This is a genomic window from Streptomyces sp. NPDC052064, from assembly GCF_055585925.1.
In genome coordinates this window covers 341505-564170 of sequence record NZ_JBVJJE010000006.1, presented here as the reverse complement: position 1 = coordinate 564170, position 222666 = coordinate 341505, and the positions used below count along the sequence as shown (strand labels likewise).

Here is a 222666-nt window from a genome sequence, read left to right as displayed (position 1 = left end):
CGACTCCCCCGTGCACATCACCACCCCACCCCTCCTCGGCCAGCACACCGAAGAAATCCTCATCGGCGAACTCGGCCTCGACCACGAAGAGCTGCCGCTCCTGAAGACGCAGGGAGTGATCTGACCGACACCGCTTCCACTCCGTTCCGGGCGCGCTGCGGACCGCACCGCCCGGGACGGTTCCCGTCCGAACCCGACCGGAGTGAGGTAGCCCAGCATGTCGACATCAGCACCCCGTACCGCCCAGCCCGCCCGCAGTGCCCCCGGCTCCGGTACGGTCATCGACCGGCTCGTGGAAGCCAACCGCGCTTATGCCGCCGGATTCGTCGACCCGGGTATGGGAGCCCGGCCGGTCCTGCGGGTGGCCGTCGTGGCCTGTATGGACGCCCGTATCGACCTGCACGCCGCACTGGGCCTGGAACTCGGCGACTGTCACACGGTCCGTAACGCCGGCGGGGTGGTCACCGACGACACGATCCGCTCCCTGACGATCAGTCAGCGGGCGCTCGGCACCCGCAGCGTCATCCTCATCCACCACACCGGCTGCGGCCTGCAGACCCTGACCGAGGACTTCCGGCACGAGCTGGAGATGGAGGTCGGCCAGCGTCCGGCCTGGGCGGTGGAGGCGTTCCGGGACGTCGACCAGGACGTACGGCAGTCGATGCAGCGGGTGCGCACCTCGCCGTTCCTGCCGCACACCGACGACGTACGGGGCTTCGTCTTCGACGTGACCACCGGGCTGCTGCGGGAGATCGACCCGCAGTCCTGAACTCCTCCCGGCCGGAGTGTTCAGACGCTCCGGCCGGCCACCGCGGCGATCTGCCGGCAGTAGAAGTCGGTGGTGTTCCGGGTGTGCCGGCGCATGAGCTCCTCGGCGCGGTCGGGGGCGCCTTCGCCGATGGCCTCGATGATTCGGGCGTGCTCGTTCCAGGCGTCCTTGCCGCGCGGTGTGGCGATGGGCATGTAGTACCAGCGCACGCGTCGGTCGACCTGGGGGATGAGTTCGGCGAGGACCGCGTTGCGGGAGAGCCCGGTGATGTGCCCGTGCAGGGCGGCGTTGGCCTCCACGATGGCCCGGGCGTCGCCGGCCGCGAGAGCGGCGAGACCGGTCCGCTGAAGTTCCCACAGCCGGGCGACGTCCCTGGGGGTGGCGTGCCGGGCGGCGCCGTGCGCGGAGTGGGTTTCGAGGAGGGCCCGGACGCTCAGGAGCTGGGCGCACTCCTCCAGGGTGGGGGAGTGGACGAAGGCGCCCTGGGAGGGGCGCAGGTCGACCCAGCCCGCGGTGTGCAGCCGTTGCAGCGCTTCGCGGATCGGCTGGCGGCTCACGCCGAGTTCTGCGGCGAGTTCGGCCTCGACGAGATGCTGTCCGGGTTTCAGTGAGCCGTTGACGATCAGTTCGGTGAGGGCGTCGTAGACCGCCTGGCGCAGTGGGGCGGGCCGTGTGATCGGGCCGCGTGCGGCCACGGTGGGCGTGTCGGGCATGGGCCCTTCTCCCTCGTTCGACTGCTGAGGCCACATGGGCTACGAGATACTGAGTTCAGTATGCAATAGACCAGCCATTCGGACTGGCGTTGCGGACTTTCGAAAGTTGCCCGGACTCGCCTCTGGTGTGCTGGTAGCGAATGCAGAATACTGTATGCAATCGTCGCTCGACGACCAGTAGTCGCTCCCGAGGGGGTCACCCCGTGTCGTACCGCACCGCTCTCTCAGAAGTCCTGACCAGTGTCATCGAACCCTCCGCCGACGTGACCGGCGGCGAGGGCAGGTTTCCCCGCGCTTCCGTGACGGCCCTCGGTCGCGCCGGACTGCTGGGGCTCACCGTCTCCGCCGAGTTCGGTGGTGGTGGACGGGGGCTGCCGGAAGCCGTGGAGGTGGTGGCCCGGACCGCGCGCGTCTGCCCGGCGACGGCGGCCGTGCTCCAGTCCCACTACACGGCGGTCGCCGTCATCGAGTCGTACGGCAGCCCCTGGGTGCGCGGCGAGATCGCTGCCGGGCGGCACCTCAGCAGCCTTGCCCTCGCCGAGGCGGCGGAGGGGGACGTCGAGGGGGTGGAGCCGGCGGGCGGCGTCGGCGGACAGGGGCTGGAGGGCCGGCTCCTCGTGCCCCGCTCCGTCGCCGCCCGCACCGGTGACGTGGTTGCGCTGCGGGCCCGTAAGCACCAGGTGGTCGCGGCGGGCGAGGCCGACAGTTACGTCTGGTCCTCGCGGCCGCTCGTCGTGCCGGCCGGGATGAGCCTCTGGCTGGTTCCGGCGCACGCCCCGAACCTGTTCGTCCCGGCCCGGGCCGGGGGTGCCGGGCCGCGCGGCAGCGCGACGTCCACGGTGTTCGCCGACCCGGTTCTGGTTCCCGCCGACGCGATGCTCGGCGGGGACGGCGGCGGGCTCGACACCGTGCTGCGCACAGTGCTGCCGTGGCTGCTCGAACTGCGGGCCGCCGCCGGTGCCGGGGGCCTGCGTCCCCCGGCCGTCGACATGTCCCACGACGTCGCTCGCCGCCCCGCCGAGTCGCTCGCCTCGTCCTGAACCGCCCGCGCCTGAGATGTCAGTCCTGACTCGTCTCGGCGGGGAGCTGCCGGCGGTAGAAGTCGGTCGTGCGCTCGGTGTGCCTGCGCATGATCTCACCCGCCCGGTCCGCGTCGCCCTTGGCGATGGCCGTGATGAGCCGGCCGTGCTCGTTCCAGGCCTCCTTGCCGCGGGGCTTGGCGATGGGCGTGTAGTACCAGCGCACCTTCTGGCCCACCTGGCCGATCAGTTCGGCCAGTACGGCGTTGCCGGCCACGGAGGTGATGAAGTCGTGCAGGGCGGTGTTGGCCGCGACCAGGCGTTTGGCATCGCCCTCGGCGAGCGCGTCGACGCCGTCCTGCTGGAGCTCCCAGAGGCGCTCGACGTCCTCGGGCTCGGCGTTCTGCGCGGCGAGTTGGGCCGAGTAGGTCTCCAGTACGGCGCGGACGCCGAGGAGTTGGGCGGCCTCGTCCTCGGTGGGGGAGTGGACGAAGGCGCCCTGGGCGGGCCGCAGGTCGACCCAGCCGGCGGTCTGCAGTCGTTGGAGGGCCTCGCGGACCGGCTGTCGGCTGACGCCGAGGTGTTCGGCGAGTTCGGCCTCGACCAGGTGCTGGCCGGGCTTGAGGGAACCGCTGATGATCAGTTCGGTCAGGGCGTCGTACACGGCCTGGCGCAGCGGTGCCGGGCGGGTGACGCGCCGGGAGGCTGCGGCCGTGAGTGCCTCGCGCATGGTTGTCCCGTTCTGCCGCCGGGCCCACGGGACGGCGGCTTTGCCAAGTGGATGTGGTCGAGGGGTTGCCGACGACGGCGCGAGCATACAGGTTTTTGTATGCAACCGGCCGCACCTCTGGCGGTCCCGCGATCTCTGCGATTGAGTTCTGTATACAGAAGCCTGTATGGGGTATTGTCTCAGTCTCCTGCAACCCTCGCCGGGGACCCGTGTGACGGAAGGCGAAGCGATCATGACGACCAGCGGGAGTGATGTGTCGGTCGAGAGCGTGGTCCGGGGGGTGGTGGCCCGTCACCGGGACCAGCGCGGCGCGCTGCTGCCCGTACTGCACGCCGTCCAGGCCGAGTTGGGTCATGTGCCGCAGGAGGCGATCCCGGTGCTCGCCGAGGAGCTCAACCTCTCCCGGGCGGACGTCCACGGGGTGGTGACCTTCTACCACGACTTCCGCCGCGAGCCCGCGGGACGCACCACCGTGCGCATCTGCCGCGCCGAGGCCTGCCAGGCCCTGGGCGCCGACAGCCTGGTGCGCCACGCCCGTGAGTCCGGACTGACCCTGGGGGAGACGACGGCCGACGGCTCGGTCACCGTCGAGCAGGTCTTCTGTCTCGGCAACTGCGCCCTCGGCCCGTCGGTGGAGGCGAACGGCCGGCTGTACGGACGAGTCGGCCCCGCCCGACTGGGCTCGATCCTCAACGGGACGGTCTCCTCATGAACAACTCCTCGCACTCCGCGGCCACGGTCTACGTCCCCCGCGACTCGGCGGCCAGGTCCGTCGGCGCGGACGAGGTCGCCCAGGCGCTCCAGGACGCCGCCGCCCGCGGCGACTTCGCCATCGACGTCATACGCAACGGATCGCGCGGCATGCTCTGGCTGGAGCCGCTCGTCGAGGTCGTGACCCCGCAAGGACGCGTCGGCTACGGCCCGGTGGCCCCTGAGGACGTGGCGGGACTCCTCGCCGCCGGCATGCTCGACGGGGCGGACCATCCGCTGCGGCTCGGCATCGTGGACGAACTGCCGTGGCTCGCCCGCCAGAACCGCGTCACCTTCGCCAGGATCGGGGTCACCGACCCCCTGTCGACGAAGGACTACGTCGAGCACGGCGGCCTCGCCGGGCTACGGGCCGCGTTGGAGCTGGCCCCCGCCGACGTCGTCGCCGAGGTCACCGCCTCCGGGCTGCGCGGCCGAGGCGGCGCCGGATTCCCGGCCGGCATCAAGTGGAAGACGGTGCTCGACTGCGCCGACGAGCTGAAGTTCGTCTGCTGCAACGCCGACGAGGGAGACAGCGGCACCTTCGCCGACCGCATGGTGATGGAGGGCGACCCGTTCCTGCTCATCGAAGGCATGACCATCGCCGCGCACGCGGTCGGCGCAAGCGAGGGCTACATATACATCCGCTCCGAATACCCCGACGCCGTGGCCACGATGCGCCGGGCGATCGGCATCGCCCGCGAGCACGGCTGGCTCGGCAAGGGCGTCCTCGGCTCCTCGCTCGACTTCGACCTGCACGTCCGCGTCGGCGCCGGCGCGTACATCTGCGGCGAGGAGACCTCCATGCTGGAGAGCCTGGAGGGCAAGCGGGGCATGGTCCGCGCGAAACCACCGATCCCCGCGATCGAGGGCCTGTTCGGCAAACCGACCGTGGTGAACAACGTCCTCACCCTGACCACCGTGCCCATGGTCCTGGCCCACGGCGCGAAGGCCTACCAGGACCTCGGCGTCGGCCGCTCGCGCGGCACCCAGGTGTTCCAGCTCGGCGGTAACATCGCCCGCGGCGGCATCGTGGAGACCGCATTCGGCATCACCCTGCGCGAACTCGTCGAGGAGTACGGCGGCGGGACCCACACCGGACGCCCGGTGCGCACGGTGCAGGTCGGCGGCCCGCTCGGCGCCTATCTGCCGACGTCCCTGTTCGACCTGCCGATGGACTACGAGGCGTTCGCCGAGGCCGGAGCGATGCTCGGGCACGGGGGCATCGTCGTCTTCGACGACACCGTCGACATGGCCGCCCAGGCCCGCTTCGCGATGGAGTTCTGTGCCGAGGAGTCCTGCGGCAAGTGCACACCCTGCCGGGTCGGTTCGGTGCGGGGCGTCGAGGTGATCGACAAGATCGTGGCCGGCACGCACCGGGACGAGAACCTGGCCCTGCTGGAAGACCTGTGCGACCTGATGACCGAAGGCTCGTTGTGCGCGATGGGCGGGCTGACCCCGATGCCCGTCCGCAGCGCCCTCGCTCACTTCCCCGACGACTTCCTCGGCGGCCGTCGGCTGCTGGAGATCCACCCCGTACGAGCGACGGAGGGCACGGCATGAGCCTGCTCAAGGAACCAGACTTCGGAACCCCCGAGCGGCCCGGCCCGGCGACGGTGTCGGTGGAGATCGACGGCATGCCGGTCGCCGTCCCGGAAGGCACCTCCGTGATGCGCGCCGCGGCACAGGCCGGTGTCGACATACCCAAGTTGTGCGCCACCGACAGCCTGGAGGCCTTCGGCTCCTGCCGCCTGTGTGTGGTGGAGATCGACGGCCGGCGCGGCACCCCGGCGTCCTGCACCACGCCGTGCGCCGACGGCATGAAGGTGAGCACCCAGACGCCGAAGGTGGCAAAGCTCCGCCAGGGCGTCATGGAGCTCTACATCTCCGACCACCCGCTCGACTGCCTCACCTGCCCGGCCAACGGCGACTGCGAACTGCAGGACATGGCCGGCGTGGTGGGTCTGAGGCAGGTCCGCTACGGCTACGAGGGCGAGAACCACCTCGACGCCGAGAAGGACACGTCCAACCCCTACTTCGACTTCGACCCCTCCAAGTGCATCGCCTGCTCCCGCTGCGTCCGGGCGTGCGGTGAGGTGCAGGGCACCTTCGCGCTCACCATCGAGGGCCGCGGCTTCGATTCCAAGGTCTCGCCGGGCGCCGGAGAGACCTTCATGGACTCCGAGTGCGTCTCCTGCGGGGCCTGCGTCCAGGCCTGCCCGACGTCGACGCTCCAGGAGCGCTCGGTCGTCGAACTCGGCATGCCCACCAGGTCGGTTGTCACGACCTGCGCGTACTGCGGTGTGGGCTGCTCCTTCAAGGCCGAACTGCGCGGCGACGAGCTGGTGCGCATGGTGCCCTACAAGGACGGCGGCGCGAACGAGGGCCACTCCTGCGTGAAGGGCCGCTTCGCCTTCGGCTACGCCACCCACCCCGACCGCCAACTCAAGCCCATGGTCCGCGACAGGATCACCGACCCCTGGCGCGAGGTCGAGTGGGACGAGGCGATCGGCACGGTCGCCCGCCGCATGCGCGAGATCCAGGACCGGTATGGCTCCAGCGCGGTCGGCGCCATCACCTCCTCGCGTTGCACCAACGAAGAGGTCTACGTCGTACAGAAGATGGTCCGCGCGGCCTTCGGCAACAACAACGTCGACACCTGCGCCCGGGTCTGCCACTCCCCGACGGGATACGGACTCAAGCAGACCTTCGGCGAGTCCGCCGGCACCCAGGACTTCCGCTCGGTCGCGCAGTCCGACGTCATCATGGTCATCGGCGCCAACCCCACCGACGGTCACCCGGTGTTCGCCTCCCGGATGAAGCGCCGGCTGCGCGAGGGCGCCAAGCTCATCGTCGTCGACCCGCGCCGCATCGACCTCGTACGCTCCCCGCACATCGAGGCCGAACACCATCTCCAGCTCAGGCCCAGCACCAACGTCGCCGTCGTCAACGCCATGGCGCACGTGGTCGTCACCGAGGGCCTGGTCGACCGGTCGTTCGTGGACGCCAGGTGCGAAGGCTTCGACGACTGGGCCGAGTTCATCGCCCGCCCGGAGAACAGCCCGGAGGCGGTCGAGGAGATCACCGGCGTGCCGGCCGGTGAACTCCGGGCCGCCGCACGGCTGTACGCCGAGGCGCCCAACGGGGCCATCTACTACGGCCTCGGCGTCACCGAGCACAGCCAGGGCTCGACGATGGTCATGGGGATGGCCAACCTCGCGATGGCGTGCGGCAACATCGGACGGGACGGCGTCGGCGTGAACCCGTTGCGCGGCCAGAACAACGTGCAGGGTTCCTGCGACATGGGCTCCTTCCCGCACGAGCTGCCCGGCTACCGGCACGTCTCCGACGACGCCGTCCGCACGGTCTTCGAGAACCTCTGGGGCGGAACTCTCCTCGCCGAACCGGGCCTTCGCATCCCCAACATGTTCGACGCGGCGATCGACGGCACCTTCAAGGGCCTCTTCGTGCACGGCGAGGACATCGCCCAGTCCGACCCCAACCTCCAGCACGTCACCGCCGCGCTCGAAGCGATGGAACTCGTCGTGGTCCAGGACCTGTTCCTCAACGAGACCGCCAAGTTCGCGCACGTCTTCCTGCCCGGGGCGTCCTTCCTGGAGAAGGACGGCACCTTCACCAACGCCGAACGCCGGATCAACCGGGTGCGCGCGGTGATGAAGCCGAAGACGGGCAAGCACGAGTGGCAGATCGTCAGCGAGATCGCCACCGCCATGGGCTACCCGATGGCGTACGACCATCCGAGCCGGATCATGGACGAGATCGCCTCGGTCACACCGACGTTCACGGGGGTCTCCTTCGAGCTGCTGGACAAGCTGGGCAGCGTCCAGTGGCCGTGCAACGAGCAGGCGCCGGAGGGCACGCCCATCATGCACGTGGACGAATTCGTGCGCGGCAAGGGCAAGTTCGTGGTCACCGCCTACGTGCCCACGGCCGAGCGCAGCACCCGGCGCTTCCCGCTGGTCCTCACCACGGGCCGCATCCTCAGCCAGTACAACGTCGGCGCCCAGACCCGCCGAACCGGCAACGTCGCCTGGCATCCCGAGGACGTGCTGGAACTCCACCCGCACGACGCCGAGGTCCGCGGCATCAACGACGGTGACATGGTCACCCTGGCCAGCCGCGTCGGGCAGACCACCCTGCGCGCGGAGATCTCCGACCGCATGCCGACCGGGGTCGTGTACACCACGTTCCACCATCCCGTCACCGGCGCCAACGTGGTGACCACGGAGAACTCCGACTGGGCGACCAACTGCCCGGAGTACAAGGTGACCGCCGTACAGGTCGCGCTCGCGCGCCCCGACCGGCACACCGACACGGACGTCACCGGGAACGACCTCGTGACGGTGGTGGACTGAGATGACAGCGACCGTGCCGTCGGAACTCAGGATGGCGAACGACATCGCGAGGAACCTCGGACACCTGCCGGGGGAGGAGGCCGCCGAGGCGATCGCCGGACACATCGGCAGGTTCTGGGACCCGCGGATGCGCGCCCGGCTCCACGCGTTCGTCGACGCCGGGGCGGACGGGCTGGACCCGCTCGTGGTGGCCGCGGTGAAGCTCCTGCGCTGACCCGCGCCCGGCGATGCGAGGGGTGGCGATCCGGGCACGCGGGAAGATCAACAGGGTTGCCACCCCTGTACATCACCGCCCTACTGCATACAGTATGGAGCGGGTTGACGCGGCCCCGGACAGGGAGGAGTCGTTCATGCTGTTCCGGCAGCTGGAGTACTTCGTGGCGGTGGCGAGGGAACGGCACTTCGCCCGCGCGGCGGAGTCCTGCTACGTCTCCCAGCCCGCGCTCTCGGCGGCGATCGCCAAACTGGAGCGGGAGCTGAACGTCACGCTCATCAACCGCGGGCACAACTACCAGGGCCTCACCCCGGAGGGCGAACGGCTCGTCGTCTGGGCCAAGCGGATCCTCGCCGAACAGGACGCCTTCAAGGCCGAGGTGGCCGCCGTGCAGTCCGGCATCACCGGGACGCTGCGGCTCGGCACGGACCCCACGGCGTCCACGACCCTGGCGCTACCCGTGGCCGCGTTCTGCGCGGCGCACCCGCTCGCCAAGGTGCAGGTCCGCTCCCGCCTGTCGACGAAGGAACTCCACCGCCAGCTGCGCGACTACGAACTGGACGTGGCCATCGCCCACTTCGACCCGGGCGACCAGGAGGGCCTGCAGGTCGTCCCCCTGTACCAGGAGCGGTACATGCTGCTGGTGTCGGAGGACCAGCCGGTGGCCCAGTCCACCACCGTGACCTGGGCGGACGCGGCCCAGCTGCCGCTCGCGCTGCTGACGCCCGACATGCGGATCCGCCAGATCGTCGACACGGTCTTCGCGGAGAAGGGGTTCGTCATGACCCCCCAGGTGGAGACGGACTCGATCGCCTCCCTCTACGCCCATGTCGGCGGCGGCGGGTGGGCCAGCATCGTGCCGCACACCTGGCTGCGCGCGATGCCCGTGATCGGCCGTACGAGGGCGCTGCCCCTGGTGGAGCCGGAGGCCGGCGCCCAGGTCTCGGTGGCGATCCACGCCGCCACCCCCGGCTCGGTCGCCGCCCGGGCGTTCGTCAACGCGGCGACGGGCCTGTCCCTGGACGACTTCTTCGCCCGGCCGCTCCCGGCCGAGCACCGCGTGCTCACCCCCTGAACGCCCCCGTCACGGCGCGTACCGGGCCTGGACGGCCTTCCGGTCCAGAGCCCCCTTGGCGGTGTACGGCAGAGCGGCGACCAGCTCGATCCGGTCGGGCACCTCGAACGCGGCCAGCAGGTCACGGCCGTACCGCAGGATCTCCTCGCGCCCGACGCTCTCGCCCTCGCGCACCACCACGGCGGCGCCCACCCGCTGCCCGTACACCGCGTCCGGTACGGCGAACACGGCCACCTCGGCGACGCCCGGGCAGCCGGCGAGGATGTCCTCGACATGCTCCGGTGAGATCTTCTCGCCGCCGCGGTTGATCAGGTTCTTGATCCGCCCGGTCAGCGACAGATACCCGTCCGCGTCCAGCGTTCCCAGATCACCGGTGCGCAGCCACCCGTCGACGAAGGTGTGCGACGTCCCCTCCCGGTCGCCGAGATAGCCCCGGGCGACGGTGGGACCGTGCACCCACACCTCGCCCTCGACGCCCGTCGGGCACGTCCGCCCGCTTCGGTCGACGACCCGGACCTCTACCCCGGTCGGCCGTCCCACCGCCCCGTGCTTCAGCAGCCCCCGCCCGGGCAGCGGTTCGCTGGCCGCCTGGTGCGAGGACTCGGTCATCCCGTACGCGGACAGCAGAGGCACGCCCAGCGTGCGCTCCAGCGCCCGCTGCGTCGCCGGGTTGAGGGGAGCGCTGCTGCTGCGGACGAACTTCAGGGGCGGTGCCTGCGGGCCCGGGTACTCCCGCTCCGACCGGTCCAGGAGGATCTCGTGGATGGCCGGAGCCGCGGTGAACCAGGTGGCGGCCGCGGCACGCACGTCGTCCCAGAACCTGCCCGCCGAGAACCGTCCCCGCTCGGGCAGCAGGACGCAGCCTCCGCTGGCCAGGGACGCCAGCAGCGCCGCGAACAGTCCGTGGCCGTGGAAGAACGGCATCACCGCGACCGTCGCGTCATCGGGGCCCAACTCGTAGGTGGCGCAGAGGGAGTGGACGGATGCGGCCACGTTGGCCTGGGTGAGCGGGACCATCTTCGGCCGGTCGCTGGTGCCGGCGGTGAACAGGACGAGCGCGTCGTTCTCCGTCAACTCGTCTGCCACACCACGGACATGGGGCACGACAAGCGGACCGGGCGCGAGTTCGACCGCCGCTGTCCCGGCCCGGGAGACGTCCACCCGCAGCGGCCACACCGGGACGGGGAACGGGTCCCCTGCCACGGCCGGTGCTCCCAGAAGGACCGCCCGCGCTCCCAACGCCTCGCTCCGTGCCGCGAGTTCGGACCAGGGCAGCGCAGGGTCCAGCGGGGCGACCACCAGACCGGCCCGCGCCGCGCCGAGCAACGCCACCACGAACTCGGCGGTGTTGGCGGCGATCAGACCGATCGCCTCACCGCGGCGCAGCCCGGTGTCGCCGAGCCGTTCGGCCATGTCGTCGGCCAGGCCGCTGAGGCCCCGGTAGGACAGGTGCACCCGGTCCCCGGTGACCAGCGCTCGGGCGTACGGGCGTTCATGCACCTGCCGGTCGATGAGGTCGACGAGACCCGTGACGCTCGGAGGCCGGTACCGGTTCGCATCGCGCACGGATGCCGCGGCCGGAACGGCCATGACCCCACCCCCTCGCGCCAGGTTCGATGAAGCAGTCCTCTGCGAGCCTGCGGTGGCCTGCGGCGAGCGTCCAATACGTACTGGCGAACGGCCGATAGCGGCCGTCTATCAAGGGAGCTGGCGAGGCCTCCACCAGCCCTCGATAGATGCTGTTTATCGGCTGGTCGCCGATGGGTCTTGGACGCGGACGGGCGCCCTGCGGATGGTGAGAGGAGTAGCCGCTCCGGCAGGACCTGCCCAAGGAGGACCTCGGACCATGACCGCCCCCTCGACTATGGAGACCGCGGCAGCAGCCGACGTTCCGACCGAGCTCACCGACGGGTACCACCTGGTCGTCGACGCGCTCAAAATGAACGACGTCGACACCATCTACGGGGTGGTCGGCATCCCTATCACCGACCTGGCCCGCCTCGCCCAGGCGCAGGGCATCCGCTACATCGGCTTCCGGCACGAGAGCAACGCCGGGCACGCGGCGGCCATCGCCGGCTACCTCAACAAGAAGCCGGGCGTGGCCCTGACGGTGTCGGCACCGGGCTTCCTCAACGGTCTGGTCGCGCTGGCGAACGCGACCACCAACTGCTTCCCCATGGTCCAGATCTCCGGCTCCAGCGAGCGCCACCTCGTCGACCTCAAGCAGGGCGACTACGAGGAGATGGACCAACTCGCCGCCGCGCAGCCCTTCGTGAAGGCCGCATACCGGGTCAGCCGCGTCGAGGACATCGGCCGCGGCATCGCCCGCGCCCTGCGCACCGCGATCTCCGGGCGCCCCGGCGGTGTCTACCTCGACATCCCCGCCGCGGTGCTCGGCGCCATCATGCCCAAGGCGGAGGGCGACAAGACGCTGAGCCGCCTCGTCGACCCCGCTCCGCGCCAGCTGCCCGCGCCGGAGGCCGTGGACCGCGCGATCGAGCTGCTGGCCTCCGCCGAGCGCCCGCTGGTGGTGCTCGGCAAGGGCGCCGCGTATGCCCAAGCGGACGCCAAGGTACGGGAGTTCATCGAGTCCACCGGCATCCCGTACGTACCGATGTCGATGGCGAAGGGCCTGCTGCCCGACAATCACCCGCAGTCGGCGGCCACCGCCCGTTCCATGGCGCTGAAGAAGGCCGACGTCGTGATGCTCGTCGGCGCCCGCCTCAACTGGTTGCTCAACCATGGCCAGACGGGGTGGAACCCCGATGCCAAGTTCATCCAGATCGACATCGACCCCAAGGAGATGGACAGCAACCAGCCGATCTCCGCACCGCTCGTCGGTGACATCGAGTCGGTGCTCGACGCGCTCGCCGAACGCACCAAGCCCGGCCAGATCCAGGCCCCTTCGGCCTGGCGGGACGAGCTCGGGGAGCGCTCGGCGCAGAACGTCGCCAAGATGGCCAAGCGGCTGGAGGCCGACCCGCACCCCATGCAGTTCATGGGCGCCCTGAAGGCCGTACGCGACGTCGTGCACCAGCACCCGGAGACGTACATCGTCAACGAGGGCGCCAACGCCCTGGACATCGCGCGCAACGTCATCGACATGCACGTCCCCCGTCACCGTCTCGACAGCGGCACCTGGGGCGTCATGGGCATCGGCATGGGCTACGCCATCGCCGCCGCCGTCGAGAGCGGCGCCCCGGTCGTGGCCATCGAGGGCGACAGCGCCTTCGGGTTCAGTGGCATCGAGATCGAGACGATCTGCCGTTACAAGCTCCCCGTGGTCACCGTGATCATGAACAACGGCGGTGTCTACCGGGGCGACGACACCAACCCGTACGACGACGCCCCCGCGCCCACGACGCTCATGTCGGCGGCCCGCCACGACCTGCTGATCGAGGCGTTCGGCGGCAAGGGCTACCGCGCCACCACGCCCGCCGAGGTCACCGCCGCCCTCACCGAGGCCCTGGCTTCGGGCGGCCCGGCGCTCATCGACTGCGTGATCGACCCCTCGGCCGGCACCGAGAGCGGCCACATCTCACACCTCAACCCCAAGGGCATCACCGTCGGCAACATCACGCCGGCGAAGAAGTGACCCTTCTCCGTACCTCGAACTCCCGCCCGTTACGCGTACGTTCACGAAAAGGAAGCAGACATGAGTGAAAAGCCGCTCGCCGGAATCAAGGTGATCGACTTCACCGGGGTCCAGGCCGGTCCCGCCTGCACGCAGATGCTCGCCTGGTTCGGCGCCGACGTCCTGAAGGTGGAGCGCCCCAACGGCGGCGACGTGACGCGCCGTCAGCTCCGGGACATCGAGGACCTGGACGCGCTCTACTTCACCATGCTCAACAGCAACAAGCGCTCCCTCGCCATCAACACCAAGACCGCCGAGGGCAAGGAGGTCCTGGAGAAGCTCATCACGGAAGCCGACGTCCTGGTGGAGAACTTCGCCCCGGGAGCCCTGGACCGCATGGGCTTCTCCTGGGAGCGCATCCAGGAGCTCAACCCGCGCCTGATCTTCGGCTCGGTCAAGGGCTTCAACGACCAGTCGTCCTGGAACGACCTCAAGGTCTACGAGAACGTCGCCCAGTGCGCGGGCGGCGCCGCCTCCACCACCGGCTTCTGGGACGGTCCGCCCACCATCTCCGGCGCGGCCATCGGTGACACCAACACCGGTATGCACCTGGCGATCGGCATCCTCACCGCGATCATCGACCGCAACAAGACCGGCAAGGGCCAGAAGGTGTCCGTCTCCATGCAGGACGCCGTGCTCAACCTCTGCCGTGTCAAGCTGCGCGACCAGCAGCGCCTGGAGCGGGTCGGCCACCTGGAGGAGTACCCGCAGTACCCGAACGGCGAGTTCACCGACGTGGTGCCGCGCGGCGGCAACGCGGGCGGCGGCGGCCAGCCCGGCTGGGTGCTCAAGTGCAAGGGCTGGGAGACCGACCCGAACGCCTACATCTACTTCACCATCCAGGAGCAGAACTGGAAGCGCACCGCCGAGGCGATCGGCCACCCCGAGTGGGCCGAGGACCCGGAGTACGCGACCGCGCGCGCCCGCCAGAACCACATCTTCGAGATCTTCGAGGAGATCGAGAAGTGGCTCGCGGACAAGACCAAGTACGAGGCGGTGGACATCCTGCGTGAGTGGGAGGTGCCCTGCGCCCCGGTGATGAGCATGAAGGAGATCGCCTACGACGAGGACCTGCGCAAGAGCGGCACGGTCGTCGAGGTCGAGCAGAAGGGCCGTGGGACGTACCTGACCGTCGGCAGCCCGGTGAAGTTCTCCTCCTTCAAGCCCGAGGTCGTCGGTGCACCGCTGCTGGGCGAGCACAGCTCCGAGGTCCTGGTCGAACTGGGCTACGACGAGGAGACCATCGGCCGGCTGAAGGAGAGCGGCGTCATCGTCTGACCCTTCACGCGGAAGCGACCGTGGCCCGAAGGCCACGGCCGCTTCCGCATGTCGTCGGCGAGGCTCAGACCGTCGCCTCGGCCCGCCGCCGCATCAGCTCCCGCTCCCGCTCGCGCCGCGCGGTGACGTCCCGGATGACCGCCCCGCAATAGGTGCTGCCGTCGGGGGCCGGCAGCAGCACCACGCTGAACTCGATGGACAGCTTGCGGCCGTCCGCGGACAGCGCGGGGACGTTCAGCAGGTCCGCTTCCCCGTACTTGCTGGACCCCCGGTCCATGGCCTCCTGGAAGCCGTCCCAGTGACGCTTGCGGTGCTTCTCGGGGATGATGACGTCCAGACTGCGGCCGTCCACGTCGTCCGCCGCGAACCCGAAAATGCGTTCCGCACCCCGGTTCCAATAGCGGATCAGTCCTTCGCCGTCAATGATCACTATGCCGTCGGGCGCCTGGGCCGCCATGCCCAGCACCACCGCGGAATCCAGATCTTCCATGTCGCCTCCGAGCAGGAGTCATCAGTGACAACAGTATACAGATTAATCGTATACAGAATGCTCTGGGGTCCCCCATGTGACCGTCCGGGCGAGGGAAACGCAGGTGAAAGGCACTCCGAAAGCTTGGTATTGTTGTGCGTGCCGCCTCGGGGAGCACCCCGGCAAGGCGGCAGACACCTGGTCCGGGTGGCGGAATGGCAGACGCGCTAGCTTGAGGTGCTAGTGCCCTTTATCGGGCGTGGGGGTTCAAGTCCCCCCTCGGACACAGATCATCTTGTGCGGGTCGAGGATTCCTCGGCCCGCACAAAGCGTTTACCCGCCCAAAGTGTTCAGCTCAAAGGGTTCGAACGACCAGCGCGAGCAGCCGCTCAGTCCCGGTAGCCCCGCAGCTTGCGGTACAGCGTCGCCCGGCCGATTCCCAGCGCGGCCGCCGCGCGTGCCTTGTTGCCGCCGTGTCGGCGCAGTGCCTCCAGGATCGCGGCGCGCTCGGCGTGTTCCATCGGGCTGAGGGGCCGGGCGGCGGGTCCTTCCCGCACGGCGTCCGGCAGCTCCGCCCGGCGGACCGGCCCCGTGGCCCGCCGGTGTTCCGCCAGCGCCCGGACGACATGGGCGAGTTCGGTGACGTTGCCCGGCCACGGATACAGCGCAAGCGCGCGCAGGGCGTCCAGCGTCCAGGTCAGCGGGGGCTGCCCCGGCACCGGCCGCGGAGCGAGGGCCGGCAGCAGCTCCCCGATGTCGTCCGTGCGCTCCCGCAGTGGGGGCAGGGTGACCGAACGGGCGGACAGTTTGTCCAGCAGGCGCTGCAGACACGGGCCGACCGGCGCGCCGGGGGTGTACGTGACCAGCAGCCGGGTGTCCGGGTGGGCGTCGAGCAGGGAGTTCAGGGCGGCCACACCGGGCTGTGCCAGGCGCTCGGCGTGGCGCAACAGCAGGGGCCGGTCGGCCGTCCACGCGGACAGGGCCCGGCCGAGGCCGGTGTCCTGCGCCGCGTCGACGACCTGTGCCACGCGGGAGCCGAGCAGCTCCCTGGCCAGCGCGCTCTTGCCCGTTCCGCGCTCGCCGGTCAGCAGCAGCGGCTCCCGGGAGCGGGCCAGCTCGACGGCGCGTCCGACGGCGTACCGCCACGGGACCGAGGAGCCGGTCAGGGCGACGGGCGGTCGCGGCACGGACGGCTCGGGATCGCCCAGCGGCTCCAGGACGGCCACGATCCCGACGACCGCTGCGTCCTGGCGTACCGGAGTGATCCGCGCGGCGCATCCGGCGCCCTCGGGCAGTGCGGCATCGCCCGGCGCGTCCGTGTGCCGCGCGGTCACCGCCGTACGTTCGAGCGCCCCGAGCACCTCGGGCGTCAGCAGCCGCTGCGCCGCGCCGCTGATCAGGCGGTTGCGGCCGTCGAGCGCGGCGACCGCCCGGTCCTGGCCCCGCGCCGCCCGCAGATAGGCGTCCAGCAGGACCCGCTCGGCCCGGCCCGCCCGGGCCCGCAGCTCGGCCTCGACCGCCAGGGCGGCGGCCTCGGCGAGCGCCGCCTGCGGATGCGGCGGACGCGCGGCGCACAGCCGCGACGCGACGGTCACCGTGCCGAGCGCCTGCCCGCTCTCCGGGGCGAGCACCGGGACGCTGACCGCGGACACGTCCTGCCACCGGTCGAGGAAGTGCTCGGGCCCGTGCACCTCGGCCCGGCGCCGGGTGCGCATCGCGAGGGCCGCGCTGTTGTTGCCGACCGACTGCTCCGACAGAACGGGAAACGGATCGAGTCCGGGTATGCTCCCGGCCGTCCGCAGCACGCGCAGCCGCTCGTCGGTGAGGACGATCACCGAGCGGTCTGTGTCCAGCGCGGGAACGATCCGGTCGAGCACCGGGCGGGCCGCACCGAGCAGCGCCGACTCCACCGCTCCCACCGGCCCCGCGGCCGGTTCCCTCAGGTCGTGCGGCACTCCGAAGAACCGTGCCCGCCGCCAGGCCGCGACGACGTCCTCGGGTACGCCGTCGGGCAGTGGGCGCCCCGTCAGGAAGCGTTGGCGCGCGAGACGCAGCGAGGGGAGGGCGGTGTCTGCGGGGGAGTGCTCTGTGGTGGTCACGACATGCCCACCGTAGCGGGTTCCGTTGAAGCGGTAACAACTGCCGTCCCCGTGCCCAGTGCCCCGTGGCCCGCCGTGGCGGACGTACGAGATGTCTCGTAATGAGACACCCGCGCCCGGCCGGACCGCTCCATGATCATGGACGGTCGATGTCCGTTTCCCCCGCAGGAGCGTGCCCGTGTCCACCGTCGTCGAGACCGACGTCCTGATCGTAGGCAGCGGCCCTGCCGGTGCCTCGGCCGCGCTCGCCCTGAGCACCTACGGCGTGCCCCACATCGTCGTGACCCGCTACGCGAGCCTCGCCGACACACCCCGTGCGCACATCACCAACCAGCGCACCATGGAAGTGCTGCGCGACCTCGGCGTGGAACAGGAGGTCGTCGCGCAGGCGACCCCGCAGCACCTGATGGGCAACACGACCTTCTGCACCAGCCTGGCCGGCGAGGAACTGGGCCGGGTGCGCTCCTGGGGCAACGACCCGCTGGTGCAGGCCGCGCACGAACTGGCCAGCCCCACCCGCATGTGCGACATGCCGCAGCACCTCATGGAGCCGGTCCTCGTGAACGCGGCCGTCGCCCGCGGCACCCTGCTGCGCTTCCAGACCGAGTACCTCTCCCACACCCAGGACCGCGACGGCGTCACGGCCACCGTCCGCGACCGGCTGCGCGGGGACACCTACGAGATCCGCGCCAAGTACCTGATCGGAGCCGACGGGGGCCGCTCCCGGGTCGCCGAGCACGCGGGCCTGCCGATGGGCGGCCAGATGGGCGTGGCCGGCAGCATCAACATCGTCTTCGAGGCGGACCTGACGCGGTACACCGCCCACCGCCCGTCCACCCTCTACTGGGTCCTCGCCCCCGGAGCGACCGTCGGCGGCATCGGCGCGGGCCTGGTGCGCTGCGTCCGCCCCTGGACCGAGTGGCTCATCGTGTGGGGGTACGACGTCGACGCGGGCGCCCCCGACCTGACCACCGAGTACGCCGAGGAGATCGTCCGTCGGCTCGTCGGCGACGACGACATCCCCGTGACCATCAAGTCGTCCTCCGCATGGACCGTCAACGAGATGTACGCGGAGAGCTACGCGAACGGCCGCGTCTTCTGCGCCGGCGACGCCGTGCACCGGCACCCCCCGTCCAACGGCCTCGGCTCCAACACCTCCATCCAGGACGCCTACAACCTGGCCTGGAAGCTCAAACTCGTCCTCGACGGCACCGCCCACCCCAGGCTGCTCGACAGCTACACCGCCGAACGCGCGCCCATCGGCCGGCAGATCGTCACCCGCGCCAACCAGTCCATCCGCGAGACCGCCCCCGTCTTCGAGGCCCTCGACGGGCTCTCCCCGCAGACCCCCGAGCAGCTGTGGGCCAACATCGCCGCCCGCAAGGACGCCACCGAGGCCGCCGAGAAGCAGCGCGCGGCGCTGCGCGAGGCGATCGCCTTCAAGGCGTACGAGTTCAACGCGCACGGCGTCGACCTCAACCAGCGCTATCCCGCCGAAAGCTCAGCCGCGATCGTCCCGGACGGCACACCCGACCCCGGCTTCACCCGCGACCCCGAGCTGCACCACCAGCCGTCCTCCCGCCCCGGCGCCCGGCTCCCGCACGCCTGGATCACCTCCGGCTCCCGCACGCTCTCCACCCTCGACACGGTCGGCCGGGGCCGCTTCACCCTGCTGACCGGCATCGGGGGAGAGGACTGGGTGCGGGCGGCCGAGGCCCAGGAGCCGGAGATCACCACCGTGGTGATCGGGCCCGGCCAGGAGTACGAGGACCCGTACGGCGACTGGGCACGCCTGAGCGAGATCTCCGACGCGGGTGCCCTGCTCGTACGCCCCGACGGTTTCGTCGCCTTCCGGCACTCGTCCGCCGCACCGGACGCCGGCGAACTGCTCGCGGACGCGTTGCGGAGCATCCTCGGACACGCCTGAGCGAGCAATCATGGAAGCAAGGGCAGCAGCGAACGTCGACGACGAGGAGCCGGGATGACCACCGACGCGACCGGGACCGGCGTCACCGAGCAGGCCATCGCCAGCCTCCGGGGGACCGCCGACCCGCGGCTGCGCGAGCTGCTCACCGGCCTCGTCCGCCATCTGCACGACTTCGCGCGCGAGACCCGGCTGACCCAGGAGGAGTGGGAGCGGGCGATCGCCTTCCTGACGGCGACCGGCCAGGCCTGCACCGGCACCCGGCAGGAGTTCATCCTGCTGTCGGACGTGCTCGGGCTGTCCATGCTCGTGGAAACCGTCAACGGCCACCGCGCGCCCGGCGCCACCGAGTCGACCGTGCTCGGCCCCTTCCACATGACCGAGTCGCCGGTCCGCGCCCTCGGCGACGACATCGACCTGGTCGGCGGCGGCGAACCGTGCGTGGTCAGTGGCCGGGTGCTGTCCGAGGACGGCACCCCGCTGCCCGGCGCCGTCGTCGACGTCTGGCAGGCCGACGACAAGGGCTTCTACGACGTCCAGCAGCCCGGCGTCCAGCCCGCAGGCAACGGACGCGGACTGTTCACCGCCGACACCGAGGGGCGCTTCTGGTTCCGGACCTGCGTCCCGGCGCCGTACCCGATCCCCACCGACGGCCCGGTCGGCGGGCTGCTGCGCGCGACCGGGAGGCACCCCTACCGCCCCGCGCACATCCACTTCATCGCCACGGCCGAGGGACACACGCCCGTCACCACGCACATCTTCGTGGCCGGCGGCGACCACCTCGACTCCGACGCGGTGTTCGCCGTGAAGGAGAGCCTGGTCGAGGACTTCGCTGAGAGAGACGACCCGTCCCTGGCCCGGGAGTTCGGCGTGGCGAACCCCTTCCGGCACGCCCGCTTCGACCTCGTCCTGGAGCGTGCCGCATGACGTTCCAGAGTGAGTTCTCGTACGAGACCCGGCCCGTGCGGGTCGTCTTCCGGCCCGGCGCGGCCGTCACCGCGACCCCGGACGAGGCCGCACGCCTGGGCCTGCGGCGGCTGCTCGTGGTCTGCGGCAGCCGGGGCGAAGCCGTCGCCCGGGCGGTCGCGGACGCGCTCGGCGACACCTGCGCAGGAGTGCACGCCGAGGCCCGGATGCACGTACCCGTCGAGGACGCCGACCGTGCCGTCGCGGCCGTGCGGGCCGCCGGGGCGGACGGCTGCGTGGCGGTCGGCGGCGGCTCCGCGATCGGGCTCGGCAAGGCGATCGCCCTGCGCACCGGACTGCCGCTGATCGCCGTGCCCTCGACCTACTCGGGTTCCGAGATGACCCCCGTGTGGGGCCTGACCGAGCACGGCGCCAAGCGCACCGGCCGCGATCCGGTCGTCCAGCCCCGCAGCGTCGTCTACGACCCCCGGCTCACCCTCTCCCTGCCCGTGCCGCTGACGGTGACCAGCGGCGTCAATGCGCTCGCGCACGCCGTCGAGGCGCTGTACGCCCCGGACGCCTCGCCGCTGGTCTCGGTCATGGCCGAGGAGGGAGTGCGGGCCATGGCCGAGGCACTGCCGCGACTGGCCGCCGACCCGGAGGACCTGGACGCGCGCAGCCGGGCGCTGTACGCGGCATGGCTGTGCGGCGCGTGCCTCGGCTCGACCACGATGGGCCTGCACCACAAGGTGTGCCACGTGCTGGGCGGCACGTTCGGACTGCCGCACTCCGAGACGCACACCGTCGTCCTGCCGTACGTCCTCGCCCGCAACGCCCCCGCAGCCCCGCACGCGCTGGCCGTACTGCGACGGGCCCTCGGCGCCGACGATCCGCCCCGCGCCCTGTGGGAGCTGGCCGGGCGCCTCGGAGCACCGCGGTCCCTCGCCGAACTCGGCCTCACGGAAGGCGACGTGACACCGGCGGCGGACCGGGTCGCGGGCGAGCCGTACGCCAACCCGCGCCCGGTGACGGCGGACGGGGTCCGGGCCGTGCTACGAGCGGCGTACGAGGGAGGCCCGCCGGGGCCGGCCGAGGAAACCACCCTGTAGGGACTCGGACTCGCGGACAGAAAGTGACCGCAAGGCTTCCTACGGTCGTGCCATGACGCAGACGCAGAAGATTCTTGTCACCGGCGCCACCGGAACCGTCGGCCGCCAGGTCGTCGCCGAACTGCTCGCCCGGGGCCACGAGGTCCGCGCCCTCACCCGGGACGCCGCGAAGGCCGCTTTCCCGGCCGGTGTGGAGGTCGTCGAGGGCGACCTGACACAACCCGACGGCCTTGCGCCGGCGTTGGAGGGAATCACCGGCCTCCATCTGATCACCTTCGGCGGGGCCGCCCTCACCCCGCTGGAGACCGGCCCGCGCATCCTGGAGCTGGCCCGCTCGGCCGGCGTCCGCCGGATCACCGTGCTGCACGGCGGCGGACCCACCCCGCTGGAGGAGGCGGTGCGTGCCGACGACGGTGCGCACTGGACCGTGCTCATGCCGGTCGAGTTCATGGCCAACGCCCTGGAGTGGGCGGACGGGATCGTGGCCGCGGGTCAGGTACAGGAGCCGTTCGTCGCACGGCTGAGTGCCATGGTCCACGAGGGCGACATCGGCGCCGTCGCCGCGGTCGCGCTCACGGAGGAGGGCCACGGAGGCCAGGAGTACGTGATCACCGGCCCCGAAGTGCTCACCGTCGGCGACAAGGTGGCGACGATCGCCGCCGCCGTCGGCCGGGAGATCGCGCTGATCGAGCTGACCGAGGAACAGGCCGTCGAGCAGTGGCGGGCGGCGGGCCTCACCGAGGACGTCATCGGCTTCCTGCTCGAGGCGTACGGCAACACCCCCGAGGTGGGCCGTACGGTCGCGAGCACCGTCGAGAAGGTCACCGGCCGACCGGCCCGCACCTTCGCCCAGTGGGCTGCGGAACACGTGGACGCGTTCAAGGCGTAGGCGCCGAACGGCTTTCTCCGGCCGTCTCCGGACGGGTGTCTCGTAATGAGACACCCGTCCCGGAGGCCGGTCCCGCAAGATCGACAAGGGGGTGTGACCGCAGCATGGTGCGGCCGTGGGCGTGCGCTGAAACCGCCGCTCGTACGGCCGTGCCGCCCCGAAGAAAGGTGAACCACATGGCCCTCGCACTGCTCCGGCGCCGGCGACTCAAGGGAGCCTCCGCCCGAGCGGCGGGCCTCGCCCTCCCCCTTCCCTCCGGCGCGGGTGCCGTGGCCCGCGAGGTCGTCGACCCGATGGGCACGCCCCTGGCGGCCGCGGACGTCACCGTCACCGCCCTGGACACCCACCGGGTGGCGGCCCGCGGGACGACCGACCCGTACGGCTACTTCCTCGCCGCGCTGCCGCCCGGCCGGTACAGCCTGATGATCGCGGCGGAGGGCCTCCAGCCGCACCGCGAGTCCATCGAGATCGAGGTGGGCGCGTCGACGCCCACCGAGCGGGTCTGGCTGCGTCCGGCCGAGGCCCTCCAGCTGCCGACGCCGGGAACCTGGCTCTTCGACCCGCCGCACACCGCGATCCGGTTCATCGCCAAGCACGTCGGCATGGCCCATGTCCACGGCCGTTTCGAACGCTTCGAGGGCGGGATCCGGATCGCCCAGGACATGACCGACTCGCGGGTGCACGTCCGCATCGACGCCTCCAGCATCACCACCGGCAACACCACTCGCGACAACCACCTGCGGTCCGCCGACTTCCTGGACGTCGAACGCTTCCCGCACATCGACTTCACGAGCGCCCGCTTCGCCTACCGGGGCGGCAGCAAGTGGACGCTGCTGGGCTCCCTCACGATGCACGGCGTGAGCCGCTCGGTCTCGCTGGACACCACCTACCTCGGCACGGTGAACGGCGGCTACGGCCAGGAACTGCGCTGCGCGGCCCTGGCGACGGCGGAGCTGCACCGCGAGGACTTCACGCTCAACTGGCGTTCCATGCTGGCCCGGGGCATCGCGGTGGTCGGTCCGACGGTGCAACTGGAGCTGGACGTCCAGGCGATGTACCGGACCCACGACACCCCGACCCCGCCGGAATAATCCCTGGCCCGGTTCCCTCCGTCCTCCCTACACTCACGGAGTACCCGACGCCGCCCACGACTTGAGCGGCGGCGCACCGTCGTGACGAACGAAGGGAGACCGCCATGCGTGACCACACCGCTGTCGCCGTCTCCCTGCCGCGCTACGAGGTGATCCTCGTGTCCTCGTCGCTCCGGTGCCCGCTGCGCGGCGGGCGCCGGATGACCGGAGCGAACGTCTGAACAGCATGCGTACGCGGCTCGCTGACGGTACGTCAGTAAGCCGCGTACGCATGGCCACGTGCCACGCACGCCTCGCCCGGTAATCGCGCCGCCCCTTTCCTGAACCTTTCGAAAGGCCCTGGGCCGTGCGCATCAACCACACCCCGCTCGCCGTCGTCCGCAACCTCGGCATCCTCGCCCACGTCGACGCCGGGAAGACCACCGTCACCGAGCGGATCCTGTTCGCCACCGGAACCACGCACAAGCGCGGCGAGGTCCACGACGGCACGACCGTCACCGATTTCGACCCGCAGGAGCGTGACCGGGGCATCACCATCTTCGCCGCGGCGGTAAGCTGCGCCTGGGACGGTCACCGGATCAACCTGATCGACACCCCGGGGCACGTCGACTTCGCCGACGAGGTGGAGCGCGCGCTGCGGGTCCTCGACGGTGCGGTCGCCGTGTTCGACGCGGTGGCCGGGGTGGAACCGCAGAGCGAGTCGGTGTGGCGACAGGCCGACCGGCACGGCGTACCGAGGATCGCGTTCGTCAACAAGATGGACCGCGCCGGAGCCGACCTCGACGCGGCCGTCGCGTCGATCCGGGAGCGGCTGCACCCGGCTCCGCTGGTCGTCCAGCTGCCCATCGGCTCGGAGGACGCCTTCACCGGCGTCGTCGACCTCGTACGCATGCGTGCCCTGCGGTGGGCCGACGGCGGCACCGTCGAGGACGCGTCGGTGCCGGACGACCTCCGGGACGAAGCCCTCGCACGCCGCCGGGCGCTGGAGGAGGCCGTGGCGGAACTCCATCCGGGCGCCCTGGAGGAGTTCTGCGACACGGGCACGCTCGGCGAGCGGACCCTCTCCTCGGCGCTGCGGGACCTCACCCGGGACGGTGACGGCGTGGTCGTGCTGTGCGGCTCCGCGTACCGCAACCGCGGTGTGGAGCCCCTGCTCGACGCGGTCGTGGCCTACCTGCCGTCGCCGCTGGACGTGCCGCCGGTCAGGGGCACACACGACGGTGAAGAGCAGGAGCGGCCCGCCGATCCGGCGGCACCACCGGCCGCCCTCGCCTTCAAGGTGCACGCCACCCCGACAGGACGGCTGACCTACCTGCGGATCTACTGCGGGACGATCGAGAAGGGAGACATCCTGTGGGACGCCAGCGCGCGGCGCACCGAGCGGATCGGCCGCATCCTGCGCGTCCAGGCCGACCGGCACGCGCCCCTGGACCGGGCGGTCGCCGGGGACATCGTCGCCGTCGTCGGGCTCAAGTCGGCCCGCGCCGGCTCGACCCTGTGCGCGCCGGACGCCCCGCTCGTCCTGGAACCGCCGGGCGTGCCCGAGCCGGTGGTCTCGGTCGCGGTCGAGTCCCGCGGGGCCGGCGACACCGACCGTCTGGCGTCCGGGCTGGCCCGGCTGGCCCGGCTGGCCGAGGAGGATCCCTCGCTGGTCGTGCGGACCGACCCGGAGACCGGGCAGACCGTGCTGTCGGGCATGGGTGAACTGCACCTGGAGGTGGCGGTGGAGAAGCTCCGGCGCGAGGTGGGACTGGAGGTCAACGTCGGGCGTCCCCGGGTCAGTTACCGCGAGACCGTCGGGCGGGGCGTGTCCGGGCTGGTGTTCCGGCACGTCAAGCAGGACGGCGGGGCGGGGCAGTTCGCCCATGTCGTCCTCGACGTGGAGCCGTACGAGGAGGGCGGGTTCGCGTTCCGCTCGTCCGTCGTCGGCGGGCGCGTGCCGCAGGAGTACGTCCGGGCGGTCGAGGCCGGTTGCCGCGACGCCCTCGCCGAGGGGCCGCTCGGCGGGCACCCGGTGACCGGGCTGCGCGTCACGCTCACCGACGGGGCGACCCATGTGAAGGACTCCTCGGACACGGCGTTCCGCACAGCCGGCCGCCTGGGGCTCCGCGAGGCCCTGCGCGCCTGCGCGATGGTCCTGCTGGAGCCGGTCGTCGAGGTCACGGTCACCGTGCCCGAGGACGCGGTCGGCGGCGTGCTCGGCGACCTCGCCGCCCGGCGCGGCCGGGTGACCGGCTCGGTCACCCGCGCGGGCGCGGCGGTCGTCACGGCCACCGTGCCGCTGGCCGAACTCTTCGGCTACGCGACCCGGCTGCGCAGCCGCACCCAGGGCCGCGGCACCTTCACGGCCCGGCCCACCGGCTACGCGCCGGCGCCGGTCGCGACGCCGGTGCGGTAGCAGGACGGCGGTCGGCCCTCCCCGGAAGAGGAGGGCCGACCGGCCCGTTCACGGGTAGGACACCACGGTTGACGGCTGACATCCGGCGGATATCCGGTTGCCGCAACCCCCGCCTCCTGCCACCCTCGCGCCCATGCCCACCTTCACCGCCCCCGACGGCACCACTCTCGCCTACCACGTGACGGGGGACGGTCCGCCTCTGGTCTGTCTCCCCGGTGGTCCGATGCAGGACTCGGTCTATCTGGGGGATCTGGGCGGCCTGACCTCCCATCGCACCCTGATCCGGCTGGACCTCAGGGGTACCGGCAGTTCGGCCGCGCCGCGGGACACGGCGTCGTACCGCTGTGACCGGCAGGTCGTCGATGTCGAGGCGCTGCGTGAGGAGCTGGGTCTGGAGCGGCTGGAATTGCTCGCGCACTCCGCCGGTGCCAATCTGGCCGCGCTGTACACGGCCCGCCATCCGGACCGCGTGGGCCGGCTCGCCCTGATGACGCCCAGCGTCTTCGCCGTCGGCCTCGACATCACCGCCGAGGACCGCCTGGAGACGGCACGCCTTCGCCGGGGCGAACCGTGGTTCGCCCCGGCGTACGCGTCCCTGGAGGCCATCACGGCCGGCCGGGCGGCGGCCGACGACTGGGACGCCGTCGCCCCCTTCTGGTTCGGCCGCTGGGACGACGAGGCCCGGGCCTTCCGCGCGGCGGAGCGACGACAGCGGAACGACGATGCCGCGGCCTTGTACGCCTCCGATGGCGCCTTCGATCCCGACGCCACCCGGACCGCCCTCGCCAGGTTTTCCTCGCCCGTCCTTGTGCTCGCGGGGGAGTATGACGTGGCGGGGCCGCCGCGTGTGATGAAGGAGTACGCGGGGCTGTTCCCGAGGGCCGAACTGGTCGTGCGGAACGGGGCCGGGCACTTTCCGTGGCGGGACGATCCGGAGCGGTTCGTGACCGCCCTGGCGGCCTTCCTGGACGAGGCAGGCGGTGCCGGCGGTCCCTGAACTCGGGGGTCGCATGGCGCCTCCGCAGCCGGCGTTGACGAGTGGCGCACCGTCGACGACAGGATCAGGGCGGGGCACGGCGAATTCCAGAGTCCGCCTGACCCATGCCGGCAGAACCAGAGCAGCGGGTCCCTCCCAGGGAGTGTGGGTTTTCAACCCACGCAGGCCCAACGTGGCCGGATCAGCGGGGCGTCGTCACTGACGACGGCACGACCCGGTGCGCCGTGCGCCCGGACCGAGCACGGCGCATCGCGTCCTCAGTCCGCCCGCGCCGCGATGTAGCGGACCGGCCAGTCCTCCGCCTTCGTCAGCAGGCCCTCCTTCGCGAGGTCCCGGAGGATCTGGCGGGTGTGCTTGTCCTGCGGGTCGTGCCCGGCGTCGCGCAGCGTGCGCAGGCCGCGTTCGGTGTCCCAGTAGCCGCCGTACGTCCGCACCGCCTGCTCGAGGTCGGCGCGCTGGCTGGTGGCCGGTGTCGCTTCCGTCATTGTCTTGCCGCTCCTCAGACCTGGTCGGCGATCGGGGTGGAGTGCGCCCGCCTGGTGCGGTCGGCCCTGCTCGCAGGGACGCCGGCGTAGGCGCACGACGAGCACCTCTGCCACACCCCCTCGGACACGGCACGTGTGCTCACCGTGTGTCGCGGACGCCTACGGACCGGCCACCCGCTGGATGCTGCCACCGCACGGCACCGGCCCGGTGAGGTCCGGGTCGCCGAACTCCGCGCGCAGGGCCTGGAAGGCGGTCACCTTGTCCGCGCCGAAGCGGCGGACGTGGGCGGCGTATTCGTCGGGGGAGAGGAACGCCGACGGCCTGGACTTGGTGTGGAACTTGTCCGCGTACATCACCAGCCTCTCCTCCTCCGAGACCGCCAGGTAGTCGGCGGGCGGGAGGGGCAGCCCCTGGCTCACGATGTCGTGCCGCGTGAGTCCCACTCCGGTGTGGTGGGAGCAGAAGCGGCGAAGGGTCTCGGGGAAGCCCTCCGCTTCGAGGATCTCGTGGCCGAGCAGTCCGTGTCGGATGTAGTTCTCATGGTCCAGCCGTCCGTCATCCCCGTAGAGGCGGTAGACGCCGATGTCGTGAAGGAGACAGCCGGCGCGGACCAGTTCGGCATCGAGGTGAGCGAGGTGGGGCGCGGAGAGGAGTTGCTCGGCGATTCCCCAGACGATCTCGCAGTGCGTGTGGACGAGCGTGTACGCCTCGGCGGTGGGCGCGTGCTTCTCGTGCAGCGCTTGGATCTCTGCGGGGCCCGGAATCCTCACCGGAGGAGCGTAACAACCGCCGGTCCCGCTCGGTCGGCCAGTTCCCACGCCACCTGTCTCACGCTATCGGGTGATGCTGCGGAACAGCGGGCACGGGCTGGCTTCGCGGGCCGTTCGAGCTGGTGACGGGGACTTCTCGTCCATTGTCATCACGGCAACGGGAGCACACCATGGGCCTGCACTTGCACCGCAACCCCGACGGCACGACGACCGGGCGCAACGAGGCCAATGGCTTCACCGTGACCCATGCCGAAGAAGAAGAGGTGAAGCGGCAGTTGTATGAGGACGCCGGGTGGGAGTACACGCCTCCACCGCCTCCGGTTCCGCCCGGGTTCCATCGGTTCTCTTTGGCGCACGACGAGTTCCGGGCCTCCGGGTTCGGGGACGAGAGGTATGCGGGGCTGCGGGCGCGTCCGCCGGAGGGGTGTGTGCCGGCCGACTGGGGTTACTTCGCCCTGGAGTGCGAGCGGCCGGGGAAGACGCTCATGGACGCGGTCGCCGGTACCGTCGCGGAGGTCCGCCGAGAGCACGGGCTGGTGATGAACAGCCTGGGTGTCGAGAAGCCCCAGGAATGGTTCGACGCGGACAACAAGAACGGATACGCGGCGAAGATCGTCGCGCACTTGGTGCTGATGGCCGCCGACCGCGCCCGACTGCTCGGATACGGGCGCAAGGACGTTGTCCGGCTACTCGATGCCACGGGGATCGAGTAGCCGGTGCGGTGGGTCAGCAGTCCCGGAACTCCGGCGACTGGTTCAGGACCTGGGACCGTACGGACGTGAAGCGCGTGTAGGTCTCCCCGCCCCGCGCCCCCGGACGGAACGCCGCCACGCGGTGGCAGTTCTGGAAGGCCAGGGTGATGCCGAAGTGGCGTTCCAGGCTGGTGCGGATCGCGTCGCTGGCGAGGGCGCGCAGGAGTTGGCCGCGCTCCTGTTCCGACGGGGGAGGGGTCTGGTTGTCCGTGAACTCGGACTGGCCGTCGTGGAGTTCGATGGCGAGGGAGGCTATCAGGTCGTAGGCGTAGGGGAGGGACGTGCGGACCGTGTCCACGAAGTCCTCCTCGCGGATGTCGCCCTGCTCGGCTTCGGCGAGGAGCTTCGGGGAGACGTCGAGAGACATGGGGGAGTGTCGTCCTGTCTGGTTGGCGATGGGGCGGTAGGGGGCTGGAGGAGGTCAGGTGATCGGCCGGGTGCCCGGGACGTAGTCCGGGTCGATCTGGGCCGCCAGGTCCTCTCCCGTGCGGGCGTCCGCCCACGCTCGGGCGTTGCGCAGGTGGAACTCGACGGCGTGGCGGTGGAGCCGGTCCCAGTCGCGGGGGTGGGAGTCGACGGCCTCGCGGAGGATCGTGAGTGCGTGGCGGTTGTGCGGCTCCAGGGAGTCCAGCGCGTCCGGACCGGACGCGGTGCGGCCCTGTTCGGCCGCGCGGACCCAGGGGGAGTGGACCAGGTAGGTCAGGAGGTCCTCCCCTACCTGTTCCTTGAGGAAGAGGAGGTCGTCCTCGCCGGTCACCTTGTTGCCGACGACCGCGATGCGGATGCCGAACTGTTCCGCGTGGTCGCGGTACTGGCGGTAGACCGAGACGCCCTTGCGGGTGGGTTCCGCCACCAGGAAGGTCATGTCGAAGCGGGTGAACAGACCGGAGGCGAAGGCGTCCGCGCCCGCCGTCATGTCGACCACGACGTATTCGCCGGGGCTGTCCGCCAGGTGGCCGAGGTACAGCTCGACCGCGCCCAGCTTGGAGTGGTAGCAGGCCACGCCCAGGTCGGGCTCGTCGAACTCGCCCGTGACCATCAGCGGGACGCCGCCCGCCCGGCCGACGTGCCGGGCGTGCAGTTCGTCGTCGCCGAGTGGGCGCAGGAGGCGGGAGCCGCGTCCCGGGGGAGTTGTCTTGATCATCGCCTCGCGGGAGGTGATGCGTGGGTTCGTGCCGCGCAGGAAGTCCTTGATCTCGCCCAGGTGCTCGCCCAGGGGAGGGGCGGACTTCTCCTCCTCGCCGAGCGCCTCGGCCAGGTGCTGGTTGATGTCGCCGTCGATGGCGAGGACCGGGGCGCCGGAGCGCGCCAGGTGGCGGGAGAAGAGCGCCGACAGCGTGGTCTTGCCGCTGCCGCCCTTGCCGACGAACGCGACTCTCACGACCGCTCCACCTTTTTGAAAATGGATGTCATGTGGTTAGGTTTAGGGAGTGATCGTCGCCGCTGTCAAATTGCCTGCTCCGTATGGGGATTTGCGGCGGCTCCGAGCCAGGGGACCCGGCCGGCCGGGGCTTCACCTTTGATGCATATGCTGTGCAAGTGCGTGTTGTGAGCATCAAGAGTGCGTTCCGGTTCCTCGCCGCCCTCGTCCTCGTCCCGGGCCTGGCGGGCTGCTTCGCCTCCCCCGGCGGGGAGTCGTCGTCGGAGGGCGGGCCGTCGGGCTCGCGGCTGCGCGTCGCCCTCGCCTTCCCGCCCGCCGAGAACTTCTCGCCGTACGGAGCCGACGCCACGCTCCTCAGCCGGCTCGGCGTCACCGAGGGGCTGACCGCCCTGGACGCCAACGGTGCCGCGGCCCCCGCGCTAGCCGAGTCCTGGCGCCGCGAGAACGACCGCACCTGGCGGTTCACCCTGCGCGAGGCCACCTTCCAGGACGGCACGGACGTCACCCCGTCCGCCGTGGTCGACGCGCTCACCCGCGCCACGAAGGCGAAGCCCGTGCCCGCCGCCCTCGCCGGTGTCACCCTCGACACCGAGGCCGACGGCAGCCGCGGCATACGTATCACCACCGCCGCGGCCGATCCCGTCCTGCCCATGCGCCTGTCCAGCCCGAGCCTGGCGATCCTCTCCCCGAAGGCGTACAAGAAGACGGGCAACCCCTCTCCGGTCGGCACCGCCACCGGGCCCTTCGAGATCACCAAGGTCAACAGCGGCGGCTCCGCCTCCCTCGACCGCTTCGACGACTACTGGGGCGGCCTCGCCCATGCCTCCGGTATCGAAGCGCGCTTCGTCAAGGACGGCACGGCGCGCGCCAACGCGGTGCGCACCGGCGACGTCGACATCGCCGAGGCGATCCCGGTCGCCCAGGCAGCCACCCTCGACAAGGCGACCCTGAAGGAAGCCGGCACCACCCGGACGACCGGTCTTCAGCTCAACACCAGGACCGGCCCCTTCAAAGACCCGAAGCTGCGCGCCGCGGCGCGCACGGCGGTCGACTCCTCCGTCATCGTCAAGGGCGTCTTCGAGGGGCACGCCGACCCGGGCGTGGGCATTTACGGTCCCGCCGTCACCTGGGCCGAGAGCAAGCGGGTGAAGCCGAAGGGGCGCGCGGACGCGGCCCGGCCCGACGGCACGCGAATCACCCTCGCCACCTACGACAACCGGCCCGAACTCCCCGAGATCGCCCAGGTCGTGCAACAGCAGCTCGAAAGGGCCGGCTTCACGGTGAAGCTGGAAGTGCGCGAGTACTCACGGCTGGAGAGCGACGCGCTGGCCGGGAAGTTCGACGCGTTCATCGGCGCCCGCAACAGCCTGCTGGACACCGGCGACCCCGTCGGCATCCTCGCCAGTGACTACACCTGCGACGGTGGCTACAACCTGGCCCTGCTGTGCGACAAGAACGTCGACCGGGCCGTCAAGAAGGCCGACGGGACCGACGGTACCGGCGAGCGGCAGGACGCGGCGATGGCCGCCGAAGCCGCGATCCTCGGTACGGACGCGGTCGTGCCGCTGGCCCATCAGCAGATCATCGTCGGCGTCTCCACCAAGGTCCGGGGCGTCGTCCTCGACCCGTACGAGCGGGCCCTGGTGAGCACCGGGACGCGTCGCTGACCGTCGCCCGCCAGGGGGCGCCGCCCCGGCTCACGCCGGCAGCTTCGTGTCGATCACGCAACTGATCTCGACCGCCTGTCCGGGGAAGGTGAGTTCGGTGACCCCCAGGGCCGTGCTGACCGGGCGGTGGGCGCCGAAGTACGCCCGGTTGCCCTCCGCCACCGCCTCGGCGTTCTTCACCAGGTCCACCACGTACAGCGTCTGGGAGACGATCTGGTTGCGCGTGACGCCGTAGTGGGCCAGCACCTTGTCGATGTTGGCGTAGGTCCCCTCCAGCTGAGTGGCGACGTCGTCCTCGGGGTGGAAGTCGCCCGCCTCGTCGAACGAGAGCTGTCCGGAGACGTGGATCAGATCGCCGGACCTGATCGCCTGCACGTAACCGAAGTGGCTCTCGGCCGGTATGGCGTGGTCGTAGACGCTCGCGGTCATGGTTCCCGTCCTTCCGTCGAGCGCGCACCCGCGCTCTCTTGCGGTTACTCGGGAACTGTAAGAGAGTGTGCGCCGACCTGGAAGAACGCACTTTTCGGTGACTGGGGAACCAGATGGTGACCAAGCAGTTGAGGGACCTGCCGGAGAACGCGGACCTGCGCCGGGCCGACTCCCTGGCCCGGGAGATCTTCTCGGACGTGGCCAACAAGTGGGCGCTGCTGATCATCGAGGCCCTCGGTGAACGCACTCTGCGCTTCAGCGAGTTGCGCGACGAGGTCGAGGGCGTCAGCCACAAGATGCTCACGCAGAACCTGCGGATGCTGGAGCGCAACGGCCTGGTCGACCGGAAGGTGCACCCCACCGTGCCGCCGAAGGTCGAGTACACCCTCACCGAACCGGGCCGGGCCCTGCGCGCCACGGTCGACCTGATCTGCGGCTGGACCCATCAGTACCTCGAACACATCGAGACAGCGCGCGACCGGTTCGACGCCTGACCGGCCGGGGCGTCAGCTCGCGACCAGTTCCCGCACCTGCCGCGGGGCCGAGGTCTCCGTGACCCGCGAGGTCCGGTACAGCCACAGCACATCACGTCCGAACGACCACACCAGCAGGCCCAGAGCCAGGGCCGCGACCCCGAAGTTGGCCGCGTACGGCAGCAGATCGGCCCCCGCCAGCAGCAGAAGCACGCCCTGGAGCGCCGCGACCGTCTTGCGGGCGGTGCTCGGCGGGAGGGCGGCGGTCAGCCAGGGCCAGACCCGGGCGGCGCCGACGAAGACGTAGCGCATCCCGCCGATCAGCAGCACCCACGGGCCCAGTTGCATCGACACGTACACGCTGAGCACCAGGATCAGGAACGCGTCGACCTCCATGTCGAAGCGCGCGCCCAGCGGGGTCGAGGTGCCGGTGCGGCGGGCGACCTTGCCGTCGACGCCGTCGAGGATCAGGGCCACGGCCGTCAGGCCGACGAACAGCGACACGGGCGGCGAGCTCTGGAAGGAGTCCGCGACCAGCGCGGTGACACCGCCGACGAGGGTGGCCCGGCCGAGGGTGACCCGGTTCGCCGCGCCGAACGAGCGCAGCCGGGAGCGGTGCAGGGCCCGGGAGAGCACGGCCCAGGTGGCGATCGCGAACGCGAGGCCGGTCAGCCAGCCCGCCGGGCCCATCCCGATCGCCGTGCCGATCAGGGCCAGCAGCAGGATCTGCACGCCAGCCCCCAGGGCGGTCTCCTGCTGTACGAGCCTCGCGTCGTAAGTGTTGTTCAGGGCCACCGAACACCCTCCGGCCGTGTGACAGAGTCGATCAACGCCGCTACGTTGTGCGCGGCCTGTGCACCCCTCGGTACGCAAGCAGCTGCCCGATCGTTCAGGAGGACTTCGATGAAGCACACCGGACGTGCGTTCTGGATCGACTCGCCCGGGCGAGGCGGCATCCGGGAGGTCGCCCTGCCGGACCCCGGCGAGGGCGAGGTGCTGGTCCGGACGCTGTTCTCCGGCGTGAGCCGCGGTACGGAGACGCTCGTCTTCCGCGGCGGCGTGCCGGTCAGCCAGCATACGGCCATGCGGGCACCCTTCCAGGAGGGCGACTTCCCGGGCCCGGTGAAGTACGGCTACCTCAACGTCGGCGTGGTGGAGGAGGGGCCCGCGGCGCTCGCCGGCCGTACGGTGTTCTGCCTCTACCCGCACCAGACCCGGTACGTCGTCCCGGCGAGCGCCGTCACGCCCGTACCGGACACCGTGCCGGCCGAACGGGCCGTGCTCGCGGGGACCGTGGAGACCGCCGTCAACGCCCTGTGGGACGCCGCGCCCCTGGTCGGCGACCGGATCGCCGTGGTCGGCGGGGGCATGGTCGGCTGCTCGGTGGCCGCCCTGCTCGCCCGGTTCCCCGGCGTCCGCGTCCAGTTGGTCGACGCCGACCCGGGGCGGGTGAAAATCGCCGAAGCCCTGGGCGTGGGCTTCGCCTCTCCCGAGGACGCCCTCGGCGAGTGCGACCTGGTCGTCCACGCCAGCGCCACCGAGCAGGGCCTCGCCCGGTCCCTGGAGCTCCTCTCCGCCGAAGGGACCGTGCTCGAACTGAGCTGGTACGGCGACCGGCAGGTGAGCGTGCCGCTCGGCGAGGCCTTCCACTCCCGGCGGCTCGTCATCCGCTCCAGCCAGGTGGGCACCGTCTCCCCGGCCCGGCCGAACCGCACCTACGCCGACCGGCTCGCCCTCGCCCTCGACCTGCTCGCCGCCCCGGCCCTCGACGCCCTCGTCACCGGTGAGTCCGCCTTCGAGGACCTGCCGGACGTGCTGCCGAAGCTCTCCTCCGGCGAGTTCCCCGCGCTGTGCCACCGCGTCCGCTACGACGAGAGCGATTGACGCATCGACCGACGATTCGTTCCATCCGGTGCGACTTCCGTACGACTTCAGTGCCGCTTCGGCACGGCTTCGGTACGGCTTCGGTACGACGAGAGCGCCTGACCTGAGAAAAGACGTACCGGAGACTGAACAGGGGAAGGCAAGGAGCCGTAATACACGGCATCCCCGGCAGCCATAGCGGGGGAGCAGACGCGCCGCACCTGGAGGGTCGTCCGTTGTTCAGCATCACCGTCCGCGATCACATCATGATCGCCCACAGCTTCCGTGGCGACGTCTTCGGACCGGCGCAGCGCCTGCACGGGGCCACGTTCCTCGTGGACGCCACGTTCCGGCGCGAGCAGCTGGACGAGGACAACATCGTCGTCGACATCGGGCTGGCGACCCAGGAACTCGGGGCGGTGGTCAGCGAGCTGAACTACCGCAACCTCGACAACGAGCCCGACTTCGCCGGTGTCAACACCTCGACGGAGTTCCTGGCCAAGGTCATCGCCGACCGGCTCGCCGAGCGCATCCACAAGGGCGCGCTGGGCGAGGGCGCCAAGGGCATCGCGGGCCTGACGGTCACCCTGCACGAGTCGCACATCGCCTGGGCGAGTTACGAGCGTGCGCTGTGACCGACACGACGATCGAACGGCCCGAGCACATCGGACCGGCACCGGCGCGGCTGAATTATGTTCCCGTGCAGCACGCCGCTCTGAAGAACGCCGAGATCATCCCCATGTCCCTGCGCACCGTGCACTTCGTGCTGCCGGGCGGTATCGACGACCCGGCCACGCCCAGCGGCGGCAACGCCTACGACCGGCGCGTGTGCCTGGACCTGCCCGGCTTCGGCTGGCAGGTGACCAAGCACGCCGTGGCCGGTGACTGGCCCCGGCCGGGGGCGGCGGACCGTACGGAACTCGCCCGCGCCCTGAGCGGCTTGCCCGACGGCGCCGTCGTCCTGCTCGACGGGCTGGTCGCCTGCGGCGTCCCGGAGATCGTCGTACCGGAGGCGGAACGGTTGCGCATGGCTGTCCTCGTCCACCTCCCGCTCGGCGACGAGACCGGGCTCGACCCGGCCGTGGCCGCCGAACTCGACGCCAAGGAACGGGCGGTGCTGCGGGCCGTGCCGGCGGTCATCGCCACCAGCGAGTGGGCGGTCCGACGTCTGGTCGCCCACCACGGCCTTCCGCCGGAGCGGGTGCACGTCGCGGCTCCCGGTGCCGACATCGCGCCGCTCGCGCCCGGCACCGACGGTGTCTCACGGCTGCTGTGCGTGGCGGCCGTGACCCCGCGCAAGGGGCAGCACCGGCTGGTGGAGGCACTGGCCACGGTGACCGACCTGCCGTGGAGCTGCGTGTGCGTCGGCAGTCTCACCCAGGACCCGGAGTACGTCGCCCATCTGCGGTCCCTCATCGCCGAGCACGGCCTGGAGGACCGGCTGGAGCTGGCGGGCCCGCAGACCGGTACCGCACTGGACGCCTGTTACTCCACCGCGGACCTGATGGTCCTCACCTCCTACGCCGAGACGTACGGCATGGCCGTGACCGAGGCACTGGCGCGCGGCATCCCGGTCATGGCCACGGACGTCGGCGGGCTCCCCGAGGCGGTCGGCCGCGCCCCCGACGGCGGTGTGCCGGGCATCCTCGTCCCGCCGGAGAACCCCGCCGCCATCGCCGCCGAGCTGCGCTGCTGGTTCGGCGAGGCGGACGTGCGCCGTCGCCTCAAGGCCGCCGCCCGCAGCCGCCGCGCCGCCCTCGGCGGCTGGGCGGCGACCGCACAGAGCCTGGCGGCGGTACTGCGCCGGCTCCCGACCGACCCCCGGAGGGCCGCATGACGAACCCGGCGACGACCCAGCAGAGCGGGACGATTCCGGCCCAGGCCGGGCCGAGGGAGGCTGCCGAGTCGAAGGGCGGCGTGATTCCGGGCGCGGGGCCGAGCGGGAATCCCGGGCCGGGGGAGGGGGCCCGGTCGGCGGGTGCCGCGACCCCGGGCGGGAGCCCTGGCGGGCAGGCGGCCGAGTCGGCGGATGCCGTCATCTCGGGCGTGGGCCCCGGCAGGCAGGCTGCCGGGACGGCGGACGCCGTGCTCCCGGGCTGGGCCCTCGGCGGCCGGCCCGGGCCCGAGCAGGCCGCCGACGCGGTCATCCCGGGCGCCGGGCCCAGCGGGAATCCCGGCGCGCGGCCCACCGTGAAACTGCGTGAGGCCGACCCCGACGATCCGCCCCGTTACGCGCCCGAGTGGCTGGAGTTGCGGGAGCCGGCCGACGCCGCCGCGCGGGCGCACGACCTGCTCGACCCGTTGCGCATCCGGCTGGCCAACCTGCCGGGCAAGTCCGGTGGTGTCGTCATCCACGACCTCGGGTGCGGTACCGGCTCGATGGGCCGCTGGCTCGCCCCCTGCCTGGACGGCGCGCAGCACTGGATCCTGCACGACCGCGACCCTTATCTGCTGCACTTCGCCGCCGTCGCCTCCCCGCGCACCGCCGCCGACGGCAGCCGGGTCACCGTGGAGACGCGGCGCGGTGACGTCGCCCGCCTCACCGCGGACGCCCTGCACGGCGCGTCCCTGGTGACGGCGTCCGCCCTGCTGGACGTCCTCACCCGCGAGGAGATCGACGCCCTCGCCGCCGCCTGCGCCGGAGCCGGCTGCCCCGCCCTGCTGACGCTGTCCGTCGCCGGCCGCGTGGAGCTGACGCCGTCCCACCCGCTGGACTCGGAGATCGCCCAGGCGTTCAACGACCACCAGCGCCGCGACGGTCTGCTCGGTCCCGACGCGGTGACGGCGGCGGCCGAGGCGTTCTCCGAGCACGGCGCGACGGTACGGCTGCATCCGAGCCCGTGGCGGCTCGGCCCCGAGCAGGCCGCGCTCACCGAGCAGTGGCTGCGCGGCTGGGTCGGCGCCGCCGTCGAGCAGCGCCCCGAGCTGCGCGCCCGCGCCGACGCCTACCTGGCGGAACGCCTGGCCGCCTGCGCCGCCGGCCAGTTGCGCGTCACCGTCCACCACACCGACCTGCTCGCCCTGTGCCGCCCGGCGGGCGGAGCGTCATGAGCCCGCAGGCGACGGGAACACGTCCGCGACCGACGACGACCGGGAGCGCCCGGTTGCCGGAGACCGGCAGCGGCCCGCGACGGGAACCCGGTGCTCCGGCACCGGCCGCCGCCGAGCCTGCGCGCCGTCTCGCCACCGGCACCGAGGCCGCGCCGTCCGAGACGGCCCCGGAGGTCTCTCGCCCGCGGGCCGGTTCCCCGTCGCCCGGCCGGATCCGTACCGCCCTCGCCCGGCTCGGCTCCCGCAAGGTCCGTACGCACCTCGGCACCTTCGCCGGAGTCGTCATCCTCGGGGTGCTGCTGTGGCGGCTGGGCACCGGGGTCTTCCTGGACGGGCTGCGCCGCATCGACGGGGTGACCCTGGCTCTGGCGCTCGGGATCGGGCTCGTCACCACCGTGTTCAGTGCGTGGCGATGGGCGCTCGTGGCCCGGAGCCTCAGGATCCGGCTTCCGTTCGGGCCGGCCGTCGCCGACTACTACCGGGCGCTGTTCCTGAACGCGGCCCTGCCCGGCGGTGTGCTCGGCGACGTGCACCGGGCCGTGCGGCACGGGCAGAGCGAAGGGGATGTGCGGCGGGGCGTGAAAGCCGTCGTCCTCGAACGGGCCGCCGGGCAGATCGCGTTGTTCGCCGCCGGGGTCGTGGTCCTGCTGACCATGCCGTCCCCGGTGCTGGCCGAGGCCCGGCACATCGCCCCGCTCGCGGTCCTGGCCGCACTCGGGGCACTCGCCGTCCTCCTCGCCCTGCGCATGAACCGCCCGGCGCCCTCCCGCCGGGGCCGGGCGCTGCGCGCCATGCTGGCCGAGGCACGCGAGGGGCTGCTGTCCCGCCGCAACGGCCCCGGAGTCATCGTCTCCTCCGTGGTCGTCCTGGCAGGCTACGTCGCCATGTTCGTACTCGCCGCCCGCGTCGCCGGAGCCGCCGCCTCCGTGGCCGTACTGGTGCCGCTCGCCGTACTCGCGCTGCTGGCGATGGGCCTGCCGCTGAACGTCGGCGGCTGGGGACCGAGGGAGGGCGTCACCGCCTGGGCGTTCGGCGCCGCGGGCCTGGGCGCCGGCCGGGGACTCGCCGTCGCGGTCGTCTACGGGGTGCTCAGCCTCGTGGCGAGCCTGCCCGGCCTGGTCGTGCTCGTCGCCCGCTGGTACGCGGGCCTGCGAGCCGGGTCCGGGTCCGCCTCACCGGCCCCTGGACCCGGCCCCGGGACCGTGACCGACTACTCGTCGGAGGTCAGCAAGGAGAAATACGCCCCGAAGGAATCCGCCAGGCTTGTCAGGAGTTCCTTCCCTTTTTCCGCCGAACCCAGCGAAGGACGGCCGATGACACCGGAATCGGTATAGCCGGACATGCCGAGGGTGAGCAGATGACGCCGGTCGTCAGCGACGAAATCGGAAGTCTCATAACCGGGTCGGAGCATTTCGGGATGAGCGTGCAGAAGGATGGAGGTCTCTATTTCCCCCGCGTGCATGTCGGTGAGCAGCGAGGCGACCACACCCGCCCGCTCCCGCGCCGCCTCCCAGTCCTCCGGGGCCGGGAACAGCGCCATCCGCTCGCCGCGGGCGGAGGATTCCTGAACGACGTTGCCCAGCACGTAGTTTCCGCCGTGCCCGTTGACCACCACCAGGGCGTCGACGCCCGACCGGCGGAGCGAAGCCGCTATGTCCCGTACCACCGCATGAAGGGTCACCGAGGAGATGCTGACGGTCCCCGGCCAGGCCGCGTGCTCGTGCGAGCACGAGATCGTCACCGGAGGAAGGAGGTGCACCGGGTACGCGCCGGCTATCTCCCGCGCGACGGCACAGGCGACGAGCGTGTCGGTCGCCAGCGGAAGATACGGACCGTGCTGCTCGAAGCTCCCCACGGGAAGCACCGCGACCTGCCGTGAGACACCGGCGCCCCGCGTCCGTACGTCTTCCGTGGTGTCCGCCGGCACCAGATCACTCATAACGTCACGGCCTTTCGTCTCTGCTTAGGAACTCGAGAATCATGACAGAAAAAATTGGCGTACTCGGCAAGAAGTCACCGCAGCGGACCGGCGTGGAACGCGTCGTCAATGCGCCCTTGCCCACCGTGTACGGGAAATTCCAGGCGGTCGGCTACCTGGACCACGACCGCGGTGACGAACAAGTGGCGCTGGTCTACGGCGACCTCGGCACCGACGACGTGCTCATCCGGCTGCACTCGGAGTGCCTGACCGGCGACGCCTTCGGCTCCCAGCACTGCGAGTGCGGCGACCAGCTCGACGCCGCCCTGCGCGCGGTCGTCGCCGAGGGGGCCGGTGTCGTCGTCTATCTCAGAGGGCATGAAGGCCGCGGCATCGGCCTGCTCGCCAAGCTGCGCGCGATGGCCCTCCAGGCGGAGGGTCTGGACACCGTCGAGGCCAACCTCGCCCTCGGCCTGCCGGTGGACGCCCGTGACTACGGCGTGGCCGCCCGGATCCTGGACGACCTGGGCGTCAAGTCCGTCCGCCTGATGTCCAACAACCCGCGCAAGCGCGAGGCGCTGCTGAGCCACGGCATCAAGGTCGCCGAGCAGGTGCCGCTGCTGATACCGCCGTGCGAGAACAACATCACCTATCTGCGGACCAAGCGGGAGCGCCTCGACCACCACCTGCCCCACCTCGACGCGGTGGTCAGCTCCTCCTGAGAGCCGGGCCCCGGTACCGGTGCCCCTCGACGTGACCTGGGCGCATTCGTACGCGACCCGTGGGCGGGCCGCGTACGCTTCGTGGACGTCCGCCCCTTGAGCGTCGGCCCTCAGCGGCCGACGCCTCACGTCCGGAGGCCCACCTGGTATGACCGAGCTCCATCTGTGGCTGCGCCACGAGGCCCGAACGACCGAGCGACGCACGCCGGTCGTGCCCGACGACGCCCGGCGGCTCGTCGAGAACGGAGTGGCACTGACCGTCGAGGACTCCCCGCAGCGGGTCTTCCCGATCGAGGAGTACGAGGCGGCCGGCTGCCGCGTCGCCCCTGCGGGCTCCTGGCCGTCGGCCCCGCGAGGCGCCGTCGTGCTCGGCCTGAAGGAACTGCCCGACGCTCCCGGCGAACTGACGCACCGGCACATCTTCTTCGGTCACGCCTACAAGGGCCAGCCCGGAGCGGCCGGCCTGCTGCGCCGGTTCGCCGCCGGGGGCGGGGCGCTGTTCGACCTGGAGTACCTGGTGGACGACACCGGGCGGCGCCTCGCCGCCTTCGGGTTCTGGGCCGGGTACCTGGGCGCGGCCCTGGCGGTGCTCCAGCACCGCGGCCGGCTGCGGGCACCGCTGACGCCCACCACGAAGGAGGCACTGGACGAGACGCTGAAGCCCGCAGCGGACGACGCCGGGTTCACCGGCCTGGTCATCGGCGCCCTGGGTCGCAGCGGCCGCGGTGCCCGGGTGGCCTTCGCCACCGCCGGTGTGGACCCGTCCTGCTGGGACCTCGCCGAGACCCGCGACCTGGACCGCCGCGCCCTGCTGGAGCACGACGTGATGGTGAACGCGGTGCTCGCCACCAGCCCGGTCCCGCCCTTCCTCCGCGAGCAGGACCTCGACGCCCAAGGCCGCCGCCTGCGCACCCTGTGCGACGTGACGTGCGACGTCGGCTCCCCGCTCAACGTCCTTCCGGTGTACGACGAGACCACCGACTGGGACGAGCCCGTCCGCCGGCTGCGCGAGGAACCCCCGCTCGACCTGATCGCCATCGACAACCTGCCCTCCCTGCTGCCGCTGGAGTCCAGCGCGGACTTCTCCGCCGCCCTGCTGCCCCACCTGCTCGACTTCGGCGTCACCGGGCCCTGGGGACGCTGTCTGGACCGGTTCCGTCAGGCATGCCGCGAACACGGCCTCGACAAGGGGGAGATCCTTGATCACTGACCTGGTACCGGCGAGCGGCACCGTCCACTGGATCGGCGCCGGCCTGTCCACGGGCAGCGGCCTGGCCGCGCTGTGCGACACCGCCGAGCGCGTACGGCTCTGGCACCGCACCGAGGGCCGCGCGGCCGACGCCCTCGACCGGCTGGGCCTCGCCGGACGGGCCGAGCTCCGGGCGTACACGCTGCCCGCCCTCGCCGCCGAACTGGCGCCCGGCGACGTCGTGGTGTCCATGCTGCCCGCGCCGGAGCACGCGCCGCTGCTCGCCGAGTGCGTCCGGCTCGGGGCGCACTTCGCGTGCTCCAGCTATGTGTCCCAGGCGGTCCTCGATCAGGTGCCCGCCGCCGAGAAGGCCGGGGTCGTCGTCCTCACCGAGGCCGGGCTCGATCCGGGCATCGACCACCTCTTCGCCCACGCTCTCGTCGCCCGCGCCCGGGAGGCCATCGGCGACGAGACGCCCGCCTCGTACGCCCTCACGTCGTACTGCGGCGGTGTCCCGGCCGTCCCGAACGACTTCACGTACCGTTTCAGCTGGGCACCGGCGGGTGTCCTCAACGCCCTGCGCTCCCCGGCCCGTTACATCGAGGGCGGCGCCGAGACGGTCGCCGACCGCCCCTGGGAGGCGACCCGGCGGCACGTCGTCGACGGGGAGACCTTCGAGGTCTACCCCAACCGCGACAGCGTCCCGTTCGTCGCGCAGTACGGACTGCCGGACGCCTGGACACCGCGCACGTTCGTACGCGGCACCCTGCGTCTGCAGGGCTGGCTGCGCGCCTGGGACGGCGTCTTCGAGGAGCTGAAGCGGGGCGACGACGCCCGGATCACCGCCCTGGCCCAGGAGCTGGCCGCCGCCTACCCCACCACGGACGACGACCGCGACCGGGTCGTCCTCGCCGTGTCGCTGGACGTCCGGGCCGAGACCGGGCGGACCTGGGCGGGCGGTTACCTCCTGGACCTGGTGGGTGACGCGGGGGAGAGCGCGATGGCCCGCTGCGTCTCGCGCACCCTCGCCCTGGGCGTTCGCCACGTCCTGGACGGTTCCCTGCCGCCGGGGCTGAACCGGGCAGCCGAGACGGCGGCCCGGTCCGAACAGTGGCTGCGGGAACTCGCCCGGGACGGCGTCGAGTTCACGCTCCGCGTCGACCGGTAGCGGGGCTCAGCCCGACACGGCCTCGTGGACGAACCTCTTGAGGTCGCGGAACACCGTGTGGGAGGACCTGGGCCGCACCTGCGTCATGAACTGCACCGTCAGGTCGCGGCCCGGGTCGACCCAGAACGTCGTCGTGGCCACCCCGCTCCAGCCGTAGGCGCCGAGCCCGGACGGCGCCTGGGTGCGGGACGGGTCGATCACCACGGAGACGTTGAGCCCGAAGCCGACCCCCTCGTTGCCGGGCTCGTCATGGGCCGGGCGGCTGCCGAAGGCACGCAGATCGGCTCCGCCGGGCAGGTGGTTGCGGGTCATCAGGTCCACTGTCTCCGGGGCGAGCAGCCGGACGCCGTCGAGCTCGCCCCGGCGGCGCAGGAACTCCATGAAGCGGTGGTAGTCGTGGGCGGAGGCGACCATGCCGCCACTGCCGGACAGGAAGCGCGGCCGGCCGCCGCGCAGCGGCAGCCCGGGGATCCGCTCGATGCCGCCGCCCTCCTTCTCCCCGTACATCTCCGACAGCCGGGGTGCCTGCTCGTCCGTGACGTGGAACCCCGCGTCCGTCATGCCGAGCGGCCCGAAGACGCGCTCGGCACAGAACACGTCGAGCGGCTGCCCCGACACGACCTCGATGACCCGGCCCAGGACATTGCTCGCCACCGAGTAGTTCCACTCCGTGCCCGGCTCGAACTGCAACGGCAGACTCGCGTACACCTCGATCGTCTCGGCCAGGTCCGCGCCCGGCCGCACCGACGACTCCAGGCCGGCCTCGCGGTACAGGGCGTCCACCGGGTGGGTGTGGTAGAAGCCGAAGGTCAGGCCCGAGGTATGGGTCATCAGGTGCCGGACGAGTATCGGGCCGGTGGCCGGGCGGGTCCGGACATCGGCCCCGGAGCCGTCGACGTAGACCCGCGGGTCGGCGAAGGCCGGCAGGTGGTCTGCGACCGGGTCGTCCAGCGACAGCCGCCCCTCCTCCACCAGCAGCAGCGCGGCGACCGCGGTGACCGGTTTCGTCATGGAGTAGACCCGCCACAGCGTGTCCGGCTCGACGGGCTGCCCGGCAGCGACGTCGCGCAGGCCGTGCGTCGTGAGGTGGGCGACGTGTCCGGCACGGGCGACGGACACGAGGAAGCCCGGCAGCCGGTCCTCGTCGACGAGACGGGCGAAGTGCCGGTCCAGGCGGCCCAGCGTCCGCGGATCCAGCCCGGCCTCACCCGGGTCGACCTCTTGTCGCAGCTGTGCCATCGCTCATCCTCCGTCGCGCTCGTCGAGGTGAGATCCGGCATACCCCGCCCGGACCGCCTCAGACCTCATCCTCGTGCAGGAACCATTCGTGATCACGTAGAAACGGGTGAACGGATCGTGGGGGTCATGGCGGAGGATGTCTTCAAGGCGCCCGATGGCTCGAGCCCGACGCACCGGAGGACATCTCATGAGGATTCACATCACCAGCGTCTTCGTCGACGACCAGGACAAGGCCATGCGCTTCTACACCGACGTCCTGGGCTTCGTGAAGAAGCATGACATCCCCGTGGGCACGGACCGGTGGCTGACCGTGGTCTCGCCGGAGGACCCCGACGGGACGGAGCTGCTGCTCGAGCCTTCCGGCCATCCCGCGGTGCAGCCGTACAGGACGGCGCTGATCGAGGACGGCATCCCGGCGGCATCCTTCGCCGTGGACGACGTCCCGGCGGAGTTCGAGCGGCTGCGCGGTCTCGGCGTGCGGTTCACCCAGGAGCCCCTGGAGATGGGCAGCATCACCACGGCGGTCCTGGACGACACCTGCGGCAACCTGATCCAGCTCGTGCACACCGGGGCCTAGGCTCCGGGGCCCAGGTCCGATGGCCGATGTCATGCGGCGGCAGGCTTCCTAGGCTGCGAGGCGTATCGCCGCCGCAGACCAGGACGCCACGAGAAGAGGTCGCCATGCCCGTGAACGGTCGCAGCCATATCCGGATCGCCCGTCCCTCCAGGGACCTCGCGGCGGCCGAGCGGTTCTGGCGCGAGGGGCTCGGGCTCAGCGTCGTGTGGCGGTCCGAGGGCGGATCCGAACCGGGCCACCACGACCTGCTGATGCTCGGCTGGCCCGACGCCGACTGGCATCTGGAGCTCGTGCACGAGGCGGCCCGGCCGGTGGAGCCCCGCCCCACCGAGGAGGATCTGCTGGTCGTCTACGCCGACGACCCGGTCCCGGACCACCTGATCGCCCGCTTGGAGCAGCACGGCGGCAAGCGGGTCGAATCCCCCAACCCCTACTGGAACGAATGGGGCGTCACCATCGAGGACCCCGACGGATATCGCCTGGTGCTGTGCCGCCGGGCGTGGTCCAACAGCTGAACGACCAGCTGCCCCGCAGCCGGCCGACCACTCCCTGCCGGGCCCGGCAGGGAGTGGTCCGGACTCAGGCCGTCACCTTCTCCGGCTCCGCGGTCGCCCGGGCCGGGCGTACCCCCAGCGCCTCGGTCGGAACACGGTGCGTCTCGCGGGCCGACAGCGCGGCGATGACCGGCGGTACGCACAGGGCCGCGGTGAACAGGGCCACCGCCGACCAGTCGTCGCCGCCCGGCCCCGCGATCTGCGCGGCGAACGTCACCGCGAAGCCGGCCGCCGCGAAGCCGATCTGCGTGCCGATGGCCACGCCGGACAGCCGGACCCGGGTCGTGAACATCTCGCCGTAGAAGGAGGGCCACACGCCGTTCGCGGCGCTGTAGACCACGCCGAAGCAGAGGATTCCCAGCAGGAACGTCAGCGGGTACGAGCCCGTGGAGACGGCCCACAGGTACAGGAACATCGTCACCGCGCTGCCGACCGCCCCGATCAGGTACACGGGGCGGCGGCCGATCCGGTCGGACAGCGTGGCCCACAGCGGGATCGCGGCGAGCGCGACGACGTTGGCCAGAGCCCCCACCCACAGCATCGCGGTGCGCGACATGCCGACCGCGTCGCTCGTGGCGTACGCCAGCGCCCACACCGTGAAGATGGTGCTGACCGAGGCGATGAGCGCACCGGCGATCACCCGCAGCACGTCCGCCCAGTGCTCGCGCAGCAGCACGACCAGAGGCATTTTGACGACGCCTTCCTCGGCGGCCTGCTGGGCGAAGGCCGGGGTCTCGTCCAGCTTGCGCCGGATGACGTAGCCGGCGACGGCGACCCCGACGCTCAGCCAGAACGGCACCCGCCAGCCCCAGGACAGCAACTGCTCCTCGGGCAGCGCGGCGACCGGGATGAAGACCAGCGTGGCCAGCAACTGGCCGCCCTGCGTGCCGCTGAGGGTGAAGCTGGTGAAGAAGCCGCGCCGGCCCGGTGGCGCGTGTTCCAGCGTCATGGAGTTGGCGCTGGCCTGTTCGCCCGCCGCCGAGATGCCCTGGAGCACCCGGCACAGCACGAGCAGGACCGGGGCGAGCGTGCCGACCTGGTCCCGGGTCGGCAGACAGCCGATGAGGAACGTCGACAGGCCCATCAGCATCAGCGTGAAGACCATGATCTTCTTGCGGCCGAGCTTGTCGCCGAAGTGCCCGAGCACCAGGGCGCCGACCGGGCGGGCGGCGTACGCGACGCCGAACGTGGCCAGCGACAGCAGGGTCGCGGTGGCCGGGTCGGACTCGTCGAAGAACACCTGGGGGAAGATCAGCGCGGCGGCGCTGCCGTAGATGAAGAAGTCGTAGTACTCCAGCGCGCTGCCGATCCAGGCGGCGGTCGCGGCTTTCCTGGGCTGACCGGGCGGGGCTGCGGCCCCTCGGGGCGTGGCGGGGACGGACACGGCGGCTCCTTAGCGGGCTCCACCATAGGCGGAGTGAACAGAAGGACGAGCGAAGGGGAAGTGCCGGATCGCGGCTAATTAACCCACTGGGTAGTTAGTAGGGGATGGCTAGGGATGCTGCGCCCGAGTGCCGCCGGTGTCAAGGGGGCGTGCGCCGGGCGGTCAGTCCGCCGCGCGCTCCGCCGTCAGATACGCGATCACCATGTCGCCCAGCATGGTGCGGTAGTGCGCGCGCTGCGCCGGGTCGACCAGGTCCCGGCCGAACAGCGCGCCGAAGGTATGCCGGTTGGAGACCCGGAAGAAGCAGAAGGAGGAGATCATCGCGTGCAGGTCGACGGCGTCGACGTCCGCCGTGAACAGCCCTGACCTGCGGCCCTCCTCCAGGATGCGGCGGATCACGTCCAGGGCGGGGGAGCCGATCTTCCCCAGCTCCTCGGAGGCGGCGATGTGCTGCGCCTCGTGGATGTTCTCGATGCTGACCAGGCGGATGAAGTCCGGGTGCTGCTCGTGGTGGTCGAAGGTCACCTCGGCCAGGCGCCGGATGGCCGCCACCGGGTCCAGGTGCTCGACGTCGAGCTGCTGCTCGGCCTCCCGGATCACGCCGTAGGCCCGCTCCAGCACGGCCGTGAACAGCTGCTCCTTGCCGCCGAAGTAGTAGTAGATCATCCGCTTCGTGGTGCGGGTGCGGGCGGCGATCTCGTCCACCCGGGCCCCGGCGTAGCCGGCCCGGGCGAACTCCTGCGTGGCGACGTCGAGGATCTCGGCCTGGGTGCGGGCGGCGTCACGGACGCGCTCGCGCTCGCCAGGACGTGCCGGTTCTTCGACGCTGGTCATCAGGTTCCTTCGGGCGGAGGGGCCGGTGCCGGTGATTCTAGAAGCAGGGCCCGCGTCTCACCGGGGCCTTCCCGTGGTCGCGCTCGGCTGATATAGCTAACGTACTAGTTCGTACATTAGTGAGCCGCTCGGGAGGCCCGTGTGCCCAAGGACTCGTATCTCGTCGGACTGATCGGTTCCGGCATCGGCCCGTCGCTGAGCCCGGCGCTGCACGAGCGGGAGGGCGACCGGCAGGGCCTGCGCCTGCTGTACCGGCTGATCGACATCGACCCGCTCGGGGTGCCGCCCGAGGCGGTGGGCGATCTGGTGCGGGCCGCCCGCGACCTCGGGTTCGACGGGCTCAACATCACACACCCCTGCAAGCAGCTCGTCATCGAGCACCTGGACGTGCTCGCCCCGCAGGCCGAGGCGCTGGGCGCGGTCAACACCGTCGTTTTCGAGGACGGCCGCGCGGTCGGCCACAACACGGACGTCACCGGCTTCGCCACGTCCTTCGCGCGAGGGCTGCCCGACGCGCCGCTGGAGCGGGTCGTGCAACTGGGCGCCGGCGGTGCGGGCGCGGCCGTCGCGCACGCCATGCTCACTCTCGGCGCCGAGCGGGTCACCGTCGTCGACGCCCTGCCCGAACGTGCCGCCGCCCTGGCCGACTCCCTGAACCGTGCCTTCGGCCAGGGCCGTGCCGCCGCGGCGACCCCGGACCGGCAGGCGGAGCTGCTCGCGCACGCCGACGGCATCGTCCACGCCACGCCCACCGGCATGGCGGCCCACCCCGGCCTGCCGCTGCCCGCCGAGCTGCTCCACCCCGGGTTGTGGGTCGCCGAGGTGGTCTACCGACCGCTGGAGACCGAACTGCTGCGCACCGCCCGCGCGCTGGGCTGCGCCACCCTCGACGGCGGCGGCATGGCCGCTTTCCAGGCCGCCGACGCGTTCCGCCTGTTCACCGGGCGGGAACCCGACGCCGCGCGGATGCTGGCGGACCTGACCGAACTGGCCGGGGCCGTCGGGGCATCGAACTGAAGAGAGGTACCGACGTGCGTACGTCCATCGCCACCGTCTCCCTCAGCGGATCCCTCACCGAGAAGCTCACGGCCGCGGCCCGGGCCGGTTTCGACGGCGTGGAGATCTTCGAGAACGACCTGCTGGCCAGCCCCCTCACCCCCGAGGAGATCCGCGCCCGCTGCGCCGACCTCGGCCTCGGCATCGACCTGTACCAGCCCATGCGGGACATCGAGGCCGTCCCCGAGGACGAGTTCGCCCGGAACCTGCGGCGGGCCCGCCACAAGTTCGAGCTGATGCGCAGGCTCGGAGCCGACACGGTCCTCGTCTGCTCCAGCGTCTCCCCGCGGGCGGTGGACGACGACGCCCTCGCCGCCGAGCAGCTCAGCCGGCTCGCCGACCTCGCCCGGGACTACGGGATCCGGGTGGCCTACGAGGCGCTCGCCTGGGGGCGGCACGTCAGTACGTACGACCACGCCTGGCACATCGTCGAGTCGGCCGGCCACCCCGCCCTCGGCACCTGCCTGGACAGCTTCCACATTCTCTCGCGCGGCTCTGAACCCAAGGACCTCGAAGGCCTTGCGGCCATCCCCGGCGAGAAGATCTTCTTCCTCCAACTGGCCGACGCCCCGCTGCTCGCCATGGACGTCCTCCAGTGGAGCCGCCACTACCGCTGCTTCCCCGGCCAGGGCGGCTTCGACGTCGCCGGCCTGGTACGACACGTGCTGCGCACCGGCTACGACGGCCCGCTCTCCCTGGAGGTCTTCAACGACGTCTTCCGGCAGGCCGAGGCCGGTCCGACCGCCGTCGACGCCCGGCGTTCCCTGCTGGTCCTCCAGGAGGCGGTGGGCCGGACCGCCCTGCCCGAGCCCGTCGTCCCCACCGGCGTCGCCTTCGCCGAACTGGTCACGCCCGACGCCGAACCCCTCACCGCCCTGCTCGGCGCCCTGGGCTTCACCCGCACCGCCCGCCACCGCGGCAAGCCCGTCACCCTGTGGGAGCAGGGGGACGCCCGGATCCTGGTCAACACCGGGCCGGCCGTCCGCCGGGACGGCACCCAGCTCGCCGCGATCGGGCTGGAGTCACCGGACCCGGCCGCGGCGGCCCGGCGTGCCGAGGCGCTGCTGGCACCCGTCCTGCCGCGCCGCCGGGCACCCGAGGACGCCCCGCTCGACGCGGTCGCCGCCCCCGACGGCACGGAGCTCTTCTTCTGCGCCACCGGCCGTCCGGACCTGCCCGACTGGCGGGCCGACTTCGAGGACACCGGCGCGGCACCCGCGCCCGCGTCCCTCCGCCGTATCGACCATCTCGCCCTCGTCCAGCCCTGGCACCACTTCGACGAGGCGGCCCTCTTCCACCACGGTGTGCTGGGCCTGCACGCCCAGGAGAGCGTGGACGTCGCCGATCCATACGGTCTGCTGCGCAGCCGTGCCGTGACCAACGCCGACGGCAGCGTCCGTATCGCCCTCACCGTCGGCGCCGCGCCCACGGACGACACCGTCCACGCCCAGCACATCGCCCTGGCCACCGACGACGTGGTCGCCTCGGCCCGCCGCTTCCGGGAGGCCGGCGGCAGTCTGCTGCCCGTCCCGGCGAACTACTACGACGATCTCGCCGCCCGCTTCGAGTTCGCCGACGGCGAGCTGGAGACCTACCGCGACCTCGGCATCCTCTACGACCGCGACGCCCATGGCGTCTTCCGCCACTGCTACACCCGCACGGTCGGGCGCGTCTTCTTCGAACTGGCCCAGCGCGACGACGGCTACCGGGGCTACGGCGCCGCGAACGCCCCGGTACGGCTGGCGGCACAGCACGCGGTGCGGGCGCTCACTGGCGGCTGACCGACCGGGTGATGCCGGTGACGACCGTCGTGGCCAGGATCCAGCCCGTGAGGACGAGGACGTAGGAGAGCCACTGGTACCAGCCGGCGGGCGCGAACGCCCCCTCCTGCCCGAAGGAGATCACCGGCAGCAGCAGGTCGAGTGTGTAGAACACCGGGTTGAACTGCGGGGCCTCGTCCGCCTTCAGCGGCTGGGGGTGGTGCAGCGCGTAGGCGACGGAGCCGATCACGAGGAGCGACACCAGCCAGCCCGCGGCCCACAGGGGGCGGAAGCCGTAGCCGACGGTGGCGTCCTGCACATAGCCCCACAGCCGGGCGTACCAGGGGAGGGTGCCGCGGTGGCGGCGCTGCTTGGCTAGCTGGACGAGGCGGGCGGCGTGGTCGTCGCCGATCCGGCGGTAGGCGGCGGTCAACTGCTCGTAGGCGTGCGGGACATAGCCCTCGCCGTCCCGCTCCAGCATCGCCAGGCGGCGCTCGGCGGGCTCGTGCGGCGTGAGGGAGGTGTAGACGAGGCTGTCGAGCAGGACCTCCTCGGGTACCACGTCCGCTTCCAGGAACAGGACGTCCAGCTGGGCGCGGCGCAGGTTGAGGGTGCCTGCCATGGGCGGGCTCTTGCGCAGCCAGAGTTCCCCGATGGTGCAGCTGCTGGCCCGCAGCGCCGCGTCACCGGGGTTCGCCAGGCGCGCGTAGGAAAGATCGAGACGGCCCGCGACCCGGGCACCGCGCAGGCCGATCCAGCCGAGGACGTCCGCGTCGCGCAGCACGACGTCACCTTCCACCGTCAGTGTCTCCGCGTCGAGGGCGACCTCACCGGTACCGGCCTCCAGCCGCGCCTCGTTGAGGTCGATCGTCCCGGCGACCGTGGCGCCCGTCAGGCGGACCTCGCCGCGGGTCCGCAGGCCCGTCGCCGACAGACCGTCCCCGATGGTCACGTGGTTGAGCTGGAGTGCCGGCTGACCGGCGGGCGGTTCGCCGATGTCGGCCCGGTCCATGAACAGGGCCCCGGTTATCTGCGCGCCGCCGAGCCGCACGGGCCCGTCGAACAGGCAGTCCGACATGCGCAGGACGCCGTCCACCCGCAGCGTGGCGGCGTCCAGGCCGGGCAGGACGGAGTCGCGCAGGTTCAGCTGGCGCAGCCGCGCCCCGTACAGCACGGGGACGTCCTCGAAGAAGCAGTGACTCAGGCGCACGGCGTGGTCGATGTCGCCGTACTTGAGGTCGAGCACCCCTGTGATCCGTGCGCCCGCCAGTCTGAGGGCGGCTGTCTCCCCGTCCTCCTGCGGAGCGCTCAGCAACAGGGACCGCAACACGGCCGCGCGTACGGTCCGTTCAGGGCCCCAGTCCGCGCCCCGCTCCGGATCCTCGTCCGCCGACTCCTGGAAGTCCACGTCCTGCCCGCGCGGAAAGGCGCGCCACACCCGCACCTCGGCGGGCGTCATGTCGTCGATCTCCATCAGCGGGGACTCTGACGTGCCCGGCCGGAGGTGTCAACTCACCTCCGGCCGGGGCCGGTTACGCCCTGATGTTCCACTCCGCGATCACGGGCCGCCCGTGCTCGGTGGACAGCCGGCAGACCGTGCCCGTCTCCAGCCGGAACAACCGCCCCTCCGACGGCGGCAGGCCCAGCCGGCGGGCCGTCAGGACGCGGAGGAAGTGGCCGTGCGCCACCAGCATCACATCGCCCTCGGGCAGCGCGTCCGCCACCCGGGACAGCACCCGGTCGGCGCGCTCGCCGACCTCCTCGGGGGACTCGCCCGGCTTGCCGTCGGGGCCGGGCGGGCCTCCGTCGGTCCACAGGTCCCAGTCGGGACGGGTGCGGTGTATCTCCTCGCTGGTGACGCCCTCGTAGGCGCCGTAGTACCACTCGTGCAGGTCCGTGTCCCGCACGGCCCCTGTCAGGCCCGCGAGTTCGGCGGTGCGCACCGCGCGGCCCAGGGGGCTGGTGAGGACCAGCGCGAAGGAACGGCCCGCCAGGAGCGGAACCAGCGACTTGGCCTGCTCCTCGCCGTTCGGGGTGAGGGGCAGGTCGGTGAAGCTGGTGTGCTGTCCGCTCCGGCTCCACTCCGTCTCGCCGTGGCGGACCAGCAGCAGATCTCCCACGTCCTACGCCTTCTTCGCGGACTCGACGGCGTGCCCGCCGAACTGGTTGCGCAGCGCCGCGATCATCTTCATCTGCGGGGAGTCGTCCTGCCGGGAGGCGAACCGGGAGAAGAGGGAGGCGGTGATCGCGGGCAGCGGCACGGAGTTGTCGATCGCGGCCTCCACGGTCCAGCGTCCCTCGCCGGAGTCCTGCGCGTAGCCCCGCAGGGTCTCCAGGTGCTCGTCCTCGTCGAGAGCGTTGACCGCGAGGTCGAGCAGCCAGGAACGGATGACGGTGCCGTCCTGCCAGGAGCGGAACACCTCGCGGACGTTGTCCACCGAGTCCACGGCCTCCAGCAGCTCCCAGCCCTCGGCGTAGGCCTGCATCATCGCGTACTCGATGCCGTTGTGGACCATCTTCGCGAAGTGCCCGGCGCCCACCCGGCCGGCGTGCACGAAGCCGTACGGGCCCTCCGGCTTGAGCGCCTCGAAGATCGGCCGGAGCCGGTCGACGTACTCCTTCTCGCCGCCGACCATCAGGGCGTAGCCGTTCTTCAGGCCCCACACGCCGCCCGAGACGCCCGCGTCGACGAAGCCGATGCCGCGCTTGCTCAGCTCCTCGGCGTGCTTCTCGTCGTCCGTCCAGCGGGAGTTGCCGCCGTCGACCACCGTGTCGTACGGCTTGAGGAGGTCCGCCAGACGGTCGATGACGTGCTGGGTGGGGTCGCCGGCCGGGACCATGACCCAGACCGTGCGCGGCGCCTCCAGCTGGTCGACGAGGTCGGTCAGGCTGGTGACGTCGGACTTGTCCGGGTTGGTGTCGTAGCCGATGACGGTGTGGCCGGCGTTGCGCAGGCGCTCGCGCATGTTGCCGCCCATCTTGCCGAGGCCCACAAGACCGATCTGCATGTCAGTTCACTTCCCGAAGATTGCGGTAGGCGGCCACCAGCGCGGCCGTGGACGAATCGAGACCGGGGACGTCAGCGCCCTCGGTCAGGGCGGGCTCGACGCGCTTGGCGAGGACCTTGCCGAGCTCGACGCCCCATTGGTCGAAGGAGTCGATGTCCCAGACCGCGCCCTGCACGAACACCTTGTGCTCGTAGAGGGCGACCAGCTGGCCGAGGACCGACGGGGTCAGTTCGGTGGCCAGGATGGTCGTGGTGGGGTGGTTGCCCTGGAACGTGCGGTGCGGCACCTGCTCCTCGGGCACGCCCTCGGCCCGCACCTCCTCGGCGGTCTTGCCGAAGGCGAGCGCCTGCCCCTGCGCGAACAGGTTGGCCATCAGCAGGTCGTGCTGCGCCTTCAGTTCGTCGCCCAGCTCGGCGACGGGCCGCGCGAAGCCGATCAGGTCGGCGGGGATCAGTTTGGTGCCCTGGTGGATCAACTGGTAGTAGGCGTGCTGCCCGTTGGTGCCGGGCGTGCCCCAGACGACCGGACCCGTCTGCCACTCCACGGGACGGCCGTCGCGGTCCACCGACTTGCCGTTGGACTCCATGTCGAGCTGCTGGAGGTAGGCGGTGAACTTCGACAGGTAGTGGCTGTAGGGCAGGACGGCGTGCGACTGGGCGTCGTGGAAGTTGCCGTACCAGATGCCCAGCAGGCCCATGACGAGCGGGGCGTTGGCCTCCGCGGGGGCGTTGCGGAAGTGCTCGTCGACGATGCGGAAGCCGTCGAGCATCTCCCGGAAGCGGTCCGGGCCGATCGCGATCATCAGGGACAGGCCGATCGCGGAGTCGTACGAGTAGCGACCGCCGACCCAGTCCCAGAACTCGAACATGTTGTCGACGTCGATACCGAAGTCGGCGACCTTCTCGGCGTTCGTGGAGAGCGCCACGAAGTGCTTGGCGACCGCCTTTTCGTCGCCCCCGAGCCCTTCCAGCAGCCAGGAGCGCGCCGACGTCGCGTTCGTGATGGTCTCGATCGTGGTGAAGGTCTTGGACGCGACGATGAACAGCGTCTCCGCCGGGTCCAGGTCGCGGGTGGCCTCGTGCAGGTCGGAGCCGTCGACGTTCGACACGAAGCGGAACGTCAGCTCCCGGGCGGTGAACGGCCGCAGTGCCTCGTAGGCCATCGCCGGGCCCAGGTCCGAGCCGCCGATGCCGATGTTGACGACGTTCCGGATCCGCTTGCCGGTGTGCCCGGTCCACTCACCCGAGCGCACCCGGTTCGCGAAGCCGGACATCTTGTCGAGCACGGCGTGCACGCCCGGGACGACGTTCTCGCCGTCGACCTCGATCACCGCGTCCCGCGGGGCGCGCAGCGCGGTGTGCAGCACGGCCCGGTTCTCGGTGACGTTGATCCGCTCGCCGCGGAACATCGCGTCGCGCAGCCCGGGCACGTCGGCGGCGGTGGCCAGCTCCTGGAGCAGGGCCAGCGTCTCGTCGGTGACCAGGTGCTTGGAGTAGTCGATGCGCAGGTCGCCCACGTGCACGACGTAGCGTTCGGCGCGCCCCGGGTCCGCCGCGAACAGCTCACGCAGGTCCGGCTGCGGCAGGGCGTCCTTGCGGTGGTCCTCCAGGGCGGTCCACTCGGGCCGCCGCGTGAGCTGGGGGGAGCCGGAGGGGGAGTCAGACATGAGCGGGGGTCTCCTCGGTTGCCTCACCGTTCAGGGCGATGGCGTACATCTCGTCCGCGTCGAGGCGCCTCAGCTCCTCGGCGATGAGTTCGGAGGTGGCACGGACCTTCAGCGCGAGGGTGCGGGAGGGCTGGCCCGGCAGGGTCAGCGTGGCCAGCGGTCCCTCGGGGCGGTCGATGACGATCTCGCCGTTCTCCGTGCCCAGGCGCACCGCCGTCACGACCGGCCCGGCGGTGACCACCCGGTCGACCTGGACGTGCAGCCGCGCCTCCAGCCAGCGGGCCAGCAGCTCGGCGGCCGGGTTGTCGGCCTCTGCTTCGACGGCTGCCGAGATGACCCGCGCCCGGGCCTGGTCCAGCGCCGCCGCCAGCATCGAACGCCAGGGCGTCAGCCGGGTCCAGGCGAGGTCGGTGTCGCCGGGGGCGTAGGCGCGGACCCGGGTCTCCAGTACCTCCAGGGGGTTCGCGACGGCGTACAGGTCGGTGATCCGCCGCTGGGCCAGCGCCCCGAGCGGGTCCTTCGAGGGCACCTCCGGCGCGTCCATCGGCCACCACACGACCACCGGCGCGTCCGGCAGCAGCAGCGGCAGCACCACCGAGTCTGCGTGGTCGGACACCTCGCCGTAGGTCCGCAGGATCACCGTCTCGCCGGTGCCCGCGTCGGCGCCCACCCGGACCTCGGCGTCCAGGCGGGAGGACTGGCGGTCGCGCGGGGTGCGGGCGTGCCGCTTGATGACGACCAGGGTGCGCGAGGGGTGCTCGTGCGAGGCCTCCTCGGCCGCCTTGATCGCGTCGTAGGCGTTCTCCTCGTCCGTGACGATCACCATCGTCAGGACCATGCCCACGGCAGGCGTGCCGATGGCGCGGCGGCCCTGCACCAGCGCCTTGTTGATCTTGCTTGCCGTGGTGTCGGTCAGGTCGATCTTCATGGCCTGCGCCAGCTCCGTCCGTCTCGTGCGAGCATCTCGTCGGCTTCCGCGGGTCCCCAGCTGCCCGAGGCGTACTGCGCGGGCCGGCCGTGCGTGGCCCAGTACTGCTCGATCGGGTCGAGGATCTTCCAGGACTCTTCCACTTCCTGGTGACGGGGGAACAGGTTGGCGTCGCCCAGGAGGACGTCCAGGATCAGCCGTTCGTACGCCTCGGGGCTCGATTCGGTGAACGACTCGCCGTAGGCGAAGTCCATCGTCACGTCCCGGATCTCCATCGACGTACCCGGCACCTTGGAGCCGAACCGCACCGTCATGCCCTCGTCCGGCTGGACGCGGATGACGATCGCGTTGGAGCCCAGCTCCTCGGTGGCGGTGGTGTCGAAGGGGGAGTGCGGGGCCCGCTGGAACACCACCGCGATCTCCGTCACCCGGCGGCCCAGGCGCTTGCCGGTACGCAGGTAGAACGGCACGCCCGCCCACCGTCGGTTGTCCACCTGGAGCTTGATCGCGGCGTAGGTGTCGGTCGAGGAGGCCTGGTCGATGCCCTCCTCCTCCAGATAGCCGCTGACCCTCGTGCCGCCCTGCCAGGCCGCCGCGTACTGCCCGCGCACCGTGCTCCTGCCCAGGTCCTCCGGCAGCCGCACGGCCCGCAGCACCTTCAGCTTCTCGGTGAGCAGCGACGCCGCGTCGAAGGCGGCGGGTTCCTCCATCGCGGTGAGCGCCATCAGCTGGAGGAGGTGGTTCTGGATGACGTCACGGGCGGCGCCGATGCCGTCGTAGTACCCCGCGCGGCCACCGATGCCGATGTCCTCGGCCATGGTGATCTGCACATGGTCGACGTACGACCGGTTCCAGATCGGTTCGAACATCTGGTTGGCGAAGCGCAGTGCCAGGATGTTCTGGACGGTCTCCTTGCCGAGGTAGTGGTCGATACGGAAGACCTGCTCCGGGTCGAACACGTCGTGCACGATCGCGTTCAGCTCGCAGGCGCTGTCGAGGTCGTGCCCGAACGGCTTTTCGATGACCGCGCGGCGCCAGGAGCCCTCCGCCGCGTCGGCCAGCTTGTGCTTCTTCAGCTGCTGGACGACCTTGGGGAAGAACTTCGGCGGCACCGAGAGGTAGAAGGCGTAGTTGCCGCTGGTGCCCCGGGAGGCGTCCAGCTCCTCGACGGCGGAGCGCAGCTGCTTGAACGCCGTGTCGTCGTCGAAGTCGCCCGGAATGAACCGCATGCCCTCGGCGAGCTGCTGCCATACCTCCTCGCGGAACGGCGTCCGCGCGTGCTCACGGACCGCGTCGTGCACCACCTGCGCGAAGTCCTGGTCCTCCCAGTCCCGGCGGGCGAAACCCACCAGCGAGAAGCCCGGCGGCAGCAGACCCCGGTTGGCCAGGTCGTACACGGCCGGCATCAGCTTCTTGCGGGACAGGTCGCCGGTCACACCGAAGATGACGAGCCCGGACGGGCCCGCGATCCTGGGCAGACGGCGGTCCCGCGGATCGCGCAGGGGATTGGCGAAGTCGGTGCCGGCGTGCTCCGGGCGCGGGGCGGCCTGGCCGCTCACCCCGGTCTGCTCGACCCCGGCCGCCTCCTGGGACGCCCGGGCCTCCTTGTCCTCCTTGGTCCCCTTGGTCTCCTGCTCGGCCGTCTGGGGGATGCTCTCGCTCATTCCGCGTCAACTCCCTTGCTGTTCAAGGACTTGGTGACCGCTTCCAGCAGGTCCTGCCAGGCCACCTCGAACTTGGCGACGCCTTCGTCCTCCAGTTGCCGCACCACCTCGTCGTACGAAATGCCGAGCCGCCCGACGGCCGCCAGGTCGGCACGCGCCTGCGCGTAACCGCCGGTGACGGTGTCGCCCTGGACGTCACCGTGGTCGGCGACGGCGTTCAGCGTGGCCTCCGGCATGGTGTTGACCGTGCCGGGGGCGACCAGCTCGTCCACGTACAGGGTGTCCTTGTAAGCGGGGTCCTTCACACCGGTGGAGGCCCAAAGGGGGCGCTGCCGGTTCGCGCGGGCACCGCCCAGGGACTGCCAGCGCGGCCCGGCGAATACCTGTTCGTACGCCTCGTAGGCCAGCCGCGCGTTGGCCAGGGCCGCCCTGCCCTTCAGGGCGAGGGCCTCGTCCGTACCCAGCAGCGTCAGCCGCTTGTCGATCTCGGAGTCGACTCGGGAGACGAAGAAGGACGCGACCGAGTGGATGGCCGACAGGTCGAGACCGTCCGCCTGCGCCTTCTCCAGGCCGGCGAGGTAGGCGTCCAGCACCTCGCGGTAGCGCTCCAGCGAGAAGATCAGCGTCACGTTCACGCTGATGCCCGCACCGATCACCTCGGTGATCGCCGGCAGACCGGCCTTCGTCGCGGGGATCTTGATCATCACATTGGGGCGGTCCACCAGCCAGGCGAGCTGCCGGGCCTCGGCGACGGTCGCCGCCGTGTTGTGGGCCAGACGCGGGTCGACCTCGATGGACACCCGGCCGTCCCGCCCGCCGGTGGCGTCGTACACCGGCCGCAGGACGTCGGCGGCGGCCCGGACGTCGGCCGTCGTCATCATGCGGACGGCCTCGTCGACGGTGACGCCCCGCACCGCCAGGTCGGCGAGCTGTTCCTCGTAGCCCTCGCCCGAGCCGATGGCGGCCTGGAAGATGGACGGGTTGGTGGTGACGCCGACGACGTTCCTCGTCGCCACGAGCCCGGCCAGGTTGCCGGACTCGATCCGCCGGCGGGACAGGTCGTCCAGCCAGATCGACACGCCCTCGTCGGACAGGCGCTTGAGTGCTCCCGCGGTCGCGGTCGCTTCGGTCACAGTGATCATCTTCTTTCGGGCGGTCGGATCAACCACGGGCGGCGGACAGGGATCGCCGGGCCGCGGCGACGACGTTCTCGGAGGTGAAGCCGTACTCGGCGAACAGGGTCTTCGCGTCGGCGGAGGCGCCGAAGTGCTCCAGGGAGACGATGCGTCCCGCGTCCCCCACGAACCGGTGCCAGGTCAGGCCGATACCGGCCTCGACCGCGACCCGGGCCCTCACGGACGGCGGCAGAACGGTGTCCCGGTACGCGCGGGGCTGCTCCTCGAACCACTCCACGGACGGCATCGACACCACCCGGGTGCCGACCCCCTCGGCCTCCAGCCGCTCCCGCGCGGCGACGGCGAGCTGCACCTCGGAGCCGGTGGCGACGAGAATCACCTCCGGGGTCTCCGACGACGACTCCTGAAGGACGTAGCCGCCCTTCGCCACGTCCGGGTTCGGCTCGTACGTGGGCACGCCCTGGCGGGTGAGCGCGAGACCGTGCGGGGCCGGGTCGGTGGTGTGCCGCCTGAGGATCTCGGCCCAGGCGAGCGCGGTCTCGTTGGCGTCGGCGGGGCGTACGACGTTCAGGCCCGGGATGGCCCGCAGCGCGGCCAGGTGCTCGACCGGCTGGTGGGTCGGGCCGTCCTCGCCCAGGCCGATGGAGTCGTGCGTCCACACGTAGGTCACCGGCAGCTGCATCAGGGCCGACATCCGGACGGCGTTGCGCATGTAGTCGGAGAACACCAGGAAGGTGCCGCCGTAGACGCGCGTGTTGCCGTGCAGGACGATGCCGTTCATCTCCGCGGCCATGGAGAACTCGCGGATGCCGAAGTGGATCGTCCGGCCGTACGGGTCGGCCTCCGGCAGCGGGTTGCCCTCCGGCAGGAAGGACGACGTCTTGTCGATCGTGGTGTTGTTCGAACCGGCCAGGTCGGCCGAGCCGCCCCACAGCTCGGGGACGACGGCGCCGAGGGCCTGGAGCACCTTGCCGGACGCGGCACGGGTGGCGACCGCCTTGCCCGGCTCGAACACCGGCAGGGCGTCCTCCCAGCCCGCGGGCAGCTCGCCCTTGCTGACCCGGTCGAACGTGGCGGCGCGCTCCGGGTTCTCGCCGCGCCAGGCGGCGATCCGCTTGTCCCAGGCGGCGTGCGCCTCGGCGCCCCGGTCCAGGGCCTCACGGGTGTGCGCCAGCACCTCGTCGGCGACCTCGAAGCTCTGCTCCGGGTCGAAGCCGAGCAGGCGCTTGGTGGCGGCGACCTCGTCCTCGCCGAGCGCCGAGCCGTGGGAGGCCTCGGTGTTCCGCGCGTTCGGGGCGGGCCAGGCGATGATGGTGCGCATCGCGATGATCGAGGGGCGCCCGGTCTCGGCCTGAGCCTCCTTCAACGCCGCGTACAGCGCATGCACGTCGACGTCGCCGTCCTCCCGCGGTTCGATCCGCCGCACGTGCCAGCCGTACGCCTCGTACCGCTTCAGCACGTCCTCGGAGAACGCGGTCGCGGTGTCGCCCTCGATGGAGATGTGGTTGTCGTCGTAGAGGAAGACCAGGTTGCCGAGCTTCTGGTGGCCGGCCAGCGAGGAGGCCTCGGCGGAGACGCCCTCCTGGAGGTCGCCGTCGGAGACGATGGCCCAGACGGTGTGATCGAAGGGGGACTCGCCCTCGGGGGCCCCGGGGTCGAACAGGCCGCGCTCGTAGCGGGCGGCCATCGCCATGCCGACCGCGTTCGCGACGCCCTGGCCGAGCGGGCCGGTGGTGGTCTCCACGCCCGCGGTGTGCCCGTATTCGGGGTGGCCGGGCGTCTTCGAGCCGTGCGTGCGGAACGCCTTCAGGTCGTCCAGCTCCAGCTCGTAGCCCGCGAGGTACAGCTGCGTGTAGAGGGTCAGCGACGTGTGGCCGGGGGACAGGACGAAGCGGTCACGGCCGGTCCACTCCGGATCGGCCGGGTCGTGCCGCATCACCTTCTGAAAGATCGTGTAGGCGGCCGGCGCCAGGCTCATCGCCGTGCCGGGGTGGCCGTTTCCGACCCGCTGGACGGCATCGGCCGCCAGCAGACGGGCGGTGTCGACGGCACGCCGGTCGAGTTCGGTCCATTCGAAGCTGTCCGCTGTCTGCGTGCTCATCTTCAAGAAGTCCTCGATAGGAGCGAAGTAGCTGGTCTGACGTCTTCAAAACTAAAAGTCTGACTTTTTCGACGGAAGGTCGCGGTGTGCCAGCCTGTGGTGAAAGTGGGACACCCAGCGGCGGCGCGGCGCGCGAACGGGGCGGTACATGGCGGACATGGCGGACAGAAGCATCCAAGGCGGCGACGGGATCAGAACGTTCCCCTTCCCGGTCGAGCTGAGTGTCGGCGGCGTCGGCATGCAGGTCGGCCCGATGGGCACCGGCCGCACCTGGCACGCCGACGCGCCCCTGGAACGCGTGCACCGCATCGACTTCCACGTCGTGCTGCTGTTCGGCGAGGGCCCGGTCCGGCACATGGTCGACTTCACCGAGTACGAGGCCACGGCCGGGGACCTGCTGTGGATCCGCCCGGGGCAGGTCCACCGTTTCTCCCGCACGAGCGAGTACCGCGGAACGGTGCTGACCATGCAGCCGGGCTTCCTGCCCCGCGCGACGGTGGAGGCCACCGGCCTGTACCGCTACGACCTGCCACCGCTGTTGCGGCCCGACGCGGCCCAACTCGCCGGTCTGCGCCACTCGCTCGGCCAGCTGCGGCGCGAGTACGAGGACACGGACACGCTGCCGCTGAGCCTGCACACCGCCGTCCTGCGCCACTCGCTGACGGCGTTCCTGCTGCGGCTCGCCCATCTGGCCGCCAGTTCGGCCGAGTCGGTACGGCGGCAGTCCGACTCCACCTTCACCCTTTTCCGGGAGGCCGTGGAGAAGGACTTCGCCACCAACCACAGCGTCAGCGCCTACGCCGACGCGCTCGGCTACTCCCGCCGCACCCTGGTCCGCGCGGTCCGCGCCGCGACCGGCGACACCCCCAAGGCCTTCATCGACAAGCGTGTGGTCCTGGAGGCCAAACGGCTCCTCGCCCACACCGACCTGCCGATCGGCCGGGTCGGCGCGGCGGTCGGCTTCCCCGATGCCGCGAACTTCTCCAAGTTCTTCCACCAGCACACGGATCAGACGCCGGCGGCGTTCCGGGCGGAACTGCGCTGAGGTACGGAGGCCGGGCAGCGAAAAGGGGGCTCCACGCGCGCGTGGAGCCCCTGCCGGGGACCGTCAGTGCCCGAACGCGAACCAGTTGACGTTCACGAAGTCCGCCGGCTGTCCGCTGGTGAAGGTCAGATACACGTCGTGCGTGCCCGTCACGGAGCTGATGTTCGCCGGGATCGTCCGCCACGACTGCCAGCCGCCGGTGTCGCCCACCGCGAAACTCCCGATCGGCGCGTTGCTCCGGCTGTCCAGCCGCACCTCGACCAGTCCGCTGACGCCGCCCGCCGCACCGCTCGCGACCCGGGCGCTGAACTGCCGGGCGGCCGTGGAGCCGAAGTCGACGCCCTTGAAGTGCAGCCAGTCGCCATTGGCCAGCGAGCCGACGTTCTGGCCGCCGCCGGAGTCGGACGTCGTCTCGGTGCTCACTCCGGACTGGCCGTCGTAGGACTCGGCCTGGATGGTGGAGTAGGCGTCGCGATTGCCGGTCGGGGGAGGCGTGGTGCCGCCGCCGGACGAGAGCACCTGGACGTAGTCGACGACCATCGGGTGGCCGGGCTGCGTCCCGGCGTCCGGGCCGCCGCCGAACGCGTCGGGGAACCCGCCGCCCATCGCGACGTTCAGGATGACGAAGAAGCCGTGGTCCGTGGCGTTCCGCCAGGTCGTCGCGTCGACCTGGTCGGCGCGCACCGTGTGGAAGTTGGTGCCGTCCAGGTAGAAGCGGATCTCCTCGACGCTCGTCGAGCGGTCCCACTCCATCCGGTAGGTGTGGAAGCCGGCCTGGCAGGTGGTGCCCTGGCAGGTCGTCGAACTGCCGATGCCGCTCGTCTCGTTGCAGGGGCCGCCCGGGGAGGTGCCGCAGTGCATCGTCGCGAACACCGTGTTCTGGCCCTGGGTGTTCTCCATGATGTCCAGTTCGCCGACGCTCGGCCAGTTCCAGTAGTTGCCTCGGTAGGGGGAGCCCAGCATCCAGAACGCGGGCCAGTAGCCCTTGGCCGCGGCCCCGGTGACGTTCGGCACCTGGATGCGCGACTCCACGCGGAGCTTGCCGCCGGCCGGGGGCTGGAAGTCCGAGCGGTTGGTCTCGATGCGGCCGGAGGTCCAGTTGCCGGAGCCGTCCCGCCGGGGAGTGATGCGGAGGTTGCCGTTGCCGTCGAGCGAGACGTTGTCGGTGCTGCTCGTCATCGTCTCGATCTCGCCGGTGCCCCAGTTGGCGGGGCCGCCCGGGTAGCCCTTGCCGGTCGCGTACTGCCAGTTGGACGTGTTGACGCCGCTGCCCGCCGGGCCGTTGAAGTCGTCGAGGAAGACCTGGTTCCAGCCCGACGGGGGCGGCGGCGCGGAGGCGCTCGCGGAGGGAGTCGCGGCGGTGGCGGCGACCGCGGCGAGGCCGAGCGTGCTGACGACGGCGACGAGCGCCCGCCGGAAGGGGCGCCGTGCGCGGGGTCTGCCGGAGGTGTCACGCATGTGGGGATGCCTCTCGGATACGGGTGCGGGAGTGTGAGAGCGCTCTCAGAGTGCCGTCAATGTGCTCCACACCACCCGGGTCGTCAAGAGTTGACGTGCTCCCCGGCTCGACGATCCTCTGCCTCCGCGGGACCGGCTGCGCCAGGGCTCCGCCCCCAGTGACCGTCAGGCAAGAGGATGGGGGCCTTGCGTTCCGCTTGAGCTCGGATCTCGACGTGGGATGAGTGAGCCGTGGTACGGAATGCCTCCTCGTACGAGGCCAAGGCCGCACTCATGGCCCCGCCTGCGAGGCCCCGGCGACGAATACGTGACGCCAGCCACGTAAAGAAGCCCAGGACCGCGGCAAGGAGCCCAACCAAGATCAGGAACGGTAAGAACGCACCCATGGCGGGAGGCTACTCCGTTGATCCTTGACACCCCAGGGATGGCAGCCGTCACGACGGCCCCGAATGGCGCCACCTGACCGGTGTCGCACGTCAGCTGATAGGCCGTCGACGCACGCGCGTAACCGCCCCCGCTCTCCCGGGCAAGGGCGCCATGCGGGGAGCAGCTCCTCGCGCCGGTGATCCCGGAGAGTTCCCTCACTCCTGCGGGTTCACCCGCTTCACGGGGAAGCCGATGCCGGGCGACTGCTGAGTCCGCCATGCGGCCCTGCATGGGGTCTCCCCGACACCGAACGGCTCAGGCCCGCTCCGGCTGCCACCCCAGGGCCCGGGAGATCCCGCGCGCCGCCACCCGTACCGCCGGGACCAGCACCGGCACCTGGGCGTCCGCTTGCGGCACCACGATGGACACGGCGGCGGCCACCGAGCCGTCCGCCGTGCGCACCGGTGCGGCCACCGACAGGGCGTCCTCGGTGACCTGACGGTCGCTCACCGCGACGCCGACCCGACGCACTTCGGCGAGTTCCCGCCGCAGCCGCGCCGGGTCGGTGATCGTGTGCGGCGTGAAGGACGCGAGTCCGCCCGCGCAGTACTCCTCCTGGAACTCCGGGTCCCCGTGGGCCAGCAGGGCGAGCCCGACCCCGGTGGCGTGCAGTGGCCAGCGCGCGCCGACGCGGATGTGCACGCCGACCGCCGAACGCCCCGACAGCCACTCGATGTAGACGACGTCCGAGCCGTCCCGCACCGCCAGCTGCACGTTCTCGTGCGTCGCCTCGTACAGGTCCTCCAGGTACGGCAGCGCGATCTGCCGCAGGGCGAGGCCGCGCGGCGCCAGCGCGGCGATCTCCCACAGCCGGAGCCCGACGTGGTAGACGCCGCACTCGTCCCGTTCCAGGGCCCCCCACTCGGTGAGCGCGCCCACCAGCCGGTGTGCGGTGGTCAGGCTCAGCCCGGCCCGCCGGCTGATGTCCGTCAGGCACAGGGCCGGGTGATCGTGGTCGAAGGCCGCGAGGACGGACAGCAACCGGTCGGTCGCGGTGGGGGCGCCCCCTGTGCGGGCGGAGCCGAGGACTCGGGGCAGAGCGGTCATGGCCGGGTGTCTCCCGGATGGGCGAGGTCGTAGGGGCGGGGGTAGGCGGTCGGCCGGTACGGAACGTAGCGGGGCTCGGCCGTCGGCTCCTCCGCCCTGGCACGGGAGTTGAGGGCGTCGGGCGAGGTGTCCCAGCGGCCCGTCTCCAGGCGGTGTTCCAGGGTGTGCAGGGCAGCCAGTGTCTCGCCGGGGGTGAACGTGCAGTGGCCGGGGCCGTCGACGTAGGCCTGGCGGAACAGCGGCCCGGAGCCGGCCGCGCCGGCCGCCCGCCGGTAGGCGCTCTCCGCCTGCACCGGTATCAGCGCGTCACCGGTCGTGTGGATGTTCAGCTGGGGGTCGTCGAGCCGGCCGGAGAGCACGCTGGAGTTCCGCATCCACCGCACGGCCGGCTGATCGGCATTGACCCGGGGTGCCCGGCCCAGGGCCGAGAGGTCGGTGCGCAAGGACAGTCCCGCCTCCTTGTAGAGCTCGGTCACCTCTTTGTACAGCGGGGACCGGGCGAGCATGGCGGTGTAGTCGACACCGGTGTTCCACGACGGGTTGCCGCCCGCCCGGCTCTCGGCCTCCTGCCGCCAGCTGAACGCGGGCCTCTGGAGCAGGCCCCGGACGGCGCTGTACTGGTTGGCCTGCTGTGTCTGCCAGTCCGTGGGGCCCGGCTCGGTCTGCGAGGCGTCGTTGTAGCCGGGGATGTTGTGCAGGGCGGCGGCGAGGGCGATGCGCGCCCGGCCCTCGGGGGTCTGCTGGGCGGCGTCCACCTTCGAGGTGAGCGCCTTCCCGGCGGCGACCGCCTCCGTCTGGCCGGCGAAGCCCGTGAGCCGGATCCCGGAGTCCGGCGCCAGGAGCGTGCGCAGCGCGAACACCGGGTCCAGGGTGCTGTTCCAGTTGGCGACGCCGCCCTGCACCAGCCCGCACATCGACAGCGAGCCGTCGAACCGGCCGGCGTGCCGCTCGGCGAGCATGGTGGTGACGAAGCCGCCGTACGAGGTGCCCCAGGCGAGGGTCCGCCGGGCCGCCCCGAACTTCTCGGTGAACAGGTCCAGCGTGGCGAGCTGGTCGGGCACCGCCTCGGTGACGGCCCAGCCGTTCGTCGCGTACGAGGAGCCGATCAGGGCGTAGCCCTCGGCCAGCAGCTTGTCCCGGGCGGCCGTACTCGGCGTGTTCTGGGCCAGCTTGGGGGATCCGGCCGGGGCGTAGCCGTGGCTGTACAGCAGCACGGTGCCGTTCCAGGACGCGGGCACGTCCATCACGTACACGGCGCCGGAAGAAAGCTCGCCCTCCAGGTGGGTGTCGGTGGCGCCGGCGGCCTGCGCCGGCAGTGCGGTCGCCACGGACAGGCAGGCGGTCAGTAAAGCGAGACGGATCCTCAACGCGGGGTTCCTTCCAGGGCGGGGGCGGCGGCGGGGGAGTCCAGGGCGTCGGTGTGCGTCTCGCGCAGTCGCCACACGGTGACGGCGGTGATCGCCGCGCCCGCGCACAGCAGCAGCGAGACGGGCGTGCTCCCACCCCCGTACGAGGCGAGGAGGCTGCCGGCGATGAGCGGGGAGAACCCGGCGCCGACCAGGGTGGCCGCCTGGTAGCCGAGGGAGGCGCCGGTGTAGCGGACGCGGGTGCCGAACATCTCGGTGAGCAGGGCGCCGAGCGGTCCGTACATCGTGGACTGGGCGACCCCGTGACCGAGGGCGAGGGCGAGGATCAGCAGTCCGGGCGAGCCGGAGTCGACCAGCGCCAGGACGGGGAAGGAGAGCGCGGCCGAGGCGACCGCTCCGGCGAGCACGACGGGCCGGCGGCCGACCCGGTCCGACAGCGCGGACGCGGCGGGCAGGACGACGAGGGCCACGCAGGAGGCGACGGTCACCGCGGTCAGCACCTGCGGGCGCGTGTACCCTTCGTCGACGGCGTAGGAGATCATGAAGCTGGTCAGCAGTGACTGGGCGGTGAACGCGCCGATGCCGACGCACGCGGCGAGCAGTACGGGCTTCGGGCGGCGCAGCACCTCCACGATCGGCGGCTTGTCCACCGGCTGGCGCGTGACCTGGGCGAACAGCGGGCTCTCGGCGACCTTGAGGCGTACGAACAGTCCGACGGCCAGCAGCACGATGCTCAGCAGGAACGGCACCCGCCAGCCCCAGGAGCGGAACTCGTCGTCGGGCAGGCCGGCGACGATGGTGACCACACCGGCGGACAGCACGGAACCGAGCGGGGCGCCGAGCTGGGTGAAGCTGGACCACAGGCCGCGCCGGGAACCCTGCGTGCGCTCGGCGTGCTCGACGACCATGAGCATCGCGCCGCCCCACTCGCCGCCGATCGCGATGCCCTGCACCACGCGCAGGGCGACCAGCAGGACCGGGGCCCAGACGCCGATCGCGTCGTACGTCGGCAGCAGGCCGATGAGGAAGCTGCCGCAGCCCATCAGGACCATGGTCAGCAGCATCATCGACTTGCGGCCGATCCGGTCGCCGAAGTGGCCGAAGACGATGCCGCCGAGCGGACGGGCGAGATAGCCGGCGGCGAAGGTGCCGAACGCCGCGATGGTGCCGACCGCAGGGTCGGCCCTGGGGAAGAACAGCTCGCCGAAGACGAGCGCGGCGACCGTGCCGTAGACGAGGAAGTCGTAGAACTCGACGGCCGTTCCGAGCAGGCCGGAGACGGCCACGCGGCGCAACTGCCGCGAATCGGGGGCGGGTTGAGCGGCAGAAGGGGATGGCTGCACGGGAGCTCCCTGGGGACGGGTCTCGGTTAGCCGGTGAAGTTATGCACCCATCGTGCGGCCGTCAATCATTTGCACAACATCAGTTCAGTCCGTCCTCGGCGATCCGCAGCAGCAGCGCGTGCAGCGCGTCCCGCTCGGCCGGGTCCAGCGGGCCCAGGAGTTCGTTCGTCACCCGCTGGCCGGCCTCGTCGGTGTCGCGGAGGAACGCGCGGCCGCTCTCGGTCAGCGCGACGATCCGGCTGCGGCGGTCGTCGGGGGAGGGGCGGCGCTCGGCGAAGCCCTGCTTCTCCAAGTCGTCGACCAGGCCGACGATCGCGCTCGGGTCGTAGCCGAGCCGGGTGCTCAGCTCGCGCTGGAGGGTGCCGTCGGAGGTGGCGAGGAAGCGCAGCACCGCGTAGTGGCGCAGGCGCAGGCCCGACTCCTGGAGGCAGGCGTTGAAGAGCTGTCCCGAGCGCAGGCCCAGGCGGTACAGCAGGTAGCCCGTGTCGGCGTGCAGCCCGCGCATCCACGGCTCGTGCGCGTCGATGGGGGCCGGGTTCGTGGCGTGCTGGCGGCTGATGGCGGGCTCCCTGGTCGTGCGGCGGTTTTCCGGTGCTGGGCACAGTCTGGCGCACCCCACGGTCGGCAACAACTATTGACGTCAACAATTATTGCTCTTAGCTTCGATCTCGAAGCCGTGCCGCATCTCGTGGATGCGCACCACCCGCATCAGCATGTGAAGGGACCCGCCCGTGCCCAGCATCGATCTCACCGGCAAGGCCGCCGTCGTCACCGGAAGCGGCCGGGGCCTCGGCCTCGCCTATGCCCACGCCTTGGCCGCCCACGGCGCCTCCGTGGTCGTCAACGACGTCGACGAGGCGGTGGCCGAGGCGGCCGTGAAGTCCATCACCGAGGCGGGCGGCAAGGCCGTGGCGGAGGTGGTCCCGGTCGGCACGACCGAGGCGGCGGACCGGCTGGTCGCCCGCGCGGTCGAGGAGTTCGGCCGGCTGGACGTCCTCGTCACCAACGCGGGCATCCTCCGCGACAAGGTGCTGTGGAAGATGACCGACGAGGACTTCGACGCGGTGATCACCACCCACCTCAAGGGCACCTTCACCTGCGCCCGCGCCGCCGCCGTCCGGATGCGCGAGCAGGGCGAGGGCGGCTCGCTGATCCTGGTCGGCTCCCCGGCCGGCCAGCGCGGCAACTTCGGCCAGACGAACTACGCCGCCGCCAAGGCCGGCATCGCGGCGATGGCCCGCACCTGGTCCATGGAGCTGGGCCGCGCGAACATCACCGTCAACGCGATCGTGCCGGTCGCCGCGACCGCGATGACCGAGACGATCCCGGCCTTCGCCCCGTACATCGAGGCCATGCGGGGCGGTGAGCCGCTGCCGGACTTCCTGCGCAAGGGCGAGGGCTTCGGCACCCCCGAGGACTGCGCCGCCCTGGTGCCGTTCCTGGCCTCGGAGGCCGCGCGCGGCGTGACCGGCCAGTGCATCGGCATCGGCGGCGACAAGGTGGCACTCTGGTCGCATCCGCAGGAGATCAGGGCGGCGTACGCCGACGGCGGCTGGACCCCCGGCGCCCTGGCGGACGCCTGGCCCACCTCGGTCGGTGCCGAGCTCCAGTCGGTCGGCATTCCGGCGCCGAAGTTCCCGGAGGCGTGATGGACCTGAACGACCTCGTCGCGATCGACGTCCACACCCATGCGGAGGTGTCCTCCAAGGGCCACTCCTCGCTGGACGACGACCTGCACGACGCCTCCTCCGCCTACTTCAAGGTCGAGGGCAAGCGGAAGCCGACCCTGGAGGAGACCGCCGCGTACTACCGCGAGCGGAAGATGGCCGCCGTGATCTTCACGGTCGACGCCGAGTCCGCCACCGGAACCCCGCCCGTCCCCAACGAGGAGGTCGCCGAGGCCGCCGCCGCCAACGCCGACGTCCTCATCCCCTTCGCCTCCATCGACCCCTTCCGCGGGAAGGCGGGGGTCAAGCAGGCCCGGCGCCTGGTCGAGGAGTACGGGGTGAAGGGCTTCAAGTTCCACCCCAGCATCCAGGGCTTCTTCCCCAACGACCGGTCGGTGGCGTACGACCTCTACGAGGTGATCGAGGAGACCGGCACGATCGCCCTGTTCCACACCGGCCAGACCGGCATCGGCGCCGGCGTGCCCGGCGGGGGCGGCATCAGGCTCAAGTACTCCAACCCGCTGCACGTGGACGACGTCGCCGCCGACTTCCCGCACCTGAAGATCATCCTGGCGCACCCGTCGTTCCCCTGGCAGGACGAGGCCCTGGCCGTCGCCACGCACAAGCCGGGCGTGCACATCGACCTGTCCGGCTGGTCGCCGAAGTACTTCCCGCCGCAGCTCGTGCAGTACGCGAACACGCTGCTGAAGGACAAGGTCCTCTTCGGCTCCGACTTTCCCGTCCTCACCCCCGACCGCTGGCTCGCCGACTTCGACAAGCTGACGATCAAGGAAGAGGTCCGGCCGAAGATCCTCAAGGAGAACGCCGCCCGCCTGCTCGGGCTGACGAAACCGTAAGGGGCGTGACATGCGCAACGAGGGACTGGGGTCATGGCCCGCACGCCGGGCCCGCAAGACCCCGCACCGCACCGCCCTGATCCACGGCGACACCGCTCACACCTACGCCTGCCTGTACGACCGCACCACCCGCCTCGCCCACGTCCTGCGCGACCGGGGCGTCCGCCGCGGCGACCGCATCGCCTACCTCGGCCCGAACCACCCCTCCTACCTGGAGACCCTGTTCGCGGCCGGCACGCTCGGCGCGGTCTTCGTCCCCCTCAACACCCGCCTGGCCGGCCCCGAGATCGCCTACCAGCTCGCCGACTCCGGCGCCAAGGCCCTCGTCTACGGCCCCTCGCACGCCGGTCTGGTCGCGGGACTCCCGGGCAGCACGGACGTCCGTACGTATGTCGAAGTGGGCGCCGAGTACGAGGAGGCGCTGGCCTCGGCCTCCCGGGAGCCCATCGACACGCCGGTCACCCCGGACGACACCTGCATCATCATGTACACCTCGGGGACGACCGGCCGTCCCAAGGGCGCGATGCTCACCCACGGCAACCTCACCTGGAACGCGATCAACGTCCTCATCGACCACGACCTGGTCGCCGACGAACGCGCCCTGGTCTCCGCCCCGCTGTTCCACACCGCAGGGCTGAACATGCTGACGCTCCCGGTCCTGCTGAAGGGCGGCACCTGCGTCCTGGTCGAGGCCTTCGACCCGGACGCCACCTTCGACCTGATCGAACGGCACCGGATCACCTTCATGTTCGGCGTGCCCACCATGTTCGACCAGGTGGCCCGGCATCCGCGCTGGCCGGCGGCGGACCTGTCGTCGCTGCGCATCCTGACCTGCGGCGGCTCCCCGGTCCCGACTCCGCTGATCGCGGCGTACCAGAGGCGCGGCCTGACCTTCCTCCAGGGCTACGGCATGACCGAGGCCGCTCCCGGCACGCTGTTCCTGGACGCCGAACACGCCGTCAGCAAGGCGGGGTCGGCGGGCGTGCCGCACTTCTTCAGCGACGTACGCGTCGTACGGCCCGACCTCGCGCCGGTCGACGTCGGCGAGGTCGGTGAGGTCGTGGTGCGCGGGCCGCACGTCATGCCCGGCTACTGGGGGCTGCCCGAGGAGACGGCCGCGTCCTTCGCGGACGGCTGGTTCCGCAGCGGCGACGCCGCCCAGGTCGACGAGGATGGTTACGTCCACATCGTCGACCGCATCAAGGACATGATCATCTCCGGTGGCGAGAACATCTACCCCGCCGAGATCGAGGACCAGCTCCTCGCCCACCCGGACATCGTCGAGTGCGCGGTGATCGGGGTGCCGGACGACAAATGGGGCGAGGTGCCCCGCGCGGTCGTCGTACCCCGCGAGGGCGCCGCACTCGACCCCGACGAGGTGCTCGCGTCGCTCGCCGGCCGCCTCGCCAAGTACAAGATCCCGAAGTCGGTCGTGGTGGCGGACGAACTGCCCCGCACCGCCTCCGGGAAGCTCCTCAAATCCCGTGTGCGCAAGCACTACGGCACCGACTCCCAGTGAAGGACGGCTCCATGAGCATCACCGTCAACGGCCTCGACGAACTGAAGAAGCTCGCGGGCAGCGACCTCGGCACCAGCGAGTGGATCGAGGTCACGCAGGAGCGGATCGACACCTTCGCCGACGCGACCGGGGACCACCAGTGGATCCACGTGGACCCCGAGAAGGCCAAGGAGGGCCCCTTCGGCGCCCCCATCGCGCACGGCTACCTCACGCTCTCCCTCTTCATCCCGCTGTTCACCGAGCTGCTGGACGTCCAGGGCGTGACGACGAAGGTCAACTACGGTCTCAACAAGGTGCGTTTCCCCTCCCCCGTGAAGGTCGGCTCCCGCATCCGGCTGGCGGCGAAGCTCGCCGAGGTCGAGGAGGTGCCGGGCGGCGTGCAGATCACGGTCGACGGCGCCATCGAGATCGAGGGCGTCGGCAAGCCGGCCGCGGTGCTCCAGAGCCTGTCGCGGTTCTACGCCTGAGGACGCCCTCTGGGCCTGAGGCCGTGTTCTACGCCTGAGGCCGCGCGGGCACCAGGTCGAGAAGGCGTTTCGAGGCGTCACGCGCGAGCGGCGAGAGCCGCTTGTGCACGGCCCGGAACGTCTTCTCGGCCTGTTCCGCCGGCCAGTCGTCCGGCAGGTGCTTGACGGGCAGGCGCGGATCGCGCCGGACGATCCGCAGCCACTCGGTCTGGAGCCGCAGCCGCAGCACGAGCGCAGCGAGACGGTGGTCGCCCAGGCCGGAGGCCGGGGGAGCGTCGTCGGCGTCCGGCAGCTCGTCCTCCCACGGCTGCCAGCGCCGTACGAACGCCTCGTAGCGGCCGGCCAGGTCGGACAGCTCCCACGTCTCCTCGATCATCTGGCCGATGTCCATCCCGGCGTCGGCGTGCGCGCGGAAGACCTTCACGTGGGCGGACAGGCCGAGCTCGGCGACCAGCGCCGACACGTCGACCTCGCCCGGGGCGATCCACAGGCCGTTGAACAGCGGGCCGAAGCCGCTCCAGGTCAGCTGGGAACGCAGGTCGTGGCGCTGGCGCTGCCAGGACTCGGGAAGGGAGAAGCCGAGCAGGGTCCAGGTGCCGTCCCAGTGCCGGTTGACGGCGCCGGTCTGCCAGATGCGCCGCTCGCCGTCGCGCAGCACCGCCTCCGAGCGCTCGGTCAGCCCGAAGTACATCCGGCGGCCCTCGCGCTGGCGGCGCAGCAGCTCACGGTTGACCATGCGGGTCAGCGTCGAGCGGGTCGCCTGCTCGCCGATCCCGGCGCGGGCGAACACGTCGATGACGCTGCCCGAGTACACGCACACGTCGCGCCCGAGCACCTGGTCGCCCAGGAACGTCAGCATGAGGGACTGGGGCCGCAGCGACTCTTCACCGGTCACGCGGCCCACCGTACCTCCGCTCGATCAGTCCGTGACCTGCCGGTACGCGTGCACGGCCGTCGTCACCGCGCACACGCCGGGCGGGATCACCTGCGCCCGCAAGGTGCCGCTGTTCGTGTCGTAGTCGACGCCCTCCGTCTCGAAGGTGCCCGTGCACACGCTGCGCTGCGGCAGTGCGAAGAGGCTCTTCACCGTGCCGGTGACCGGCTGCCCGTCCGGCTTGCGGGGCAGGTCGACCTGGAGCAGCGGCCGGATCTCCGGGAAGAGGGTGCCCGAGGCGTCGTTCGAGGCGCACAGCAGGCGGGTCTCGGTGACGAAGTCGCAGCCCTGGATGTCGCGCACGGGCTTGTCCAGGGTGATCTGCCCGGCCTCCTTCAGCTCGCCGCCGGTGGGCGGTGTGGAGGGGTTGAGCAGGGGAGCCGGGAAGACCTGGAGCCGGTTCTGCGTGCCCCACTCGCCCGACACCAGCCACCGCTCGTCGGGCGAGACGGTCGCGAAGGAGTTGTTCAGCTTCTCACCCGGGTTCAGCGGGTGGACGTACTCGTAGCGCTTCCCGGCCGGGGTGGTGACCGCGAACATCTTGGACGTGGCCGTGTCCGCGCCCTGGTAGGCGTCGAAGACATGGCCGCGCGCGATGTCCGGGTCGCCTATGTGGCTCCAGCCCTTGACTCGCAGGTCCAGCGGGATGGAGGCCAGCCCGCGGTACAGCAGGGAGCCGTCCGCGCGGCTGGCCAGGCCCTGCCCGCCGCCGAGGGTGTCGGTGTACGCCGTGCCGGTCTCGGCCCACTGCGGGGCACCGGCGGCCGAGGCCGTACCGGCGCCCAGCGTGAAGGCACCTAATAATGCGGTGGCGGCGAGCAGTTGACGTCTCATCAGGTCAGGCACCTTCCACGTCGACGAATACCGGGTTCGAATGGAACCACGTATCCGCCCACGGGTCACCGTCCCCGGGCGCGTGCGGAACCGGCCCGTGCGGGTCGACCGAGGCGCCGAGGTAGCCGGTGCCGTTGCGGTTGCCGTCGCTGCCGCGCAGCCGGATGTAGAAGGACTCCTCGCCCGCGGTCAGCGGGATGCGCAGCGTGTAGGTGCCGGTGCGGCCGGACACGTCCTGCGAGCGGACGACGCGGGTGTCGGGAGCCTTCCAGCTGTCGCGGTCGGCGACCGGGCCGCGCACCGCGCCGCGGATGACGTCCACGTGCGCCAACTCCGGCAGGATGCCCTGGGGGTTGGGCCGCGAGGCGGTCGTCACGGTGACGTTCAGGGTGAGCTTCTCGCCCTTGCGGACCCGAAGCCGGCCGCCGAGGGTCACGCCCCGGCCCCGGTCGCGGTCCCGCTTCAGCCGGACGTCGAGCCCGTCGAGCAGATGCCCGTGGTCGAGCCAGACCCGGCCCGCGCGCAGGCCCGCCATCACCGCGCGGTAGCCGTAGCGCGTCACACCCACGTGCGTACGGCTGAACTGGCCGGGCCAGAAGTCGCTGCCCGGCTGCGGGGTGCCCGTGTCCACCGGGTCGGGCAGCCTGCCGGTGTTGTCGAAGGTCTGGCCGGGCTGCCAGTCGCCGTTCTTCCAGGTGTCGAAGACGATCCGGTGGGCGTCGGAGTTGGTGGTGATCGAGAACAGCCGGCCCTCCGCGAGCATCGCGTCCCACAGGCCGCCGACCGTGGCGGTCGCCCAGTCGAATCCGCCGTACGTCAGGTAGGCGTCCGCCGGGTAGCCCGGCCAGGACTGCGCGGACGGCTTGTTCTCGTACTCGCCGCGGATCGAGCCGGCCCCGCGCCAGCCGGGGACGGCGGCGCCCTGGGCGCCCGGCGCGCCCTCCATGCCGATCATGATCTCAGGGGCCGCGTCCCGCCAGTTGCGCATCTCGTGCGGGGAGTCGATGCCCAGGCGCATGGGGTGGTTGGCGAGGACCAGCACGTCGTCGACGTAGCCCGAACGGCGCTGCCGCGCCAGCCACTTGAGCGCCTTGACGGCGTGCGCCTCGTTGCGGGCGGTGTCCGCGTCTGCGGGGCCGCCCTTGTCGTAGCCGAGGAGCTTGCCGTCGTAGGCGCGCTCGAAGCGGGTGAGCAGGTCGACCTCGTGCGGGCCGGGAGCGGTGAACACCGTGCAGTGCTCGGCCGCCGGGATGTACCACTCCAGGCCCTGGAAGATCAGCTGACGCGGGTTTTCCGCACGCGCCCTGCGGATCTCCTCGTGCTCCAGGGCGGCCCCGTGGTCGGCGTGCCCGAAGTTGGAGTGCTCGGTGAACACCATCCAGTCCAGGCCGTACCTGGTGCCCGCGGCGGCCAGTTGGGAGAACGTGTACTTGGCGTCGTGGCTGTAGACGGAGTGGATGTGGTGGTCGCCGACGAGGTAGGCGAGGCGGGGGTCCTCGCCGCCCGGCCTCCTGTCGCTCGCGTCGGCGGCCAGGGCCGGGGTCGCCGCCGAGCCCAGGGCGAACGCGGCGCCGAACAGGCCCGCGCGGCGCAGCAGCCCACGGCGGGAGACGCCCTGGGGATCGAGGGCGGCGGGGGAGACGGACGGGTCGGCCCAGGCGGGCAGCTGCTGCTCGGTCATGAAGGTTCCCTGGGAGGTCAGTGGTTCATGAAGGAGGTGACGGGCAGCGCCCGGGCGACGATCCGGACATCGCCGAGCCGGCCGTGGAAGATCTGGTCGATCTTTCCGCCGTACTCGTAGCCGCCGAGAAGCCACGGCAGGCCGACGGAGGTGATGCCGACGGAGGATGCCTTGGGGTTGCGGAGGACCGGGCAGCCCTCGACGTACAGCGTGGTGTGCCTGCCGTCGTTGACGACCGCCAGGTGCCACCAGGTCTCCAGCGGGGTCTCCTGGCCCCAGTTGGTGGCGATCCCCTGCTGGTTGAGCGGGCGCATCGCCCACTGCGGTTCGCGGTCGTTGGACAGGGACAGCGTGGCCAGCGGCTCGTCGGGGTCGTCGGCGGTCTTGCCGGCGGCGCCGCCCGTGCCCGTGCGCCCGACCAGGCCCGACCAGGCGTTGTGGTCCGGGTCCCAGTCGGCGGGCAGCCGGTAGAACGCCTCGATGGTGTAACCGTCCTCGAAGGTGGCCGAGTTGAGCGGGGCGCCGTCGACCGTGCGCAGGTAGGCGCCCTTCAGCGGGGACTTGAAGCCGTGGAACTCCAGGCTGCCGTGGCCCGGCTGGTCGGGGTGGTGGTCCGCCGACCAGCCCAGGGCGCCGCCGCCCACCGCGACGAGCGAGAGGTCGTTGCCGCGCCCGGACAGGTCCCGGACCGTGCCGACCGCGCCGGCCGTGCCGTCGACTGGGTTCTCGAAGCGCCAGTACGCCACCGTGCCCGGGACCAGCATCTTCGGGGCGGGTCGCGCCGGGCGGGCGGGCACGGGCGCGAAGCCGGAGAAACGCTCCTGGAAGTCGATCTCGACGGAGAACCGGTCGGCGTCGCCGCTCAGCTCCATCTCCTGCCGCTCCAGCTCGTTGAGCCCCTTCCCGGCCCGGCCCAGGATCCACGGGGAGACCGTCTCCACGTCGATGACGTTCCGGTCCAGGTCGAACCGGTAGAGGCGGATCATCGCGGCGCCGCCGAAGTAGCGGTTCTGGTAGTTCGTCAGATGCAGGTGGACGTCGTGCCCGGCCGCGTTCTTCCGCGTCGCGCGGGCGGCGGGCCAGTAGTGCCCGTTGAGGGTGAGGAAGATCTGGTCGTGGTCCTCGATCAGCTGGTCCCACAGCTGCTGCCCGTACGCCGACAGGGAGTCCTCCTCGACGACCAGCTCATGGGTGGTGAGGATGACGGGGGTCTTCGGATGCCGCGCCATGACCTCCCTCGCCCAGGCGTAGCCCTGCGGCGACAGCCGCCAGTCCAGTGCGAGCACCATCCATTCCCGGCCGCCCGCGGTGAACAGGTGGAAGGTGTTGTAGCCGTCCGGGGAGGCGTCGCCGAACGTCGGCTTCCCCTTGAACCGCTGCGGCCCGAAGGCGTCCAGGTACGGTGTCGCACCGCGCTGGTCGGTCGTCGACGACTTCACGTCGTGGTTGCCGGCCAGGACGCTGTAGCCGACGCCCCGCCGGTCCAGCAGCGAGAACGCCTCGCCGATCGCCGCGAACTCCTCCTTCGCGCCGTTCTGCGTGAGGTCCCCGAGGTGGGACAGGAAGACGATGTTCTCCGCGTTCTCCTCGTTCTCCTCCCTGTCCTGCTCCAGCAGATAGCGCAGCGACGCCTCGACCGGCGCCTTGTCGATGCTCGGCCCGTCGAAGAGGTACTGCGTGTCCGGCATCACGGCGAGCGTGAAGCGGCGGCTGCGCGGGTCGGGCCGCCAACTCGCCGGTGCCGCCGCGGCGGTGACGGCCGGCAGCGCGGCCATCGCCGCGGCGGTCGCGCCGAGCAGCGCGGTGGCGCGAAGGAAACCGCGTCTTCCGGCACCGGCTTGGGGCGCTTCGCCCAGGTCGTGGTCATGCGACATGCACACGGGTGCTCCATGGGGTGACAGGGAGGGAGTGTCGGAGAAGGGGACAGGCTGGGAAGTTCAGAGAACGCGCAGCGTCCAGCTCCAGCGATGGACGCCGGCCGCGACGAGGTAGGAGGCGAAGGTGTCGGGCCCGCACGACGCCGTGCCCAGCCCGCGGTGCGCCGCGTCGATGTGCACCACGCACCCGGCCCGCGGCACCAGTTCGTCGTGATGCGCGGCCGAGGCGAGGTCGGTCGCACGATGGCGCGTCACCGAGACCTGGCACGGCCGGTCCAGCCGCACCGCGAGCCCGGTCGCGTCCGGCGCGGACAGCGTGAACCGCCGCACGCCGTGCCGCCCGCCGCTCTCCTGGGGCCGCACATACGGGGTGAACAGCTCGTCCACCGGCAGCGAGTGGTGGCCGACGGGCGCGCCCGCGCCCCGGTCCGGGTACGACTCCCAGGGGCCCTGCCCGAACCACTCCAGCAGGTTCAGCCCGGCGGCCGTCTCGAAGACCGACCCGACCCGGGCCACGTCGTCCAGCGCCTCGGGCAGCTCGGCACACTCCGCGACGAGCAGCCCGCCCTCGACCGCCGTGAACACCTGCTCGTGCCGGACGGTCCCGCCCGGGCAGAGGTAGTCGCAGGCCACCGTCACCCGTCCCGGGGCACGCCGTACGGCGACGACCTCGCGGGTGAGCGCGTCGAGCCCCCAGTCCCGCCAGCGGGCCGCCATGCCGCCCAGTTCGTCGTTGTCGGTGGGCGCCCGCCAGAGCGACAGCGTGGGCCCGGCCGTCAGCAGCGGATGGACCAGCAGCCCGTCCTCGTCGACCTCCACGGGCCGGTGTGTGACGGGGGCGTGCCGCAGCGGGGGCGCATGCCGCAGCCGTACCTGCGGCAGGCACACCACCGTGCCGCGCGGCGCCCACGGCTCGTCCCCGGCCGTCGTGACCCGCAGCGTCAGCCACGCCTCGCCGCCGTCCTCCGGCAGCTCGAAGGGCAGCGGTACGGCGGCCGTCTCGCCCGGCCGCAGATCCGGCAGCTCGGCGGGGGCGGTCAGGGTGCCGCCGTCGGCGAGGGCCAGCTCCCACTCGCCGGACAGCCAGTCCAGGCCCCGGAAGTGCTGGTGGTTGCTCAGGACGACGCCCTCGTGCCGGAAGCACTCGATGCGCACCGGCGCGGCGATCTCCCGGTGCTCGAACATCACGGGCTTGGGGGTGCGGTCGGGGAAGACGACACCGTCGGCGATGAAGGCGCCGTCGTGGTCGGTCTCCCCGAAGTCGCCGCCGTACGCCCAGCGATGGCCGGGCGCGGCGACACCGTTGTCGTAGAGCCCGGCGCCCCCACGCCCGGCCGGTCTGCCGTCGTTCACACGCTGGAGGATGCCGTGGTCCCAGAACTCCCAGATGAACCCGCCCTGAAGACCCGGGGTGGCCTCGATGGCCTCCCAATGGTCGGCGAGCGTGCCGTTGCTGTTGCCCATGGCGTGCGAGTACTCGCACTGGATGAGCGGCTTGGTCTGGGCCCCGGACATGGCGTGCGCCAGGCACTCCTGCAGCGGCGCGTACATCGGACAGGCGATGTCGGAGGCCAGGTCCGGGTCGGCCCAGCCGCGCTTGGCCGCGCCCTCGTACTGCACCGGCCGGGTCGGGTCGTGCCGGCGTATCCAACCGGCGGCCGCGTCGTGGTTCGCGCCGTAGTCGGACTCGTTGCCCAGCGACCAGATGATGACGGACGGGTGGTTCTTGTCCCGCAGCACCATCCGCGCGACCCGGTCGACGAAGGCGCCCAGATAGCGCGGGTCGTCGGCGATCTCGTGCGCGTGGTCGTGGGACTCGATGTCGGCCTCGTCGACGACGTAGAAGCCGAGCTCGTCGGCCAGGTCGTAGAGGGCCGGGTCGTTCGGGTAGTGCGCCGTGCGGATCGCGTTGAAGCCGAACCGCTTCAGCAGGACGAGGTCCGCGCGCATGTCGTCGTACGACACCGTCCGGCCGGTCAGCGGATGGAAGTCGTGCCGGTTGACGCCCCGGATGAACACGCGCTCGCCGTTGACCAGCAGGTCCCGGCCGGTGATCTCGACGTCACGGAAGCCGATCCGGTGACGTGAGGTGTCGGCGACCGTGCCGTCGGCGCGGTGCAGCCGGACGGTCAGGCCGTACAGCTCGGGCGTCTCGGCGGTCCAGGTGCGCACGTCCGGCACGGCGGCCCGCAGCCGGGCCTCGCCCAGGAAGTCGGAGACGCGCTCGTCCTCGGCGTTGGCCCGGTCGAACTCCGCGTCCCGCGTGAGCAGATGCCCGTCCAGCTCCCCGCTGACGTACCAGCCCTCGGGCAGGGCCCCGGCCGAGTCCCGCACGAGGCAGTCCACCCGCAGGTCACCGTCCCGCCGGGCCAGCACGGTCACGTCCGCCAGATGCAGCGGGTCCCTCGCGTACAGCAGCACCGAGCGGGTGATCCCGCCGTGCCACCACTGGTCCTGGTCCTCGATGTGCGAGGAGTCCGACCACTTCACCACGGTCAGCCGTACGGTGGCCCGCTCACCGGGACGCACGTGCCCCGTCAGGTCGAACTCGGCCGCCAGGTGGGAATCCTTGGAGATCCCGACCGGCCGCCCGTCCACCTGCACCAGCAGCACGCTCTCCGCCGCCCCGACCTGGAGCACGATCCGCCGCCCGGCCCACTCGGCCGGTACGTCCACCGCACGCTCGTACACGCCGGTCGGGTTGGCGGCGGGCACGTCCGGCGGGAACTCCGGGAACGGCATGCGGACGTTCAGGTAGCGCGGAAGATCGTCCGCGCCCTGCATGGTCCAGACACCGGGCACGTACGACGAAGACCAGACCTCCCCGAGCGGGGCGTCCGGCGCGGGCAGCAGCTGGAAACGCCAGTCGCCGTCCAGGGAAACGGCTCCGGTGCGCCGGTCGACGGCGTTCATGGGCAGACGCCCCCAGGAGGTCACCTCGGGTGCCTCCCAGGGGCGCAGGGCGATCAGGGGGTCGGGGTGTGCGTGGGTCATGACCATTCCGAAGTCGGTGCGGTGGGCCGGGGGAGGGCGCGCCCTCGCAGGCCCCAGACGGGGTCTACGGGGATGCCGAGACGGTCCAGGACGGTGGGGGCGATGTCGATGAGGCGGGGCGTGTCCAGCCGGGTGCCGCCGGGCACGCCCGGCCCGGCGAGGACGACGAAGACCTCTCGCTCGGCACGCGTGTCGCCTCCGTGGCCGCCGGTGTCGAGATGTCCGTGGTCCGTGGTGACCAGCACCGTCCACTGCTCGTCCGCACGGGCGGGGTCGGAGCGCCGGGAGCCGATCGCGTCCAGCAGCCGCCCGAGGTGGGTGTCCTGGGCGAGGAGGGCACGGTCGTAGGCGGGGCTGAGGGGGCCCGTGGCGTGGCCGGCCTCGTCGGTGGCGCCGAAGTACACGAACACGACGTCCGGGTCGTCCTCGGTGAGCCACTGTGCGGCGGTGCGGGCGACGAGGTGGTCCGCGGTGGCGTAGCCGTCGGACTCGCCGTCGTAGTGCACCCGTCGGCCGATGGCGGCGCCGAGGATGCCCCGGCGGACCAGCTCCGGCCAGGACACCACGGCCGCCGTGCGCAGACCGGGCCGGGCGGTGCCGGCGCGGCTGAGGAAGTCGGGATAGCGGTTGTAGTCGGCGCCGGTGAAGTCGTTGCCGGTCACCCCGTGGCGGTCGGGCCACACTCCGGTCAGCACGCTCGACCAGCCGGGGCCGGAGTCGGTGTAGGCCATGCTGGTCGACGGTCCGTTCCCGGCCTGACCGTCCGCCTCGCCGTAGGGCAGCAGGCTGCTGCCGTGGGCGCCCGCGGCCATCAGGCCGTGCAGCACGGGTGCCGTGGACGGCGAGCGAAGCGAGCGGGGGGTGCCCCCGGCCGGAGGCTGGGGGAGGGGCAGCCGGTCGTAGCGCAGCCCGTCCATGCCCACGACGAGCACTTTGCCGCCGTGAGAGGTGCCGTCCCGGCCTGGCATGACGTCCGCCACCGCGTACCCCTCTCGTCTCGTCTCTGGTGCCTGCTGCACCGGCCCGGCCCCGGTCCTGAGAGCTCGGGACCGAATGCCGTTCCTGGGTGCGCGCCCGCTGTGGCTGGTCGCTCCCCCAAGTTCTCGGCTTCGCTCGAACAGGGGCCCCATCGCGGCGGAGCCGCATATCGACACAGCCCCGCGCCCCTTTGGGGCGCGGCCCTCAGCTCCCCTGCACCGCTCCCTCGGTCGCGCCCGCGATGAAGCCGCGCGCGAAGATGGCGAAGACCACGACCAGCGGCAGGGCCGCCATGAGCACACCCGCCATGACCATGCTGTAGTCGGTGGTGTGGCCGACATGGAGCTGGGCGAGTTCCACCTGGAGCGTGACGTGGCTGGGGTCGGTGAGCACGATGAGCGGCCAGACGTAGTCGTTCCAGGCACCGACGAAGACGTAGATGGCGAGGAAGGACAACGCGGGCTTGATCATCGGCAGCGCGACGTTCCAGTACTGCCGGAAGAACCCGGCACCGTCGATGCGCGCCGCGTCGAGCAGTTCGTCCGGCACACCGTTCTCGATGTACTGGCGCAGCCAGAAGATGCCGAAGGCGTTGGCGAGGGCGGGCGGGACCAGCGCCTTGAGCATGCCGACCCAGCCGATCTCGGACATGAGGATGAACTGCGGCAGGACGGCCAGCTGGAGCGGCAGCATCATGAACACCAGCAGCGTGCCGAAGAGCACCTTGCGCCCGGGGAAGTCGAACTTGGCGAAGGCGAAGGCCGCCAGCGAGTCGATGAACAGCACCAGGACGGTGGTGGCGCACGCGACGACGAGCGTGTTGAGCATCGACCCGAAGAAGTCGATGGTGTCGAGCACATGCCGGATGTTCTCCAGCAGGTGGGAGCCGAAGGTCAGCTTCGGCGGGCTCTTGTAGATGTCCTCGGTGGTGTTGGTCGCCATGACGATCGTCCACACGAAGGGGAAGACCGAGACCAGGACGGCCAGGATGAGGAAGATGTGCGCGGTCAGGCCCTTGGGGCGGCGCAGCCGCCGCGCGCCCGTGGCCGGCCGCGTCGTGGCCGCTGCCGTCATGGCTTCCTCCCTCGTTGCACGATGCGCCAGTTGATGACGACGAGCACGATGATCAGTACGAAGAAGGCCCACACGATGGCCGCGCCGTAGCCGTAGTCGTTGTTGAGGAAGGCCGACTGGTAGAAGTACAGCAGCGTGGTCAGACCCGCCTGGCCCGGGCCGCCGAGGTTCTGGTTGGCGGCGTTGCTCGCGAAGAGGACCTGGGGTTCGCTGAAGCTCTGCAGGCCGTTGATGGTCGAGATGACGACGGTGAACAGGATGATCGGCCGCATGATCGGGATGGTGATCTGGAAGAAGGTGCGGACGGGACCGGCACCGTCCATCTTGGCCGCCTCGTAGATCGAGTTCGGGATCGCCTGGAGACCGGCCAGATAGATGATCATGTTGTAGCCGGTCCACATCCAGGTCATCAGCAGCGCGATGACCAGCTTGATCAGCCACGGGTTGCTCAGCCACGGGACGGGCGAGATGCCGACCGTGCCCAGGATCGCGTTGACCAGGCCGAAGTTGTTGCTGAACACCGCCCCGAAGAAGATCGCGACGGCGACGATCGAGGTGACGTTGGGCACGTAGAGGGCGATGCGGTAGAAGCCCTTGAAGCGGCGCACCGAATGCAGCAGCGCCGCCAGGACCAGGGCCCCGAAGAGCGTGGGCACGGTGGACAGCACCCAGATCACCAGGGTGTTGCGGATCGACAGCCAGAAGATCGGGTCGTTCCAGAGGAACTCGAACTGCTGGAGGCCCACGAACTGCTTGATGCCCAGGCCGTCGTAACGCTGGAAGGCCAGATACAGCGAATAGAAGACGGGGAAGAAGGAGAAGGCGATGAAGATCAGGTAGAACGGCGAGATCGCCAGGTACTGCCGCCAGTACGACAGCACCCCGCGCCGGCTCGGCCGGACGGCGCCCGCGGGCGGGGTGCGCCGCGGGCGGAACCGGGCCGGGACCGGCCCGCCGCGGTGCTCGGGCACCGTGGCGGGACCGGTGACCGGAGGTGATGACACCTCAGTTCACCCCCTGTCGCCGGGCGATCTGCTTGGCCTGGCTGACCGCGTCCTTCCAGGCGGCGTCGGGCTTCTTGCCCTTGGCCTCGATGTTGGTCAGCTCGGTGAAGTAGGGGGCCATGACCGCGGCGTCGGCAGGTGCCTCGTAGCTGACCGGGATGGCCTTGGCGGCCGGGCCGAAGACCTCGATGATCTTCTGTCCGCCGAAGAAGGCGTCGGGGCCCGTCATGGCGGGCATGGCGTACGAGGCCGGTGAGGCGGGGAAGATGGCGGCGTCGGTGAAGCCGCGGGCGTTGTTGGCCGGGCTGAGGATCCAGCTGATGATCTTGAATGCCTCTTCGGGGTTACGGCACTGCTTGGGCAGCGCCAGGTAGGAGCCGCCCTGGTTGGCCGGTCCGCCGGGCGTCGCACAGACCCGCCACTTGCCCTTGGTGCCCGGGGCGGCCTGCTCGATGTCCAGCGCGTGCCAGGCCGCGCCGAGTTCGGTGCCGAGGTTCTTGCCGATGGCGGCGTTCCAGGTCTGGTCGTTGATCCTGGCGTCGATGCCGAGCGTGTAGGGGCGGACCGCCGTCGTCCACGCGGCGCGGATGTGGTCCTGGTCGCCGATGAAGTGGTTGTTCTCGTCGATGAACCGCTTGGTGCCCTGGCCGACCGCGATGTTGAACACCGACCCCATGTTGTTGATCAGGTAGGTGCCGGGTACCGCCTTCTTCAGCTCGGAGCCGAGCGCGAAGTAGTCGTCCCAGGTCCCGGCCTCGGCGGCGACCTTGTCGGGGTCGGTGGGCAGCCCGGCCTTGCGGAACAGGTCCGCGCGGTAGAAGAGCGCGGTGGGGCCGATGTCGATCGGGAACCCGATCTGCTTGCCGTCCTCGGTCTGGGCGAGCTTGGTCTTCCAGTCCAGGTACTGCGACGAGATCTTCTTGAAGCCCAGGTCGTTCAGGTCGAGGAAGCGGTCGGCGTTGGGCAGGAAGGACGCGATGTCCTCGCCCTTGATGCCGGTGATGTCGGGCACGGAGCTGCCCGCCGCGAGCGTGGTGGTGAGCTTCTGCTTGAAGTCGCCGCCGACGGAGGCGGCGGTCAGCTTGATCTGGCCGCCGAAGTGCGTCTTGGCCTCCGCGACCACCTTGTCGCTCAGCGCGCCACCCCAGTACCACATGGTGAGGCTCTTGCCGTTCTTGGTACCGCCCGAGCCCGAGCCCGAGCCGCCGCATGCGGCGGTCAGGCCGGAGGCGGCCGCGGTCAGCGCGGCGGCCTGGAGGAAGCCTCTACGAGAAAGGTCCACGGGTCACTCCTGTTTTTCCTGTTCGTGGTGCTGAGGTGTGGGTGAAGGTCAGTGCTGCCGTGCGGGAGGGGTGACGGGGGCGTACGCGACCGGCGGCCCGGGGTTCTCCGGGAGCCGATCCGCCAGGAAGCCGTAGGCCCGCTTCAGCTCGGGATCGGTCACGGAGCGCCACCAGCGGTCGACGCCGTACCAGCCGGGGGCGGCCAGCGCCCCGCCGTGATGCCGGACGGACAGCCCGGCGGCGAGCACCGCGAACCGCAGCCGCTCCGCGAGCGGCCAGCCGCCGAGCGAGGCGGTGACGAACGCGGCGCCGAAGACGTCCCCGGCACCCGTCGCGTCCAGCACCTCGACGTCGAGGGCGGGCACGTCGGCGTACTCGCCGGTCGTCTGGTCGACGGCCACCGCGCCGTCCCCGCCCCGGGTGACCACCGCGACCGGCACCAGCTCGGACAGCGTGCCGAGCGCGGCCACCGCGCTGTCCGTACGGGTGTAGGCCATGGCCTCCGTCTCGTTCGGGAGGAAGGCGTGACAGAGCGCGAGCTGGTCCAGGAGGGCCGTCGACCACTCCTGGGTGGGGTCCCAGCCGACGTCGGCGTAGATCTGCGTGCCGCCCGCGGCGGCCTTGGCGAGCCAGTCGCGTGGCTGCGCCTCGATGTGCACCAGGGCGGTACGCGCCTCGGGCGGGTCGCCCACCAGCACGTCCTGCGAGTACGGCGGCTCCTGGCCGTGGGTGACCAGGGCACGGTCGGTGCCGTGGGCGAGGGAGACGGTGAGCGGGGTGGGCCAGCCGTCGGCCGTCCGGGAGAGCGAGAGGTCGACGTCCTCCTGGTCGCACAGGATGTCCCGGCAGCACTCGCCGTAGAGGTCGTCGCCGAACACCGTGGCCAGGGAGGTCCTGAGGCCGAAGCGGGCGGCGGCCACCGCGAGGTTCGCGATGCCGCCGGGGCCGCAGCCCATGCCCTTGGTCCAGATCTCCTCGCCGGGTGTCGGCGGCTTGCCGAGCCCTGTGAGGACGATGTCGTAGAAGAGCAGCCCGGTCAGCAGCACATCGGGCCGGTCGTCGTCCACGGGAGCGTCCTCTCGTCGAGTGGTTGATCAAAACTCGTCAACTCGATGGCCGAAATCGTGCGCTGCCTGACGGGATTGGTCAATACCCGAGCAGAAGTGAGCATGGAAATGATTGGAGATGACGAGTACTGTTCACGCCGTGCTGGCAGAACGACGACACCAACTCATCCTGCGGGCCCTGCGCTCCGGCGGGCCCGCGTCCGTGACCGACCTCTCGGAGCAGCTGGGCGTGAGTCCCGCCACAATCAGGCGTGACCTGGTCAAACTGGAAGAAGACGGGCTGCTCACGCGCGTCCATGGCGGCGCCGTGGTGGAGGAGGGCGACCAGCCCTTCGCCGAGGTCGCCGAGGTGCGCGTGTCCGAGAAGGACGCCATAGCCGAACGCGCCGCGGCGATGATCACGGACGGCCAGTCGGTGCTGCTGGACATCGGGACGACGGCCTACCGCCTGGCCCGGCAGCTGCACGGCCGCCGGCTCACCGTGATCACCAGCAACCTGGTGGTCTACGAGGAGCTCGCCGACGACGAGGGCATCGAGCTGGTCCTGCTCGGCGGCATGGTCCGTCGCGAGTACCGCTCGCTGGTCGGCTTCCTCACCGAGGACAACCTGCGCCAGCTGCACGCCGACTGGCTCTTCCTCGGCACCAGCGGCGTACGGCCCGGCGGACAGGTCATGGACACGACGGTCGTGGAGGTGCCGGTCAAGCGCGCCATGATCAAGGCGGGCGAGAAGGTCGTGCTGCTCGCCGACGCGGCGAAGTTCCCGGGACACGGGATGGCGAAGGTCTGCGGTCCCGAGGACCTGGACGTGGTGGTGACGAACGAGCCGGTCGACACGGCGACGCGGTCCTCGTTGCAGGAGGCCCGCGTCGAAATCATCGTGACGGGAAGGGTGCAGACTTGAACCCTCCCCCAGCCGAGGCGGGGGGATTCCTGGCTCGGGCCGCCCCACCGTTCAGCGAACAGCAAGGTCTTACACCCTCAGCACCAGCCGGGTTGGAACCAGCCCGGGGTCTTGAAGCAAGTTCAAGGAGGAGGCGCGTGCTTGGTTCTCGCAACGTGCTGCACGCAGCCTACCGAATCGGAGGAACTCGGTGAAGCTGACGATTCTGGGCGGCGGAGGATTCCGCGTGCCGCTGGTGTACGGGGCACTCCTCCAGGACCACGCCGAGGGCCGGGTGACGCACGTCGTCCTGCACGATCTGGATCCCGCGAGACTGTCCGCGGTGACGCGCGTCCTCGCCGAGCAGGCGGCCGGCGTCCCCGACGCGCCCGAGGTGACCGCCACCACCGATCTTGACGAGGCCCTGCGCGGCGCCGACTTCGTGTTCTCCGCGATCCGCGTCGGCGGTCTGGAGGGCAGGGCGAACGATGAGCGGGTGGCCCTGGCCGAGGGCGTCCTCGGCCAGGAGACGGTCGGCGCGGGCGGCATCGCCTACGGCCTTCGCACCGTCCCGGTCGCCGTCGACATCGCCCGGCGGGTCGCCCGCCTGGCGCCGGACGCCTGGGTCATCAACTTCACCAACCCGGCCGGCCTGGTCACCGAGGCCATGTCCCGCCACCTCGGCGACCGCGTCATCGGCATCTGCGACTCCCCGGTCGGCCTCGGCCGCCGCATCGCCCGGGTGCTCGGCGCCGACCCCAAGGAGGCCTGGATCGACTACGTCGGCCTCAACCACCTCGGCTGGGTGCGCGGCCTGCGCGTCGCCGGCCGCGACGAGCTCCCGCGCCTGCTCGCCGACCCGGACCTGCTCGGCTCCTTCGAGGAGGGCAAGCTCTTCGGCGTCGACTGGCTCCGGTCGCTGGGCGCGATCCCCAACGAGTACCTGCACTACTACTACTTCAACCGCGAAGCCGTCCGCGCCTACCAGCAGGCCGAGAAGACCCGCGGCGCCTTCCTGCACGACCAGCAGGCCCGCTTCTACGCCGAGATGAGCAACCCGGACGCCCCCGCGTGGAAGGTCTGGGAACGGACCCGCGCCGAGCGCGAGGCCACCTACATGGCCGAGAACCGGGAGACCGCCGGCGCCGGCGAACGCGACGAGGACGACCTGTCCGGCGGCTACGAGAAGGTGGCCCTGGCGCTGATGCGGGCGATCGCCCGGGACGAGCGCACGACCTTGATCCTCAACGTCCGCAACCAGCGCACCCTGTCGGTCCTGGACACGGACGCCGTCATCGAGGTCCCCTGCCTCGTCGACGCCAACGGCGCCCACCCCGTCACCGTCGACCCGCTGCCCGGCCACGCCACCGGGCTGGTCTGCGCGGTCAAGGCGGTCGAGCGTGAGGTGCTGGCCGCCGCCGACTCCGGCTCCCGCACGACCGCCGTGAAGGCCTTCGCGCTGCACCCGCTCGTCGACTCCGTCAACGTGGCCCGCAAGCTGGTCGAGGGCTACACCGAGGTCCACCCCGGGCTGGCGTACCTTAGGTGAGCACCGCTCGGTAAGCGCTTTCCCCCGCTCTTCCCGCTTCCTGGAGACATCTCATGCACGACGAAAGCCGCCGGATCGAGGAGCGCGTGCAGCGCCTTCACGACCAGCGCATCAAGACCGCGATCTACGCGGCCACCGTCCCCTTCGAGGTGGAGGCCTGGCAGGCCCCGGGGGAGCCGGTCCCGTTCGAGGAGGCCGCCGCCGCCTCGTACGCGCCCTTCACGATGGGCACCCCCTGGGGCCCGCCCTGGGGCACCACCTGGTTCCGCATGCGCGGACAGGTGCCCGAGGAATGGGCGGGCCGCCGTGTCGAGGCCGTGATCGACCTCGGCTTCGTCGGCGACTGGCCCGGCAACCAGGCTGAGGCTCTCGTCCACCTCACGGACGGCACCCCGCTGAAGGCCGTCAACCCGCTCAACCAGTACGTGGCGATCGCCAACCCGGCGACCGGCGGCGAGACGGTCGAGTACCTGGTCGAGGCCGCCTCCAACCCGGATATCCTCGCCGACAACTTCTCCAGGACCACCCCGCTGGGCGACATCCTCACCGCCGGGGACAAGCCGCTCTACACCTTCCGCGGCGCCGACATCGCCATCCTCGACGAGGAGGTCTGGCACCTCGACCTCGACGTCCAGGTGCTGCGCGAGCTGATGCTGGAGCTCGGCGAGCACGACCCGCGTCGGCACGAGATCGCGCACGCGCTCGACCGGGCGATGGACCTGCTGGACCTGGACGACGTCTCCGGCTCCGCCGCCGCCGTGCGCGAGGCGCTGAAGCCGGTGCTGTCCAAGCCCGCGCACGCCAGCGCGCACACCGTCTCCGGCGTCGGTCACGCCCACATCGACTCGGCGTGGCTCTGGCCGATCCGGGAGACCAAGCGCAAGACGTCCCGCACGTTCTCGAACGTCACGTCCCTGGCCGAGGAGTACGACGACTTCATCTTCGCCTGCTCCCAGGCCCAGCAGTACGAGTGGGTGCGCGACAACTACCCCAAGGTCTGGGCCCGCATCCAGGAGTCGGTCAAGAAGGGCCAGTGGGCGCCGGTCGGCGGCATGTGGGTCGAGGCCGACGGCAACCTGCCCGGCGGCGAGGCCGTCGCCCGCCAGTTCATCCACGGCAAGCGGTTCTTCATCGAGCACTTCGGCATCGAGACCAAGGGCGTGTGGCTGCCGGACTCCTTCGGCTACAACGCGGCCTACCCGCAGCTCGCCAAGCTCGCCGGCAACGAGTGGTTCCTCACCCAGAAGATCTCCTGGAACCAGACCAACAGGTTCCCGCACCACACCTTCTGGTGGGAGGGCATCGACGGCACCCGGATCTTCACCCACTTCCCGCCGGTCGACACCTACAACGCCCGCTTCAGCGGCGAGGAGATGTCCCGCGCGGTCCGCAACTACCGGGAGAAGGGCGGCGCCAGCCGCTCCCTGGCCCCCTTCGGCTGGGGCGACGGCGGTGGGGGCCCCACCCGCGAGATCATGGAACGCGCCCGCCGGCTGGCGGACCTGGAGGGCTCCGCGAAGGTCGTCGTCGAACACCCCGACGAGTTCTTCGCCAAGGCCCGCGAGGAGTACCCGGACGCGCCCGTGTGGGTCGGCGAGCTCTACCTGGAGCTGCACCGCGCCACCTACACCTCCCAGGCCCGCACCAAGCAGGGCAACCGCCGCTCCGAGCACCTCCTGCGCGAGGCCGAACTCTGGGCGACCACGGCCGCCCTGCACGCGCCGGGCTACAGCTACCCGCACGAGCATCTGGACCGGCTCTGGAAGACGGTGCTGCTGCACCAGTTCCACGACATCCTGCCCGGCTCCTCCATCGCCTGGGTGCACCGCGAGGCCGAGGCGGAGTACGCCCGCGTCGCCGACGAGCTGCACGCGCTGACCGCCGAGGCGGTGGCCGCGCTGGGCGCCGGCGGCACCCGCGTCTTCAACACCAGCCCCTACGACCGTGCCGAGGTGGTCCGCACCGCCGACGGCGCACCGATGTACGTGGAGGTGCCCGCGAGCGGCTCCGCGCCCCTCGCCGACGCCGAGCCCCCGCAGCCGGTGACGGTGAGCGGCCGGGTGCTCGACAACGGGCTGGTCCGGGTGGAGGTGGCCGAGGACGGCACCCTGTCGTCCGTCCGCGACCTGCGCGCGAACCGCGAGGTCCTCGCCGACCCGGGCAACCTGCTCCGCCTGCACACCGACCTGCCCAACTACTGGGACGCCTGGGACATCGACAAGCACTACAAGAACCGCTACACGGACCTCCTGGACGCCTCGTCCGTCACGGTCGTCGAGCAGGACCCGCTGGTCGGCGCCATCCGCGTCGAGCGGTCCTTCGGCAAGGGCTCGAAGATCACCCAGACGATCACCGTCCGCGCCGGCAGCCCCCGGATCGACATCGAGACGGACATCGACTGGCACGAGACCGAGAAGATCCTCAAGGCGGCATTCCCGGTCGACATCCGGGCCCCGCACTCCTCCGCCGAGATCCAGTTCGGCCACATCCAGCGCCCCACCCACACCAACACCAGCTGGGAGGCCGCCCGCTTCGAGGTCTCCGGCCACCGCTGGGTGCACATCGGTGAGCCCGGCTACGGCGTCGCGGTCATCAACGACTCGACGTACGGCCACGACGTCTCCCGCACGGTGCGCGAGGACGGCGGCACCACGACCACCGTCCGCCTCAGCCTGGTCCGCGCCCCGCGCATCCCGGACCCCGAGGCCGACCAGGGCCGCCACCGCTTCACCTACGCCCTGCTGCCCGGCGCGACCATCGAGGACGCCGTCGCCGAGGGCTACGCCCTCAACCTCCCGCTCCGGGTGGCCGATGCGGCAGGCGCCCCCGCACCGGTCGTCTCCGCCGAGGGCGAGGGCGTGACCGTGGAGGCGGTCAAGCTCGCCGACGACGCGTCGGGCGACGTCGTCGTACGGCTCTACGAGTCCCGCGGCGGCCGGGCCCGGGGTGTCCTGCGCACCGGCTTCCCGCTCGCCGGCGCGCAGATCACCGACCTGCTGGAGCGACCGCTGGAGGAGGCGCGCGTGGACGGCGACGGCGGTGTCCCCGTCGAACTGCGGCCCTTCCAGATCCTGACACTCCGTCTGCGCAGGGGCTGACCCATGGCCATGCAGCCCTGGTTCACCGACGCCAAGCTCGGGATCTTCATCCACTGGGGCATCTACGCCGTCGACGGCGTCCAGGAGTCCTGGTCGTTCTACGACGACATCGTCCCGTACGACCGGTACATGTCCCAGTTCGACCGCTTCACGGCCTCCCGCTACGACCCGCGCGACTGGGCGAAGCTCTTCGCGCGGGCCGGCGCCAGGTACGCCGTGCTGACCAGCCGCCACCACGACGGCGTCGCCCTGTGGGACTCGGCGCACGGCGACCTGAACGTGGGCCGCGACCTGATCGCCGGCTACGCCGGCGCCCTGCGCGAGCAGGGCATCAAGGTCGGGCTCTACTACTCGCACTCGGACTGGAGCCACCCCGACTACGCCTCCACCCGCAAGCCGGGCCGACCGCCGGAGCTGGAGGACAACCGCTACTCGGAGGCCGCCGCCGAGGACGAGGACCTGGAGGCCTGGGAGAGGTTCCTCGCCTACCGCGACGGCCAGCTCCGCGAACTGACCTCCCGTTACAAGCCGGACCTGCTGTGGTTCGACGGCGAGTGGGACCGCAGCGAGGAGCAGTGGCGCATCCCCGAACTCGCCGCGCTCATCCGCTCCGAGGTACCGGACGTCGTGTTCAACGCCCGCATGCTCAGCGAGGGCGACTACGCGACGCCGGAACAGGGCGCCCCGGTCATTCCGCCCGAGGGCCCCTGGGAGCTGTGCCTGACGATCAACGACTCCTGGGGCCACCAGCACCACGACCACAACCACAAGTCGGTCGACCAGCTGATCCGCTACTTCACCGAGACCATCGGCGGCGGAGGCAACCTGCTGCTCAGCGTCGGCCCGCGGGAGGACGGCACGATCCCGGCCGAGCAGGCGGAGCGGCTGGAAGGGCTCGGTGACTGGATCGCCAGGCACGCGGAGGCGGTGTACGGCACCGGACGGGGACTCCCGCCGGGCCACCACTACGGCCCGAGCACCCTCTCCGAGGACCGCCGCACCCTCTATCTGACGCTCTTCGACGCCCCGCGCGCCGAGATCAACGTGCGCGGACTGCTCAGCAAGGTCCGCAGGGTCTCGGTGCTCGGCAGCGGCACGGAACTGGCCCACCGCGTCACCGGCGGCCTCCACGAGACACCGGGCGTCCTCTGGATCGAGCCTCCCGCCGCGCCGGACCTCGACCCGCACGCCACGGTGCTGGCCGTCGAACTGGAAGGGGAACTGGAGCTGTACCGCGGCGCCGGCCGGTTCTGACGAAAGTTTAAGAAACCGGTAAGTGGCCTGCTCACGGGCGGTATGTGGACGCCCGTGAGCACGCCGGTTCGCCTTCCGGATACCTGAAGTTCGCCCGGTCCCCCTGAGATGCGGAACGCACAACGCGAACGAAAGGTGTCACCGTGCGAGACCCGCGTATGGCTGCGATCGGCAAGGGCCTGAAGCGTCGCGGAAGGCTGGTGATGCAGGCGGTCAGTCCACCGCACCGGAACCTCGACGCCATCCCCGCCCCCCGCCCGGCGGCCGACACCTACACCGCCCCGCCCGGTCCCCGGTTGGTGGACTCGCCGGTCTTCGTGCTGTCGTCGGTGCGCTCCGGTTCGACCCTGCTGCGCGTCCTGCTCAACAGTCACAGCCGTATCCGCGCCCCGCACGAGATGCACCTGCGCACGGTGCACGTCAATCTGTCCCGCGACTTCACCGCGGACGCCATGCGGGCGCTCCACCTCGACAAGGACGAGCTGGAACACGTGCTCTGGGACCGGGTGCTGCACCTGGAGCTCACCCGCAGCGGCAAGGACGTCATCGTCGACAAGACCCCGCCGAACACCCTCATCTGGCCCCGCCTGCGCAGGTGCTGGCCGAACGCCCGCTACATCCTGCTGCTCCGCCACCCCGGCGCGGTCGTCACGTCGCTCACCGCCCGCCGCACCGAACCCGATCACGAAGCCGTCCGCGCCGAGGTCCTCGACTACAGCGAGAAGCTGGAGGAGGCCCGACTGAACCTCGACCCCCACGTGATCACCTACGAGGAGCTCACCGCCGAGCCGGAGAAGGTCACCCGGGGCATCTGCGACCACCTCGGCGTCCCCTGGGAGCCCGGCATGCTCGACTACGGCAGCAAGGACCACGGCACCTTCCGCCCCCAGCTGGGTGACTGGTCCAGCACCATCAAGTCCGGCCGCATCCAGTCGGCCCGCTCCGCCGACCCGGGCGTCCAACTCCCCCCACGCCTGAGGGAACTGGCCCAGGCGTGGGGGTACAGCGCCTAGAGAGGCAGGGCCCCGACCGTGGCCTGCGGGGCCGCCGCCTCGACGGAGTCGGCCGGCACCGCGGGCAGCGGCTGCTGCTCCGTCGCGTCCGGCCGCTGCTGCGGCAGCTGCACCGGCCGCAGCGGACGCGGCCCCGACACCACCGTGTAGTCCTGGCCCAGGAACGGCGGAACCACCTCGCCCGGGTCCTCGCCGAGCGCCACCTGGACGGCGGCCCAGGGGGCGTTGACACCGCACAGCGACAGCTGGTGCAGGCCGCCGGCCGGGCGGGTGTTGACGTCCATCAGGACCGGCCGGTCACCGAGCATCCGGAACTGGATGTTGGACAGGTAGTGCAGACCGAAGCCCTCCGCGATCCGCCGGGCCGGGTCCAGCCACTGCTCGTGCAGCGTGAAGCCCCGGCGGCGCCCGTTCTTGGTGCGGCCGATGGCCAGTCGGACCCGGTTGTCCGGACCGGTCAGGCAGTCCACCGACACCTCGGGCTGCTCCAGGCGCGGCATCACCAGCCAGTCGACCGGCTCCTCGGCCCGCCGCAGCGCCTCCAGCACCAGGTCGAGCGGCACGTACGGGCTCGGGAACCCGCTCAGGTGCATCATCGAGAAGGGCGAGCGCGTGATCACGCGGAAGCCCACCCCGCCCGCCCCGGACGCCGGCTTGAAGCACGCCTTGTGCCCGGCGGCCTCCAGCTCCTCGACGGCGGACACGAGTTCGTCACCCGACCGGACGCGCCACCACGGGGGCACGGGCACGCCGATCGCCTGGACAGCCTCGTAGGCGATCACCTTGTCATGGAAGACGGCCACCGCCTCGGGTGGCGGCGCCAGCACCGCCGTACCGGCCGCCTCGAACTCGGCGCGGTGCGCCACGATCGCCGACTGGTGCAGCCGGGGCACGAACACGTCGATACCGCGCCGCGCGCACTGGTCCAGCGCGTACTCGACATACCCGGCCGGGGACAGGCCCTCGGGCTCCAGCTCGGCGGTGTCGGCGGCGGCCAGCACGGGGGAGTCGGAATCGCCGTGCGTGGCATGGATCTCGACGGCCCGGTCGCTGGGATTTCTCCGCAGTTGATCCATGAAGAACACGTTCTCCGCGTACGTGCGGTTGAGCCAGACGCGTACGCGAGAGACCATGCAGGCCGCCTTTCACGGTTCGCGGGCAGGGCACAGCGGCCCGTGCCCGGGCAGGATGAATGGAGGGTCACCAAACCGCCCCTGCGAAAGGGAAGTTTTCAGCGGTGGTGTTGGGGCAGATCATACGGCTTCGGCGGACCGTGTCGTGCAACGCGCGGGTTACGGATTTCCGATCACAGCCGTCCGGCCGCCCTTGTCCCCCGGCCCGTTGATGTGATCTCGTGGTGGCGTTCGCGTTGGGGTGCGCGTAGGGGGGCGAGGGGTGGCGTCGACGGCCGGGGGCACCGGACAACTGCTGGCCATCAGCGATCTGCACATCGGCCACCCGGAGAACCGCGCCCTGGTCGAGCGGATGCGGCCCGGGACGGACGACGACTGGCTGCTCGTGGCCGGGGACGTCGCCGAGACCGTGGCCGACGTCCGCTGGACCCTCAAGACGCTCGCCGGCCGCTTCCGCAAGGTCGTCTGGGTGCCCGGGAACCACGAGCTGTGGACCCATCCGAGCGACCCCGTCACCCTGCGCGGCGTCGCCCGGTACGACTATCTGGTGGAGCTGTGCCGGGACCTCGGCGTGACGACACCGGAGGACCCCTACCCCGTCTGGGACGGCCCCGGCGGCCCCGTGGCCGTCGCCCCGCTGTTCCTGTTGTACGACTACTCGTTCCTGCCTTCCGGGTGCGTGACCAAGGAGCAGGGCCTGGAGTACGCCCAGGGCACGGGGATCGTGTGCACCGACGAGTACCTGCTGCACCCGGACCCGTACCCGAGCCGGGAGGCCTGGTGCCGGGCCCGGGTCGCCGAGACCGAACGCAGACTCGCCGAACTGCCCGAAGACCTGCCCGTGATCCCCGTCAACCACTATCCGCTGCACCGGCATCCGATGGACGTGCTGTGGCACCCCGAGTTCGCCATGTGGTGCGGCACCGGCCTGACCGCCGACTGGCACCGCAGGTTCCGCGTCCACACGATGGTCTACGGCCATCTGCACATCCCCCGCACCACCTGGCACGAGGGCGTGCGCTTCGAGGAGGTGTCGGTGGGCTACCCCCGCGAGTGGCGCAAACGATCAGGGGAGCCGGGGCGGCTGCGGCGCATCCTGCCGGGGGAGGGCGAGGAGCGGTGATCGAGGAACTGCTGCCACAGACCGTCGTCACCGTGGAGGCGTACGGCCACGAGGGCGTGGACGCCCCGCTGTATCCCGAGGAGGCGGCACTCGTGGCGCGGGCGGTCGCCAAGCGGCGCCGGGAGTTCGCCGTCGTCCGCTCCTGTGCCCGCCGTGCCATGGAGAAGCTCGGCGTGCCGCCGCAGCCGATCCTGCGCGGGGAACGCGGCGCCCCGCGCTGGCCGGCCGGGCTGGCCGGCAGCATGACCCACTGCGACGACTACTGCGCCGCCGCCCTGGTCCGTGCCACCGACCTGGCCTCCCTCGGCATCGACGCCGAGACCCACGGGCCGCTGCCCGAGGGCGTCCTGCCCGCCGTGTCCCTGCCGGCCGAGGCCGAGCGCCTGCGGCGGCTGGCGGCACAGCGCCCCGACGTCCATTGGGACCGGCTGCTGTTCAGCGCGAAGGAGTCCGTCTACAAGGCGTGGTTCCCCCTCACCGGCCAATGGCTGGACTTCACGGAGGCCGACATCGAGATCTCCGCCGGCTCCGGTGAACGGCCACGCGGCACCTTCCGCGCCACGCTCCTCGTCCCCGGCCCACGGGTCGGCGACCGCCGCCTCGGCCATTTCGACGGCCACTGGATCGCCGATCGCGGCCTGGTCGCGACGGCCGTCGCCGTACCGCACGACTGAGGCCGCTGTTCAGGGGCCGGCCGGCCTGCGGGCCCTCGACTCAGGGCCCGCTACCGGCTGCCGGCTCGGGGACCGGGCTACCGGCCGAAGGCTCGGAGGCTGCCCCGCTCCCGGCTGTCGGCTCGGGGACGCGTGCTACTGGTCGTCAGCTCGGGGGCTGCCCCGCTCCCGGCTGTCGGCTCGGGGGCTGCCTCGCTACCGGCTGTCGGCTCGGGGCCCCGCTCCCGGCCGTAGGCTCAGGGCCCCGGCTCCGGACACCAGCTCTGGAGCAGCCGGAAGAACGCCTCCTCGTTGCCGGTCAGGCCCGCCCGTTCGAGGGCCTCTTCCGCCTCTGCGAAGACGCTGGGCGGGACGACCGGGGGCCGGTGGTCGCCGGACGGGCCGGTCTCCAGGTCGAAGGCGGCCCGGACGGTGTGCAGCAGCCGCAGATAGGCCTGGACGGCCGTGCGTTCGCGGTCGGTCAGTACGGCGGTGGGCATCGGTCGGCTCTCCCCGTGTCGGCGTCATCGGTCCCGCGCCCTGGTGGCGCGCACGCCCCGCACAAGGGGCGCACCTCCCAGCTTGCCGCCCACCACTGACAATCCGGCCCCGTCGCCCGTCGGTTCGCCCGCTCGGCGGAGGCGGAACCCCACCTCAGCCCCGGGCACGGCCCCCGTCAGCCCTGCGGCCCCGGATACCCCAGCGACGCCTCGATCCGCCCCGCCAGATGGTCCCGCTGTACCGGCCCCCGCGACGACGAACCCGCCAGCCACGCCCGGCACTTGCTGGCCAGCAGCAGGCCGAAGCTCTCGGCCTCCTTCTCGTCGTCGAGGTCGAAGCGGGTGCGGGCGGCGACCTTCAGCACCGTCGCCTGAAGGTCGGCGTCGTCGTGGAGCAGCCGGGCCGCGACGGAGGCGCCCTCGACGTGGTGGGAGCAGTGCCCCGCCTTCATGTGCCACAGCTCGTGGCCCAGGATCACCAACTGGTGGTCGGGAGCCGTGCGTTCCTCGATCACGACCAGGTCCTGCTCGGCCATGTCGAGCCACAGCCCGCTCGCGGTCCCGGGCGGGAAGGCGGCCGTACGGAAGTGGACGGGGCGGCCCCGGCGTCTGCTCATGGCGTCACACAGCGCGGCGTACAGCTCGTCGGGCCGCGCCGGCGCGGGGAGGGTCAGCTCCGCGACCAGTTCGCCGCACAGGCGGCGCATTTCCTTACCGATGCCCACAGTTCTCCCCACGGTCACGACTCGGGCCGCTTGACGCTCTCCAGGAGCATGTCCAGCCACTCCGCCACCTTGTCGCGGTGCTGGTCGGTGGGCAGCTGCGCGGCCCGCCAGGCGATGCCGCGCACGCCGTGGTCCTGCAACAGCCGCTCCAGCGGGTCGTGGGCCGCCGCGGCCGCCTCCCGCTCGCGGTCGGCGAGCTTCTGGAGCAGCTCCTGCTCGGTGTGCTGGAGGGCGCTCACCAGTGCCTCGGGGTCCTCGGCTGTGAGGAAACCGGCATGCACCCGGAAGAACCGCTGGAGGGCGTCGCAGTGCTCCATGGTCGGTCGCCGGTCGCCGTTGATGAGGGCGCCGGCCTGCTGCCGCGACATGCCCGCGCCGTCGGCGATCTCCTGCTGGGTGTACTTGCGGCCGTTGGGCTTGAGCCGGGTCCGGCGCAGCAGGTCCAGGCGCTGGAGGAACCGGGCCTGCACATCGGGCTCGCCCGCCGGCCGGCCGCCGAGCAGAGCCTTGACCACGGGCTCCGGGACGCCGGAGGCGACGGACAGCCGGCCGATGTCGAAGACCTCGGCGTGCGGCACGCCGAGCCGGTCGGCGAGCGCGGTGACACGGGAGATGACGGCCCCCAGCACGGCCGTCGGCGTGGCGCCCGGACCTTCGACGAAGCCACCCGTCACCGACAGATCTCCTACGTCTCTCACAGGCTTCTCACAAGTGGATGCCGTGACTTACCCCCGGCGTGAACTTCCCGGAGCGTAGCCGGTGGTTCGAACTCACATCCAGGTCTCGCCACAACTGTGGCCAATTTCAGCCGTCAACAGGCACGAAATGCCACGATAGTTGACACGCCTCAACTCGGGGCAGCAGGATCAGGGCGCCGCGTCAAGGCCGCACAGGCAAGAGGGGTGACCTCCCGATGGCATATCAGGCAGGAGGGCAGCGGCCGGTACCGCGGCCCGTCCCCGGGACTTCCGATGTCCAGGCCTACCTGGAGGACTACACCGGGCTCCTGGAGGCCGTCTCCTTCCCCTCGCTCGTCGTCGACCACTGCTGGGACGTGGTGCTGACCAACAGCGCCTTCCGGTCACTTTTCGGTGGCGTCGGTCCGCATCCGACGGCCATGCCGGGCGACAACTTCCTCAGGTTCGTGCTGTTCCACCCCGACGCTCCCACGGTGCTCGGCGAGCACGAGGCGAGCTGGTGCCTGCCGATGCTCGCGCACTTCGCGCGGACCGTGGAGAGCCACGGCCCCGACCACGGGCTCCAGGCCATCCGCCGCGACATCGCCCAGGACCCGATCATGGAGGCGGCCTACCGGCACGGCCTGCCGCACTGGATCCGCTCGGTCGGCGAGAGCGCCGTCGAGCAGGACGGTGCCGTACGGCCGCTGTTGCACCCGGATCCGCGCTGGGGTGCCACCGACTGCCGGATCGTCGTCGAGACGTCCAGGGCGCTCGAGGAACTGGGCTGCACCCGGCTCACCTTCGTGCTGCGCGACGCCCGCCGCACCCCGTCCCGGGATCGGCGGACGCGCCGTACCGCCTCCCACCTGAGGGTCGTCCCGGCGGTCGGCTGAGCCCTGCCGGGTCCCCGCGTCACCAGCGTTCGCCCCATTCCCTCACGGTGTGGTGTGTGACATAGTACTGGCGTGAGCGAGCCGCTGACCTGCGATGTCGTGGTGGTCGGAGCCGGAGTGGTGGGCGCCGCCTGCGCCCTGTACGCGGCCCGCGCGGGCCTGGACACCGTCGTGGTGGACCGGGGCCCGGTGGCCGGCGGCACCACCGGCGCGGGGGAGGGCAACCTCCTCGTCTCCGACAAGGAACCCGGACCCGAGCTCGACCTGGCACTGCTGTCCGCCCGGCTGTGGGCCGAACTGGCCGAGGAGGGACTGGGGAAGGCGGTCGAGTACGAGGCCAAGGGCGGGGTCGTCGTGGCCGGCACCGACGAAGCGCTGGCCGGGCTGGCGAGACTCGCCGCCGGGCAGCGCGCGGCCGGGGTCGAGGCGGTCCCGGTGCCGTCCGACCGGCTCCCCGACCTGGAGCCGTATCTGGCCCCCGGTCTCGCGGGCGGCGTGCACTACCCGCAGGACGCCCAGGTGATGCCCGCCCTGGCGGCGGCACACCTGCTGCGCGCCTCGAACGCCCGGCTGCTCACCGGCCGTGAGATGACCGGGGTGCTGCGCGGCTCCGACGGTGCGGTGCGCGGCCTGCGTACCGACCGGGGCGACATCCACGCCCCGGCGGTCGTCAACGCGTCCGGCACCTGGGGCGGCGAGGTGGCGGCCCGCGCCGGGGTGTCGCTGCCGGTGCTGCCCCGGCGTGGTTTCGTCCTGGTCACCGAGCCGCTGCCGCCCCGTATCCGGCACAAGGTGTACGCCGCCGACTACGTGGCCGACGTCGCCAGCGACTCGGCGGCCCTGCAGACCTCCCCGGTCGTCGAGGGCACCCCCGCCGGGCCGGTCCTCATCGGCGCCAGCCGCGAACGGGTCGGCTTCGACCGGTCGTTGTCGCTCCCGGCGCTGCGGGCGCTGGCGGCGGGCGCGACGCGGCTCTTCCCGTTCCTCGCCGGAGTCCGGGCCATGCGGACGTACGCGGGCTTCCGGCCGTATCTGCCGGACCATCTGCCCGCGATCGGCCCCGACCCCCGGGCGCCCGGTCTCCTGCACGCCTGCGGGCACGAGGGCGCGGGCATCGGTCTCGCCACCGGCACCGGGCAGCTGATCGCCCAGGCGCTGACCGGGCGGACGCCCGATCTGGACCTCGTCCCGTTCCGGCCGGACCGCTTTCCCGAGGAGGCCGAGTGAATCCACTGGAGTTGGCGGGGGCCAGGCCCGGCCCCGCCTTCACGGTCACGTTCGACGGGCGGCCGGTCCCGGCGCTGCCCGGTCAGACGGTCGCCGCGGTGCTGTGGGCGGCGGGCGTCACCTCCTGGCGCACCACCCGGGGCGAGGGCCGTCCGCGCGGGGTGTTCTGCGGGATCGGCGTCTGCTTCGACTGCCTCGTGACCGTCAACGGCCGCCCCAACCGACGCGCTTGTCTGGTGCCGGTGCGGCCCGGTGACGTGATCGGCACGCAGGAGGGGACGGGTCATGCGGGGGCGGACGACGATGGGGCGGACGACGGAGGAGACGGTCATGCGGGCTGAACTCGTCGTCATCGGCGCCGGACCGGCCGGGCTGGCCGCGTCGCTTGCGGCGGCAGCGCGCGGCACGCGGGTCGTGCTCGTCGACGCGGCGACGGAGGCCGGCGGGCAGTTCTACCGGCAGCCCGCCGCCGGGCTCGGGGCCGGGCGGCCCGAGGCGCTGCACCATCAGTGGCGGACCTGGCAGCGGCTGCGGGACGGACTCGCCGCCAGTTCCGTACGCGTGCTGACGGATCACCATGTGTGGTGCGTCGAACGGGAGTCCGGTGGCTTCACCGTGCACGTGCTGCTCGGCCCGGAGCAGGAGGAACCCGCCGAGGTGCGCGCACATGCCGTGCTCCTGGCCACCGGCGGATACGAACACGTGTTGCCCTTCCCCGGCTGGACCATCCCGGGCGTCCTCACCGCCGGGGGCGCCCAGGCCATGCTCAAGGGCGGACTCGTGGTGCCGGGGCGCAGAGCCGTCGTGGCCGGGACCGGGCCGCTGCTGCTGCCCGTGGCGACCGGGCTCGCGGCAGCCGGCGTCGAGGTCGCCGCGCTCGTCGAGTCCACCGACCCCAGGCGCCTGGCCCGCCATGGCCGGGCCCTGGCCGGCAAACTCCCGGAGGGCGCCGGATACGCCGCCCGGCTGCTGCGTCACCGCGTGCCGGTCCTGGCCCGCCACACCGTCGTCCGCGCCCACGGCGACGACCGGCTGACCGGCGTCACCGTCGCCGCCCTCGACACCGCCGGACGCGTCCGGCCCGGCACCGAGCGGCAGTTGCCCTGCGACACCCTGGCCGTCGGCCACGGCATGCTCCCGCACACCGACCTGGCGGAGGGCCTCGGCTGCGGCCTGGACGGGCTCGCCGTCGCCGTCGACGCCGAGCAGCGCACGGACGTACCCGGTGTGTGGGCGGCCGGGGAGTCCACCGGTATCGGCGGCGCGGCCCTCGCCCTCGCCGAGGGGCACATCGCCGGATGCTCCGCCGCCGCACACCTGCGCGGCACGGCCCCCGCCCCGGCCCCCGCCGCCCTCAAGGCCCGTACGAAGCTCAGGAGTTCCGCGGCCGCCCTCGACTCGGCCTACGCACCGCCCGCGCACTGGCCCGAGCAGGTCACCGACGACACCCTGGTCTGCCGCTGCGAGGGGGTCACCGCCGGTGCCGTGCGTGACTCCCTGGACCTCGGAGCGGGCGACGTACGCACCGTGAAGCTGCTGACCCGGGCCGGAATGGGCTGGTGCCAGGGCCGGATGTGCCAGGCCGCCGTCGCGGGTCTGGCCGGCTGCCCGCCCGCTCCGTCCAGAAGGCCCCTCGCCCGTCCCGTACCGCTCGGCGTCCTCGCACGGCAACACACCCAGGAGGAACAGTCATGACCGACCACCGCCCCTGGCACGGCGTCCTCGTCGCCACCGCGCTCCCGCTGAACGACGACCTCTCCGTGAACTACGACAAGTACGCCGAGCACTGCGCCTGGCTGGTCGAGAACGGCTGCGACGGCGTCGTCCCGAACGGCTCCCTCGGCGAGTACCAGGTGCTCACCCCCGAGGAGCGCGCCCGGGTCGTCGAGACGGCCGTCGCCGCGATCGGCGGGCAGCGCGTCATGCCAGGCGTCGCCGCGTACGGGTCCGCCGAGTCCCGGCGCTGGGCCGAGCAGGCGGGCGAGGCGGGCTGCCGGGCGGTGATGCTGCTGCCGCCGAACGCCTACCGCGCCGACGAGCGCTCCGTCCTCGCCCACTACGCCGAGGTCGCGAAGACGGGCCTGCCGGTCGTCGCGTACAACAACCCCATCGACACCAAGGTCGACCTCGTGCCCGAACTGCTCGCCCGGCTGCACGGCGAGGGGTACATCCGGGGAGTGAAGGAGTTCTCCGGAGACGTCCGCCGGGCCTACCGCATCGCCGAACTCGCCCCCGAACTCGACCTGCTGATCGGCGCGGACGACGTCCTGCTGGAGCTGGCCGTCGCGGGCGCCAAGGGCTGGGTGGCGGGCTACCCGAACGCACTGCCGCAGGCCTCGGTCGAGCTGTACCACGCGGCCGTCGACGGCGACCTCGACACCGCGCGGTCCCTGTACCGGCAGCTGCATCCGCTGCTGCGCTGGGACTCGCGGGTGGAGTTCGTCCAGGCCATCAAACTGTCCATGGACCTCGTCGGCCGCCACGGCGGCCCCTGCCGCCCGCCGCGCATGCCGCTGCTGTCCGAGCAGGAGGCCGCCGTCCGGGCCGCCACCGAGAAGGCCGTAGCGGCCGGATTGTCGTAGATCATGCGCAGCAAACTCGTCCTGCACGCCGTCGACTCGCACACCGAGGGCATGCCGACCCGGGTGATCACCGGCGGCATCGGCACCATCCCCGGCGCCACCATGAACGAGCGGCGGCTGTACTTCCGCGAACACCGCGACGACATCAAGCAGTTGCTGATGAACGAGCCGCGTGGTCACTCCGCCATGAGCGGCGCTCTCCTCCAGCCGCCGACCCGGCCCGACTGCGACTGGGGCGTCGTCTACATCGAGGTCTCCGGCTATCTGCCGATGTGCGGGCACGGCACGATCGGCGTGGCGACCGTGCTCGTCGAGACCGGCATGGTCGAGGTCGTCGAGCCCGTCACCACCATCCGGCTCGACACCCCGGCGGGCCCGGTGGTCGCCGAGGTGGCGGTGGCGGACGGCGCCGCCAGGTCGGTCACCCTCCGGAACGTGCCCTCCTTCGCCGTCGACCTCGACCGCAAGGCGACCCTCGCCGACGGCCGGACGGTGACGTACGACCTCGCCTTCGGCGGCAACTTCTACGCCATCCTGCCGCTGGAGCGGTTCGGCCTGCCCTTCGACCGGTCCCGCAAGGACGACATCCTCCGGGCCGGCCTGTCCCTCATGGCCGCCGTCAACGCCGAGGACCCGCCCGTCCACCCGGAGGACCCGTCCATCCACGGCCTCCACCACGTCTACCTGGCCGCCCCCGGCTCGACCGCCCGCCACTCCCGGCACGCCATGGCCATCCACCCCGGCTGGTTCGACCGCTCGCCCTGCGGCACGGGCACCAGCGCCCGCATGGCACAGTTGCACGCGCGCGGCGAACTCCCACTGCACACCGAGTTCGTGAACGAGTCCTTCATCGGCACCCGGTTCACCGGCAGACTGCTCGGCACCACCGAGGTGGCCGGCCGCCCGGCCGTGCTGCCCAGCTTCTCCGGACGCGCCTGGATCACCGGCACCGCCCAGTACCTGCTGGACCCCGAGGACCCGTTCCCGGCGGGGTTCGTCCTGTAAGCCGCGCCCGATCCGAGCACGAGAGGAACCACGACCGTCATGGCCCCGCAGCACACTCCCGCCCTGCCCGTGCTGGGCAGCAGGAAACCCAGCCACCGGGAGCGGGTCGCGGACGCGCTGCGGGCCGCCTTGATCGCCGGCGAGCTGCTCCCCGGGGAGGTCTACTCGGCCCCCGGCCTCGCCGCCCGCTTCGGTGTCTCCGCCACCCCCGTGCGCGAGGCCATGCTCGACCTCGCCAAGGAGGGCCTCGTCGACACCGTGCCCAACAAGGGGTTCCGGGTCACGGCCGTCTCCGAGAAGCAACTGGACGAGTACACCCACATCCGGGCGCTGATCGAGATCCCCACCACGGCGGGCCTCGCGGCCACGGCAGACCCGGTGGCGCTGGAGGCTCTCCGCCCGGTCGCACAGGAGATAGTCACCTCCGCCGCGGCCGGCGACCTCATCGCCTACGTCGAGGCGGACCTGCGCTTCCATCTCGGCCTGCTGGACCTCGCGGGCAACGACCATCTCGTCGACGTGGTACGGGACCTCAGACGCCGCTCCCGGCTGTACGGCCTGACCGCGCTCGCCGAACAGGGGCGGCTGGAGGCGTCGGCGGAGGAGCACCTGGAGATCCTCGACGCGCTGCTCGCCCGGGACGAGGAGGCCGTACGGGCGGTGATGACGCGGCACCTCGGGCACGTCCGGGGCCTGTGGGCAAGTGCGGACACCCCCTAGGGGCGCGGGCCGGTGAACAGCATGCGGCTCCGCCGTTTCTGAGCGATGAGCAGGCCGAGGCGTACGGGACGTTCGCCCGTCACCGGTGCCGCGCCTTGCCCAGCGCGTCGGTGAACCGGGCGAGGGCCTCCTCGGCCGTGGGGACGGGGCCGAACAACTGTTCCTGCCGACGGGGGTCGGCGACGTCAGGGGGCCCGTCTCCGCTGAGCACGGGCCTCACGTGGACTCTTCTTGCGGAAGAGCGCGGCTGCTGATCGCGTCGGCGATGGCGTAGGCGGTGCGGACGAAGGACTCCGCCTGCTCCGCGGACAGGTTCAGAGCGGAGGCCTCCTCCAGGGACTGCCACATCGCTGCGAGGGGCTCGCGCATGGCACGGCCCTTGTCGGTGAGGTGGACGACCATGACGCGCCGGTCGTGTTCGGCCGGCTCGCGGATGAGCAGGCCGGCCTCCTGCATGCGGCGCAGGGACTTGGAGACGGTGGAGTGGTCCAGGCCGACGCTTTCGAGAAGCTCGGACTGGGTCTGGCCGTCCCGGTCCAGGAGTTGCATCAGGAACAGTTCCTGTCCGGGATGCAGGTCCATCTCGCGGAGCATGGCGGCGGCGCGGGCGCGGTGAGCGCGGGCCAAGTGGAAGATCGCGTAGCTCACCTGCCCCCCGCTGGCGGTTGTGGGGATGTGGGGTGTGGGGGCGGGCATGGTTGGGTTCCTCAGACGGTGTAGGTGGGGTAGTCGGTGTAGCCGGCCGCTCCTCCGCCGTAGAAGGTCGCCGGGTCGGGGGTGTTCAGCGGCGCGTCAGAGCGTAGCCGCTCGACCAGGTCCGGGTTGGCGAGCGCGAGGGCGCCGACGGAGACGAGGTCGGCCGTGCCGTGGTCGATGTCCTTGGCCCGGGTGGCCAGGTCGGTGCCGGCCCGGTTGAGGATCAGCGTGGTCGGCCACAGCGCGCGCAGGGTGCCCAGCAGGTCCTCGTCGCCGGCGTGCATCACGTGGAGGTAGGCCAGGTCCAGGGGGCGCAGGGAGTCCAGGAGCGCCGGATACAGCTCGGCGGTGTCGGACTCGGCGATGTCGTTGTAGGGGTTGCCGGGGGAGATACGGATACCGGTGCGCTCGGCGCCGATCTCGTCGGCCACCGCGGCGGCGACCTCGACGGCGAAGCGGATGCGGCCCTCGATCGAGCCGCCGTAGCCATCGGTGCGCTGATTGGTGTTGTCGGACAGGAACTGGTGCACCAGGTAGCCGTTGGCGGCGTGGATCTCCACGCCGTCGGCGCCTGCCGCGACGGCAGCCGCTGCGGCGCGGCGGAAGTCGTCGACGGTAGTCGCGACCTCCTGCGTCGACAGTGCGCGGGGTGTCGGCATCTCCTGGGGCCCGGACGCGGTGAACATCGCACCCTCCGGCCGGATCGCCGAAGGGGCGACCGGCCGGCGCCCGTGGGGGGTGTTGTCGGGGTGGGCGATGCGTCCGGTGTGCATCAGCTGGATGACGATCCGGCCGTCGGCCGCGTGCACGGCGTCGGTGACCTTGCGCCACCCGGCGATCTGCTCGTCATTGTGGATGCCGGGGGTGAGGAGGTAGCCCTGGCCGTCGGTGGAGGGCTGGGTTCCCTCGGTGATGATGAGCGCGTGCGAGGCCCGCTGGGCGTAGTACTCGGCGTTCAGTTCGGTCGGTACGCCTTCAGGTGTGGAGCGGTCACGGGTCATGGGGGCCATGACCAGGCGGTGCGGGAGGGAGACGTCACCGACGGTGGTCGGTGTCCACAAGGAGTTCAGCATGGATGGTCCTTCGGTGCGGCGATGACCAGGTAGTCATCGGGGGGGAGGGGGGACAGTCGGTGTGCTGGATGAAGAGGCGGGCGTGATCAGTCGAGGGTGAGGACGAGCTTGCCCCGGACATGCCCGGCGTCGCTGACCTGCTGGGCCGTGGCGGCCTGGTCGAGTGGGTAGGCGGTGACGGTGGTGACGACCTTGCCGGTCACGGCATCCTGCGCCAGGGCGGCCAGGCGGGCGGCCGAGCGCACCTGGCCGCCGTTGGCGAAGGTGATGCCGAGCTGGTGCGCGCGGAAGTCGGCGATGGTGACGATGCGCTCGGTGCCGCCCCGCAGGGTGATGGAATCCTCGAGGGCTCCCTTCCCGGCCAGGTCGAACACCGCGTCCACGCCGTCGGGGGCGAGTGCCCGGACCCGCTCGACCAGGCCCTCGCCGTAAACGGTCGCGGTGGCGCCGAGCGAGGCGAGGTACTCCTGGTTGGCAGGGCCGGCGGTACCGATGACACGCGCTCCGCGGGCCGTGGCGAGCTGAACCGCCAGGGTTCCGACCGCTCCGGCAGCGCCGTGCATCAGCACGGTCTCCCCCGCGGCGACGCCCAGCAGGTTCAGGACCCGCTCGGCCGTCTCGCCCGCCACCGGCAGCGCGACCGCGTGCTGCCAGTCGAGGCCGGCGGGCTTGGGGGCCACGGTGGTGGCCAGCGCGTACTCGGCGTACGAGCCGGTGTCCGACCAGCCCAGCACCTCGTCACCCACCTGCACGTCCCGCACGCCCTCACCCAGGGCGTCCACCACGCCGGCGAGCTCGCCACCGGGGACGGAGGGGAACGGCGTGGGGAACACGGCCTCCAGTGCACCGGAGCGGATCTTGCCGTCCAGCGCGTTCAGCCCGGCCGCCTTGACGCGGACGCGGAGCTGCCCGGGGCCGGGCTGCGGGACTTCGATGTCCGCCTCCCGCAGCACTTCCGTGCCGCCGAAACGGTCGAACAGGATGGCTTTCATGACGGCTCCTCTCGCGCCACCGGCTATTTGGTGGCTGGCCACATAAACATAACAGTGAATCTGTGGCTAGCCAAGTATTTGGTTGTCCGGTCCACGAACTGCGCCGGCCGAGCCGGGCTGGATCACGCCGGCGATGTTGTAGAGACCTGCGGGTGGTCCCCGGATCGCCTCCCGCCGCCATGGCGTCGTCGCCGATGTGACTCACGGCGCGGAGCCGGAAGGGATGCCGTTGAGCCGGTGGTGCGCGCCGCGGCATCTGTCAGGGGCACGCCGGGCACGCCCAGCGGGAGGCGTACCCCGAGGCCGTCGAACAGGCCCACGCCGACTTCGCCCCGAGGCCGTCTCAGGACACGGCGGTTCCCTTCTTGGCGGCCTGGATCTGCTCGTACACACGCGTACGCAGCTCGGCGAAGCGCGGATCCACCCTCGTGTGCAACTGGTCGCGCTCGACGGGAAGATCGACCTTCAGCTGCTCCCGGACGACGGTGGGGGAGGCGGACAGCACGATCACCCGCTCCCCGAGGTAGACGGCTTCGTCGATGTCGTGGGTGACGAACAGGATCGTGATGCCGCGCTCCCGCCACAGCCCCCGCACCAGGTCCTCGAGATCGGCCCGGGTCTGCGCGTCCACCGCCGCGAACGGCTCGTCCATCAGCAGCACACGGGGCTCGTACGCCAGCGCACGGGCGATGGCGACCCGCTGCTGCATACCGCCGGACAGCTGCCAGGGATACGCCTCCACGGCATCCGCCAGCCCCACCGACTCCAGCGCGTCGCGGACGAGTTCCCGGCGTCGGGCTTTGCTCAAGTCCTTCTGCCTCAACGGAAGGTCGACGTTCTCGCCGACCCGCATCCAGGGGAAGAGGCTGCGCCCGTACTCCTGGAAGACGAACGCCATACCGGGCGGCGGGCCGCTCACCTTCCGCTCCTCCAGCAGCACTTCACCGCCGGTCGGTGTGAGCAGCCCTCCCACGCACTTCAGCAGCGTCGTCTTGCCACAGCCCGACGGTCCGACGAGACAGACGAGTTCTCCGGCGTCGACGGTGAAGGTGAGGTCGCGGACCGCCTCCACACGCCGCCCCGACCCCTCGTAGACCTTCTTCAGACCCCGTACGTCGAGCATGGACCGCCCTTTCAAGAGGTTCACGGCGACCGCCGGGCCGAGGCGCGCAGACCGTGGTACCAGCCGAGCGCCCGCCGCTCGACCCACCGGAAGACGACCGACAGCAGGAAGCCGAGCAGACCGAGCACGAGGATGCCGGTCCACATGTCCGGGATCGCGAAACCGCGCTGGAACTGGACGATGGTGAATCCCAGTCCGTTGCTCGCGGCGAACATCTCGCTGATCACCATGAGGATGATGCCGATGGACAGGGCCTGGCGCAGGCCCGCGAAGATCTGCGGGCTCGCCGACCGCAGAACCAGGTTCCTGAGCCGCGCCACACCCGTGATGCCGTACGAGCGCGCCGTCTCGGCCATCACGGGGTCCACCGCCCGCACGCCCTCGACGGTGTTGAGCAGGACGGGCCACACGCAGCCGCCCGCGATCACCGTGATCTTCATCGTGTCGCCGATCCCCGCGAACAGCATGATGACCGGCACCAGCACCGGCGGCGGCACCGCCCGCAGGAACTCCAGGACCGGCTCGCACACCGCCCGCACCCGCCGGTACGACCCGATGACCGTACCGAGCGCCACCCCCACGACCGCCGCCAGCGCGTAACCGCCCGTCAGCCGCAGCACGCTCGGCAGCACGTCGCTCCGCAAGCGCTCCGCCGTCCACACGTCCGGGAAGGCCTCCAGGATCGTCCGCAGGGGCGGCCAGTACACGTCCGTACTGCCTGCGGACGCCACCCACCAGACCGTGACCAGCAGGGCCGGGAGGGCGCCGGCGAACACCAGCCGCAGCAGCAGACTCCTCACACCGCCACCTCCCCGCGCACCGACTGGTGCCAGGCCAGCGCCCGCCGCTCCACCGCGCGTGCGCCGACGTTGATCAGCAGCCCCAGCAGCCCGGTCACCACGATCAGCGCGTACATCTCGGGTACGGCCTGCGAGGCCTGTGCCACCCCGATGCGCTTGCCCAGCCCCGGTGCCCCGATGACGAGTTCGGACGTGATGGCCAGGATCAGCGCGACCGCCGCCGCCAGCCGGACGCCGGTCATGACGTAGGGCAGCGCGGTGGGCCACAGCACATGCCGGATCCGCGCCCAGGTGCCGAGGCCGTACGACCGCGCCGTCTCGTCGGCGACGGGGTCGACGTCCTGGACGCCGTACAGAACCTGGATCAGGACCTGCCAGAACGACGCGTAGACGACGAGGAGGAGCACCGAGCGCAGTTCGGTGCCGTACAGCAGCACCGCCAGCGGGATCAGCGCGACCGACGGGATCGGGCGCAGGAACTCGATCGTCGAGGCCGTCACCTCACGCACATGCGGCACGACCGAGATCAGCACGCCCAGCACGATCCCCGCACAGGACGCGATCACCAGCCCCACGGCCCAGCCGGCGAGCGTGTCGCCGAGCGCCGTCCAGAAGGCCGAGTCGGCCGTCTCGTCCGCGAGCGCTTCGGCGATACGGCTGGTGGGCGGGAAGTAGGTCTCCTTGACCAGGCCGAGCCGCGGTGCCGCCTCACCCAGGGCGAGAAAGGCGGCGAGCCCGGCCGCACCGAGTGCGACGTTCACGCCCCTCATGCGTCTGTGCCCCTCACGGCAGCAGCTTGTCCAGATCCGGCGTCGACTTGAACAGGCCGTCGTCCTCGCCGAGCTTCATCAGCGCCTCGATGGAGGCGCGGTTCGGCTCCGCCGGCCACTTCGGCAGGGTCACCTTCTCCAGCACCGCCGCCGGGATCTTCGTGTACGTGGTGACGATCTGCCGGGCCTCGTCAGGATGGGCGTCGGCGTAGGCGAGGGACTCGGCGGTGGCCTTCCGGAACTTCTCGACCACCTCCGGGTTCTGCTGGGCGTACCGGGTCGAGGTGAAGTACAGGGCGACGGTGAGATCGGGTGCCACGTCCACCAGGTTCGAGGCGATCTCGCGGCCGCCCTGGCTCTTGACGGTGGCGAGGGCGGGCTCGACCACCTGGGCGGCGTCGATCTGCCCGCTGTCGAGGGCGGCCGGCATCTGGTCGAAGGCGAGCTCGACGAACTTGACCTTGTCCGGGTCGCCGCCCGCCTTGCGCACCGACGCGCGCACGGACGTCTCGTTGATGTTCTTCAGGGTGTTGATGGCGACCCGCTTGCCCTCCAGGTCCTTCGGGGACCTGATCGGACTGTCCTTGCCCACGGTGATCGCGCTGAAGTCCTTGCCCTCGACACCGGTCGAGGCGATCGCGTTCGCGACGGCCTTGATCGGCACGTTGTTGGACTGGGCGATCATCAGCGACGTCACGTTGGAGAACCCGAACTGGAACTGACCGCTGGCCACTCCCGGCACGATCGCCGCGCCGCCCTGCGCCGTGGTGAACTCCAGCTTCAGACCGTGTTTTTTGAAGAAGCCCTTCTCCTGCCCGAGATGGAGCGGTGCCACATCGACGATGGGAATGAGCCCGACCTCGACGGTGGTCACCCCGCCGGACGAGGCGCCCGCGTCCGAGGCGCCACCGCCGTCGGACGAGCCACAGGCCGCCGCGGTGAGCAGGGCGGACACGGCCGCGAGACGGGTGAAGAGACGACGACGCAAGACTCCTCCTGTGGGACCGGCTGTGGTTCTCCGACAGGTTGTGCGCAGACAGCACGCTTGTGCTCAGCGAGAACGTAGAGCCGGGCCCGCTCCATGGTCAATGCCCGTGCCATTACCGGTCGTTGACATTCCGAGACCCGTACTCCTAGCGTGCGCACAGCGCACGGTCGTACGTACCGCCGGAGGTTCAGGATGTCCGCTGAAGCCCGCGCACCGCACTTCGTCCGGTCCTTCGAGCGCGGCCTCGCCGTGATCCGCGCCTTCGAGGCCGAGCATCCCGCGCTGACCCTGAGCGAGGTCGCGCGTGCCTGCGAACTGACGCGCGCGGCGGCGCGCCGCTTCCTGCTCACCCTCGTCGACCTCGGCTACGTACACACCGACGGCCGCCGCTTCCGCCTCACCCCGCGGGTGCTGGAACTCGGCTACTCCTACCTCTCCAGCTACACGCTGCCCCAGATCGCGGAGCCCCATCTGGAGCAACTCGTCGCGCGGGTACGGGAATCGTCCTCGCTCTGTGTCCTCGACGGCGACGACATCGTGTACGTCGCCCGGGTCCCGACCCGCCGCATCATGACCGCGTCCATCACGGTCGGCACCCGGTTTCCGGCGTACGTGACGTCGGTGGGCAGGGTGATCCTCGCCCATCTGCCGGACGACGACGTCGAAGCCAGGCTCTCCCGGGCGGAGTTGAAGCCCCTCACCCCGCGCACGATCGCCACGCCTCAGGCCCTGCGGACGGAGCTGCGCCGCGTCCGCCGGCAGGGCTACGCCGTCGTCGACCAGGAGCTGGAGGAAGGGCTGAGGTCGGTCGCCGCCCCGGTGCGGGACCGGGACGGCGACGTGGTCGCGGCCGTCAACATCGCCGTGCACGCCGGGCGCAACTCCGTCGACTCCGTACGCCGCGACCTGTTGCCGCATCTGCTGGCGACCGTCGCCGGGATCGAGGCCGACCTGCGGATCACAAGTCCAGCACCAGCCGCCGCCCCCGGCACCGGGACACGCAGATCATCATCGTCTCGCCGCTCTCCCGCTCCGCCGGGGTGAGCACGGAGTCCCGGTGTTCCGGGGTGCCGTCCAGGACGTCGGTCTCACAGGTCCCGCAGGTGCCCTCGGTGCAGGAGTAGAGCACCTCGACCCCGGCGTCGCGCACGGCGTTCAGCACGGACACGTCCGGCGCCACCGTGAGCGTCCTGCCGCTCCGCGCCAGCTCCACCTCGAACTCGGTGTCGCCGCCGGTCTCCTGCTCCTTCGGCCGGAACCGCTCGACGCGCAGCACCGCGGACGGGCAGCGTTCCTCGACCGCGTCCAGCAGCGGCCCGGGACCGCAGCAGTAGACGAGCGTGCCCTCGGGTACGTCGTCCAGCACCGAGGGCAGGTCCAGCAGCCCCGTCTCGTCCTCGGGCGCGATCGTCACCCGGTCGCCGTACCGGGCGAGTTCCTCGCCGAACGCCATCGACCGGCGGGTGCGCCCGCCGTACAGCAGCGTCCACTCGGCGCCCGCCGCCTCCGCCTCCGCCAGCATCGGCAGGATCGGGGTGATGCCGATGCCGCCCGCGACGAAGCGGTAGCGGGGGGCGGGCTCCAGGCCGAAGTTGTTCCGGGGCCCGCGCACGCGGACCTTGTCGCCCTGCCCCACCTGCTCGTGCACATGGGCCGAACCACCCCGGCCGTCCGGCTCGCGCAGCACCGCGATCCGCCAGGCCGACCGGTCCGCCGGATCGCCGCACAGCGAGTACTGCCGCTCCAGCCCGGGACCGAGCACGACGTCGATGTGGGCGCCCGGCTCCCACACGGGGAGCGGCTCGCCCAGCGGGTGGCGCAGGGTGAGGGCGAGCACGCCGTCGGCGGCCGACTCACGCCGCTCGACGACGAGTTCGGCTTCGTACACACTCATGAGCTGTTCCCTCGCGGCTCGTCGACGTCATGCCCCTGCGGGTGGGCGAGCATCCACTCCCACATCTCCACCGGGTCCTGCGCGGTGTGCTCCCGGCCGCAGTGGCAGGTGCCGTGCAGGACGTCGGTGCCGGGCAGCCAGTCGATGCGGTAGATCTCGCCCGTCGGACCGGTCACTGGACCTTCTCCACCGGCTTCTCGCCCTCCTCGACCAGCCGCGCGAGGATACGGCGGGCGGCCAGACCACCGGTGTCGATGTTGATGCTCAGCTCCTGGTAGCCGGTGCGCTCGGTGCCGAGGGTCTTCTGCAGCAGGTTGAGGGCGGTGACGTCCTGCATCACCACCGTGTGGTTGTTGCCGCGCAGGAACTCGGTGACCTCGGCGTCGTCGGTCGCCCAGTCGCGGGAGACAGCCCAGAAGTCGTACACCTTGCCGTCGCCGGACGGGGTGATCGCGTACGTGATCTCGGTGTGGAAGCCGTTCGGGTCGCTGCCGTCCGCCTCGGGCAGTACACCGACCGGGGCGATGCGGCTGTGCAGCAGGTACAGGCAGGGCGCGTGGTACTCGATGTCCTGCCAGCGGGTGATCCGGCCCGCTATGCCGGTGGACTTGGCGTAGAAGGGCGGGCACTCGGCGTCGTCCATGTGGCGGCTGACCCGGACGATCCCGGCGCCCTCGTCGACCTCCGTCGTGATCGGCGTCTCGGCGACCTCGGGGGTGCCGATGTACCCGCCGTGCAGATACGTCTCGTGGGACAGGTCCAGGAGGTTGTCGACGAGGAGTCCGTAGTCGCAGTCGATGGGCTCCATGCCGCGCACGGTGACCCAGCCGGGGGAGTCGAGGTGCCTGGCCCGTGGGATGCCCTGCGGATCGGCGAGCGCCGGGTCACCGATCCACACCCAGATCAGCGAGTCCTGCTCGACGACCGGGTAGGAGGCGACCCGGGCCGTGCGCGGCACCCGTTTCTGCCCCGGCACGTACACGCACGTACCGGTCGTGTCGTACGTGAACCCGTGGTACCCGCAGACGATCCGGTCGCCGTCGAGGCGCGTCGGGGCCTCGGACAGCGGGTACCGGCGGTGCACACACCGGTCGTGCAGCACGACGGGCGTGCCCTCCTCCTCGGTCCGGTAGAGCACGAGCGTCTCACCGAGGATCGTCCGTCCGAGCAACTCCCGCCCGACTTCGTGACTGTAGGCGGCGACGTACCACTGGTTCCTGGCGAAGGCGGTCATGTGGGGCATGGGCACTGGCTCCCGTCTCTGGTCGTGCCGTCATCGTCGGGGCGGCCCTCCGGGCACCGCAACGGCCCTTCCGCCAGGCGGAAGCCGCCTTCGGCAGAAGCGGTTTCCGAATCAAAAAGTGAAATCGAAACGGAATTCTCCACTTTGTTCTCGCGGGGAATTGTCTTAGGCTGGACGCATGGAAAAGACAAGAACGAAGTTCTACGTAGTGAAACGCGGTGACAATCTCACCAAGATCGCGCGGATGCACCACGTGAGTCTGGATGAGATTCTGGAGTGGAACCCGCAGATCGAGGATCCGGACCTCATCCATCCCGGCGATCGGGTTCGCGTGGCCCCGCCCCGGGAAGCGGGCGGAGAGGGCGGTGAGTTCGAGAGCGAATGACCAGAACCGAAAGCCCGCCGGCCCGTAGCGCAGCCGAATGACAGGCCTGCGTAACGGGCCGCCGTGGTCGGCATGGCGCACCTGTGCGAAAACGCGGGTTGCCTATCTCGAAGCGCAACTCGAGTACGAAAGCGTCAGTCCCCGTCCGGAAGAGAGCACGACGCTTATCGAAGGAAGCGGGGGCATCTCGAAAGGGCCCCGCATCGCCGTCGACGAGAAATTCGGCTGCGGCGTCTGGTCGAATGTCCGCAGCGCGGAGGTTGTGCTGCTTCAGTTGGTGTCCGACGCCGAGGACGCCCGGCCACGCGTATTCAGCCCCGAACCGCGGTCATTGCCGGGTAGGGGATACCGGGTTTGTCTCGGATTTCCTCCCCTCCGTGTCCCGGGGCACCCGGTACACGGAGGGGAGAAGCGCTGGGCCGAGCAGGGCGCGGGCCTCGGCCGGGGCGAGCACGTCAAGGGGCGTTGTGCGGGCGGCGTGGCTTGCGGTCAGGCCGCGCAGGTCGGACCGGCTGGTGACGAGGACCGCGACCCGGGTGGTGCCGGGCAGTAGCGGCCGGATCTGCTCGGCACTGGCGGCGTCGTCGTCGGTTCCACCGGCTGCTCGGGCTGGCCTCGTGCGGGCGGGGCTGCCAGGGATACGGCCTTGAGGCGCTTGTCGGAGGCGCGGGCCGCCCAGGCGACGGCGAGGAGACTGAGGCCCAGCAGGGGGTATCCCATGGCGATCTTGGCGGCGCCGAGGGAGCCCACCGCGTAGGTCTCGTAGAAGTACTGCTGGACGACGAAGCGGGCGGTGAAGCCGGCGGCCAGGGGCGGGGTGGCGACGTCGTAGCAGAGGCGGGAACGCTTGTCATCGCGCCAGGCCGTGCCCCTGCCGGTGGTGGAGTTCCACAGGACACCGGCCAGCGGCCGGCGGGCCAGTACGGAGGCCAGGAACAACACGGCTCCGGCGAAGCTGGCCCAGGTGCGTTGAGGAAGAAGTCTCCCGTGACTCGGGGTGAGCCGTCCCGTTGGCTCACCCCGGCCTCGGCGGCGGGCGAGCGGTCGGCCGGGCGCACCCGTGCAGGTGGCGCGTGTCCTCCTGTCCTGACAGCGAGTGCGAGGAGTCGAGCGCCACGACGGAGGTCGGACTGCAGTGCGCGACGCGTCGTCCGGCGGGCGTGCCCGGCGGGCTGCTCGTATGTTGGAGTTGCAGCGGTCGCGCCTGTAGAGATCGGCAGGTCACGCGTGACGTCAGCGGAGATCGATTTCGAGGAGCTGTTCGACGCCGCACCGAATCCGTACCTGGTGCTGGACGCCGACCTGGTGGTCTGCCATGCCAACCGGGCCTACCTCCGGGTCGCCGGCAGGACGCGCGCAGAACTGGTCGGGCGGTACATCCTGGAGGCGTTCCCGGACACCCCCGGCGCGCCGGAGGCGGCGCGTGACTTCGGCGCCTCGCTCCAGCGCGTCCTGGACTCCCACGCGCCCGACGTGGTGGCGCCGCGGCGGTTCGACATTCCCGTCGACGGCAAGCCGGGCGAGGTGGAGGAGCGCTGGTGGTGCGGGATGTCCAGCCCCGTCCTGGGGACGGACGGCGACGTGAAATGGATCATCGCGCGGGCCGACGACGTCACCGAGTTGATGCATTCCCCGGTCATCCGGGAGATCACCCCGCCGCTGAGCAACCAGGCGACAGGGATCGCAGCCCAGGTGTACGCCCGGTCGCACGATCTGGAACAGCTGAACGAGCGGCTGCGCCAGGCGCATGCCCGTGAACGCGAGATCGCCGTCACCCTCCAGGAGGTCATGCTCCGCTCGCCCGACCTGGACAGGCACCGGGAGATCGCCGTGCGCTACCTGCCGGCCTACGGAACGCTCAACGTGTGCGGCGACTGGTACGACGTGGTCGATCTGCCGCCCGACCGCTACTCCATCGCCATCGGCGACGTCGTCGGCCACGGCCTGGAGGCCGCCGCCGTCATGGGCATGCTGCGCAGCGCCCTGAGCGCCGCCATCCGGGCCGTTCCCAGCCCCGCACAGGCCTTGGAGGTGCTGGGCCTGTACGCCAGGGCGGTCGACGGCGCGCTGGCCACCACCGTGGCCAAGGTGCTCATCGACCCGCGCAGCCGGCTGATCATCTACAGCAACGCCGGCCACCCACCGCCGATACTGCTCAGCCCGGACGGCAGCTGCCAACTGCTGGACCAGGCCACCGACCCGCCGCTGGGCGCCCGGCCGGAACACGTCCCCCGCCCCCAGGCCGGCCTGTCCTACGTCCGCGGGGACACCCTCGTGCTCTACACCGACGGCCTCATCGAACGCCGCGACGAGGACATCGACGTCGGCTTGGCCCGGCTGATCGACGCTCTGGCCCAGTACGGCACGCTCCCGGGGGAGGAGATCGCCGACAGGCTGCTGGCCCGGATGGGCGTCCCCGGCGGTGGTCAGGACGACGACATCGCCCTGGTCGTCGTCCGCCTGTGAGGCGGTTTCAACGGAAGCCGTTTCCGAATCAAAAAGTGAAATCGAAACGGGATTCTCGACTTTTCCGTGTCGGGTGATTCGCTTAGTGTGGACACATGGAAAAGACAGCAGAGTTCTACGTGGTGAAACGTGGCGACACGCTCAGTGAGATCGCGGTTATGCACCGCGTGACGCTGGACCAGATTCTGGAGTGGAACCCTCAGATCACGAATCCGGATCTCATTCACCCCGGACAGCGGATCCGTGTGGCTCCCCCGGAAGTGGAGGGTGAGTTCGAACGCTTTCCGGGGGCCGACTTCTTCCAGCCCTCCGTGAGCAGCCCGGTCATCGAGGCTATGGGCTACCGCCTCATCGACGAGGACTGCGGGGTGTACGCCGACGGGCCCGACTCGCAGTGGAGCGAAGCGGACCGGAAGTCGTACGCGAATTGGCAGCGGAAACTCGGATTCAGGGGCCGGGACGCTGACGGCATACCGGGTCGGAAGTCGTGGGATAGGCTGCACGTACCCGCCGTCTACGAGTGACCGGAACCGCTCCGGGCCAGCCATCGCGGACCGCTTGGCGCGCACGGGCGAAAACCCGGATCGCCTATCTCGAAGCCCAGCTGGAACGCGAACGTGTCAAGCCGTGCTCCGAAGACCGCAAGACGCTCGTCGAGGGAATGCGGGGCCATCTGAAAAAGGCCGGAGCGGCTGCCGACGAGGATTTCGGATGGCGGCGTGCCTGGTCCGGATCGGCCGCGCGTGAGGGCGTCTGGTCGAACATACGCAGCGCGGAGGTGACGCTCCTGCAACTGGTCTCCGACGAGGAAGCCGCCGGCCGTGCCAGCGAGGTTATGGCGCTGGTCAAGGATCACCTCGACAAGGACGACCCACGACGGGTCCGCCTCGCCCGGCGGCTCCGTTCCATCATCTCCGGCGAGATGTCACCGAGCGACCGGGACCTCATGGTCCGGGCGCTCGACGCCGCCTACAACGCGCTCGACGACGAACTCGCCCGGGTACGCAGCCTGCGCAACATCCTGTGGACCGCGACGTTCCTCGTCCTGCTCGGGGTCGCCGGCCTCGCCGTCTACGGCTGGTTCTTCCCCAAGTCGCTGAGCATGTGCTTCACGCCCAAGGTCGACCCCGGGAACGCGGGCAGGATCGATGTCGTGTGCCCCACCGCGGAGCATCCCAATGTGTCGGCGAGAACCCCTGCCAGCGAACTGGCCCAGCCAAGGGACATCCTCACCGTCGAGATCGCCGGACTCGCCGGCGCGGCACTCACCGTCATCGCCTCACTGCGCCACATCCGGGGCACCGACGCTCCCTACATGCTGCCCCTGGCATCGGCGGTGCTGAAGTTTCCCACCGGCGCCCTGTCCGCCTTCCTCGGACTGCTGCTGATCCGGGGCGCCTTCGTCCCCGGGCTCAGCGACCTCGACAGCAGGGCGCAGGTCCTCGGCTGGGCCGCGGCCTTCGGTGCCGCCCAGCACCTCGTGACCCGACTGGTCGACGACCGCGCCCAGATGACGCTGTCGGAGGTGGGCAGGACGACCGACGCCGTGGTCGACCCCGAGAGAGCCGCCGTCCGGGAGCACAACGTGCTGGGAGAGGCCGGCGCGCCCGGACCGCCGACCGCCTTCCAGGACGGCGCGGGACCACACGAAGGGCCACAGGAGGGAACCCGCGACGGAGAGCGCGCGGACGAAGGAGCGGACGGGTCTCGCCCGCGAGCCGGGCCCTGACCGGCCGCCGCCCGGGCGCGCCCGCTCACCGCCGGAGAGGTGTGTGCGCCGTCTCCGGCAGCCGCAGGTACACCAGCGACGACAGCAGGCAGAGCACCGCGACGTACCAGGGGAAGAGCCCGGCGTGGCCCACCTCCTTGAACAGCGTGCCCACGTACGGAGCCGTGCCGCCGAAGAGGGCGACCGTCAGCGAGTAGGGGAAGCCGATGCCGGCCGCGCGGACCCGGGGCGGGAAGATCTCGGCGTTCACGGCCGCGCTGATCGAGGTGAACCCGGTCAGCAGCACCATGCCCGCGCACTGCACGAGCAGCAGCACGGCGAACGAGTCGCGCAGGGCGTGCAGCAGGGGCACCGTGAGCAGGGCGAAGCCCAGGCCGAAGAAGAGGAGCAGGGGGCGGCGGCCGAAGCGGTCCGACAGGAGGCCGCCGAGCGGTTGCAGCAGGGCGAAGAAGGCCAGTGAGATCGTGCCCGCGAGCAGCGCGTCCGACTTCTCCAGCCCCGCGTTGAGTTCGGCGTACGTCGGCAGGTACGACGTCCACGTGTAGTAGGCGATGGTGCCGCCCGCCGTGATGCCGCCGATGAGGAGGGACTCGCGCGGGTGCCGCCGCAGCGCCTCGAACAGGCCGGGACGCGGCGCCTTCTGCTGCTCGGCGCTGCGGGTCTCCTGCGCGCCCTGCCGGATCCAGAAGCCGACCAGGCTCAGCACGGCCCCGAGGACGAACGGGACCCGCCAGCCCCAGCCGTTCATCTGCCCGTCGCTCAACGTGTCCACGAGCAGCGTGGCGATGCCGGAGGCGACGAGCTGCCCCACGGTCGTCGACACGTACTGGAAGCTGGAGAACAGACCGCGCCTGCCGGGACCCGCCGACTCGACCAGGAAGGTCGTCGAGGCCGCGAACTCGCCGCCCACGGACAGCCCTTGCAGCAGCCGCGCCAGGACGAGGATCACCGGCGCCAGCACGCCCACCGCCGCGTACGTCGGGGTCAGCCCGACCAGCAGGCTGCTGCCGCCCATCAGCAGGATGGTGACCGTCAACGCGGCCCGCCGCCCGTGCCGGTCCGCGACCGCGCCCATCAGCAGCCCGCCGACCGGCCGCATGAAGAAGCCCACCGCGAACACCGCGAACGTGGACAGCAGCGGTACCAGCGAGTTGTCCGCGCTCTTCGGGAAGACCTGGTCGGCGATGTAGGTCGCCAGGAACGTGTAGGCGTACCAGTCGTACCACTCCACGGCGTTGCCCACGGAGGCGGCGAGGAGCTGGCGGACGGGCCGTTTCGTCGGCGGGGAAACCGTCTGCGTCTCTGTCACGTCCATGACCCTCCCCTGACAGTGCCCCGGCACACCTCACGTACCGGCGACTTTCACACGAGTGTCACCGGCCCCTTCCTTGGCGTTTGGTGTCCCTGAAACACTCCTTCCGCGCAGATTCCGTCATGTTCCGGCCATCCCGTACCTCAGGATGAGAGGTCTGTCCTTCATGTCCGAAGTCAACCGGCGCCGCTTTCTTCAACTCGCGGGTGCCACCACGGCGTTCAGCGCGCTGTCCGCCAGCATCCAGCGCGCCGCCGCGCTCCCGGCCAATCACCGCACCGGGTCGATCGAGGACGTCGAGCACATCGTCGTCCTCATGCAGGAGAACCGCTCCTTCGACCACTACTTCGGCACCCTGAGAGGCGTCCGAGGCTTCGGCGACCCGCGCCCGGTCGCCCTCGACAACGGCAAACCGATATGGCACCAGGAGAAGGACGGCAAGGAGATCCTGCCCTTCCATCCGGACGCCGACGATCTCGGCATGCAGTTCCTGGAGGGCCTGCCGCACTCCTGGCCCGACGGCCACCAGGCCTACAACGGCGGCAAGTACGACAAGTGGGTGCCCGCCAAGGGCACCACGACCATGGCGTACCTGACCCGCGAGGACATCCCCTTCCACTACGCCCTCGCCGACGCCTTCACCGTCTGCGACGCCTACCACTGCTCGTTCATCGGCTCCACCGACCCGAACCGCTACTACATGTGGTCCGGGTACACGGGCAACGACGGCACCGGCGGCGGCCCGGTCCTCGGCAACGACGAACTCGGGTACGGCTGGACGACCTACCCCGAGCGCCTGGAGCGGGCCGGCATCTCCTGGAAGATCTACCAGGACATCGGCGACGGCCTCGACGCGAAGGGCTCCTGGGGCTGGATCGAGGACGCCTACCGCGGCAACTACGGCGACAACTCCCTGCTGTACTTCAACAAGTACCGCGGCGCGAAGCCCGGCGACCCCTGGTACGACAAGGCCCGCACCGGCACGAACGCCAAGGCCGGCGACGGCTACTTCGACGTGCTGAAGGCCGACGTCAAGGCCGGCAAGCTGCCGCAGATCTCCTGGATCGCCGCCCCCGAGGCCTTCAGCGAGCACTCCAACTGGCCGTCGAACTACGGCGCCTGGTACATCGCGCAGGTCCTGGACGCCCTCACCTCCAACCCGGAGGTCTGGTCGAAGACGGCCCTGCTCATCACCTACGACGAGAACGACGGCTTCTTCGACCACGTCGTGCCGCCCCTCCCGCCGAAGGACGCCTCACGCGGCCGGTCCACCGTCGACGTCTCCCTCGACCTCTTCCCGGGCGACAGCAAGAACACGGCCGGCCCTTACGGCCTCGGCCCCCGGGTGCCGATGCTGGTCGTCTCGCCGTGGAGCAAGGGCGGATACGTCTGCTCCGAGACGTTCGACCACACCTCGATCCTGCGGTTCATGGAGCGCCGCTTCGGCGTGCGCGAGACCAACATCTCGCCATGGCGCCGGGCGATCTGCGGGGACCTGACCTCCGCGTTCGACTTCTCCCGCAAGGACACGCGGCCCGCCCCGCTGCCCGGCACCGACGAGTACGAGCCGCAGGACCGCGAACGCCACCCCGACTACCGTCCTACCCCGCCCGCCGACCCGCGCATGCCCCGGCAGGAACGCGGCCTGCGCCGCGCCCGGCCGTTGAAGTACGCCCCGCACGTGGACGCCTCGGTCGACGCGGCGGCCGGGAAGCTCACCCTCGCCTTCGCCTCCGGGTCGAAGGCCGGCGCCGCCTTCCACGTCACCTCCGGCAACCGCACCGACGGCCCCTGGACCTACACCACCGAGGCCGGCAAGACGCTCTCCGACACCTGGAACTCGGACTGGTCGGCGGGCTCGTACGACCTGACCGTGCACGGCCCGAACGGCTTCGTGCGGGTCTTCAAGGGGGCGAACGAGACGGCCGGCTGCGAGGTCACCGCACGCCACACCGGTGACGACATCGAGTTGACCTTCACCAACAAGGGCTCCGGCACGGCCCGGCTGAAGCTGTCCAACGGCTACGGAGGCCGGCCCTCGACCGTCACCGTCCGCCCGGGCGCGAAGGTGCGGCGGACCGTCGAGCTCGCCGCCTGCCGCCGCTGGTACGACCTGACCGTCACCGCCGAGGGCGACGCGGCGTTCCTGCGGCGGTTCGCGGGACACGTCGAGAACGGTCAGCCGAGCGTGAGCGACCCGGCGATCATCACCGTGTAGCCGTGGTGAGGTGCCCCGGATCGAGCGGCCGGGGCACCAACGCCGGTTCTGCCGCGGCCGAACCGGGTTCCAGGGCCAGGACAGCGGCCACCGGATGGTCGTCGTCCGCCGGGGCGTCCGCGGGCGTCGCCCGACTGAGCAGCACCACGCCCCAGGACGCCAGGCCGCCCCCGGCGAGCGCGAGCAGCACGCCCGCCGGGCCGCCCTGGAGGCGTTCGCCCAGCAGCGACAGGCCGATCACCGCGGCGGCCAGCGGGTTGGCCAGGGTCACCACCGCGAGCGGGCCGCCGAGACCGCCCCGGTAGGCCGTCTGTGACAGCAGCAGCCCGCCGGCCGCGAAGGCCGCCACGAGCAGCGCCACCCCGACCACCTGGACGCTCAGCAGCGGACCGGACCGTTCCGTCGCGGCCACCGTCACGGTCTGCGTGAGGGCCGAGGCCACCCCGGAGGCCACGCCGGACGCGCTCGCGTGCCGCAGCCCCGGGCGGGCGCCCGGCCGGGACAGCACCCCGATGAGGGTCGCGGTGGCGCCCGCGACCGCCAGCGCCTCGGGAACGCTCAGCACGTCGTCGGGCGCCGGACCGGACGCCGTGACCAGGATCGCGCCCAGGCCGAGCAGCGTCAGCGCGGTGCCCCGCCACTCGACGGCGCTCACCCGCCGCCCCGCGAGCCGCGCCCCCATGGGCACCGCCGCGACCAGGGTGAGCGCGCCGAGCGGCTGGACCACGGTCAGCGGGCCGTACTTCAGCGCCACGACGTGCAGCAGCGCGGCAGCCGCGTTCAGTCCGACCGACCACCACCAGGCGCCACTGCCGAGCAGCCGCAGCGTGCCCGCACCGGGCGAGCGGGAGGCGAGCCGCTCCTGGGCGACCGCCGCGGCCGCGTAGGCGACGGCGGAGACGAGGGACAGGAGCACGGCGACGAGGACGGCGCTCATCGGCCCGCCCCCGCCAGCGCCTGCTTCTCGGCCCGTGCCTGGGCTGGGGTCTGGGCCCGGGCCGGTACGAGCCTGCCCTGCGCGCGGCCCGCCGTCGTCGCCGTGCGGTGCGGCGAGCGAAGCGAGACGGGGGTCCCCCCGGACGAAGTCTGGGGGAGGATCGCCGCGAGTGCGAGACCCAGGAGCGCCGTCGCCACGATCGCGTCGAGCCAGTAGTGGTTCGCGGTGCCGACGATCACCAGCAGCGTCAGCAGGGGATGCAGCAGCCACAACCAGCGCCACCGCGAACGGGTCGCCACGATCAGGCCGACCGCCACCATCAGCGCCCAGCCGAAGTGCAGCGACGGCATCGCCGCGAACTGGTTCGACAGGGAGTCGGTCGCGGGACTGCCGTACACCGACGGGCCGTACACCCGCGCCGTGTCCACCAGGCCGGTCGCGGCCAGCATGCGCGGCGGGGCGAGCGGGAACAGCAGGTGCAGCACCAGGGCGGCGGCGGTGACCGCGGCCAGGACCCGGCGGGCCCACACGTAGTGGGCCGGGCGGCGCAGGTAGAGCCAGATCAGGAAGGCGGCGGTGGCCGGGAAGTGGACGGCCGCGTAGTAGGTGTTCGCGAGGTGCACCAGGCCGTCGCCGTGCAGCAGCAGGGACTGCACCGCCCCCTCGCCGGGCAGCCGGACCGCTCGTTCGACGTCCCACACGCGGTACGCGTTGTGGAAGGCCTCGCCGGTGTGGCCCGTGGCCAGCTGCCGGCCGGCCTTGTAGACGAGGAAGAGCCCTGCGACGAGCAGGAGCTCCCGGACGAGCGGCGGTCGCGCTGTCGCGTCGGATCCCGCCGGCGCAGGCTCGGTGCGGGCATTCATCCCCCGGCCCTTTCGCTCATGGTGCTGCTGTTATCGGTACGAGTGCGTACCGATACGGCAGTGTACCGATACGGTCACGTACCGGTACACTGGCGTATCGATAGACGAACGACACACCGCCGGCCGGGAATTTTCCGACCGCCCGAGGAAACCAGGAGCACAGTCCATGACGTCGCAGGCTGCGGACCGACCCGAGCCGGTCGGTGCCTCGCGCCGCTCCAAGATCACGCCCGAGCGTGAGCAGGAGTTCTACGACGCCGTGCTGGAGCAGCTCCGCGAGTGCGGCTACGACTCCGTCACCATGGAGGGGATCGCGGCCAGCACCCGGTGCAGCAAGTCCACGCTCTACCGTCAGTGGAAGACCAAGCCCCAGTTCGTGGCGGCGGCGCTGCGCTCCCACCGGCGGACGCGCTGCATCGACACCGGCTCGCTCGCGGACGACCTGCGCGAGGCCGCCCGGGCGGCGGGCGAGCTGTCGGGCCGGGACACCAAGCTGCTCCAGGCGCTCGCCCATGCCGCGCCCCAGGACCCCGAGTTGCAGCGCGCGTTGCGCGAGGCGCTGGTCGAACCGGAGATCGCCGCGCTGAGGGAGATCATCCGGCGCGGGGTCGAAAGGGGGGAGGTGCCCGCCGATCATCCGGCGCTGGAGTACATCCCCGCGCAGATGTTCGGCGTCCTGCGCATCCGGCCCGTCCTGGAGGGCGAGGACGCGGACCCGGACTATCTGGTCCGGTTCGTGGACGCGGCCGTGCTGCCGGCACTCGGCCTCACCTGAGACGCGGGCCGCCGTCCACGGATGACCGGACGGAGACCCGACCGCGCCGACCCGTGGGGACGGGGGCGGCGCGCACGCCCGGCCGGGTGGGGCTCCCCTGTGAGCGGCGGGGGCGCCCCACCCGGCCGATCGCTGATCGGCGGACGGTTGTTCCCTGTCAGACGTCCTGGCCGTTGCCGCCACCCGTCGACACCTTGATGCCCTTGGCGATCTCGTCCAGGACGGACTCCTTCTGGTCGGCGTCGATGCCGAAGCGCACGACGACCATCTGCTTGGCGTTCGCGGGGGAGGGGAACGCGAGCGACTCCACGATGCCGTCGGCGCCCTTGCTCGTGACGGCCTTCCAGCGGACCAGATAGCCCTTCTGCCCGGCCACGGTCACGGACTTGGCGGCCAGCACGTCGTGGGAGGTGATCCCGCCGTAGGACTTGCCGCCGTAGGACTCCTCGGCGTTCGCCGCGATGTCCGCCTTGGCGATCTCCTCGGCGGTGCTGCCCTTGGTGCCGAGGGCCAGGGCCGGGGCCGAGTAGGCTCCGCCCTTCGTGCAGGTCGAGGTGGTGTCGCCGGGGCACTTGTAGGAGTCGTCGGACGTCACCTGCGCGCCGACCGTGGCCTTCTGGCCGTACCAGCCCTTCGGTACCGGCAGGCTGATCCCGTTGACCGCGTCGGTCACCGACCCGCTCCTGATCTTCGGCGGCTCGGACTGCTCGGGCGACGGACTCGGCCCACCTGAGCCGCCGTCCCTGCCGGAACCGCCGGATCCGCCCGGCCCGCCGAACGGCCCGCCCTGGCCCCCGGGTCCGCCCGGGCCGCCCGGTCCCTGAGAGGTGGCGGAACCGCCGTCCGAGCCGCCCTTGTCGGTCAGCGCGTACACGCCGACACCGATGCTGGCGAGCACGACGACGGCTGCCGCCACGGCTGTCCCGATCCGCAGCCCTCGTCCTCGGCCGGCGGCCGGAGGCGTGGCGGGGTAGGCGGGATACCCGGGAGCGGCCGGATAGCCGGCGCCGGGCGGATTCCCGGTGCCGCCTGGATACCCGGCGGCCGGCGGTTGTCCGGCATTGCCCGGATACCCGAAGGCTCCTGGGGCACCGGCACCAGCCGGATTCCCGGTGGCCGGCGGTTGTCCGGCATCGCCCGGATGCCCGAAGGCTCCTGGGGCACCGTCACCGGCACCGGCACCGGTCGGCTCCTCGGTGCCCGCCGGACTTCCGGCGGCTCCCGGTTTTCCGGCATGGCCCGGATGCCCCGAGTCTCCTGGGGAACCGGCACCGGCACCGGTCGGCTCCCCGGTGCCAGCCGGATTCCCGGCGGCTCCCGGCGCCTTGGCCTCAGCCGGCTGCCCGGCCCCACCCGGGTTCCCGGGGGCTCCCGGCGTTCCGGCGTCAGCCGCCTGCCCAGCGGCATCCGGAGGCCCTGCGGACGACGTATCCCTCGCGGATGACATATCCCTCGCGGACGATGTATCCCCCGAGGGCGCCGGATCCCCCGACGGCGCACCACCGGGGGCCGGGTCCGTCGGGGAGGGCCCCGTCGGCGGCTGCGTAGGGGGACCCCAGATCGCGGCCGGGTCCGCCGGACGGATGCGGTCCGTCCAGGTCTTGCCGTCCCACCAGCGCTCGGTGGCGGGCCCGTCACTTTTCTGTCCGGGGTCGGGGTACCACCCGGGAGGAGTCTCCTGCGTCATGCCCCCACCGTATGAGGCGTCGGTGAAAGTGGCATGAGAGGAGCCGAACGGATCGCGTCAGTCCAGCAGCAGGCGCGTCGGCCCCCGGTCGGCCGGCGGGGGAAGCCGCAGCCCGTCCCGGCCCGGGGTCACCGACCCGAGCACGCTCGGATGCCGGGCACCGGTGCTCGCGGGCTCGGTGCCGGGCAGGCTGTGCAGGGTCAGGAACCCCAGGACCGCGAAGGCGTACGCCTCCTTCGCGTCGGACGGCAGCCCCAGTTCGCCCGAGGTGCGTACCGCCACCCCCGGCAGCAACTCCCCGAGCATCCCGATCAGCACCGGGTTGCGGGTCCCGCCGCCCGAGGCGACGACCTCCGTCGCGCCCACCGACCGCACGGCGTCCGCCACCGTCCGGGCCGTGAGCATGGTCAGGGTGGCGACGACGTCCTCGGCGGGCAGGGTCCCGAACCCGGCCAGCGCGTCCCGCAGATGACCGAGGTGGAACAGCTCCTTGCCCGTCGTCTTGGGCGCGGGCAGCGCGTAGTACGGCTCCTCCAGCAGCCGGTCCAGCAGCGGCCCGTGCACCCGGCCGCGGCCGGCCAGGGCCCCGTCCGTGTCGTAGGCCAGGGCCCCGCCGCTGAAGCCCCGGGCCGCCGCGTCGATCAGCGCGCAGCCCGGCCCGGTGTCGAAGGCGGTCCCATCGGGCGCGGTGAGGTTGGCGATACCGCCGAGGTTGAGTGCGACGGGCCTGCCCGGCCGGCCGCGCAGCCACAGCAGGTCGACCAGGCTGACCAGCGGGGCGCCCTGCCCGCCGGCGGCGATGTCCCGCGGCCGGAAGTCGGCGACCACGGGCAGCCCGGTCGCCTCGGCGATCCACGCCGGCTGCCCGAGCTGGAGCGTGCCGTGCACCTTTTTCTCTGCGACCCAGTGGTAGACGGTCTGTCCGTGCGAGGCCACCAACTCGGCCCTCCCCTGGCACAGTTCCCGGTCCGCCCGGGCCGCGGCGGCCGCGAAGGCCTGCCCGATGAGGGTGTCCAGCCGGCACACCTCGCCCAGGGTGGTCGTGCCCGGCGGCAGGGCGGCGGCCAGGCTCTCGCGCAGTTCACCGTCGTACGGCTCGCTCACCATGCCGAGCGGTTTCAGCACGAGGCTGTCGCCGGCGAGGTCCAGATCGGCCGCCGCCGCGTCGATGGCGTCGTACGACGTCCCGGACATGAGACCGATCACCCGCATCCGTTCACCCGCATCCGTTCACCCGCATCCGTTCACCCGCATCCGAGAGCCGCATCCGATCAACCAGCCTTCTCCTCCGCCGTGTTCGCCACCCTCACCCGCCGACCGGACAGCGTGAGCAGCGCAGGCACGCTCACCGCGCACGTCGCCGCCGCGTAGTACGCGGGGATGTCGATGTTCCCCGTCCGTTCGATCGTCTCCGTGATGATGAGCCCGGCGCACCCCGAGAACACCGCATTGGACAGCGCGTAGGCGAGTCCCAGCCCCGTGTAGCGCACGCGGGTCGGGAACATCTCCGACAGCATCGCCGGACCCGGCCCGGCCATCAGACCCACCACCGCACCCGCGCCGAACACCGCCACACCCTTCACGGTGTTCGAAACGCCGGACTCCTGGAGAAGGTCGAGCAGCGGCACCGCGAGGACCACCACCAGCACCGCGCCCGTCAGCATCACCGCCCGCCGCCCCAGCAGGTCGCTGAGCAGCCCCGCCGGCACGATCGTCACCGCGAAGCCCAGGTTGGCCAGCACGGTGGCGACCAGCGCCTGCTGAAAGGTCGCGCCCAGCGAACTCTGGAGATACGAGGGCAGCACGACGAGGAACGTGTAGCCGGCCGCGGCCCAGCCCATGATCCGCCCCGCGCCCAGCGCGATGGCCCTGACGACCTCGCGCGGGGGAGGCGTCTCCCGTGACGCCTCCGCCACGAACGCAGGTGTCTCGTCCAGCCGCAGCCTCAGCCACAGCGCCCCCAGCCCCAGCGGCAGCGTCAGCAGGAACGGCAGCCGCCATCCCCACGCGCCCAGCTGCTCCTCCGTCAGCACCGTGGCGAGCAACGCCGCCGCGCCCGCACCGGCCAGCAGCCCCAGCGCCACCGTGAACGACTGCCACGACCCGTACAGCCCCCGTCGTCCCGGCGGCGCGAATTCCGTCATCACCGAGACCGCTCCGCCGAACTCCCCGCCGGCCGACAACCCTTGGAGCACTCGCAGGAACGTCAGCAGCCAGGGCGCCAGGGCACCCGCCTGCGCGTACGTCGGCAGCGCGCCGATCAGCGTCGTCGCGACCGTCATCAGCGTGATCACCAGGACCAGCACCGGACGACGGCCGACCCGGTCGCCCAGGTGTCCGAAAAGCGCCGCACCGACGGGCCGGAAGAAGAACGCCAGCGCGAACGACGCGTACGTCTTCACCAGCCCCTCGACCTCGCTGCCGCCCTCCGGCGTGAAGAACCGCGCCGCGATGATCGTCGCGAAGTAGCCGTAGACGCCGAACTCGTACCACTCGATGAAGTTGCCCACCGACCCCGCGACCAGCGCCCGGCGGTCGCGCCGTGTGTCCGTTTCCTGGTGAATGAACGTCATCTCCCTTGTCCCGGTGTGCCGTTGACCCGAAGGAAGCTGGTGGCGGGAGCGCCGCGTCGTCCGTCCGCACTCCGTGTCACCCGTCACGGCAACAGGTGCCCGGTCCACCCTCCACTCAGGCAACCGGAGGGCTACGCTCGACGTCTGTACGTCGTTCGGGCGACTTGGGGAGGTAGTGGGATGACGGAGGTACGGCCCACGGCCGGCGCCTCTTCCCTGTGGGAGCGCGACGAGGAAGTCGCCGCCGTCGCGCGGGCGGTCGACCGCCTGTGCGCGGCTCGCTCCTCCTCCGGCGGACTGCTGGTCTTCCGCGGCGAGGCCGGACTCGGCAAGACCGCGCTGCTGGCTGAAACCCGCCGCATCGCCGAGGCACGCGGCTGCACGGTCTGGTCGGCACGCGGCAGCGAGATCCTCAGGTCGGTCCCCTTCAACGTCGTACGGCAGTTACTGCAACCCGCGCTGATGTCGATGCTGCCCGAAGAGGCACGCGAGTACCTCGGCGACTGGTACGACATCGCCGGCCCCGCCCTCGGCATAGCGGACCCCAGCGACCGGCAGGCCGACCCGCAGGGCGTGTGCGACGGCCTGGTCGCCGCCGTGCGCCGGCTCTCCCGCCGGGACTGGCCGCTGGTGCTGCTGGTCGACGACGCCCACTGGGCCGACCAGGAGACCCTGCACTGGCTTGCCGCGTTCGCCGAGCGCCTCGACGAGCTGTCCGTCCTGGTCGTGGTCACCCGCCGCCCGGGCGAGGTCTCCGGCGCGAGCACCCGGCACCTCGACACCATCGCCGCCGCCGCGGACGGCCCCGTCACGACCCTCAGCGCCCTCACCCCGGACGCGACGGCCGGACTCACCCGCGCCACCCTGGGCGAGCACGCCGACGCCGCGTTCTGCCGCGAGGTCTGGGCCGTCACCGCCGGCAACCCTTACGAGACCGTCGAACTCCTCGCCAAGGTGCGGGACAGCGAACTCGAACCGGTCGAGGCCAGGGCCGGGGACCTGCGCGAGCTGAACCGCTCGGCCCGCGGCGGCGGCGTCGTCGCCCGCCTGGAGGAACTCGGCGTCGACGCGACGAGGTTCGCCTGGGCCGCCGCCATCCTCGGCACCGGCATCTCCATCGACCTGGTCGCCAAGCTCGCCACCCTGCGGCCCGACGACGCTCGCCGCTGTGCCGAACTGCTGCGCACCGCCCGCATCCTCACCGCCCCCGACCCGACGACCGGCCGCACCGGCGAAGGCGACCTGGAGTTCGTCCACCCGCTGATCGCCACCGCCGTCTACGACTCCATCCCCGGCGCCCTGCGCACCGCCATGCACGGCATCGCCGCCCGCATCGTCACCGACGAGGGACACGGCGCCGCGGCCGCCGCCCGTCACCTCCTCCAAGTCCACCCGGACGACGACGAGGAACTCGTCGGGCAACTGCGCGAAGCCGCCCGCGAGCACCTCGCCGTCGGCGCACCCGACGCCGCCCGCCGCTGCCTGGAGCGCGCCCTGAAGGAACCGCCCCGGCCCGAAACGCACCCCCACGTGCTGTACGAACTCGCCGAGGCCACCTTCCTGACCGCGCCCGCCCGCACCATAAGCCAGCTGCGGGCCGCGCTCGGCATGCCCGGCCTCGACGGCGACAAACGCGTGGACGCCGTCTTCCGGCTCTCCCAGGCGCTGCTCCACAACGACCAGTTGGAGGAGGCCGTCCGCACGGTCGAGGCGGAGGCCGCCCGGCTCCCGACCGGTCCCGCCCGGATGCGGCTCCAGGCCGTGCACTTCATGTGGGAGGGCATACACGCCGGCGAGGCCACCTCACCCGACCGCTGCCGGCGGCTCGCCGACCTCGCCCGCACCTGCACCGGCCGGGACAACTCCGAACGCGCGCTGCTCATCCTGCGTGGCTTCGACGCCCTGATGCACGGCGAGAACGCCGAGGAGGTCGTCGAACTGTGCGACCGCGCCCTCGTCAACGGCCGCCTGGCCCCCGGGCTCGGCTGGACCGACACCGAGTGGGGCATCGAACTGCTGCTGATGCTGGCCAACGCGTACGCCTTCACCGACCGCCTCGACCGCGCCGAGACCCTCTACAACGAGGCCCTGCGCGCCTACGAGACCGCCGGCTGGAGCGGCGGCCACCTCGCCCTGGCCCACGCCTACGTCGGGCTCGGCCACCGCAGGCGGGGGCGGCTGAAGGATGCGGAGGCGTCCCTGCGCGAGTCGCTGCGCCTCGCCGAGCGCGTCGGCCGCCGCCTGCCCCTGCACTGGACCGCGACCTGCAACCTCGTCGACACGCTGCTCGCCCGCGGCCATGTCGAGGAGGCCTGGGAGGTCGCCGAACGGTACGGCTTCGCCCCGCCCTACCCGTCCACCATCGTCCTGCCGGACCCACGCTCGGTGCGTGGCCGACTGCTGCTGGCCGTCGGCCGCACCAAGGACGGCGTCAACGAACTGGAGGCCGCCGAGAAGGCGGCGGCGGCGCGCGGGCACCACAACCCGGTGCTCGTCCCTTGGGCGGCCGACCTCGCCCGGGTCTTGGCCACCGAGGACCCGGCCCGCGCCGCCCGGCTCGCCGTGGACGTCCGCCGCCAGGCCGAGCGCTTCGGCACGGACACCGCCATAGGGGAGGCCCTGCGCTGCGCCGCCGCCCTGGAGACCGGCCAGCGCGCGGTCCGCCTCGCCGCCCAGGCCGTCGCCTACCTGGAGTCCTCGCCCTGCCAGTACGAGCACGCGGCGGCCCGCATCGAGTACGGCATCGCGGCCCGCTCGGCGACCGACCTCGTCCGCGGCCTGGACCTGGCGGTCTCCTGCGGCGCGGACGGACTGGCGGAACGGGCACGGGCGGCGCTGAAGGCGGGCGCCGGACCCGGGTAGCTCAGGCGCCGAGCAACTGGTCGGTCACCGCGGCGAGTCGCTTGCGCACCTGGGCGTCGTACGCCGCCTCATGTGCCCGCGCCGCACGGGTGCCGTCGAAGTAGCGTCCCGAGCCGACGTCCTGGGTGGCCGGCGCGAGCACGCCCGGGGCGCCGTCGGCGACCGTGTGCCGGGGCGGGAAACCGCCGTCGCGGACCATCGCGGTGTCCATGTGGGTCGCGGGGTGCAGCACGTTCACCGCCACGCCGCTGCCCTCGAGTTCCTCGGCCAGGCCGAAGGTGTACGCGGCGAGGGCGAACTTGCTCCGGCAGTACGCCGACAGGCCCGTGTAGCGACGGGTCAGCTCCGGGTCGGAGAAGTCGACGGGCTGCTGGCCGGCCGAGCCGACATTCACGATCCGCGCGGGCGCGTTGGCGCGCAGCACCGGCAGCAGGGCGCGCGTCAGCATCACCGGCGCCAGATAGTTCACCGCCAGCCGCAGCTCGTGCCCGTCGGCGCTCAGCTCCCGCCCGGACCCGGGCGGACCGGCGCCCACGGCCGCGTTGTTGATCAGCACGTCCAGCTCGGGATGCGCGTCCCCGACATGCGCGGCGAGCTCCCGCACCTGCGCGAGCGAGGCGAGGTCGGCGACGAACCCCTCGGCGTCGCCCTCGGCCCGCAGCTCCTCGACGAGCCGCCCCGTACGGCCCTCGTCGCGGCCGTGGACGAGGACGACGTGCCCGGCGCGGACCAGCTCGAAGGCGACGTACCGGCCGAGCCCCGAGGTGGCGCCGGTGAGCAGCATGGTGGACATGCCTCCACCGTAGGCACGAGGCGGAGGCATCCGCGAGGCACGGCCGAGCCCACGACCAGCAGGATCACCCTGCCGTGCCGTCCTCCTCCGCCAGCACCCGCTGGGCCGTCGCGAACGCCGAGTTCGCCGCCGGCACCCCGCAGTACACCGCCGTCTGGAGCAGCACCGCGCCGATCTCCTCCGGTGTGAGCCCGTTGCGGCGCGCCGCCCGGACGTGCATGGCCAGTTCGTCGTAGTGGCCGTGCGCGACCAGCGCGGTGAGGGTGATCATGCTGCGCTCTCGGCGCGACAGCGTCGTGTCGGTCCAGATCTCGCCCCAGGCGTAGCGCGAGATGAAGTCCTGGAAGCGCGCCGTGAACGGGGTCTGCCGGGCCTGCGCCCGGTCGACGTGCGCGTCGCCGAGCACCTCGCGCCGCACCTCCATACCGCGCCCGGCGGGCCCGCCGAAGTGTGCGCGCAGCGCGGTCAGCACCGCCTCCGGGCACTGCGCGGGCGCCAGGTGCGAGGCGCCCGGGATCTCCACGAGCGCCGCGCCCGGCACAGTGTCCGCGATCTCCCGCAGATGCGCGGGCGGCGTCGCCGGATCGTCCCGTCCGGCCACCAGCAGGGTCGGTACGGCGATCTCGGGCAGCCGGTCCCGCAGATCGAACGCGGCGAGCGCGTCACAGCAGGCGGCGTACGCGTCCGGGTCGGCGCGACGGTGGTCGTCCACCAGCTCCGGCACGGTGAAACCGGAGGTGAACCAGCGCGCTTCCGCACTCTCCGCCAGCCCGGCCAGCCCTTCCCGCCGCACCAGCGCGGCCCGCTCCTCCCAGGGCTTCGTTCCGTTGAAGTGCGCGGAGGAGCAGATCACGGCGAGGGACGACAGCCGCTCCGGACGGTGTACCGCGAGGTGCAGCCCCACGGCCCCGCCCAGCGACACACCCGCGTACGCGAACCGTTCGATGCCGAGCGAGTCGGCGAGCGCCAGCACCAGGCCGGCGAGGTCACCGACCGTCGCGCCCGCCCCGATGAGATCGGCCGCCGAACCGCCGTGTCCCGGCAGATCCCAGCGGACCACCCGATGGGCGATCGACAGCTCGGGGGCCACCTTGTCCCACAGGGCGTTCGACGTGCCGAGGGAGGGGCCGAGCAGCAGCGGGGGCGCGGAAGTGGGCCCTTCGGCACGGTGGTCGAGGAGTTTCAACGTCGCTCCAGAGCACGGTCGGTGAGGGCTCCGGCGGAGCCGGTGTAGTGGGTGGGATCGAGGTCGACGTCCGCCAGCTCCGGTGCCTGGGAGAGCGGGCGCCCCTCGGAGGCCAGCCGGGTGAGGAGTTCCTTGGCGCGGGCGCGGCCCAGCACCGGGGCCAGTTCGGCGGACAGCCGCTCGGAGACGATCAACCCATGAGTGAGGTCCAGGTGTTCGCGCATGACCTCGGGCCTGACCCGCAGTCCCTCCGCCAGCTCGACGGCGTCCCGGGCGGCCCCGCCCACCAGCCGCAGCAGGTCCCGCAGCGGCTCCCACTCCGCGTGCCAGGCCCCGGCCGGCCGCTCGTCCTCCGCCTCCAGCGATCCGTACAGCGTGGCCGCGAGCTGCGGTGCCCGCCGCGCGGCGGAGGCGATGAGGGTGGAGCGTACGGGATTGGACTTGTGCGGCATGGCGGACGAACCCCCGCCACTGCCCTCCGCGACCTCGGCGATCTCGGTGCGGGACAGGGTGAGGACGTCCACGGCGAGCTTGCCGAGCGCGCCCGCCGTGAAGGCGAGGCACCCGGCGAGATCGGCGACGGGCGTCCGCAGGGTGTGCCAGGGCAGATCGGGTGCGCGGAGGCCGAGTTCACGGGCGTAGGCCGCAGGCAGCGCGGCCGGATCGCTCGCGCCGTACGCCCCGATGGCCGCCAAGGTCCCTGCCGCGCCACCGAGTTGGGCGGGCAGCGACTCTCTCACGGCCCTCACCCGGTCCCGCGCGTCAAGGACGAGCGCCCGCCATCCGGCAGCCTTCAGCCCGAACGTCGTCGGCACGGCGTGCTGGGTGAGCGTCCGCCCCGGCATCGCGGTGTCCCGGTGCTCGGTGGCCAGCCGCGCCAGCGCCCGTTCCGTGCGGCCGAGATCGGCGAGGACCAGGTCCACGGTGCGCACGGCGACCAGCATCGTCGCGGTGTCCATGATGTCCTGGCTGGTCGCGCCCCGGTGGACGTAGGGGCCGTACTCCTCGCCCACCGCCTTCGTCAGCTCCGCGACCAGGGGAATGACGGGGTTTCCGCCCGCGCGGGCCCGCTCGGCGAGGGACCGGACGTCGAAGGCGCCGGCGTCGGCCGCCTCGGTCACCGCCGTCGCCGCCTCGGCGGGGGCCAGCCCGAGCGCCGCCTGGGCCCGGGTCAGCGCGGCCTCCGCGTCGAGCAGGGCCCGCAGATACGCGTGGTCGCTCGTGGCGGACGCGGCCGCCGAGCCGGCCCATCCGGGGGAGAGCAGGCCGGTGTCGCCAGGGGCAGCTGTCACTGGAACTCCAGGAAGACCGTCTCGCCTTCGCCCTGAAGGCGGATGTCGAAACGGTACGTGCCGCCCGCCTCCTCCAGGGCGATCAGCGTGTCGCGGCGTCCGTCCTCCAGCCGGGACAGCAGCGGATCGGCGGCGAGCACCGCCTCGTCGCCCGGCAGGTAGATGCGGGTGTACAGGTGCACGAGCAGCCCGCGCGCGAAGACGCACACACTGATGTACGGGGCGCTCCGCCCGCGCGCACCGGGCCGCAGGGTACGCGCGTACCAGTGGCCGTTCGCATCGGTCTGGATACGTCCCCAGCCCGTGAACTCCACGCCGTTGCGCCCCAGGAAGCCGCCCGACGCCGGGTCGCGGCGCATCGAACCGTCCGCCGTCGGCACGTTGCCGTCCGGGTCCGCTCCCCACAGCTCGATCAGGGCGTCCGGCAGCGGATCGCCCTCGCCGTCGGTGACGTACCCGTGCACGGTGACCGTGTCCGGATGCCCGAGGGGCGCGATGTCCTCGCCGCCGCGGAACGGCAGGGCATGACCGTAGAACGGGCCGACGGTGTGTGACGGGGTGGGCAGCACGCTCTCCGGCCTGCTGGTGTCGATCTTCGTCATGGCAGGTCAGCGCCCTTCTTCGATCCAGGTGGCGTTCGGGCCGTCCAGCACGATGTCCCAGTGGTAGCCCATCGAGAACTCCGGCACCGACAGGCCGTGGTCGTACGTCGCGACCAGCCGCTGCCGGGCCGCGTCGTCGGTGACCGACTGGATGATCGGGTCGTAGGGGAACAGCGGGTCGCTCGGGAAGTACATCTGCGTCACGAGCCGCTGGGTGAACGCCGTACCGAAGAGCGAGAAGTGGATGTGCGCGGGCCGCCAGGCGTTGAGGTGCTGGCGCCACGGGTACGGGCCCGGCTGGACGGTGGTGAAGTGGTAGCGGCCCTCGCCGTCGGTGAGCGTGCGGCCCACGCCGGTGAAGTTCGGGTCCAGCGGGGCGTCGTGCTGCTCGCGCTGGTGGGTGTAGCGGCCGGCCGAGTTGGCCTGCCAGATCTCCACGAGCTGCCCGCGCACCGGGCGGCCGTCGCGGTCCAGGAGCCGGCCGGAGACGGTGATGCGCTCGCCGATCGGCTCGCCGTCGTGCTGCCGGGTGAGGTCGTTGTCGATCTCGGTGATGTCCCGCTCCCCGAAGGCCGGTGAGGCCAGCTCCACCAGCTCCGGGTCCTTGCCGACGTCGATCGTGACCGGCGGCTGCTTCGGGTGCCGGAGCACCGAGGAGCGGTACGGGGCGTAGTCGCGACGCGGCTGGTGCTCGACGGGCCCGCCGTCGGCGAGCCGCTTCTCGTACGCGGCGCGCTCGGCCGCGATCTCCTGGTCGATGTCGTGCTGAGTGAGAGTCATGGGGATCCTGCGTTTCGTTAACGTTCGAGGACAAGGGCGAGGCCCTGTCCCACTCCGATGCAGAGCGTGGCAACACCGACACCACCGCCACGCCGGGCCAGCTGATGGGCAACCGTGCCGGCAAGCCGAGCACCGGACGCACCGAGCGGATGGCCGAGCGCGATCGCACCACCCTGCGGATTGAGGATCGCGGGATCGAACTCGGGCCACTCGGCCACACACCCCAGCACCTGCGCGGCGAAGGCCTCGTTCAGCTCCAGCACGGACAGGTCGTCAAAGCCCTTGCCGGCCTTGGCCAACGCCCGGTTTACGGCCTCGACGGGCGCCAGCCCGAAGTAGTGCGGGTCGATCGCGGAGACGCCGGTGGCGGACACCCGGGCCAGCGGCTCGCGCTCAGTGACCTTCAGCCCCTCCTCATCGACGAGCAGCAGCGCGGCCGCACCGTCGTTGAGTGGCGAGGCATTGCCCGCCGTCACCGTGCCGCCCTCCTTACGGAACGACGGCTTCAGCCCGGCCATCGCCCCCAGGGAGGCATCCGGACGCACACACTCGTCGGCGGCGAAGGCGACCGGGTCGCCCTTGCGCCGCGGGATCGCCACGGGCGCCAGCTCGGCATCGAACAAACCGGCCCGCTGAGCCTGTGCGGCCTTCTCATGGGAGGCCAGCGCGAACTCGTCCTGCTGCTCCCGGCCGATCTTGTGCTTGTCGGCGATGAGCTCCGCGCTCTCGCCCAGCGGGATCGTCCACTGCGGCTCCATGCGCGGGTTGACCATGCGCCAGCCGAGGGTCGTGGAGTACAGCTCGGTGTGCCCGGCCGGGAAGGGCTTGTCGCTCTTCGGCAGGACGTAGGGCGCCCGGGTCATCGACTCGACCCCGCCGGCCAGCGCGATCGAGGCGTCGCCGACGGCGATGGCGCGGGCTGCCTGGATCAGGGCTTCCAGGCCGGACGCGCACAGCCGGTTGACGGTCACGCCCGGTACGGAGGTGGGCAGGCCCGCGAGGAGGGCGGCCATCCGGCCGACGTTGCGGTTCTCCTCACCGGCGCCGTTGGCGTTGCCGAAGTACACGTCGTCGATGCGAGCCGGGTCCAGCTCCGGTGTGCGGGCGAGGAGTTCGCGGATGGCGTGCGCGGCCAGGTCGTCGGGGCGCACTCCGGCCAGTGAGCCGTTGTAGCGGCCGATCGGCGTGCGGACCGCGTCGACGATGTAGACGTCCTTCACTTCACGCCTCCGGCACGGTCAGTTCGGCGTCGGTCTTGGCGACGATCTCGGCGGCGGTCACGCCCGGCGCGGTCTCGACCAGGACGAGCCCGTCGTCGGTGATGTCGAGGACACCGAGGTCGGTGATGATCCGGTTCACGCACCCCTTGCCGGTCAGCGGCAGGGCACACTCGGTGAGGATCTTCGGCGAGCCGTCCTTGGCGGTGTGCGTCATGACGACGACGACCGTACGGGCGCCGTGCACCAGGTCCATCGCCCCGCCGATCCCGGTGATCAGCTTGCCGGGGATGGCCCAGTTGGCCAGGTCGCCCCGCTCGGACACCTGCATGGCACCGAGCACGGCCACGTCGATGTGCCCGCCCCGGATCATCGAGAAGGACAGCGCCGAGTCGAAGAAGGACGCGCCCGGCAGGACCGTCACCGTCTCCTTCCCGGCGTTGATCAGGTCCGGGTCGACGGCGTCCTCGGTCGGGTAGGGGCCCGTGCCCAGGATGCCGTTCTCCGACTCGAGGACGACCTCGACGCCCTCGGGGAGGTAGTTCGGGATGAGCGTGGGCAGGCCGATGCCGAGATTGACGTACTGGCCGTCCCTCAGCTCCCGCGCCGCCCGTGCGGCCATCTCCTCGCGACTCCAGGCCATCAGGACCTCACCGTCCGCTGCTCGATCTTCTTGTCCGCCGCCTGCCGAGGGGTGAGCGCGAGCACGCGCTGCACGAAGATGCCGGGCAGATGCACCGCGTCCGGGTCGATCTCGCCGGGCTCCACCAGCTCCTCCACCTCGGCGATCGTGACCCGCCCGGCCATCGCGGCCAGTGGGTTGAAGTTCCGGGAGGACTTACCGAAGACCAGGTTGCCGTGCCGGTCGCCCTTCGCCGCCCGGACCAGGGCGAAGTCGGTGCGGATGCCCCGCTCCAGCACGAACTCCGTGCCGTCGAACTCGCGGACCTCCTTCGGAGGCGAGGCCACCGCGACACCCCCGGAGCCGTCGTAGCGCCACGGCAGCCCGCCCTCGGCGACCTGCGTGCCCACCCCGGCCGGGGTGTAGAAGGCGGGGATCCCGGCGCCGCCGGCCCGCAGCCGCTCGGCCAGCGTGCCCTGCGGGATCAGCTCGACCTCCAGCTCACCGGCCAGGTACTGCCGGGCGAACTCCTTGTTGGCGCCGATGTAGGAGCCCGTCACCCGGGCGATGCGGCCGGCGGCCAGCAGGATGGCCAGGCCCGACTCCATCGCCCCGCAGTTGTTGGAGACCACCGACAGCCCGGCCACCCCGCGCTCGTACAGCGCCGCGATCAGCACGTTCGGCACACCGCTCAGCCCGAAACCGCCCACCGCGAGCGACGCGCCGTCCGGGACGTCGGCCACCGCCTCCAGGGCTGTGGCGACCACCTTGTCCATCCGAGAAGCCCCATCTCTTCCGAGCGTCCCGACCGTATTTAGTCAGGGCACTGAGTATTTCCCGCGAAGCTTCCCTCACGCTGCCACCGGGACGGCAAGGCGTCAAGACCTCGGACTTTCTGCCGTTGGCCCCTCGAGCGGGCGGGAGACAGCCCCGAAGTGGCCGGGTATTGTTCAGTGCACCAACGAAAATGAGCGAGGGGTGCACATGGCGGCGGCGGACCTCACCACCCACCCCGGACACCTGGCCCGGAGGCTCCAGCAGGCGCACTACCTGCTGTGGAACACGATGGTCTCCGAGGAGATCACCTCGCCCCAGTACGCGGTCCTCAACACGCTCGTCGCCGAGCCGGGGCTGGACCAGCGCACGGTGGGGGAGCGGGTGGGCCTGGACCGGTCGACCATCGCCGAGGTGATCAGCCGGCTCGGCCGGCGCGGACTTCTCGACAAGGTCCGCGACCCGGAGGACGGCCGCCGTTTCCTGCTGCGTCTCACGGAGGAGGGCGTGCGCACCCACCGCAAGCTGACCGTGCGCACCGCCCGGATGAACCAGGTGTTCCTCGCCCCGCTGACCGCCGAGGAGCGGACGGTGTTCTTCGACCTCATCCGGCGTGTCGCGGACGCGGCCGAGGGGCTGCGGAACCCGGGGGAGTCCCTGGCGGCGCCCCGCTGACGGGCGCGGCCCGCAGGTCAGGGCGCCTCGGCGTACACCACCCACGTCTGGCCCTTCGCGAAGTTCACCGGTGTGCCGTCGCCGGTGGTGAACGCCGTGCCGTCCGTGGCGTCCTCGCGCTTCCAGTTCACGTCGTAGGCCCGTCCGTCGCGCAGCACCTTGGCCTTCCCGGAGCCCACCGTCTCGGTGTACGGCGTGTTGTTGCCGAGGAAGTCCCGGAAGGCGGACTCGCGCACCTTCACGTACTGCACGACGACCGTCGCGGCCGCCATCCGCTTCCCGCCGGCCGTCGTGGCGGGCGCGCCGTCCATGCCGACCAGCCAGCGGTCCCGGGAGTCCGACCAGGTGAAGGTGAAACGGGCCGCCGGGTAGCGCACCGTCTGCGACGTCGTCGCCGTGCCGCCGGCCGGGGCGGAGCCGTAGCGGAAGCCGGTGGTCAGGGCGGCCCTGCCCGGGGCCTCGGGGACGATCCGCTCGGGCCGCAGATAGAGGTTGTGCGGCGCGGGCTTGCCGGAGCCGCGGAAGAAGGCGTCGGAGGCGCTGCCCGGCGTCTCCGCCCGCAGCGGTGCCCTGTCGATCTGCGGCAGGAGCTTCTTCTGTGCGCCGGAGAAGGCGAGCGTGGGCCGGTCGAACTGGCGCAGCAGTTCCAGATCCGACTCGCGTGCGCTGCGCACCGGGCCGACGGTCTTCGGCAACTGCGTCGCGTACACCGCCATCAGCCGGCTCAGCCCGCCCTCGACCTGCTCCGCGTACACGACGTCCGCGGCGTCGAGGCCGGTGTGCGGCCGGGCCGCGGCGGCGTTGTCGAGTTTGACGGCGAGCACGGAGGAGCCGGTCGCCGATGCCGATGTGCCCTGCTCCGACTCGCTGGAGGATCCCCGGCCGTCGTCGCCGGCACCGCCCCCGCTGAGGCAGCCCGCCGCCAGGGCGGCCGTCACCGTGGCGGCCAGCAGCGCCGCTGTCGTCGCGGCGCGCCGTCCGCGTGCCCCTCGTTCCCTGCCCACCGTCGCCACCGGCCTCATGTCATCAATGTGGCTTAATTGTGTACTTATATGCCCACTCGTGGCTATGCTCGATCGTTTTTGACGGAGGGTTTCCACTTCATTCGCTGGTCGGCTCAAGGTTCAGGGCGGGACGCCCGGGTACCCGGGCCTCGCCGGCCGACCGACGCGCACGCTGACGGAGGGAGCGCGAGGCGATGAGGGCAGTGACCTGGCAGGGCAAGCGGGACGTCCGGGTGGAGAGCGTGCCCGATCCGGAGATCCAGGAACCGACGGACGCGGTCATCCGCATCACCTCCACCGGGCTGTGCGGGTCCGACCTGCACCTGTACGAGGTGCTCACGCCGTTCATGACTCCCGGGGACATCCTCGGCCACGAACCCATCGGCATCGTCGAGGAGGTCGGCGCCGGCGTCCCGGACCTCCAGGCCGGAGACCGGGTCGTGGTGCCGTTCCAGATCGCCTGCGGCAACTGCTGGATGTGCCTCACCGGCCTGCCCACCCAGTGCGAGACCACTCAGGTCCACGGCGAGGGCATGGGGGCCGCACTGTTCGGCTACACCCGCCTGTACGGCGCGGTGCCGGGCGCCCAGGCCGAGTACCTGCGCGTCCCGCAGGCGCAGTACGGCCCGATCAAGGTGCCGGAAGGACCGCCCGACGACCGTTTCGTCTACCTCTCCGACGTCCTGCCCACCGCCTGGCAGGCGGTCGCCTACGCCGAGGTCCCGCAGGGCGGCAGCATCGCCGTGCTCGGCCTCGGACCCATCGGCGACATGGCCTGCCGCGTCGCCCAGGTACGGGGCGCCGGGCGGGTGTTCGGCGTGGACCTGGTCCCGGAGCGGCTGCGCCGGGCGCGCTCGCGCGGTGTGGAGACGTACGACCTCAGGTCCTTCGACGACGAGAAGGAACTCGTCGCCGCGATCCGCGACGAGACCGACGGCCGCGGCCCCGACGCCGTGATCGACGCGGTCGGCACCGAGGCGCACGGCAGCGCGGCCGCGCGCATGGTGCAGAACGCCTCGGCGATCCTGCCCCGCAAACTGAGCGGCCCGATCGCCGAACGTTTCAGTGTCGACCGCCTCGCCGCCCTCTACACCGCCGTCGACCTGGTGCGCCGCGGCGGCACCATCTCGCTGTCCGGTGTCTACGGCGGCATGGCGGACCCGCTGCCGCTGCTCACCCTCTTCGACAAGCAGATCCAGATCCGGATGGGCCAGGCCAACGTCCGCCGCTGGAGCGACGACATCATCCCGTACCTGACCGACGAGGACCCGCTCGGCGTCGAGGACTTCGCCACCCACCGGGTGCCGCTGTCGGAGGCCCCGCACGCGTACGAGATGTTCCAGCGCAAGCAGGACGGCGCGGTGAAGGTGCTGATGCAGCCCTGACCCGACGGCAGCGGGCCGAGGCACCCGATCAGGCGCCGAAGATCTCCGCCAGGTCATAGCGGACCGGCTCCTGAAGCTGCGCGTACGTGCAGCTCTCCGGCGTCCGGTCCGGGCGCCAGCGGCGGAAACGGGCGGTGTGCCGGAAGCGCTGCCCGTTCTCCATGTGGTCGTACGCCACCTCGGCCACCCGCTCCGGCCTGAGCGGCACCCACGACAGGTCCTTGCGGCCCGACCAGCGGCTCGGCGCCCCGGGCAGCCGGGCCTTCTCGTGCGCGGCCTCGTCGGACCAGGCAGCCCACGGATGCCCCTGGACGTCGTCCATGCGCAGTGGCTCCAGCTCCTCCAGCAGCTCGGCGCGCCGCTTCATCGGGAAGGCGGCGGACACCCCCACGTGCTGGAGGGCGCCCCGGTCGTCGTACAGCCCGAGCAGCAGCGAGCCGACGACCGGACCGCTCTTGTGCAGGCGGTACCCGGCGACGACGACGTCCGCCGTACGCTCGTGCTTGATCTTGAACATGGCACGCTCGTCCGGGCGGTAGCGCACGGTCGGCGGCTTGGCGATGACGCCGTCCAGGCCCGCCCCCTCGTACTGCTCGAACCAGTTCCGCGCCACCTCGATGTCGGTGGTCGCCGGAGCCAGGTGCACCGGCGCCATCACCCCCGACAGCTCCCTGGCCAGCAGCTCCCGCCGGTCGGTCAGCGGGACGTCCATCACCGATTCGTCCCCCAGCGCCAGCAGATCGAAGACGACGAACGAGGCCGGTGTCCGCTCGGCCAGCATCCGCACCCGCGAGTCCGCCGGGTGGATCCGCTCCGTCAGCGCGTCGAAGTCCAGCCGCCCCTCCCGCGCGATCACGATCTCCCCGTCCACCACACAACGCTCCGGCAACCGCTCTCGCACGGCGGTCACCAGCTCGGGAAAATACCTGGTCAGAGGCTTACCGGTACGGCTGCCGAACTCGACCTCGTCCCCGTCGCGGAACGCGATCGCCCGGAACCCGTCCCACTTCGCCTCGTACTGCATGCCCGCCGGGATCGCCGCCACGGACTTGGCGAGCATCGGCAGCACAGGGGGCATCACCGGCAGATCCATGGTCCGATTCTGCGCCCTTATGGCAAGGTGTGCCCGATGTGCGAGGTGTGCGGGGTACGCCTACCGTGGCTCGCATGGGTGACGCGGTGGAACTGGAGGTCGGCGGCCGGACCGTACGGCTGTCCAGCCCGGACAAGGTCTTCTTCCCCGAGCGCGGTTTCACCAAGCTGGACCTCGCCCGCTACTACCTGGCCGTCGGCCCCGGCATTTTGCGCGCCCTGCGCGACCGGCCCACCACCCTGGAGCGCTACCCCGAGGGCGTGAACGGCGAGAACTTCTTCCAGAAGCGGGCCCCGAAGAACATGCCCGACTGGATCCCGACCGCGCACATCACCTTCCCCAGCGGTCGCAGCGCCGACGAGATGTGCCCCACCGAGGTGGGAGCGGTGGTGTGGGCCGCCCAGTTCGGCACCCTCACCTTCCACCCCTGGCCGGTACGCCGCGACGACGTCGACCGCCCGGACGAACTCCGCATCGACCTCGACCCGCAGCCGGGTACGGACTACGAGGACGCCGTCCGTGCCGCCCACGAACTCCGGGCCGTGCTCGACGAGTTCGGCGGACTGCGGGGCTTCCCCAAGACCTCGGGCGGACGGGGTCTGCACGTCTTCGTGCCCATCGAACCGCGCTGGACCTTCACCCAGGTCCGGCGCGCCGCCATCGCCGTCGGCCGGGAGATGGAGCGGCGGATGCCGGAGCAGGTCACCATCAAGTGGTGGAAGGAGGAGCGGGGCAAACGCATCTTCCTGGACTACAACCAGACGGCACGCGACCGCACGATCGCCTCCGCCTACTCCGTACGGCCCCGCCCGCACGCCCCCGTCTCCGCGCCCCTGCGCTGGGACGAGGTGGGGGTCGCGCACCCCCAGGACTTCGACCTCGCGACCATGCCCGCGCGCTTCGCCGAACTCGGCGACGTGCACGCGGACATGGACGACCGCCGCTTCTCCCTCGACGCCCTGCTCGACCTCGCCCGCCGCGACGAGCACGACCACGGGCTGGGCGACCTGCCGTACCCGCCCGAGTATCCGAAGATGCCGGGAGAACCCAGGCGGGTACAGCCGAGCAGGGCCAGGAAGGCGCCCCCTACAGTTCCTTGATGCGGATGTCCCGGTACGAGACCACATCCGTCGTGCCGTGCACCTGGAGCCCGATGTAACCGGAGGCGAACCGCCGCCCGTCCGTGCCCGGGTCGTCCGAGCGGGGCGGGGTGAACTCCTGGCCGCCGATGTTGTCGAACTCGTTGATCAGCACACCGTTGCGGTAGACCGAGTAGTGCTGGCCGACCACGCGGATCTCGTAGTCGTTCCAGGTGCCCTTCTGTGTCACGCCGGCACCGGCGAGCCCCACCCGGTCGAAGCCGTAGACCGACCCCGTCTTGTACATGTCGCCGTCGGGCCGGTCGAGCACCTGCACCTCGTGCCCGTACTTGATGGCGACCCACTCCGGGCGGGCCTCCTCCGGGTGGTCGTGGACCCAAGGGAAGCGCACGAAGACGCCCGAGTTGGCGTTGCCCGTGCCGGGAGCGTCGTCACGCCACTGGAGCTTCAGCGAGAAGTCGCCGTACTTGCGCTGCGGGAACCACAGCATGCCCATGCCCGGTGTGGCCGTGCTGGAGGTGATCGTCCCGTCCGGGTTCAGCCCGAACGAACCGCCGCCCACCTGCTGCCACTTGGCCAGGGATTCCGCGCTGCCGTCGAAGATGGCCCGGTAGCCCTCGGTCTGCCCCGGCTTGCCGATGGCGGACTGGCGGGCGGCCTTGCGGATGGCGTTGTACTCGCGCTGGTCGATGACCCCTTCCTTCAGCAGGCGGTCGAGGACGGACGTCACGTGCTTGAGGAACAGCGCGTGGGACGTCCACTCCTTCTCGTCCTCGATCAGCTCGCCGATCCGGCAGCGGTTGTCGGTGACCCGGTTGCGCACGCCCGAGTCGACCGTGCCGACGATCACCGTCAACCGCTCGTCGTACTCCGGGCAGTCGGGCGCGGGCACCTGACCGGAGACGACCGTGAAGGTCACCGTCCGGGCCGCCGCGGTGTTGCCCGCCTTGTCCGTCGCCCGGTACGCCACAGTATGCGCGCCCGACCGGTCGACCACGACCGGAGCCGTGTACGCCAGGTACGGCCCGCCGTCCAGCGAGTACTCGATCCTCTCGACGCCCGAGCCGTGCGCGTCGGTCGCCGTGACGGTCACCCGGGCGCTGTTGAGGTACGCCCCGTCGGAGTTCCTCGTGCCCTCCACGGTCACGCCCGTCACCGGCGGGGTCGTGTCCTGCGGCGGAGCGGCGACGACCGTGAACCGCACGCTCTTCTCGGCCGCCACGTTGCCGGCCTTGTCGGTGGCGCGGTAGCGGACGGTGTGAGCGCCCGCCTCGTGCACCATCACGGGCGCGGTGTACGGCTGCCAGGCGCCGGAACCCACCGCGTACTCGATGGTGTTGACCCCGGAGCCCGTGTCGGACGCGGAGACGGTGACAGTCGCCATGTCGATGTACGCCCCGTCGGGGTCGCGCTCGCCGCTCACCGTCGCCGAGGTCTCCGGCGCGGTCGTGTCGTCCGACTGCGGCGCCACCACCGTGAACTCGGTGCTCTTCTCGGCGGAGACGTTCCCCGCCTTGTCGAAGGCGCGGTAGCGGACCTTGTGGGCGCCCACCTGGTCGACGACGACCGGCGCCGTGTACGGCTGCCAGGCACCCGCCTCGCCGATCGCGTACTCGATCTTCTCGACGCCGGAACCGCCCTCGTCGGTGGCGTGGACCGCCACGCTCGCCGAACCGACGTACTCGCCCTGCGCGTTCTGCGTCCCGCTCACGTGCGCCGACGCCTCGGGCGCGGTCGTGTCCTCGCCGGTGCCCTCGGTCACCACCAGGATGCCCTGCATCTGGCCGTGGCCGGGGATCGTGCAGTGGTAGAAGTACCGGCCGGGCGTGAGCGTGACCCGGGCGGTGTGCTTGCCGCCCTGGGCGTCGTTCGGATTGGCCAGGATGTTGAGCTGCACGTCGTTGTTGAACTCGGGGTCACTGGTCACGAACGTCAGCGTGTGCGGCATGCCCGTGGTGTTGCCGGTGGCCACGCTGTTCTCGAACACGATCGTCGTCGCGCCGGCGACCGCCGTCTTCGGCGTCGCGAGGTATTTGTCGATGTCGTTGCCGGCCGTCCAGGTGAGGACCTGTTCGGCGGCGGGTGTCTCCGTCTGCCCGGCGGCGGGCATCGCCTGCACGCCGACCATCACGAGCAGGGCGGCCAGCAGGGCGGCCCAGATTCTTCGCTGCCTGATCACTCGGTCCCCCTCGCCAGCCGACCGACGGCCGGGGTCGGCCCGCCGCCCTTGTAAGTGACCCGCCACAGGGCCGACTTGGAGTCCGAGGTGAAGAAGCCGCGCCCGTAGTCGAGGACGTACAGCGCGCCGTCCGGACCGAACTTCCAGTCCATGAGGTTCTTGATGCCGTCGTTGCCGATCGGCACGATCTTCTTCAGCGACTCCGAGTGCACCGGCAGACCGCCGTCTCCTTGCGTCTTCGGGTCCATGAGCACCGCGTTGCGCGGCTGGTCGGCGTCGTAGAAGTCACCGACGAACCACTTGCCGTCCCAGTACGCCGGCCACCTGACGGCACTGTCCGCCGCGACCGTGTCGTACCGGTAGACCGGCCCGTTCATCGCGGCCTGCCCGCCGCCCTTCAGCCAGGGCAGCCGGTACGTGGCCTCCTCCGGCTTGTACGACGGGACACCGCTGGCGTCCCGCGGGTAGTCCGGCGCGCCGCCCTGCGGCGAGTACCAGATGTTGTTGCCGGTGACCGGAGGCAGGTCGACCAGACCGTCGTTGTTCGGCGACTCGTTCTTCGGGTGGTCGCAGTCGTACCAGCCGAGCGGCTGGGACGGATCCGGCAGATTGCGGTCCCGGTAGGGCTGCTTGTTGCCCATGCAGTACGGCCAGCCCCGGTTGCTCGCCTTGGTGATGGCGGCGAACGTGTCGTACTTGGCCGGACCCCAGGTCGTCGAGGGCGCGCTCGCGTCCGGGCCGACCCAGCCCGCGTAGAGGACGTCGGTCGACTTGTCGATGAAGATACGGGCGGGGTTCCTGACCCCCATCACATAGATCTCGCCGCGTGTCTTGCCGCCGCCCTCGTCGGTCTCCTTCCCGGTGAAGAGGTTGCCCTCGGGGAGCGTGTACGTCCCGTCCGGATCCGGGTGGATGCGCAGGATCTTGCCGTTGAGGTTGTTGGTGTTGCCGGCCGTGCGGCGCGCGTCCGCGAAGGAGACGCCCTGGTAGTTCGGCTGCGGATTGTTGCCCGAGTAACCGCCGCTGAACCCACTGGAGTTGTTGTCACCGGTGGCGATGTACAGGTTGCCCTTGGAGTCCCAGGCCATTCCGCCGCCCGAGTGACAGCAACTGTGGATCTGCACCGGCCACTTCAGCAGCACCCTCTCGCTGCTCAGGTCCAGCTTGTTCGTCGCCTGGTCGAGCGTGAAGCGGGAGACCCGCCGCTCGGCCATCCGCGTGTCCCGGTTGATCTGGCTGTGGGGCGTGTAGTGCAGGTACACCCAGCCGTTCTGCTCGAACCTCGGGTCCAGCTCGATGCCGAGCAGCCCCTCCTCGACCTTGACCAGCTCGTCGCCGCCGCCCTTGTTGCCGAAGACGGTGAGCGCTCCGGCGAGCGTGACCTGCTTGGTCCTCGGGTCGTAGACGTGGATCTCGCCCTTGCCCTTGCCGATGTCGGGGTTGTTCCAGTCGGTGATCACGGGCTGCGAGGAGTCGGCGCCGCCCCGGCCGATGTAGAACACGCGGCCGTCGGGCGCGGTGACCAGCCCGTGCGGCTCGCCGATCTGGTCGTTCTGCCCTGGCTGGTTGGGCTTGGTCAGCCGCTCCGCCGTGTAGTTGGCGTTGATGGTCGCCTTGCAGTCGGCCTGCTCCAGCCGGGTCGTCCACATCAGCGCGCCGCGCAGATGGGCACGGAAGTCGGTCTCGTCGTACGACGACACCGTGCCGCCCATGCCGGTGTAGAAGGAGCGGCCGCCGTCGTAGTCCCGACACCAACTGACCGGATGATCCCACCCGTTGGCACCCGATCCCGGCTGGTAGGTCGACTCCCGGACCCGGGCCACCGTATGGACGTCACCCGACGGGTTCTTCACCCAGTTCAGCCACTTGTCAGGGCGTTTCCACTGCACCGGCACGTCCTTGGTGGCCGGGTGCCGGCGGTCACCGGCCTCGACGGTCGCACGCTGAACGGCCGCAGGGCTCGACGGGGCCGGACGGGCCCCCACCAGTCCGGTGAACCAGTCCGAGTACGGCTCCGCGCGCGCCGCGTCATGGATGCCGACGAACCCGCCGCCGGCCTCCATGTAGGCCTCCAGGCCTGCCTCCTGCTCGGCGTCGAGGACATCGCCCCCGCCGGTCAGGAACACGATCGCGTTGAAGCGGCCGAGTTTCTTCTCGTTGGTGAACACCGAGGCGTCGTCGGTGGCTTGCACCGTGAAACGACGGTTCGCCGGTCCCGACAGCCCGATGTCCTCGATGGCCTCGATCCCGGCGTTCACGACCGGCGACTCCTCCCCGGCCGCCGCGGAACCGTGGAAGATCAGCACCCGTACACTCGCGCCGCCCGGCGGCGACTTGATCGACATCGTTGTCAGCGGGGGTTCCGGGTACGGTCCCGCGTGGGCGGGCCCCGCCGACAGTCCGGCGGTCACGACCCCGGCGGCCACGGAGGCCGCCCAGACGCGTCTTCCCTTGCTCAACCCTCGTAAGTGCATGGGCACCTCCTCGGTCACAGCAACACCGCCAAGGAAGCTAAACCCCTTTGCACGGCTCGCCAATACCTATGACCGGGATGGCACCAACTTTGTCTTGAGTGTGGATAAACGGGAGCGCGGCCGGTACCGTCTCACAGGTTCATCACAGGTACGTCTCCGGAAAAGCCTTACCAGGGTGGGGAGTTCCGCATGGACAGACGCAGCTTCAACCGGCGGGTCCTGCTGGGGAGCGCGGCCGTCGCGACATCGTTGTCCGTGGCGCCGGAGGCCGTCAGCGCGACCGGACCGGCGAAGACGGCACCGGCCGGGGGCGAGGTGAGACGCATCCAGCTGTACGCGGAGAAGCTCGCCGACGGGCAGATGGGCTACGGCCTGGAGAAGGGAAAGGCGACCGTCCCCGGCCCGCTGATCGAGCTCAACGAGGGCGACACGCTGCACATCGAGTTCGAGAACACCATGGACGTGGCGGTGAGCCTGCACGTCCACGGCCTGGACTACGAGATCACCAGCGACGGCACGAGGCTGAACCGGAGTCATGTCGAGCCGGGCGGCACCCGCACCTACACCTGGCGCACCCACGCCCCCGGCCGCCGCAAGGACGGCACCTGGCGGGCGGGCAGCGCGGGTTACTGGCACTACCACGACCACGTCGTCGGCACGGACCACGGCACGCAGGGGCTCCAGAAGGGCCTGTTCGGCCCGGTCGTCGTCCGCCGCAAGGGCGACGTCCTGCCGGACCGGACGCACACGGTCGTCTTCAACGACATGCTCATCAACAACAGGCCGCCGCACTCCGGGCCGAACTTCGAGGCCACCGTGGGTGATCGCGTCGAGTTCGTCGTGATCACGCACGGCGAGTTCTACCACACGTTCCATATGCACGGTCATCGCTGGGCGGACAACCGCACCGGCATGCTGACCGGCCCCGACGACCCCAGCCAGGTCATCGACAACAAGATCACGGGCCCGGCCGACTCGTTCGGCTTCCAGGTGATCGCGGGGGAGGGGGTGGGCGCAGGCGTCTGGATGTACCACTGCCATGTACAGAGCCACTCCGACATGGGGATGGTGGGACTGTTCCTGGTGAAGAAGCCGGACGGGACGATTCCCGGCTACGACCCGCACGAGCACGGGGGCGATCACTCGGGGCACGACCAGCGCGAGCACGATCACTGACGGTCGTACGGGCACGAGAGCGCTCTCACCACCCTGTGCGACCGGGGCTATCCTGATCCGCAACCGCAGGTGAGGAGCCCCGAAGTGACGGAGACAGCGCCGCGTCCCACCCTGGAGGCCGTGGCCGCCCGGGCCGGTGTCTCGCGGGCCACCGTCTCGCGCGTGGTCAACGGCGGTGACGGGGTCAGGAACATCCTCGTCGAGCGGGTCCGCAAGGCGGTGGAGGAGCTCGGGTACGTGCCCAACCAGGCGGCCCGCAGTCTGGTGACCCGGCGGCACGACGCGATCGCGGTCGTCGTCGCCGAACCGGAGATCCGCGTGTTCGCCGACCCGTTCTTCGCGCTCCAGCTGCGCGGCATCAGCAAGGAACTCACGGCCCACGACAACCAGCTCGTGCTGCTGCTCACGGAGGGCCGCGACGACCACGCCCGGGTCGGCCGGTACCTCGCCGGCGGGCATGTCGACGGGGCCCTCGTCTTCTCCCTGCACCTCGACGACCCGCTGCCGGAGCTGATCCAGCGGGCCGGCGTCCCCACCGTCTTCGGCGGGCGGCCCGGCTGGAGCGGAGACCGGCGCGGCGTGGTGTACGTCGACAGCGACAACCGCGGCGGCGCCCGCGACGCCGTCCGCCACCTGGCCGGCCTTGGCCGCACCCGTATCGCGCACATCACCGGCGCCCTCGACCAGACGTCCGCCGTGGACCGGCTCGACGGCTACCGGGACGTCATGGTGGACGCCGACCCGCGGCTGATCGCCGAGGCCGACTTCACCCCGGCCGGGGGTGAGCGGGCGATGCGCGAACTCCTCGACCGCTGTCCGGACGTGGACGCGGTGTTCGCCGCCAACGACCTCACGGCCTCGGGGGCGCTACGCGTCCTGCGCGAGGCCGGACGGCGTGTCCCCGACGACGTCGCGGTGATCGGCTTCGACGACATGCTCCCCGTCGCGGAACAAACCGACCCGCCCCTCACAACGGTCCGTCAGGACATCGAGGAGATGGGCCGCCTGATGGCCCGCCTGCTGCTGCGGGGGCTCGACCGCGGCACTCCGCGGGAGAGCGTCGGCGACACACCCTCCAGCGTCGTCCTCCCGACGACGCTGGTGCGGCGGGCGTCCGCGTAGTCCGGCGGATGTGCCTCAGCCCGGCTGCGGCTCGCTGCGGATCACCGCGAAACGCGCCCCGTACGGGTCCGTGAGCTTGGCGACGCGGCCCACGCCCGGCAGGTCCGTGGCGGGCATACGGACCGTACCGCCCAGTTCCCGGGCCCGGGCGACGGTGGTGTCCGTGTCGCTGACCTCGAAGTACGGCAGCCAGTGGGCCTCCTCCTCGGCCGGGTCGTCGGCCAGCGGGACGACGCCGCCGAACATGGCGTCCTCGCCCTCTCCGGCCGGGACGAAGATGGTGTAGGTGCCGCCGGGGAAGTCGACGCCGAAGGTCTCAAGACCGAGCACGGAGTGGTAGAAGGCGGCAGCGGCCGGGACGTCCGCCGTGTACAGCTCCAGCCAGCACAGCGAGCCGGGCTCCTGGACGACGTCCAGGCCCGTGTTGCGGCCCGGCTGCCACAGGCCGAAGGGTACCCCCGCCTGGTCGGCGAGGATCGCCATGCGGCCCAGGTCCTGCACGTCCATGGGCTGCATCAGCACCGAGCCGCGCGCCTGCCCGGCCGCCCGCGCCGTGGTGTCCGCGTCCGGGGCCTGGAAGTACACCGTCCAGGAGGGCGGGCCCTGTTCCGGAGTGGTCTGCATGCCGCCTGCGGTGGTCCTGCCGCCCAGCTGGAAGAGGCCGTAGCCCCCGACCTCGGGCCCGCCGGGCTGGAACTCCCAGCCGAACAGGCCGCCGTAGAAGGAGGCGGCACCGTCGATGTCGGGTGTGGCGAGATCGATCCAGTTCGGAGCGCCGGTGACATAACGGGTGGTGAGCATCGTCGCCCTCCTCGCGCAGGGGCCCGTTCGTCTGCTCTGCCGAGTCTCGCACCGCCCACGGGCAACCGCCGCCGGAGCGCCGCCGGGGCGTGATGCCGGGTTTCCGCGCGCCGCCGTGCGTCGGCCCGTCCGGCGGGCGACCATCAAGGTGGCCGGAGGCCCGTCAATGCGGTGTTGATCCCGCGTTGATCGAACGTTTTTCGCCCTCCGGAACGCTTCTGGCCATGCACATCGACACCATGATCTCGCCTGAACTCGCCTGGCAACAGGAGGCGTTGTGCGCGCAGACCGGGGCGGACTTCTTCTTCCCCGAGCCCGGCAGCTCGGTGCGGGAGGCGAAGCGGATCTGCGGCATGTGCCCGATCCGTGACGCCTGCCTCGAGTACGCGATGGACAACGACGAGCGCTTTGGTGTCTGGGGCGGTCTGTCGGAGAAGGAGCGGCTGGAGCTGCGGCGTACGTCGCGTCAGCCGTGAGCCGCGCCGTCCGCAGGCCATCGCGCGTTGCGTGGGGTGCCGGCCTGCCGGGGAGCCGGGGCGTGTGAAACGCCGAGGCCCCGGCCGCTCGTCGCGGTCGGGGCCTCGCAGCCGTGGGGCCGGATGCGCCGGGTCAGCCGTCAGGCGCCGGCCCGGGCCGCCATGCGGGCCTTGCGCGCGGCCAGCTTCTCGTCGAACTTCGTCGCCTCGCTGTCCAGGCCGCCCATGTACAGGCCGAGTTCCTCCTGCGCCTTGCGGCCCTCGGAGCCCAGACCGTCGATCTCCATGATCTTCAGGAAGCGCAGCACGGGCTGGAGCACGTCGTCGTGGTGGATGCGCAGGTTGTAGACCTCGCCGATCGCCATCTGCGCGGCGGCCCGCTCGAAGCCGGGAATGCCGTGGCCGGGCATCCGGAAGTTGACGACCACGTCCCGTACGGCCTGCATGGTCAGGTCGGGGGCGAGCTCGAAGGCCGCCTTGAGCAGGTTCCGGTAGAAGACCATGTGCAGGTTCTCGTCGGTCGCGATGCGGGAGAGCATGCGGTCGCAGACCGGGTCACCGGACTGGTGGCCGGTGTTGCGGTGCGAGATGCGGGTGGCCAGTTCCTGGAAGGCGACGTAGGCGACCGAGTGCAGCATCGAGTGGCGGTTGTCCGACTCGAAGCCCTCGCTCATGTGGGACATGCGGAACTGCTCCAGCTTGTCCGGGTCCACCGCGCGCGAGGTGAGCAGGTAGTCCCGCATCACGATGCCGTGCCGGCCCTCCTCCGCGGTCCAGCGGTGCACCCAGGTGCCCCAGGCGCCGTCACGGCCGAAAAGGCTGGCGATCTCGTGGTGGTAGCTGGGCAGGTTGTCCTCGGTCAGGAGATTGACGACCAGCGCGATGCGGCCGATCTCGGTGACCTTGGACTGCTCCTTCTCCCAGGCCTCGCCGTCCTCGAAGAGGCCGGGGAAGTTGCGCCCGTCGCTCCACGGTACATACTCGTGCGGCATCCAGTCCTTGGCGACCTGCAGATGCCGGTTCAGTTCCTTCTCGACCACTTCCTCCAGTGCGTACAGCAGCTGAGCGTCGGTCCAGGCGCCGGCGGGGCTGCCGAGGTGGGGAGTGGTGATCGTCATGGACTCTCCAGGGGGACATGCGTACGAGCGGTGAGCAATAACCTACGGCATCGTAGGCTACGTTTCCGTAGGTTACGATGCCGTAGGTTAAGGGCGCTGTAAAGGCCGCTGATCAGCGGCGTCGCTCGTATCGCACCACCGTCCCCCGGACCCGCAGGTCGAGGGGCCGCACAGGTGGAGTGCCCCCGGTCAGGCGTACAGCCCCCGCAGCCGCACCGAGAGGCACGTCACACATCCCTCGAGCTTCTCGAACTCGCTGATGTCCACGACGACCGGTTCGTAGCCCAGGTCCGCGAACAGCTCCGCGGTCTTCGGCGCGCTCGCCGCCATCAGCAGTTTGTCACCGCCGAGCAGCACGACGTGCGACCCGGCCTCCTCCGGCACCGGCAGGAAGCGCGCGAACAGCGACGGCGCGTCCATCTTCGGGATGTGCCCGATGACCGTCCCGTCCGGCAGCGCCGTGACCGCCGACTTCAGGTGCAGCACCTTGCTCACCGGTACGGCGACGACCCGCGCACCCAGCGGCTCGAACGCGGCCCGCAACTGCTGGACACCGGCGGCGTTGGTGCGCCCGCCCCGGCCCACGTACACGGTGTCGCCGATCTTCAGTACGTCGCCGCCCTCCAGCGTGCCCGGCTCCCAGATCCAGTTCACCGAGCAGCCCAGACCGGCCACGGCCTCCTCGACCCCGGCGGTCTCGTCACGCCGGGACTCGGCGCCCGGGCGGGCGATCAGCGCAACGTTCTTGTACATCACGACCGTGTCCTCGACGAACACCGAGTCCGGGCAGTCGTCGGCCGGGTCCACCTCGATGGTCTCCCAGCCGTGCGTGCGCAGGGCCGCCACGTACGCCTCCCACTGCTCGACCGCGAGGTCGGCGTCGACCCTCTCCCGCTCGATGTGCGTCACCAGCCCTTCGGCAAGACGCGGGCTGGGGCGGCGGACGAGGGCCTTCTTGCTGGGCACGAGCGTGACTCCGTATCGGATGGGACGTGTCGGGACGGCGCCGACGGAGCCTCCGGGGTCGGCCGGAACCCATCGGGCGTCAGCCGACCATCATGCAGGGCGAAACCGGGAGACGACACCCCGGGGAGGCGAGGGAGGGCGTGGGGCGGCCCGGCGCCTCGGCAGGCGGCAGGGTGAACGCCGGCCTCCCGGCCCGCTGCCGGCCTGGCCTGCACGCGGCCCGCAGTCTCGGCGGGGGCGTGGGCGGGGGCCGTTCCCGGGCCGGCCCGCTGCCGACCCGGGCAGCACCTGGTCCGGTCGGCTCCCGACCGGGGCCTCAGCAGGGCATCCCGGCGAGTCCCGGCCCGGCCCGCTGCCGGTGCGGGTGGCCTCTGGCCTGGGCGGTTCTGGGCCTGGCGTCTCAGCGGGCATTCGGGTGAGTGTTGATCCCGGGCCGGTCCGCTGCCGGCGCGGGTGGTACCTGGTCTGGGCGGTTCTGGGCCTGGCGTCTCAGCGGGGCATCGGGCGAGCGCCGATTCCAGGTGTGGCTCTGCTGCCGGCACGGCCAGCTCCCGGCTCGGGCCAGCTCCCGGCTCGGGTCAGCTCCCGAGCCGGACCCGCACCCAGCCGATCTGCACCCGGCGCCTGCGCCGCGCCGGCACGCCCAAGGAGGCCCGCCCCAGGCCGACAGCCCCCGGACCGGCCTCGGGACTCGGCCGGGCGTCCTGGTGTCGGGTCGTCAAGCCGCCCTGCCCCGGGCTCACCCCACAGGCTCGGCGCCCTCCGGGGCGCTTCGCTGTGCTGGTGTCGTCGCAGCGTCCGCACGCCCGGGTGTGTCCGGACGGAGGCATTCGATCAGGTAGTCGCCGGTGTCGGGGTCGCGTACCACTCCGTGGGTCTCGCTGCCGAAGCCGGGGAAGCGGCGATCGAAGGACTCCAGCGCGGTCAGGTACCGCAGCAAGGGGCCGTCCGCGGCGCCGACGCTCTCGCCCGGCATGAGGACGGGAATGCCGGGCGGTGTGACGGTGACCATGGCGGCGGCGACCCGGCCGGGCGCGTCGGTCAGACGGATCCGTTCCGTGCCGCCGCGGATCAGACGCTGGTAGCACAGCTGCGGCAGGACGACGGGCTCCGGCAGCTGCCGGAAGGCGGTGTCGAGGAGCTCGACCATGCGGAGCCGGCGCAGATGGTCGTGCATCTCCTGGCACAGCTCGCGCAGGGTCAGCCCGGCGTAGCGTCGCGGATGCTCGGCGACCAGCGCGGGCAGCACCCGGTCCAGCGGCGCGTCACCGTCGTAGAGGTCCTTGAAGTCCATCAGGGCGTCCAGCAGCGTGCCCCACTTGCCCTTGGTGATGCCCATGGAGAACAGCACCAGCGTGGTGTAGCTGTCGGTCTTCTCCACGACGATGCCCCGCGTCCCCAGGTACGAGGTGAGCACCCGCGCGGGAATGCCCCAGTCGGACACCTCACCCGTGGCGCTGATCCCCGGGCAGGTCAGGGTGACCTTGATCGGGTCGAGCATGCAGTAGCCGTCGGTCAGCCCGGGGAAGCCGTGCCAGTCCGCGCCGGGCTCCAGGTGCCAGCAGGACGGCTCGGTCCGCAGCAGGTCCGCCGGAGCCTCGTCGAAGGGCAGCCGCGCCCCGCTCTCCGGGTCGGTCACCTCACCCGGCTGCCACACGCCGAAGAACCACGGCGGCCGGTCCCCGGCGGCCCCGATCCGCCGCCCGATGCGCACCATCTCCTGCCGGAACCGCACCGCCTCGGTCACCGCCTCGTCGACCAGCCAGTGCCCCTGCGGACCGTCCATCATCGCCGTGGCCACGTCCAGTGAGGCGATCATCGGGTACAGCGGCGACGTGGTGCCGTGCATCATCAGCGCCTCGTTGAACCGCTCGTGCTCCACCGGCGCCCGGGGCGCGGGCCTGACGTGCACCATGGCGCTCTGCGACAGAGCCGCCAGCAGCTTGTGCGTGGACTGGGTTGAGAAGACCGTCGGCCGGTCGGCCCCGGGGAAGCTCCCCTGGTCCACCGACATGCCGTAGCGCCCGGCGTACAGCGGGTGGAAGCGGGCGTAGGCGAACCACGCCTCGTCGAAGTGCAGCCGGGGCGTGCCGGCGGCGAAGGCCCGGGCCGCCGCCACCGCGTCGTAACACAGCCCGTCGTACGTGGAGTTGGTGAACACCGCGTACTGCGCGCGCGATGACACGGCGTCCGTCGTCAACGGACTCGCGGCGATCCGCGCCGCCACCGAGTCCTCCGCGATCTCGGCCGGCGGCAGCGGTCCCGCGAGGCCGTAGCCGTTGCGGGTGGGGACCAGGTACACCGGCCGGGCGCCGGATAGGACCAGGCCGTGCAGGACGGACTTGTGGCAGTTGCGGTCCACCAGGGCGATCTCGTCACGGGTCACGCTGAAGTTGCCGACCACCCGGTTGCAGGTGGAGTCGCCGTGCAGCACGAAGTACGTGTGGTCGGAGCCGAAGACCCGCGCGGCGTTGCGCTCGGCCTCGCCGATCGGCCCCGTGTGCTCGAACAGCGAGCCGAGCTCCCCGACCGAGATCGACAGGTCGCTGCGCAGCAGCCGCTCCCCGAAGTAGTCGTGGAACGCCCGGCCCACGGGTGACTTCAGGAAGGCGACACCGCCCGAGTGCGCGGGGGTGTGCCACGAGTACTCGTGCGCGTCGTCGAAGCGGCGCAGCGCCTTGAAGAACGGCGGCAGCAGGGCGTCCTGGTAGCCGCGCGCGGCGGTGGTGATCCGTCCCGCGATGAACGCCGGTGTGTCCTCCAGCGGCCACACGTAGCCCACCACCGACTGCGACACCCACAACGGCAGGTCGCGCAGCCCCTCGTCCGCCATGACCAGGAACACCGGCAGGTTCTGGAAGCGGCGCCCGATCCGGCGCAGCACCGCCGCACCGCCCGGTTCACCGTCGGCCCCCGGCCCGGGCGGAAGATCCCAGGCGACCACGGCGGCGGCGAGACCGGCCTCGGTCCTGAGCACCGCCTCGGCGTCGGCGACGCTCCCCACCCACCGGACCTGTAAGCCGCGCCCCCGGATCGCCTCGGCGATCCTCGCCAGCTGCCCGGCGGCCGCGCCCCCGTCCTCCGGACGCTCCGCCACCGCCACCAGAACCGTGCTGTCGGCCATGTCGCCCCCTCCCGGTGGCCCGCGCCACCCACACACCCCAGTCTTCGCGGGCCGGCACGCGTGATCGGCCGACGCAGCGCCAAACCACCCCATCGGCCCACAGCACGGACCGCACCTTGACGCGTCAACACCCGCGGCCCCGGCATCCCGGCGGAGTACATCGGCGGGCAGTGGCAGCACGGCCCGGACGGCCCGCGCCTCGCCGTCGTCAGCAACACGGCGCTCCCGGGTGTCCCGCTCACCGGGGAGCTCACTCCGGCACTATGACGGCCGATGCCGCCACCGCCCGCCGCAGGTGCTCCCCGGTGAACGATCCCCTCGCGTCCAGGAGCTGTCGCGGCGTCCCCTCGAAGACGATCTCGCCGCCGTCCCTGCCGCCGTCCGGGCCGAGGTCGATCACCCAGTCGGCCCGGGCGATCACGTCCAGGTTGTGCTCCACGACGACGACCGTGTTGCCCGTGTCGACCAGCCGGTCCAGCAGGGCGACGAGTCCCTCCACGTCCGCCATGTGCAGCCCGGTCGTCGGCTCGTCGAGCACGTAGACCGCGCCCGTCCGGTGCAGCCGCGTGGCCAGCTTGATGCGCTGCCGCTCGCCGCCGGAGAGCGTGGAGAGGGGCTGGCCGAGCGTCAGATACGTCAGTCCGACGTCCCGCAGGGCCCGTAGCCGGCGCCGTACGCCCGAGTCGTCGAAGAAGCCGAGCGCCTGCTCGGCCGTCATCTGAAGGACGTCGGCGATGGAGCTGCCCTTCACCGTCAGCCGCAGCACCTCCTCCTTGAAGCGCCGCCCCTCGCAGTCGTGGCAGGTCGTCGTCACCGGGTCCATGAAGGCGAGGTCGGTGTAGATGATGCCCCGGCCCTCGCAGGTGCCGCAGGCGCCGCTGGAGTTGAAGCTGAAGAAGCCCGCCCCGGCTCCCGTCTCACGGGCGAAGATCTTCCGTACGGTGTCCATGATCCCCAGATAGGTCGCCGGAGTGGACCGGCCCGAGATCCCGATCGACGACTGGTCGACGACCACGGTGTCGGGGTGCGCGGCGGTGAACTCCCCGGCCAGGGTGCTCTTCCCCGACCCCGCCACCCCGGTCACCGCCGTGAGCACTCCGGCCGGGAAGCGCACGGTCACGTCGCGCAGGTTGTGCCGGCCGGCGCCCTTGACCCACAGCTCGCCGTCGGCCTGCCGGACCTGTTCCTTGACCGCCGTACGGCGGCGCAGACAGCGCCCGGTGAGCGTGTCCGAGGCGGCCAGTCCGGCCGGTGTGCCCTCGAAGACCACGCGGCCGCCCTCGGCGCCGGCGCCCGGCCCCATGTCGACGACGTGGTCGGCCAGCGCGATGACGTCCGGGTCGTGCTCGACGACCAGCACGGTGTTGCCCTTGTCGCGCAGCCGCAGCAGCAGATCTCCGAGTCGGCCCACGTCGCGCGGGTGCAGGCCGACACTCGGCTCGTCGAAGATGTACGTCATCCCGGTCAGGCTGGACCCGAGGTGCCTCACCGTCTTCAGCCGCTGCCCCTCCCCGCCGCTGAGGGTCGACGTCTCCCGGTCGAGACTGAGATAGCCGAGGCCGATCGCCTCGACGCGCTCCAGTGCGGCCACGGCCGCTCCCGCGATGGGCCCGGCCACCGGGTCGTCGATCTCCTTCAGTACGGCGATCAGGTCCGTGACCTGCATCCGTGTGCAGTCGGCGATGTTCCGGCCGCCGACCCGGGTGGCGAGCGCCGCCGCGTTGAGCCGCGCTCCCCGGCAGGCCGGGCAGGTGCCCTCCACCAGGAACTCCCGGACCAGGTCGCGGGTCTTCTGGCTCATGGCCGACAGGTCCCGTTTCAGGTACAGCCGCTCGAAACGGTCGGCCAGCCCCTCGTAGTCGGTGGACCAGGTGCCGCCGCTGCCGCTGACGGCGACCTTGCTGCCGGGCCGTCCGCGCATCAGGAACTCGCGTTCGGCGGCGGTGAACCGCCCCACCGGCTTGTCCGGGTCCAGGTCGGCACTGTTCGTATAGGCCTGGCCCTGCCAGGTGCCCGCGGCGAACGGCGGGAAGCGGACCGCCCCGTCGGCGAGGGAGCGGTCCGGGTCGAGGATGCGGTCCCAGTCGGGCCGAACCGTCCGGCCGAGGCCGTCGCACCCGGGGCACATGCCCGACGGGTCGTTGAACGAGTACGCGGTCGCCGGCCCGGCGCTCGGGGTGCCGTGCCGGGAGAACAGCACACGGATCACCGAGTAGATGTCCGTCATGGTGCCGACGGTCGACCGGGAGTGGCCGCCGACCGGCCGCTGGTCGACGACGATCGCGGGGGAGAGGTCCTCCATGCCGTCCGCGTGCGGCCGCTCGTACTTGGGCAGCCGGTTGCGGACGAACCACGGGTACGTCTCGTTCAGCTGGCGCTGCGACTCCACCGCGATCGTGTCGAAGACGACGGACGACTTCCCCGACCCCGAAACGCCGGTGAACACGGTCAGCCGGCCTTTCGGGATGCGGAGGGTGACGTCCTTGAGGTTGTTCTCGCGGGCTCCGGTCAGAGTGATGACACCGTGCGTGAAGTCGGTCATGCCACCGACGCTAGGCGGGAAACCCGACAGCCTCTGGCGTGATTTCCTTCAGTTCTCCCTCCTCCAGCAGCAGCCAGCGCGTGATGCCGATCGACTCCAGGAACGGCAGGTCGTGACTGGCCACGATCAGCGCCCCCTCGTACGACTCCAGGGCCGTGGTCAGCTGACGCACGCTCGCCATGTCGAGGTTGTTGGTCGGTTCGTCCAGCATGAGCAGCTGCGGCGCGGGTTCGGCCAGCATCAGCGCGGCCAGCGCGGCCCGGAAGCGTTCGCCGCCGGACAGCGTCGCCGCCTTCTGGTCGGCCCGGCCACCCCGGAACAGGAAGCGGGCCAGCCGCGCCCGGACCCGGTTGTTGGTGGCGCCCGGCGCGAACCGGGCCACGTTCTCGGCGACGGTCAGCTCCCCGTCGAGGACGTCGAGCCGCTGCGGCAGGAACCGCAGCGGGACGTGCGCCTCCACCACGCCCGACTCCGGGTCCAGATCCCCGGTGATGGTGCGCAGCAGCGTCGTCTTGCCCGCGCCGTTGCGCCCGATCAGGGCGACCCGCTCGGGTCCGCGCAGCTCGAAACCGCCCGCCACGCGGGCGCCGTACCGGAGCCCGAGGTCCTGCAGCGTCAGGACGGTACGCCCCGGCGGCACGGCCGTGTACGGCAGGTCGACACGGATCTCGTCGTCGTCCCGTACGGCGTCCACCGCCTCGTCCAGCCGTTCCCTGGCCTCGGCGAGCTTCTCCTCGTGCATGATCCGGTGCTTGCCCGCGGACTCCTGCGCCGCGCGCTTGCGCGCCCCCATGACGATCTTCGGCTCACGCTTCTGGTCCCACATCTTCTGCCCGTACCGCTTCCGGCGGGCCAGCTTGACCTGGGCGTCGGTCAGTTCGCGCTTCTGCTTGCGGAAGTCGGCCTCGGCGACGCGCACCATGCGCTCGGCCGCCTCCTGTTCGATCGCGAGGGCCTCCTCGTAGTCGGAGTAGTTGCCGCCGTACCAAGTGATCTCCCCGGAGCGCAGGTCGGCGATCTGGTCGACGAGGTCCAGCAGTTCCCGGTCGTGGCTGACGACGACCATCACGCCCGGCCAGGACTCGACGGCCGCGTACAGCCGCCTGCGCGCGTACAGATCGAGGTTGTTGGTCGGCTCGTCCAGCAGCAGCACGTCGGGTCGGCGCAGCAGCAGCGACGCCAGCCGCAGCAGCACCGACTCGCCGCCCGACACCTCGCCGATCGTGCGGTCCAACCCGACGTGCCCGAGGCCGAGTTCGCCGAGGGTGGCCAGGGCGCGCTCCTCCACGTCCCAGTCGTCGCCGACGGTCTCGAAGTGTGACTCGGCCACGTCGCCCGCCTCGATGGCGTGCAGCGCGGCCCGCCGGTCGGCGATGCCGAGCGCCTCGTCGACGCGCAGGGTGGTGTCGAGCGTGACGTTCTGCGGGAGGTACCCGACCTCGCCGGCCACGCGGACGGTGCCGTCGGCCGGGGCGAGTTCACCGGCGATCAGCTTCAACAGGGTGGATTTTCCTGACCCGTTGACGCCGACCAGGCCGGTCCGGCCCGGGCCGAAGGCCACGTCCAGGCCCTCGAAGACGGGGGTGCCGTCGGGCCAGGTGAAGGCGAGGGAGGTGACGGTGATGGAAGTAGGCATGCGGGCCTCTTTCGCGGTTGCTTGATGCGGTCAGGGGCAAACGCGTGTCGAGACACCTGCGACCAGGGAGGAGGGCTCCAGGGGCATGAAAAAAGCCCTGTACCGGAGGACGGCTCGAACGCCGAGGTCGCACGCAGCGCACACACCTGAAGTGGGTGACGCGGTGTCTCAGGACCTCAGACGAGCAACGTCCTTCTCCAATCGGCGGCAACAGGACGCTGTACAACGTACGAGGGGGCGTCGAGCCTGTCAACGAATTAACGTGAGACCCGATCTTCCCTCCCCGAGGAGGCCCCGTGCCCAACGGTCCGCTCTCGCTGCCGGCCCGGCTCTGCCTGCTGGCCTGGGAGCCGGCGCGGCCGGCGGACACCGGCACCGCCCACCTGCCCGGCCCGGTACGGGCCGGTGCCCTCACCGATCTGGCCCGGCGCGGCCTGCTCGTCGACGAGGACGGCATTGCCACGCCGGTCGACCTGGACTCCGGCACGGGTGACGCGGTCCTCGACGGGCTGCTGGAACTCGTCCGCGAGTCGTGCCCGCACCCCTGGCGGACCTGGGTGACGCTGCGCCCGCGGGTGACCCTCGACGCGGTGCGGGAGCAGCTGGTGGCCGAGGGGTTTCTGCGGGCGGAGAAGAGGCGGGTCCTCGGGGTGTTCCCGTCCGTGGAGTACGAGCTGGAGCGCGTCGCCGCCGTGGAGGCGCTCCGGGCGGAGACGCGTCAGGTCCTGCGGGGGCCGCAGCCGGTCGCCGGGATCTCGGAGCGGGACGCGGCGCTCGTGACGCTGGCCGCCTCGGCGGGTCTGTTCCCCGGAGAAGACGTCCGCGCCCACGAGCGGCGCGTGCGGGAGCTGGCGGAGCATGCCGTGGCGTCGGCGCCCGGGCTCCGGGAGATCGTCCGCGAGATCCGTACGGCGCTGGCCGCCACGGCGACGGCGACCGCTCCGCCCTGACCCACGTCCCTGTCGGATTCCTGCCAGTCAACCCCGGGTCGCCGCTGGTTGAGTTGCCCGCATGACGAACCAGACCGACCGAGCCCTGGCCTTCCGCGCCCTGCACGTCCCCGGGACCCCGCTGGTCCTGCCCAACGCCTGGGACGCGGCGAGCGCCCGTCTCATCGAGGACGCGGGTGCCGCCGCGGTGGCCACGACCAGTGCCGGGCTCGTCTGGGCGCTCGGCGCGCCGGACGGCGAGCGGGTGGACCGCGGCACGGCCCTCGCCGCCGTCGCCCGGATCGCCGGCGCCGTGACCGTCCCCGTGACGGCGGACATCGAGAGCGGCTACGCAGCGGACACCGAGGGCGTGGCCGACACCGTCCGCGCGGTCCTCGCCGCTGGAGCGGTGGGCGTGAACATCGAGGACGCGCTGTACGGCGCCGGAGCGGGCGGTCCGCTGCGGGACGTCGGGGAGCAGGCCGAGCGGATCGCCGCCGTCCGCGAAGCGGCCGACGCGGCGGGTGTGCCGCTGTTCGTCAACGCCCGGACCGACACCTTCCTGAGCGGCGCCGGGGGAGTGGACCTCACCCTGGAGCGGGCCGCCGCCTTCCGCGCCGCCGGTGCCGACGGGATCTTCGTCCCCGGGGCCGTCGACCCGGGGACCGTGCAAGAACTGGTGGACGGCGTCGACGGGCCGCTGAACGTCATGGCCGGGCCCGGCGCACCGGCGGTCGCCGAACTGGCCGCCCTGGGCGTCGCCCGGGTCAGCGTGGGCTCGGGCATCGCCCAGGCCGCCCACGCCCTGGTCCGCCGGGCCGCGCGGGAGCTGCTGGACACGGGGACGTACCGGTCACTGGCGGACGGACTCGACTACGGCGAGGTCAACATCCTGCTGGAGCGGGGTCGTTAGGTCACGCGTCCCGCATCAGCTCCGCCAGGCCGTGGTCCAGATCCAGCTGGAGGTGCTCCAGGCCGACCGGCACCAGCTCGCTCGTGGCCTCCAGGAACCGGCGCACCTCGCCGGAGCGGACGTGCACGACGGCGGTGCCCTCGGGGGCGTGGAACTCCAGCACCGTGCGGTCGTACCCGTACGGCCGCACCCGTACGTCGCCGTGGCCCTCGGCGTTGCTGAGGCCCGCGGCGAGCAGCTCGCGGGAGAAGGTCCAGCAGACCTCGACGCCCTCCAGCGTGGCGGGGGCGGGGAAGGTCATGCGGACGGCGAACGGATCACGTCGGTCGTAGTGGAGCGTCGCGGGAATGCTCGGCATACGCGGCGCGGCGGCGACGAGGCGGGCCTCCACGGGCTGCTCGATGACGATGGACAACGCCTTGCTCCCTTGTGACGGCTGGACGGACTTCCGGGCGTATGAGACCGGGGCACTGGAAGAGACGACGGAATCAGCCGATCCGTGCACACGAATGGCGAGTGACCTCTGTCACCGCGTTCATGCACGGGAGTGACGTGGCTCTCCTCGTGTGCTCCGCAGGGCATTTGTGGCGCGCGCCGGAAACACCCGGAGCACCCGCGAGGCCATCTGGACGGCACCGGGGCGGTGGGCTAGCTTCGCCGGCCATGAGGCGCTTGGGGAGCACGCGACGGACGGGACGGACACGGAGCACGGCGACCGGAGTGGCGGCGGGCGCGGCGGCACTGGTCGCGCTCGCGGCCCTGACAGCCGTACCGGCGCAGGCGCACGAGCCGGAGCGCCGGGTGCCGCACTGGGAACTCAAGGACACCGGCACCCCGGCGGTACGGTTCCGCGGCCTGGCCGCCGTCAGCCGGAACACCGCTTGGCTCGCCGGGACCGGCGGCACCGTCCTGCGCACCACCGACGGCGGCGGCACCTGGCGGAACGTCTCGCCCCCGGGCGCGGCGGAATCGCAGTTCAGGGACGTCGAGGCGTTCGACGCGCGCCGGGCCGTGGTCCTGGCCATCGGCGAGGGCGAGGCGTCCCGTGTGTACCGCACCGACGACGGCGGAGCGACCTGGACGGAGTCCTTCCGCAACACCGACCCGAAGGCCTTCTACGACTGCCTCACCTTCTTCGACCACCGCCACGGCCTCGCGATGAGCGACCCGGTGGACGGAAAGTTCCGCATCCTGTCGACCCGCGACGGCGGCCGCACCTGGGCGGTACTGCCGGACGAGGGCATGCCGACCGCGCAGGAGGGCGAGGCCGGATTCGCCGCGAGCGGCCAGTGTCTGGTCACCTTTGGGCCGAAGGACGTCTGGCTCGCCACCGGCGGGGCCGTGCACGCACGCGTGCTGCACTCCGCCGACCGAGGGCGCACCTGGACGGCCACCGACACGTCCCTCCCGGCGGGTGACCCGGCCCGCGGCGTCTTCGCGCTGGCCTTCCGCGACCGCACTCACGGTCTCGCCGTCGGCGGCGACTTCACCCCCGGCCGGCCCTCACCGAACGCCGCCGCGCGCACCGGTGACGGCGGCCGCACCTGGCGCCCCGCCGCCGCGCCCCCGCCCGCCTACCGCTCCGGCGTCGCCTGGCTCCCGCACAGCCGCACCGCGGCCCTCGCCGTCGGCCCCACCGGCACCGATCTCACCACGGACGGCGGCCGCACCTGGCGCACGGTCGACACCGGCTCCTACGACACCGTCGACTGCACCCCGGACCAAGGGTGCTGGGCCGCCGGCGAAAAGGGGCGGGTTGCCCGCCTGGAGCATTGAGCGCGCGGTATGCCCTGATTGTTGGCAGTGTGGGTACTCGTTCACTGAAGCTGAAAGGAAGTGAGCGGTCATGCCACGCGGTTCGAGCTCCAAGCGGGAGCGCCAGTACGAGCACATCAAGAAGAGTGCGCAGGACCGGGGCGAGAGCACCGGCCGCGCCAAGGAAATCGCCTCGCGGACGGTGAACAAGGAACGCGCCCGCTCCGGCGAGTCGAAGACGGCCAGCCGCACCTCGACGAAGGACATGTCGTCCGGGCAGCGCGGCGGCCGGCGGTCGGGCCAGGGCTCCCAGGGCCCCACTTACGACCAGCTGTACCAGGAGGCCAAGCGCCGCGGCGTCGAGGGCCGTTCCAACATGAACAAGAGCCAGCTCCAGCGCGCGCTGGGCAAGTGAGTCGCACGCCCCCGAGGCCGGCGGGACTCCCGGGTCCCGTCGGCCTTCGCGCGGCCCGAAGGCTCAGCAGCCCATAGGCTCAGGGCACCATGACGACCGTACGCATCCCCGAGGACTGGCCCGCCACCGAGGAACAGGCCCGCGCAGTCCAGGACGAACTCCGCGAGCGCGTGATCCTCGACGAACCGGGGCCGCCGCCCGGAACGGGCACTGTGACGGGGGTCGACGTCGCCTACGACGACGAACGGGACGTCGTCGCGGCGGCCGCGGTCGTCCTGGACGCGTCGAGCCTCGACGCCGTCGCCGAGGCCACGGCCGTGGGCCGGGTCTCCTTCCCCTACGTGCCCGGACTGCTCGCCTTCCGCGAGATCCCCACGGTCCTCGCCGCCCTCGACGCCCTGCCGTGCCCGCCCGGCCTGGTGGTCTGCGACGGCTACGGCCTCGCCCACCCCCGCCGCTTCGGTCTCGCCAGCCACCTCGGCGTCCTGACCGGACTGCCCACGATCGGCGTCGCCAAGAATCCCTTCACCTTCGCCTACGACGACCCGGACACCCCCCGCGGCAGCACCTCGGCGCTGCTCGCCGGCTCCGAGGAGGTCGGCCGCGCCCTGCGCACGCGCGACGGCGTCAAGCCGGTCTTCGTCTCCGTCGGCCACCGCGTGACCCTGGCGAACGCCTGCGCCCACACCCTCGCGCTGACCCCCGAGTACCGCCTCCCGGAGACCACGCGCAGGGCGGACGCGGTGTGCCGGAAGGCGCTGCGGGAGACCTACTCCGTCTGATCGGTCACGCTCCAGCGGCCCACCTCGCGGTACTCCGAGTCATAGATGACAGACCCGTCCCCGGGCCGGAGCGCGTAGTGGCGCAGATTGCCGCCCCAGTACCTGAGGATCCGGCCCAGCTCGCCCGCCGGATCCTCGGTCAACGGCGCGTCGTCCATGCTGACTTCGAGAAGAAACTTCATGCCTTCAATGGTTTCATTGAACTCCTTTTTGGCACTTTTCGAGCTGTGGGCAGGAGCGGACGGCAGAAAGTCTCAAACCGGGGGAGGGGCCTGCGCGGGGCGGTGCGGTAGATCTGAGTACCGGCTCTGAGTACCTGTACGGATGCCCGGCCCCGCCCCGGTCGGCAGGCTGGGGGGCATGACAACGCACCGCGCCCCCAAGCCTGTTGCCGGCCAGACCCAGACCGTCGAGCGGGCCGTCACCATAGGGCTGATCCTCGCCGTGCTGGCGGGGCTCGGCTGGATCGCCGGGATGATCTACACCATCACCGAGTGGCCGCTGTAGGACCCTCAGCGGGTCGCCGCGACGCGGAAGCGGATGCCCGCCGCACGCAGCCGGCCGATCAGCGCGTCGCCCATCGCCACCGCCGTGGTGACCTGACCCGACGCCTTCGGAAGATCGTCGAAGGCCAGGCACAGCGCCGACTCGGCGAGCATCTTCGCCGTCTCGTCGTAGCCGGGATCGCCGCCCGAGACCTCCGTGTACACCCGTCGGCCGCCGCCCTCGCCCACGAAGCGCAGGGAGAACCAGCTCTTCGCCCGCTTCTCGGGGGTCGGCCCGTCCCCGGGCTTGAGCCGGCCGGCCAACCAGCTCCGCGCCGACGGCACCTGAGCCGCCGCCACCAGGGCTCCGACGGCCGCGACCCCGCCCACCGCGACGGGCAGGTGCCGGACGGCCGCGTACTGCCGGTAGCGGAAGTCCGGGCCGTACCGGTCGAGGGCCGCCGCCGAGCGCCGCACGATCTGCGGGTCGATCGTCGGCATCGGCAGCGCCCACGCGCCCACTTCCTTGGCGAACCGCGGCGCGCCCGCCGGTGCCGACGCCCGCCGGCCCACCAGCCGTGGCTCGTGCCGCCGCCGGTCCCGTGCGGCCGCCGCCATCTCCCGCTGCCGCGCGAACTGGTTGAGGGCGGAGGCGAAGGTCCCGCCCGAGAAGGCCGCGTCGGCGGTCACGAAGCCCTCCACGGTCAGCGGCACGTCCTCGGGCAGCTGCCGCACGGTGAAGTACACGCCCAGGTCGTGCGGGATCGAGTCGAAGCCGGCGGCGTGCACCAGCCGTGCCCCGGTCTCACGCGCGCGTGCGTCGTGCCGGACGTACATCAGGTCCACGAACTCGGGTTCGCCGCAGAGGTCGAGGTAGTCGGTCCCGGCGTCCGCGCAGGCGGCGACGAGCTCCTCGCCGTACGTCACGTACGGGCCGACCGTCGTGGCCACCACGCGCGCGTGCTCGGCGAGAGAGCGCACCGAGGCCGGGTCGGAGACGTCCGCCCGCAGCACCCCGACCTCCGCACCGCCGGGCAGCCGCTCCCGCAGCCGCTCCAGCTTCTCCGCGCTGCGGCCCGCGATCGCCCACCGCAGCCCGTCGGGCGCGTGGGCCGCGAGGTACTCGGCGGTGAGCGCTCCGGCGAAACTCGTGGCTCCGAAGAGCACGATGTCGTACGGACGGTCCGTCCTGTTCAGCCTGCTCATGACACCCCTCGGTCGTGCAGCCCGTGCCGCTGTCGGTGGCTGAGGCTAGCGTGAGGAGTGCGGAGCCCGACGACGAGCCCGGAGGACGACGATGGCCGTGCCCAGGAATGCCCTGAAGAAGTGGGAGAAAGTGCGCGCCTTCGCGCTGGGGCTGCCGGGTACCGTCGAGGAGTTCCCCTGGGGCGAGTCCGTCGCGAAGGTCAACAAGAAGGTGTTCGTCTTCCTCGGCGTCGAGGACGGCAGTTACCCCCTGGGTGTGACGGTGAAGCTCAAGGACGAGACGGCCCACGCGCACGCACTGGCCTGCCCCGGCGCCGAGCCCGCCGGATACGGCCTGGGCAAGGCGGGCTGGGTGAGCATCCCCCTGGAGCAGCGGGACGCCCCGGCCGCGGAGGTGCTCTGCGACTGGGTGGAGGAGAGCTACCGGGTGATCGCCCCGAAGCGGCTGATAGCGGAGCTGGACGGGAGCTGACTCGTCGGGCAGATTGCTAAGCGCTTGCTCGTTCCGGTCTTGTGCCGAGTGGGACGTGTTCTTAGCATCACTGGTGTTACATCAGTTGTGTCACAGCACTGGGGGCTGGATGACCACGGCAAGGACGCCAGGACACGGCCCGCTCTCCGGCGTGCGCGTCGTCGAGCTGGCCGGTATCGGGCCCGGCCCGTTCGCCGCCATGCTCCTGGCCGACCTCGGCGCCGACGTCGTGCGCGTGGACCGGCCCGGCGGCCCCGGCCTCGCGATCGACCCGGCGTACGACGTCACCAACCGCAACAAGCGCTCGGTGGTCGTCGACCTGAAGGCGCCGGACGGCCCTGCCCGGGTGCTCGACCTCGCCGCGCGGGCCGACATCCTGGTCGAGGGCTACCGCCCCGGTGTCGCCGAGCGCCTCGGTGTGGGACCCGAGCCGTGCCACGCCCGCAACCCGGCCCTCGTGTACGGCCGGATGACCGGCTGGGGCCAGGACGGCCCGCTCGCCGACCGCGCCGGGCACGACATCGCGTACATCGCCCCCACCGGAACGCTCGGCATGATCGGCCGGCCGGACGAGCCGCCGCCGGTCCCGGCCAACCTGCTCGGCGACTACGCGGGGGGCTCCCTCTACCTCGTCGTGGGCGTCCTCGCCGCCCTGCACCACGCCCGCGCGAGCGGCACCGGCCAGGTCGTCGACGCCGCCATCGTCGACGGTGTCTCCCACCTCGCCACGATGATCCACGGCATGCTCGCCGCCGGCGGCTGGCAGGACCGCCGCGGCGCCAACCTCCTGGACGGCGGCTGCCCGTACTACGGGACGTACGAGACGGCCGACGGCCGGTACATGGCCGTCGGCGCCCTGGAGCCGCAGTTCTACGAGGATTTCCTCGCCCTCCTCGGCATCGAGGACCAAGCCGCCGCCCGCAAGGACATCGCCCGATGGGGTGAGCTGCGCGAGCAGGTCGCCGGCCGCTTCAAGACCCGTACCAGGGACGAGTGGACGGCCGTCTTCGACGGCACCGACGCGTGCGTGGCGCCCGTGCTGTCGCTGCGCGAGGCACCGCACCACCCGCACCTGGCCGCCCGCGGCACCTTCACCGACCACGGCGGCATCACCCAGCCCGCCCCGGCCCCCCGCTTCTCCGCGACCCCGACCTCCGTCCGCACCGGTCCGGCCCGGCCCGGCGCCGACACGGCGGACGTCGCCCGGGACTGGGACCTCCCCGGGCCCCTACCGTCGTTCCGCAACCCTCAGTGAAAGGCCTCCTCGTGAGTACCGAAGCGTATGTGTACGACGCGATCCGCACCCCGCGCGGGCGTGGCAAGGCAGGCGGCGCCCTGCACGGCACCAAGCCCATCGACCTGGTCGTCGGACTCATCCACGAGATCCGCGCCCGCTTCCCCGGCCTGGACCCGGCAGCCGTGGACGACATCGTGCTCGGCGTCGTCGGCCCGGTCGGCGACCAGGGCTCCGACATCGCCCGGATCGCCGCCATCGCCGCGGGGCTGCCCGACACGGTGGCCGGCGTGCAGGAGAACCGCTTCTGTGCCTCTGGCCTGGAGGCCGTCAACCTGGCCGCCGCCAAGGTCCGTTCCGGCTGGGAGGACCTCGTCCTCGCGGGCGGTGTCGAGTCGATGTCCCGGGTGCCGATGGCCTCCGACGGCGGCGCCTGGTTCAACGACCCGATGACCAACCTCCAGGTCAACTTCGTGCCGCAGGGCATCGGCGCCGACCTCATCGCCACCGTCGAGGGGTTCTCCCGGCGGGACGTCGACGAGTACGCGGCCCTGTCCCAGGAGCGGGCGGCCACGGCCTGGAAGGAGGGTCGCTTCGAGAAGTCCGTCGTCCCGGTGAAGGACCGCAGCGGCCTCGTCGTCCTCGACCACGACGAGCACATGCGCCCCGGCACCACCGCCGACTCCCTCGCGAAGCTCAAGCCGTCCTTCGCGGACATCGGCGAACTCGGCGGCTTCGACGCGGTGGCGCTCCAGCAGTACCACTGGGTGGAGAAGATCGACCACGTCCACCACGCGGGCAACTCCTCCGGCATCGTCGACGGCGCCTCGCTCGTCGCGATCGGCTCCAGGGAGGTCGGCGAGCGCTACGGCCTCACGCCCCGTGCGCGGATCGTCTCCGCCGCCGTGTCCGGCTCCGAGCCGACCATCATGCTCACCGGCCCCGCCCCCGCCACCCGCAAGGCCCTCGCCAAGGCCGGACTCACCATCGACGACATCGACCTGGTCGAGATCAACGAGGCGTTCGCGGCGGTCGTGCTGCGCTACGCGCGGGACATGGGCCTGTCCCTGGACAAGGTCAATGTCAACGGCGGCGCGATCGCCCTGGGCCACCCCCTCGGCGCGACCGGCGCGATGATCCTCGGCACGCTCGTCGACGAACTGGAGCGCCAGGACAAGCGCTACGGCCTCGCCACGCTGTGCGTCGGCGGCGGCATGGGCGTCGCCACGATCGTCGAGCGCATCTGACCACCTCCCGACGGATCACACGGAGCACCTCCACATGAGCACTGAATCCACCACCATCCGCTGGGAACAGGACCGCACCGGCCTCGTCACCCTCGTCATCGACGACCCGAATCAGTCCGCGAACACCATGAACCAGGCGTTCCGCGACTCGCTCGCCGCCGTCACCGACCGCCTCGAGGCCGAGAAGGACACCATCCGGGGCGTCATCATCACCTCGGCCAAGAAGACCTTCTTCGCGGGCGGTGACCTGCGCGACCTGATCCGGATCACGCCCGAGACGGCCCAGGAGCTGTTCGACGGCGGCATGGCCATCAAGCGGAACCTGCGCCGCATCGAGACCCTCGGCAAGCCGGTCGTCGCCGCGCTCAACGGCGCGGCCCTCGGCGGCGGCTACGAGATCGCCCTGGCCTGCCACCACCGCGTCGCCCTCGACGCGCCCGGCTCGAAGATCGGCTGCCCCGAGGTGACCCTCGGCCTGCTGCCCGGAGGCGGCGGCGTCGTGCGCACCGTCCGCATGCTGGGCATCGCCGACGCGCTGCTGAAGGTCCTCCTGCAGGGCACCCAGTACAGCCCGCGCCGCGCCCTGGAGAACGGCCTCGTCGACGACGTGGCCACCACCCAGGAGGAACTCCTCGAAAAGGCCCGCGCCTTCATCGACGCCAACCCCGAGTCGCAGCAGCCCTGGGACAAGCCGGGGTACAGGATCCCGGGCGGCACCCCGGCCAATCCCAAGTTCGCGGCGAACCTGCCCGCCTTCCCGGCCACCCTGCGCAAGCAGACGAACGGCGCCCCCTACCCGGCCCCGCGCAACATTCTCGCGGCCGCCGTCGAGGGCTCCCAGGTCGATTTCGAGACCGCCCAGGTCATCGAGGCCCGCTACTTCGTGGAACTCGCCGCCGGCCAGACCTCGAAGAACATGATCCAGGCCTTCTTCTTCGACCTCCAGGCCGTCAACTCCGGCGCCAACCGCCCCAAGAGCATCGAACCCCGCCGGGTCCGCAGGGTCGCCGTCCTCGGCGCCGGGATGATGGGTGCGGGCATCGCCTACTCCTGTGCCCGCGCAGGCATCGACGTCGTCCTGAAGGACGTCTCCCTGGAGGCGGCCCTCAAGGGCAAGGGCTACTCCGAGAAGCTGTGCGCCAAGGCGGTCTCCCGGGGCCGTACCACCCAGGAGAAGGCGGACGCGCTGCTCGCCCGCATCACCCCCACCGCCGACGTGCAGGAGCTGGCGGGCTGCGACGCCGTCATCGAGGCCGTCTTCGAGGACACGTCCCTCAAGCACAAGGTGTTCCAGGAGATCCAGCACGTCGTGGCGCCCGACGCGCTGCTGTGCTCCAACACCTCCACCCTGCCCATCACCGCGCTCGCCGAAGGCGTGGAGCGCCAGGCCGACTTCATCGGACTGCACTTCTTCTCGCCCGTCGACAAGATGCCGCTCGTCGAGATCATCAAGGGCGAGCGCACGGGGGAGGAGGCCCTGGCCCGCGCCTTCGACCTGGTCCGGCAGATCAACAAGACCCCGATCGTCGTGAACGATTCGCGCGGCTTCTTCACCTCCCGCGTCATCGGGCACTTCATCAACGAGGGCGTCGCCATGGTCGGCGAGGGCATCGAGCCCGCGTCGGTCGAACAGGCCGCCGCCCAGGCGGGCTACCCGGCCAAGGTGCTGTCCCTGATGGACGAGCTGACGCTGACGCTGCCCCGCAAGATCCGCGGCGAGACGCAGCGCGCCGTGGAGGAGGCGGGCGGCACCTGGACGGCCCACCCCGCCGAGTCCGTCATCGACCGCATGGTCGACGAGTTCGGCCGCACGGGCCGCAGCGGCGGCGCCGGCTTCTACGACTACGGGGAGAACGGCAAGCGCACCGGACTCTGGCCGGGCCTGCGTGAGCACTTCATGAAGCCCGGGTATCGGATCCCGTTCGAGGACATGCAGGAGCGCATGCTGTTCTCCGAGGCGCTGGACACCGTCCGGCTGCTGGAGGAGGGCGTGCTGACCTCCGTCGCCGACGCCAACATCGGCTCCATCTTCGGCATCGGCTTCCCGGGCTGGACCGGCGGCGTGCTCCAGTACATCAACGGCTACGCGGGGGGCCTGCCCGGATTCGTGGCACGCGCGCGTGAACTCGCCGAGCGCTACGGCGACCGGTTCACGCCGCCCGCCCTGCTGGTGGAGAAGGCGGAGAAGGGGGAGCGGTTCAGCGACTCAGCCTGACTCTTCCGATGGCTCGGCGAGCCATTCGCCCAGCTCTTCCTTCAGCGACCGCTGAAAGGCCGTGAGGAGCGCCTGCACCACCAGGGGGTGCATGTGCGCCGACAGGGACCGCACGTCCCGCGCGTCACGTTCCGCCACCTCGCCGCGGAAGAGCTGGGAGAGTTCACGTGCCGCGGCGCGCGAGTGTTCGATGAGAACCTTGCGCGCCGCGAAGATCGCCTCCTGGGAGAGCGGCACGTCCAGCAGCCCGACGCCCAGCCGGAGCAGACCGAGATCGGCTTCGTACCCGCCGTCCGCAGGCCGGAGCACGCCCATCGCGACCAGCCGCTCGACATCCTCGTCACCCAGCGGCTGCCCGGCCCGCCGCTCCAGCTCCTCCCGCGTGACCGTCTCGACGGCGTCCGGCGCCCAGGAGGCCACCACCGCCCGGTGAACGGCGAGGTCGCGCTCGCTCAGGTCCGGCGGCAACTGGCGCAGATAGCGCTCGATGCCCGCCAGCGTCATGCCCTGGTGCTGCAACTCCTCGATCAGCGCCAACCGGGCCAGGTGCTCCCGCCCGTAGTGCCCCACGCGCCGGGGACCGAGCACCGGCGGCGGCAGCAGCCCCTTCGTGCCGTAGAAACGGACCGTGCGCACCGTGACACCGGCCCGGGCGGCCAGTTCGTCGATCGTGAGGGTCGGTTCCTCGGTGTCGGTCGTCATGTGCAGCAGTATCGCTGTCTCACCAGTGCTGTGAAACCTCGTCCGCATCCCTTCGGACCATGAAGTGAATGTCGGGTAGCGGCTGTGCCTCTCCCTGGTGGACCTTGTAAGGAGTGACGCTCTATGACGCTCGTCACCGTGTGCGAGCGAATCGGTGTGGGAAGGTGCTGCCTCGGTCTGTGCCGCGTCACAAGGGTGGTACGGGCCACTGCACTGTACGGACCCCGGGCCCACGACGTCCGGGGCGATCCAGAGAGTGGAACCACCCGTGAGCAAGGACGCCGTGAACACGGCTGCGGTCACGCCGCGTACCGATGCGGCCCAGGTGCCCGCGGACGCGGGCGACGCCGGCTACAGCAAGGGCCTCAAGGCCCGCCACGTCAACATGATCGCCATCGGCGGGGCCATCGGCACCGGCCTCTTCCTCGGCGCCGGCGGTCGCCTCCACGACGCGGGACCGGCGCTGGCGATCGCCTACCTGGTCTGCGGCATTTTCGCCTTCTTCGTGGTCAGAGCCCTCGGCGAGCTCGTCCTCTACCGCCCCTCCTCGGGCTCCTTCGTGTCGTACGCGCGCGAGTTCCTCGGCGAGAAGGGCGCCTACGTCGCCGGCTGGATGTATTTCCTGAACTGGTCGACCACCGGCATCGCCGACATCACCGCGATCGCGCTCTACACGCACTACTGGAGCCTGTTCACCGACATCCCGCAGTGGGTGCTCGCGCTGGCCGCCCTCGCGGTCGTGCTGGCCGTGAACCTGATCTCGGTGAAGATCTTCGGCGAGATGGAGTTCTGGTTCTCGATCATCAAGGTCGCCACGCTCGTCGGCTTCATGTTCATCGGCATCTTCCTGCTCGCCACCCAGCACGAGGTGGGCGGCCAGACGCCGGGCATGAGCGTGATCATGGACAACGGCGGCGTCTTCCCGCACGGCATGATGCCCGTCGTCCTGGTCATGCAGGGCGTGATCTTCGCGTACGCCGCACTGGAGCTCGTCGGCGTCGCCGCGGGCGAGACCGCCGAGCCGGAGAAGGTCGTCCCGCGCGCGGTGAACTCGATCATGTGGCGGGTCGGTCTCTTCTACGTCGGCTCGGTCGTCCTGCTGGCCCTCCTGCTCCCTGGCTCGGTCTACTCGGCCGACCAGAGCCCCTTCGTCACGGTGCTGTCGAAGATCGGCGTCCCGGCGGCGGGCGACGTGATGAACCTGGTGGTCCTCACGGCCGCGATGTCCTCGCTGAACTCGGGCCTGTACTCCACGGGCCGCATCCTGCGCTCGATGGCGATGGCCGGTTCCGCGCCGAAGTTCACCGCCCTCATGAACCGCAGCCAGGTCCCCTACGGCGGCATCCTGCTGACCTGCGCGGTGTGCGTGCTGGGTGTCGGCCTGAACTTCCTCGTGCCGGCCCAGGCCTTCGAGATCGTGCTGAACGTCGCCTCGCTCGGCATCATCAGCACCTGGGTGATCATCATGATCTGCCACCTGGTCTTCGTCCGCCGCGCCAAGGCGGGCCTGGTCGACCGGCCCTCCTTCCGCCTCCCCGGCAGCCCGGTCACGGAGATCACCACGATCGCCTTCCTGCTGGCCTGCCTCGGCATGATGTGGAACGACCCGGAGGTCGGCCGCAAGACGCTGCTGCTCATCCCGCTGATCGCGGCCATGCTGGTCGCGGGCTGGTTCGGCATCCGCCGCCGGGTGTCGCAGACGGCCGACCAGGAGCTGTCGCAGCTCACGAAGTAGCGGGCCGGGGCCGCTGTCAGTGGCAGGGCCTACGGTGGCGTCATGTCGGGGATCAGGTATGTCCGGGGTGACGCCACCGTTCCATCGGTGAAGGGCGTCAAGGTCATCGCCCATGTCTGCAACGACCTCGGGGGCTGGGGCAAGGGTTTCGTCCTGGCGATATCGCGTCGCTGGCCCGAGCCGGAGGCGGCGTACCGGGCGTGGCACCGCGGCCGCGCGGGGAACGACTTCGGGCTGGGCGCGGTGCGGTTCGTGCAGGTCGAGCCGTACGTGTGGGTGGCCAACATGATCGGCCAGCGCGGCACCAGGACCGGCAGCAAGGGCGTCCCCGTCCGCTACGAGGCGATCGACACGGCGCTGGGGACACTGGCCGAGCGGGCCGGTGAACTGGGCGCGACCGTCCACATGCCCCGTATCGGCTGCGGTCTCGCCGGCGGCAAGTGGTCCCGGGTCGAACCGCTGATCGAGGAGCGGCTGATACGGCGGGGGATACCGGTGACGGTGTACGACCACGGGGACTGACCGGCCCCGGTTCAGCCCTCGCCATCCCTGTCGAACGCCCGCACCAGACAGTCGCTGAGGCGCTGCGCGATCGCCCCGTCGGGATCCAGACGGGGGTTGAAGATCGCCACATCGAGGCCGACGGCACCGCCGCCGGACAGCGCCGTGCGCAGGACGGTCTCCAGCTCCTGCCAGGTCAGCCCGTCCGGGAGCCGGTAGTCGACGGCGGGCATGACCGCGTCGTCCAGTACGTCGACGTCGAGGTGGATCCAGTACCCGGCGCCCGCGCCGTCGCCGGTCAGCAGCCCGACCGCGCGCCGGGCCGCCTCGCCCGCACCCAGGGCGCGCACCGTGTCCAGCTCCAGCGCGTGCAGCGCGGACGGCAGCGGCTGCATCCCGTACCCCGCGGACTCCTCCGCGTCCCGGAAGCCCAGCGCGACGACGTCCTGGCCCTGCACCAGCGGGCCCCGGCCCTCCAGGTCGGCCAGCACGCGCGGGCCGCGCCCGGTGGCCAGGGCGAGTTCCATGGAGGCCACCTCACCGGCCGGCTCCGCCGACGGCTGGTAGAAGTCGGTGTGCCCGTCGAGGAACAGCAGCCCGTGCCGGCCCCGGCGGCGCAGCGCGAGCAGGTTGCCGAGCAGCACGCTGCAGTCGCCGCCCAGGACGACGGGGAACCGGCCGTCGTCGAGGACACCGCCTACGGTGTCTGCCAGCGCGGTGGAGTATGCGGCGATGCCGCCGGGGTTCAGGACCCCGGTGTCCGGGTCCCGCTCCGGGGCGTACGGGGGTGGTTCGACCCGCCCCGCACGCACCGCACCCAGCCCTTGGGCCAACCCGGCCCCGAGCAACGCGTCCGGCAGCTCCTCGACGCCGGTCGGCCGCAGCCCGAGTACGGACGGTGCCTCGATGATCGCCACGTTCCGCACGCCGGGCTCCTTCGTGTCAGCCGTCGGCTCCTTGGCTCAGCCGTCGGTCCACGCCGGGCCGGGCCCACGCGCCCGGCGCGCATGGGCCCACCGTAGACCGCGGGGCGGGGCCGCGGCGCGTCAGCGCACGTGCTCCCCGTGGTGTCCGTGCTCCCCGTGGTTCGCACCCGCGTGCTCGTGCACACCGTTCGTCGCCGCGATCTTCTTCCACGACTTCGGCTGCGCCACCGCCCCGCCGGCCTTCGCAACCGCCGCGGCCCGAGCCGCCGGCACCCCCGGCTTCGACGGCTGGTACAGCCATGTGTCGAACAGGGCGGCCAGGGGCTTGCCCGACACCTCCTCGGCGTACCTCTGGAAGTCGGCGACCGACGCGTTGCCGTGGGCGTTCTTCCGCGGCCAGCCCTTGAGGATCGCGAAGAAGGCCTCGTCACCGATCTCGTTGCGCAGCGCCTGGACGGCCAGCGCGCCCCGGTCGTACACCGCGATGTCGAACTGCTTCTCCGGCCCCGGGTCCCCGGGCTTCACCGTCCAGAACGGGTCGTCGGCAGAGCGCGAGGCGTACACGTAGTCGGCGAGTTCCTGCGCCGTGCCCTCGCCCTCGTGCTCGGACCACAGCCACTGCGCGTACCGCGCGAAGCCCTCGTTGATCCAGATGTCCTTCCAGCGCTTGAGCGACACGTCGTCCCCGTACCACTGGTGCGCCAGCTCATGGACGACGAGGGACACGCTCGACCCGTTCGCGAACTGCCGCGGGCTGTAGAACGGCCGGGTCTGGGTCTCCAGCGCGTACCCGGTGGTGGTGTTGGGGACGTACCCGCCGAGCGCGTTGTAGGGGTACGGCCCGAAGTAACCGGTCAGCCAGTCGGCGATCTCCCCGGTCCGCTCGATGCTCGCCCGCGCCGCGCCGGCGTGGCCGCCCAGGTCCTTGCTGTAGGCGTTGAGGACCGGAATGCCGCTCTCGGTCGTGCCGGTCGTGATGTCGAACTTCCCGACCGCGAGCGTGGCGAGGTACGTGGTCTGCGGCTTGTCGGAGCGCCAGTTCCAGCGGGTCCAGCCGAGGCGTGAACTCGTCGACTGGAGCGTGCCGTTCGAGATGGCCTGCGTGCCGTCCGGGACCAGCACGGACACGTCGTAGGTGGCCTTGTCGAGCGGGTGGTCGTTGCTCGGGAACCACCACGCCGCCGCCTCGGGCTCGTTCGCCGCGACGCCCCCGTCCGGCGTGCGGTGCCAGCTGGTGAAGCCGTACGCCTTCTTCGACGACGGCACGCCGCGGTAGCGCACGACGACCGTGACGGGCGTGCCCTTGGCCAGCGGGTTCTTCGGCGTGATCTCCAGCTCGTGTTCGCCCGACGTCCGGAACGACGCCTTCGCGCCGTTGACGCGCACCTCGCCGACGTCCAGCAGGAAGTCCAGGTTGAAGCTCGACAGGTCCTGCGTGGTGCGGGCCACGAGGGTCGCCGTGCCCTCGAGTTCGTCCGTGGCCGGCTGGTACTTCAGCCTGAGGTCGTAGTGGGAGACGTCGTATCCGCCGTTGCCGTAGGCCGGGTAGTAGGGGTCACCGATACCCGGTGCGCCGGGGGAGTGGGGCGCGGCCGACGCCGGGATCGCCAGCAGGAGAACGGCCGCGGCCAGGGCTCCCGGCGCGATGATTCTGCGGTGCACGCAAAACTCCAAGTCGTAGGGTCCCGAGTCTGTCCGGAGCTTATTGACTTCCTGTCCCCCTGATCATGTCCATGGCCTCTGATGTCACACGATCGCCATTCGGCCGACATGAGACACCGGACCCATGGGTCCATGCCGGACACGCCGCTCCGTCAGCTGCCCTCTTCTGAACAGGAGTTCACCGATGTAGCGTCCGCCGCATGCCGAAACGCACGCGCTTCACGACCTGGAGACCGCTCGCGACGGCGGCCACGGCCGCCCTGTTGGCCTCACTGCTCACCCCCGCCGTGGCGGACGCCGCCCCGCGCGAGAGCCGTCCTGTCCACTCGTACGACCACGCCATCCGTGAGGCCGTCTGGGTGGACACCGGACTCGACGGCGACCGCGACGGCACGGCCGACCGGGTCGCCGTGGACATCGTCCGCCCCCGCGAACCCGCACAGGAGGGCCGCAAGGTCCCCGTCATCATGGACGCCAGCCCGTACTACTCCTGCTGCGGGCGCGGCAACGAGAGCCAGAAGAAGACGTACGACGCGAACGGCGACGTCAAGCAGATGCCGCTGTACTACGACAACTACTTCGTGCCCCGCGGCTACGCCTTCGTCGGCGTCGACCTGGCCGGAACCAATCGCTCCGACGGTTGTGTCGACGTCGGCGGCCGCTCCGACATCCAGTCCGCCAAGGCCGTCGTCGACTGGCTCAACGGCCGGGCCAAGGCCTACACGACCCGCACCGGCACCACCCGTGCCAAGGCCGCCTGGACCAACGGCAGGACAGGCATGATCGGCAAGAGCTGGGACGGCACCATCGCCAACGGCGTCGCCGCGACCGGCGTCGAGGGCCTGAAGACCATCGTCCCGATCAGCGCCATCTCCTCCTGGTACGACTACTACTTCCAGCAGGGCGCCCCGCTCTACGACTCCGGCCCCGAATGGCTGTCCGACTACGTCAACAGCCCCGACGCCCGCGCCAAGTGCGCCGCCGTGCAGCAGAAGCTCGTCGACGGAGCCCCGCGCACCGGCGACTGGACCCCGCTGTGGAGCGAGCGCGACTACGTCAAGGCCGCGCGGAAGGTCAAGGCCAGCGTCTTCCTCGTGCACGGCGTGCAGGACCTCAACGTGCGTATGAAGCACGTCGGACAGTGGTGGGACGCCCTCGCGAAGAACGGCGTCGAGCGCAAGATCTGGCTCTCCCGGACGGGCCACGTGGACCCCTTCGACTTCCGCCGCGCCACCTGGGTCGACACCCTCCACCGCTGGTTCGACCACGAACTCATGGGCTACGAGAACGGCATCGACCGCGAACCCATGGCCGACATCGAACGCCGGCCCGACCAGTGGACCACCTCGAAGACCTGGCCGCCGAACGGTACCCGGGCCGCCACCCTGCGCCCCGACCGAGGCTCCCAGGCAGGGGTCGGCGCCCTCGGCCTGCACCGCGGCCATGGCACCGAGACCTTGACCGACGACCCGAAGCTGAGCGAGACCGACTGGGCCGCGCAGATCGACAAGTCGACACCGGAGAAGGCCGGTTTCGTCACCCGGCCGCTCACCCGTGACCTGCGCCTGTCCGGCTCCTCCGAGGTCACCGTCACCGCGACGCCCTCCACCCCGACGGCCCACCTCTCCGCCGTCCTCGTGGACATCGGACCGGCCACCATCCGCGACTACGCCGACGCGGGCGAGGGCATCACCACCCTCACCGGCCGCACCTGCTGGGGCGCGAGCACCACCGGCGACAGCTCCTGCTTCAAGGAGACGAAGGCGAAGACCGCCGATGTCGACTACACGATCGTCAGCCGCGGCTGGGCCGACCTCGGCAACCACGCCTCCGACCTGAAGGGCGCCCCGCTCACCCCGGGCAAGCGGTACACGATCACCCTCGACCTGGCGGCGACCGACCACGTCGTCCCCAAGGGCCATCGCCTGGCGCTGATCGTCGCGGGCACCGACAAGGGCCTCATCGAGCCTCCCGCGGACAAGCCCAAGCTGACCGTCGACCTGTCCCGCACCTCGGCTCGCGTGCCGTTCGTCGGCGGGGCCACCGCCTTCGCCCGCGCCACCGCGGGCGCCGCGACCGCCACGCCCGACGCCGCGCTCCTGGACGGCGTACGGGATCCGCACACCGCTCACCGCGTCCCGGAGGGAAGCCAGTGACCCGCTGCACGACCCGAGTCGGCGCCCTGACCCTGATCGCCGCGGCCGTCACCGCATCCCTGGTCGCCCTCCCGGCCCAGGCCGCCACCGACTCCCCGCCCCGCACCGGCTTCGAGCAGACGAACGGCGCCCGCTGGACCACCCAGCCCGAGGAACAGGACTTCCTCAAAGCCGTCGACCGGTCGAGCAGCCGCGTCTCCATGACCCGCTTCGGTACGACGAAGCAGGGCCGCCCGCTCCAACTGGTCCGGATCGGCACCCGACCGACGCCCAACAAGGTGCTGCTCGTGTGCAGCCAGCACGGCGACGAACCCTCCGGCCGCGAAGCCTGTCTGACCACTGTCCGCGACCTCGCGTACGCCCGCGACAGCCGCACCCGGCGCTTCCTTGACCGCACCACGGTCCTCGTCGTACCCACCGCCAACCCCGACGGCCGGGCCGCCGGCACCCGGGGCAACAGCGACGGCGTGGACATCAACCGCGACCACCTCGCGCTCCGGACCGCCGAGGGCCGGGCGCTGGCCGAGCTCATCCGCGACCAGCGCCCCGACCTCGTCTACGACCTGCACGAGTACGGCGCCACGCCCCCGTACTACGACAAGGACCTCTTCGACCTGTGGCCGCGCAACCTCAACACCCACGAGGCGGTCCACGACGAGGCGAAGACCCTCTCCGAGGCGTACGTCCGCCCCGCGGCGCAGCGGGCAGGCCACTCGACCGGCACCTACGGCATCTGGACCGACCCCGAGACCGGCGAGCCGATCAAGCAGGTCGCGGGAGACGGCCAGGAGCGCATTTTGCGCAATATGTCCGGTATCAAACACGGGATCGGACTGCTCATCGAGAGTCGCGTGGACCCGCTCACCGATGCCGAGAAGGCGGACGAGGCGCTGAACAACCGCCGCCGGGTGACCTCTCAACTGGACGCGCTGGGGGGCCTGTTCGGATACGCCGACCAGCGCCGCGGTGCGGTCGAGGCGGCGACGGGCAGGGCCCGGCTCGCGGGGTACGCCACCGCCGGCCCCGTCTACGTCGGCGGCGCCGACAACGACGCACCCGAACCCGCCGAGGTGATCCAGGACCCGCCCTGCGGCTACCGGCTCACGGCCGCGCAGTACGCCGAGGTGGGAGACGAACTCGCGCTGCACGGTGTGCGCGTACGCCGGGACGCGGAGGGCGCGCTCGTCCCCCTGCGTCAGCCCCTGCGGGCGCTCGTGCCGCTGCTGCTCGACGAGCGCGGTACGTACCACCTGACGGCAGCGAAACCGGAAACGCAATGTTGAGGGGGGTGAAATTGCGCCACACGTGGTAGGGGCGTTACGGAGGACTTAGGTTCCTCCTACGACCCGATGAAAGGTGCCGCCTGTGACGCACGACCGACCAAGTGAGAGCGACGACCAAGTGGGGGCCGCGCTTCCGGGTTCGGAAGCGGGCCTCCCCGGTCAGGAACGTCCTAAAACCGACCGAATTGTCTTCGGGGTTACGGCCGTGCTCACCCTCGCCTTCGTGGTCTGGGGAGCCGCGGCGACCGACTCGCTCGAAGATGTCTCCACCAGCATGCTCGGCGGGCTGATGCACAACGGCGGCTGGGCGTTCATGCTCGCGGCCTCCGGCTTCGTCGTGTTCGCCCTGTGGCTCGCGATCAGCCGCTACGGCCGAATCCACCTCGGCGCGGAGGGCGAGGAGCCCGAGTTCCGCACGGTGTCCTGGGTCGCGATGATGTTCAGCGCGGGCATGGGTATCGGCCTGATGTTCTACGGCGTGAGCGAGCCGCTGTCGCACTACGGCACGCCTCCGCCGGGATCCAACCCGGCCGACTCCGGCGATCGCATGGAGACGGCCATGGCCACCACCCTGTTCCACTGGACACTCCACCCCTGGGCGATCTACGCCGTGGTGGGCCTCGCCATCGCCTACAGCACCTTCCGCAGGCGCCGCCGGCAGACCATCAGCGCCGTCTTCACCCCGCTGATCGGCAAGAAGAACGCCAACGGCGGCATCGGCCGGGCCATCGACATCCTCGCGATCATCGCGACCGTCTTCGGCTCGGCCGCCTCCCTGGGACTCGGCGCGCTCCAGATCGGCTCCGGTGTGCAGGAGCTGAAGTGGATGGACAAGGTGAGCACCGGGCTGCTCGTCACGATCATCGCGGTGCTGACCCTGGCCTTCGTCGCGTCCGCGATCTCCGGTGTGGAGAAGGGCATCCAGTGGCTGTCCAACACCAACATGGTGCTGGCGCTGGTGCTCGCCCTGTTCGTGTTCGTGGCGGGTCCGACCATCATCGTCCTCGACCTGCTGCCCACCTCCGTCTTCGCCTACCTCGGCGACCTGCCCCAGCTGGCCGGCCGGACCGAGGCGAGCGGCGGCAAGGGCGTCGCCGACTGGCTCAGCAGCTGGACGGTCTTCTACTGGGCGTGGTGGATCTCCTGGACGCCGTTCGTCGGCATGTTCATCGCCCGCATCAGCCGGGGCCGCACGATCCGCCAGTTCGTCGGCGGTGTCATCCTCGTGCCCAGCACCGTCAGCCTGATCTGGTTCGCGATCTTCGGTGGCTCGGCGATGAAGATGCAGGAGCAGGGGCAGCTCGGCAAGGAGGCCACCCCGGAGGGGCAGCTCTTCGGCGTGCTCCAGCAGTTCCCCATCGCGACCGCCACGAGCCTGCTCGTGATGGTCCTCGTCGGCATCTTCTTCGTCTCGGGTGCCGACGCGGCCTCGATCGTCATGGGCACCCTGTCGCAGAAGGGCGCGCTCGAACCGGGCCGGTTCGTGGTGGTGTTCTGGGGCGTGGTCACCGGTGCGGTGGCCGCGATCATGCTCCTGGTCGGCAGCGGCCAGGGCGACGCGCTGACCGGTCTGCAGAACCTCACGATCCTCGCGGCGGCGCCGTTCGTCATCGTGATGATCTTCATGTGCATCGCCCTGATGCGCGACCTTCGCCGCGACCCGGTGATCGTGCGTGAGCAGATGGGATCCGAGGCCGTCGAAATGGCCGTCATGGAAGGCCACAAGAAGTACGACGGCGAGTTCGAGTTCCGCGTCGGCCCGGGCCGCGGCCCGGACGTGGAGGGAGACCCGATCGGCAAGCACTGACCCGACCGCCCCAGCCGTTTGACCTCGACGCCCTCGGCCGCCATCGGCCGGGGGCGTCAAGGTCAAGCAGCCAAGGTCAAGCAGCCAAGGTCAAGCAGCCAAGGTCAAGCAGCCCACGGCAGGCGGTCCTAGCCGACCAGCCGAGCCGCCTCCTCCGCGCACCCCCAGGCCACCGTCACCCCCGCGCCGCCGTGGCCGTAGTTGTGGATCAGGAGCCGGCCGTCCGGCAGGGTGTCGCGCTCCAGGCGGACCGCCGGCCGGGTGGGGCGCAGCCCGACCCGGTGTTCCAGGACGCGCGCCCCGGCGATCTCCGGCCGCAGGGCCGCGCAGCGGCGGACGATCGCCTCGGCCGTCGCGGGGTCGGGTTCCAGCGACCACGCGTCCTCCTCCGCCGTACCGCCGAGGACGAGCCCGCCCGGCTGCGGGAACATGTACGCGTACTCGCCGGCCGCGTCGGTGGAGACCAGCCAGGTGTCGATCCCCGGGTTCTCCACGACGACCAACTGCCCGCGCACGGGCCGCACGGACGGATCCGGCACCAGCTCCCGGGCGGCGAGCCCCGTGCAGTTGATCACGACCGGCGCGTCGGCCTCCGCGAACCCGGACACTGTACGAGCCTCGACCACACCGCCCGCCGCCACCAACCGCTCCCGCAGCCACGGCAGATGAACCGGCATGTCGATGAGCGGCAACCGCGCCCGGGTCCCCGACCCCGCGTACTCCCCGGCCGTGGTCGCCCGCAGCTCCGGCATCCGCTCCGTCAGCCACCCGTCGACCTCGTCGAGACGCGTCTCGCCCAGTACCCCGTCGACCAGGCGCACGCCGCTCGACCCGGACCTCGCGGCCAGCTCCTCGTACACATCCAGCGACCGCAGCGCCCACACCCGCGCCAGCGCGAGCGGCTCGATCCGGTAAGGCCACCACAGCGCTCCCGCAACCGCCGAGGTGGTCGCCTCGACGGGGTCCCGCGTCCACACCCGTACCCGCCGCCCCCGCTCGGCGAGAACCACCGCGGTCGTCAGCCCGACCACCCCGCCACCGACCACCACGATCTCGTCACCGCGCTCACCAGCCATGCCCGGACCGTAGCGGAATGTGTCACGCCGTGCTCACATCACGCGCAGTGTGGGGATACTCACAGTATGTGCGCCGAGTACACGACCTTCGGCCTGGCACCCGCGATGCGGGCCGGCGGAATCCTCACAGACGGTGGTTACCAGCTCCACCGGGACTTCGTGGACTTCATCGTCGACGGACGCCCGCTGCTGTTCCGGCTCTCCGACCTCGACGCGGTCTCGCCGCTCGCCTCCGACGTGCCCCCCTCGATCTTCACGGCGCAGGTCCGCAGCCTGCTCCTGGAGAGCGCGGCACCGCTGCCCGGCGGCCGGTACGTCGTCTACGGCTGCCCCGAGTGCGAGGACCTGGCCTGCGGCGCCGTCACCGCGGTCATCCGCCGGGACGGCGAGGACTTCGTCTGGCGGGACTTCGCCTGGCAGACCGACGAACACGCCGACCTCGAGCTCAACGGCTACCACGGCATCGGCCCGTTCCGCTTCCGCGGCGCCGAGTACCGCGCGGCGCTGAGCGCCCTGCTGAACGGCTCCGCCCCGGACACCCGCCGCCGCGTCCTGCTGATCGGCGCTCGCGTCGCCGTCCTGGCCAAGCTCGCCGCGGCGTTGCGCACCATCGGTGTCGGCGCCGACATCGCGCACGACGCCGACCACGTGCCGGCCGACGAACTGCGCGGCTACGGGGCGGTCGCCTTCGGCCGCGGGAGCGGCGAGCAGGAACGTGCCGCCGTCCGCCGCGCCTTCGCACACGCCGGGGTCCCGGTCGCCTACGTCGACGGACTCGCCCCGATCGTCCCCCTCCTCGTCGCCCAGATCGAACACGCCCTGGACCGCAGCCCGCTGGAGCAGCGCCGCCTCACCGGCCTGACCGCCACCGACGGCGCGGCCGACGTCGAGGTCACCTCCGCCTGTCGGGTCACCCTCACCGCGTACCGCCTCGACCGGCTCTCCCGTACCCGCACCCACGAGATCTTCGACGGCGTCCTGGAACCGGGCCGCCACCGCATCGCCCTCGACACCAAGGCGGTGCAGGGGCGGTCCTTCCTGGTGGCGCGCACCGCCACCGGCGTGCTGGTGACGGCCGCGACCCCTGAAACCCGTCCGCGGACCGCCCGGGGCGGCCGTTAGGATCGCGGTCTGATGACTGCCACCCTCGTCGCGAAGAACCTCGCCGCCGGCCACGGCGACCGCTCCCTGTTCACCGGCCTCGACCTCGTCGTCGCGCCCGGCGACGTGATCGGCCTGGTCGGAGCCAACGGCGCCGGCAAGTCCACCCTGCTCAGGATGCTCGCCGGACTCACCGCCCCCGAGCAGGGCGAGCTGCGCCTGTCCCCGCCGACCGCCACCGTCGGCCATCTGCCGCAGGAGCCGGACCGCCGCCCCGGCGAGACCGTACGGGCGTTCCTGGCCCGACGCACCGGCGTCGCCGAGGCCCAGCGGACCATGGACGAGGCCACCCAGGCCCTGGTCGACGGTGCACCCGGTGCCGACGACGCCTACGCCACGAGCCTGGAGCGCTGGCTCGGCCTCGGCGGCGCCGACCTCGACGAACGCGCCGAGGAGGTCGCCGACTCCCTGGGCCTCGCGATCGATCTGGACCAGCCGATGACATCGCTGTCCGGCGGCCAGGCGGCCCGCGCCGGCCTCGCGTCCCTGCTCCTGTCCCGCTACGACGTCTTCCTCCTCGACGAGCCCACCAACGACCTCGACCTGGACGGCCTGGAGCGCCTCGAACGCTTCGTGAGCGGCCTGCGCGCCGGAACGGTGGTCGTCAGCCACGACCGCGAGTTCCTCACCCGCACCGTCACCAAGGTCCTCGAACTCGACCTGGCCCAGCGACAGATCAACCTCTACGGCGGCGGTTACGACGCCTACCTGGAGGAGCGGGAGGTCGCGCGCAGGCACGCCCGCGACGAGTTCGAGGAGTACGCCGACAAGAAGTCGGCCCTCCAGGACCGGGCTCAGATGCAGCGCTCCTGGATGGACAAGGGCGTGAAGAACGCGCGCCGCAAGGCGGGCAACGACAACGACAAGATCGGCCGCAAGTTCCGCAGCGAGGCCAGCGAGAAGCAGGCCGCGAAGGCCCGGCAGACCCAGCGCATGATCGAGCGGCTGGACGTCGTCGAGGAGCCTCGCAAGGAGTGGGAGCTGCGCATGGAGATCGCGTCGGCCCCGCGCTCGGGCGCCGTCGTGGCGACCCTGCGGGACGCCGAAGTGCGTCGCGGCGGCTTCGTTCTCGGCCCGGTGTCCCTCCAGATCGACTGGGCGGACCGGGTGGCGGTGACGGGCGCGAACGGCGCCGGCAAGTCCACCCTGCTCGCCGCCCTGCTCGGCCGTGTCCCGCTCGACGCCGGGCACGCGGCTCTCGGCTCGGGCGTCCTGCTCGGCGAGGTCGACCAGGCCCGCAAGCTGTTCCACGGCCAAGAGCCCCTGATGGACGCCTTCCGCGCGGCCGTCCCGGACACCGAACCGGCCGAGGTCCGCACCCTCCTGGCCAAGTTCGGCCTCAAGTCGGACCACGTCCTGCGCCCTGCGGCGACCCTCTCCCCGGGCGAGCGTACCAGAGCGGCCCTGGCACTGCTCCAGGGCCGCGGCGTCAACCTCCTGGTCCTCGACGAGCCGACCAACCACCTCGACCTGCCCGCCATCGAGCAGTTGGAGTCGGCCCTCGACTCCTACGAGGGCACGCTCCTGCTGGTCACCCACGACCGCCGCATGCTCGACGCCGTACACGTCACCCGCCGCCTGGAGGTGGCGGACGGCAAGGTGACCGAGCGCTAACGAGCCGTCAGACGGTTGGCCAGCGAGGGGTACTCCACGACGTACCCCTCCTCGTCGAACTCCAGCTCGCTGCGGAAGTCGCCGGATGCGTACCGGACCCGACCGGGTCCGAGATGCGTGTAGACCTGCCGGGACGGCCGCACCGTCAGATCCGGCACCGACACCCAGGCCATCAGGAACTCGCGCTCACCGGGCGCCTGATGGAGCCCGTGCCGGAGCACCGGCATGGTGTTGGTGAGGGGGCACAGCCCCAGGTCGCAGTCGAGGGCGCCGTCGACGCCGGGCAGCGGCTCACCGTCCGCGGTCCACCTGCCATGACCGTCGTGTCGCAGATCGAGGACGCGGTCCTCCGCCTCTGTCTCCACCGTGACGCTCAGCCGCCGGGTCACGAACCCTTCAGCGGTTTCGAGCTCGTACGAGACCCAGTACGGCTCGGGGACGGTCCCGACAGCCCGCCCGCGCGCCCGCATCACGACGCCCTCGAGCTGGACCCAGGCGGTCTCGAGCCCCCGGCTGGCGGACACTTCCCAGGTGATGGCACGCGAAGCAGACATACCTGCCACCCTAGGCCGTGAAGGGCGCGAAGCGCCTCTTCACAGGGGCGCGGGGAACTGCGCGACCAGCCCCAATGGACCCGCAGCTCCCCACGCCCCCCCGGCGGAGCCGTCAGCGGCGACCCTTCCCCGGGTCGACAAGACCGGCCCGGCGCAACGCGTCGGCCATCGCACCGTTGGCGGGCGGAGGCGCCTGACGTGAACCGCCACCGCCCCCACGGCGCCCGGCGGCGCCACCCTGCCGCTGCTGCGGCGGACGCCCGCCCCGCTGCCGGCGCTCGCCGGAGCCGCCGCCCTGCCCCTGCGGGGCCGCCTCGTCGTCCAGGCGCAGCGTCAGCGAGATCCGCTTGCGCGGGATGTCGACGTCGAGGACCTTCACCTTGACGATGTCCCCGGGCTTCACCACGTCCCGCGGGTCCTTGACGAACGTCTTCGACATCGCGGAGACATGCACCAGACCGTCCTGGTGGACACCGACGTCCACGAACGCGCCGAACGCGGCGACGTTCGTCACGACGCCCTCCAGGATCATCCCGGAGGACAGGTCGGAGATCTTCTCCACGCCCTCCTTGAAGGCGGCCGTCTTGAAGGCCGGACGGGGGTCGCGGCCGGGCTTCTCCAGCTCCTTGAGGATGTCGGTGACCGTCGGCAGACCGAACGTCTCGTCCACGAAGTCCTGCGGCTTCAGCGAGCGCAGCACCCCGGTGTTGCCGATGAGGCCCGCGACCTCCTGCCCGGCGGTCTTCACCATGCGCCGGACGACCGGGTACGCCTCCGGGTGCACGCTGGACGCGTCCAGCGGGTCGTCACCGCCGCGGATCCGCAGGAAGCCCGCGCACTGCTCGTACGCCTTCGGGCCCAGCCGCGCCACCTTCTTCAGCTCACCACGGGACGTGAAGGGCCCGTTGGAGTCCCGGTGCGCCACGATGTTCTCGGCGAGCCCGGAGGTGATGCCGGAGACCCGGGCGAGCAGCGGGGCCGACGCCGTGTTGACGTCCACGCCCACGCCGTTCACACAGTCCTCCACCACCGCGTCCAGCGAACGCGACAGCTTCACCTCGGACAGGTCGTGCTGGTACTGGCCGACACCGATCGACTTCGGGTCGATCTTCACCAGCTCGGCCAGCGGGTCCTGGAGCCGCCGGGCGATCGACACGGCGCCGCGCAGCGACACGTCCATGTCGGGCAGCTCCTGCGAGGCGAAGGCGGACGCCGAGTACACGGACGCGCCGGCCTCGGACACCATCACCTTCGTGAGCTGCAGCTCCGGGTGCTTGGTGATCAGCTCTCCGGCGAGCTTGTCGGTCTCGCGGGACGCCGTCCCGTTGCCGATGGCGATCAGCTCGACCGCGTGCTCCTTCGCGAGCCGGGCCAGCTTGGCGATGGCCTCGTCCCACCGGTTGGCCGGGACGTGGGGGTGGATGACGTCGGTGGCGACGACCTTGCCGGTGGCGTCGACCACGGCGACCTTCACGCCCGTACGGAAACCGGGGTCGAGGCCGAGCGTCGCGCGCGTGCCCGCCGGGGCGGCGAGCAGCAGATCGCGCAGGTTGGCCGCGAAGACCCGCACGGCCTCGTCCTCGGCGGCCGTGCGCAGCCGCAGCCGCAGGTCGATGCCGAGGTGCACCAGGATGCGGGTGCGCCAGGCCCAACGGACCGTGTCCAGCAGCCACTTGTCACCGGGTCGGCCCCGGTCGGCGATCCCGAACCGGTGCGCGACGGTTCCTTCGTACGACGAGCGGCCGTCGGTCGGCTCCTCCGGCTCCAGGACGAGGTCGAGGACCTCCTCCTTCTCACCGCGCAGCATCGCCAGGATGCGGTGCGAGGGCAGCTCGGTGAACGCCTCGGCGAAGTCGAAGTAGTCGGCGAACTTCGCGCCCGCCTCCTCCTTGCCGTCCCGCACCTTGGCGGCCAGCCGCCCGCGCACCCACATGCGCTCGCGCAGCTCGCCGATCAGGTCGGCGTCCTCCGAGAACCGCTCGGTGAGGATGGCCCGGGCGCCGTCGAGGGCCGCCTGCGGATCGGCCACGCCCTTGTCGGCGTCGACGAACGCGGCGGCCGCGGCGAGGGGCTCGACGGACGGATCGCCGAGCAGCCCCTCCGCCAGCGGCTCGAGACCGGCCTCACGGGCGATCTGCGCCTTGGTGCGCCGCTTGGGCTTGAACGGGAGGTAGATGTCCTCCAGGCGCGCCTTGGTCTCCGCGCCCCGGATCCGTGCCTCCAGCTCCTCGGTGAGCTTGCCCTGCTCGCGCACCGACTCCAGGATCGCGGTCCGGCGCTCCTCCAGCTCCCGCAGATAGCGCAGCCGCTCCTCGACGGTGCGCAGCTGCGCATCGTCGAGCATCTCGGTCGCTTCCTTGCGGTAGCGGGCGATGAAGGGCACCGTAGAACCGCTGTCGAGCAGCTCCACGGCAGCCCTGACCTGCCGCTCCCGTACGCCGAGCTCCTCGGCGATCCTGCCTTCGATGGACCCTACTTCGAGGGACCCGGGTGTCGTCACGATCCCGTACCGCCTATCCACTGAGGTTGCGCGGCAATTGTGGCAGGTGACACCGACACTCGGGGGTCAGGGCGGCACCTCGGCAGGTCGGGAGGGTTCCTGTCAGACCCTGTGGCTGCGGGTGGAGGACGAGGCCCCGCCGAAGAGCCGGGCCAGGGCCCGGAAGGGCAGCGTCACGACGGTGGCGATGGCACCGCCGATCTGGCGCAGGACGTCTGCAATGGCACGGAACACGTAATTCCCCTTTCTCCTCTCCCGACCGCAGCGGCCGGGAGGGAACGGGTACCTCGCCAAGGCCTCACCATGCGTCACGGCCGAACGCATGTGCCCGGCATGGCGCACAGCCGAGGGGCGCGGCCGCTTCCACGAGCCCCGATCAGCGCTTGCCGAGGAGATCCGCCGGATAGGCCCCGGCCGCGAGTGCCGCCTGCGCGAACACCGCCCCCAGCTCGGTCAGCCGGGCCACCCCCTCCGGGCCCAGGTGCTCGTACGGTGCCCGGTCCAGGCGGTCCGTCTCCTGCTCGATCTCCTCACGCAGGGCGACACCGCGCTCGGTGAGCTCGCCGGCCGCGTCCAGCAGCCCGCGCTCACACAGCCGGTCCGTCGCCGCGTCCCAGTCCTCCTGGCTCCAGCCACGGGTGCTGAACACCCACTTCGGTGTCATGCCCTTGCCCGTCGCGGTGTGGGTCACCATGGCCTCCAGTCCGTCCAGCCCAGCGGACAGCAGCACGGCCAGATGCCCGTCTCCCCGGTGCTCGCGCAGCAGGGTCGCCGCATGCCAGTACGCGAGGTGCGGCTCCTCGGGGACGGGCAGGTCGGCATGGGCGGCGTACAGCGGCCGCGCCCCGCGCGAGCAGGCTTCGGCGGCGCGCAGCGCGAGCCGCGCGGCCTCGGCCATCTCGGCCGACGCCAGGGCCTCCTCGCCGAGCAGGCGGCGCAGCGTCGCGTCGACCGCACGCGCGCGTGCCGCCAGCACCTGGCCGGGCGTCGCGGTCTCCCACACCGCCGGCACATGCCGGGCCACGAGCTCGTACTTGTAGTTGTAGAAGGCCGCCGCCACCGCTCCGGCCCCGACCGGTCCGAGGGCTGCGGCCCGCACGGCGAAGTTCACGGCGTGGGGATGGGTTATCCCGGCAGCACTCAGTTCCCGCCCCAGATCCGGCGAGAAGTAGTGCGTCGCGTGCAGAGAGTTGAGCACGTTCTGGCAGCGTCGGCCGGCGAGCGGCGAGAGGGCGGCAGTCGTCATGCCGGGCAGATTACCAACCGCTTGGTATGCCCTCTGCGGTCGCACCCGCCGGCGCACGTTCTCGCCGTCCTCTTCGAGTGCCTGAAGAGCCTCGGCGTCAGGGGCTGACCCTGCCCGGCCGGATCGGCCGACGTCATCCTGACGCAGGCACACTCCAGCCGAACCGCGGCTGCCTGCGCTCCAGGAACGCGGCGACGCCCTCCGCGGTGTCGGCGCTCTCGCGTGCCCGCGCGGCCCAGTGGGCGTCGCGGTCCGTGCGCCCGTTCGCGAACTCCTTGGCCGCGGCCTGCGTCAGCTGCGAACGGGACACCAGGACCCGGGTGAACTCGGCGACCCGCTTGCCCAGTTCACCCTCGGGCAGCACCTCGTCGGCCAGTCCGGTGCGCAGCGCCCGCTCCGCGTCGATCAGTTCGCCGGAGAAGAGCAGGTACTTGGCGGCGGCCGGCCCGACCAGGGACACCAGCCGCCTGGTCGAGGACGCCGGATAGACGATGCCGAGCTTCGCGGGCGTCACACCGAACAGCGCCCCCTCCTCGGTGAACCGCAGATCACAGGCCGCCGCCAGTTGCGCCCCGCCGCCCACGCAGTGCCCGCGCACCGCCGCCAGCGTCGGCTTCGGGAACGCGGCGAGCGCCTCCTCGGCCTCCACGGCCAGCCGCTGCGCCTCTTCCGGCGATCCACGCAGCGTCGAGATGTCGGCCCCGGCGCAGAACGTCCCGCCCTCGCCGGTGAGCACCAGCGCCCGCACGGCCGGATCACCCGCCGGCCCTTCCAGCAGAGGCGGCAGGGAGCGCCACATCGCGGCCGTCATGGCGTTGCGCTTCTCGGGATGGCGGATGACGACCGTCGCGACCGAGTCGGTCACGCTGTACAGCAGCTGCGGCTCCATGAGCCGGATGCTATCCGCACGCCAAACCCGTACAACCCGAATAGTTCGCCGAGATGGCACAACAGGGACAGGATCAGTCCCACAACTGACCGTGTCATACGCCAACGGTCAGAAACGTTCGATACTCGCTGACTTCTGGTCAGTCATGGGGTAGGGAGCGCATCGTTACCAACACTCGAGGTGTGGCGACAATCGAGCGCGAGGGTGGCGACCGGACGATGGACGACGACGGGCGTGGGTTCGGTCCGCGCCCAGAGGGCGGCGCGGCGCCTCTCGGCCCCGGGCCAGCGGATCCACTGCCGTACGAAGGCGTCTGGCGGTTCACCGCACCGGCGGTCGACGCCTCGGTGCCGCAGGCGCGGCACGCCGTACGGGACCTGCTGCTGCGTCAGGGGGTGCCCGTCTCGGACGATCTGGCCCAGGGGCTGCTGCTGATCGTCTCGGAGCTGGTGACGAACGCCGTGAAGCACGCGGCGGTGCTCTCGCCGACCATCGCCGTCGAGCTGGCCGTCGGTGCCGAGTGGCTGCGCGTGTCCGTGGAGGACAACCACCCGTACCGGCCGACCGCGCTGGAGACCGACCACGGCCGGACCGGCGGTCGCGGGCTGCTGCTGGTGCGCGAGATCACCGGGGAGGCGGGCGGGGTGTGCGAGGTCGACTACACCGCGAGCGGCGGCAAGGTGATCTGGGTCACCGTGCCGCTCAAACCCGTGCGCTTCGCCTAGTCCCCGCCCTCAGGCCGTCGTCACCAGCCGGCCGACGTGCCGGTCAGCTCCCTGATCGCCGGCCGGGCCGCGTCCAGGACGGTCATGAACCAGGACGAAAAGGTGTCCTTGGCATGTCGCTCCGCCAGCTCGGGCGGCGTCACGAACGCCGTCGACGCCACCTCCTCCGGATCCGGCCGCAGCACGGCCTGCACCATCCCGACGAAGAGGTGGTTGTACTCCTGCTCCACCAGCCCCGACTCCGGGTCCGGGTGGTTGTAGCGGACGGTGCCCGCCTCGGCCAGCAGGGACGGGGAGGCGCCGAGCTCCTCGAAGGTCCGCCGCGCCGCCGCCGCGAAGGGTGACTCACCGGGGTAGGGGTGGCCGCAGCAGGTGTTCGACCACACGCCGGGGGAGTGGTACTTGCCCAGCGCCCGCTGCTGGAGCAGCAGCCGGCCGTACTCGTCGAAGAGGAACACGGAGAACGCGCGGTGCAGTTGCCCGGGCGGCTGGTGGGCGGCGAGCTTCTCCGCGGTGCCGATCGCCACGCCGTCCTCGTCGACCAGTTCCAGCAAAATCGCGTCTGCGGTGCCGTTCGACGGGTTGTGCGTCGCGGTGGCAGGTGTGATCGGCATACCCATCCTTCACATCGGTCTTCGCGCCCCAAGTCTGCCGTACGAATCCGGCACTCCCGGCACTTCGCGACGCGCCCGCATGTCCCGCGCGGCGGCGCGGAACGCGGACGGCGCCGCTCGGCCCCGGAAGAGGGACCCAGTAGGTGATCGTGCCCGGCACGGTGGGTCGAAAATCGTCCCCGCCGGTGCGGTGAGAGCCAGCACGCGGGCGCGCGCCGGAGGGCCGGCTTCCCCGGCGCACTCCCAGCGCAATGCGCCCCACCAGCGCCATCAGCCCCAGACGCCTCAGAAGCGGACGCCTCAGTGACAGAGGTGTGCCTCGTGCTCCCGGTGCCCGCCCGGCTCCAGCTGGAAGGTGCAGTGCTCCACGTCGAAGTGGCCGCCGAGACAGTCCTGGAGCTCGTGGAGCATCTTCTCGTGGCCCGTCGCGCTCAGCACGTCCGAGCTGACGACCACGTGCGCCGACAGCACCGGCATGCCGGAGGTGATCGTCCACGCGTGCAGGTCGTGGACGTCCTCCACCCCGTCGGTCGCCAGGATGTGGGCCCGCACCTCCGCCATGTCGACGCCCTTGGGCGCCGCCTCCAGCAGGACGTTCAGGGTCTCGCGCAGCAGCTTCACCGTGCGCGGCACGATCATCAGCGCGATGACGAGGGAGGCGATCGGGTCGGCGGCCTGCCAGCCGGTGAGCATGATCACCAGGGCCGAGACGATCACCGTGACCGAACCCAGGGCGTCCGCCGCCACCTCCAGGAAGGCGCCGCGCACGTTCAGGCTCTCCTTCTGGCCGCGCATCAGCAGCGCCAGCGACACCATGTTCGCGACCAGGCCGATGGCGCCGAACACGACAGCGAGGTGGCCCTCCGTGTCCGCCGGTGTGACGAAGCGCTGGACCGACTCGTACAGGACGTACCCGCCGACCCCGAGCAGCAGCAGACAGTTGGCCAGGGCGGCGAGTATCTCGGCGCGGGCGTAGCCGAAGGTGGCCCGGTCGCTGGGCGGGCGGTTCGCGAAGTGGATCGCGAGCAGCGCCATGCCCAGGCCCAGCGCGTCCGTCGCCATGTGTGCCGAGTCCGCGACGAGCGCGAGCGAGTCGGCGAGCACCCCGCCGACGATCTGGACGACCACCACGCCGAGCGTGATCGCCAGCGCGACCCGCAGCCTGCCGCGGTACGCCGAGGTCGCCGTACCGCCGGCGGACGCGCCGTGCGCGTGCCCGTGATCGTGCCCAGCCCCCATGAAAGCCGCCCTCCTGTGTCCGTCCGAGTGTCGGTCCGATCGTTCCCGGGCCCCAGTGAACTACGGGGAGGGGGTATGTGCAACGCGGCACTGAACACCGTTGTCATGTGCCCTGACCTGCGGAAACGATGTGCAGGTCAGGGCACCCTCAGTGGCTCAGGAGCCGTGGTGCAGGAGCCAGCCCCGCCATGCCGACTCGGTCATCTCGCGCACCCCGCGCCGCGCGGTCCACCCGAGTTCCCTCGCCGCCCGCGACGCCGAGGCGACCGCCCGCGGCGCGTCCCCGGGGCGGCGGCCCTCGACGAGCGGTGGCCGGCGGTCGCCGGTGACCTCGCCGATGACCGTGATGAGTTCGCGCACCGAGACGCCCTCGCCCCGGCCGATGTTGACCGTCAGATCACCCGTGACGCCCCCGCCGGCGAGCCGGCGGGCCGCCGCGAGATGCGCCTCGGCCAGATCGGCGACGTGAATGTAGTCACGGATGCAGGTGCCGTCCGGGGTCGGGTAGTCGGCACCGAAGATCCTGGGCGCCTCGTCGCGCGTCAGCCGGTCGAAGACCATCGGGACGATATTGAAGACGCCCGTGTCGGCCAGCTCCGGCGCGGCCGCGCCCGCCACGTTGAAATAGCGCAGACATACGGTGGAGATCCCGTGCGCCCGGCCCGCCGCCCGCACCAGCCACTCCCCGGCGAGCTTGGTCTCGCCGTACGGGTTGACCGGCGCACAGGGCGTGTCCTCCGTGATGAGGTCCACCCCCGGATCGCCGTACACCGCCGCCGACGAGGAGAACACGAACCGCTCGATCCCGGCCCCGGCGACCGCGTCCAGGAGCGTCACCAGACCGCCGACGTTCTCCCGGTAGTACCGCGTCGGCTGCGCGACGGACTCGGCGACCTGCTTGCGCGCCGCGAGATGCACCACACCCGTCACGCCGTGCTCGGCGAACACTCGTTTCAGCAGGTCACCGTCGAGCGACGAGCCCTCGACGAGCGGTACGCCCGCCGGGAGCCGCGCGGGCACCCCGGCCGAGAGGTCGTCCAGGGCGAGGACCCGCTCCCCGGCCTCGTTCATGGCCCTGGCCACGTGGGCCCCGATGTAGCCGGCCCCGCCGGTGATCAGCCAAGTCATGGTCGCTCACCCTATGCGGCCGGGGGCCGCCCCCTGTGTGATGTCCCCGATGTCCGGTCTGGGTGGCGCGGTTTGTGGGGCGGGCCCCGGATCCACGATGATGATCGCGGCAAAGGCCTGGGCGAACCACGTTGATCGATCTGCCGAACAGGCGGTGAACGTGGCCTTCCCGGCATCCGATAGCCTCTGCCGACATGCCGCCCGGGAGCCACCCCGGCGCGGGCGCCCCCACCATGTACAGCACTGGCGCGGACGCGTCGGTCCCCAGGGAGTGAATTCGGTTGTCGACCGCCATCCTCACCGGTCAGCCGGTCCCCGGATCGTCGATCGAGGACGATCTGCGGTCCCTCGGCTTCGACGTGCGGGTGGCGGCCGACGCCGCCGAGACCGAGACCCTGCTCGCCGGAGTGCCGGGCGAGGAGCGGGTCGCCCTGGTCGACGCCCGGTTCGTGGGGCACGTGCACGCGCTGCGCCTCGGTCTCACCGACCCCCGCTTCCCGCTCGCCGCGATCCCGGGCGCCGTCACCGCACAGCCGGCCGGCCGTCAGGCCCTGACCCGGGCGATGGCCCGCGAGAACTCCGCGGGTGCCGGCACCACCCTCGTCGACAGCCTCGCCGACCGCATCCTCACCGCCCTGGACGCCGACGGCGCCGACGTGCACCGCCCCGAACTGGGCAGCCTCGTCGCCACCGTTCCGGCAGACCCGCAGGCCCGCAACGAGGCGCGGCAGGCGGTGACGGCCGTAGATGACGAGGCCGTACGCCTGAAGTCGGCCGTGAAGTCCCGGGACGGCTTCTTCACCACCTACTGCATCAGCCCGTACTCCCGCTACATCGCCCGCTGGTGCGCCCGCCGCGGCCTGACCCCGAACCAGGTCACCACCGCCTCGCTGCTCACCGCCCTCATAGCGGCGGCCTGCGCGGCCACCGGCACCCGCGGCGGCTTCGTCGCGGCCGGCGTCCTGCTGATCGCGTCCTTCGTGCTGGACTGCACCGACGGCCAGCTCGCCCGCTACTCCCTCCAGTACTCCACGCTCGGCGCCTGGCTCGACGCCACCTTCGACCGGGCCAAGGAGTACGCCTACTATGCCGGCCTCGCCCTCGGCGCCGCCCGCGGCGGAGACGACGTCTGGTCCCTCGCCCTCGGCGCCATGGTCCTGCAGACCTGCCGGCACGTCGTGGACTTCTCCTTCAACGAGGCCAACCACGACGCCACCGCCAACACCAGCCCCACCGCCGCCCTCTCCGACAAACTCGACAGCGTCGGCTGGACGGTCTGGGTGCGCCGCATGATCGTCCTGCCCATCGGCGAGCGCTGGGCGATGATCGCCGTGCTCACGGCGGCCACCACTCCCCGCATCACCTTCTACGCGCTGCTCATCGGCTGCGCCTTCGCGGCGACCTACACCACGGCGGGCCGCGTGCTGCGCTCCCTGACCCGCAAGGCGAGGCGGACCGACCGGGCGGCCGGGGCGCTCGCCGACCTCGCGGACAGCGGCCCGCTCGCACAGGGCTTCGCGGAGGCGTTCAAGAAGGCCGCACGCGGGCTGCCGGGCTTCACCGCTCCCGCCGTCGCCCTCCTCGGTGGCCTCGCCGTCGTCCTCACGGCCGCACTGACCGGCTTCGGCGGGCCCTGGCCGCTGGTCGCCGCCCTCGCGTACGCCCTCACCTCCGGCGTCGCCGTCGCCCGCCCCCTCAAGGGCGCCCTCGACTGGCTGGTTCCCCCGTTCCTCCGCGCCGCCGAGTACGGCACCGTGCTCGTCCTGGCGGCCAAGGCGGACGTGAACGGAGCCCTTCCTGCGGCTTTCGGGCTGGTGGCCGCGGTCGCCTACCATCACTACGACACGGTGTACCGCATCCGCGGCAACGCCGGAGCGCCCCCGGCCTGGCTGGTGCGTTCCATCGGGGGGCACGAGGGACGGACGCTGCTCGTCACCGTCCTCGCCGCGCTGCTCACCGCTTCGCAGTTCACGGTCGCGCTCACGGCTCTCGCCGTGGCCGTGGCCCTGGTGGTGCTCGTCGAGAGCATCCGCTTCTGGGTGTCCGCAGGGGCGCCCGCCGTACACGATGAAGGAGAACCCGCATGATCGGCCTCGTGCTGGCGGCCGGCGCCGGACGGCGTCTGCGCCCCTACACCGACAGCCTTCCCAAGGCGCTGGTGCCGGTGGGGCCCGCGGGCATAGAGGGCGAACCGACGGTTCTCGATCTGACCCTCGCCAACTTCGCCGAGGTCGGCCTCACCGAGGTCGGGATCATCGTCGGCTACCGCAAGGAAGCCGTGTACGCGCGCAAGGAAGCGCTGGAACAGAAGTACGGCCTCAAGCTCACCCTCATCGACAACGACAAGGCCGAGGAGTGGAACAACGCCTACTCCCTGTGGTGCGGGCGTGACGCACTCAAGGACGGTGTGATCCTCGCCAACGGCGACACCGTCCACCCGGTCTCCGTCGAGAAGACGCTGCTCGCCGCCCGCGGCGACGGCAAGAAGATCATCCTCGCCCTGGACACGGTGAAGGACCTGGCCGACGAGGAGATGAAGGTCGTCGTCGACCCCGCGAAGGGCATGACGAAGATCACCAAGCTGATGGACCCCGCCGAGGCCACCGGCGAGTACATCGGCGTCACCCTCATCGAGGGCGACGCGGCCCCCGAGCTGGCCGACGCGCTCAAGACCGTGTGGGAGACCGACCCGCAGCAGTTCTACGAGCACGGCTACCAGGAGCTGGTGAACCGCGGCTTCCGTATCGACGTGGCGCCGATCGGCGACGTCAAGTGGGTGGAGATCGACAACCACGACGATCTCGCCCGTGGACGGGAGATCGCATGCCAGTACTGACCCGGCTCATCCCCTCGCCGCTGGTCGTGGACATCCGCCCGGGTGCCCTCGACGACCTGGCGTGCGTCCTCGCCGACGAGCGCATCTCGCACTCCGGCCGCCTCGCCGTCGCGGTCAGCGGCGGCTCCGGCGCCAGGCTGCGCGAGCGCATCTCGCCCGGCATGCCCGGCGCCACCTGGTACGAGGTCGGCGGCGGCACCCTCGACGACGCGGTCCGGCTGGCGAGCGACATAAAGGCCGGCCACTACGACGCGGTCGTCGGCCTCGGCGGCGGCAAGATCATCGACTGCGCCAAGTTCGCCGCGGCACGCGTCGGCCTGCCCCTGGTCGCCGTGCCCACGAACCTCGCGCACGACGGCCTGTGCTCGCCGGTCGCCACCCTCGACAACGACGCGGGCCGCGGCTCCTACGGCGTGCCGAACCCGATCGCGGTCGTCATCGACCTGGACGTCATCCGCGAGGCCCCGGTCCGCTTCGTCCGCGCCGGCATCGGCGACGCCGTCTCCAACATCTCGGCGATCGCCGACTGGGAGCTGGCCAACCGCGTCAAGGGCGAGCGGATCGACGGACTCGCCGCGGCCATGGCCCGCCAGGCCGGTGAGGCCGTACTGCGGCACCCGGGCGGCATCGGGGACAACGACTTCCTCCAGGTGCTCGCCGAGGCGCTGGTCCTCAGCGGCATCGCCATGTCGGTGTCCGGGGACTCGCGGCCGTCCTCCGGGGCGTGCCACGAGATCAACCACGCCTTCGACCTGCTGTTCCCCAAGCGGGCCGCCGCCCATGGCGAGCAGTGCGGTCTCGGCGCGGCCTTCGCGATGTGGCTGCGCGGGGCGCACGAGGAGTCGGCGTACATGGCCGAGGTGCTGCGCCGGCACGGACTGCCCGTGCTGCCGGACGAGATCGGCTTCACGACGGACGAGTTCGTCAAGGTCGTCGAGTTCGCCCCGGAGACCCGGCCCGGCCGCTACACCATCCTCGAACACCTCGACCTGAACACCGAACAGATCAAGGACACCTACGCCGACTATGTCAAGGCCATCGGTAGCTGAACTCCGCCCCGTCGTTCACCCCGCGGGGGTGAAGGACCGGCGCAGCGGTGAGCACTGGATGGGACGCCTCTACATGCGTGAGGTGTCCCTGCGGGTCGACCGTTACCTGGTGAACACCCGGGTCACGCCCAACCAGCTCACGTACCTGATGACCGTCTTCGGTGTGCTCGCGGCCCCGGCACTTCTCGTGCCGGGGATCCCGGGCGCCGTCCTCGGCGTCGTCATGGTCCAGATGTACCTCCTGCTGGACTGCGTTGACGGCGAGATCGCGCGCTGGAAGAAGCAGTACTCCCTCAACGGCGTCTACCTGGACCGCGTCGGCGCCTACCTCACCGATGCCGCGGTGCTCGTCGGCTTCGGCCTGCGCGCCGCCGACCTGTGGGGCAGCGGCCGTATCGACTGGCTGTGGGCCTTCCTCGGCACCCTGGCCGCCCTCGGCGCCATCCTGATCAAGGCCGAGACCGACCTCGTCGGCGTCGCCCGGCACCAGGCCGGAAAGCCGCCGGTCCAGGAGACCGCCGCCGAGATGCGCTCCTCCGGTATGGCGCTGGCCCGCAAGGCCGCCGCCGCGCTCAAGTTCCACCGCCTGATCCTGGGCATCGAGGCGTCCCTGCTGATCCTGGTCCTGGCGATCGCCGACCAGGTCCGCGGCGACCTGTTCTTCTCCCGGCTCGGCGTCGCGGTGCTGGCCGGCATCGCGCTGGTGCAGACACTGCTGCACCTCGTGTCCATCCTCGCTTCGAGCAGGCTGAAGTGAGCGGCATGAAGGTCGGCGCCGTCATCATCACCATGGGCAACCGCCCCGACGAACTGCGCGCCCTGCTCGACTCGGTCGCCAAGCAGGACGGCGACCCCGTCGAGGTGGTCGTCGTCGGCAACGGCTCGCCCGTCCCGGACGTCCCCGAGGGCGTCCGCACGATCGAGCTGCCCGAGAACCTCGGCATCCCCGGCGGCCGCAACGTCGGCATCGAGGCGTTCGGCCCCGCCGGCCGGGACGTCGACATCCTGCTGTTCCTCGACGACGACGGTCTGCTGGCCGGCCACGACACCGCCCAGCTGTGCCGGAAGGCCTTCGAGGCCGACCCGAAGCTCGGCATCATCAGCTTCCGCATAGCCGACCCGGACACCGGCGTCACCCAGCGCCGCCACGTCCCCCGGCTGCGCGCCGCCGACCCGATGCGCTCCTCCCGGGTCACCACCTTCCTCGGCGGCGCCAACGCCGTCCGCACCCGGGTCTTCGCCGACGTCGGCGGACTCCCGGACGAATTCTTCTACGCCCACGAGGAAACCGACCTGGCATGGCGGGCCCTCGACGCGGGCTGGATGATCGACTACCGGTCCGACATGGTGCTGTACCACCCGACGACCGCACCCTCGCGGCACGCGGTCTACCACCGCATGGTCGCCCGCAACCGCGTCTGGCTGGCCCGCCGCAACCTCCCCGCGCTCCTCGTCCCCGTCTACCTCGGCGTGTGGCTGCTGCTCACCCTCGTGCGCCGTCCCTCCCGCTCCGCCCTGCGGGCCTGGTTCGGCGGATTCCGCGAGGGCTGGACCACCCCGTGCGGACGCCGCCGGCCCATGAAGTGGCGTACGGTGTGGCGGCTGACCCGACTGGGCCGGCCCCCCGTCATCTGACAAGCTCGTACCCGGGAGTACCCGGGAGCTCTCGGGCCGTACCCTGGCCCCCGGCTCATACCGGCCCGGACAGGCCGCGCATCTCGAAGACGAAAGTTTCCACTAGTGAGTGAGACAACGCACGACGCCCCGGTCGCGGTGAGCGCGCCCGCGGCGCCCGACGAGGGCCTCACGGCGAAGGAACTCGCCGCCAAGCACGGGCTGAGCGTGAGCGGCGCCCGGCCGTCCCTCATCGAGTACGTCCGTCAGCTCTGGGACCGGCGGCACTTCATCCTCGCCTTCTCCCGCGCGAAGCTGACCGCCCAGTACAGCCAGGCCAAGCTCGGCCAGCTGTGGCAGGTGGCCACACCGCTGCTGAACGCGGCCGTGTACTTCTTCATCTTCGGCCTGCTCCTGGAGGCCGACCGGGGCATGTCCCGTGAGGTGTACATCCCGTTCCTGGTCACGGGCGTCTTCGTGTTCACCTTCACGCAGAGCTCGGTGATGGCGGGAGTGCGCGCGATCTCCGGCAACCTCGGCCTGGTCCGCGCCCTGCACTTCCCGCGTGCCTCGCTGCCGATCTCCTTCGCGCTCCAGCAGCTCCAGCAGCTGCTGTTCTCGATGATCGTGCTGTTCGCCATCGCGGTCGGCTTCGGCCACTACCCGGACCTGTCCTGGCTGCTGATCGTGCCGGTGCTCGTCCTCCAGTTCTGCTTCAACACCGGCCTCGCGCTGATCATGGCCCGGGCGGGCTCCAAGACCCCGGACCTCGCGCAGCTGATGCCGTTCGTGATGCGGACCTGGATGTACGGGTCCGGTGTGATGTTCTCCATCCCGATCTTCCTCAAGGACAAGCCGGACTGGATCGCGAACGTCCTCCAGTGGAACCCGGCTGCGGTCTACATGGACCTGATGCGCTTCGCCCTCATCGACGACTACGACTCGAAGAAGTACCTGCCCGACCACATCTGGGCGGCCGCGGGCGGCTGGGCCGTGCTGTTCGCCCTGGGTGGCTTCGTGTACTTCTGGAAGGCGGAGGAGAGGTACGGCCGTGGCTGAGCACAAGCAGGACGAACGGATCCCCACCGTCATCGCGGACGACCTGCACATCGTCTACCGCGTCAACGGCGCCAAGTCCGGCAAGGGCAGCGCCACGGCCGCGCTGAGCCGCATCATGAAGCGCGGCGAGGAACGCGGGGTCCGCAAGGTGCACGCGGTGCGCGGTGTCTCCTTCGTCGCCTACCGCGGCGAGGCCATCGGCCTGATCGGCTCCAACGGCTCCGGCAAGTCGACCCTGCTGCGCGCCATCGCCGGTCTGCTGCCCGCCGAGCAGGGCAAGGTCTACACCGACGGCCAGCCCTCGCTGCTCGGCGTCAACGCGGCCCTGATGAACGACCTCACCGGCGAACGGAACGTCATATTGGGCGGGCTCGCCATGGGCATGTCCCGGGAGGAGATCAAGGAGCGCTACCAGGACATCGTCGACTTCTCCGGCATCAACGAGAAGGGCGACTTCATCACCCTGCCCATGCGCACCTACTCCTCCGGCATGGCGGCCCGTCTCCGCTTCTCCATCGCCGCGGCCAAGGACCACGACGTCCTGATGATCGACGAGGCCCTGGCCACCGGCGACCGCAAGTTCCAGAAGCGTTCCGAGGACCGCATCCGGGAGCTGCGCAAGGAAGCCGGCACCGTGTTTCTGGTCAGTCACAACAACAAGTCGATCCGCGACACCTGCAACCGCGTCCTGTGGCTGGAACGCGGTGAGCTGCGGATGGACGGCCCGACCGACGAGGTGCTCAAGGAGTACGAGAAGTTCACCGGCAAGTAGCCCGGCCCGGCCAGGGCCCCGCCGGAACTGTTCCGGCGGGGCCCTGCGTCCGCAAAAGAAACGTCAACTCCGGTCGTTCTCAGGAAGCTTGGCGCCAATCGGTGTGTTGTCGTGATGTGTGGGACGCCCTGGCGAACCCTCATGCGTTGTACAACGTAAGCTGTACCGGTCCCGAAACACGGCAATCAGGTCGATAATGCGCGACATCGCTCGTCGCACCGCCGTGCGGACGGCTGGGCGGCGTGTCCGAAATAGTGTGTATTGGGTCGGCAGTGTAGAACGGGAGATGTGACGGCAATGGCTACGGAAACTCCCCAGCTCCACGCAGCACGTGCCGTCCTCGCGCCGGGTAGCCGGCGGTGACGGGAACCGGCACGGCGCGCGCCCTCGATCCGGAGCGCGGCACGCTCGACAAGGCCGCGGGCGAGAACTTCCCGGTGGCTCCCTTCTTCTTGCCCCGGGCCTGGCGCACCGATCTCATGGCCGTCTACGGCTTCGCCCGCCTCGTCGATGACATCGGCGACGGCGACCTGGCCCCCGGTGGCGCCGACGCACGCCTGCTCGGTGTCTCCCCGCAGGAGGCCGAGGACCGGCTGGTCCTGCTGGACGCCTTCGAGGCCGACCTGCGCAGAGTCTTCGACTCGACCCCGCGTCACCCCCTGCTGCGCCGCCTCCAGCCGACCGTGCGCCGCTGCTTGCTGACCCCAGAGCCGTTCCTCGGCCTGATCGCCGCCAACCGCCAGGACCAGCTGGTCGGCCGGTACGAGACCTACGAGGACCTCCTCGCCTACTGCGAGCTCTCCGCCAACCCCGTCGGCCGTCTCGTCCTCGCCGTCACCGGCACCTCGACGCCCGAGCGGATCCGCCGCTCCGACATGATCTGCACGGCCCTCCAGATCGTCGAGCACCTCCAGGACGTGGCCGAGGACCTCGGCCGCGACCGTATCTACCTGCCCGCCGCCGACATGAAACGCTTTCACGTCCAGGAAGCGGACCTCGCCACGAAGTCCGCCGGAGCGTCGGTCCGTGCGTTGATTGCGTACGAAGCGCAAAGGGCCCGGGATCTCCTGAATGAAGGCGCCCCCCTGGTGGGTAGCGTCCACGGCAGGTTGAAGCTGCTGCTCGCAGGGTTCGTGGCGGGGGGAAGGGCGGCCGTCCGCGCGATCGCCGCCGCCGATTACGACGTACTTCCCGGCCCGCCCAAGCCCGGCAAGGTCCGGTTGCTGCGTGAGGTGGGCGTGACTCTGCGAGGAGAGGGGTGATCCGGACCGTGGAGTCGGAACCACACGCATCCCTGCCGGTACTCGCCGCCTACAGCTACTGCGAGACCGTCACAGGGCGGCAGGCCCGTAACTTCGCCTACGGCATCCGACTGCTGCCGACGCCCCAGCGCCGCGCGATGTCGGCGCTGTACGCGTTCTCGCGGCGGGTCGACGACATCGGTGACGGTGCGCTCGCCGACGACGTCAAGGTGGCCAGGCTGGAGGAGACCCGGACGCTGCTCACCCGGATCCGCGAGGGCGAGGTGGCGGAGGACGACACCGACCCGGTCGCCGTCGCCCTCACGCACGCCGCCGGGCACTTCCCGATCCCGCTCGGCGGCCTGGACGAGCTCATCGACGGCGTCCTGATGGACGTACGCGGCGAGACCTATGAGACGTGGGACGACCTGAAGGTCTACTGCCGCTGTGTGGCGGGGGCCATCGGGCGGCTCTCGCTCGGTGTGTTCGGCACCGAGCCGGGGGCGCGCGGCGTCGAGCGTGCGCCCGAGTACGCCGACACGCTGGGGCTCGCGCTCCAGCTCACCAACATCCTCAGGGACGTCCGCGAGGACGCCGTGGGCGGGCGCACCTATCTGCCCGCCGACGACCTCGCCAAGTTCGGCTGCTCGGCCGGCTTCAGCGGGCCGCGGCCACCGGAGGGCTCCGACTTCGCGGGCCTCGTGCACTTCGAAGTGCGGCGGGCCCGCGCTCTTTTCGCCGAGGGCTACCGGCTGCTCCCCATGCTCGACCGGCGCAGCGGCGCCTGTGTCGCCGCCATGGCCGGCATCTACCGCCGCCTCCTGGACCGCATCGAGCGCGACCCGGAGGCCGTGCTGCGCGGCCGCGTCTCCCTGCCCGGCCGGGAGAAGGCCTATGTCGCCGTGCGCGGTCTGTCCGGCCTCGACGCCCGCCATGTGACCCGACGGGCCGTCAGGAGGCGTGCGTGACGAACGAACCTCTCCAGGGCGATGCCACCGGCCACCAGACTCACGCCCGCCGCGCGGGCGCAGGCCTGCGCTGCCAGGCAGCGCCGAAGAGCGCCCCGCCGCGCGGCCCGCAGGCCCGCCATGAGACCGAGCCGGTGTTTTCCCTGGATCGTCGACGGGGGCACGCCGCGGTCGTCGGCGCTGGGCCGGACGGTTCCGCCCACGTGGCCCCGGCGGCCGGGCGCGGCCACGACGCCTCGCAGGCCCGCCACGAGACCGACCCGGTGCTCTCCGTGGCCCGCAGGTGCGTCGCAGGCGTCGGCGCCGGGCCGGGAGGTCCCGCTCGGGTGACCCCGGCGGCCGGGCGCGGCCATGACGTCCCTCCCGGCCACGCCGTCGGAGACAAGCGGCGGGCAACCCTCCGGCGTGGGACGGCGTCCCTGACGGAGACGGTCGGTCGCGCACCGTTCGAGCAGGACCGCCGCCGCGTAGGGGAGGGTGCACGATGACCCACGGCACGGGATCCCGGGGACCGGTCGCGGACGGGCGGCACACCGTCGTGGTGGGCGGCGGGCTCGCCGGCGTCACCGCCGCGCTCGCGCTCGCCGACGCCGGCGTGCGCGTCACCCTGCTGGAGGGCAGGCCGAGACTCGGCGGCCTGGCCTTCTCCTTCCAGCGCGGCGAGCTGACCGTCGACAACGGACAGCACGTGTACCTGCGCTGCTGCACCGCCTACCGCTGGTTCCTCGACCGCATCGAGGGCGCGGCGCTGGCTCCGCTCCAGGACCGGCTCGACGTGCCCGTCCTGGACGTCGCACGGCCCTCGGGTCGGCGGCTCGGCAGGCTGTGGCGCGACGCGCTGCCCGTGCCCCTGCACCTGGGGCGCAGCCTCGCCACCTATCCGCATCTGTCGCTCGCCGACCGCGCCAAGGTGGGCCGGGCCGCGATCGCGCTCAAGGGGCTCGACCTCGCCGATCCGGCCCTGGACACGCAGAACTTCGGCAGTTGGCTGGCCGCGCACGGCCAGTCGGAGCGCGCCGTCGAGGCCCTGTGGGACCTGGTCGGGGTCGCCACCCTCAACGCGGTCGCGGGCGACTCCTCCCTGGGCCTCGCCGCGATGGTCTTCAAGACCGGTCTGCTGTCCGACCCGGGCGCGGCCGACATCGGCTGGGCGCGTGTCCCGCTCGGCGACCTGCACGACCGGCTGGCCCGCAAGGCGCTCGACTCCGCGGGCGTCCGCACCGAGGTCCGCACCCGCGTCACCTCCGTCTCCCACGACGGGAACGGCGGGTGGAGCGTCCAGGTACCCGGCGAGACGATTCAGGCGGACGCGGTGGTGCTCGCCGTACCGCAGCGCGAGGCGCACGACCTGCTGCCCGCGGGCGCCCTCGACGCGCCCGAGCGGCTCCTGGAGATCGGCACCGCGCCCATCCTCAACGTCCATGTGGTGTACGACCGGAAGGTGCTCGGCCGGCCGTTCTTCACCGCCCTCGGCACCCCGGTGCAGTGGGTCTTCGACCGGACCGAGGCGTCCGGGCTGCGCGAGGGGCAGTACCTCGCCCTGTCCCAGTCGGCGGCCCAGGACGAGATCGACGAGCCCGTGGCCGTGCTGCGCGAGCGGTACCTGCCCGAGCTGGAGCGGCTGCTGCCGCTGACCCGCGGCGCCGAAGTGAAGGACTTCTTCGTCACCCGGGAGCGCACCGCGACGTTCGCTCCCACCCCCGGAGTCGGGCGCCTGAGGCCCGGCGCCCGCACCAAGGCATCCGGCCTGTACCTGGCCGGAGCGTGGACCGCCACCGGGTGGCCCGCGACCATGGAGAGTGCGGTCCGCAGTGGTGTGAGCGCGGCGGACGCCGTGCTGGGCGCCCTGGGCCGGCCCCGCCCTCGCCACCTCTTCGAGTTCGAGGAGGCGGCGTGACGCTCGGACGGAGCGCGGCAGACGGCCCCCGCACCCCCGGTACCGCAACAAGAGGAGAGACTGTGCCCACTGTGCCCCCGGCCTCACAGACTGCCGAGGCGGTGGACGTGACCGCGCTCCTGGAGCGCGGCCGGACCCTGGCCACTCCGGTACTGCGGGCGGCCATCGACCGCCTGGCACCTCCCATGGACACTGTTGCCGCCTACCACTTCGGATGGATCGACGCCCAGGGCAGGCCCGCGGCGGGGGACGGCGGCAAGGCCGTGCGCCCCGCCCTCGCGGTGCTGTCCGCCGAGGTCATGTCAGCCGCGCCCGAGACCGGCATCCCCGGCGCCGTCGCCGTGGAGCTCGTCCACAACTTCTCCCTCCTCCACGACGACCTGATGGACGGCGACGAACAGCGCCGCCATCGCGACACGGTCTGGAAGGTGCACGGCCCCGCCCAGGCCATCCTGGTCGGCGACGCCCTGTTCGCCCTCGCCAACGAGGTGCTCCTCGAACTCGGCACCGTCGAGGCCGGCCGCGCCACCCGCCGCCTGACCACCGCCACCCGTGCCCTGATCGACGGTCAGGCCCAGGACATCTCCTACGAGCACCGCGACCGCGTCACCGTCGAGGAGTGCCTGGAGATGGAGGGCAACAAGACCGGCGCCCTGCTCGCCTGCGCCAGCTCCATCGGTGCGGTCCTCGGCGGCGCCGACGACCGCACCGCCGACACGCTGGAGAAGTACGGCTACCACCTGGGCCTCGCCTTCCAGGCCGTCGACGACCTCCTCGGCATCTGGGGCGACCCGGTCTCGACCGGCAAGCAGACCTGGAGCGACCTGCGCCAGCGCAAGAAGTCGCTGCCGGTCGTGGCCGCGCTCGCGGCGGGTGGATCCGCCTCCGAGCGGCTCGGCGAGATCCTCGCCGCCGACGCCAAGAGCAGCGACGTCGAGAACTTCTCCGAGGAGGAGTTCGCGGCCCGCGCCGCCCTCATCGAGGAGGCGGGCGGCCGCGAGTGGACCGCCGACGAGGCACGCCGTCAGCACACCATCGCCATCGAAGCCCTCGACGCCGTCGACATGCCCGACCGGGTGCGGGAGCAGTTCACGGCGCTCGCGGACTTCGTCGTCGTACGAAAGAGATGATCACTATCGGTCGAATAGCCCTCGCGTAGTCGCCGGCCGGTGCCGCGAGACACCACGGAGCACCGGCCGACGGCGGACCCACAGCAGCTGCACACCTTGCACCACTGCACGAAGGGGAAGCCATGACAGCGACGACCGACGGAAGCACCGGGGCCCTGCCACCCCGCGCCGCCGCGGCCAGCGACACCGACAGCACGGACACCCCCCCGGCAGCCGGGGCACCGGAAGCCGCCGCACGCGCCGCACAGCGCGCCACCGACTTCCTGCTCTCCCGCCAGGACGCCCAGGGCTGGTGGAAGGGTGACCTCGAGACCAACGTCACGATGGACGCCGAGGACCTGTTGCTCCGTCAGTTCCTGGGTATCCGCGACGAGAAGACCACGCAGGCCACCGCGCTCTTCATCAGGGGCGAGCAGCGCGAGGACGGCACCTGGGCCACTTTCTACGGCGGCCCCGGCGAACTCTCCGCCACCATCGAGGCCTACGTCGCCCTCCGCCTGGCCGGCGACGATCCCGGCGCACCGCACATGGCCAAGGCCTCCGCCTGGATCCGCGAGCAGGGCGGCATCGCCGCCGCCCGGGTCTTCACCCGGATCTGGCTGGCCCTGTTCGGCTGGTGGAAGTGGGAAGACCTGCCCGAACTGCCTCCGGAGCTCATCTACTTCCCGAAGTGGGTGCCGCTCAACATCTACGACTTCGGCTGCTGGGCCCGGCAGACCATCGTCCCGCTGACGATCGTCTCCGCGAAGCGGCCGGTACGGCCCGCGCCCTTCCCGCTGGACGAGCTGCACACCGACCCGGCCCACCCGAGCCCCGCCAAGCCCCTTGCCCCGGCGTTCAGTTGGGACGGCGCCTTCCAGCGGATGGACAAGGGCCTGCACGCCCTGCGGAAGGTCGCGCCGCGTCGGCTGCGCAGAGCCGCGATGAACAGTGCCGCCCGCTGGATCATCGAGCGGCAGGAGAACGACGGCTGCTGGGGCGGCATCCAGCCCCCGGCCGTGTACTCGATCATCGCCCTGCACCTGCTCGGTTACGACCTCCAGCACCCCGTGATGCGCGAGGGACTCGCCTCGCTGGACCGGTTCGCCGTGTGGCGCGAGGACGGGGCCCGGATGATCGAGGCCTGCCAGTCGCCGGTGTGGGACACCTGCCTGGCCGCGATCGCGCTCGTCGACGCCGGACTGCCCGCCGACCACCCGCAGTTGGTGAAGGCCGCGGACTGGATGCTGGGCGAGGAGATCGTCCGGCCCGGTGACTGGTCGGTGCAGAGGCCCGGACTGCCGCCCGGCGGCTGGGCGTTCGAGTTCCACAACGACAACTACCCCGACATCGACGACACGGCCGAGGTGATCCTCGCGCTGCGCCGGATCACCCACCACGACCCGGTACGGGTGGACAAGGCCGTCGGGCGCGGCGTGCGCTGGACCCTCGGCATGCAGTCGAAGAACGGCGCGTGGGCGGCCTTCGACGTCGACAACACCAGCCCGTTCCCGAACCGGCTGCCGTTCTGCGACTTCGGCGAGGTCATCGACCCGCCCTCCGCCGACGTCACGGCGCACGTCGTCGAGATGCTCGCGGTGGAGGGCCTCGCCCACCACCCGCGCACCCGGCGCGGCATCGAGTGGCTGCTGGCCGAACAGGAGCCCGACGGCTCGTGGTTCGGGCGCTGGGGCGTCAACTACGTCTACGGCACCGGGTCCGTCGTGCCCGCCCTGGTGGCCGCGGGCGTCCCCGCCGAGCACCCGGCGATCCGCCGGGCCGTGACCTGGCTGGAGTCGGTCCAGAACGACGAAGGCGGCTGGGGAGAGGACCTGCGCTCCTACAAAAACGTCAAGGAGTGGAGCGGCAGGGGCGCCTCGACCGCATCCCAGACGGCGTGGGCCCTGATGGCGCTGCTCGCGGCGGGGGAGCGGGACTCCAAGGCCGTCGAACGCGGCATCGAGTGGCTCGCCGCCACCCAGCGGGAGGACGGTTCCTGGGACGAGCCGTACTTCACGGGGACGGGCTTCCCGTGGGACTTCTCGATCAACTACCACCTCTACCGGCAGGTGTTCCCGCTCACCGCGCTCGGCCGGTACCTGCACGGGGAGCCCTTCGCGGACCGGCACCAGGGGAGCGGAGAGACCGGGAAGCCGTTCGCCGAAGCCCAGGGCAGCTGATGAGCGCACAGCCCGCTCCGGCCCCGCTGCTGATCGCCTGCGCGCTCGGCATCGAGCAGCTCGCCCTGCGCGCGGGGGACCGTGGCGGCGCCGGCGGCCCGGTCACCGTGCTGCGGACCGGTATGGGGCCGGCGGCGGCCGAGCGGTCCGTCACCCGGATGCTCGCCGACCCGGCCCTGCGCGACGCCGCCGTCCTGGCCACCGGCTTCTGCGCGGGGCTCGCGCCCGGTATGCACCCCGGTGACCTGGTCGTCGCCGAGGAGACCCGCGACCCGCGCGGGACGACCGCCTGCGTCGGGACCGACCTGCTCGTCAAGGAGCTCGCCCGCACGGTGCCCGGGCGGACCGTGCACACCGGGCCGCTCACCGGCTCCGACCACGTCGTGCGCGGTCATGAACGGTCCGATCTGCGCGCGATCGGCGCGATCGCGGTCGACATGGAGTCGGCAGCCACGCTTCTGAGCGCTGTGCGCGCGGGCGAGCGCCCGGTTGCGGCTGTCCGGGTGGTCGTGGACGCTCCAGAACATGAACTCGTCCGGATCGGCACGGTGCGCGGTGGAATATCAGCTTTCCGTGTCCTTCGTTCCGTCCTTCCCGCTTTCTTCGAATGGCACCGTTCCTTGCTGCTCCCCAGGAGGTGAGCCAGATGGCCATGCCGCTCCGACAGTCCATCAAGGTCGCTACGTACTTGGCTGAACAGAAGCTCCGCCGGCGGGACAAGTTTCCCCTGATCGTCGAGCTGGAGCCGCTCTTCGCCTGCAACCTCAAATGCGAGGGGTGCGGCAAGATCCAGCATCCGGCCGGGGTGCTCAAACAGCGGATGCCGGTCGCCCAGGCCGTGGGGGCGGTGCTGGAGTCCGGTGCCCCGATGGTGTCCATCGCCGGTGGCGAGCCGCTGATGCATCCGCAGATCGACGAGATCGTGCGTCAGCTGGTGGCCAAGCGGAAGTACGTTTTCCTGTGCACCAACGCCATGCTCCTGCGTAAGAAGATGGACGCGTTCAGGCCGTCCCCCTACTTCGCCTTCGCGGTGCACATCGACGGGCTGCGGGAGCGGCACGACGAGTCGGTGGCGAAGGAGGGCGTGTTCGACGAGGCCGTGGAGGCCATCAAGGAGGCCAAGCGGCGCGGTTTCCGGGTGACCACCAACTCGACCTTCTTCAACACCGACACCCCGCAGACCATCATCGAGGTGCTCAACTTCCTCAACGACGACCTCCGGGTCGACGAGATGATGATCTCGCCCGCGTACGCCTACGAGAAGGCCCCCGACCAGGAGCACTTCCTGGGCGTGGAGCAGACCCGCGAGCTGTTCAAGAAGGCCTTCGCGGGCGGCAACCGGCGCCGCTGGCGGCTCAACCACTCCCCGCTCTTCCTGGACTTCCTGGAGGGCAAGGTCGACTTCCCGTGCACGGCGTGGGCGATCCCGAACTACTCGCTGTTCGGCTGGCAGCGCCCCTGCTACCTGATGAGCGACGGCTATGTGCCGACGTACCGGGAGCTGGTCGAGGACACCGACTGGGACAAGTACGGCCGCGGCAAGGACCCGCGCTGCGCCAACTGCATGGCGCACTGCGGCTACGAGCCCACCGCCGTCCTCGCCACCATGGGATCGCTGAAGGAGTCCCTGCGCGCCATGCGTGAGACGGTCTCCGGAAACCGGGAGTGACGCCATGACCGCCATCCCGCTGGGCGTACCCGAGGTACCGGTCCGGCCGATCGCGCAGCGGCGCGTCTCGCGACGGATCCAGGTCGGTCCGGTGGAGGTCGGGGGCGGGGCCCCGGTGTCGGTGCAGTCGATGACGACGACCCGTACGTCGGACATCGGCGCCACCTTGCAGCAGATCGCCGAACTCACCGCGTCCGGCTGCCAGATCGTCCGTGTCGCCTGCCCCACGCAGGACGACGCGGACTCGCTCGCGACCATTGCGCGCAAGTCGCAGATCCCGGTGATCGCGGACATCCACTTCCAGCCGAAGTACGTGTTCGCGGCCATCGAGGCCGGCTGCGCCGCCGTACGCGTCAACCCCGGCAACATCAAGCAGTTCGACGACCGGGTCAAGGAGATCGCGCAGGCCGCCAAGGACCACGGCACCCCGATCCGGATCGGCGTCAACGCCGGGTCGCTGGACCAGCGGCTGCTCCAGAAGTACGGCAAGGCGACCCCGGAAGCGCTCGTGGAGAGCGCTCTGTGGGAGGCGTCCCTCTTCGAGGAGCACGACTTCCGGGACATCAAGATCTCTGTCAAGCACAACGACCCGGTCGTGATGATCGAGGCCTACCGGCAGCTCGCCGAGCGGTGCGACTACCCGCTTCACCTGGGGGTGACGGAGGCGGGTCCGGCGTTCCAGGGCACGATCAAGTCGGCGGTGGCGTTCGGCGCGCTGCTGTCGCGGGGCATCGGCGACACCATCCGGGTGTCGCTGTCGGCGCCGCCGGCCGAGGAGGTCAAGGTCGGTATCCAGATCCTGGAGTCGCTGGGGCTGCGGCAGCGCCGGCTGGAGATCGTGTCCTGCCCGTCCTGCGGTCGCGCCCAGGTCGATGTCTACAAGCTCGCCGACGAGGTCACGGCCGGACTCGAGGGCATGGAAGTGCCGTTGCGGGTCGCTGTCATGGGGTGTGTGGTCAACGGCCCCGGCGAGGCGCGGGAGGCCGATCTGGGGGTGGCCTCCGGCAACGGCAAGGGGCAGATCTTCGTGAAGGGCGAGGTCATCAAGACCGTCCCCGAGTCGAAGATCGTCGAGACGCTGATCGAAGAGGCGATGAAGCTCGCCGAGCAGATGGAGCAGGACGGCGTGGGGTCGGGGGAGCCGGCCGTCACCGTGAGCTGAACAGCACGGAACCGAAGGGGGCCCGATCGTGACGATTCTGGAGACCATCCGGGGACCACGCGACCTGAAGGCGCTGTCCGAGGCGGAACTCGGCGAACTGTCCGACGAGATCAGGGAGTTCCTGGTGCACGCGGTCGCCAGGACCGGGGGGCATCTGGGGCCCAACCTGGGGGTGGTGGAGCTCACCGTCGCCCTGCACCGGGTCTTCGAGTCGCCGGTCGACCGCATCCTGTGGGACACCGGCCACCAGAGCTACGTCCACAAACTCCTGACCGGACGCCAGGACTTCTCCAAGCTGCGCGGCAAGGGCGGCCTGTCCGGCTACCCCTCGCGTGAGGAGTCAGAGCACGACGTCATCGAGAACAGTCACGCCTCCACGGCACTCGGCTGGGCCGACGGGCTCGCCAAGGCTCGCCAGGTGCAGGGGGAGAAGGGCCATGTCGTCGCGGTCATCGGCGACGGCGCGCTCACCGGCGGCATGGCCTGGGAGGCGCTGAACAACATCGCGGCCGCCAAGAACCGCCCGCTGATCATCGTCGTCAACGACAACGAACGCTCCTACGCCCCGACCATCGGCGGCCTCGCCAACCACCTAGCGACCCTGCGCACGACCGACGGCTACGAGCGGGTCCTCGCCTGGGGCAAGGACGTGCTCCAGGCCACGCCCCTGGTCGGCACCACCCTTTACGAGGCCCTGCACGGCGCGAAGAAGGGCTTCAAGGACGCGTTCGCCCCGCAGGGCCTGTTCGAGGATCTGGGCCTGAAGTACCTGGGCCCGATCGACGGGCACGACATCGGGGCCGTGGAGTCCGCACTGCGGCGCGCGAAACGCTTCCACGGACCGGTCCTCGTCCACTGCCTCACGGAGAAGGGACGCGGCTACGAACCCGCCCTCGCCCACGAGGAGGACCACTTCCACACCGTCGGCGTCATGGACCCGCTGACCTGCGAGCCGCTCTCGTCGGCGGGCGGCCCCTCGTGGACCTCGGTGTTCGGTGACGAGATCGTCAGGATCGGCGAGGAGCGGGAGGACGTGGTCGCGATAACCGCCGCCATGCTCCATCCGGTCGGCCTGGGCAGGTTCGCCGAACGGTTCCCGGACCGGGTGTGGGACGTCGGAATCGCCGAGCAGCACGCGGCCGTGTCCGCGGCGGGCCTGGCGACGGGCGGCCTGCACCCGGTCGTCGCCGTCTACGCCACCTTCCTCAACCGCGCCTTCGACCAGCTCCTGATGGACGTGGCCCTGCACCGCTGCGGGGCGACCTTCGTGCTGGACCGGGCCGGGGTCACCGGCGTCGACGGGGCCTCCCACAACGGCATGTGGGACATGTCCGTCCTCCAGGTCGTCCCCGGCCTCAGGATCGCCGCGCCGCGTGACGCCGACCAGCTGCGCGCCCAGCTGCGCGAGGCGGTCGCCGTCGACGACGCGCCGACCCTGCTGCGCTTCCCGAAGGAGTCCGTCGGCCCGTCGATCCCGGCGGTCGACCGGGTGGGCGGACTGGACGTGCTGCACCGTTCTTCACAGCCGCAGGTCCTCCTGGTGGCCGTGGGAGTGATGGCGCCCGTCTGCCTCCAGGCCGCCGAGCTGCTCGAAGGGCGCGGCATCGGCTGCACCGTCGTCGACCCCCGCTGGGTCAAGCCCGTCGACCCGGAACTCCCGGGCCTCGCCGCCGCGCACCGCCTGGTCGCCGTCGTCGAGGACAACAGCCGCGCCGCCGGGGTCGGCTCGGCCGTGGCGCTGGCCCTGGGCGATGCCGAAGTCGACGTCCCCGTACGGCGCTTCGGGATCCCGGAGCAGTTCCTCGCGCACGCCAAGCGCGGCGAGGTGCTCGCCGACATCGGCCTGACACCCGTCGAGATCGCCGGACGGATCAGCGCGAGCCTGACCGTGAAGAAAGAGCTGTCCAAGGAGCCACAGGAATGACAACCGCCGAATCCGCGTCGGAGTCGTCGCAGGCCGGGGCGTTCGACCTCGGCAGACTGCTGGCCGAACGCGGAGCCGAGCGCTACGAGCTGCACACCCGGTACCTCAACCACCAGCTCCCGCGCATGCTGCACACCATCGGCTTCGACAAGGTCTACGAGCGCGCCGAGGGCGCCTACTTCTACGACGCGGACGGCAACGACTACCTGGACATGCTCGCCGGGTTCGGGGTGATGGGGCTCGGCCGTCACCATCCCGTGGTGCGCAAGGCGCTGCACGACGTCCTGGACGCCGGCCTCGCCGACCTCACCCGCTTCGACTGCCAGCCGCTCCCGGGCCTGCTGGCCGAGAAGCTGCTCGCGCACAGCCCGCACCTGGACCGGGTGTTCTTCGGCAACAGCGGCACGGAGGCGGTCGAGGGAGCGCTGAAGTTCGCCCGGTTCGTCACGGGCAGGCCCAGGATCCTGTACTGCGCGCACGCCTTCCACGGCCTGACCACCGGCTCTCTCTCCGTGAACGGGGAGTCCGGCTTCCGCGACGGCTTCGCCCCGCTGCTGCCCGACACGGCCGTACCGCTCGGCGATCTCGACGCGCTGGAAAGGGAGCTGAGAAAGGGCGACGTCGCCGCCCTGATCGTCGAGCCCATTCAGGGCAAGGGCGTGCTGGAGGCCCCGCCCGGCTATCTGCGGGCCGCCCAGGAACTGCTGCACCGGCACAAGGCGCTGCTCATCGCCGACGAGGTGCAGACGGGCCTCGGCCGCACCGGCGACTTCTACGGCTACCAGCACGAGGACGGCGTGGAGCCCGACCTGGTGTGCGTGGCCAAGGCGCTCTCCGGCGGCTATGTGCCGGTGGGCGCCACGCTCGGCAAGGACTGGATCTTCAAGAAGGTCTACTCGTCGATGGACCGGGTGCTGGTCCACTCGGCGAGCTTCGGGTCCAACGCGCAGGCCATGGCGGCGGGCCTGGCGGTGCTGGCGGTGATGGAGAACGAGCAGATCGTCGCAGGTGTCCGCACCACCGGCGAACGGCTCAGATCCCGGCTCGCGGCGCTGACGGACAAGTACGAGATGCTCGCCGACGTCCGCGGCCGGGGCCTGATGATCGGCATCGAGTTCGGCCGGCCGAAGGCGCTGAAGCTGCGCAGCCGCTGGGCCATGCTCCAGGCCGCGCGCAAGGGACTGTTCGCCCAGATGGTCGTCGTACCGCTGCTCCGGAAGCACCGGATCCTCACCCAGGTCTCCGGCGACCACCTGGAGGTGATCAAGCTGATCCCACCGCTGATCATCGGCGAGCGGGAGGTGGACCGGTTCGTCGACGCCTTCACGGCCGTGATGGACGACGCGCACGACGGCGGGCTGGTCTGGGACTTCGGGAAGACGCTGGTCAAGCAGGCGCTGGCCAACCGGTAGGCGTTTTGCCTCTGAGGCAAGGAATTTGCCGCGGGGGCAAGGCTCCGGCTGAATGGAGGCATGAGCTCCTCCGAGACCGAGCGGTCCTCCGGGGCTGCCCCGTCGGCTGACCAGGCGGCCGGTGCGCTGCCAGCCGTCGCACCGCAGCTGCGTGCACTGCGGCGCCGGGCCTCCCTGACCCTGGAAGCCGCGGCCCGCGCCGCCGGGCTGTCGCCCGCCCACCTCTCCCGGCTGGAGACCGGGCAGCGTCAGCCCTCCCTGCCGATGCTGCTCGCGCTCGCCCGCATCTACGGTACGACGGTCTCCGAGCTGCTCGGTGAGACGGTCGCCGACCGGGACGCCGTCATCCGCGCCGCCGACATGGAACCGACCGCGGCGGGGGGCTGGACGTACTGGCAGGCCGGCGCCCCCGGGCGCGGGATGCAGGCCCTGCGCGTCCACGTCCCCCATGGCTCTCAGGGCGACATCGTGCGCGTCCACCCCGGCGAGGAGTGGCTCCACGTGCTCCGGGGACGGCTGCGGCTGAGCCTCGGCGACACCACGCACCAGCTCGCGCCCGGCGACAGCGCCCACTTCGACTCGCTGACCCCGCACCGGATCGCCGCCCAGGACCCGGACGGCGTCGAGCTGCTCTTCGTCCACACCCTCCTGCAGAGCCCCACAGCCGCCCTGTGCCTCGGTCCCACCCCTGGAGACATGCCATGAAGGACATGGAGGAGAAGTTCCCCCGCGCCCTGTGGGTGCGGCTGTTCATCTACCTCGTGGTGGGGCACGTCTTCGCCGCTTTCGTGTACTTCCTGTTCGAGGCAGGGGCACGCTAGCCGCGTTCCTCAGTCGAGCAGTCGCTCGCGCAGCAGCTCCCGGGTCTCCGGGGTGAGCCCGAGCCCCTTCTCCAGATAGGCGTCGACGCCGCCCCAGGTCTCCTCGATGGTGTCGAAGGCCGCCGTCAGGTACTCGGCGCGCGCGTCGAACAGGGGGCTGAGCAGCTCCATGACCTCGGGGGAGTAGGCCGAGGCGGCGGAGCTGCTGCGGTGCACCTTGTAGCGGCGGTGCTTGGCGTTGGACTTCAGGTAGTCGTCGAGGATCGCCTCGCGCTCGACACCCAGGGCGAGCAGCGTCACCGCGATGGACAGGCCCGCGCGGTCCTTGCCCGCCGCGCAGTGCATCAGGGCGGGGACGCTGTCCTCGGCGAGCGCACGCAGCACCTGGGAGTGCTCGGCCGTGCGGTGCCGGATGATCGTGCGGTACGAGGCGATCATCCGGTCCGCCGCCTTGCCGTCCGAGAGGATCGCGCGCAGCTGGTCCAGGTCGCCGTCGCGGACCATCCGCCAGAACTCGGCGCCGTCGGCCGGGTCGCTCAGCGGCAGGTTCACATTGCGCACGCCCGGCAGCTCGACGTCGGGCCCTTCGAGCTTCTGGTCGGCCGCGTTGCGGAAGTCGAAGATCGTGTGCAGGCCCAGGGTGGTCAGGAAGGCGGCGTCCTCCCCGGTCGCATGGGCGAGGTGGCCGCTGCGGAACAGCATCCCCTGCCGCACCCGCCGTCCGTCCACGGTCGGCAGTCCGCCCACATCCCGGAAGTTGCGCACTCCGGCCAGCTCGGGCTCGGTCGACGGGACCTGCTGTGTCACGAGGGCTCCTCCCCTTCGGCGCCGCCGGCGCGGCTCGTCGACGGGCATCACCCGACGATACGACATGCCCTGCCTGGGGCAATGAGTTGTCCACAGGCGTTGCCCGGAGCACCCGGAGCCCTCGATGATGTTGGGGCCTGGTCGCGCCTGGTCGGGCTTGTACGAATCTGTGAGGGCTTGATGCTGGACATCTCCGAAGACGGTCGTACGTGGGTGCTCTCGGGTCCGGCCAGTAGTTACGCCGTCCATGTCACCGACCGCGACGAGCTGCTGCACCTGCACTGGGGCCCCCGGATCGGCCTCGCCGACGCCGAGGCCCTCGCCGTCCGGCCGCTGCCGGACTACTGGCCTTTCGAATCCCCGCTCGACGGGCGCGAGGAGTATCCGGTCGAGGGCGGCCCCCGTTTCGTCCGGCCCGCCCTGTCCGTCCGCACCGCGGAGCGGCGCGGCACCGAGTGGACCTACGCCGGGCACGACGCCGAGGCCGACGAGCTGCGGCTGCGCTTCCGCGACGGTGACCTGACCATCACGCTGCACTACCGGATGCGCTCCTCGACGGACGTCGTCGAGCGCTGGGTGACCCTGGACAACCACGGACCCGCCGTCGAGGTGCTGCGCGCCGACTCCGCCACCTGGACCCTGCCCGACCGCGACACCTGGCGGCTGTCCCAGCTGCACGGCCGCTGGGGCGCCGAGTCCCGGCTGGAGCGCTCCGTCCTCACCCACGGCGAGAAGGTCATCGGCAGCCGCCGCGGCCACACCGGTCACCAGCACCTGCCGTGGGTCGCGCTCGACACCGACGCGACCGAGGAGAGCGGGGAGGTCTACGGTTGCGCCCTGGGCTGGTCCGGGTCCTGGCGGATCGCCGTGGCCCAACTCCCGGACGCGCGCGTGCAGATCACCGGCGGGGCGGGGTACGACGACTCGGGCCTGCTGATGCTCGGCACGGGGGAGTCGTACACGACCCCCGTCTTCGCCGGGCTCTGGAGCGACGGTGGCTTCGGCGGGGCGAGCCGCGCCTGGCACGCCTACCAGCGGGCGTACGTGATCCCGGACGCCGACCAGGACCGGCCGGTGCTGTTCAACTCCTGGGAGGCCACCGAGTTCGACATCTCGGAGGAGCAGCAGCGGGCGCTCGCCGAGCGGGCCGCCGCCATGGGCGTCGAGCTGTTCGTGGTCGACGACGGCTGGTTCGGGGCGCGCACCAGCGACCGGGCCGGGCTCGGCGACTGGACCCCGAACCCCGACCGCTTCCCGGGCGGCCTCAAGCCGCTCGCCGACCACGTGCACGGCCTCGGCATGCGGTTCGGGATCTGGGTCGAGCCGGAGATGGTCAACCCGGACAGCGACCTGTACCGCGCGCATCCGGAATGGGTGCAGTATCAACCGGGACGAAAGCGTACAGAGTTCCGCAATCAGCTCGTACTGAACCTGGCTCGCGAGGATGTCCAGGAGTACCTCTGGGAGCGGCTCGACGGTCTCCTCTCCAGCGCCCCGATCGACTACGTCAAGTGGGACTTCAACCGCTGCTTCACCGACGCCGGCTGGCCGGACGACCCCTACCCGCAGCGGCTGTGGGTCGACCACGTCCACGGCCTGTACGCCCTGCTGGACCGGCTGCGGGTCGCCCATCCCGGGGTGGCCTTCGAGTCCTGCTCGGGCGGCGGCGGCCGGATCGATCTCGGCGCGCTGAGCCGCACGGACCAGGTGTGGACCTCGGACAACACCGACCCGCTCGACCGGCTCGCCATCCAGTACGGCTTCAGTCAGATCCATCCGGCACGGGTCATGGCCGCCTGGGTCACCGACAGTCCGAACGCCATGCTCAACCAGCGGGCCAGTTCCCTGCGGTTCCGGTTCGTCAGTGCCATGGCCGGGGTGCTCGGGGTCGGTGGCGACCTCACGAAGTGGACGGAGGCGGAGCTCGCCGAGGCGCGGGACTGGGTGGAGCTCTACAAGGAGATCCGGCCTGTGGTGCAGCGCGGCGACCTGTACCGGCTGCGTCCGCCGGAGGGCGGCCTGAGCGCCGTGCAGTACGCCCTCGGCGACGAGGTTGTCGTCCTCGCCTGGCTCCAGGCGCAGCGCTACGGCGAGCCCGTTCCGGCGCTCCGGCTGCGGGGCCTCGACCCCACGGCATCGTACGAATGCCTCGAAACGGGCGAAGTTCACCGGGGTGCCGTGCTGCTCCATCACGGGCTGCGGGTCGGCCTGCGCGGAGATCTGGACGCCACCGTCGTCCGGCTTAAGCGTAAGTAGCCGTTCTGCCCGAATAGGGAGCGCTTTGGTTATTTCGACATAACGTGCCCCGATCGTAAAGGAAACGAGGTCGGGGTGCGTGAGCATCGTCATATTCGTGACGATGTGTTGTTGCCATGTGCACGTAATTTTGGTGCTGTTCAGGGGCATTGAGGAAAGCGGGAGATCGGAAATCCACGCTCCGTGACGGAAAATGTGCCGATGCGTCAAGAAAAACGCTGTCACAGGCAACCGCAAGCTTGTCCCTTTGCGTCTTGGTCGCTTACGTTCCACACCAATCCGGACGGACGCCTAATCCTGCCGCCGCCCGGAGCCCCACACACTGACCCGACGTACGGCAGGAGCGGGGGACCCACAGGTAAGACGCCTGTTCCGGTTCCCGGAACGGCTTGGGGTTAAGCCGCGCCTCGGCGCGGCCGGGCATCTCCAGCCCGCACCCGACAGCTCACCTCGCAGGCGACGGAGAGGAATTCGCCATGCCCGCGAAGGGTAAGCACCGCCGCCCGAAGACCCAGCGTTTCACCCGCTCCATCGCCGTCGCCGGAACCGGCGGGGCGGCTCTCGCCCTTCCGCTCATGGGGGCCGCCGGTGCCCACGCCGCCACCCCGCAGTCGGCTCCGGAAAAGGCCGTCCAGTCCGCTCCGGTCGCCGAGAAGGAGGCCGCCGAGAAGGCCACGGGCGCCCGCACGTACACCGTGCAGGCCGGTGACTATCTCGCGAAGATCGCCGACGATCAGAACGTCAGCGGCGGCTGGAAGAAGCTCTACTCGGACAACCGGGACGCCGTCGGCGACGACCCGTCGCTGATCCACCCGGGCCTGAAGCTGTCGATCGGCAAGAAGGCGGCGGGCGAGTCCAAGTCTTCGTCCCCGTCCTCGTCGAAGTCCTCGGCCCTCAAGCCGTCGAAGCCCTCGGCTTCCAAGTCCTCGGCTTCGAAGTCGTCCGCCTCCGGGTCGTCCTCGAAGCCGGCTGCCGCCAAGCCGGCCGCCGCGACCTCCAGCGGCTACAGCCTCCCGGTGGACG

Annotated in this window: 196 protein-coding genes, 1 tRNA gene, 3 pseudogenes and 1 riboswitch (1 of these 201 cut by a window edge); of the genes and pseudogenes, 105 read left to right on the top strand and 95 right to left on the bottom strand. The window is 71.4% G+C overall.

The features are described from left to right. Window positions 1-217: 217 nt before the first annotated feature. Window positions 218-769 (top strand): beta-class carbonic anhydrase, encoded by a 552-nt coding sequence (locus ACZ6TU_RS19680; protein ID WP_184990839.1) that lies wholly within the window; start codon window positions 218-220, stop codon window positions 767-769. Window positions 770-789: 20 nt separating this feature from the next. Here ACZ6TU_RS19680 and ACZ6TU_RS19675 read toward each other — a convergent pair whose 3' ends face one another. Next, the gene (locus ACZ6TU_RS19675; RefSeq protein ID WP_467670337.1) at window positions 790-1482 is read right to left on the bottom strand and encodes a GntR family transcriptional regulator; all 693 of its coding nucleotides are present in this window, start codon (window positions 1480-1482) and stop codon (window positions 790-792) included. Window positions 1483-1685: 203 nt separating this feature from the next. On the opposite strand from ACZ6TU_RS19675, the gene ACZ6TU_RS19670 reads away from it, so the two are divergent. Beyond that, complete coding sequence (locus ACZ6TU_RS19670) at window positions 1686-2522, top strand: acyl-CoA dehydrogenase family protein (protein ID WP_467670339.1); 837 nt, start codon at window positions 1686-1688, stop codon at window positions 2520-2522. Between the two features lie 19 nt (window positions 2523-2541). Here ACZ6TU_RS19670 and ACZ6TU_RS19665 read toward each other — a convergent pair whose 3' ends face one another. Further along, window positions 2542-3231 carry a GntR family transcriptional regulator gene (locus ACZ6TU_RS19665; RefSeq protein WP_467670341.1) on the bottom strand — a complete coding sequence of 230 codons (690 nt, stop codon included), beginning with the start codon at window positions 3229-3231 and terminating at the stop codon, window positions 2542-2544. A 232-nt stretch (window positions 3232-3463) separates the two neighbouring features. Here ACZ6TU_RS19665 and ACZ6TU_RS19660 point away from each other — a divergent pair, with 232 nt between their 5' ends. The 5 genes from ACZ6TU_RS19660 (at window position 3464) to ACZ6TU_RS19640 (ending at window position 9643) form a co-directional block, all read left to right on the top strand. Then, window positions 3464-3943 (top strand): formate dehydrogenase subunit gamma, encoded by a 480-nt coding sequence (locus tag ACZ6TU_RS19660; protein WP_086603056.1) that lies wholly within the window; start codon window positions 3464-3466, stop codon window positions 3941-3943. Then, a complete protein-coding gene (locus ACZ6TU_RS19655) occupies window positions 3940-5541 on the top strand; it encodes a formate dehydrogenase beta subunit (protein WP_467670343.1) in 1602 nt (533 codons plus the stop codon). Before ACZ6TU_RS19660 ends, ACZ6TU_RS19655 begins: the two co-directional genes overlap by 4 nt. Continuing rightward, entirely contained in the window at window positions 5538-8354 is a 2817-nt protein-coding gene (fdhF, locus tag ACZ6TU_RS19650) for a formate dehydrogenase subunit alpha (RefSeq protein ID WP_469549866.1), read from the top strand. Before ACZ6TU_RS19655 ends, fdhF begins: the two co-directional genes overlap by 4 nt. 1 nt (window position 8355) lies before the next feature. Beyond that, window positions 8356-8568 (top strand): formate dehydrogenase subunit delta, encoded by a 213-nt coding sequence (locus ACZ6TU_RS19645; RefSeq protein WP_401584406.1) that lies wholly within the window; start codon window positions 8356-8358, stop codon window positions 8566-8568. A gap of 136 nt (window positions 8569-8704) precedes the next feature. Further along, the gene (locus ACZ6TU_RS19640) at window positions 8705-9643 is read left to right on the top strand and encodes a LysR family transcriptional regulator (RefSeq protein WP_469549863.1); all 939 of its coding nucleotides are present in this window, start codon (window positions 8705-8707) and stop codon (window positions 9641-9643) included. 9 nt (window positions 9644-9652) lie between these two features. Here the strand turns inward: ACZ6TU_RS19640 and ACZ6TU_RS19635 are convergent, their stop codons facing one another. After that, entirely contained in the window at window positions 9653-11233 is a 1581-nt protein-coding gene (locus tag ACZ6TU_RS19635; protein ID WP_469549859.1) for a FadD7 family fatty acid--CoA ligase, read from the bottom strand. Window positions 11234-11489: 256 nt separating this feature from the next. Between ACZ6TU_RS19635 and oxc the strand changes: the two genes are divergently transcribed. Further along, entirely contained in the window at window positions 11490-13238 is a 1749-nt protein-coding gene (gene oxc, locus ACZ6TU_RS19630; protein ID WP_059418473.1) for an oxalyl-CoA decarboxylase, read from the top strand. 60 nt (window positions 13239-13298) lie between these two features. Further along, on the top strand, window positions 13299-14555 hold the full coding sequence (gene frc, locus ACZ6TU_RS19625) for a formyl-CoA transferase (protein ID WP_059418472.1): 1257 nt from the start codon (window positions 13299-13301) through the stop codon (window positions 14553-14555). 64 nt (window positions 14556-14619) lie between these two features. Here frc and ACZ6TU_RS19620 read toward each other — a convergent pair whose 3' ends face one another. Beyond that, window positions 14620-15045, bottom strand: a complete 426-nt coding sequence (locus ACZ6TU_RS19620) for a PAS domain S-box protein (RefSeq protein WP_469549855.1) — start codon at window positions 15043-15045, stop codon at window positions 14620-14622. A 180-nt stretch (window positions 15046-15225) separates the two neighbouring features. On the opposite strand from ACZ6TU_RS19620, the gene ACZ6TU_RS19615 reads away from it, so the two are divergent. Further along, a tRNA-Leu gene (locus tag ACZ6TU_RS19615) sits at window positions 15226-15310 on the top strand. 103 nt (window positions 15311-15413) lie between these two features. Here the strand turns inward: ACZ6TU_RS19615 and ACZ6TU_RS19610 are convergent. Further along, entirely contained in the window at window positions 15414-17123 is a 1710-nt protein-coding gene (locus tag ACZ6TU_RS19610) for a helix-turn-helix domain-containing protein (protein ID WP_467670351.1), read from the bottom strand. Window positions 17124-17301: 178 nt separating this feature from the next. On the opposite strand from ACZ6TU_RS19610, the gene ACZ6TU_RS19605 reads away from it, so the two are divergent. The 7 genes from ACZ6TU_RS19605 (at window position 17302) to ACZ6TU_RS19575 (ending at window position 26437) form a co-directional block, all read left to right on the top strand. Next, window positions 17302-19050, top strand: a complete 1749-nt coding sequence (locus tag ACZ6TU_RS19605) for an FAD-dependent monooxygenase (RefSeq protein WP_469549851.1) — start codon at window positions 17302-17304, stop codon at window positions 19048-19050. Window positions 19051-19104: 54 nt separating this feature from the next. Next, complete coding sequence (locus ACZ6TU_RS19600) at window positions 19105-19974, top strand: intradiol ring-cleavage dioxygenase (RefSeq protein WP_467670355.1); 870 nt, start codon at window positions 19105-19107, stop codon at window positions 19972-19974. Beyond that, on the top strand, window positions 19971-21062 hold the full coding sequence (locus tag ACZ6TU_RS19595) for a maleylacetate reductase (RefSeq protein ID WP_467670357.1): 1092 nt from the start codon (window positions 19971-19973) through the stop codon (window positions 21060-21062). The genes ACZ6TU_RS19600 and ACZ6TU_RS19595 overlap by 4 nt, the downstream gene beginning before the upstream one ends. A gap of 52 nt (window positions 21063-21114) precedes the next feature. Beyond that, on the top strand, window positions 21115-21951 hold the full coding sequence (locus tag ACZ6TU_RS19590; protein ID WP_469549847.1) for an SDR family oxidoreductase: 837 nt from the start codon (window positions 21115-21117) through the stop codon (window positions 21949-21951). Window positions 21952-22127: 176 nt separating this feature from the next. After that, window positions 22128-23042, top strand: coding sequence for a YceI family protein (locus ACZ6TU_RS19585; protein WP_467670361.1), 915 nt, complete (start codon window positions 22128-22130; stop codon window positions 23040-23042). Window positions 23043-23388: 346 nt separating this feature from the next. Beyond that, a complete protein-coding gene (fusA, locus tag ACZ6TU_RS19580; RefSeq protein WP_469549845.1) occupies window positions 23389-25440 on the top strand; it encodes an elongation factor G in 2052 nt (683 codons plus the stop codon). A 133-nt stretch (window positions 25441-25573) separates the two neighbouring features. Beyond that, window positions 25574-26437 carry an alpha/beta fold hydrolase gene (locus tag ACZ6TU_RS19575; RefSeq protein WP_469549842.1) on the top strand — a complete coding sequence of 288 codons (864 nt, stop codon included), beginning with the start codon at window positions 25574-25576 and terminating at the stop codon, window positions 26435-26437. Between the two features lie 257 nt (window positions 26438-26694). Here ACZ6TU_RS19575 and ACZ6TU_RS19570 read toward each other — a convergent pair whose 3' ends face one another. Further along, the gene (locus tag ACZ6TU_RS19570) at window positions 26695-26922 is read right to left on the bottom strand and encodes a hypothetical protein (RefSeq protein ID WP_467670367.1); all 228 of its coding nucleotides are present in this window, start codon (window positions 26920-26922) and stop codon (window positions 26695-26697) included. 159 nt (window positions 26923-27081) lie between these two features. Continuing rightward, on the bottom strand, window positions 27082-27693 hold the full coding sequence (locus tag ACZ6TU_RS19565; protein WP_467670369.1) for an HD domain-containing protein: 612 nt from the start codon (window positions 27691-27693) through the stop codon (window positions 27082-27084). A 170-nt stretch (window positions 27694-27863) separates the two neighbouring features. Here ACZ6TU_RS19565 and ACZ6TU_RS19560 point away from each other — a divergent pair, with 170 nt between their 5' ends. Then, window positions 27864-28406, top strand: a complete 543-nt coding sequence (locus ACZ6TU_RS19560; RefSeq protein ID WP_467670371.1) for a hypothetical protein — start codon at window positions 27864-27866, stop codon at window positions 28404-28406. Window positions 28407-28419: 13 nt separating this feature from the next. Here the strand turns inward: ACZ6TU_RS19560 and ACZ6TU_RS19555 are convergent, their stop codons facing one another. Both ACZ6TU_RS19555 and ACZ6TU_RS19550 read right to left on the bottom strand, forming a co-directional pair. Continuing rightward, complete coding sequence (locus ACZ6TU_RS19555; protein ID WP_467670373.1) at window positions 28420-28812, bottom strand: SCO5389 family protein; 393 nt, start codon at window positions 28810-28812, stop codon at window positions 28420-28422. A gap of 54 nt (window positions 28813-28866) precedes the next feature. Next, the gene (locus tag ACZ6TU_RS19550; RefSeq protein WP_467670375.1) at window positions 28867-29826 is read right to left on the bottom strand and encodes an ATP-binding protein; all 960 of its coding nucleotides are present in this window, start codon (window positions 29824-29826) and stop codon (window positions 28867-28869) included. A gap of 152 nt (window positions 29827-29978) precedes the next feature. Between ACZ6TU_RS19550 and ACZ6TU_RS19545 the strand changes: the two genes are divergently transcribed. Continuing rightward, the gene (locus ACZ6TU_RS19545; protein WP_467670377.1) at window positions 29979-31493 is read left to right on the top strand and encodes an ABC transporter substrate-binding protein; all 1515 of its coding nucleotides are present in this window, start codon (window positions 29979-29981) and stop codon (window positions 31491-31493) included. A gap of 30 nt (window positions 31494-31523) precedes the next feature. Here the strand turns inward: ACZ6TU_RS19545 and ACZ6TU_RS19540 are convergent, their stop codons facing one another. Then, entirely contained in the window at window positions 31524-31922 is a 399-nt protein-coding gene (locus tag ACZ6TU_RS19540) for a RidA family protein (RefSeq protein ID WP_469549836.1), read from the bottom strand. Between the two features lie 113 nt (window positions 31923-32035). Between ACZ6TU_RS19540 and ACZ6TU_RS19535 the strand changes: the two genes are divergently transcribed. Beyond that, window positions 32036-32416, top strand: a complete 381-nt coding sequence (locus tag ACZ6TU_RS19535; protein ID WP_469549834.1) for a winged helix-turn-helix transcriptional regulator — start codon at window positions 32036-32038, stop codon at window positions 32414-32416. A gap of 12 nt (window positions 32417-32428) precedes the next feature. Here the strand turns inward: ACZ6TU_RS19535 and ACZ6TU_RS19530 are convergent, their stop codons facing one another. Further along, the gene (locus ACZ6TU_RS19530; protein ID WP_469549831.1) at window positions 32429-33190 is read right to left on the bottom strand and encodes a CDP-alcohol phosphatidyltransferase family protein; all 762 of its coding nucleotides are present in this window, start codon (window positions 33188-33190) and stop codon (window positions 32429-32431) included. Window positions 33191-33298: 108 nt separating this feature from the next. Here ACZ6TU_RS19530 and ACZ6TU_RS19525 point away from each other — a divergent pair, with 108 nt between their 5' ends. From ACZ6TU_RS19525 to ACZ6TU_RS19505, 5 genes and pseudogenes are all read left to right on the top strand, one after another. Continuing rightward, the gene (locus ACZ6TU_RS19525; protein ID WP_469549828.1) at window positions 33299-34279 is read left to right on the top strand and encodes a zinc-dependent alcohol dehydrogenase; all 981 of its coding nucleotides are present in this window, start codon (window positions 33299-33301) and stop codon (window positions 34277-34279) included. Window positions 34280-34494: 215 nt separating this feature from the next. Beyond that, the gene (locus tag ACZ6TU_RS19520; RefSeq protein WP_030843501.1) at window positions 34495-34893 is read left to right on the top strand and encodes a 6-pyruvoyl trahydropterin synthase family protein; all 399 of its coding nucleotides are present in this window, start codon (window positions 34495-34497) and stop codon (window positions 34891-34893) included. Continuing rightward, the gene (locus tag ACZ6TU_RS19515; protein WP_467670387.1) at window positions 34890-36095 is read left to right on the top strand and encodes a glycosyltransferase family 4 protein; all 1206 of its coding nucleotides are present in this window, start codon (window positions 34890-34892) and stop codon (window positions 36093-36095) included. The genes ACZ6TU_RS19520 and ACZ6TU_RS19515 overlap by 4 nt, the downstream gene beginning before the upstream one ends. Before the next feature lie 248 nt (window positions 36096-36343). Beyond that, the gene (locus ACZ6TU_RS19510; protein WP_469549906.1) at window positions 36344-37309 is read left to right on the top strand and encodes a class I SAM-dependent methyltransferase; all 966 of its coding nucleotides are present in this window, start codon (window positions 36344-36346) and stop codon (window positions 37307-37309) included. Beyond that, window positions 37306-38409 (top strand): annotated as a pseudogene (locus ACZ6TU_RS19505) (lysylphosphatidylglycerol synthase transmembrane domain-containing protein); the annotation flags it as partial. The gene ACZ6TU_RS19510 and the pseudogene ACZ6TU_RS19505, both read left to right, overlap by 4 nt. 110 nt (window positions 38410-38519) lie before the next feature. Here ACZ6TU_RS19505 and ACZ6TU_RS19500 read toward each other — a convergent pair. Then, window positions 38520-39248, bottom strand: coding sequence for a creatininase family protein (locus ACZ6TU_RS19500; protein WP_467670389.1), 729 nt, complete (start codon window positions 39246-39248; stop codon window positions 38520-38522). Window positions 39249-39289: 41 nt separating this feature from the next. Here ACZ6TU_RS19500 and ribA point away from each other — a divergent pair, with 41 nt between their 5' ends. The 3 genes from ribA to ACZ6TU_RS19485 all read left to right on the top strand — a co-directional run bounded on the left by ribA (window position 39290) and on the right by ACZ6TU_RS19485 (window position 42306). After that, on the top strand, window positions 39290-39949 hold the full coding sequence (gene ribA, locus ACZ6TU_RS19495) for a GTP cyclohydrolase II (RefSeq protein ID WP_338784345.1): 660 nt from the start codon (window positions 39290-39292) through the stop codon (window positions 39947-39949). 148 nt (window positions 39950-40097) lie between these two features. Beyond that, the gene (locus ACZ6TU_RS19490) at window positions 40098-41159 is read left to right on the top strand and encodes a saccharopine dehydrogenase (protein WP_467670391.1); all 1062 of its coding nucleotides are present in this window, start codon (window positions 40098-40100) and stop codon (window positions 41157-41159) included. Next, window positions 41152-42306: a saccharopine dehydrogenase family protein gene (locus ACZ6TU_RS19485; RefSeq protein WP_469549904.1), complete on the top strand. Its 1155-nt coding sequence runs from the start codon at window positions 41152-41154 to the stop codon at window positions 42304-42306. The genes ACZ6TU_RS19490 and ACZ6TU_RS19485 overlap by 8 nt, the downstream gene beginning before the upstream one ends. A 6-nt stretch (window positions 42307-42312) precedes the next feature. Here the strand turns inward: ACZ6TU_RS19485 and ACZ6TU_RS19480 are convergent, their stop codons facing one another. After that, the gene (locus ACZ6TU_RS19480) at window positions 42313-43545 is read right to left on the bottom strand and encodes a serine hydrolase domain-containing protein (RefSeq protein WP_467670395.1); all 1233 of its coding nucleotides are present in this window, start codon (window positions 43543-43545) and stop codon (window positions 42313-42315) included. 187 nt (window positions 43546-43732) lie between these two features. On the opposite strand from ACZ6TU_RS19480, the gene ACZ6TU_RS19475 reads away from it, so the two are divergent. Both ACZ6TU_RS19475 and ACZ6TU_RS19470 read left to right on the top strand, forming a co-directional pair. After that, window positions 43733-44122: a VOC family protein gene (locus ACZ6TU_RS19475; protein ID WP_467670397.1), complete on the top strand. Its 390-nt coding sequence runs from the start codon at window positions 43733-43735 to the stop codon at window positions 44120-44122. A gap of 104 nt (window positions 44123-44226) precedes the next feature. Beyond that, entirely contained in the window at window positions 44227-44637 is a 411-nt protein-coding gene (locus tag ACZ6TU_RS19470; RefSeq protein ID WP_469549821.1) for a VOC family protein, read from the top strand. Window positions 44638-44701: 64 nt separating this feature from the next. On the opposite strand, the gene ACZ6TU_RS19465 is transcribed toward ACZ6TU_RS19470, so the two are convergent. Continuing rightward, the gene (locus ACZ6TU_RS19465) at window positions 44702-46060 is read right to left on the bottom strand and encodes an MFS transporter (RefSeq protein ID WP_467670401.1); all 1359 of its coding nucleotides are present in this window, start codon (window positions 46058-46060) and stop codon (window positions 44702-44704) included. Window positions 46061-46222: 162 nt separating this feature from the next. Next, complete coding sequence (locus tag ACZ6TU_RS19460; RefSeq protein WP_467670403.1) at window positions 46223-46894, bottom strand: TetR/AcrR family transcriptional regulator; 672 nt, start codon at window positions 46892-46894, stop codon at window positions 46223-46225. A 141-nt stretch (window positions 46895-47035) separates the two neighbouring features. Between ACZ6TU_RS19460 and ACZ6TU_RS19455 the strand changes: the two genes are divergently transcribed. Next, window positions 47036-47911, top strand: coding sequence for a shikimate dehydrogenase (locus ACZ6TU_RS19455; RefSeq protein WP_467670405.1), 876 nt, complete (start codon window positions 47036-47038; stop codon window positions 47909-47911). A gap of 14 nt (window positions 47912-47925) precedes the next feature. Continuing rightward, window positions 47926-49731, top strand: coding sequence for a bifunctional sugar phosphate isomerase/epimerase/4-hydroxyphenylpyruvate dioxygenase family protein (locus ACZ6TU_RS19450; RefSeq protein WP_467670407.1), 1806 nt, complete (start codon window positions 47926-47928; stop codon window positions 49729-49731). Here ACZ6TU_RS19450 and ACZ6TU_RS19445 read toward each other — a convergent pair. The 8 genes from ACZ6TU_RS19445 to tkt are packed head-to-tail and all read right to left on the bottom strand — an operon-like array spanning window position 49718 to window position 60213. Further along, window positions 49718-51184, bottom strand: a complete 1467-nt coding sequence (locus tag ACZ6TU_RS19445; protein ID WP_467670409.1) for a membrane-associated oxidoreductase — start codon at window positions 51182-51184, stop codon at window positions 49718-49720. The two genes, ACZ6TU_RS19450 and ACZ6TU_RS19445, sit on opposite strands and share 14 nt — an antisense overlap. Window positions 51185-51242: 58 nt before the next feature. Then, window positions 51243-51830, bottom strand: a complete 588-nt coding sequence (locus ACZ6TU_RS19440) for a histidine phosphatase family protein (RefSeq protein ID WP_467670411.1) — start codon at window positions 51828-51830, stop codon at window positions 51243-51245. A gap of 3 nt (window positions 51831-51833) precedes the next feature. After that, window positions 51834-52718 carry a phosphogluconate dehydrogenase (NAD(+)-dependent, decarboxylating) gene (gene gnd, locus ACZ6TU_RS19435; protein ID WP_467670413.1) on the bottom strand — a complete coding sequence of 295 codons (885 nt, stop codon included), beginning with the start codon at window positions 52716-52718 and terminating at the stop codon, window positions 51834-51836. 1 nt (window position 52719) lies between these two features. Continuing rightward, a complete protein-coding gene (gene pgi, locus ACZ6TU_RS19430) occupies window positions 52720-54384 on the bottom strand; it encodes a glucose-6-phosphate isomerase (RefSeq protein WP_467670415.1) in 1665 nt (554 codons plus the stop codon). Next, window positions 54377-55312: a glucose-6-phosphate dehydrogenase assembly protein OpcA gene (opcA, locus tag ACZ6TU_RS19425; RefSeq protein ID WP_469549813.1), complete on the bottom strand. Its 936-nt coding sequence runs from the start codon at window positions 55310-55312 to the stop codon at window positions 54377-54379. Before opcA ends, pgi begins: the two co-directional genes overlap by 8 nt. Further along, window positions 55309-56976, bottom strand: a complete 1668-nt coding sequence (gene zwf / locus ACZ6TU_RS19420) for a glucose-6-phosphate dehydrogenase (protein WP_467670419.1) — start codon at window positions 56974-56976, stop codon at window positions 55309-55311. Before zwf ends, opcA begins: the two co-directional genes overlap by 4 nt. Then, entirely contained in the window at window positions 56973-58118 is a 1146-nt protein-coding gene (gene tal / locus ACZ6TU_RS19415; protein ID WP_467670421.1) for a transaldolase, read from the bottom strand. Before tal ends, zwf begins: the two co-directional genes overlap by 4 nt. 19 nt (window positions 58119-58137) lie before the next feature. After that, complete coding sequence (gene tkt / locus ACZ6TU_RS19410) at window positions 58138-60213, bottom strand: transketolase (protein ID WP_467670423.1); 2076 nt, start codon at window positions 60211-60213, stop codon at window positions 58138-58140. Window positions 60214-60370: 157 nt separating this feature from the next. Here tkt and ACZ6TU_RS19405 point away from each other — a divergent pair, with 157 nt between their 5' ends. Further along, a complete protein-coding gene (locus ACZ6TU_RS19405; protein ID WP_467670425.1) occupies window positions 60371-61258 on the top strand; it encodes a helix-turn-helix domain-containing protein in 888 nt (295 codons plus the stop codon). A 63-nt stretch (window positions 61259-61321) separates the two neighbouring features. On the opposite strand, the gene ACZ6TU_RS19400 is transcribed toward ACZ6TU_RS19405, so the two are convergent. The 5 genes from ACZ6TU_RS19400 to ACZ6TU_RS19380 all read right to left on the bottom strand — a co-directional run bounded on the left by ACZ6TU_RS19400 (window position 61322) and on the right by ACZ6TU_RS19380 (window position 67404). Continuing rightward, the gene (locus tag ACZ6TU_RS19400) at window positions 61322-62716 is read right to left on the bottom strand and encodes a glycoside hydrolase family 16 protein (RefSeq protein WP_469549807.1); all 1395 of its coding nucleotides are present in this window, start codon (window positions 62714-62716) and stop codon (window positions 61322-61324) included. A 681-nt stretch (window positions 62717-63397) separates the two neighbouring features. Then, the gene (locus tag ACZ6TU_RS19395) at window positions 63398-64189 is read right to left on the bottom strand and encodes an IclR family transcriptional regulator (RefSeq protein ID WP_467670428.1); all 792 of its coding nucleotides are present in this window, start codon (window positions 64187-64189) and stop codon (window positions 63398-63400) included. Further along, window positions 64186-65556, bottom strand: a complete 1371-nt coding sequence (locus ACZ6TU_RS19390) for an alpha/beta hydrolase family protein (protein ID WP_467670430.1) — start codon at window positions 65554-65556, stop codon at window positions 64186-64188. Before ACZ6TU_RS19390 ends, ACZ6TU_RS19395 begins: the two co-directional genes overlap by 4 nt. Then, window positions 65553-66899, bottom strand: coding sequence for an MFS transporter (locus tag ACZ6TU_RS19385; RefSeq protein WP_469549804.1), 1347 nt, complete (start codon window positions 66897-66899; stop codon window positions 65553-65555). The genes ACZ6TU_RS19390 and ACZ6TU_RS19385 overlap by 4 nt, the downstream gene beginning before the upstream one ends. Before the next feature lie 79 nt (window positions 66900-66978). Further along, window positions 66979-67404 (bottom strand): MarR family winged helix-turn-helix transcriptional regulator, encoded by a 426-nt coding sequence (locus ACZ6TU_RS19380; RefSeq protein ID WP_467670433.1) that lies wholly within the window; start codon window positions 67402-67404, stop codon window positions 66979-66981. A gap of 226 nt (window positions 67405-67630) precedes the next feature. On the opposite strand from ACZ6TU_RS19380, the gene ACZ6TU_RS19375 reads away from it, so the two are divergent. The 4 genes from ACZ6TU_RS19375 to ACZ6TU_RS19360 are packed head-to-tail and all read left to right on the top strand — an operon-like array spanning window position 67631 to window position 71409. Then, complete coding sequence (locus tag ACZ6TU_RS19375) at window positions 67631-68548, top strand: SDR family NAD(P)-dependent oxidoreductase (protein WP_467670435.1); 918 nt, start codon at window positions 67631-67633, stop codon at window positions 68546-68548. Further along, entirely contained in the window at window positions 68548-69423 is an 876-nt protein-coding gene (locus tag ACZ6TU_RS19370; protein ID WP_467670437.1) for an amidohydrolase family protein, read from the top strand. Before ACZ6TU_RS19375 ends, ACZ6TU_RS19370 begins: the two co-directional genes overlap by 1 nt. Window positions 69424-69433: 10 nt before the next feature. Continuing rightward, entirely contained in the window at window positions 69434-70942 is a 1509-nt protein-coding gene (locus ACZ6TU_RS19365) for an acyl-CoA synthetase (RefSeq protein WP_469549798.1), read from the top strand. 11 nt (window positions 70943-70953) lie between these two features. Continuing rightward, window positions 70954-71409, top strand: a complete 456-nt coding sequence (locus ACZ6TU_RS19360) for a MaoC family dehydratase (RefSeq protein WP_469549795.1) — start codon at window positions 70954-70956, stop codon at window positions 71407-71409. 28 nt (window positions 71410-71437) lie between these two features. Here ACZ6TU_RS19360 and ACZ6TU_RS19355 read toward each other — a convergent pair whose 3' ends face one another. The 10 genes from ACZ6TU_RS19355 to ACZ6TU_RS19310 all read right to left on the bottom strand — a co-directional run bounded on the left by ACZ6TU_RS19355 (window position 71438) and on the right by ACZ6TU_RS19310 (window position 85135). Next, window positions 71438-72304 carry a PaaX family transcriptional regulator gene (locus ACZ6TU_RS19355; RefSeq protein WP_467670443.1) on the bottom strand — a complete coding sequence of 289 codons (867 nt, stop codon included), beginning with the start codon at window positions 72302-72304 and terminating at the stop codon, window positions 71438-71440. 24 nt (window positions 72305-72328) lie between these two features. Next, window positions 72329-73177, bottom strand: a complete 849-nt coding sequence (locus ACZ6TU_RS19350) for a hypothetical protein (protein ID WP_467670444.1) — start codon at window positions 73175-73177, stop codon at window positions 72329-72331. 4 nt (window positions 73178-73181) lie between these two features. Further along, a complete protein-coding gene (locus ACZ6TU_RS19345) occupies window positions 73182-74858 on the bottom strand; it encodes a CehA/McbA family metallohydrolase domain-containing protein (protein WP_467670445.1) in 1677 nt (558 codons plus the stop codon). Window positions 74859-74875: 17 nt separating this feature from the next. Continuing rightward, window positions 74876-76738, bottom strand: a complete 1863-nt coding sequence (locus tag ACZ6TU_RS19340; RefSeq protein ID WP_469549789.1) for a LamG-like jellyroll fold domain-containing protein — start codon at window positions 76736-76738, stop codon at window positions 74876-74878. A 57-nt stretch (window positions 76739-76795) separates the two neighbouring features. Further along, the gene (locus ACZ6TU_RS19335; RefSeq protein WP_469549787.1) at window positions 76796-79729 is read right to left on the bottom strand and encodes a glycoside hydrolase family 2 TIM barrel-domain containing protein; all 2934 of its coding nucleotides are present in this window, start codon (window positions 79727-79729) and stop codon (window positions 76796-76798) included. Next, the gene (locus tag ACZ6TU_RS19330) at window positions 79726-80697 is read right to left on the bottom strand and encodes an alkaline phosphatase family protein (protein WP_467671462.1); all 972 of its coding nucleotides are present in this window, start codon (window positions 80695-80697) and stop codon (window positions 79726-79728) included. The genes ACZ6TU_RS19335 and ACZ6TU_RS19330 overlap by 4 nt, the downstream gene beginning before the upstream one ends. A gap of 214 nt (window positions 80698-80911) precedes the next feature. Then, window positions 80912-81781 (bottom strand): carbohydrate ABC transporter permease, encoded by an 870-nt coding sequence (locus ACZ6TU_RS19325; RefSeq protein ID WP_467670449.1) that lies wholly within the window; start codon window positions 81779-81781, stop codon window positions 80912-80914. Then, complete coding sequence (locus ACZ6TU_RS19320) at window positions 81778-82662, bottom strand: carbohydrate ABC transporter permease (RefSeq protein WP_467671464.1); 885 nt, start codon at window positions 82660-82662, stop codon at window positions 81778-81780. The genes ACZ6TU_RS19325 and ACZ6TU_RS19320 overlap by 4 nt, the downstream gene beginning before the upstream one ends. A gap of 124 nt (window positions 82663-82786) precedes the next feature. Further along, entirely contained in the window at window positions 82787-84067 is a 1281-nt protein-coding gene (locus ACZ6TU_RS19315) for an ABC transporter substrate-binding protein (protein WP_467670451.1), read from the bottom strand. Window positions 84068-84115: 48 nt separating this feature from the next. Next, window positions 84116-85135 carry a carbohydrate kinase family protein gene (locus tag ACZ6TU_RS19310; RefSeq protein WP_467670453.1) on the bottom strand — a complete coding sequence of 340 codons (1020 nt, stop codon included), beginning with the start codon at window positions 85133-85135 and terminating at the stop codon, window positions 84116-84118. A gap of 139 nt (window positions 85136-85274) precedes the next feature. On the opposite strand from ACZ6TU_RS19310, the gene ACZ6TU_RS19305 reads away from it, so the two are divergent. From ACZ6TU_RS19305 to ACZ6TU_RS19285, 5 genes are all read left to right on the top strand, one after another. Next, the gene (locus tag ACZ6TU_RS19305; RefSeq protein ID WP_467671466.1) at window positions 85275-86039 is read left to right on the top strand and encodes a DeoR/GlpR family DNA-binding transcription regulator; all 765 of its coding nucleotides are present in this window, start codon (window positions 85275-85277) and stop codon (window positions 86037-86039) included. Window positions 86040-86229: 190 nt separating this feature from the next. Further along, window positions 86230-87567, top strand: coding sequence for a 6-phospho-beta-glucosidase (locus tag ACZ6TU_RS19300; protein WP_467670455.1), 1338 nt, complete (start codon window positions 86230-86232; stop codon window positions 87565-87567). A gap of 53 nt (window positions 87568-87620) precedes the next feature. Continuing rightward, the gene (locus tag ACZ6TU_RS19295; RefSeq protein ID WP_469549781.1) at window positions 87621-90665 is read left to right on the top strand and encodes an alpha-mannosidase; all 3045 of its coding nucleotides are present in this window, start codon (window positions 87621-87623) and stop codon (window positions 90663-90665) included. A gap of 3 nt (window positions 90666-90668) precedes the next feature. After that, window positions 90669-91919: an alpha-L-fucosidase gene (locus ACZ6TU_RS19290; protein ID WP_467670459.1), complete on the top strand. Its 1251-nt coding sequence runs from the start codon at window positions 90669-90671 to the stop codon at window positions 91917-91919. A 143-nt stretch (window positions 91920-92062) separates the two neighbouring features. Further along, window positions 92063-92932 carry a sulfotransferase family protein gene (locus ACZ6TU_RS19285; protein WP_467670461.1) on the top strand — a complete coding sequence of 290 codons (870 nt, stop codon included), beginning with the start codon at window positions 92063-92065 and terminating at the stop codon, window positions 92930-92932. On the opposite strand, the gene ACZ6TU_RS19280 is transcribed toward ACZ6TU_RS19285, so the two are convergent. Next, window positions 92929-94065, bottom strand: a complete 1137-nt coding sequence (locus ACZ6TU_RS19280; protein ID WP_467670463.1) for an ATP-grasp domain-containing protein — start codon at window positions 94063-94065, stop codon at window positions 92929-92931. The two genes, ACZ6TU_RS19285 and ACZ6TU_RS19280, sit on opposite strands and share 4 nt — an antisense overlap. A 262-nt stretch (window positions 94066-94327) precedes the next feature. Between ACZ6TU_RS19280 and ACZ6TU_RS19275 the strand changes: the two genes are divergently transcribed. Together ACZ6TU_RS19275 and ACZ6TU_RS19270 are read left to right on the top strand one after the other, a co-directional pair. After that, window positions 94328-95188, top strand: a complete 861-nt coding sequence (locus ACZ6TU_RS19275; RefSeq protein ID WP_469549776.1) for a metallophosphoesterase family protein — start codon at window positions 94328-94330, stop codon at window positions 95186-95188. Continuing rightward, window positions 95185-95862 (top strand): 4'-phosphopantetheinyl transferase family protein, encoded by a 678-nt coding sequence (locus ACZ6TU_RS19270; RefSeq protein ID WP_467670467.1) that lies wholly within the window; start codon window positions 95185-95187, stop codon window positions 95860-95862. The genes ACZ6TU_RS19275 and ACZ6TU_RS19270 overlap by 4 nt, the downstream gene beginning before the upstream one ends. A 236-nt stretch (window positions 95863-96098) precedes the next feature. Here ACZ6TU_RS19270 and ACZ6TU_RS19265 read toward each other — a convergent pair whose 3' ends face one another. The 3 genes from ACZ6TU_RS19265 to ACZ6TU_RS19255 form a co-directional block, all read right to left on the bottom strand. After that, window positions 96099-96341: a hypothetical protein gene (locus tag ACZ6TU_RS19265; protein WP_469549772.1), complete on the bottom strand. Its 243-nt coding sequence runs from the start codon at window positions 96339-96341 to the stop codon at window positions 96099-96101. A gap of 176 nt (window positions 96342-96517) precedes the next feature. Beyond that, entirely contained in the window at window positions 96518-97048 is a 531-nt protein-coding gene (locus ACZ6TU_RS19260) for a toxin-antitoxin system, toxin component (RefSeq protein ID WP_469549900.1), read from the bottom strand. A 32-nt stretch (window positions 97049-97080) separates the two neighbouring features. Beyond that, window positions 97081-97740: a helix-turn-helix domain-containing protein gene (locus ACZ6TU_RS19255; protein ID WP_467670471.1), complete on the bottom strand. Its 660-nt coding sequence runs from the start codon at window positions 97738-97740 to the stop codon at window positions 97081-97083. 239 nt (window positions 97741-97979) lie between these two features. Between ACZ6TU_RS19255 and ACZ6TU_RS19250 the strand changes: the two genes are divergently transcribed. From ACZ6TU_RS19250 to ACZ6TU_RS19220, 7 genes are all read left to right on the top strand, one after another. Continuing rightward, on the top strand, window positions 97980-98639 hold the full coding sequence (locus ACZ6TU_RS19250; RefSeq protein WP_469549768.1) for an MmyB family transcriptional regulator: 660 nt from the start codon (window positions 97980-97982) through the stop codon (window positions 98637-98639). Between the two features lie 72 nt (window positions 98640-98711). Next, entirely contained in the window at window positions 98712-99866 is a 1155-nt protein-coding gene (locus ACZ6TU_RS19245) for an NAD(P)/FAD-dependent oxidoreductase (RefSeq protein ID WP_469549765.1), read from the top strand. Then, entirely contained in the window at window positions 99863-100207 is a 345-nt protein-coding gene (locus ACZ6TU_RS19240) for a (2Fe-2S)-binding protein (protein ID WP_467670476.1), read from the top strand. Before ACZ6TU_RS19245 ends, ACZ6TU_RS19240 begins: the two co-directional genes overlap by 4 nt. After that, window positions 100197-101561 carry an FAD-dependent oxidoreductase gene (locus tag ACZ6TU_RS19235; protein ID WP_469549762.1) on the top strand — a complete coding sequence of 455 codons (1365 nt, stop codon included), beginning with the start codon at window positions 100197-100199 and terminating at the stop codon, window positions 101559-101561. Before ACZ6TU_RS19240 ends, ACZ6TU_RS19235 begins: the two co-directional genes overlap by 11 nt. After that, window positions 101558-102448, top strand: a complete 891-nt coding sequence (locus ACZ6TU_RS19230) for a dihydrodipicolinate synthase family protein (protein ID WP_467670480.1) — start codon at window positions 101558-101560, stop codon at window positions 102446-102448. Before ACZ6TU_RS19235 ends, ACZ6TU_RS19230 begins: the two co-directional genes overlap by 4 nt. A gap of 3 nt (window positions 102449-102451) precedes the next feature. Next, complete coding sequence (locus ACZ6TU_RS19225) at window positions 102452-103453, top strand: proline racemase family protein (protein WP_467670482.1); 1002 nt, start codon at window positions 102452-102454, stop codon at window positions 103451-103453. Between the two features lie 39 nt (window positions 103454-103492). Then, window positions 103493-104173: a GntR family transcriptional regulator gene (locus tag ACZ6TU_RS19220; RefSeq protein WP_467670484.1), complete on the top strand. Its 681-nt coding sequence runs from the start codon at window positions 103493-103495 to the stop codon at window positions 104171-104173. A 79-nt stretch (window positions 104174-104252) separates the two neighbouring features. Here the strand turns inward: ACZ6TU_RS19220 and ACZ6TU_RS19215 are convergent, their stop codons facing one another. The 8 genes from ACZ6TU_RS19215 to ACZ6TU_RS19180 all read right to left on the bottom strand — a co-directional run bounded on the left by ACZ6TU_RS19215 (window position 104253) and on the right by ACZ6TU_RS19180 (window position 110615). After that, complete coding sequence (locus tag ACZ6TU_RS19215) at window positions 104253-104393, bottom strand: hypothetical protein (protein ID WP_469549756.1); 141 nt, start codon at window positions 104391-104393, stop codon at window positions 104253-104255. After that, window positions 104390-104869, bottom strand: a complete 480-nt coding sequence (locus ACZ6TU_RS19210; protein WP_467670488.1) for a MarR family winged helix-turn-helix transcriptional regulator — start codon at window positions 104867-104869, stop codon at window positions 104390-104392. Before ACZ6TU_RS19210 ends, ACZ6TU_RS19215 begins: the two co-directional genes overlap by 4 nt. 11 nt (window positions 104870-104880) lie before the next feature. Beyond that, window positions 104881-105942 carry an alkene reductase gene (locus ACZ6TU_RS19205; protein ID WP_467670490.1) on the bottom strand — a complete coding sequence of 354 codons (1062 nt, stop codon included), beginning with the start codon at window positions 105940-105942 and terminating at the stop codon, window positions 104881-104883. Window positions 105943-106028: 86 nt separating this feature from the next. Beyond that, entirely contained in the window at window positions 106029-106934 is a 906-nt protein-coding gene (locus ACZ6TU_RS19200) for an NADP-dependent oxidoreductase (protein WP_469549753.1), read from the bottom strand. A gap of 343 nt (window positions 106935-107277) precedes the next feature. Continuing rightward, window positions 107278-108057 (bottom strand): ABC transporter ATP-binding protein, encoded by a 780-nt coding sequence (locus tag ACZ6TU_RS19195; RefSeq protein WP_467670494.1) that lies wholly within the window; start codon window positions 108055-108057, stop codon window positions 107278-107280. Between the two features lie 20 nt (window positions 108058-108077). Next, on the bottom strand, window positions 108078-108857 hold the full coding sequence (locus ACZ6TU_RS19190; protein ID WP_469549749.1) for an ABC transporter permease: 780 nt from the start codon (window positions 108855-108857) through the stop codon (window positions 108078-108080). Further along, window positions 108854-109627, bottom strand: a complete 774-nt coding sequence (locus tag ACZ6TU_RS19185) for an ABC transporter permease (protein ID WP_469549746.1) — start codon at window positions 109625-109627, stop codon at window positions 108854-108856. The genes ACZ6TU_RS19190 and ACZ6TU_RS19185 overlap by 4 nt, the downstream gene beginning before the upstream one ends. A gap of 13 nt (window positions 109628-109640) precedes the next feature. Continuing rightward, the gene (locus ACZ6TU_RS19180; protein WP_467670500.1) at window positions 109641-110615 is read right to left on the bottom strand and encodes an ABC transporter substrate-binding protein; all 975 of its coding nucleotides are present in this window, start codon (window positions 110613-110615) and stop codon (window positions 109641-109643) included. Between the two features lie 192 nt (window positions 110616-110807). On the opposite strand from ACZ6TU_RS19180, the gene ACZ6TU_RS19175 reads away from it, so the two are divergent. After that, window positions 110808-111659, top strand: coding sequence for an IclR family transcriptional regulator domain-containing protein (locus tag ACZ6TU_RS19175; RefSeq protein WP_469549743.1), 852 nt, complete (start codon window positions 110808-110810; stop codon window positions 111657-111659). Here the strand turns inward: ACZ6TU_RS19175 and ACZ6TU_RS19170 are convergent. From ACZ6TU_RS19170 to ACZ6TU_RS19160, 3 genes are read right to left on the bottom strand one after another with little or no spacing between them, the layout of a single operon-like run. Further along, on the bottom strand, window positions 111574-112509 hold the full coding sequence (locus ACZ6TU_RS19170) for a PDR/VanB family oxidoreductase (RefSeq protein ID WP_469549741.1): 936 nt from the start codon (window positions 112507-112509) through the stop codon (window positions 111574-111576). The genes ACZ6TU_RS19175 and ACZ6TU_RS19170 overlap by 86 nt on opposite strands. Further along, window positions 112506-112685, bottom strand: coding sequence for a hypothetical protein (locus ACZ6TU_RS19165; protein WP_467670506.1), 180 nt, complete (start codon window positions 112683-112685; stop codon window positions 112506-112508). The genes ACZ6TU_RS19170 and ACZ6TU_RS19165 overlap by 4 nt, the downstream gene beginning before the upstream one ends. Further along, a complete protein-coding gene (locus tag ACZ6TU_RS19160) occupies window positions 112682-113752 on the bottom strand; it encodes a Rieske 2Fe-2S domain-containing protein (protein ID WP_469549739.1) in 1071 nt (356 codons plus the stop codon). Before ACZ6TU_RS19160 ends, ACZ6TU_RS19165 begins: the two co-directional genes overlap by 4 nt. Before the next feature lie 178 nt (window positions 113753-113930). Here ACZ6TU_RS19160 and ACZ6TU_RS19155 point away from each other — a divergent pair, with 178 nt between their 5' ends. After that, the gene (locus ACZ6TU_RS19155) at window positions 113931-114137 is read left to right on the top strand and encodes a LysM peptidoglycan-binding domain-containing protein (RefSeq protein ID WP_467670510.1); all 207 of its coding nucleotides are present in this window, start codon (window positions 113931-113933) and stop codon (window positions 114135-114137) included. Between the two features lie 489 nt (window positions 114138-114626). On the opposite strand, the gene ACZ6TU_RS19150 is transcribed toward ACZ6TU_RS19155, so the two are convergent. Then, window positions 114627-115079, bottom strand: coding sequence for a DUF3159 domain-containing protein (locus ACZ6TU_RS19150; RefSeq protein WP_469549737.1), 453 nt, complete (start codon window positions 115077-115079; stop codon window positions 114627-114629). A gap of 285 nt (window positions 115080-115364) precedes the next feature. On the opposite strand from ACZ6TU_RS19150, the gene ACZ6TU_RS19145 reads away from it, so the two are divergent. The 3 genes from ACZ6TU_RS19145 (at window position 115365) to ACZ6TU_RS19135 (ending at window position 118332) form a co-directional block, all read left to right on the top strand. Then, window positions 115365-116603, top strand: coding sequence for a PP2C family protein-serine/threonine phosphatase (locus ACZ6TU_RS19145; RefSeq protein WP_469549734.1), 1239 nt, complete (start codon window positions 115365-115367; stop codon window positions 116601-116603). A gap of 95 nt (window positions 116604-116698) precedes the next feature. Further along, a complete protein-coding gene (locus tag ACZ6TU_RS19140) occupies window positions 116699-117127 on the top strand; it encodes a peptidoglycan-binding protein (RefSeq protein WP_469549731.1) in 429 nt (142 codons plus the stop codon). Next, a complete protein-coding gene (locus tag ACZ6TU_RS19135; protein ID WP_467670518.1) occupies window positions 117124-118332 on the top strand; it encodes a hypothetical protein in 1209 nt (402 codons plus the stop codon). Before ACZ6TU_RS19140 ends, ACZ6TU_RS19135 begins: the two co-directional genes overlap by 4 nt. Before the next feature lie 25 nt (window positions 118333-118357). Here the strand turns inward: ACZ6TU_RS19135 and ACZ6TU_RS19130 are convergent, their stop codons facing one another. Next, window positions 118358-119647, bottom strand: coding sequence for an MFS transporter (locus ACZ6TU_RS19130; RefSeq protein ID WP_469549728.1), 1290 nt, complete (start codon window positions 119645-119647; stop codon window positions 118358-118360). A 163-nt stretch (window positions 119648-119810) separates the two neighbouring features. Here ACZ6TU_RS19130 and ACZ6TU_RS19125 point away from each other — a divergent pair, with 163 nt between their 5' ends. Further along, window positions 119811-121862: a phosphocholine-specific phospholipase C gene (locus ACZ6TU_RS19125; protein WP_467670522.1), complete on the top strand. Its 2052-nt coding sequence runs from the start codon at window positions 119811-119813 to the stop codon at window positions 121860-121862. Here ACZ6TU_RS19125 and ACZ6TU_RS19120 read toward each other — a convergent pair. Together ACZ6TU_RS19120 and ACZ6TU_RS19115 are read right to left on the bottom strand one after the other, a co-directional pair. Beyond that, window positions 121852-122799, bottom strand: a complete 948-nt coding sequence (locus ACZ6TU_RS19120; RefSeq protein WP_467670524.1) for a DMT family protein — start codon at window positions 122797-122799, stop codon at window positions 121852-121854. The two genes, ACZ6TU_RS19125 and ACZ6TU_RS19120, sit on opposite strands and share 11 nt — an antisense overlap. Then, window positions 122796-123662, bottom strand: a complete 867-nt coding sequence (locus ACZ6TU_RS19115) for a phosphatase PAP2 family protein (RefSeq protein WP_469549724.1) — start codon at window positions 123660-123662, stop codon at window positions 122796-122798. The genes ACZ6TU_RS19120 and ACZ6TU_RS19115 overlap by 4 nt, the downstream gene beginning before the upstream one ends. Window positions 123663-123828: 166 nt before the next feature. Here ACZ6TU_RS19115 and ACZ6TU_RS19110 point away from each other — a divergent pair, with 166 nt between their 5' ends. Beyond that, the gene (locus ACZ6TU_RS19110) at window positions 123829-124437 is read left to right on the top strand and encodes a TetR/AcrR family transcriptional regulator (RefSeq protein ID WP_469549722.1); all 609 of its coding nucleotides are present in this window, start codon (window positions 123829-123831) and stop codon (window positions 124435-124437) included. Between the two features lie 157 nt (window positions 124438-124594). Here the strand turns inward: ACZ6TU_RS19110 and ACZ6TU_RS19105 are convergent. The 4 genes and pseudogenes from ACZ6TU_RS19105 to ACZ6TU_RS19090 form a co-directional block, all read right to left on the bottom strand. Further along, window positions 124595-125596, bottom strand: a pseudogene (locus tag ACZ6TU_RS19105) (hypothetical protein); the annotation flags it as partial. A gap of 447 nt (window positions 125597-126043) precedes the next feature. Then, window positions 126044-126124, bottom strand: a pseudogene (locus ACZ6TU_RS19100) (DUF2510 domain-containing protein); the annotation flags it as partial. Window positions 126125-126181: 57 nt separating this feature from the next. Further along, window positions 126182-127336 (bottom strand): anhydro-N-acetylmuramic acid kinase, encoded by a 1155-nt coding sequence (locus tag ACZ6TU_RS19095; RefSeq protein WP_467670530.1) that lies wholly within the window; start codon window positions 127334-127336, stop codon window positions 126182-126184. Between the two features lie 59 nt (window positions 127337-127395). Then, on the bottom strand, window positions 127396-128697 hold the full coding sequence (locus tag ACZ6TU_RS19090) for an MFS transporter (RefSeq protein WP_469549718.1): 1302 nt from the start codon (window positions 128695-128697) through the stop codon (window positions 127396-127398). 180 nt (window positions 128698-128877) lie between these two features. Between ACZ6TU_RS19090 and ACZ6TU_RS19085 the strand changes: the two genes are divergently transcribed. Continuing rightward, window positions 128878-131559: an ATP-binding protein gene (locus ACZ6TU_RS19085; RefSeq protein WP_467670534.1), complete on the top strand. Its 2682-nt coding sequence runs from the start codon at window positions 128878-128880 to the stop codon at window positions 131557-131559. Window position 131560: 1 nt separating this feature from the next. On the opposite strand, the gene ACZ6TU_RS19080 is transcribed toward ACZ6TU_RS19085, so the two are convergent. From ACZ6TU_RS19080 to ACZ6TU_RS19045, 8 genes are all read right to left on the bottom strand, one after another. Next, the gene (locus tag ACZ6TU_RS19080; protein WP_467670536.1) at window positions 131561-132352 is read right to left on the bottom strand and encodes an SDR family NAD(P)-dependent oxidoreductase; all 792 of its coding nucleotides are present in this window, start codon (window positions 132350-132352) and stop codon (window positions 131561-131563) included. 64 nt (window positions 132353-132416) lie between these two features. Further along, window positions 132417-133538 carry a bifunctional 3-oxoadipate enol-lactonase/4-carboxymuconolactone decarboxylase PcaDC gene (pcaDC, locus tag ACZ6TU_RS19075; protein ID WP_469549715.1) on the bottom strand — a complete coding sequence of 374 codons (1122 nt, stop codon included), beginning with the start codon at window positions 133536-133538 and terminating at the stop codon, window positions 132417-132419. Then, window positions 133535-134830, bottom strand: a complete 1296-nt coding sequence (pcaB, locus tag ACZ6TU_RS19070; protein ID WP_467670540.1) for a 3-carboxy-cis,cis-muconate cycloisomerase — start codon at window positions 134828-134830, stop codon at window positions 133535-133537. Before pcaB ends, pcaDC begins: the two co-directional genes overlap by 4 nt. Next, window positions 134827-135432: a protocatechuate 3,4-dioxygenase subunit alpha gene (gene pcaG, locus ACZ6TU_RS19065; RefSeq protein WP_467670542.1), complete on the bottom strand. Its 606-nt coding sequence runs from the start codon at window positions 135430-135432 to the stop codon at window positions 134827-134829. Before pcaG ends, pcaB begins: the two co-directional genes overlap by 4 nt. Window positions 135433-135438: 6 nt before the next feature. Further along, complete coding sequence (pcaH, locus tag ACZ6TU_RS19060) at window positions 135439-136212, bottom strand: protocatechuate 3,4-dioxygenase subunit beta (protein WP_467670544.1); 774 nt, start codon at window positions 136210-136212, stop codon at window positions 135439-135441. A 17-nt stretch (window positions 136213-136229) separates the two neighbouring features. Further along, window positions 136230-137432 carry a thiolase family protein gene (locus ACZ6TU_RS19055; protein ID WP_469549710.1) on the bottom strand — a complete coding sequence of 401 codons (1203 nt, stop codon included), beginning with the start codon at window positions 137430-137432 and terminating at the stop codon, window positions 136230-136232. 1 nt (window position 137433) lies between these two features. Beyond that, complete coding sequence (locus ACZ6TU_RS19050) at window positions 137434-138072, bottom strand: CoA transferase subunit B (protein WP_467670548.1); 639 nt, start codon at window positions 138070-138072, stop codon at window positions 137434-137436. Further along, on the bottom strand, window positions 138072-138827 hold the full coding sequence (locus ACZ6TU_RS19045) for a CoA transferase subunit A (protein WP_469549705.1): 756 nt from the start codon (window positions 138825-138827) through the stop codon (window positions 138072-138074). Before ACZ6TU_RS19045 ends, ACZ6TU_RS19050 begins: the two co-directional genes overlap by 1 nt. A 208-nt stretch (window positions 138828-139035) precedes the next feature. On the opposite strand from ACZ6TU_RS19045, the gene ACZ6TU_RS19040 reads away from it, so the two are divergent. After that, entirely contained in the window at window positions 139036-139500 is a 465-nt protein-coding gene (locus ACZ6TU_RS19040; RefSeq protein ID WP_467670552.1) for a MarR family winged helix-turn-helix transcriptional regulator, read from the top strand. Between the two features lie 17 nt (window positions 139501-139517). On the opposite strand, the gene ACZ6TU_RS19035 is transcribed toward ACZ6TU_RS19040, so the two are convergent. Beyond that, complete coding sequence (locus ACZ6TU_RS19035; protein WP_467670554.1) at window positions 139518-140522, bottom strand: DUF3048 domain-containing protein; 1005 nt, start codon at window positions 140520-140522, stop codon at window positions 139518-139520. Between the two features lie 176 nt (window positions 140523-140698). Between ACZ6TU_RS19035 and ACZ6TU_RS19030 the strand changes: the two genes are divergently transcribed. Continuing rightward, entirely contained in the window at window positions 140699-141889 is a 1191-nt protein-coding gene (locus ACZ6TU_RS19030; RefSeq protein ID WP_467670556.1) for a zinc-dependent alcohol dehydrogenase, read from the top strand. 28 nt (window positions 141890-141917) lie between these two features. Here the strand turns inward: ACZ6TU_RS19030 and ACZ6TU_RS19025 are convergent, their stop codons facing one another. Further along, window positions 141918-142982: an ATP-dependent DNA ligase gene (locus ACZ6TU_RS19025; protein WP_467670558.1), complete on the bottom strand. Its 1065-nt coding sequence runs from the start codon at window positions 142980-142982 to the stop codon at window positions 141918-141920. 74 nt (window positions 142983-143056) lie between these two features. Between ACZ6TU_RS19025 and ligD the strand changes: the two genes are divergently transcribed. Then, on the top strand, window positions 143057-144082 hold the full coding sequence (gene ligD, locus ACZ6TU_RS19020) for a non-homologous end-joining DNA ligase (RefSeq protein ID WP_467670559.1): 1026 nt from the start codon (window positions 143057-143059) through the stop codon (window positions 144080-144082). Here the strand turns inward: ligD and ACZ6TU_RS19015 are convergent. Next, window positions 144069-146210 carry an OmpL47-type beta-barrel domain-containing protein gene (locus ACZ6TU_RS19015; RefSeq protein WP_469549897.1) on the bottom strand — a complete coding sequence of 714 codons (2142 nt, stop codon included), beginning with the start codon at window positions 146208-146210 and terminating at the stop codon, window positions 144069-144071. The genes ligD and ACZ6TU_RS19015 overlap by 14 nt on opposite strands. A 47-nt stretch (window positions 146211-146257) precedes the next feature. Continuing rightward, window positions 146258-148735: a ThuA domain-containing protein gene (locus ACZ6TU_RS19010; RefSeq protein WP_469549699.1), complete on the bottom strand. Its 2478-nt coding sequence runs from the start codon at window positions 148733-148735 to the stop codon at window positions 146258-146260. Window positions 148736-148924: 189 nt separating this feature from the next. Here ACZ6TU_RS19010 and ACZ6TU_RS19005 point away from each other — a divergent pair, with 189 nt between their 5' ends. After that, window positions 148925-149911, top strand: a complete 987-nt coding sequence (locus tag ACZ6TU_RS19005) for a multicopper oxidase domain-containing protein (RefSeq protein WP_469549696.1) — start codon at window positions 148925-148927, stop codon at window positions 149909-149911. 84 nt (window positions 149912-149995) lie between these two features. After that, the gene (locus ACZ6TU_RS19000; RefSeq protein ID WP_467670565.1) at window positions 149996-151033 is read left to right on the top strand and encodes a LacI family DNA-binding transcriptional regulator; all 1038 of its coding nucleotides are present in this window, start codon (window positions 149996-149998) and stop codon (window positions 151031-151033) included. Between the two features lie 15 nt (window positions 151034-151048). On the opposite strand, the gene ACZ6TU_RS18995 is transcribed toward ACZ6TU_RS19000, so the two are convergent. Further along, window positions 151049-151834, bottom strand: coding sequence for a VOC family protein (locus ACZ6TU_RS18995; RefSeq protein WP_467670567.1), 786 nt, complete (start codon window positions 151832-151834; stop codon window positions 151049-151051). A 224-nt stretch (window positions 151835-152058) separates the two neighbouring features. On the opposite strand from ACZ6TU_RS18995, the gene ACZ6TU_RS18990 reads away from it, so the two are divergent. Next, complete coding sequence (locus ACZ6TU_RS18990) at window positions 152059-152310, top strand: WhiB family transcriptional regulator (protein WP_467670569.1); 252 nt, start codon at window positions 152059-152061, stop codon at window positions 152308-152310. A gap of 140 nt (window positions 152311-152450) precedes the next feature. On the opposite strand, the gene ACZ6TU_RS18985 is transcribed toward ACZ6TU_RS18990, so the two are convergent. From ACZ6TU_RS18985 to ACZ6TU_RS18965, 5 genes are all read right to left on the bottom strand, one after another. Then, on the bottom strand, window positions 152451-153428 hold the full coding sequence (locus ACZ6TU_RS18985) for an acyl-ACP desaturase (RefSeq protein ID WP_467670571.1): 978 nt from the start codon (window positions 153426-153428) through the stop codon (window positions 152451-152453). Window positions 153429-153617: 189 nt separating this feature from the next. Beyond that, window positions 153618-154394 (bottom strand): dimethylargininase, encoded by a 777-nt coding sequence (ddaH, locus tag ACZ6TU_RS18980; RefSeq protein ID WP_467670573.1) that lies wholly within the window; start codon window positions 154392-154394, stop codon window positions 153618-153620. Between the two features lie 739 nt (window positions 154395-155133). Further along, the gene (locus ACZ6TU_RS18975) at window positions 155134-157518 is read right to left on the bottom strand and encodes an Orn/Lys/Arg family decarboxylase (protein ID WP_467670574.1); all 2385 of its coding nucleotides are present in this window, start codon (window positions 157516-157518) and stop codon (window positions 155134-155136) included. A gap of 250 nt (window positions 157519-157768) precedes the next feature. After that, window positions 157769-160060 (bottom strand): ATP-binding cassette domain-containing protein, encoded by a 2292-nt coding sequence (locus ACZ6TU_RS18970; RefSeq protein ID WP_469549690.1) that lies wholly within the window; start codon window positions 160058-160060, stop codon window positions 157769-157771. Between the two features lie 10 nt (window positions 160061-160070). Next, window positions 160071-161696 (bottom strand): ABC-F family ATP-binding cassette domain-containing protein, encoded by a 1626-nt coding sequence (locus tag ACZ6TU_RS18965; protein ID WP_469549687.1) that lies wholly within the window; start codon window positions 161694-161696, stop codon window positions 160071-160073. A gap of 296 nt (window positions 161697-161992) precedes the next feature. Between ACZ6TU_RS18965 and ACZ6TU_RS18960 the strand changes: the two genes are divergently transcribed. Next, a complete protein-coding gene (locus ACZ6TU_RS18960; protein WP_469549685.1) occupies window positions 161993-162646 on the top strand; it encodes a GOLPH3/VPS74 family protein in 654 nt (217 codons plus the stop codon). Window positions 162647-162707: 61 nt separating this feature from the next. Beyond that, window positions 162708-163538 carry an isocitrate lyase/PEP mutase family protein gene (locus ACZ6TU_RS18955; RefSeq protein WP_467670582.1) on the top strand — a complete coding sequence of 277 codons (831 nt, stop codon included), beginning with the start codon at window positions 162708-162710 and terminating at the stop codon, window positions 163536-163538. A gap of 1 nt (window position 163539) precedes the next feature. On the opposite strand, the gene ssgD is transcribed toward ACZ6TU_RS18955, so the two are convergent. Continuing rightward, window positions 163540-163953: a spore wall synthesis regulator SsgD gene (ssgD, locus tag ACZ6TU_RS18950; RefSeq protein WP_467670584.1), complete on the bottom strand. Its 414-nt coding sequence runs from the start codon at window positions 163951-163953 to the stop codon at window positions 163540-163542. A 248-nt stretch (window positions 163954-164201) separates the two neighbouring features. Between ssgD and ACZ6TU_RS18945 the strand changes: the two genes are divergently transcribed. The 3 genes from ACZ6TU_RS18945 (at window position 164202) to ACZ6TU_RS18935 (ending at window position 166490) form a co-directional block, all read left to right on the top strand. Further along, window positions 164202-165314 (top strand): WD40/YVTN/BNR-like repeat-containing protein, encoded by a 1113-nt coding sequence (locus ACZ6TU_RS18945; protein ID WP_469549681.1) that lies wholly within the window; start codon window positions 164202-164204, stop codon window positions 165312-165314. A gap of 70 nt (window positions 165315-165384) precedes the next feature. Further along, complete coding sequence (locus tag ACZ6TU_RS18940; RefSeq protein ID WP_467670588.1) at window positions 165385-165708, top strand: plasmid stabilization protein; 324 nt, start codon at window positions 165385-165387, stop codon at window positions 165706-165708. Between the two features lie 89 nt (window positions 165709-165797). After that, a complete protein-coding gene (locus tag ACZ6TU_RS18935) occupies window positions 165798-166490 on the top strand; it encodes an endonuclease V (RefSeq protein ID WP_469549679.1) in 693 nt (230 codons plus the stop codon). On the opposite strand, the gene ACZ6TU_RS18930 is transcribed toward ACZ6TU_RS18935, so the two are convergent. Further along, window positions 166478-166672 carry a hypothetical protein gene (locus ACZ6TU_RS18930; protein ID WP_467670592.1) on the bottom strand — a complete coding sequence of 65 codons (195 nt, stop codon included), beginning with the start codon at window positions 166670-166672 and terminating at the stop codon, window positions 166478-166480. The genes ACZ6TU_RS18935 and ACZ6TU_RS18930 overlap by 13 nt on opposite strands. 178 nt (window positions 166673-166850) lie before the next feature. Between ACZ6TU_RS18930 and mmpA the strand changes: the two genes are divergently transcribed. Next, entirely contained in the window at window positions 166851-166997 is a 147-nt protein-coding gene (gene mmpA, locus ACZ6TU_RS18925) for a morphogenic membrane protein MmpA (protein ID WP_467670594.1), read from the top strand. Window positions 166998-167002: 5 nt separating this feature from the next. Here the strand turns inward: mmpA and ACZ6TU_RS18920 are convergent, their stop codons facing one another. After that, entirely contained in the window at window positions 167003-168181 is a 1179-nt protein-coding gene (locus ACZ6TU_RS18920; RefSeq protein ID WP_467670596.1) for a saccharopine dehydrogenase family protein, read from the bottom strand. Window positions 168182-168272: 91 nt separating this feature from the next. Between ACZ6TU_RS18920 and ACZ6TU_RS18915 the strand changes: the two genes are divergently transcribed. From ACZ6TU_RS18915 to ACZ6TU_RS18900, 4 genes are all read left to right on the top strand, one after another. Then, entirely contained in the window at window positions 168273-168653 is a 381-nt protein-coding gene (locus ACZ6TU_RS18915) for an MmcQ/YjbR family DNA-binding protein (protein ID WP_467670598.1), read from the top strand. Between the two features lie 109 nt (window positions 168654-168762). Beyond that, window positions 168763-169908 carry a CaiB/BaiF CoA transferase family protein gene (locus ACZ6TU_RS18910; protein WP_467670600.1) on the top strand — a complete coding sequence of 382 codons (1146 nt, stop codon included), beginning with the start codon at window positions 168763-168765 and terminating at the stop codon, window positions 169906-169908. Between the two features lie 11 nt (window positions 169909-169919). Further along, complete coding sequence (locus ACZ6TU_RS18905) at window positions 169920-171134, top strand: acetyl-CoA C-acetyltransferase (protein ID WP_467670602.1); 1215 nt, start codon at window positions 169920-169922, stop codon at window positions 171132-171134. 34 nt (window positions 171135-171168) lie between these two features. Beyond that, window positions 171169-173349, top strand: coding sequence for a 3-hydroxyacyl-CoA dehydrogenase NAD-binding domain-containing protein (locus ACZ6TU_RS18900; RefSeq protein WP_467670604.1), 2181 nt, complete (start codon window positions 171169-171171; stop codon window positions 173347-173349). On the opposite strand, the gene ACZ6TU_RS18895 is transcribed toward ACZ6TU_RS18900, so the two are convergent. After that, on the bottom strand, window positions 173341-174051 hold the full coding sequence (locus tag ACZ6TU_RS18895) for a MerR family transcriptional regulator (protein ID WP_469549673.1): 711 nt from the start codon (window positions 174049-174051) through the stop codon (window positions 173341-173343). The two genes, ACZ6TU_RS18900 and ACZ6TU_RS18895, sit on opposite strands and share 9 nt — an antisense overlap. A gap of 268 nt (window positions 174052-174319) precedes the next feature. Here ACZ6TU_RS18895 and ACZ6TU_RS18890 point away from each other — a divergent pair, with 268 nt between their 5' ends. After that, window positions 174320-175786 carry an amino acid permease gene (locus tag ACZ6TU_RS18890; protein WP_467670608.1) on the top strand — a complete coding sequence of 489 codons (1467 nt, stop codon included), beginning with the start codon at window positions 174320-174322 and terminating at the stop codon, window positions 175784-175786. Between the two features lie 42 nt (window positions 175787-175828). Then, complete coding sequence (locus tag ACZ6TU_RS18885) at window positions 175829-176308, top strand: macro domain-containing protein (RefSeq protein WP_467670610.1); 480 nt, start codon at window positions 175829-175831, stop codon at window positions 176306-176308. A gap of 11 nt (window positions 176309-176319) precedes the next feature. Here ACZ6TU_RS18885 and ACZ6TU_RS18880 read toward each other — a convergent pair whose 3' ends face one another. Next, on the bottom strand, window positions 176320-177213 hold the full coding sequence (locus ACZ6TU_RS18880; protein ID WP_467670612.1) for an arginase family protein: 894 nt from the start codon (window positions 177211-177213) through the stop codon (window positions 176320-176322). A 120-nt stretch (window positions 177214-177333) separates the two neighbouring features. Next, window positions 177334-178875, bottom strand: a complete 1542-nt coding sequence (locus ACZ6TU_RS18875) for a M1 family metallopeptidase (RefSeq protein ID WP_469549667.1) — start codon at window positions 178873-178875, stop codon at window positions 177334-177336. A 200-nt stretch (window positions 178876-179075) separates the two neighbouring features. Here ACZ6TU_RS18875 and ACZ6TU_RS18870 point away from each other — a divergent pair, with 200 nt between their 5' ends. The 3 genes from ACZ6TU_RS18870 to ACZ6TU_RS18860 all read left to right on the top strand — a co-directional run bounded on the left by ACZ6TU_RS18870 (window position 179076) and on the right by ACZ6TU_RS18860 (window position 184121). Next, window positions 179076-181031 (top strand): Xaa-Pro dipeptidyl-peptidase, encoded by a 1956-nt coding sequence (locus ACZ6TU_RS18870; protein ID WP_469549665.1) that lies wholly within the window; start codon window positions 179076-179078, stop codon window positions 181029-181031. After that, entirely contained in the window at window positions 181028-182314 is a 1287-nt protein-coding gene (locus ACZ6TU_RS18865; protein WP_469549663.1) for a M14 family metallopeptidase, read from the top strand. The genes ACZ6TU_RS18870 and ACZ6TU_RS18865 overlap by 4 nt, the downstream gene beginning before the upstream one ends. Window positions 182315-182432: 118 nt before the next feature. Next, entirely contained in the window at window positions 182433-184121 is a 1689-nt protein-coding gene (locus tag ACZ6TU_RS18860; RefSeq protein WP_467671472.1) for a BCCT family transporter, read from the top strand. A 128-nt stretch (window positions 184122-184249) separates the two neighbouring features. Here ACZ6TU_RS18860 and ACZ6TU_RS18855 read toward each other — a convergent pair whose 3' ends face one another. Then, window positions 184250-185197: an FAD-dependent oxidoreductase gene (locus ACZ6TU_RS18855; protein WP_467670620.1), complete on the bottom strand. Its 948-nt coding sequence runs from the start codon at window positions 185195-185197 to the stop codon at window positions 184250-184252. A gap of 66 nt (window positions 185198-185263) precedes the next feature. Here ACZ6TU_RS18855 and ACZ6TU_RS18850 point away from each other — a divergent pair, with 66 nt between their 5' ends. Both ACZ6TU_RS18850 and ACZ6TU_RS18845 read left to right on the top strand, forming a co-directional pair. Continuing rightward, window positions 185264-186319, top strand: a complete 1056-nt coding sequence (locus ACZ6TU_RS18850; RefSeq protein ID WP_467670622.1) for an oxidoreductase — start codon at window positions 185264-185266, stop codon at window positions 186317-186319. A gap of 12 nt (window positions 186320-186331) precedes the next feature. Next, window positions 186332-187972 (top strand): ABC-F family ATP-binding cassette domain-containing protein, encoded by a 1641-nt coding sequence (locus ACZ6TU_RS18845; RefSeq protein ID WP_467670624.1) that lies wholly within the window; start codon window positions 186332-186334, stop codon window positions 187970-187972. Here ACZ6TU_RS18845 and ACZ6TU_RS18840 read toward each other — a convergent pair. The 5 genes from ACZ6TU_RS18840 to ACZ6TU_RS18820 form a co-directional block, all read right to left on the bottom strand. Beyond that, complete coding sequence (locus ACZ6TU_RS18840; protein WP_469549659.1) at window positions 187969-188526, bottom strand: putative glycolipid-binding domain-containing protein; 558 nt, start codon at window positions 188524-188526, stop codon at window positions 187969-187971. The genes ACZ6TU_RS18845 and ACZ6TU_RS18840 overlap by 4 nt on opposite strands. Window positions 188527-188638: 112 nt before the next feature. After that, on the bottom strand, window positions 188639-191026 hold the full coding sequence (locus tag ACZ6TU_RS18835; RefSeq protein ID WP_467670628.1) for a Tex family protein: 2388 nt from the start codon (window positions 191024-191026) through the stop codon (window positions 188639-188641). Window positions 191027-191128: 102 nt separating this feature from the next. Continuing rightward, window positions 191129-191260: an LPFR motif small protein gene (locus ACZ6TU_RS18830; RefSeq protein WP_467670630.1), complete on the bottom strand. Its 132-nt coding sequence runs from the start codon at window positions 191258-191260 to the stop codon at window positions 191129-191131. Window positions 191261-191402: 142 nt separating this feature from the next. Then, window positions 191403-192272, bottom strand: a complete 870-nt coding sequence (locus ACZ6TU_RS18825; protein ID WP_469549656.1) for an SCO6745 family protein — start codon at window positions 192270-192272, stop codon at window positions 191403-191405. A 133-nt stretch (window positions 192273-192405) separates the two neighbouring features. Continuing rightward, complete coding sequence (locus ACZ6TU_RS18820; protein ID WP_469549654.1) at window positions 192406-193161, bottom strand: enoyl-CoA hydratase/isomerase family protein; 756 nt, start codon at window positions 193159-193161, stop codon at window positions 192406-192408. Between the two features lie 218 nt (window positions 193162-193379). On the opposite strand from ACZ6TU_RS18820, the gene ACZ6TU_RS18815 reads away from it, so the two are divergent. Further along, window positions 193380-193886 (top strand): ATP-binding protein, encoded by a 507-nt coding sequence (locus ACZ6TU_RS18815; RefSeq protein ID WP_467671474.1) that lies wholly within the window; start codon window positions 193380-193382, stop codon window positions 193884-193886. Window positions 193887-193906: 20 nt separating this feature from the next. Here the strand turns inward: ACZ6TU_RS18815 and idi are convergent, their stop codons facing one another. The 3 genes from idi to galE all read right to left on the bottom strand — a co-directional run bounded on the left by idi (window position 193907) and on the right by galE (window position 196867). Continuing rightward, a complete protein-coding gene (gene idi, locus ACZ6TU_RS18810) occupies window positions 193907-194500 on the bottom strand; it encodes an isopentenyl-diphosphate Delta-isomerase (protein WP_467670636.1) in 594 nt (197 codons plus the stop codon). A gap of 300 nt (window positions 194501-194800) precedes the next feature. Then, window positions 194801-195739 carry a cation diffusion facilitator family transporter gene (locus ACZ6TU_RS18805; protein ID WP_467670638.1) on the bottom strand — a complete coding sequence of 313 codons (939 nt, stop codon included), beginning with the start codon at window positions 195737-195739 and terminating at the stop codon, window positions 194801-194803. A 156-nt stretch (window positions 195740-195895) separates the two neighbouring features. Then, entirely contained in the window at window positions 195896-196867 is a 972-nt protein-coding gene (gene galE / locus ACZ6TU_RS18800; RefSeq protein ID WP_467670640.1) for a UDP-glucose 4-epimerase GalE, read from the bottom strand. Window positions 196868-197148: 281 nt separating this feature from the next. On the opposite strand from galE, the gene ACZ6TU_RS18795 reads away from it, so the two are divergent. From ACZ6TU_RS18795 to ACZ6TU_RS18700, 20 genes are all read left to right on the top strand, one after another. Next, window positions 197149-198954, top strand: a complete 1806-nt coding sequence (locus tag ACZ6TU_RS18795; protein WP_469549650.1) for a DUF5941 domain-containing protein — start codon at window positions 197149-197151, stop codon at window positions 198952-198954. Then, window positions 198951-199703, top strand: coding sequence for a phosphocholine cytidylyltransferase family protein (locus tag ACZ6TU_RS18790; RefSeq protein WP_467670644.1), 753 nt, complete (start codon window positions 198951-198953; stop codon window positions 199701-199703). The genes ACZ6TU_RS18795 and ACZ6TU_RS18790 overlap by 4 nt, the downstream gene beginning before the upstream one ends. Continuing rightward, entirely contained in the window at window positions 199691-200752 is a 1062-nt protein-coding gene (locus tag ACZ6TU_RS18785; RefSeq protein ID WP_467670646.1) for an iron-containing alcohol dehydrogenase family protein, read from the top strand. Before ACZ6TU_RS18790 ends, ACZ6TU_RS18785 begins: the two co-directional genes overlap by 13 nt. Beyond that, entirely contained in the window at window positions 200730-201509 is a 780-nt protein-coding gene (locus tag ACZ6TU_RS18780; RefSeq protein WP_086600148.1) for a CDP-alcohol phosphatidyltransferase family protein, read from the top strand. Before ACZ6TU_RS18785 ends, ACZ6TU_RS18780 begins: the two co-directional genes overlap by 23 nt. A 5-nt stretch (window positions 201510-201514) precedes the next feature. Then, complete coding sequence (locus tag ACZ6TU_RS18775) at window positions 201515-202387, top strand: glycosyltransferase family 2 protein (protein WP_467671476.1); 873 nt, start codon at window positions 201515-201517, stop codon at window positions 202385-202387. A gap of 105 nt (window positions 202388-202492) precedes the next feature. Further along, window positions 202493-203425 (top strand): ABC transporter permease, encoded by a 933-nt coding sequence (locus ACZ6TU_RS18770; protein WP_467670648.1) that lies wholly within the window; start codon window positions 202493-202495, stop codon window positions 203423-203425. Further along, the gene (locus ACZ6TU_RS18765) at window positions 203418-204197 is read left to right on the top strand and encodes an ABC transporter ATP-binding protein (protein ID WP_467670650.1); all 780 of its coding nucleotides are present in this window, start codon (window positions 203418-203420) and stop codon (window positions 204195-204197) included. The genes ACZ6TU_RS18770 and ACZ6TU_RS18765 overlap by 8 nt, the downstream gene beginning before the upstream one ends. 359 nt (window positions 204198-204556) lie before the next feature. Then, the gene (gene hpnC / locus ACZ6TU_RS18760) at window positions 204557-205459 is read left to right on the top strand and encodes a squalene synthase HpnC (protein ID WP_467670652.1); all 903 of its coding nucleotides are present in this window, start codon (window positions 204557-204559) and stop codon (window positions 205457-205459) included. Then, a complete protein-coding gene (gene hpnD / locus ACZ6TU_RS18755; RefSeq protein ID WP_467670654.1) occupies window positions 205456-206406 on the top strand; it encodes a presqualene diphosphate synthase HpnD in 951 nt (316 codons plus the stop codon). The genes hpnC and hpnD overlap by 4 nt, the downstream gene beginning before the upstream one ends. Further along, a complete protein-coding gene (locus tag ACZ6TU_RS18750; RefSeq protein ID WP_467670656.1) occupies window positions 206403-206894 on the top strand; it encodes a DUF6380 family protein in 492 nt (163 codons plus the stop codon). Before hpnD ends, ACZ6TU_RS18750 begins: the two co-directional genes overlap by 4 nt. Then, on the top strand, window positions 206891-208303 hold the full coding sequence (gene hpnE, locus ACZ6TU_RS18745; protein ID WP_469549642.1) for a hydroxysqualene dehydroxylase HpnE: 1413 nt from the start codon (window positions 206891-206893) through the stop codon (window positions 208301-208303). Before ACZ6TU_RS18750 ends, hpnE begins: the two co-directional genes overlap by 4 nt. Then, the gene (locus ACZ6TU_RS18740) at window positions 208300-209433 is read left to right on the top strand and encodes a polyprenyl synthetase family protein (RefSeq protein WP_467670660.1); all 1134 of its coding nucleotides are present in this window, start codon (window positions 208300-208302) and stop codon (window positions 209431-209433) included. Before hpnE ends, ACZ6TU_RS18740 begins: the two co-directional genes overlap by 4 nt. Before the next feature lie 122 nt (window positions 209434-209555). Then, window positions 209556-211592, top strand: a complete 2037-nt coding sequence (gene shc / locus ACZ6TU_RS18735) for a squalene--hopene cyclase (protein WP_469549639.1) — start codon at window positions 209556-209558, stop codon at window positions 211590-211592. After that, the gene (locus tag ACZ6TU_RS18730; protein WP_467670664.1) at window positions 211592-212233 is read left to right on the top strand and encodes a phosphorylase family protein; all 642 of its coding nucleotides are present in this window, start codon (window positions 211592-211594) and stop codon (window positions 212231-212233) included. Before shc ends, ACZ6TU_RS18730 begins: the two co-directional genes overlap by 1 nt. 5 nt (window positions 212234-212238) lie before the next feature. Beyond that, window positions 212239-213261, top strand: coding sequence for an adenosyl-hopene transferase HpnH (gene hpnH / locus ACZ6TU_RS18725; RefSeq protein WP_467670666.1), 1023 nt, complete (start codon window positions 212239-212241; stop codon window positions 213259-213261). 4 nt (window positions 213262-213265) lie between these two features. Further along, window positions 213266-214423 carry a flavodoxin-dependent (E)-4-hydroxy-3-methylbut-2-enyl-diphosphate synthase gene (gene ispG / locus ACZ6TU_RS18720; RefSeq protein WP_469549634.1) on the top strand — a complete coding sequence of 386 codons (1158 nt, stop codon included), beginning with the start codon at window positions 213266-213268 and terminating at the stop codon, window positions 214421-214423. Between the two features lie 28 nt (window positions 214424-214451). Further along, window positions 214452-216347 (top strand): 1-deoxy-D-xylulose-5-phosphate synthase, encoded by a 1896-nt coding sequence (gene dxs / locus ACZ6TU_RS18715; protein ID WP_467670670.1) that lies wholly within the window; start codon window positions 214452-214454, stop codon window positions 216345-216347. After that, complete coding sequence (locus ACZ6TU_RS18710; protein ID WP_467670672.1) at window positions 216344-217759, top strand: aspartate aminotransferase family protein; 1416 nt, start codon at window positions 216344-216346, stop codon at window positions 217757-217759. The genes dxs and ACZ6TU_RS18710 overlap by 4 nt, the downstream gene beginning before the upstream one ends. Before the next feature lie 60 nt (window positions 217760-217819). After that, the gene (locus tag ACZ6TU_RS18705) at window positions 217820-218464 is read left to right on the top strand and encodes a helix-turn-helix domain-containing protein (protein WP_467670674.1); all 645 of its coding nucleotides are present in this window, start codon (window positions 217820-217822) and stop codon (window positions 218462-218464) included. After that, window positions 218461-218580 (top strand): DUF6126 family protein, encoded by a 120-nt coding sequence (locus tag ACZ6TU_RS18700; RefSeq protein ID WP_351407790.1) that lies wholly within the window; start codon window positions 218461-218463, stop codon window positions 218578-218580. The genes ACZ6TU_RS18705 and ACZ6TU_RS18700 overlap by 4 nt, the downstream gene beginning before the upstream one ends. A gap of 9 nt (window positions 218581-218589) precedes the next feature. Here the strand turns inward: ACZ6TU_RS18700 and ACZ6TU_RS18695 are convergent, their stop codons facing one another. Then, window positions 218590-219387, bottom strand: a complete 798-nt coding sequence (locus ACZ6TU_RS18695) for a tyrosine-protein phosphatase (RefSeq protein ID WP_467670676.1) — start codon at window positions 219385-219387, stop codon at window positions 218590-218592. Between the two features lie 180 nt (window positions 219388-219567). Here ACZ6TU_RS18695 and ACZ6TU_RS18690 point away from each other — a divergent pair, with 180 nt between their 5' ends. Further along, window positions 219568-221643, top strand: a complete 2076-nt coding sequence (locus ACZ6TU_RS18690) for an alpha-galactosidase (RefSeq protein WP_469549629.1) — start codon at window positions 219568-219570, stop codon at window positions 221641-221643. A 317-nt stretch (window positions 221644-221960) separates the two neighbouring features. Further along, window positions 221961-222115: riboswitch (cyclic di-AMP (ydaO/yuaA leader) on the top strand. 4 nt (window positions 222116-222119) lie between these two features. Continuing rightward, window positions 222120-222666: the 5' portion of a M23 family metallopeptidase gene (locus ACZ6TU_RS18685; RefSeq protein WP_469549627.1), read on the top strand. The gene runs 386 nt beyond the window's last position; 547 of the gene's 933 nt are visible here — the first part of the coding sequence; it begins with the start codon at window positions 222120-222122; its stop codon lies off the right edge, out of view.

Excerpts from the sequence above, each read along its gene's own strand:
- galE (WP_467670640.1), bottom strand. The coding sequence starts at position 196,867 with ATGACTTGGCTGATCACCGGCGGGGCCGGCTACATCGGGGCCCACGTG.
- ACZ6TU_RS19535 (WP_469549834.1), top strand. The coding sequence starts at position 32,036 with ATGGTGACCAAGCAGTTGAGGGACCTGCCGGAGAACGCGGACCTGCGC.
- ACZ6TU_RS19045 (WP_469549705.1), bottom strand. The coding sequence starts at position 138,827 with ATGGACAAGGTGGTCGCCACAGCCCTGGAGGCGGTGGCCGACGTCCCG.
- ACZ6TU_RS18995 (WP_467670567.1), bottom strand. The coding sequence starts at position 151,834 with ATGCTCACCACCCGTTATGTCACCGGCGCTCCGAACTGGATCGATCTC.
- ACZ6TU_RS18945 (WP_469549681.1), top strand. The coding sequence starts at position 164,202 with ATGAGGCGCTTGGGGAGCACGCGACGGACGGGACGGACACGGAGCACG.
- ligD (WP_467670559.1), top strand. The coding sequence starts at position 143,057 with ATGGGTGACGCGGTGGAACTGGAGGTCGGCGGCCGGACCGTACGGCTG.
- ACZ6TU_RS19095 (WP_467670530.1), bottom strand. The coding sequence starts at position 127,336 with ATGCGGGTGATCGGTCTCATGTCCGGGACGTCGTACGACGCCATCGAC.
- ACZ6TU_RS18885 (WP_467670610.1), top strand. The coding sequence starts at position 175,829 with ATGTCGGGGATCAGGTATGTCCGGGGTGACGCCACCGTTCCATCGGTG.
- ACZ6TU_RS19655 (WP_467670343.1), top strand. The coding sequence starts at position 3,940 with ATGAACAACTCCTCGCACTCCGCGGCCACGGTCTACGTCCCCCGCGAC.
- ACZ6TU_RS18805 (WP_467670638.1), bottom strand. The coding sequence starts at position 195,739 with ATGGGGGCTGGGCACGATCACGGGCACGCGCACGGCGCGTCCGCCGGC.
- ACZ6TU_RS18775 (WP_467671476.1), top strand. The coding sequence starts at position 201,515 with ATGAAGGTCGGCGCCGTCATCATCACCATGGGCAACCGCCCCGACGAA.
- ACZ6TU_RS19185 (WP_469549746.1), bottom strand. The coding sequence starts at position 109,627 with ATGAGGGGCGTGAACGTCGCACTCGGTGCGGCCGGGCTCGCCGCCTTT.
- ACZ6TU_RS19140 (WP_469549731.1), top strand. The coding sequence starts at position 116,699 with ATGGAAAAGACAGCAGAGTTCTACGTGGTGAAACGTGGCGACACGCTC.
- ACZ6TU_RS18895 (WP_469549673.1), bottom strand. The coding sequence starts at position 174,051 with ATGACGACCGACACCGAGGAACCGACCCTCACGATCGACGAACTGGCC.
- pcaH (WP_467670544.1), bottom strand. The coding sequence starts at position 136,212 with ATGACTCTCACTCAGCACGACATCGACCAGGAGATCGCGGCCGAGCGC.
- ACZ6TU_RS18730 (WP_467670664.1), top strand. The coding sequence starts at position 211,592 with ATGAGCGCACAGCCCGCTCCGGCCCCGCTGCTGATCGCCTGCGCGCTC.
- tkt (WP_467670423.1), bottom strand. The coding sequence starts at position 60,213 with ATGAGCACGCAGACAGCGGACAGCTTCGAATGGACCGAACTCGACCGG.
- ACZ6TU_RS18825 (WP_469549656.1), bottom strand. The coding sequence starts at position 192,272 with ATGACGACTGCCGCCCTCTCGCCGCTCGCCGGCCGACGCTGCCAGAAC.
- ACZ6TU_RS19280 (WP_467670463.1), bottom strand. The coding sequence starts at position 94,065 with ATGGTCTCTCGCGTACGCGTCTGGCTCAACCGCACGTACGCGGAGAAC.
- ACZ6TU_RS19540 (WP_469549836.1), bottom strand. The coding sequence starts at position 31,922 with ATGACCGCGAGCGTCTACGACCACGCCATACCGGCCGAGAGCCACTTC.
- ACZ6TU_RS18690 (WP_469549629.1), top strand. The coding sequence starts at position 219,568 with ATGCTGGACATCTCCGAAGACGGTCGTACGTGGGTGCTCTCGGGTCCG.
- ACZ6TU_RS19595 (WP_467670357.1), top strand. The coding sequence starts at position 19,971 with ATGACGTTCCAGAGTGAGTTCTCGTACGAGACCCGGCCCGTGCGGGTC.
- ACZ6TU_RS18850 (WP_467670622.1), top strand. The coding sequence starts at position 185,264 with ATGTGCGCCGAGTACACGACCTTCGGCCTGGCACCCGCGATGCGGGCC.
- ACZ6TU_RS18975 (WP_467670574.1), bottom strand. The coding sequence starts at position 157,518 with ATGGCCGACAGCACGGTTCTGGTGGCGGTGGCGGAGCGTCCGGAGGAC.
- ACZ6TU_RS19030 (WP_467670556.1), top strand. The coding sequence starts at position 140,699 with ATGAGGGCAGTGACCTGGCAGGGCAAGCGGGACGTCCGGGTGGAGAGC.
- ACZ6TU_RS19325 (WP_467670449.1), bottom strand. The coding sequence starts at position 81,781 with ATGACGGCAGCGGCCACGACGCGGCCGGCCACGGGCGCGCGGCGGCTG.
- fdhF (WP_469549866.1), top strand. The coding sequence starts at position 5,538 with ATGAGCCTGCTCAAGGAACCAGACTTCGGAACCCCCGAGCGGCCCGGC.
- ACZ6TU_RS19155 (WP_467670510.1), top strand. The coding sequence starts at position 113,931 with ATGGAAAAGACAAGAACGAAGTTCTACGTAGTGAAACGCGGTGACAAT.
- ACZ6TU_RS19490 (WP_467670391.1), top strand. The coding sequence starts at position 40,098 with ATGACCGAGCTCCATCTGTGGCTGCGCCACGAGGCCCGAACGACCGAG.
- ACZ6TU_RS19200 (WP_469549753.1), bottom strand. The coding sequence starts at position 106,934 with ATGAAAGCCATCCTGTTCGACCGTTTCGGCGGCACGGAAGTGCTGCGG.
- ACZ6TU_RS18935 (WP_469549679.1), top strand. The coding sequence starts at position 165,798 with ATGACGACCGTACGCATCCCCGAGGACTGGCCCGCCACCGAGGAACAG.
- ACZ6TU_RS19210 (WP_467670488.1), bottom strand. The coding sequence starts at position 104,869 with ATGCCCGCCCCCACACCCCACATCCCCACAACCGCCAGCGGGGGGCAG.
- ACZ6TU_RS18930 (WP_467670592.1), bottom strand. The coding sequence starts at position 166,672 with ATGAAGTTTCTTCTCGAAGTCAGCATGGACGACGCGCCGTTGACCGAG.
- ACZ6TU_RS18970 (WP_469549690.1), bottom strand. The coding sequence starts at position 160,060 with ATGACCGACTTCACGCACGGTGTCATCACTCTGACCGGAGCCCGCGAG.
- tal (WP_467670421.1), bottom strand. The coding sequence starts at position 58,118 with ATGATCACTGTGACCGAAGCGACCGCGACCGCGGGAGCACTCAAGCGC.
- ACZ6TU_RS19620 (WP_469549855.1), bottom strand. The coding sequence starts at position 15,045 with ATGGAAGATCTGGATTCCGCGGTGGTGCTGGGCATGGCGGCCCAGGCG.
- ACZ6TU_RS19115 (WP_469549724.1), bottom strand. The coding sequence starts at position 123,662 with ATGAATGCCCGCACCGAGCCTGCGCCGGCGGGATCCGACGCGACAGCG.
- ACZ6TU_RS18840 (WP_469549659.1), bottom strand. The coding sequence starts at position 188,526 with ATGTCTGCTTCGCGTGCCATCACCTGGGAAGTGTCCGCCAGCCGGGGG.
- ACZ6TU_RS18820 (WP_469549654.1), bottom strand. The coding sequence starts at position 193,161 with ATGGAGCCGCAGCTGCTGTACAGCGTGACCGACTCGGTCGCGACGGTC.
- ACZ6TU_RS19205 (WP_467670490.1), bottom strand. The coding sequence starts at position 105,942 with ATGCTGAACTCCTTGTGGACACCGACCACCGTCGGTGACGTCTCCCTC.
- ACZ6TU_RS19250 (WP_469549768.1), top strand. The coding sequence starts at position 97,980 with ATGGCATATCAGGCAGGAGGGCAGCGGCCGGTACCGCGGCCCGTCCCC.
- ACZ6TU_RS19600 (WP_467670355.1), top strand. The coding sequence starts at position 19,105 with ATGACCACCGACGCGACCGGGACCGGCGTCACCGAGCAGGCCATCGCC.
- ACZ6TU_RS19590 (WP_469549847.1), top strand. The coding sequence starts at position 21,115 with ATGACGCAGACGCAGAAGATTCTTGTCACCGGCGCCACCGGAACCGTC.
- ACZ6TU_RS19365 (WP_469549798.1), top strand. The coding sequence starts at position 69,434 with ATGCGCAACGAGGGACTGGGGTCATGGCCCGCACGCCGGGCCCGCAAG.
- ACZ6TU_RS19500 (WP_467670389.1), bottom strand. The coding sequence starts at position 39,248 with ATGAGTGATCTGGTGCCGGCGGACACCACGGAAGACGTACGGACGCGG.
- ACZ6TU_RS18955 (WP_467670582.1), top strand. The coding sequence starts at position 162,708 with ATGACGAACCAGACCGACCGAGCCCTGGCCTTCCGCGCCCTGCACGTC.
- ACZ6TU_RS18780 (WP_086600148.1), top strand. The coding sequence starts at position 200,730 with ATGTCAAGGCCATCGGTAGCTGAACTCCGCCCCGTCGTTCACCCCGCG.
- hpnH (WP_467670666.1), top strand. The coding sequence starts at position 212,239 with ATGGCCATGCCGCTCCGACAGTCCATCAAGGTCGCTACGTACTTGGCT.
- ACZ6TU_RS19260 (WP_469549900.1), bottom strand. The coding sequence starts at position 97,048 with ATGCGCCGCCTGTGCGGCGAACTGGTCGCGGAGCTGACCCTCCCCGCG.
- ACZ6TU_RS18990 (WP_467670569.1), top strand. The coding sequence starts at position 152,059 with ATGCACATCGACACCATGATCTCGCCTGAACTCGCCTGGCAACAGGAG.
- ACZ6TU_RS19335 (WP_469549787.1), bottom strand. The coding sequence starts at position 79,729 with ATGACCCACGCACACCCCGACCCCCTGATCGCCCTGCGCCCCTGGGAG.
- ACZ6TU_RS19560 (WP_467670371.1), top strand. The coding sequence starts at position 27,864 with ATGGGCCTGCACTTGCACCGCAACCCCGACGGCACGACGACCGGGCGC.
- ACZ6TU_RS18705 (WP_467670674.1), top strand. The coding sequence starts at position 217,820 with ATGAGCTCCTCCGAGACCGAGCGGTCCTCCGGGGCTGCCCCGTCGGCT.
- ACZ6TU_RS19460 (WP_467670403.1), bottom strand. The coding sequence starts at position 46,894 with ATGACCAGCGTCGAAGAACCGGCACGTCCTGGCGAGCGCGAGCGCGTC.
- ACZ6TU_RS19265 (WP_469549772.1), bottom strand. The coding sequence starts at position 96,341 with ATGCCCACCGCCGTACTGACCGACCGCGAACGCACGGCCGTCCAGGCC.
- ACZ6TU_RS19395 (WP_467670428.1), bottom strand. The coding sequence starts at position 64,189 with ATGACCGCTCTGCCCCGAGTCCTCGGCTCCGCCCGCACAGGGGGCGCC.
- ACZ6TU_RS19010 (WP_469549699.1), bottom strand. The coding sequence starts at position 148,735 with ATGCACTTACGAGGGTTGAGCAAGGGAAGACGCGTCTGGGCGGCCTCC.
- ACZ6TU_RS18855 (WP_467670620.1), bottom strand. The coding sequence starts at position 185,197 with ATGGCTGGTGAGCGCGGTGACGAGATCGTGGTGGTCGGTGGCGGGGTG.
- ACZ6TU_RS18915 (WP_467670598.1), top strand. The coding sequence starts at position 168,273 with ATGGCCGTGCCCAGGAATGCCCTGAAGAAGTGGGAGAAAGTGCGCGCC.
- ACZ6TU_RS19480 (WP_467670395.1), bottom strand. The coding sequence starts at position 43,545 with ATGGCACAGCTGCGACAAGAGGTCGACCCGGGTGAGGCCGGGCTGGAT.
- ACZ6TU_RS18900 (WP_467670604.1), top strand. The coding sequence starts at position 171,169 with ATGAGCACTGAATCCACCACCATCCGCTGGGAACAGGACCGCACCGGC.
- ACZ6TU_RS19040 (WP_467670552.1), top strand. The coding sequence starts at position 139,036 with ATGGCGGCGGCGGACCTCACCACCCACCCCGGACACCTGGCCCGGAGG.
- ACZ6TU_RS18940 (WP_467670588.1), top strand. The coding sequence starts at position 165,385 with ATGCCACGCGGTTCGAGCTCCAAGCGGGAGCGCCAGTACGAGCACATC.
- ACZ6TU_RS19665 (WP_467670341.1), bottom strand. The coding sequence starts at position 3,231 with ATGCGCGAGGCACTCACGGCCGCAGCCTCCCGGCGCGTCACCCGCCCG.
- ACZ6TU_RS19290 (WP_467670459.1), top strand. The coding sequence starts at position 90,669 with ATGGCCATGCAGCCCTGGTTCACCGACGCCAAGCTCGGGATCTTCATC.
- ACZ6TU_RS19125 (WP_467670522.1), top strand. The coding sequence starts at position 119,811 with ATGTCCGAAGTCAACCGGCGCCGCTTTCTTCAACTCGCGGGTGCCACC.
- pcaG (WP_467670542.1), bottom strand. The coding sequence starts at position 135,432 with ATGACGAAGATCGACACCAGCAGGCCGGAGAGCGTGCTGCCCACCCCG.
- ACZ6TU_RS19445 (WP_467670409.1), bottom strand. The coding sequence starts at position 51,184 with ATGGAGATCGACGACATGACGCCCGCCGAGGTGCGGGTGTGGCGCGCC.
- ACZ6TU_RS18815 (WP_467671474.1), top strand. The coding sequence starts at position 193,380 with ATGGACGACGACGGGCGTGGGTTCGGTCCGCGCCCAGAGGGCGGCGCG.
- ACZ6TU_RS19195 (WP_467670494.1), bottom strand. The coding sequence starts at position 108,057 with ATGCTCGACGTACGGGGTCTGAAGAAGGTCTACGAGGGGTCGGGGCGG.
- ACZ6TU_RS19295 (WP_469549781.1), top strand. The coding sequence starts at position 87,621 with ATGCACGACGAAAGCCGCCGGATCGAGGAGCGCGTGCAGCGCCTTCAC.
- ACZ6TU_RS19635 (WP_469549859.1), bottom strand. The coding sequence starts at position 11,233 with ATGGCCGTTCCGGCCGCGGCATCCGTGCGCGATGCGAACCGGTACCGG.
- ACZ6TU_RS19675 (WP_467670337.1), bottom strand. The coding sequence starts at position 1,482 with ATGCCCGACACGCCCACCGTGGCCGCACGCGGCCCGATCACACGGCCC.
- ACZ6TU_RS19175 (WP_469549743.1), top strand. The coding sequence starts at position 110,808 with ATGTCCGCTGAAGCCCGCGCACCGCACTTCGTCCGGTCCTTCGAGCGC.
- opcA (WP_469549813.1), bottom strand. The coding sequence starts at position 55,312 with ATGAAGATCGACCTGACCGACACCACGGCAAGCAAGATCAACAAGGCG.
- ACZ6TU_RS19170 (WP_469549741.1), bottom strand. The coding sequence starts at position 112,509 with ATGAGTGTGTACGAAGCCGAACTCGTCGTCGAGCGGCGTGAGTCGGCC.
- ACZ6TU_RS18785 (WP_467670646.1), top strand. The coding sequence starts at position 199,691 with ATGCCAGTACTGACCCGGCTCATCCCCTCGCCGCTGGTCGTGGACATC.
- ACZ6TU_RS19640 (WP_469549863.1), top strand. The coding sequence starts at position 8,705 with ATGCTGTTCCGGCAGCTGGAGTACTTCGTGGCGGTGGCGAGGGAACGG.
- ACZ6TU_RS19345 (WP_467670445.1), bottom strand. The coding sequence starts at position 74,858 with ATGACCGAGCAGCAGCTGCCCGCCTGGGCCGACCCGTCCGTCTCCCCC.
- ACZ6TU_RS19005 (WP_469549696.1), top strand. The coding sequence starts at position 148,925 with ATGGACAGACGCAGCTTCAACCGGCGGGTCCTGCTGGGGAGCGCGGCC.
- ACZ6TU_RS19570 (WP_467670367.1), bottom strand. The coding sequence starts at position 26,922 with ATGACGGAAGCGACACCGGCCACCAGCCAGCGCGCCGACCTCGAGCAG.
- ACZ6TU_RS18790 (WP_467670644.1), top strand. The coding sequence starts at position 198,951 with ATGATCGGCCTCGTGCTGGCGGCCGGCGCCGGACGGCGTCTGCGCCCC.
- ACZ6TU_RS19090 (WP_469549718.1), bottom strand. The coding sequence starts at position 128,697 with ATGACGTTCATTCACCAGGAAACGGACACACGGCGCGACCGCCGGGCG.
- ACZ6TU_RS19025 (WP_467670558.1), bottom strand. The coding sequence starts at position 142,982 with ATGGATCTGCCGGTGATGCCCCCTGTGCTGCCGATGCTCGCCAAGTCC.
- ACZ6TU_RS19225 (WP_467670482.1), top strand. The coding sequence starts at position 102,452 with ATGCGCAGCAAACTCGTCCTGCACGCCGTCGACTCGCACACCGAGGGC.
- ACZ6TU_RS19015 (WP_469549897.1), bottom strand. The coding sequence starts at position 146,210 with ATGGTCGGCGTGCAGGCGATGCCCGCCGCCGGGCAGACGGAGACACCC.
- ACZ6TU_RS18870 (WP_469549665.1), top strand. The coding sequence starts at position 179,076 with ATGCCGAAACGCACGCGCTTCACGACCTGGAGACCGCTCGCGACGGCG.
- ACZ6TU_RS19680 (WP_184990839.1), top strand. The coding sequence starts at position 218 with ATGTCGACATCAGCACCCCGTACCGCCCAGCCCGCCCGCAGTGCCCCC.
- ACZ6TU_RS19050 (WP_467670548.1), bottom strand. The coding sequence starts at position 138,072 with ATGGCCTGGAGTCGCGAGGAGATGGCCGCACGGGCGGCGCGGGAGCTG.
- ACZ6TU_RS19330 (WP_467671462.1), bottom strand. The coding sequence starts at position 80,697 with ATGCCAGGCCGGGACGGCACCTCTCACGGCGGCAAAGTGCTCGTCGTG.
- ACZ6TU_RS19585 (WP_467670361.1), top strand. The coding sequence starts at position 22,128 with ATGGCCCTCGCACTGCTCCGGCGCCGGCGACTCAAGGGAGCCTCCGCC.
- ACZ6TU_RS18700 (WP_351407790.1), top strand. The coding sequence starts at position 218,461 with ATGAAGGACATGGAGGAGAAGTTCCCCCGCGCCCTGTGGGTGCGGCTG.
- ACZ6TU_RS19645 (WP_401584406.1), top strand. The coding sequence starts at position 8,356 with ATGACAGCGACCGTGCCGTCGGAACTCAGGATGGCGAACGACATCGCG.
- ACZ6TU_RS18910 (WP_467670600.1), top strand. The coding sequence starts at position 168,763 with ATGACCACGGCAAGGACGCCAGGACACGGCCCGCTCTCCGGCGTGCGC.
- gnd (WP_467670413.1), bottom strand. The coding sequence starts at position 52,718 with ATGCAGATCGGTCTTGTGGGCCTCGGCAAGATGGGCGGCAACATGCGC.
- oxc (WP_059418473.1), top strand. The coding sequence starts at position 11,490 with ATGACCGCCCCCTCGACTATGGAGACCGCGGCAGCAGCCGACGTTCCG.
- ACZ6TU_RS19400 (WP_469549807.1), bottom strand. The coding sequence starts at position 62,716 with ATGCGTGACACCTCCGGCAGACCCCGCGCACGGCGCCCCTTCCGGCGG.
- ACZ6TU_RS19235 (WP_469549762.1), top strand. The coding sequence starts at position 100,197 with ATGCGGGCTGAACTCGTCGTCATCGGCGCCGGACCGGCCGGGCTGGCC.
- ACZ6TU_RS19525 (WP_469549828.1), top strand. The coding sequence starts at position 33,299 with ATGAAGCACACCGGACGTGCGTTCTGGATCGACTCGCCCGGGCGAGGC.
- ACZ6TU_RS18965 (WP_469549687.1), bottom strand. The coding sequence starts at position 161,696 with ATGCCTACTTCCATCACCGTCACCTCCCTCGCCTTCACCTGGCCCGAC.
- ACZ6TU_RS19160 (WP_469549739.1), bottom strand. The coding sequence starts at position 113,752 with ATGCCCCACATGACCGCCTTCGCCAGGAACCAGTGGTACGTCGCCGCC.
- ACZ6TU_RS19470 (WP_469549821.1), top strand. The coding sequence starts at position 44,227 with ATGCCCGTGAACGGTCGCAGCCATATCCGGATCGCCCGTCCCTCCAGG.
- ACZ6TU_RS19575 (WP_469549842.1), top strand. The coding sequence starts at position 25,574 with ATGCCCACCTTCACCGCCCCCGACGGCACCACTCTCGCCTACCACGTG.
- ACZ6TU_RS19120 (WP_467670524.1), bottom strand. The coding sequence starts at position 122,799 with ATGAGCGCCGTCCTCGTCGCCGTGCTCCTGTCCCTCGTCTCCGCCGTC.
- ACZ6TU_RS18710 (WP_467670672.1), top strand. The coding sequence starts at position 216,344 with ATGACAACCGCCGAATCCGCGTCGGAGTCGTCGCAGGCCGGGGCGTTC.
- ACZ6TU_RS19350 (WP_467670444.1), bottom strand. The coding sequence starts at position 73,177 with ATGAGACGTCAACTGCTCGCCGCCACCGCATTATTAGGTGCCTTCACG.
- ACZ6TU_RS19405 (WP_467670425.1), top strand. The coding sequence starts at position 60,371 with ATGGCGGACAGAAGCATCCAAGGCGGCGACGGGATCAGAACGTTCCCC.
- ACZ6TU_RS19220 (WP_467670484.1), top strand. The coding sequence starts at position 103,493 with ATGGCCCCGCAGCACACTCCCGCCCTGCCCGTGCTGGGCAGCAGGAAA.
- frc (WP_059418472.1), top strand. The coding sequence starts at position 13,299 with ATGAGTGAAAAGCCGCTCGCCGGAATCAAGGTGATCGACTTCACCGGG.
- ACZ6TU_RS19130 (WP_469549728.1), bottom strand. The coding sequence starts at position 119,647 with ATGGACGTGACAGAGACGCAGACGGTTTCCCCGCCGACGAAACGGCCC.
- ACZ6TU_RS19110 (WP_469549722.1), top strand. The coding sequence starts at position 123,829 with ATGACGTCGCAGGCTGCGGACCGACCCGAGCCGGTCGGTGCCTCGCGC.
- ACZ6TU_RS19035 (WP_467670554.1), bottom strand. The coding sequence starts at position 140,522 with ATGAGGCCGGTGGCGACGGTGGGCAGGGAACGAGGGGCACGCGGACGG.
- shc (WP_469549639.1), top strand. The coding sequence starts at position 209,556 with ATGACAGCGACGACCGACGGAAGCACCGGGGCCCTGCCACCCCGCGCC.
- zwf (WP_467670419.1), bottom strand. The coding sequence starts at position 56,976 with ATGAGCGAGAGCATCCCCCAGACGGCCGAGCAGGAGACCAAGGGGACC.
- ACZ6TU_RS19085 (WP_467670534.1), top strand. The coding sequence starts at position 128,878 with ATGACGGAGGTACGGCCCACGGCCGGCGCCTCTTCCCTGTGGGAGCGC.
- ACZ6TU_RS18985 (WP_467670571.1), bottom strand. The coding sequence starts at position 153,428 with ATGACGATCACCACTCCCCACCTCGGCAGCCCCGCCGGCGCCTGGACC.
- pgi (WP_467670415.1), bottom strand. The coding sequence starts at position 54,384 with ATGTCTGACTCCCCCTCCGGCTCCCCCCAGCTCACGCGGCGGCCCGAG.
- ACZ6TU_RS19380 (WP_467670433.1), bottom strand. The coding sequence starts at position 67,404 with ATGCGCGGGCTGCACGCCGACACGGGCTACCTGCTGTACCGCCTGGGC.
- ACZ6TU_RS19360 (WP_469549795.1), top strand. The coding sequence starts at position 70,954 with ATGAGCATCACCGTCAACGGCCTCGACGAACTGAAGAAGCTCGCGGGC.
- ispG (WP_469549634.1), top strand. The coding sequence starts at position 213,266 with ATGACCGCCATCCCGCTGGGCGTACCCGAGGTACCGGTCCGGCCGATC.
- ACZ6TU_RS19555 (WP_467670373.1), bottom strand. The coding sequence starts at position 28,812 with ATGTCTCTCGACGTCTCCCCGAAGCTCCTCGCCGAAGCCGAGCAGGGC.
- ACZ6TU_RS19660 (WP_086603056.1), top strand. The coding sequence starts at position 3,464 with ATGACGACCAGCGGGAGTGATGTGTCGGTCGAGAGCGTGGTCCGGGGG.
- ribA (WP_338784345.1), top strand. The coding sequence starts at position 39,290 with ATGACAGAAAAAATTGGCGTACTCGGCAAGAAGTCACCGCAGCGGACC.
- idi (WP_467670636.1), bottom strand. The coding sequence starts at position 194,500 with ATGCCGATCACACCTGCCACCGCGACGCACAACCCGTCGAACGGCACC.
- ACZ6TU_RS18920 (WP_467670596.1), bottom strand. The coding sequence starts at position 168,181 with ATGAGCAGGCTGAACAGGACGGACCGTCCGTACGACATCGTGCTCTTC.
- ACZ6TU_RS19370 (WP_467670437.1), top strand. The coding sequence starts at position 68,548 with ATGGACCTGAACGACCTCGTCGCGATCGACGTCCACACCCATGCGGAG.
- ACZ6TU_RS19475 (WP_467670397.1), top strand. The coding sequence starts at position 43,733 with ATGAGGATTCACATCACCAGCGTCTTCGTCGACGACCAGGACAAGGCC.
- ACZ6TU_RS18845 (WP_467670624.1), top strand. The coding sequence starts at position 186,332 with ATGACTGCCACCCTCGTCGCGAAGAACCTCGCCGCCGGCCACGGCGAC.
- ACZ6TU_RS19230 (WP_467670480.1), top strand. The coding sequence starts at position 101,558 with ATGACCGACCACCGCCCCTGGCACGGCGTCCTCGTCGCCACCGCGCTC.
- hpnE (WP_469549642.1), top strand. The coding sequence starts at position 206,891 with ATGACCCACGGCACGGGATCCCGGGGACCGGTCGCGGACGGGCGGCAC.
- ACZ6TU_RS19080 (WP_467670536.1), bottom strand. The coding sequence starts at position 132,352 with ATGTCCACCATGCTGCTCACCGGCGCCACCTCGGGGCTCGGCCGGTAC.
- mmpA (WP_467670594.1), top strand. The coding sequence starts at position 166,851 with ATGACAACGCACCGCGCCCCCAAGCCTGTTGCCGGCCAGACCCAGACC.